Below are 211,114 nucleotides of genomic sequence, written 5' to 3'. Positions count from 1 at the left end.
TGAGATCATGGAGTAACCAGAGATGTCCACTGTTTCCAGCGATCGCATCCGCATCAAATTGAAGGCCTACGACTACCGTATTTTGGACAAAGCGGTGGCCGAGATCGTGGATACGGCACGCAACACGGGCGCCGGCATTGCCGGTCCCGTGCCCCTGCCGACCAACATCCACAAATATACGGTCCAGCGCTCTGTGCACGTGGATAAGAAGTCCCGCGAGCAGTTCGAAATGCGCATTCATAAACGGCTCCTGGATATCATGGAGCCCACGCAGCAGACCGTGGACGCCCTGGGCAAGCTCTCCTTGCCTGCAGGCGTGGACGTCGAGATCAAGCTGTAGGAGAACGACCATGTCCATCGGCATTTTGGGTCGCAAGCTCGGCATGACCCGCATCTACAACTCCGACGGCACTGCTGTGCCCTGCACCGTGCTGGCTGCAGGCCCGTGTCCGATCACTCAGATCAAGAACCAGGACAAGGACGGCTACGCCGCCCTGCAGATCGGGTTCGACACGGTGGAGGAGCGCAAGCTCTCCAGGGCGGAGCGCGGTCACTTGGCCAAGGCCGACAAGGGCCTGTACCGCCATCTGCGTGAACTGCGCGTGGACGATGTGAGCGACTACGAACTCGGGCAAGACCTCACCGTGGAACTTTTCTTCCCCGGCGAGAAAGTAAAAGTGACCGGCACCAGCAAAGGCAAGGGCTTCCAGGGCGTGATGAAGCGCTGGAACTTCGCCGGCGCGCCGGACTCCCACGGTCACGAAAAGGTGCACCGCTCCGGCGGCTCCATCGGCTACCGTACCCGTCCCGGCAAGATCTTCAAGAACAAGAAGATGGCCGGCCACATGGGCAACCGTACGGTAACCATGATGCATCTTGAAGTGGTAGACGTGCGCCCTGAAGACAATGTCATCGTCATCCGCGGCGCTGTGCCCGGTCCCCGCAACGGGATCGTCATGGTCCGCAAGCTCAAGTAGGGAGGCGCGTCATGGCTGTAGTGAAAGTGTACGATCAGACCAAGGCGCCCGTGGGCGAAGTGACGCTGGCACCTGAGGTCTTTGAAGTGGAAGTGCGCCCCGAGATCCTGCATCTCGTGGTGCGGGCACAGATGGCTGCCAAGCGTGCCGGCACGCATGCCACCAAGACCCGGAGCTTTGTTTCCGGCGGTGGCAAGAAGCCCTGGCGGCAGAAGGGCACCGGGCGGGCCCGTTGCGGCTCCAACCGGTCCCCGGTATGGCGGCACGGTGCGGTGGTGCACGGCCCCCAGCCTCGCAAGTACGACTTCAAGGTGAACAAGAAAGTGCGCGGCCTGGCCATGCGCATGGCCTTGTCCGCCCGCCTGAAGGACGAAAGCCTGCTGGTGCTGAACACCATCGACCTGCCTGAAATCAGAACCAAAAACTTTTCTCAGATCCTGGGAACCCTGGAACTGAAAAAATGCTTGATTGTTTTGGGCAAAGAAGATAACAATCTCGCTCTTTCGGCACGCAATATTCCAGGGGTTACTGTGGTGACCCAGGAACGGCTGAATGTTCGCGACATCCTTGTCCATCCGCAGCTGGTGCTGCTGCAGGACGCAGTTTCCCTGGTGGAATCGCGATTCCTGGCTGAGGGGCAGGGCGAGTAACCTGGATTCGGAGAACGTAACGCGGCGCTGATACTGACCGCCGCGCAGGAATACGAGGGACGTTGTGATGAATTATACGCAGATTCTGCTCAAGCCTTTGATCTCAGAAAAGGCCACGCTGGCCAAGGAGAGCGCCAATCAGGTGATCTTCTTTGTCCATCCCAAGGCCAACAAGATCGAGGTCAGGAAGGCAGTGGAAGAGGCCTTCAAAGTCAAGGTCGAGGCCGTGAACATGATTCGCCAGCGTCCCCGTCTCCGTACCAAGTTCGGTCGCGCGGTTGGCAAGGAGTCCGGCTTCAAGAAGGCCTATGTGACCCTGGCCGAGGGCGAAAAAATCGAGCTGTTTGAAGGGGTCTAGTCATGGCTATCCGTACCTTGAAGCCCACTTCCGCCGGCCGGCGTTTCCAGACGATTTCCGACTTTGCCGAAATTACCCGGCAGGGTCCTGAGAAATCGTTGACGGAAGGGCTTACTGAGAAAGCCGGCCGTAACAACAATGGTCGCATCACTGCCCGTCGTCGCGGTGGGGGCCACAAACGCTTGTACCGCATCGTCGATTTCAAGCGCGCCAAGTTCGACGTGCCCGCCAAGGTGGCGCACATCGAATACGATCCTAACCGCAGCGCCCGCATTGCCCTGCTGCACTACGCCGACGGCGAGAAGCGTTACATCCTCGCGCCGTTGGGCCTCAAGCAGGGCGACACGGTGACGGCTGGCGAAACCGCGGACATCAAGCCCGGCAACGCCTTGCCCATGCAGAAAATTCCTGTGGGCACCGTCATCCACAACGTGGAGCTGCACCCTGGCAAGGGCGGTCAGTTCTGCCGCGCAGCTGGTACGTATGCCCAGCTGGTGGCCAAGGAAGGCAAGTACGCCCTGCTGCGGCTGCCCTCCGGCGAAGTTCGCAAGGTGCTTGCGCATGGCCTGGCCACTGTGGGGCAGGTGGGCAATCTTGACCACGAGAACATCTCCCTGGGTAAGGCTGGCCGCAATCGTTGGCTGGGGCAGCGTCCCAAAGTGCGCGGCGTGGCCATGAACCCGGTGGACCACCCCATGGGCGGCGGCGAAGGTCGCAGCTCGGGCGGCCGTCACCCCTGCACGCCATGGGGCAAGCCGACCAAGGGCTACAAGACTCGCGACAAGAAGAAGGCGTCTTCCAAGCTCATCGTCAAACATCGTCGCGCGAAGTAATCATTTTTAGTCGAGAAGGTATTGGAGGAGCGCATGCCTCGGTCACTGAGCAAAGGTCCCTTTGTGGACAACCACCTGGTCGCCAAGGTGGATCGGGCCAACGAATCCGGCGATCGCCGCGTCATCAAGACCTGGTCGCGCCGTTCCACCATCGTGCCTGAAATGGTTGGGCTCACGTTTGCGGTGCACAACGGCCGCAAATTCATCCCGGTCTTTGTGACCGAGAACATGGTTGGGCACAAGCTGGGCGAATTTTCCCCCACGCGAACCTACCACGGCCACGCCTCCGACAAAAAGGCCAAGGCCGGCAAGAAGTAGCAGGGCGCCTGGCGCCTGGGAGCAGGGATCATGGAAGTCAAAGCGACCGCAAAACATATGCGCATCGGCCCCCGCAAGGTGCGGCTGGTGGCTCGCAACATCCAGGGGCGACCGGTCGAGGATGCGTTGAACATCCTTAAGTTCACCCCCAAGAAGGCAGCGGAAATGCTGACCAAGGTGGTCTCTTCCGCCGTGGCCAACGCCGAGCAGCTTCCCGGGGTGGATGTGGACTCGCTGGTGGTGAAACAAATTATCGTGGACCAAGGTTCTTCCTGGAAGCGGCATCTCACCCGCTCCATGGGTCGCGTGAACAAAATTCTGAAGCGCTCCAGCCACATCACTGTGATTGTAGCGGAACAGGAATAAGGCGAGGAGACGGCCGTGGGTCAGAAAGTCCATCCATACGGGTTCCGGCTCGGCTACAACAAGAACTGGTTGTCGCGCTGGTATAGCAAGAAGGAATACCCTGCCTTCGTGTACGAGGATCATCAGATCCGCAAGTTCGTGAAAAAGCTGCTCTATCATGCTGGAGTGGCCAAGATTGAAATCGAACGCGCAGGCGGGAAGATTCGCATCATCATCCATACTGCCCGGCCCGGCATTGTCATCGGCCGCAAGGGTGTGGAAATTGAAAAGCTGCGCGGCGATCTGAAGCGGAAATTCGGGCACGAGTTCGCCATTGAGGTGAACGAAATCCGTCGCCCTGAAATCGATGCCCAGCTGGTGGCCGAGAACATTGCCCTGCAGCTGGAACGCCGTGTGGCATTCCGCCGGGCCATGAAGCGGACACTGTCCCTGGCTCGCAAGTTTGGCGCCGAAGGCATTCGTGTGGCCTGTTCCGGTCGTCTGGCCGGTGCGGAAATTGCCCGCCGCGAATGGTACCGTGAAGGTCGCGTGCCCCTGCACACTCTGCGTGCGGATCTGGATTTCGGCGTGGCACGCGCCAACACCACGTATGGCGTCATCGGTGTGAAAGTGTGGATCTACAAAGGTGAGATCCTTGACCAAGAGGCGGTGCAGTAATGCTTTCCCCAAAACGCGTCAAATTCCGCAAGATGCAGAAAGGCCGGCTGCGCGGCATGGCTCTTCGCGGCAATTCCGTGGCGTTCGGCGACATCGGCCTGAAGGCCCTGGAGCACGGGAAGCTCTCCAACCAGCAGATCGAAGCAGCTCGTGTGGCCATGATGCGCCACATCAAGCGCGGCGGCAAGGTCTGGATCCGCGTCTTCCCGGACAAGCCGGTGACGGCCAAGCCCGCGGAAACCCGGCAAGGCTCCGGGAAAGGCGCGCCTGTCGGCTGGTGCGCGCCGGTGAAGCCTGGCAAAGTGTTGTATGAAATCAAGGGTGTGGATCTGGAGCTGGCCAAGGCGGCGCTGACCCGTGCAGCGCACAAGCTGCCCATCAAGACCACCATCGTCGTCCGCGAAGAAGCGGTCTAGGAGGACGATCATGGATGTCAAGGAACTGCGCGGTCTGTCCGTCGAGGATTTGCAAGGAAAGCTGGCTGGCTTTCGCGAAGAGTTGTTCAATCTGCGCTTCCAGCATGCCACGGCCCAGTTGGAAAATACCGCCCGCCTCCCCCAGGTGAAAAAGACTATCGCCCGTATTTTCACCCTGCTGAAGGAAAAGGGCAAGGAGTAAGGCCATGAGCGACGTGGCGCAGACCGAGAAGCAAGGCAACAAGCGGATGCTCGTCGGCAATGTGGTGAGCGACAAGTGCGACAAGACCATTGTTGTGCAGGTTAACACCCTGGTGATGCATCCTTTGTACAAGAAGTACATCAGCCGCCGGAAGAAGTTCATGGCGCACGATGCCAACAATGAATGCCAGATCGGCGACAAGGTGCAGATTGTGGAATCACGTCCCCTCTCTGCGCGCAAACGCTGGAGCCTGGTGAAAGTCCTCGAAAAGGCAGTGTAGGGAACGCGCTATGATCCAGATTCAATCCAATCTCGATGTCGCCGACAATTCCGGCGCCAAGCGCGTGGCCTGCATCAAGGTGCTGGGCGGGGCCGGACGTCGGTACGCCTCCGTGGGCGACATCATTGTCGTATCGGTCAAAGACGCCATGCCGCATGCCAAGGTGAAGAAAGGCGATGTGATGAAGGCTGTGGTGGTGCGCACCAAGAAAGAAGTGCGCCGCACTGACGGGTCTTACATCCGTTTCGACACCAACTCTGCGGTGCTCTTGAACAACCAGCTCGAACCCGTGGGCACCCGCATCTTCGGGCCTGTGGCGCGCGAGCTCAGGGCCAAGAACTTCATGAAAATTGTATCCTTGGCCCCGGAAGTGCTGTAGGAGTCCGCCATGCTCGCCAAGTGCCGCATCAAAAAAGAAGACAAGGTGATGGTCATCACCGGCAAGGACAAAGGCAAGATCGGCAAAATCTTGCGTATCATCCGCAAAAAGGATGCCGTGCTGGTGGAAAAGGTGAACATGGTGCGCCGCCACACCAAGGGCAACCCCTACCGGCAGCAGGCCGGCGGGATCCTTGAAAAGGAAGCGCCCCTGGACATCTCCAACGTGCAGCTGATGTGCCCCGCGTGCACCAAACCCACGCGCGTGGGCTACAAGCTCATGGAAGACGGCAAAAAGGTGCGCTTCTGCAAGAAGTGCAACGAAGTGATGGAGTAGGTCATGGCCCAGTGTCATTTGGAAAAGCTGTATCATGAAAAGGTGGCTCCCGCACTCCTCAAGGAGTTCGGCTACTCCTCTTCCATGCAGATCCCGCGGCTGGAGAAAGTGTCTGTGAATATGGGCCTTGGCGAAGGCGCCTCGAACCATAAACTCATCGACGATGCTGCCGCCGAGCTGTCCCGCATCGCCAGCCAGAAGGCTGTGGTCACCCGGGCCAAAAAGTCCATCGCTGCTTTCAAGCTGCGTGAGGGCATGGCCATCGGTTGCCGCGTGACCCTTCGCGGTGCCCGGATGTGGGATTTTCTGGACAAGCTCATGAATTTTGCCCTGCCGCGCGTGCGCGACTTCCGGGGCGTGAACGACCGTGGCTTCGATGGGCGCGGCAACTTCACCATGGGCATCAAAGAACACACCATCTTCCCGGAAATCGAAATCGATCGGGTGGAGGGTGTCAAAGGCATGAACATCACCATTGTCACCACTGCCTCCTCCGACAAGGAAGGCAAGGTCCTTTTGGACCTCTTGGGCATGCCCTTCAAGAAGTAAGGCCCTCAAGAGAAGCAAGGAGAGTTCCCCGTGTCTCGCACGTCACTCGAAGTCAAGGCCAGGCGCAAGCCCAAGTTCTCGTCCCGGGGCTACAACCGCTGCCCCATTTGCGGCCGCCCGCGTGCGTTTTTGCGCCGCTTCGGCATCTGCCGCATCTGCTTCCGCAACATGGCCCTGGCTGGCGAGCTGCCCGGGGTTCGCAAGTCCAGCTGGTAGCCTGGTGTTCGCAAGGAACGCGCCATGAACATTTCTGATCCCATTTCCGACATGCTGACGCGCATCCGCAATGCCTTCAAGGCCTTGCATAAGGATGTGCTCATCCCTCACTCCAAGATCAAGGTGGCCGTGGCGGCCATCCTCAAGGACGAGGGCTACATCGACGAGTTCGCCGTGGAGGGCAATGCCCTGCGGGTGACTCTCAAATATCACCGCGGCAAGCCCGTGGTGGCGGGCCTCAAGCGCGTCTCCACGCCGGGTCGTCGCGTGTATGTGGCTGCGGCCGAGATCCCCCGTGTGCAGAACGGCCTCGGCATCTGCATCCTGTCCACCAACAAGGGCTTGCTCGCTGGCGACGTCGCACGGTCTCAGCACCTGGGCGGCGAACTGCTCTGCGAAGTCTGGTAGGAGAACGCACATGTCCCGCATCGGCAAACTCCCCATTCCCATCCCTGGCGGGGTGGAAGTGACGGTGGGCTCCAAGACGGTGGACGTCAAGGGCCCCAAGGGAACCATCTCCACGCCCGTGCATCCTGCGGTGGCATACACCGTGGATGGCGGCAATGTGATGGTCACCCGTACGGACGATTCGCGCCTGGCGCGCGCCCAGCATGGCCTGCGTCGCACGCTGCTGGCCAACTGCATTCTCGGCGTCAAGGATGGGTTTTCCAAGACCCTGGAAGTCATCGGCGTGGGCTACAAAGTGGCCGTGAAAGGCCAGGCTGTGGAACTCGCGTTGGGATTCTCCCATCCTGTGCTGCTGGATTTGCCCAAGGGCATTGAAGCCAAGGCCGAAGGTAACAAGCTGACCCTCTCCGGCGTGGATAAGCAGGCGGTGGGCGAATTTGCCGCCACCATCCGCCGCATCCGTCCGCCCGAGCCTTACAAGGGCAAAGGCGTCAAATACTCGGGTGAAATCATCCGTCGCAAGGCCGGCAAATCCGGCGGCAAGAAATAGGTGCAGCCATGAGCATGGACAAAAACAAGATGCGGCTCAAGCGCAAGATGCGCATCCGCAAAAAAATCAACGGCACCCCCGAGCGTCCCCGCCTGGTTGTCTTTCGTTCCAACAAAAGCATCTATGCCCAGTTGGTGGACGACCTTGCCGGCAAAACCATCGCTGCTGCCTCTTCCATCAAAGTCACCACCCTGACCAAGGATGTGGCGACGGAAGTGGGTCGCGATGTGGCTCGCAAGGCCAAAGAACTGGGCATCGAACATGTGGTCTTCGACCGCAATGGCTATCTGTACCATGGCCGGGTCAAGGCCCTGGCCGACGGCGCCCGAGAAGCGGGCCTCGTTTTTTAGGCACGCGAATTCAGGAGCACAACGGTGAGCGCACAGGATACCAACGAATCCGGTTTTATTGAGAAGATCGTCTACTTGAACCGCGTGGCCAAGGTCGTCAAAGGCGGCCGCCGCTTCAGCTTCAGCGCCCTGGTGGTGGTGGGAGACGGCAACGGCAAGGTCGGCGCCGGCTTGGGCAAGGCACAGGAAGTTCCCGAAGCCATCCGTAAGGCGACGGAACGCGCCCGCAAGACCATGAAGACGATCCCTCTTCTCGACGGGACGCTGCCGTATGAGACCACGGGCGTCTTCGGGGCCGGACGCGTGCTTTTGAAGCCCGCCTCCAAGGGCACGGGCATCATCGCAGGCGGCCCTGTGCGTGCGGTGATGGAAGCAGCGGGCGTCACCGACATCCTGACCAAGGCTATCGGCACCAACAACCCGCATAACGTCCTGAAGGCCACTTTCGCCGGGCTTACGTCCCTGCGAGATGCGGACACTGTGGGCAAGCTGCGCGGCAAGTCCCTGGAAACACCCCGCAAGTAGCTTGGCCAGAACCATTTGAAGCACAGCAAGGACGCCGTCATGCTCGCTATCACCTTGAAAAAAAGCTCCATTGGCTGCAAGCCGGCGCAACGCGCCACCTTGAAGGCCCTGGGACTTCGCAAGATCAATGATACCCGTGCCCATGAGGACACTCCGGTCGTCCGGGGCATGATCAATCGAGTGGTGCATCTCGTGGAGGTGGAATCTCATGCGTCTTAACGATCTGTATCCCTTCCCCGAGGAACGCAAGGAACGCAAGCGCATCGGTCGCGGCTCCGGCTCCGGCTGGGGCTGCACCGCCGGCAAAGGCAACAAGGGCCAGAATGCCCGCGCGGGCGGCCCCAAGCGCCCCGGCTTTGAAGGCGGCCAGATGCCTCTGGCGCGTCGTCTGCCCAAGCGCGGCTTCAAGAACGCCCTGTTCAAGACCGTGTGCGTGCCCCTGAACCTGGGGCGCGTGGCCGAGACGTTTGCCGGTCAGGCTGAAATCACCCTGGATGACATCTACGCCGCCGGGCTGTGCAAGGCCGGCGCCACGGTGAAAATTCTGGGCGAAGGCGAACTCTCCGCCGCCGTGACCATCGAAGCGCACCGGTTCAGCGCCCAGGCCAAGGCCAAGATTGAAGCCGCCGGCGGCAGCGCCAAGGCGCTGGAAGGGTAGGTTGTCGCATATGGCTATGACAGGTGTGGAGAATCTGGCCCGGTTGCCTGAACTGAAACGGAAGCTGCTCTGGACCTTCGGGCTGCTGGCCGTCTACCGCATCGGCATTCACGTGCCGGTGCCGGGCGTGGATGCCTCGGCGCTTCAGGATTTTTTCGCCAGCATGAAGAACACCCTGTTCGGGTTGTTCGACATGTTTTCCGGCGGCGGACTCTCCAACCTGTCCATCCTGGCCCTCGGGATCATGCCGTATATCTCGGCCTCCATCATCATGCAGTTGCTGACGGTGGCCGTGCCTGAGCTCAAGCGCCTGCAAAAAGAAGAAGGCGCAGCCGGGCGTAAGAAGATCACCCAATACACCCGCTACGGCACAGTGCTGATCACCCTGTTTCAGGGCTTCGGCATTGCCGTGGGGCTGGAAAGCATGGCCTCCCCAGGCGGCGCCCCGGTGGTGCTTGAGCCTGGCTGGACATTTCGCCTGATCACAGTGCTGACCATGACGGCCGGCACCATTTTCGTGATGTGGCTCGGCGAGCAGATTACGGAAAAAGGGCTTGGCAACGGTATTTCCCTGATTATTTTCTCAGGGATTGTTGCCGGGTTCCCCCGGGCCATCATCAACACCTTTCAGCTCATCCGCACCGGGGAGCTGAATGTGCTGGTGTTGCTGTTGATTTTGGCCATGATGGTGGCGGTGCTGGGCTTCATTGTGTTTATGGAGCGTGCCCAGCGGCGAATCCCCATTCAGTATGCCAAACGCATGGTGGGGCGGCGCATGATGGGCGGACAGTCCACCCATTTGCCGTTGCGGGTGAATACGGCGGGCGTCATTCCCCCCATTTTCGCCTCCAGCGTGCTCATGTTCCCGGCAACCATCGGCCAGTTCTCCACCTGGGAGCCATTGCAGCAGATGGCGGCCTATTTTGCCCCCAACACCGTGCTGTACAATGTCCTGTTTGTGGCCATGATCGTCTTTTTCTGCTTTTTTTACACGGCGATTATCTTTGATCCCAAGGATATTGCCGAGAACCTGAAAAACCAGGGCGGCTTTGTGCCGGGCATTCGCCCCGGCTCCAAGACGCAGGAATATATCGATCGCGTGCTCACCCGCATCACCCTGTGGGGCGCGATATACATCTCAGCCATCTGCGTACTGCCCATGCTGCTGATCCAGCAGTTCAGCGTCCCGTTTTATTTTGGCGGCACCAGCCTGCTCATCGTGGTGGGGGTGGCCATGGACTTCATGGGACAGATTGAATCGTATCTCATCTCCCGCCAGTACGAGGGGTTGATGCAGAAAGGCCGCGTCCGGGGCAGACGGCAGTGAAGAAGTTTCGCGGCATCTTTCTGAAGAATGAGCAAGAAATTCGCATTCTTCGGGAAGCAAACCGCATGGTCTGCACCATCCTGGATGCGTTGGGGCAGGCTGTGCGGCCGGGCATGGAAACCATGGCGCTGGAGGACATTGCCGTCGCCATGTGCAAGGAGTTCGATGTGCAACCCGCGTTCAAGGGTTACCACGGATTCCCCTATGCTTTATGTTGTTCTGTGAACGAAGAAGTGGTACACGGGTTTCCTTCCTCGCGCGTACTCAAGGAAGGCGACATCGTCAGCCTGGATATGGGTGTGATCCATGAGGGCTTTTATGGCGATTCCGCCCGGACCTTCCCGGTGGGAGCCATTTCGGCATCTGCAACGCGGCTGCTGCAGGTGACGGAAGAATCTCTCATGCGCGGCATCGACATGGTGCACCCAGGCAACCAGTTGTATGATGTGTCTGCTGCCATCCATGAGCACGTTCGCCAGGCGGGATTTGACGTGGTCCGCCGCTTCGTCGGGCACGGCATCGGGTGCCGGCTGCATGAAAAGCCGGAAATCCCGAATTTCGTGCCCAAAGGCATGCCAGGCGTGCCACTCAAGGTCGGCATGGTGCTGGCCATCGAACCCATGGTCACCATGGGATCGAGCGAGGTGGAAATCCTCGATGACAATTGGACAGCGGTCACAAAAGACCGCAGCCTTGCAGCGCATTTCGAGCACTCGGTGGCGGTGACCGAAGACGGGCCCTGCATTTTGAGCGTTCGATAAGAATGCGCGAGGGCGACAGGAAGCCAACGAGGCGCCCTGGGCGCCGCGAATGTTTACAACGAGACGCAGCAAAAGGAGCAAGGCCATGAAGGTGCGGCCTTCGGTGAAGAAAATTTGTCCCAAATGCAAGGTCATCCGGCGCAAGGGCGTGCTGCGCATCATCTGCGAAAACCCTCGCCACAAACAACGGCAAGGCTAAGGAGATAGTACGATGGCGCGCATTGCAGGCGTTGATTTGCCCCGCTCCAAGCGGATGGACGTTGCGCTGACCTACATTTTCGGTATTGGTCGGCATACGGCGTTGCAGATCCTCGACGCCACCGGTGTGGATTGGACCAAGCGTTCCGATGATCTGACCCCTGAAGAAGTGAACGAGATCCGCAAGGAAATCGAATCCAACCACAAAGTGGAAGGCGATCTCCGCCGTGAGATCACTGCCAATATCAAGCGATTGATGGATATCGGTTGCTACCGTGGCTTGCGGCACCGCCGCGGCTTGCCGGTTCGTGGTCAGCGCAGCCACACCAACGCTCGCACCCGCAAGGGGCCGCGTCGTGGCGCTGTGGCCAAGAAGAAGAAATAGCCCCCCGGCCGCAACCACTTGTGCAACCCGATGATCGAGCATACAGGTAGAGAGCATTATGGCCAAGCCAAAGCGTACTGCTAAGAAGAAAGAGAAGAAAAACGTCCCGGTTGGGCATGCCCACATCCGCGCGACGTTCAACAACACCATCATCACCTTTACCGACGTCAAGGGCAACGTGATCAGCTGGGCCTCGGCCGGCGGTTCCGGTTTCAAGGGCTCGCGCAAGTCCACGCCCTTTGCCGCGCAGATTGCTGCTGAAACTGCAGCCCGCAAGGCCCAGGACAATGGCATGCGCACCGTGGGCGTGTACGTCAAGGGTCCCGGCTCCGGCCGCGAATCCGCCATGCGCGCCATCAATAATGCCGGTTTCAAGGTGACGTTCATTCGCGATATCACGCCCATCCCCCACAATGGCTGCCGTCCTCCCAAACGGCGCCGTGTCTAAGGGATTTGAGGAATAGGAGAGAGATACATGGCCCGCTATATTGACGCCAAATGCCGCCTTTGCCGCCGCGAAGGCGCCAAGCTCTTCCTCAAGGGCGACCGTTGCTACACCGACAAATGCGCTTACGAGCGCCGTCCGTACGCACCAGGCCAGGCCGGCCGGCTGCGTCGCAAAATGAGCGACTATGCCGTCCAGCTGCGCGAAAAGCAGAAGGTGCGCCGCATGTACGGCATCCTGGAAGATCAGTTCCGCGCCTACTTCAAGAAGGCCGACATGATGAAAGGTGTCACCGGCACCAATCTGCTGTCCCTCATTGAACGCCGCCTGGACAATGTGATCTACCGCATGGGCTTTGCCAACTCCCGCGACCAGGCCCGCCAGCTGGTGCGGCATGGCATCTTCCAGATCAACGGACGTCGCGTGGACATTCCTTCCTACAGCTGCAAACCCGGCGATGTGGTGGTGGTGGCCGAGGGCTCCCGCAAAATTCCAGTGATTCTGGAAGCGCAGGACGTCATCGCCCGCCGCGGCTGCCCCGCCTGGCTCGAAGTGGACGGCGCGAACTTCAAGGGCACCGTGAAGGCCCTGCCTCAGCGCGAGGACATCACGTTCCCCATCGCCGAACACCTCATCGTCGAACTCTATTCCAAGTAAGGAAGGCCGCGGACCATGCTCATCAGACAGGGCGAACGGCTCATCAACACCCGGAACTGGCAGGAACTCGTCAGGCCCGAGCAGATCGTGCGCGACGGCAAGTCCGACGTGCTGTATGGCAGGTTCGTCTGCGAACCCCTGGAGCGCGGCTTCGGCACCACCATCGGCAATGCGCTGCGGCGGGTCCTCTTGTCCGCGCTGCAGGGCGCCGCACCGGTGGCCATGCGCGTCGACGGGGTGCAGCACGAATTCACCACCATCCCCGGGGTGATGGAGGACGTGACGGATATTGTCCTCAACATCAAGCAAGTGCGTTTCGCCATGAGCTCCGACGACCCGCAGCGCATCCACCTGCAGGCGGATCAGCGCGGTGTGGTTACGGCCGCCGCCGTCAGAGAGACGCACAATGTCGCCGTGCTCAACCCCGAACAGCACATCGCCACCCTCACCGAAGACGTTCCCCTGCATATGGAGCTGGAACTTCGCATGGGCAAGGGCTATGTGCCGGCGGAAATGCACGAGGGCCTTTCCGATGAAATCGGCCTGATCAAGCTCGACGCCAGCTTCTCCCCCGTGCGCCGCGTGGCGTACACCGTGGAGCAGGCTCGCGTGGGCCAGATGACCAACTACGACAAGCTCATTCTGGAAGTCTGGACTGACGGCAGCGTCTCCCCTGAAGACGCTATCGCCTACTCGGCCAAGATCCTTAAGGATCAGCTGACGGTCTTCATCAACTTCGATGAAGAGGTCTCCCAGGAAGACGGCATCGGCTCCTCCCTGTCGTCCGACCTGAACGAGAATCTCTTCAAGTCCATCGATGAGCTGGAACTCTCTGTCCGCGCTACCAACTGCCTGAAAAGCGCCAACATCTCGTTGGTGGGCGAACTGGTGCAGCGGACCGAGAACGATATGCTCAAGACCAAAAACTTCGGCCGCAAGTCCCTGGACGAGATTCGTCGCGTCCTGCAGGACATGGGCCTGGAATTTGGCCTGAAAGTGGACAACTTCGAGCAGCGCTACCAGGAATGGCTCAAGAGGAAAGAGCAACATGAGGCATAACAAACGCGGACGCAAACTCGGCAGAACTTGGGAACACCGCAAGGCGCTGCTGCGTAACATGGCCAAGGCCCTGATCATCCATGGCCGCATCCAGACCACCGAAGCCAAGGCCAAGGAGCTCCGTCCCGTGGCCGACAAGCTGGTGACCCTGGCCCTGCGCAACGACCTGCACTCCCGCCGTCTGGCGTACAAGGTGCTGGGCAACCATGGTCTCGTCAAGACACTGTTTGACGAAATCGGCCCCCGGTTCGCTGCCGGCGGTGGCGGCTACACCCGCGTGGTGCGCATGAGCCAGCCCCGCACCGGTGACTGTGCGCCCATGGCCATCATTGAATTCACCCGCTATGAGGGCGACATTGCCGCCCCCAAAGCCAAAAAGGAAGCCCCGGCCGCTGCACCGGCTCCGGCCCCGGCTGCTGCACCCGCAGCTGCCGAAGCTGCCGCCGAGGCCTAGCAGATCCTCGCCCATCCTCAAGCAAGCCCCGGGAACCCTCGGGGCTTGCTTTTTTTTGGGCGTTGGTATTGAATTTTTCGATAGGGAGGATCGTGACATGGACTTCCGCAGATTGGAAGCCTTTTGCAAGGTCTATGAGCGGCTGAGCTTTTCCAGGGCCGGGGATGATCTGTTCCTCTCCCAGCCCACCATCAGCGCCCATATCCAGACCCTGGAAAAGGAATTGGGCGCGCGCCTCTTCGACCGCATGGGCCGCACCGTACTGCCCACACCGGCTGGCAAGGCCCTCTACGCACGGGCTACGGACATCTTCCGGCTGGTGGATCTGGCCAAGGCCGAGGTTCACGGCCTGATGCATCGTGTGACGGGCGAGGTGATCCTCGGCGCGTCCACCATCCCCGCCGGTTCCCTGCTGCCCGGGCTGCTGGCGGCCTTCCTCAAGGCCTATCCCGATGTGTCTATCCGCATGCAGACCGGGGATTCCGCCGCCATCACCCAGGCCGTGAGCCAGGGGGAATGCATGCTGGGCGTGGTGGGCGCCAGGCCGGACCATGCGGAGCTGACGGCCACCTTTCTGTGCAACGACGAGCTGGTATGCGTCGCCGCGCCGGCTTTTTCCACTGCCGCCACGGTGCTGCCCCTTGAGGATCGTCTGGCCCAGCCCTGGATCATGCGCGAGCCCGGCTCCGGCACGCGTCAGGCCATGGAGCAGGCCTTGTCCCGGGCGGGCAAGGATGTGCGCGAGCTGCGCCAGGCCATCGAGGTGGCCTCCACCCAGGCGCTGTTGGCCTGCGCCGCGGCGGGCATGGGGCTGGCTGTCACCTCCCGACTGGCCGCCCAGCAGTTGCTGACCCGCGGCGAACTGGTGGAAGTGGCCCTGCCGGCCCTGCGTATGGAACGCGAATTTTGGTGCATTGCCCATGCCCAGCGGGTGCTCTTTCCGGCGGCCCGGACCTGCCACGAATTTCTTGTGACCCGGTGCAGCCGCGACGGCTGCGTTGCCCCTCAATCCAAAGGATTATGATTCCGGATGACTGCTTCCAAACGACTGACCCAGACCGCATCCGCTGCCGGTTGAGCCGCCAAGATTCCTCCGGGGGACCTGGAGGTGGTGCTCGCCGGGCTGCATGTGCCGGCCGATCCTCGCGTGCTTGCCGGCACCGCCGGCAACGAGGATGCCGTGGTGCTGACGTTTCCGCCGGGCAAGGCCCTTGTCCAGACGGTGGATTTTTTCACGCCCATCGTGGACGACCCCTGGCGCTTCGGGCAGATTGCCGCAGCCAATGCCCTGTCCGACGTGTACGCCATGGGCGGGGAGCCGTGGTCGGCCATGAACATCGTCTGCTTTCCGGCCAAGGAAATGGATCTCGCCGTGCTGCAGGCCATGCTGCAGGGCGGGCTGGAAAAGGTGCTGGAAGCCGGTGCCGTGCTGGCTGGCGGGCATTCGGTGGAGGATCGGGAAATCAAGTTCGGCCTGGCCGTGTCCGGGGTGGTGGAGCCGGGGCGCATCGCCCGCAATGCAGGGCTGAAGCCCGGCGATGTCCTGGTGCTCACCAAACCTCTGGGCACCGGCGTGCTGGCCACGGCCGTGAAGGCGGACTGGGAAGACAAGGACCGTCTGGAAGATCTGCTCTACCGCTGGGCGGGGCGGCTCAATGCCGCGGGCGGGGAGGTCATCCGCGCCCTGGGGCTGGCGGCGGCCACGGATGTGACGGGGTTTGGCCTGGGCGGGCATCTGCTGGAGATGGCCCGGGCGTCCGGCGTCTCCATCACCTTGTCCCTTCAGGATATTCCCTTTATCGAAGAAGCCGTGGAACTGGCCGGCATGGGACTGTTGCCCGAGGGCAGCCATGCCAACCGCCGCTTTTGCGCCTCGGCTGTGGCCGTGGCAGCAGGGCTGGACCCGGTGCGGTCTGATCTGGTGTTCGATGCCCAGACCTCCGGTGGTCTGGTGCTGGGCGTGCCGGGGCCGCTGGTGAAACAGGCCGTGCGCATGCTGGAAGACCGTGGCGAGCTGGCTGCAATCATCGGCGAGGCCGGGGATGTCAGCCCGTCGGGAGATGGGCCGTTGTTGCGGCTGGTGTAGGGGAATCCCGCCCCCTCATCATTTGCTGCAGGATTCCCCACCGCCACGTCAGCTCCCTTTCCGGCTCAGCGCAACGTCCACGACCCCGGATTGAAGGTGGTACGCACCGACGGGGCGACGCTCAGATCCGGCGAGCCGCTGCCGTCGTCCATCAGCTCCATGGCTTCGGGGTCCACGGGCAGGGAGAGCGAGCTCATGGCCAGCACATCGTTGGAGCCGGCGTCCATGAGCTTGATGGTGAAGCGCACGTGGCGCGAGGTGGCCACATACGTGCCGGCCAGGATGAGCGCGCCGCGGATGTTGCGGTCGTTCACCAGCCCCACGCGCCGGGTCAGCAGCAGTTCGCCCTGGTCCGGTCGGAAGAGGATGGTGTTGCCGCGCCGGATTTCCTGGATGACGTAGCCGGCCTTGCTGAAGTTGGTGGCCAGCTCCTCGGCCAGTTGCCGGGCCAGGGGCGAGGCGATCTCCAGGGAATTCAGGTTGACGGGCGTGGTGACGATGAGCCGGTAGCCCTGGCCCACCTCGCCGGAAAGGCCGATCTGTTCGCCCACCTGAAAGTGCAGGTCGTCCGCCAGGGCCTGGGCCAGGGCGGGGAGGGTGCCGGCCCGGGCCGGGGCGGCGCAGAGCAGGGCCGCCAGCGCTGCCATGGCCACGATGGTGAGAGGCTTCATGCCGTCCCCCTTTTTTACCGATTCGCCTGGATCAGGCGATCGCAGTTTTCAAGTTCGCGCTGGATCATCTGCTGCTCCGGCCGGGTGCGGGCGGCGTTGTGCGCCTGCTGCAGCCGGTAGCGGGCCAGTTCGTAGCGGCCCTGGGCAATGTATTGCTTGGCCAGACGATAGTTCACCAGGCTGTGTTCGTTGTACGGAATGGAGACCACCTCCTGCTCGTGCCAGCCGCGGGGCGGCCGGGTGCGGCAGGAAAGGAAGCTGCCGGCCAGCAGACACAGCAGCGACAGCAGCAGCAGGGCAGTTCTCTTCGGCATGGACGCACCCGCCTTTGTCATGCGTTGACGGCACCGGATCATTTGATGTCAAAGCCTCTGTCGATGTCCGTCAGGCCGGGGCCTTTGGTCATGAGATCGAAATCCCGCACGCCCACGTAAGTCTCGCCCAGCATCATGCCGGTGGTGGCCAGCATTTTTTTGCTCACCAGGGTCTGGGCGAACACCAGACTGCCCGTGGCCAGCACTTCGCCGTCGCCGCCGCGCACCAGCCGCGCGTTGACGAAGACGTTTTCCTTGTCCCAATAGTACGTGCCCGTGAGCACGGCCACATGGCGGTTGGCCACGGAAGCGTTCGGACCGCGACGGTTCATGGCGAAATCCCCCTGACCAGGACGCATGTCGATGCCCTTTTGCAGATGATACTCCCGCACCCGCACGCCACGGCGGGTGAATTCATGGATCAACTGCTCGGCCGCGTATCGGCCGAAGGAGGAGGAGACGTCGTAGCGATCCTGATGCACGAAGCTGGAGGGCATCACCACCTGCCCAAAGGCCATGCCGCCGCCAAGGAGTTGGTCCGCCAGCTCCTTGACCTTGAGCCGAATCTCAATGGCCGCCTCGTTGTTGGGGTTGGGGGTGGGGATGGCGTTTGGCTCGCCCACCCACAGGTAGCCGCCCTGGCCGTCTGGCAGGTACATGCCGGTGTGGACGTCCTGCACGGGCTGCATGGGCACCTCCACGCCGTTGACCATGGTGGGCTGATATGAGCCCAGCGTGACCACGGCGCCGGGATCCGGCTGCCAGGTGCGCGGGTCCTGCATCTCCGGCTTGCCGGAGGCGCCGCCCGTCATGGTGCTCCCGTCGGCAGAAAACGTGAGGGGAAACGTGTTGTGTTCGTCGGCCGAGCCTTCGGCCAAACGCGGGGAGCGGCAGTCCGGCCGGTCCGACCCCGGCGGGCAGTTCCGGTCACGGGACATGCCGGGCTGGGCCAGGGCCGCGGCCAGTCCCAGCAGCAGCCAGAGCAGCGGGATCAGCATCAGCAGGCGGAGATTCGTATACGCGCGCATGGGGCACATCCTTGTTGAGGCGCGATGATGTCGCGGAAGAAACGCGATCCGGGACGGCATCCGTGCCGCCTCTGGTGATGTTATCGACAATCCGCGCCAGCACTTTAGCCTTTGCGGCCCGCGAGGCGCAGGGTTCGCTTCTTCCCTTGTCGAGGCTTTTCACGTATGGGTATGAATTGGCGCGTGCACCTCATCTTCCCGCAACAGGCCCGTTCTTCATGCAACTGCCCGTGAATTCCTCCTTCCGCCCCCCTCGCCGGCCCACGCGGCAACTGCAGCTGGGCGGCGTGCGCATCGGCGGCACTGCCCCGGTGGTTGTCCAGTCCATGACCAATACCGACACCCGCAACGTGGCGGCCACGGTGGCGCAGATCCAGGCCCTGGCCGCTGCCGGCTGCAGTCTGGTGCGCCTGGCCGTGCTGGACGAAGCCGCCGCTGCGGCCCTGGCGGACATCCGGTCGCAAAGCCCGGTGCCGCTCATTGCGGACATTCATTTTGACCATCGCCTGGCCATCAGGGCCCTGGAAAGCGGGCTGGAAGGGCTGCGCATCAATCCCGGAAACATCGGCGGCCGGGACAAGGTGGATCGCGTGGTGGACGCCGCCAAGGCCCACGGCGCGGTGATTCGGGTGGGCGTGAATTCCGGCTCCGTGGAAAAGGAACTCCTGGCCAGGCACGGCGGCCCATCGCCCGCGGCCATGGTGGAAAGCGCCCTGGGCCACGTGCGGATGCTGGAGGAGCGCGGATTTTACGAGACGAAAATTTCCCTCAAGTCCTCCAGCGTGCAGCATACCATCGAGGCCTACATGCTCCTGGCCGGACAGTGCGACTATCCGTTGCACATCGGCGTCACCGAGGCCGGCACCCTGGTGCGCGGCTCGGTCAAGTCCTCCGTGGGCCTGGGGGTTTTGCTGTGGCACGGCATCGGGGATACCCTGCGCGTTTCCCTGACGCACGATCCCGTGGCCGAGCCCGGGGTGGCCTGGGAGATCCTGCGGGCCCTGGGCCTGGGTGCGCGCGGGCCGGAACTGGTCAGCTGCCCCACCTGCGGGCGCACGGAAATCGAACTCATCGCCCTGGCCGAGGCCGTGGAGGCCCGCCTGCGCGAGGTGGAAGCCCCCATCACCGTGGCCGTGATGGGCTGCGTGGTGAATGGTCCCGGCGAGGCCCGGGAGGCGGATATCGGTCTGGCCGGCGGGCGGGACAAGGGCGTGATCTTCCGCAAAGGCAAGGTGGTGCGCGCCGTGCGCGGTGGCGACAACCTCCTGCCTGCGTTTCTGGAAGAACTGGACGCCCTGCTCGAAGAACGGCAGCGCACCCTTTAACCAGCGTCTTGGAAGTGCATCATGAAAATGACCGCCCTGTATGTCCCCACCCTCAAGGAAGCCCCCGGCGACGCCGAAGTCGTCAGCCACAAGCTGCTGGTCCGGGCGGGCTTCATCCGTAAGCTCACCTCGGGGATTTACGTCTACCTGCCCATGGCCTGGCGCGCCCTGAACAAGATCAGCGCCGTTGTCCGCGAGGAGATGACCCGTGCCGGCGCGCAGGAAATCCTCATGCCCATGGTTCAGCCCGGGGACCTCTGGAAGGAAACCGGCCGCTGGGAGTTTTACGGCAAGGAGCTGCTGCGCTTCAAGGACCGCCACGACCGGGATTACTGCCTGGGACCCACCCACGAGGAAGTGGTGACCGATCTGGTGCGCGGCGAGGTCAAAAGCTATCGCCAACTGCCGCTGAATCTGTTCCAGATTCAGACCAAATTCCGCGACGAGATTCGCCCCCGCTTTGGCCTCATGCGCGGCCGGGAATTCATCATGAAGGATGCCTATTCCTTCGACACGAATGAAGAAGGCGCAGACAAGAGCTACTGGGCCATGCACGGGGCCTATACCCGCATCTTCTCCCGCCTGGGCCTGAAGTTCCGGGCCGTGGAGGCGGACACCGGCTCCATCGGCGGCAACTTCTCTCATGAATTCATGGTGCTGGCCGACACAGGGGAAGACACCATTGCCTTCTGCGACGCCTGCGAGTGGGCCGCCAACCTGGAAAAAGCCCAGGTGAAGCCCGCCGCTGCTGCTGCCGGAGACAAGGACGCTGCCCCTGCGGAAGTCGTCGCCACCCCCGGCGCGCACACCGTGGAGGAAGTGGCCGCGTTCCTGAAGGTGTCGCCCACGGCCATCGTCAAGACGCTGCTGTTTGATGCCGATGGCGAGATCGTCGCCGCCCTGGTCCGTGGTGATCGGGAACTCAATGAAATCAAGCTCAAGAATCATCTGGACGCCACGGCCCTGTCCCTGGCCCTGCCCGAGGTGGTGGCCACGGTCACCGGCGCGCCCGTGGGCTTTGCCGGCCCCGTGGGGCTCAAGGTGGCCAGAATCGTCATCGATCAGGAACTGCAGGGCGCCACGGGCTGCATCGTGGGGGCCAACCAGGCCGACGCCCACCTGCTCCATGTGGATCTGGCCCGGGATCTGGATTCGGCCACGGTGGCGTATGCGGATTTGCGCATGATCACCGCCGAGGACCCCTGCCCAGCCTGCGGCGGTGCGGTGCGCCTGGCCAAGGGCATTGAGGTGGGCCACGTCTTCAAGCTCGGCCTCAAGTATTCCCAGGCCATGGACGCCAAATTCCTGGACGAGCAGGGCAAGGAGCGGCACATGATCATGGGCTGCTACGGCATCGGCGTGTCGCGCATCCTGGCCGCCTGCATCGAGCAGAATCACGACGCCGACGGCATCGTCTTCCCGCCGCCGGTCTCGCCCTTTGAAGTCGCCGTGCTCTCCCTGGCCGGCAACGACGAGACCGTGGCCGCCAAGGCGCAGGAGCTGTACACTATGCTGTGCAACAATCGCATCGATGCCTTGCTGGACGACCGGGCCGAGCGCCCCGGCGTGAAGTTCAAGGATGCGGACCTGATCGGCACTCCCCTGCAGATTGTGGTGGGCGGCAAGGCCCTGGCCCGCGGCGTGGTGGAAGTCAAGAACCGCCGCACCGGCGAAAAGGGCGAGTTGCCCGTGGACAACTTCCTGCATGCCTTCTCCGTCTGGCGGCAGGGCGTGCTGGACGCCTGGGTGTGCCAGGGCGTGCCAGGGCCTGCGTCCGCATGTTGAACCAAGGCGTTGCGAGGGGGGGAAGCCTTTTTGAAAACGGCGCTTCCCCCTCGCGCGTCTCCCGTCCCGGGCAGGTGCTCCTTCCATGAAAGTCTTTTCCGTCCGGGAGCTGACCACCTCGCTGACCGTCCTGTTGGAGCGGGAGTTTCCGTTCTGCTGGGTGCGCGGGCAGGTGACGAACCTGTCCCGGCCGTCCTCGGGGCATGTGTATTTCTCCCTCAAGGACGAGGAAGCGGCCCTCAGCGTGGTCTGGTTCAAGCACGCCCAGCGCCGCAACGAGGGTGGGGTGGACCCCCTGACCGGCGAGTGGAAGGAAGCCTCGGGGCAGGATCTTGCCCGTATCCTGGAAGCCGGCATGGAGGTGATCTGCGGCGGCGGGCTGACCATTTACGGTCCCCGCGGGCAGTATCAGCTGGTGGCGGAATTTGTGGAGGATGTGGGCCTGGGCCGGCTGCATCTGGAATTCGAGGCCCTCAAGCGCCGCTTTGCCGGGCTGGGCTGGTTCGCCCAGGAGCGCAAGCGCACCCTGCCTACGGATCCAGCCCGGGTGGCGGTGATCACCTCGCCCTCGGGCGCGGCCCTGCAGGATTTTTTGCGTCTGGCCCAGACGCGCGGCACGGGCGCGCATCTTCGCGTGCATCCCGTGCTGGTGCAGGGGGACCAGGCCGCCGGACAGATTGCCCAGGCCATCAAAGACGCCAATGCCGACGGCTGGGCGCAGGTGGTCGTGCTCATTCGTGGCGGCGGATCCCTGGAAGATTTGTGGGCCTTCAATACGGAGGCCGTGGCCGAGGCCGTGTTCCAGAGCGCGGTGCCGGTGCTGGCTGGCATCGGGCATGAGGTGGATACCACCCTGGCGGATATGATTGCCGATGTGCGCGCCGCCACGCCCAGCCATGCAGCCCAGCTGCTCTGGCCGGAGCGCCGGGACCTCGCGCAGGGGGTGGATCTGCTGGACGTCGCCCTGCAGCGGGCCATGGCCAGAATGCTGGACCATGCGGCGCGGGAGTTCGGCGCGCTGGAAAAGCAGTTGTCTTTGCTGTCGCCCGTGCAGCGGCTGCGGAGCCGGGAACAGGATCTGGAGGCCCTGGCCGCCCGCCTGGAACCGGCCGTGCTGCGTCGGCTGGAGGCGGCTGGACTTGCCGTGAACACCGGAGCCGAGCGCCTGGGCCGGGCCGGGGAGGGCGTCTTCACCCGGCAGGAACAGACTCTGGTCCGGCTGGAACAGGCCCTGGGACATCTGGATCCCCATGCCCCCCTGGCCCGCGGCTACAGCCTGGCCACGGTGGGGCGCACGGGCCGCTTCCTGCGCAGCATCGGGGACGTGCAGCCCGGCGATGCCCTCACCGTGCTGGTGGCCGACGGCACGGTGCAGGCGATTGTGGAAACGGTGGATCCCGTGAAATCGGCGGAATCGGCACAAGGAGCGTCGTCATGACCCAGGCAACCCCTCGCGACACATTTGAAGCCCGGGCCACCCGCCTTAAAGAGGTGGTGGCTGCCCTGGAAAAGCCGGATGTCCCCCTGGAAGAGGCCGTGGCCCTGTACAAGGAAGGCCTGACCCTGGCCCGGGACTGCCGCCAGCGTCTGGAGCAGGCCCGGCACGAGGTGGAATTGCTGACCCGCGAGGGCCAGCCGGAGGCGGCGCAATGAGCGAAGCGACCACGTGTGATCCCATGTCGGCCGAGGCCATGAAGCAGTTGCTGGCCGAGCGCGCCGCCCTGGTGGAGACTGCCCTGCGCACCTGCCTGCACGATGCGGACATCCCCGCCCCCCTGCTGCAGGCAATGGAATACAGCCTGCATGCCGGCGGCAAGCGGCTGCGGCCGGTGCTGTGTCTCACGGCGGCGTCCCTGTTCGGGCTGGATGCTGCCGTCGTCATGCCCTTTGCCTGCGGCATCGAATGCATCCACACCTATTCCCTCATCCATGACGATCTCCCGGCCATGGACAACGACGACCTGCGCCGCGGCAAGCCGACCAATCACAAGGTCTTCGGCGAGGCCATGGCCATCCTGGCGGGCGACGGCCTGCTGACCGAGGCCTTCCGGCGCATGGCCGGTGTGCAGGGAGTGGCGCCCGGGCGCGTGCTCCAGGCCGTGGCCGCCATGGCTGCCGCCGCCGGGGCTGCGGGCATGGTGGGCGGTCAGGCCCTGGACATGGGCTACGAAAAGCGCACGGACATCACCCTGCCCATGCTGCGGGACATGCACGCCCGCAAGACGGGCGCGCTCATCCAGGCTTCCTGCCTGTGCGGCGCCCTGCTGGCCGGGGCGGACGAGGCGGACCAGGCCCGCCTGGCCGGCTATGGCGCGGCCCTGGGCGTGGCGTTTCAGATTGCCGACGACATCCTGGACGAAGTGGGAGACACCGCCGTGATGGGCAAGGCCGCCGGCAGCGACCGCGAACGGGGCAAGACCACCTACGTCTCCCTGGTGGGGCTGGAAAAAAGCCGCGAACTGGCCTGTCAGGCCGCGGACGAAGCCGCCGCGCAGCTGCACTCCTGGCAGGGTCGGGATGCCGCCTTCCTGACCGCCCTGTGCCGCTATGTGGTGGACCGGGCCTGCTGAGGCCCATTGATTTTTTGTTTTACGTCGCGGCGGAAAGCGCGTAGGCAGGAGCCTGCCGCGCCGCTGTTTTTTGTCAGTTGACTATGATCCGACCAGGGGCCAACCCGCGCATGAAACCATTGTTGCCCGCCATCACCAAGCCCGCCGACCTCGCCCCCCTCGACCTCTCCGCCCTGACCGCCCTTGCCGCCGAACTCCGGCAGGTGATCATCGACACGGTCTCCAGGAATGGCGGCCACCTGGCCCCCTCCCTGGGCGTGGTGGAATTGAGTATCGCCCTGTGCAAGGTCTTTGATTTTTCCAAGGACAAGCTCATCTGGGACGTGGGGCATCAGGCCTATGCCTACAAGCTGCTCACGGGCCGGCTCAAGGAATTCAAAACCTTGCGCACCATGGGCGGGCTTTCTGGCTTTCCAAAACCTTGCGAAAGTCCCTACGATCATTTTGCCGTAGGCCATTCCTCCACCTCCATTTCTGCCGGATTGGGCATGGCCATGGCCAGGGACTTGGCCGGCCGGAACAACAAGGTGGTGGCCGTCATCGGGGACGGTTCCATGACTGCCGGGCTGGCTTTCGAGGGCCTGAACCAGGCCGGCCACATGGATCGTGATCTCATCGTCATCCTCAATGACAACGAGATGAGCATCTCCCCCAATGTGGGCGCGCTCTCGGCCTTTTTGTCCCGCAAGATGAGCTCGCGCTTCATGCAGCAGTTCAAAAAGTCCACGGAGCAGATCCTGCGGCAGATGATGCCTGATTTCAGCCAGGACATCGTGGAATACCTGCGCCGCAGCGAGTCGTCCTTCCGCAGCTTCGTCACCCCGGGCATGCTCTTCGAGGCCCTGCATTTCGAGTATCTCGGCCCCATTGATGGGCACGATCTTGCGGCCATGGTGGATGTGCTGGAGCAGGTCAAGGAGCTGGAAGGCCCCATCCTGGTCCATGTGCTCACCAAAAAGGGCAAGGGCTACGTGCCGGCGGAGCAGAACCCCACGTATTTTCACGGCGTGGGCTGCTTTGAGCCGGAAACCGGCGAGGCCCTCAAGCATGGCGGCTGCCTGCTGCCCACGTACACCGAGGTCTTCGGCGACACCCTGTGTCGGCTGGCCCGGCGCAATTCGAGCATCGTGGCCATCACCGCGGCCATGCCCGAAGGCACGGGGCTGGCCTGCTTCGCCAAACAATATCCGGATCGCTTCGTGGATGTGGGGATTTGCGAGCAGCACGCCGTCACTTTTGCCGCGGGCCTGGCCACCCAGGGATACCGGCCGGTGGTGGCCATCTATTCCACCTTCCTCCAGCGGTCCTACGATCAGGTGGTGCACGACGTCTGCCTGCAGAATCTGCCGGTGCTGTTCTGCCTGGATCGTGGCGGGCTGGTGGGCGAGGACGGCCCCACGCACCACGGCGCGTTTGATCTGGCCTATCTGCGCCACATCCCCAATCTGGTGCTCATGGCCCCCAAGGATGAGCCCGAGCTGCAGCGCATGCTGGCCACGGCCCTGGAGCTGAGCGGTCCGGCCGCCATCCGTTATCCTCGCGGCGTGGGCCCCGGCGCGCCCGTGTTTGACGATTCCCGGCCCATTCCCCCCATCCCCCTGGGGCAGGGCGAGTTCCTGCGCGACGGGGATGATTGCGCCGACTGCTGCATCATCGCCCTGGGCAGCCGTGTGTATCCTGCCCTGGAAGCAGCCCAGCTGCTGGCGCAGGAAGGCATTGGCTGCGCGGTGCTGAACCCGCGCTTCGTCAAGCCCCTGCCCGAAGCCATGCTGGTGGAGGCCGCCGCGCGCTGGCCCCGGCTGCTCATCGTGGAGGAGGGCACCCGCCTGGGCGGCTTCTCCTCGGCCGTGCTGGAATGTCTGGCGGATCGCGGCGTGCTCTGCCGGGCCGGCTCACCCCGCATCAAGCGCCTGGGCCTGCCGGATCGCTTTGTCGAGCATGGCCCTCAGAAGGCCCTGCGGCAACACCTGGGCCTGGACAAGGCCGGCATCGCCGCGGCCGTGCGCGCCCTGGTGCAGGACGCAGACGAGCCCCCTGCCGCCTCCTGAGTGTCCAAAATACGCACGTTTGAACAGCGCTCTCGGGGAGAACCCTTTCTGTAGAAAGGGGTTCTCCCCGAACCCCTCTCCCAAAGACTTTTGCTAGGATTACAGGATACTATAAAATTCTTGGCAGGGGAGAGCGCGAGAGGGAACCCTGTTGGAAAAGGGTTCCCTCTCGCAGCGCGCGTGCATCAAAGATGACTTGCCCTACGGCATGATCTCCCGCAGGTACGGAATCTTGCGGATCCCGGCCGTGATCACCCAGCAGACCAGATAGATGAAGACGGAGAGCAGCACCACCCCGAGCCATTCCGGAATGCCCATGGCCGCCAGATCCGGCACGGCCAGGGAGGGCAGGATGCTGCCGTCGAACACGTGCCCGATGACGCCCGTGAAGAACTGCAGCACCAGAATGTGCACCAGGTAAATGCCGTAGGAACAGGCGGAAAGGGACAGCAGCCACCTGGTCCCGACAGGCGAGAACCGCCATGGAGCCTGCCGGAACAGCAGGAAGCAGGCCACCCCCGACGCGATGTGGAACGGCGAGAAGTGCTGGAAGTACACGTTATCCTCGCGCAGGGCCACGAAGGAGTGGAGGTACTGCAGCCACACCGTGCCGGCCACCCCGGCCGCCAGGATGAGCGCCAGCAGCGGCGTCCAGCGGCGCGAGGGCACGGGGCCGGAATACAGCAGCCAGCCCAGCACCACATACCCCACATACACGGAGATGAACTCGTCCGAGAACTTGTGGTACAGCGGCATGCCCCACGCCGCCAGACAGGCGAAGTTGAGCACATGCAGGCCAAAGACCACCCCCACCAGCCACCAGCCCAGGCTGCGCTGCCGGGGAATGTCCAGGGCGCGCAGGAACGGCAGCGTGATGTACACGCCAAGCAGCATGTACATGTACCACATGTGTCCTTCCATGGTGATGGTGGCCATGCGCTTGAAGAACGTGGGCAGGAAGATGGTGGTATCCATGGTGAAGTGGTTGCGCACATAATAGATAAAGGACCACGCAACCAGGGGAATCACCAGCTTAGGCAGCCGTTTGCGATAGAATTCGCCGGGGTTTGGCTCCTTGGCTGCCGCCCGGGGCGAAAGCATCAGCGCCCCGGTGATCATCAGCAGGGACGGGATGTTCAAAAACGCGATGGCCGTGATGGTGGTGGCCGTGAACCAGCGCACGGGCATGTCCGGATAGTTCAGCAGCACGGCAGCCGCATGGGCGATGACGGCAAAGTAAATGCTCAGGCACCGCAGCACGTCCAGCCCGAGCTGACGGCCCGGGGCAGCGGCAGCCTGGGCAGGAGGAGAAGACAGGACGGCACTACTCGTCATTGCGTCGTACTCGTGGCGTCCCGTACTAGGCCAGGGATTCCGGCGCCAGGGGCTGATGTTCTTCCAGGTCGTACATGCCATGCATGGCAAAGGACAGGGGATACTGCGGCACCTGGTTGAAGCGGATGAAGCCGATGGATTTGCCTTCCGGCATGGCGGAAAGGGGCGGCATGCCCTGGGGCACGGGGAAGTTCATGGGGCTGGCGTTCACGCTGGCCATGCGGTCGGCGTAGCGATCCTTAAAGTATTGGATGATGGCGTCCACCTCGTCCCGGGTAAAGGCTTCCATCACCACCAGCTTGGTGCGTTCGGGATCGGAATAGACGTCGGGATGCATGGGGTCGCCCACCACGTCATCCCATTCGTAGCTGTCGCGCTCGGCCTCGTCGAGTTCGGGCTTGAAGAGATGCACGTCCACATCGCGGCGGCCCTTGAAGCTTTTGATGACGGCGGTCATGACGTAGCAGCGCGGAATGCGCGGCGGGATGGGCGGATCGTAGATGTTGATTTCCATGATGGATGCTTCCTTTGGTCTGGGCGTTTGGTTTCAGGTGCTGTACGTGATTTGCCGCCGCCTGGGAAGAGTAGCGGACGGGGATGCCTCGTGATATAGGCCCGGCATGGAGCAGCCCTTCGTCATATCCAGCGTCTTTTCGCCCCAGGGAGACCAGCCCGAGGCCATCGCCCAGCTGGTGGCCAACCTGCAGGCTGGTGTCAAGGATCAGGTGCTTCTGGGCGTCACCGGCTCGGGCAAGACCTTCACCATGGCCCAGACCGTGGCCCGCGTGAACCGGCCGGCCCTGGTGCTGGCCCCCAACAAGACCCTGGCCGCCCAGCTGTACAACGAGTTCCGCTCCCTGTTCCCAGACAATGCGGTGGAGTATTTCGTCAGTTATTACGATTACTACCAGCCGGAAGCCTACATCCCGCAGTCCGATACGTACATCGAGAAGGACTCGTCCATCAATGACGAGATCGACAAGCTCCGCCACGCCGCCACCCATGCCTTGCTCACCCGGCGCGATGTGCTCATCGTGGCGTCGGTCTCCTGCATTTACGGCCTGGGCTCTCCGGAATACTACGCCCGCATGCTCATTCCCCTGGAGGAAGGCCAGCGCCTGCGCATGGATGACCTCATGGCCCGCCTGGTGGAAGTGCAGTACGAGCGCAACGACATCGACTTTCATCGCGGTACCTTCCGCGTGCGTGGGGATGTGCTGGAAATCATCCCTGCCTACCACCACGAACGCGCCCTGCGCCTGGAATTTTTTGGCGATGAGCTGGAGACCCTGAGCGAGGTGGATCCCCTGACCGGCGAGATCCTGGGCCGGCTGCGCAAAACCGTGGTCTATCCTGCCAGCCATTACGTGTCGGACCGCGACAACCTCGCCCGCGCCGTGGGGGATATTCGCGTGGAGCTGCAGGAACGGCTGGCCGAGTTCCAGCGCCAGAACAAGCTGGTGGAAGCCCAGCGCCTGGAGCAGCGTACCATGCTCGATCTGGAAATGATCGAGGAAATGGGCTACTGCAACGGCATCGAGAACTATTCCCGCCACCTGGACGCCCGCGCCCCGGGCACGCCGCCGTCCACGCTGCTGGATTATTTCCCCGAAGACTTCATTCTGTTCATCGACGAATCCCACATCGCCGTGTCCCAGGTGGCCGGCATGTTCAACGGGGACCGCTCCCGCAAGTCCACCCTGGTGGACTTCGGCTTCCGCCTGCCCTCGGCCCTGGACAACCGGCCCTTGAGTTTTGAGGAGTTCCAGGCGCGCATCGGGCAGACCATCTACGTCTCGGCCACGCCCGGAGACTACGAGCTGCGCCAGAGCCAGGGCGTGGTGGCGGAGCAGATCATCCGTCCCACAGGCTTGGTGGACCCGGAACTGCTTGTCCGGCCGGTCAAGGGACAGGTGGATGACCTGCTGGGCCGCTGCAAGGAGCGCATTGCCCGGGACGAACGCGTGCTGGTGACCACCCTGACCAAGCGCATGGCCGAGGATTTGACGGCATATTTCACCAAGATGGGTGTGGCCGCCCGCTACCTGCACTCTGATGTGGATACCCTGGAGCGCGTGGCCATCCTCCAGGCCCTGCGCAAGGGCGAATTCGATGTGCTGGTGGGCATCAACCTGCTGCGCGAAGGGCTGGATCTGCCGGAAGTCTCCCTGGTGGCCATTCTGGATGCGGACAAGGAAGGCTTTTTGCGTTCCGCACGGTCCCTCATCCAGACCTTTGGCCGCGCCGCGCGCAATGTGGCCGGGCTGGTGGTGCTATATGCCGACAGGATCACCCCCTCCATGCAGGTGGCCATGGACGAGACCGAACGCCGCCGCGCCCGGCAGGTTGCCCACAATCAGGCCCATGGCATTGTGCCGCAGTCCGTGCGCAAGGAGGCGGAAAATGTCCTGGACGCCATCCACGCCCAGGCCCGTCAGCGTGAGCAGGACGGCGGCAAGTCCCGCCGCGGCCGCGGCAAGGGCCAGCCCGGCCAGCCCGGCCAGCCGGAAGCGGCCCAGGCAGCCCCGGCCCCCCTGGCGGCGGAAGAAGCCGCCCTCTACGGCGCAGACCCCAAACGCGCCGCCAAGGAAATCAAGATCCTGGAACGCCAGATGCGCGAGGCCGCCAAGGAGCTGGAATTCGAACGCGCCGCCCAACTGCGCGACCGCATCAAGCGGCTGCGTGAACTTCTGACCGTCGCCGAGTTCTCGGACGTTCCATGAAATCCATCACTCCTCCGGACCTGCGCTACAGCAGGCTGCACGCCCGTCTGGGCGAGTTCTGGCCCATTGTCGCCGGCTCTGCGGCCCTGGCCATCATCTTCGCCACATCCGTATCGTTCTACATGTCCTTTGAGGAGTGGGACTTCTGGGACAGCTTTTACATGACGGTCATCACCCTGTCCTCGGTGGGGTTCCAGGAGGTGCGGCCGCTTTCGCAGGAGGCGCGCATCTTCACCTCGTTCCTGATTTTCGGCGGGGTGGGCAGCTTTGCGTTTCTGGCCGGCTCCGCCGCGCAGTTGCTGGTGGAGGGCCGCATCAATCAGCTTTTGGGGAGACGTCGCGTGCAAAAGGCCATCGACAGGCTGGAAAATCATTTCATCATCTGCGGCTACGGCCGCATCGGCTCCATCGTGGCCCGGGAGATCATGCGCGAAGGCCACCCGCTGGTGGTCATCGAGCAGGATCCGGACATCATCAGGCGTCTGGAGCTGGACAACGTGCTGCACCTAGCCGGGGATGCCACCTCGGACGAGCTGCTCCTCGCCGCGGGCCTGACCCGGGCGCGCAGCCTCATCACCGCGCTGACCCAGGAAGCGGCCAACGTGTATGTGGTGCTCACGGCCCGCCAGCTCAACCCGGATATCGTCATCGTCTCCCGGGCGGATCAGGAGTCCCACATCTCCCGCCTGGAGCGCGCCGGGGCGGACCGCGTGGTCCTGCCGCACACCATCGGCGGCCTGCGCATGGCCCAGAGCGTGCTCAAGCCCTCGGTGGTCAACTTCATCGACATGGCCGTGCAGGGCGGCCTGGATCTGCAGATGGAAGAGCTGCGCATCGGCCCGCACTCATCCCTCATTGGCAAGAACCTCATCGAAAGCCAGATCCGCCCGCGCTTCAACCTCATCATCATCGGCATCAAGCACGCCGACGAGGAAATGCGCTTCAACCCCGCGCCAGATGCCGTCATCAATGTTGGAGACCGATTGCTGTGCATCGGCAAGCCGGAGAACTTCTTGCAAATCCAGGAAATTTTATAGATGGCGGACGGCTTTTTCAAACAGGCCGACCCGGCGGTGGTCATCCTGCATTATGGGGATCCGGCCGTCACCGCCCGGCTGCACCGCCAGTTGAGCGGGCAGGGCGAGCGCTGGCGGGACCGGCTGTTCGTCCTGGACAACGCCTCCCCCCAGCCCTGGCCCAACGCCTGGACCCGCCTGCCCGAGAACCGCTACTGGGCCGGGGCCCTGGCCTGGACCCTGGACGCCATGCAGGCCCAGGGCCGCACGCACGTGTGGTTTCTGAACAACGACCTCTGGTTTGCCGCCGCCGGCATGGTCCTGGATCAGGCCTGGCAGCGCCTGCACGCCCTGGAGACACGCAGCGGCCAGGCCATTGGCGCGTATTCCCCGGCCGTGGTCCGGCATCCGTACCATCGGCAGATGGTGCAGGATCCTGCCCGGCAGTTCCGCCGCGTGCTGCTCCTGGATGGCGTGGCCCCCCTGCTGCGACTGGAGGCCGTGACGGCGTTGCCGGGTGGACAGGGCCTTGATTGGCAGGACAACCCCCGCGGCTACGGCGTGGATCTCTGGCTTTCCTGGCGATTGCACAAGGCCGGCTGGCCGCTGGTGGTGGATCATCAGATCCCCATCCGCCACGAACACCACACCGCCGCCCGCCAGACGCCCGATTTCTTGTCCCAGGCTGCAGACCACGAAGACGCCTACCTCCGCGCCCGCCTGGGGCCGGACTGGAAGGTGGTGGTCCGCCAACTTTCCGCCCGCTTTGCGGATGTGGATGACTGCTCCCTCCCTGACCTGGCGCATTTTAATGTTGAAAAAGGACGTTGCGAGAGGGGAAACCNGGTTCGGGGGAGAACCTTTCTTCAGAAAGGTTTTCCCCCGAGAACTCGTTTCACAGATAACTTGCTCTAGAGTGAAGGATTGCCCCGACGATGCCCCACCAGACGCCGCCCTCCGAACTCGTTGCCCGCGCCGCCCGGCTGCGCGCCCAGTTGGAAGAACACAACCATCGCTATTATGTGTTGGACGATCCGGCCATCTCCGACGCCGAATACGACGCCCTGTTCCAGGAGCTGCAACGCCTGGAGCGGGACTGGCCGGCCCTGGACGATCCCGCCTCGCCCACCCGCCGCGTGGGTGGCGTCCCGGCCACGCAGTTCCCGCCGTTCCCGCACGCCGTGCCCATGCTCAGTCTGGACAACGGCTTCACGGTGGAAGACTTCCGCGAGTTCCTGGGCCGCGTGGCCCGGCTGCTGCCGGCGTCCATCCCGCTGTCGTCCCTGGAGTTCTGGGTGGACCCCAAAATGGACGGCCTGGCCGTGGAAGCCGTGTACCGCCAGGGCCGCTTTGTCGGCGGCGGCACCCGCGGCGATGGCGAGACCGGGGAGGACATTTCCGAAAATCTCAAAACCATCCGCACCCTGCCCCTGGCCCTGCGGGGGGAGGACATCCCCGAGCTGCTGGAAGTGCGCGGGGAAGTGGTCATGTTCCGCAAGGACTTCGACGCCCTGAACGAACGCCAGGAGACCGCCGGCGAGAAGCCCTTCGCCAACCCGCGCAATGCCGCGGCCGGCTCCCTGCGGCAGCTCGATTCGCGCATCACCGCCAGCCGGCCCCTGCGCTTTCTGGCGTATGGCGTGGGCCGGATGGAATGGGCTGACGGGCGGGACCGCTGGACCACCCAGGCCGGGATCATGCAGGGGCTCAGGGCGCTGGGGTTCGTCATTCCGCCGGAAGCCACCGTGTGCGCTGCCGCCGCCGAGGTGGAGGCCTGCTACGCCCGCCTTGGCGCGATGCGCGGGGAACTGCCCTTTGAGATCGACGGCGTGGTGGCCAAGCTCAACGACCGTGACCTGCAAACCGAGCTGGGGGCCACGGCCCGTGCGCCGCGCTGGGCCATTGCCCTCAAGTTTCCGGCGCATCAGGCCGTCACGAAGCTGCTGGACATCCAGATCCAGGTGGGCCGCACGGGGGTGCTCACGCCCGTGGCCATCCTGGAGCCGGTGGAGGTGGGCGGCGTCACCGTGAGTCGGGCCACGTTGCACAATGAGGAAATGATTCGGGAAAAGGATGTCCGCGTGGGGGATGTGGTCCGCGTGCAGCGCGCCGGGGATGTGATTCCCGAGGTGCTGGGCGCGGTGCTGGAATCCCGTCCCGCGGGGGCGGAGCCCTTCCGCTTTCCGGCCGTGTGCCCGGCCTGCGGCAGCGAGACCTCCCGCCTGCCCGGCGAGGCTGCGTGGCGGTGCCTGAATTTGGCCTGCCCGGCCGTGCGGGTGAAGTCCCTGGTGCACTTCGTCTCCAAGGCCGGATTGGATCTGGATGGCGTGGGCCGCAAGTGGGTGGAAATTTTTGCGGAAAAGGGCCTGGTCCAGACGCCGGCGGATCTCTTCACCCTCACGAAGGAACAGCTGCTGCCCCTGGAGCGCATGGGCGAGAAGCTGGCCGAAAACATGCTGGCCGCCATCGATCAGGCCCGCCGGCCGCCCCTGCGCCGAGCCATCAGCGCCCTGGGCATCCGACTGGTGGGCGAGCAGACGGCCAAGGCCCTGGCGCGGCGGTACGGCTCCCTGGAAGCGCTGTCACAGACCACGGCCGAAGAGCTGCAGACCATTGAAGACATCGGCCCGGAAGTGGCGGCGTCCATCCGGGCGTTCTTCCACAATCCCGCCAATCAGAAGCTGCTGCAGGATCTCACGGACGCCGACTTCATCCCCGTGCGGGAGGACCTCCCGGCCGCGCCCGCATCGCCTGACGCCGCCCCCCTGGCCGGCAAGAAGATCCTCGTCACCGGCACGCTGCCCGGCCTCTCGCGGGAGGCAGCCAAGGCCCTGGTGGAGGGACTGGGCGGGCAGGCCGTCTCGTCCGTCTCCAAAAAGACGGACCTGCTGCTGGTGGGCGAGGCCCCGGGCGAGAGCAAGCTTGCCAAGGCCCGGGAGTTGGGCATAGAGATGGTGGATTATGCGGAATTCACCCGCCGGTTTGGTCTGTAAGGCCGGCGGGGCAAAGCCTCGGGAGGAGTGCACGATGAGCATGGGCACGGTCAAGATCGTCGTCATGGGAGCCAAGGGCCGCATGGGGCAGACCATTGCGCAACTGGTGCAGGCGGACCCGGCCCTGGAGCTGGTGGGCGTGATGGAGCGCGGCGGCGGCACGGCCGGGCTGGAGTGCTTCAACTGCGTGTTCGGCTCGGATCTGGATGTGGTGCTGCCCCAGCTTCCCGGCGCAGTGTTGGTGGACTTCACCTCCCCGGAATCCAGCGTGCGCACGGCCCAGGCCTGCGCCGTGCACGGCAATCCCATGGTCTGCGGCACCACCGGTCTGACGGCCGATCAGCAGGCCCAGATGGCCGACGCCGCAGCCAAGGCGCCCGTGCTTTGGGCGCCGAACATGAGCGTGGGCGTGAATACCCTGCTCAAGATCCTGCCCGAGCTGACCCGGATCCTGGGCGAGGCCTACGACATCGAGGTGATGGAAATCCATCATAATCAAAAGAAGGACGCCCCCTCGGGCACGGCGCTGAAGCTGGCCGAATGCCTGGCCCAGGCCCGCGAATGGGACCTGAAGGAGACGGCCACCTGCTGCCGCGAAGGCATCATCGGCGCGCGCCCGCAAAAGGAAATCGGCCTGCAGACCCTGCGCGGCGGGGACGTGGTGGGCGTGCACACGGTGTACTTTCTGGGGCCGGGCGAACGCATCGAAATCACGCACCAGGCCCATTCCCGAACCACCTTCGCCCAGGGCGCCCTGCGCGCCGCCAAGTGGCTTGCCAGCCAGAAGCCCGGGAAGTTGTACGGGATTGGGGATATTTTGTAGGGCGCGTTTCCAGGTTCTGGGACAAACGCGCTGCGAGAGGGGAAACCTCTTGAAAAAGAGTCTCTCCTCTCGCGCTTTCCCCTTCCAAAACTGTTATAGTGACCTTGCATCACAATNGGAAGAACCTTTCTCCAGAAAGGTTTTCCCCCGAGAATTCTTTTCAAAAACGACATGCTCTAGATATTGTAGATCTTCTCCCCCGGCACGATGGGGATGCCGTGCTTCTGCAGGGCTTCGATGGCCTGGTCTGTGCGGTCGAAGCGGAAGATCAGGATGGCGTTCTTGCCGCTCTGTTGCACAAAGGCGTACATGTATTCCACGTTCACGCCTTCCTTGGAGAGCAGGTCCAGGATGTGGTTCAGGCCGCCGGGATTGTCCGCCACTTCCACGGCCACCACGGTGGTGCGGCCCACGGTGAAGCCTTTGTCCTTGAGGGCGGTTTTGGCTTGTTCAATGTCCGTGACGATGAGCCGCAGGATGCCGAAATCGGAGGTGTCGGCCAGGGAGAGGGCGCGGATGTTGATGCCCGCCTCGGCCAGGGTGCGGGTGACCTCTGCCAGCCGGCCGGCCTTGTTCTCCAAAAAGATGGAAATCTGCTCCACTTTCATGAACGCGTCCTCCTCGGGGGGCTATTGGGGCTGATGACGTTGGCCGCCGAGCCAACGGGGCACGGGCGCGCCGCTACATCCGGTCGCAGTACACGTTTTCCAGAAATTGTTCCAGGGCCTCATCCATGCGCGAGGAATACTGCTGCAAGGGAAAGCTGGCCTTGCAGGTCTCGCAGTGCAGCGTCACCTGCTGGCAACCGCGCCGGGCCGTGAGCGGCTGCTGACACCGCTCGCAGGGCAAGGTGGTCTGCACAGACCGGGGACTGCGGCTGAAGTATCCGTACATGCTCCCTCCATTCGTCAGGGCATCGGGCAAGTCTGCTAAATTACTCCAAGGCTGCATCCGGCGCAAGTCCTGCGGCCGGCCGCAGGGCGCTGACCATGGCCACGGCTTTGATGCCCTTTTTTTCTCCCGTGAAGCCCAGGCCCTCTTCTGTGGTGGCCTTGACGTTCACCTGCCCGGGTTCCAGCTTGAGCAGCTGGGCCACGTGCTTGCGGATGGCCTCCCGGTATGGGCCCACTTTGGGAACCTGCGCGATGATGGTCAGGTCCACATGGGTGAGGAGGATGCCCGCCCCCCAGACGTCCTGCAACAGCTCGTGGACGAAGATGGCCGAAGGCATGTTCTCGAAGGCCGGGTCTGTGTCCGGAAAGCGGGTGCCGATGTCTCCGGCGCAGACCAGGGCGGCCAGGGCGTCCACCAGGGCATGCAGGAGCACGTCGCCGTCGGAATGGGCCAGCACGCAGGGGGCCTTGGGGATGGGCACGCCGCCCAGCTTCATGGGCCGGGCCTTGGGTTCGTGGGGTTCTGCGTACTTGTGTACATCGTAGCCCCAGCCGGAGACGGGAAGCAGGGACAGCAGGGGCGACGTCTGCTGGCGCAGCAGTTCCAGATCTTGCGGCGTGGTGATCTTCATGTTGGTCTCCTCGCCGGGCACGATGACCACGGCCTCGCCCAGCGCTTCGACAAGGGAGGCGTCGTCCGTGGCCTCCCAGCCTTCGGCCTCGGCGCGGGCATGGGCCTGACGCAGCAGGGGCAGGGCAAAGGCCTGAGGAGTCTGCACGGCGCGCAGGCGGCTGCGGTCCAGGGTCCGCAGGACCGTGTGCTGTTCGACTTCCTTCACCGTGTCCGTGACGGCGATGGCCGGGATGACGGCGGCGGCGCCGCGATCCATGGCCTCCAGGAGCCGGCGGACCAGGGCGGCCGAGGCAAAGGGCCGGGCGCTGTCGTGGATCAGGACGCGGGCGCAGGTGTCCGGCAGGGCGTGCAGGCCATGGCGGACGCTATCCTGCCGGCGCGCTCCACCGGCGACGATGCGCCAGGGCAGGTTCAGGGCATCCTGGACCCAGAGGCGGCGGATTTCTTCTTCCATGGCCGGCAGGTGTGCTGCCGGGGCCACAAACACCAGGCCGGCCAGCTCGGGCAGGGTGCGCAGGGTCAGGGCGGAGCGCCAGTAGAGGGGCCGGCCGTCCAGTTCCAGAAACTGCTTGGGCCGGCCGGCCGTGGCTGCCTGCAGCCGGGTGCCGCTGCCGGCGGCAAGGAGGATGCACCAGGTGGACATGCGGAGGCCTCGCAGGGGAGGGAGATGCTCCCTCCCGAAGGCGGTTGGCGAAACAATAAAAGGGGAGCCGGCCTGTAAGCCGGGTTCTGTTCCCTCGCCTTCCCGAAGGAGGCGGGGGTGGTCGTCATTCCTCTAGGACGCGCCTCACGACGCGCCTCAAGCAACCTACCCGGGGACTTCGGCCGGGCCAGCCTCAAGCGTCCCCCTATTTGGTCTTGCTCCGAACGGGGCTTACCGAGCACGCCGCGTCACCGCGACGTCTGGTGGGCTCTTACCCCACCGTTTCACCCTTACCCGCACATGGCGGGCGGTTTGCTTTCTGTGGCGCTGTCCAGGGATCGCTCCCTCTGGGGGTTACCCAGCGTTCTGCCCTGTGGAGCCCGGACTTTCCTCCCCGAGGTGTTCCCGAAGGAATCCCTCGCGGCGACAACCCGTCCGACTCCCCAAATCTCAAACTCGGGGGAACACCTTTCTAAAGAAAGGTTCTTCCCCCGCAATGTCTTTTTTCAAAAATAAAATGCGCTAGGAGATGTTGCGGCCGTCGTCTTCGGCGGCTTCCTCGGTCTGGAAGTGTTCGCACCAGTAAATGAGGCGCTGGCAGTTGGGGCAGGAGAGAATCTGCGTGCCCTTTTGCAGCTCGATGAAGCTCTGGGGCGGGATGCTGATGTGGCAGCCAGAGCAGATGCCGGCCGTGACCGGGACGATGACCGGCGCCGCCAGGCGGGAGCGGATGAATTCGTAGCGGGACAACACCGGGGGCGGCACGCTGCCGCCGGCGGCCTTGCGTTCGCTGCCCAGGTGCCCAAGGCGCAGCTGCGCTTCCTCGGTGCGGGCCTGCAGGCTGTTGGATTTTTCCTCCAGCAGGGATTCGAACTTCTGCAACTCTTCGTTGATGGCCGTCTGCGCGGTGCGCTGGCGGATGAGTTCTTCTTCCAGGGTGGAGCGCTCTTCCTCCCGCATGCGGTTGAGCTTTTCCATGTTGTCCATCTCGCGCATCATGGCATGGTATTCCTTGGTGTTGGATGCCATCATGAGCTTGTTTTTGGACTTTTTGATCTTCAGGGAATCGTCGGTGATCTCTCCATCCAGCCGCTTGGCCTGTTCCAGGAGGTAATGCATCTTTTCTTCAATCTGCGCCTTGGCGGCCTGAAGCTTGGCGAATTCGTCCCGCAGGACGTCCACCTCTTTGGGAGCAGCTTCCATGCCTTTCTTAATGGCGATGATTTCGGAATCCACCCGCTGCAGGGCGACAAGTTGTTCAATCTGTTTGAGGTACAGGCTCATGGAGTGCTCTCCTTAACGTGGCGCATCTTGAGATGGAGCAAGGGGGCCAGGGTGAACGGTGAGGAAGGGGTCTTGGCCAGGGAAAAACCGGACAGCCACGGCGGGCGTGGTCGTCCCGGGAGCAGACAGCCGCTCTGCCAGCAGCAGGGCGAAGCGGCGCATCATTTCTTCTTCGATGGAAAAATGTCCCACATCCAGCAGGCAGCCCGTGGCGGCGGCGAGGTCCAGGGCCGTGTGGTACTTGACGTCGCCGGTGATGAAGACATCCGCGCCTCGGGCAAAGGCGGCGTCGGCCAGGCTGGAACCGGAACCGCCGCAGTAGCCCACGGTGTGGACCATGGCCGGTGCAGCACCGCACTGGCGGATGCAGGTCTCGGGCAGCAGGGCGGTCAGCCGATCCAGAAATGCCGGCCAGGGCAGGGGGCGGGGCAGGGTCCCCACGCAGCCGATGCCGGCGGCGCCGTCCGGCGTGGTGGGCTCCAGCAGGGCCAGGGCCGAAAGCTCCAGCTCCCGGGCCAGCCAGCCGGCCGGGCCGTGGGGCTGGGCGTCCAGGCTGGTGTGGGCGGCGTAGCACCAGCATTCGGCCGCAAGGAGCATGCGGGTGATCTCGAAATGGGCATCCACCACATTCAGAAATCGCGGCTTGAGACCCAGGGGATGATGCGCCAGGAGCACCTCTGCGCCCCAGTCCAGGGCGCGCTGCACCTGGGCGGGGGTGGCGTCCAGCATCACGGCCAGACGGGAGACTTCCTGGCGACGCGAGGCCACCTGCACGCCGCTGGTGTCCCAACTGCAGGCCCCGGACAGGGGGGCCACAGCCTCAATGTGGCCGAGACACTCACGAACCAGCATGACATCCTCCAAAAAACGGTGCGGGCGCTCCTGACACACGTGTGCCTGAAGCGCCCTGAAGCTTTGCTGCGCCAAGCCGGGGCGTGGTGCCACGGGGTGCGCGGGAAGTTGTGAAGGAGGAGAGTGGTGTTCGCAACGCCTGTCCTGCTGGTGGGCCTACCAGGATTCGAACCTGGGACCAGCCGGTTATGAGCCGGCAGCTCTGCCAACTGAGCTATAGGCCCATGAAACGCCGTGCATTTTCGTCATACACCGGGCCGACCAGCCGGCCCGGCGCGCAGCATGCTGCAACATGGAACCATAGCTCGCAGCGCAGTGCTTGTCAAATCACGCGGTATGCCTTCAGGCCTTCGGGGTGCGCACCAGTTCGGGGATATGCTTCTTGATGAAGTCGATGGCGCTTTTGCCGGCCACAGCCCCTTCGCCTACGGAGACGCTGATCTGCAAAAAGCCGCCGGTGCAGTCGCCGGCGGCGAACACGCCGGGGATGTTCGTCTGGAAGGCGGCATCCACTTCCACGAAGTTGTTGCGCACGGTCACGCCCAGGGCGCGGGCAAAGTCCAGGGAAGAAGCCTCGCCCATGGCCACGAAGAGGCCGTCGGCGTCCAGGGTGTGGCCATCGACGCAGATCAGGCGGGCCAGGCCATTGTCTCCTTCCAGACGTTCCACCTTGTTTTCCAGGATGGGGATGCCTGCGGCGTCCAGACGCTGGCGGAATTCCGGCGTCACATTCAGGGGCTTGCCCTGGGTGATGATGGTCACCAGGGGGGTATAGGTGAGCAGTTCCAGGGCCTGATTGGCGGCGAAGAGACCTTCCCCCAGCACGACCACGGGCTTGTTCTTGTAGAAGAAGCCGTCGCAGCTCACGCACCAGGAGACGCCCTTGCCTTCGTAGTCACCCAGGTTCTTGATGCCCGGCCGCATGCGGGAGACGCCCGTGGCCAGGATGACCGCGCAACAGCGCCGGGTGGTGATGTCCGAGACGACCTCGAAGCAGCCTTCGGGGTGGCTGTGGACGGCCAGGACCTTTTCGCAGGAGAGGGTGGTCCCGAAACGCTGGGCCTGCTGCACGCCGCGCTGGATGAGCTCGTTGCCACTGATGGTTTCGGGAAAGCCGAAGTAGTTGTCGATGTCGTAATCCCCGGCCACCTTGGGCTGGCAGCCGAGCACGATGGTGGGGATGGAGGCGCGGCTGGTATAAATGGCCGCCGAGAGGCCGGCCGGGCCGGCACCGACGATGATCAACGGGAGCGGATTCGCCATGATCGCACCTCGCAATGGCTGGGTGGCTGGTTACAGACCGAGCTGCTTGAGCAGGTCGTCCACGTCGTTCTGGCTGGCGTCCAACTGGGGGCCCTTGAGCTGGGTGGTTTTGGCTTTGGATTCCTGGGCAATGGTTTCCAGGTCCTTGGAGGGGGCTTCCTCACGGGCCTTGATGGAGAGCCCGGTGGAGACATACAGGTCGAACGTGGTGGCTTCGATGCGCTTGAGGGCCGAGATGATGCGCTTGATGCGCTGGCCGGTGAGGTCCTGGAAGGACAGGGAGGTCATGATTTTGATGAGATTGTCGCCGAGCTCGTTGTTGATCTCGATGAGCTTCAGGATGTCGTCGTTGGCCTTGCGGGTCTTGCGCAGCTTGGCCAGCATGGCCTTGGCTTCTTCCTGCAGGGCCATGTGCTTTTCCACCACGTCCATGATTTCTTCGGTGGCCTGTTCGGTGGTTTGCAGGATGTCGTCCAGCTGGCGGGAGGCCTCCATGAACAGCTGCTCGGCCTGCTGCACGGGTTCGCCCTCGGTGTGACTTTCGGGCCGGGTGGCGCGGGAGATTTCCTGGTAGATTTCCTGCAGGCCGCTGCGCATGTCCCGGGAGAGGCGGCGGTAGAATTCGCTTTCCACCAGAGACTGGGAGAGGCTGCGGGTGAGTTCCTGTTCCAGGGCCACGGAAAGGTTTTTGGTCAAGCCTTCAACAACCTGCCGCGTCAGGGAATCCATGGCGAGTTGAAGCATGTCTTGCTGGGCGTGCTGTTCGGCGTGGGTCATGCGGCGGGCTCCTGGTGGTTCAGCGGCTGCGCAAGCGTTCGCGCAGCCGTTTGCGTTCTTCATGAAAAACAAACTGCATGATGGCCTCAAAGTCCGGCTCGCGGATGTGGGCAAACTCCAGGGCAAAGGCCGGAGCTTCTCCGGAGGGAGGCGGTTCGGTGTCTGCGCGCAGCACCCGGGCCACGGCGCCGGCCACGCGCACCGGCGCGTGGTGCAGCAGCAGCGCCACTTCCAGCAACGCGCCGGGCTGCAGGGGGGCCATTGTCTGGGTTCGTATTCCGTTACCCGAAAGTTCCACCACGCGCATGGTGTACGGGAATTCCTTGGCCAGTTTTTCCGCGAGCAGAAAGCCGAGCATGGCATCCAGCTTGGCATCCAGGTGCAGCAGGAAGGCAGCCATGCCTTCGGGCAGGCGGACTTTTTCCAGCACCTCCAGGGCGGTGCGTTCCGGCCCGCCCACGGCCCAGGCCTCCTGCAGGCGCAGGGGGGCTTCCGCATGTTCCAGCAGCCGGCACCAGGCCGTCATCTGCACGGGGGTGCGGGCAAACTGACGGCGTTCCTGGAAGGCGCCTCCTGCGTCGAGTTCGTCAGGGCCGGGCATGGCGTCACCGTGTCAGTGCAGTTGTTCCATGTCCACATCCGCATGCATGGCTTTGACCGGGCAGACGCGGGTGCACATGCCGCAGGCGGTGCAGCGTTCGGAGTCAAAGAGCACGCGACGGGTGACGGGATCCAGGGACAGGCTGTCGTTGGGGCACATGGCGGTGCACATGCCGCAATGGACGCAGGAATCGTCATCGCGGGAGATGGTTTCCGCCGCCGGGGTGATGCGCACCCCCTGTTCCTGCAGGTAGGCCATGGCCAGCTTGTAGTTTTCCTCCGGGCCGCAGAGCTCCAGGGTCATGTGCCCTTCCTTGCGGGGGGTGATCTGCGCTTGCAGGATGCTGAAGGAGATGTCGTACTTTTTGGCGATGACGCATACCACGGGATTGCCGGACACTTCCGGCGGAAAGGTGAGGAGGACGATTTTGCGATAGCCTTTGAGGCAGTCTGCCATCATAGCGGTGGTCCTGGGCGGCGGTTAGTTGGGGCTTTTCAGGTATTCCATGGCCCGTTTGGCTTCCGGGGTGTTGGGATACTTGTGGATGACGTGTTGCAGTTGCACTTGGCCGGCCTTGGTTTTGCCGATCTGGATGAAGGCGATGCCTTGTTTGAGATAGGCCGCCGCCGCCTTGGGGGTGTCCGAATGTTTGCTGATGATTTCCTGGTACGCCAGGATGGCCTTGGGGTATTCCTTGAGCTGGAAGAAGGCCTCGCCCTGCCAGAAAATGGCGTTGGAAGCCAGCTCATGGGTGGGATGCGCGTTGACGAACTGTTCCCACATGGCCTGGGCGGCCTGGTAGTTGCGGGCGTTGAACTGGGCGCGGGCCTCGTTGTAGGCGGCTTGCGCCGGGTCTGCGCCGGGGGCTGCGGCCGGTTCGTCGCTTTCGGACACCACCTGATTGCGCGGCATGGGCGGTGTGGCCGGTGCCAGCACTGCAGAGGGCGCGCCGAGCTCTGCCGCCTGGGAAGGCGACAATCCTTGCGGCTGGCCCGGAGTCAGGCTTGGCGCAAGGCCCGGCAGCGGGGTGGTGGCGTTGAGCGGCGGGGCAAAGGCCGGCAGGGTTTCCACGGGCGGCGCCTTGAAACGGCGGTCGAATTCGTCCGCCTTGCCGCGCAGCATGTTCACGTCTGCGCGCAGCACGTCGATTTCCGCGCTCATGTTCGCCTGGTTGGGACGAATCTCTTCCAGGCTGTTCATGCGTTGTTCCAGGGCGGCCACGCGGGCGTTCAGGGCATCTATCTCCTTGCCCGTGCAGGAGGCCAGGGCAAGGCCGGCCAGGGCAAGCACAGTCACGGTGGGCATGGTGCGACGTTTCGAATGGGACATGAGAAGTCACTCCATGGGGATGGATTAGTCGAGGTTAGTCGCTTCGGGGGAACTGCCGGGCGGGGAGGCGGCGGCAGTCGGCACGCGGCCTCGCCATGCGCCGATGAGCCAGTACGGCAGGCCACCCAGAAACGGCAAAAACAATCCGACGCCGAGCCAGAGCACTTTTTCCAGCGGCGAATTGAACTGTCGTTTGTACGCGTGCCAGATCGCCAGAAAATTGGCAAGCAGGGGCAGGGTGAGTCCTGCGGCGTACAGCAGCTGCTTTTCCGGCGGCAGGGTGGCAAACCACTGCAGCAAGGGAATGTTCATGCGGAATCCTTTCGAGAGGCGGCCCTGCCGCGTCCGGGTTCTTCAGGCGGTGCGGGCGTGGTGGCCACCAGCCAGATCAGCCCGAGGCAACCCACTGTGATGGCGCTGTCCGCCACGTTGAAGGCCGGCCAGTGCCAGTCGTTGATGTAGACATCCAAAAAATCCACCACTGCGCCTTGGCGCAGGCGGTCCACCAGATTGCCGGCCGTGCCGCCCAGCAGCAGGGCCAGCCCCAGCCGCATGCGCACACCGCCGCCGGGCAGCAGGCCCTGTTTGCGCCAGATGCCCCAGCTCAAAAGCCCAAGGGCGGCCAGGGCGGTGCAGGTGAACAGCACCGTGCCCCAGCCTTCCGCATCGTTCAAAAAGCCGAACGCCGCGCCCTTGTTCAGATAGTGGACGAGATCGAAAAACCCCGGAATCACGGGGATACGCTCTGTCCACAACGTCATCGAGGTGGCCACCCACCACTTGGTGGCCTGGTCCAGGGCGAACACGCCGCCGGCCACCAGCCAGCACAGCCAGCGCTCACGGGCAAGCGTCACGCGGCTAGCCCTCTTCCACCAGAACACGTGCGCAGCGGGCGCAGAGATCGTTGGATTCCGTGACCTCTGGCGTCACAATCCAGCAGCGTTCGCATTTGCCGCCGGCCGCCGTGCCCACGGTGAGTTTCATGCCGCCTAGCTCCGTGGCCAGGGCTTCGGCGGGAGCCTGCCCGAGGGGGTGCACGTCCACACGGGAGAGGATGCACAGCTCGCGCAGATCCGCACCGGTTTCGGCCAGGGCGGTCTGCAGGTCTTCATCAATATACACGACAGCCTGCCCCGAGAGGGAATGCCCCACCTCGCCGGACTTGCGCAGAGGCTCCATGGCCGCCACAATGGCTGCCCGGATGGCCAGCACCTGGCCCCAGCGCTCGCGCAGGGCGACGTCCATGCAGGGCGCTTCCGTTTCCGCAGCCATGCACAAGACAGAGGGCAGTGCCGGCTTGAGGGCCGCCGGCAGGTGGGTGAAGGCTTCCTCCGCCGTGAAGGACAGCACGGGAGCCATGTCCTGCAGCATGAGCATGAGCACGCGCCACAGCACGGTCTGGCAGGAGCGCCGTTCCCGGCTGGCCTGTCCTTCCACATAAAGCCGGTCTTTGGAGATGTCCAGGTACAGGGCGGAAAGATCCGTGACGCAGTAGTTGTACAGGGCGTGATAGATCTTGTGGAATTCGTAGCGGCCGTAGGCGGCCTGGATGTCCGCGTGCAGGCGCAGGGCCTGGTCCAGGGCGTAGCGGTCGTAGGGCAGAAGCTCGTCGTACGCCAGGGCATCCTGCGGGGTGAAGTCGGACAGATTGCCCAGCAGGAAGCGGCAGGTGTTGCGGATGCGGCGGTAGCCGTCCACCACGCCGCTCAGGATGGCGTCGGAGATGCGCACGTCTTCCGTGTAATCCACGGAGGCCACCCACAGGCGCAGGATTTCCGCCCCGAACTTGTCGATGATTTCCTGCGGGGCCACCACGTTGCCCACGCTCTTGCTCATCTTGCGGCCTTCGCCGTCCACCACGTAGCCATGGGTGAGCACGGCCTTGTACGGCGGCGCGCCTTCGTTGCCCACGGCGATGAGCAGGGAGGAGTGGAACCAGCCGCGGTGCTGGTCCGAGCCTTCCAGGTACAGGTCCGCCGGCAGGGAAAGCTCCGGCCGTTCCTTGAGCACGGCGGCGAAGCTGGAGCCGGAATCGAACCACACATCCAGGATGTCGGTTTCTTTTTTCCACTGCCCGCCGCAGCTGCAGGTGGGCTTGTGGGCGGGGATGATGTCTTCCATGGGCGCTTCGAACCAGTCGTCGCAGCCGCGGGGATGTTTGGCGAAGCGTTCCACCATCTGGTAGACCCATTCCGCCTCGAACCAGACGTCGTCGCAGGCCGTGCAGCGCAGGGCCACGATGGGCACGCCCCACAGGCGCTGGCGGGAGATGCACCAGTCCGGCCGGTTTTCGATCATATTATAGATGCGGTCCTCGCCCCAGGCAGGAATCCACTGCACGTCCTCGCGGATGGCCTTGAGGGTCCGCTGGCGCAGGGCGTTGGCAGCCATGGAGACGAACCACTGCGTGGTGGCGCGGAAGATGACCGGCTCCTTGCAGCGCCAGCAATGCGGATAGCTGTGGGCGATTTTTTCGGACCCCAGCAGCCGGCCGTTTTCCTTGAGGATCTCAATGACCTTGGGGTTGGCCTGGAACACCGTGAGGCCGGCCATCTGGTCCACGGATTCCAGGAACCGCCCGGCGTCGTCCAGGGGGGAGAGGATCTCCAACCCGTACTTAAGGCCGGTTTCGTAGTCCTCGCGGCCGTGGCCCGGGGCGGTGTGCACGCAGCCGGTGCCGGCCTCCAGGGTCACGTAGTCGGCCAGGACGATGGGCGAGGGCCGGTCGAAGAACGGGTGCCGGGCCACGAGCCCTTCCAGCGATGCGCCGGGGACCTTGGCCAGGATGGTCCAGGTCTGCCAGCCGAACTTGTCGGCCAGACCGGGGACAAAGTATTCCGCCAGGACGAATTGCCTGCCGTCGGCTTCCACCAGGGCGTATTCATGCTCGGGGTGCAGGGCCACGGCCATGTTGTCCGGCAGGGTCCAGGGGGTGGTGGTCCAGATGACCACATGGGCGCGGGCCAAGTCTGCCTGGGGGAACACGGCGGCCAGTTTGGCGTCGGGCAGGGGGAAGGCCACGTAAATGGAGGGGGAGGCGTGGTCCTTGTATTCCACCTCGGCCTCGGCCAGGGCTGTCTGGCAGCTGCAGCACCAGTGCACGGGCTTCTTGCTGCGGAAGACGGCGTTTTTTTCCATGAACCGGCCCAGCTCGCGGGCCGTGGCGGCCTCGTAGGCGGGGTCCATGGTCTGGTAGGGGTGGTCCCAGTCTCCCAGCACACCCAGGCGCTTGAACTCCTTGCGCTGGGTGTTCAGCCATTTGGCGGCGTAATCGCGGCAGCGTTTGCGCACGGCCACGGGCGGCAGCTGGGCGAACTTTTCCCCAAGCTCCTGAGCTACCTTGTGCTCGATGGGCAGGCCGTGGCAGTCCCAGCCGGGCACATAGCGGGCGGCGAAGCCCTGCATGTTCCGGGACTTGACGATAATATCTTTCAGTATCTTATTCAGGGCCGTGCCCAGATGGATGTTGCCATTGGCATAGGGCGGGCCATCGTGCAGGATGAAGGCGCCTTTCTGGCTATTGGTCTCCACCATGGTCCTGGCGATGCCTTCTTTCTCCCAAAAGCCGAGGGTTTGCGGCTCGCGCTGGGTGAGATTGGCTTTCATGGGAAAGGAGGTCTGAGGCAGGCGGAGCGTCTTCTTGTAGTCGCTCATGGAAACTTGCGTCCTTTGCTGGAGGGCGAACGGCGATGTACAGCCGGTGAACACGGATTGATTGAACAGACGGGCGCGGAAGTCAAGGCCCGGCGGTGTCAATATCACGCGCCGCCGGATGGCATGCAGTGCTCCGCGTTGAATCGTGGGCTGTGGGGCGAGGCATAGATCCAGGCCGCCGAGATGGACCGGCCGGTGATTATCGGCGCCAGCACGCGGCAGTAGCAGTTTTTGTCCTCGGGCAGGAAGTCTTCGAAGGCATCGAACCGCGGCAGGCGGTCGGCAGCGTCGCGGAATTCCAGCACCTCGCCGAGTACAAAGCGCCAGGGAGGTTCCAGAGCCGGGAACACGGAGGACTCCACCGGCTGATACCGCCAGGGCAGGGCCAGATCGCGTTCCAGATCCTCGCTGCCGATGGCCAGCACGTCTTCCGGAGGGATGAACAGGGTCGGGTAGCCTTCCGGCCGGTCCACCACCCGACCACGCACCGCCGCCGGGGACAGGCCGCAATATCCCCGGCAGCACTGCTCGAACCCGTAGCATCCCCGTTTGAGAGTACCGTACACGAACAGCCGCAGGGGCGCTGGTTCTGGCGGCGGGCAGGAGGGAATGAGCAGGGAGGAATAGGGCATCGATCAAGCATCCTCAGGGACGGGAGCCGGACCACAGGCGGCCCCGTGGCCCGGCAGCGTCTTTTTGCGGAGTGTTATTGCAGCAGCAAATACATCAGCGGCGGAACGTGCGTGCCGATGCGGGTTTCCGCCACATAGCGTTCCTGGAACATCAGAATGCCATGATTGCCGCGGCCGGTTATGTCCTTGGTGGTGTTGTTGAAATTGTAGCAGGCCTGCAACCCTGTGCCGGTGCAGGCTGCGGTGCGCATGTCCGCCAGCAGTTCTTCCCGGGTGAGCGCCTTGTTCCAGAGGTGCAGGTCGTCGATGTCCCAGTTGCCGTAGCGGCCGGCTTGCATGGGGTTGCCGTCGGCGATGACGGTTCCCGTGGCCGTGGTGGCGGCGATCTGATTGCCGTTGAGGTACAGGCGGAAGTTGTTGGCCCCGCCCGTGGGGTTGTAGGTCATGGCCAGATGGGACCATTGATCGGTGGGCACATAGCCTTGGTTCGAACCGCCGGGATTCACGACGAAGGTGCCGGCGGCGGTGGTGATTTCGGCAGTGATGGTGTGATCCTGGCCCTGGGGATTGGCCAGGGAGAGGATGGTGCCCAGGGCATAGGAATAGCCAATCCCCTGGGGCTTGGACACCACGGGCCGGTATTGGTTGGTGTACCCGGTATCCGCCCCGCCGGCAGCCGGCTTGACCCAGAGGCCGATGGAGAAGGCGCCGGGCATGTTCACGTCTGCCGAGTCGGGCACGTGCATGTTGTCGTAGCGACTCTCGAAGCTGACAGTTTCCGACCGCAGGCGCAGACAGGTCCTGCCCGTGGGATTCGGCGGAGTCAATGCATGGCGGCGGTAGAAGATATCCTCATTGCAGTTGCCGCCGCACAGGCTGCTGGAATAGAATTTGGCACTCATCACATAGTGCAAGGCCTCGTCCGTGGTGCTGGCAATCTGTGCGCGCTGCACCCAGCCGGTGCGCCAGAAGGGGAACAGCAGGGACGTGCCGCTCAGATTCGCGCCGCCGTTGCTGGCCGTGCGCAAGGTGCCCTGCCAGAAGAGCTGGGCCTTGGACCCATCTGAACTGTTGCCATCCACGGCCACGATGGGCCACCAGCCGCCGGCTGTGGCCTCGGTGGTTGCGCCAAAGCTGGTGCCCTGATTGGACGAGGTGCGGAACATGGACTTGGCGTCCGAGGTGTTCCACATGGCATACAGGTAGTTGCCCTTGCCCCGGATGGTCTCTTGTCCTGCCTGGATAGTGGAGTTGCCGGTCTGGTTGTACAGGGTGAGCGGATCGAGGAACGACGCACCATTGTTGGTGGATTTCCGGAGAAATACGCAGCGTTCACTATTGGTGTTGGTGCCGGCCCAGGTGGCGGAGACGGTGTTGTTGAGTGCGGCAATTTTCGAGGCGTAATGCCCATCCTGTCCGCCATAGGCCTTGTAGCACCCGTTGGATTGCGGGATGGAAAGCAGCTGCGAGGCGAAGGTGGCCCCGTTGTTGGTGGAGGACGCCAGATACATCTTGCTCTCGCCCTCGTAACTGCAGCCGCGCCCGTTGGAGGTGCCATACATCACGTAGACATTGTCGCCCACATGCTGGAGATCGTACACGGCTGCCCCGGCATAGGCAGGGTCGTTATGATCATACAGAAAGCATTGGGTTTGGGTAAAGGTGGCGCCGTTGTCCGTGGAGCGCAGCACTTCCCCGGAGTCTCGTTTGTAGCCACTGCTGGAGCTCAGGCGAAAGGCAATGGTGACCTTGCTGCCGTTGCCGTTGATGTAGCTGTGGCTCAACGAGAGGTACGTTGCGGAGAACAGTGACTGTGCGCTGCCGAAGCTGGCGCCATTGTCCGTGGAGCGGCGGTAGTACACGGTGCCGGCCCAGGTGCCCCCCGAGGAGTGGCCTATGTACGCGATATGCACCGACGTGCCCACGACATGCAGCCGTTTGACATACTCCGTGATATCCAACTCATTGGCTGGCGCTTCGACAATCTTGATCCGCGCCTGCCACGTGGCGCCACCGTCCAGGGATCGTCGGTACCAGATTTGGCCTATATACGGATCTGATTGGTAGGTGACCCACACGGCATGGACGGTGTCGCCCACCACGGCGATTTCCGGAGCCCCGTTGCGATTGTTGGTGTCTGTGCTGGAACTGCCCGAAGACAGGTTGACCATCCAGGAAGAGACGTCCGGATTGCGCGCCTCGGCCGTGGTGCAGCACAACAGTACTCCCAGCATGGCGATGCAACGCACCAGATGCATGCCGAATGGGATGATTGAGCGTCGCATGGCTTCCTCCTGGGGGGGAGCGCACATTCTTCTGTACAAGAAAGAGCCATGTCACCGCAGGTTGCAGCCGGTGCGGTGGCGTGCGAACGCATTGTATCAGCAAATATATTTCACTGGCAAGCACGGGCATGTTCCGTGCGCCATGTGGTGAGGTGGCCAAGCGGGGGCCGCCTGCCCGTACCAGTCAGTGCCAGTATAAAATAACGAAATATGCCACGCCAAAGGCGAACAGCAGCATGCATGGGGCGACCAGCCGCTTCCAGATGGTCATGCTGTTGACGCCGAAAAATTGGCAACTCAGCACAAAACAAATGTGCAAGGGCGAAATCATCACCCCCACAAAGCCGGAAAACAGCCCCAGCGCCACAAACGCCAGCGTGTGTTCCTGTAATCCGACGTGCTGGGCGGTCAGCAGGATGATGGGAAAGGTGGACCCCACGAACGCCATGGTGATGCCAGACACCACCCCCACCAGGAAGGGCAGCAGCGTGGCGCAGAGCAGCACCGTCGTCAGGCCTGCGCCGGACACGCTGATGGCGGAGATGGCGCCGGTCGCGGCCAGCATCTGTTTATAGATGAAAATCGAGCCCACAATGGCCAGCAGCACGCCATTCTGTTTGGAAAACGCCGCCCGGCGCACCAGCGCCAGGGGCAGCCTGGTGCTGCGCTGCACGTAGGCGATGCCGGCAAACAGGGCCGCCAGGATGCCGAGTTCCGGCGTGACCCATTGCACATGGGAAAGCAGCAGCTCCAGCACCACGGAGCCGCAGATGGCAATGGCCAGGGGCAGGGCGTTCATCCCCGTCGTCCGCCAGGAGAACGGCGCAGCGGCGGCCGGTGTATGTGCGGCAAGCGTCAGCGCGCCCTGCCGCATGAAAAACAGATAGCCCAGCAGCAGGCAGGCCACAGGCCCCACCGCCATGTGCGCGGTCAGCGTCAGCACCGGAATGCCGGACAGGCTGGAGGCCAGGATGATGCCCGGATACAGCGGCCAGCACAGCTCCCAGATGTGGCGGTACCAGTAGTTCAGCAGGGCGCGGTCGTTCACCGGAGCCCCGACGCGCTCGCCGATGTGGCCAATCATGGGCGCGGAAAAGATCGCCCCGCCCGGCATGGGCAGCAGGCCGATGAGGGCCGGAAAAAACGCCAGCGACACCCGGGGCCAGCGTTGCATGCCCTGCAACGACTCCAGCAACCTGCCGGACATGCCGCTTTTCTCGTACACGTCGGAAAAAATGAGGATGCTCGTCACAATGGCGGCCAGAAGCAGCGTTTGCCCGTCCAGGATGCCAGCCACGGCGTTGCTGCACCAGAACGTCACGCCATGGCCGAAGGCCACAGCCAGAAAGGCGCTGCCGGCCAGAATGGCCAGGCCCAGATGGATGCGCAGCCGGAGAAAAAGGAGAATGACCGCAAAGGAAAGGATGATTTTGAGCAGTGGAAGCGCCATGCGAACAGATCCTTGCTGGAAACCCCAGGAAAAATACGCCAGACCGGGGTCCCATGATCCCAGGCTGGCGTTCGCAAAGCACTACGCCTTGCGCCGCACCCAGGCAAGGACAATATGCCTCGATTGTTGGCGAAGGTGCTGCGGCGATTCCGCAACGGCGCCGCAGCGGGAAGTCCCGCGTGTCCGTCTGCCGCTGTCGCAGGTCAGGCGTCTTCCACCACCTGGGTGTGCTCGGCCACGAACTTGGCCACGCGGTACAGATACACGAAATACGCCAGCCCGAAGGTGAGGCACGCCAGCACAAACCACAGCAGGGCGTGTCCGAGGCGGGAGGCGACATCCAGATCGCACACCAGCCGGCGAACGCGGCCGGTGTGATCCACCAGGCGGGTGCGATTGATGCAGAAGGCGGTCAGGGCGTAGGGATACAGAAACGCGGCCAGACCCAGGGTGAGGATGGTGAACAGGAACCATTTGAGGGCATGGAAGAAGGCAGAAACGACATCCAACTCCATTTCAAGTTCGCCGATCCTCAGCATGCTGCACTCCAGCGGGGGGGATAAACGCCAGCGGAAATGTTAGCCTTTGATATATTCGTCGAGGCCCAGGTTCTCGAATTCCTTGCTCACCCAGAACGCCGTGGCCCAGATCATCAGGGCGGTGGCCTGGGTGTCGTCCAGTTTTTTCAGTTTGGCTTCCAGTGCGGCAGGGGAGGAGCCATGGCGCGTGTGCAGCATGTCCAGCTCGCAGGCGTCTGCAATGCGCAACTGCAAATACGCCAGACGGCTTTGGTCCGGCAGCAGGCGCACGTCCTTGTGGGCATCCACAATGGTCTTGAGTTCCGCAGTGGAGAACATGGCCTTGATATTGTTCAACGCGCGATAAAACGTATCCACGGCCCAGGGGAGAATAAACTCCGCGCCGGCGCTCTTGGTTTTGAAAAACTCCTTGAGCCACTGCTCATGCGTGGGCGTGATTCGCGCAGCCACTTGTGGCATGTGCTCCCCCTTGGCTTATGGACTGCCTGAGCGGGTCCGACTGCAGGATGCAAGGTGATCGCCGTGGAGCCCTCACCATTTCACCCGGTCCACAGCGCAGCTTTCATGTAGCGCATTTCCCTGGTCAGATCAAGACAATATCTAGAATGATCATGCACGAAAAAGCGTCGTGAATCTTCCCCGTTAGGTTGATGGATCTGCACTGTCTGGGCATCGCCGGGCGCAATGATGCCTGCGGCGTCACCATGTATGACTGTGGATGCCGAAGGAGTCCTGACGCGGCTGCGGGACGTGTGCAGGAGGTGTTGCAGTGGGAGAGTGCATGGAACGACAGGTGCGATGGTCCGGCACAACGCGTCAAAAGACGTTGTCGAACATGGTGCATGCACGGGTGGCATCGCGTTCTGTGCAGACTTGCACAAAAAAGGGGACCGCATTTGCCTGGGGGCTTCGGTGGGATCCCCTGGTCACCCGTCGAACTCTTCCTTGATCTTGCGGAAGAGCACCAGCAGAAACGGCTCGGGCGCGTTCACGCCGTCCATGGCCAGCCGGGTGATCTGCATCACCTCGTTGCCGCTGGGGGTGGTGACGCGGGCCACCTCCATGCGGTGGCGGCGGGGATGGCCGGTGTCCGGGTCGTTGGCGGAAAGCAGCAGCACCCAGCAGGGCGGATGGTTTTGCCAGGAAAGTGCCACTTGGCCGCGGCGCGAGCTGCCGTGTTCCACCAGATGCATGAAATCGCGCAGGCTGAAGGGCTTGGTACGGCCCACCACGCCCAGGTATTCGTTGGCTGCCGTGCGGATGACCAGGGGCAAATCCAGGTGCGGCGCCTCGGTATTTCGGCTGCGGCGGCTCTGCTGGGTGGTCTCTTCCTGGCGTTTTCGATCGTGCAGGGCATCATGCAGGGCATCTCGCAGTTCGGCCACCTCCAGGGCCAGGGCCACGCGCTGGGAGCGTTCCTCAAACACCTGGGCGTCCAGATCCCGGGCCTTGGCACGCAGGGAGGTCACCTCGTCGCGCAGGAGCTCAAGCTCGCGTCGCATGGCACCCTGGGTTTCCAGCACCTGGGAAAGTCGCTCCAGCACGGAGGATGCGGCGTGATTGGCGGAGGATTGCGGATCATGCATGCCGTACAGTTTGGCCGCCAGATCCTGTTCTATGGCGTCGGTGGTCCAGTGCTGGGTGTACATGTCGCGAATCTCCTTGAAAATCTGGAGAGCTTCGAGCGGATACGCGATGCGGGAGGAGGAGGCGGAAGCACCATTCCCGGGCGGACACGTCGGAATATAGGCCCCGAACCGATCCTTATAATAGGAGACGCTGGACGGCGGGATCCCCAGCCGCCGGCTGATCTCGCGCAGGGAGAGGCGTTCGTCGCAGCTGCTGTTGTGCATTGTTGTTTTTCCTCTTCTCCTCTTGCGTGGAAGTTGAGCCATGTCAAGAAAAATGCAATATTACGCCAAGGTACGGCCATCGGAGCGGGAAATGACAAATTTGCAGCCCCTTTCAGCACTTTACGGAATTCGTGGCGGTGTGTAGGTAGCGGAATCCGATACTGACGTTCCCCACGGCCCGGAAGGACTGTTGCAGCATGCCGGCAGGTTGGGCTGTTGTGACGGCCGATTCAACACCTCGCGCAAGGGTTTTGGAATATTCCCCATGAACATCGCCCTGCTTGTGGCCCTCGCCGGAGGCATCGGCTTTCTGACGACCTTGTGCGCCGTCCCCCTGGCGAAGCGCCTGGCCGAGCGGTTTGATATCGTCAGCTATCCCGGCGGCCACAGCTGCCACGCCCGCCCTGTTCCCCTGCTGGGAGGCGCCGCCATGCTGCTGGGTGTGCTGGCGGCCTGGGGCTTTTTCCACCTGTTCCTCAGCGGCGGGGCAGGGCACAGGCTGCATCCGGACCCCTGGCAGATGGGCTCCCTGATGCTCGGCTCCCTGTGGATGTGCGCCCTGGGCACCCTGGACGACAAGCTCCACCTCGGCTGGCGCAACAAGCTGCTGGGCGAGCTGGTGGGCGTGGGCATCCTGCTGGTTGGCGGGCATACCATCACCGTGGCCACCATCCCGTTTGTGGGACCGGTGCACTTTGGCTGGCTGGGTGCACCGCTGTTTGCCCTGATGATCCTGACCATCACCAATGCCGTGAACCTCATCGACGGCATCGACGGCCTTGCCGGCGGCATCTGCTTTTTCGCCGCCCTGGTGACAGGGGTGATCGGACTGGCCAAGGGCGACCCCTTTGCCGCGGCCACCGGCTTTGGCGTGGCCGGGGCGGTGCTGGCCTTTCTGGTGTTCAACTTTCCGCCGGCCTCCATCTTCATGGGCGACGGCGGCAGCCTGTTTCTGGGATTTCTGCTGGGGGCCATGGCCAGCAGCTCCGCCGCCACCACGGCCGGGCAACGCTCCGGCGCCCTGGTGATGCTGCTGGCGCCGTTTCTGCCGTTCGGCATCGCGTTGCTGGATGTGGCGCTCTCCATCATGCGCCGGGGGCTCTCGGGGCGGCGCATTTTTCTGCCGGACACGGACCATCTGCATCATCGACTTATGGAAACCGTGGGCCATCCCCGCGGCGTGGTGGCCATCCTGTACTCCTTCAGCGCCTTGCTTTCCGCCATGACCCTGACGTTGATCCTTGGGCAAAAGGCGGATTTTTTCCTGGGATACATCGCGTTTTCCGGTCTGGTGCTGCTGGGACTGATGGTGCTGGTGCTGCGGCTGTACATGCGCGAAGGCCTGCCTTCCATGCTGGAAAACCGTCCGCACATGAAATATCTGGCCAGCTACATGGAATTCATGACCCGCCGCGCCAGCCGGTGCCGCCATCGGGACGAGTTGCTGGCCTTGCTGGAAAGCGGCGTGCGGGATCTGGCCTTCGATACCGTGCTCCTGCGCCGCGGCGATACGGTGCTGCAGCGCTGGGACCGTGCGGACATGGCCCATCCCGAGGCGCCGCGCCACGAGGACGCGCGCACGCTCAATGACACCGGGCTGACCGTCCTGGCGATTCTGCCGCAGCACCACAGCCTTGCGTATCAGAAATATCTCAAGCTGGTCTGGGCACAGTTCCTCAAGGCCGCAGCCTGCCGGCTCAAGGAATTGGAAGCGGAGGCATGCACTGACCGCCAGGACGACGAGACGCCGTCCTGATGCATCGTTCCCCCTGACGCCGTCCCCTACGCTGCCCCCTGACGCTGCCCCCTGACGCCGGTGCACACAAGAAAACACCCCCTGCCGGCCTGGCCGACAGGGGGTGTTGTACGCTGGTGGGGGAAGGATTTTCTTTCAGAACGGGTTTTCCGCTTGAAAAATACGCCTCTCCCTTGCGGGTCTTTTCAACAACCTGTTTTTACAAATAAAAGTCTTTTGAAAGGGAGTTCGGGGGAAGAACCTTTCTTCAATTTCCAAAAGGGGGCTCTACTCCTTTCAAAGATACCTTGCTCTAGAAGCCGAAGCCGTCGGAGCTGGGGGCAGAGGAGCCGAAGCCGAAGCTGTCGGGCACGGCAGCTTCTTCGGCAGCAGGGGCGGCGGCAGCGCCGGCGGCCGGGGCAGCCCCGCCGGTGGCCACGGTCACCACGCCGTGCTTCTTGACGTCTTCGATCATCTTCAAGAGTTCGTCCACCTTGCCAATGTATTCTTCAACCTTGGCCTGGGAGGTGACGAGCACCTTTTCGCCTTCGCCCTTGGCGGCGGCTTCGAAGGCCTCGGCCTTGCCCTTGTAGAAGGCCATGGACTTGGCGGTTTCATCCAGCTTGGCGGAGGCTTCGGTCAAGGAGACTTCCAGGGCGGAGACCTTGGTGGTCAGCTCGTCCTTGGCCTTCATCATGCCTTCCATGCGAGCGAAGAGGGCGTCCACTTCGTTCTTGGCCAGGGGGGGCAGCTGGGTCACGGAGACGTTGTCGCCCATGGCCACCACTTCGCCACCCTTCATGCGGGCCAGCTCGGGATGCTGTTCGTAGATGTAGGCCCGGCACAGGGCGCTGGCCACGGGCACGCCGCAGTCGCAGATTTCGCGGCCGGTCATGAACGAGAGCAGTTCCTTGACCGTGGCGGCCTGGGCTTCCTGCTCCACACCCTTCAACAGCGCCGCAAAGGCAGCCATGGGGAAAATTTTACGAGCTTCGGACATTGGAAAACTCCTCCTTAAAATCAAATACTTACACGTGGAAGGTCCTGTCCGCCACAGCAGGCATGGGCAGCCGGCCGGCGACGCGGGTGTAGACCAGAGCGGCAGTGCGATAGACCAGATGCCCCAGCTTGGACCAAGGCAGGTACGCAATGAGCATGAACACGGCAATCAGGTGCAGGTAGTACACAAAGTACGCCAGCGAGGCCCAGTTGACCCAGCGCAGCAGCTGGCTGCCGATGCCCGTGACCGTGACCGCCCAGATGACGCCGAGCAGGAACCAATCGGAATAGCTGGAGGCGCTCTTGGCCTTGTCCAGATTCAGGCGGCGCTTGGTCAGGGCCACCATGCCGATGACGAGCATCACCGCGCCCACGTTGGCCAGCAGCTTCACGGGGTTGTACAGCGGCAGGGGCGTGTGGCCCATGGGCTCCAGGAAGTGCAGGAAGGGCAGGAACACCGGCCCCCAGTGCGAAACGGCAATGACACTCGTGACGATGGCCAGGGCGATGAACGCAAAGAAGGTGTAGAAGTGGCCTTTGAAGCGGGCCTGATCGGCAGGGGCATCGCCGCACTCTTTCCACTTGTTGTGGGTCACCAGTTCTTCCAGCACCACTTCCTTGGCCGCCTGCAGCCAGCCGACTTTCTGGTGGGGGCCGATGAAGACCGTCTTGGGGCCTTTGTCGAACTCTGCAAAAAGTTTGCGCACGCCCTTGTAGAAGGTGTACGCCACGAACGCGAAGGCCAGCGTGAAGATGGGGTCGATAGTGTAGTCCCCGGGGAAGAGCTTGCCGTAGACGATCTTGCCTTCAGGAATGCCGAACCCGGTCATGATCATCCAGATGAAGGCGAAGAGCAGGGCCGGAATGGCGATGAGCTTGGGCAGATGCTTGGGGGAACTCATCCACTCGCCCACGATCTTGGGGCCCACCAGCTCACGATACACCATGGTGCGGGCCGCAGCCAGCACATCCCCGGGCTTGGCGCCGCGAGGACACAAATCGGAACAGTTGCCGCAGCGGTGGCACAGCCACAAATCGATGTCAGAAAGCAGCTTGTCCTTGAGGCCCCATTGCGCCCAGACCATTTCCTTGCGCGGAAACGGCCCGTCCTGCGGCGAAATCGGGCACGCCACGCTGCATGTGGCGCACTGGTAGCAGCGTTTGACGGTGTCGCCACCCGCGGCCTGCAGGTTTTTGATGAATTCGAGGTTCGGCGCGATGCGCTGTGTCTGCGGCATGTCGCGATCTCCTTATGGTGCGTGCCAGGCTGGTCGAAATGGCAGCGGCTTGTGAAAAAAATCCTGAACGAAATCTGCGTACCAGGACTCCTCGAAAAAGCCAAGCCTTTTCCACGCCGTTGTTCCGGTCCGGTATTCGTGGGCAATGCGTCGGCCGGGCGGCATGTTGCCGAACGTCACGACCAGGACGGCCGGATTTGCCGGTGGCGAAAATTCCGTTCAACCGCTGGATCGTGAAAATTAACACAATGCCATTATCCATCTGGCACGGCACAGGAGGGGGTTTGCCTGACGGCTGGCGCATGCTATGGGGGGGCATTGGACACTCCAACGCGGAGGAACGCATGCACGAGACTCAATCCCCCATTCTTCTGGATGAATTGCAGATGCTGCGCCAGGCTGGGCTTGGCGAAAAAGTGATTGCCCACAGCGAGCGCGTGACCGCCACGGCGTTGTGGCTGGTGGACCAGCTGGGCGAGGACGTGGCCGTGGACCGTGAACGTGTGCGGCGTGGCGCAGTGTTTCACGATCTGGGCAAGGTCGAGGATGGCGGCGTGCTGCATGGCGTGGTCGGGGCGCGCCTCGGTCGGGCGCTGGGCCTGGAAGAGGACGTCTGCCGGACCATGGAAGTGCATGTGCGCGGCGGCGTGCCTGCGGAAGAAGCCGCGCGGTACGGCTTGCCGCCAGGGGACTATCGTCCTGAAACACTGGAACAACGTCTGGTGGTGCTGGCGGACAAGCTCATGGACGTGGTGGAGGCCGGCAAGGCGGCCAGTGCGGCTGAGGCCCTGGCGACCCTGGAAGGCCTGCTGCACCGCTTTCCGGATCTGGGCAAGGATGCCGCCACCACCGCGCGCATCCTGGGGTTGGCCGAGGCCTTCAGGGCTGCCCGCCGGGAGAACGAGCGGCAGCCGGGGGAACAGGCATTTTGAACAACCAGGCGGGAGAGTCGCGCTCCCCCGCCTGGTTGGGTGGAGGCGCTACACCAGCCCGGCGTTTTTCAGGGCGGCGTCGAGTTCGCGTTCGTGCTCTGGCGACAGGGGCACCATGGGCAGGCGAACCTCGAAGTTGATCTTGCCCATCTTGGTCAGGGCGGTCTTGGCGGGCACGGGATTGGTTTCGATGAACATGGCCCGGTTCAGCGGGTTGAGGAAGTAGTGGAGCTTGCGGGCTTCGCCAAAGTCGCAGCTTTGGAAGGCCGTGCACATCCGGGCCATCTGCGAGGGGCAGATGTTGGACACCACGCTGATGACGCCCACACCGCCCACGGCCAGCAGGGGCAGCACGGTGAAGTCGTCCCCGGAAAGCAGGATGAATTCCGGCCCGCAGAATTCCATCACCTCGCTCACCTGCTTCAGGTCGCCCGTGGCTTCCTTGATGCCCTTGACCTCGGGAATCTCGCGGAACATGCGCGCCACGGTTTTGGGCAGCAGATTCACGCTGGTGCGGCCGGGCACGTTGTAAACGATGAACGGCATGGACACTTCGGCGGCAATGGCCTTGAAGTGCGCCACCAGGCCTTCCTGCGTGGGTTTGTTGTAATAGGGCGTGATGAGCAGGGCGGCGTCGGCGCCGGTTTCCTTGGCGTGGCGGGTAAGCTCGATGGCTTCCTTGGTGTTGTTGGAGCCCGCGCCGGCGATGACCGGCACGCGGCCTTTGACCTGATCCACGCAAATGGAGATGACGTTACGGTGCTCTTCGTGGGAGAGCGTGGCGGATTCGCCGGTGGTGCCGCAGGGAACAAGGCCGTTGATGCCCTGTTCGATCTGCCATTCGATGAGGCGACGGTATGCCTCTTCGTCCACCTGGCCGTTCTTGAAGGGAGTGACGAGAGCCGTGAGGGCGCCGCGAATCTGCATGGTCATGCCTCCTGCCGCCGGGGACTGCAGACGGTATCAAGATAAAATATAAAATCAATGCCTAGCATCGCACGGGACGCTTTTGCAAGGGGTTCCTGGAGGGGAAATCCTTTCTAGAACAAGTTATCTTTGAAAGGAGTTCGCGGGGAAAGATCTTTCTGAAGAAAGGTTTTTCCCTCCTTCAATAGCCGGCCCCCTTTCCAAAGACTTTTTATTGTGATTCAAAGTCACTATCACAGTTTTGGAANAAAAGGTTTCCCCTCTCGCAATGTCCTTTTTCAAAATTAAAATGCCCTAACGGGGCAGGCCCAGGGCTGCCGCATCCAGCGTGCCGGCAAAGACATACGCTGCCGCGCCGGTGAGAAACACCTGTCCGCCGTCGCTGGTGATGGTCAGCACTTCCTTGCCAGTGGTGGTGACGTGCACCTCGGCATCGGCAAAGCCCAGTTGCTGGGCCACCAGAGCGCTGGCTGCCGCGCCGGTGCCGCAGGCGTAGGTTTCGTCTTCCACGCCGCGCTCATAGGTGCGCAAAAGGATGGATTTGTTGTCCACAATCTGAATGAAGTTGGCGTTGGTGCCCTTGGGCGCAAAACGTTCGTGCTGGCGCAGGGCCCGGCCCAGGGTCCTGACGTCCACGCTCCACACGTCGTCCACGATGACCACCGCATGGGGCACCCCGGTGTTGACGTGGTTGACCGTATGGGGAACGCCGTTCAGGGCCAGGGATTCCCCAAGCCAGAGATCATGGGGCGGGGTGAGCTGGACTTTCACGCGTGCGCCGGCGGGGGTTTCCTCCAGCACCTGGGCCAGGATGGGGCCGGCGTCGGTGAGGAAGCGATGCGCCGGGCCGGCCAGATCCAGCCGCACGGCCAGGGTGGCGGCGCAGCGGGAGGCATTGCCGCACATCTCGGCGCGGGAGCCGTCGGCATTGAAGAAGTGCCAGCGGTAGTCGCAGCCTGGGTCCGGGGCAGGGGATTCCAGAAAGATCAGGCCATCCGCCCCGATGCTGAAGGCACGCTGGCACAGGATGGTGGCCCAGCGCGCCATGTGTTCCTGCGGGAGTTGCAGGGTGCGGTTATCGATGAAGATGAAATCATTGCCGCAGCCATGGAGCTTGTGAAATTCGAGGAGACGGGTGGCGCCAGGCATGACGGGTGCATCCTTATGAAGCGGGGGTGGATTGCGGATGGAACAAGGCCTTGATGGTGGGATCGTCCGCCACGTGCTCTTCCAGCACGGGTGCGGCGGCCCGGATGTTCTCTTCCAGCCGCCAGCGGTCCTGCGCGCCGGGCCAGGCCAGGAGCTGGATAATGGTGACGGTGTACCCCTTGACGTTGGAGCGCGCCCACAGGGTCTTGCCGTTGTTGGCGATGAGATCCGGGCCAGGGGTGCCCGCGCCGGCCCCCAGGAGGATATCCAGACCGGGCACGCCGTTGGAAAGCAGGGTGAACTCCTGCTGGCGTCCCCAGTGGCTCATGCCGATGACCAGATCGCACTGGGCTTTCTGGGCGGCGATTTCCCGACGCACGGCATCCTGCATCTGCTCCGAGGGGGTGGACTGATGGTCGATGAGGGGAAAGTGGACCACCGCCACCTTCTTGCCGGCCACGGCATGCAGTTCCGTGAGGCAGGAGCGGGGGGAGAGCTCCCGGAACAGGTGGGGCAGCTCGCGCGGCTGGCCGGGAGCCACGTTGCGGCGCAGCCAGTCCGCCTCCTCCGGGGTGACGAAGACGCGTGTGTACCCCAGCAGCTCGTACGCCCGGAAAAAGGCCGGTACGTAGTGCTCCTTGGGGCGGATTTCCAGGTCCCGCTTGTCAAAAAATTCCTGCGCTCCCCCCAGGGTCAGGGTGGGAGAGGAAGCGGGAAGCTGCTGCTTCGCGTGGTGTATGATGGTGGCCCGCCGGGCCATCCCGCCGATTCGGTGGCCTGCTCAGGTGGGGCAGGGATCAAAGTACCCCTTGGTGTCCGCGGTGAAAAAAATGGTCAGCACCGGGGCCTTGCCGGCCGCCGATGCGGGATGTTCTTTGATTTCGGACGCTGCGCGCGCCGGCGCAAACAGACAGAACGCCAGCGCCAGGCATACGGCCAAGGCGGCTGCGGTCCGCAAGGGAGTAGGCATGGAACGACCTGCTACTTGTTGAGGAATTCCTTGAGTTCCTTGCCGGCCCGGAAGAACGGCAGGATTTTGGGGTCCACGGTCACCATTTCACCGGTTTTGGGGTTGCGCCCGGTGTAGCCGCCGTAGGTTTTGATCTTGAAGCTGCCGAATCCCCGGATTTCCACGCGATCGCCTTCGCTGAGGGAATCTTTGATGGAGTCGATGAAGGTGCCCACCACCACGGTAGCTTCCTCAAGAGGGATGTTGTTTTCTTCGGATACTTTACGGATAAGCTCGCTCTTGTTCATCGCTGGGCTCCATGGCAGGGTGGCGCGTCCCCCCGAACGCTGGTGTGCAAAATAATTGACGCAGGAACTATGGAGTATTTTACCTCTATCGTCAAGGAATTCCTATTCGTTTTCCTGGATGCCAAGCCCTGTGGCATCCGGGGACGTTTTGTGGATATTTTTATGCGGCTGCGTCAGGGGGCGCAGGGCTTGTTCCTGTGCCAGCTCGGGCAGCCGGGCCTCGCGCAGTTTGGCCAGTTTGACGGCCACGGCCATGATGTCCCGCGCTGCATCGGACGTGGGGGAGAGCTTCATCAGGGGCGACTGCTTGCGCACGGCGTCGGGCACGTGCTTGTCCAGGGCGATGCCGCCGAGATACGTCACCGAAAAGCCGAGGAACCGTTCGCACGTGGCGTTGAGTCGGTGGAAGGCCTCCCGTTCTTCGGCGGGGGATTCGGCCATGTTCACCACCACATGAAACTCACGCAGGCCGTGCTGGGTGGCCAGGACCTTGATGAGGGCGTAGCTGTCTGTCAGCGAGGTGGGTTCCGGCGTCACCACCACCACGCGCACGTGGCTCATGGCGGCGAAGGAAAGCACCGTGGGGGAGATGCCGGCGCCGAGGTCCATGAAGGCGAAATCGTACCGGGAGAACAGCGGCCGCAGGCGTTCGAAGAGGTGGTCCCGGGCGTCGTCGTCCAGTTCCAGGAGTTCGGGCACCCCTGAGGCGGCGGGCAGCAGGTCGAAGCCGCGTGCCAGGGGCAGGACGATTTCCTGCAGGGGCATGTCTTCGTCCACCAGATCCTGGATGGTTTTTTCCGGGGCAATGCCCAGGAGCACATCCAGATTGGCCAGGCCGATGTCGCAGTCCATGAGCAACAGGGGATGGCCGGCCTTGAACAGACAATAGGAAAGATTCAGGGCGATGTTGGTCTTGCCCACGCCGCCCTTGCCGGAAAGGATGGCGATGGAGAGGGTTTTGTTGGGGAGCGTCATGCGTCCTCCGGGAAAAAGAGGCCATCGTCGTCGTCGAGCATGCCTTTGCCGCTGGCATTGGAGAGCAGGAAGCGCTTTTCGTTGGACTGTACCAGGGTAGAGCGCACCATGGTCTCCTCATCCATGGTCAGGCAGGCTTCCACGCAGGCCTTGCCCGCATGTTTGGCCCTGTACAGGGCCTGATCCGCCAGGGAGATGAACTCGGTCGGGCGCACCCGACTGGCGCCGCGGGTGATGGCCAGCCCTGCGGAAAAGCTGCAGCGGAAAGGCGGGAGATCCTGCCCTTCGGGGCTGCAGTGGATGTCTTGTTCGGAAAACGTCTCCAGCAGCCGTTGCACCATGGCCCTGGCACGCCGCATGCCGGCGCCGGGCAGGATGAGGGAGAATTCCTCCCCGCCGGTGCGGGCGGCCACATCGTAGCCGCGTTTGCCGGCAGTGAGCACCCGGGCCAGGGTCTGCAGGGCCATGTCGCCGCAGGGATGCCCGTATGTGTCGTTGACGCGTTTGAAGTTGTCCAGATCGATGATGGCCAGGGCCAGCCGGGAATGCTGGCGCTGGGCGCGGTTGAGTTCCTGGGAGAGGATGCGGTCGAAGGCCCGACGGTTGTGCAGGCCGGTGAGGGGATCATGCTCCGTCTGCCAGGCCAGTTCCTCCAGCCGGGACTGCAGGTGATGCAGAAACGGCAGCGTATCCCCGGCCAGGGGCAGGGCGATCCAGTCTTTCAGGCCGGCCAGCTCGGGACGTTCGAGCATGGTTTTCCAGTCGTCCAGGGTCAGGGAAGGCACCAGCCGGGCGATGACCAGCCCCTCGCCGTCGGTTTCGTGCTCCGGCATGCCCTGGGCCTGCAGCATCCTGGCCAGCGTGTGCAGCTCGCCGGCCAGGGTGGCATGGTGCAGGGGATGATCAGGCGAGGGCGCGTTCATGTGTCCACAGCAGGTAGTCACGAAGCATGGGATCAAGCCGGCCATCCAGCACGGCTTCCACATCCCCCATTTCGCAATTGGAGCGGTGATCTTTCACCAGACGGTACGGCTGCAAGGTGTAGGTACGGATTTGGCTGCCAAAGCCGATGGCATCCTTGCTGGCGTATTCGTTCCGCTTCTCTTCTTCGCGGCGCTTGAGTTCGCGTTCGTAGAGACGGGCTTTCAGCACTTTGATGGCCGCCTCCTTGTTGCGCAGCTGCGATTTTTCGTTCTGGCACTGCACCACCATATTGGTGGGCAGGTGTGTTACCCGCACGGCAGAGCTGGTGGTGTTCACGCTCTGCCCGCCGGGGCCCGAGGCGCGGAACACGTCGATGCGCAGGTCTTCTTCCTTCAGATCGATGACGATCTCGTCGTTCACGTCAGGATAGACAGACACCGAGGCAAAAGAGGTGTGCCGCCTGCCGGAACTGTCGAAGGGGGAAATGCGGATGAGGCGATGGATGCCCGTCTCGCCCTTGAGCAGGCCGTAGGCGTTGGTGCCCTTGAGTTCCAGGGTGGCGCCCTTGAGGCCGGCTTCTTCACCTTCCTGATAGTCCAGCAGACTCACCTGCATATCGTGGCGCTCTGCCCAGCGGCGATACATGCGCAGCAGCATTTCCGCCCAGTCCTGGGCCTCGGTGCCACCGGCGCCGGAGTGGATTTCCAGAATGACATCGCACTTGTCCACAGGATTGGACAGCAGGAGATCCATTTCCACTTCCTGCAGTGTGGTGGCCAGCACGTCCAGCTGGGCGGCCAGCTGTTCCAGCACGTCCTGTGTTTCTTCGGCCGCAGCAAATTCCAGCCACTGGTCCAGCTCGGCCCGGGCTGTCTGGAGGGCTTCCCAGCGGGCCGCCTGCTCGCCTTTTTGCCGCTTTTCCTGCAGCAGCGGCGTCATGAGCTCGGGAGTGTTCCAGGCGTCCGGTCTGGCGAGTTCGTCTTCGATGGTCTGCAGGCGGGCCTTGGCTGCCTCCAGGTCAAAGACGCCTCCAGAGGGAGTCGAACTGAGTCTGCAAGGGCGCAGCCTGGATCTTCAAATCGGACAATTGCAACATGGCGTCTTTCGATGTGGGGTGAGGGTGGAAAAACGGCCGCGGGCATCAGCTGTAGCGGGGCGTCTTGGACGGGACCCGGCTGGGAGCGATGCGCGACCACAGGTAGCAGACAATACTCAATACGGCCATGCCCGGCAAGATGACATAATGCCAGACATGGTACCGGGTATGCGAGGTCATGAGATCCGTCTCCATGGCGAAGACGGCGGTCTCGAACAGCCGCGTGGGACTGCGGACCACACCCGTGGGCATGATGACGGCGCTGATGCCCGTATTCGTGGCGCGCACCACACTGCGCCGTTGCTCCACGGCGCGCAACACCGCCAGGTGCAGGTGCTGGGTGGGGGCGGCGGTCTTGCCGAACCAGGCGTCGTTGGACAGGTTCACCAGCACGTTGGCGCCTTCGGCCACACGCTTTTGCGCCAGCTCGGGGAAGATGGTTTCGTAGCAGATGAGCACCCCCATGGAGAGGTGCCCCAGTTGCAACGGGGCCACCAGCTGGCCGGGGGCGAAATCGCCCGGGCCTTCCACCAGCTTCTTCAAAAAGCTGAAGTGCTTTCCAAAGGGAATATATTCCCCAAAGGGCACCAGATGTTCTTTTTCATAATAGGACTGGATGGCTCCGTCCTTGCCCAGGAGATAGGCGCGGTTGTAAAAGCGGTACTGGCTGGACTGCGGGTCGCGGTCATACCCTGGCGCGCCCAGCAGCACGGGCACACCCAGATCCGCCGCCAGGGACCGAACCTGCTGGGACGGTTCCCCGGGTTCCTGGAAGTAGAACGGCATGGAGGTTTCCGGCCACAGGATCACCTTGGGTGGGGCGGAGGCATGCTGGGTGGCCAGGGACCGGGACAGGGACACGTAGCGGTCGATGGTCTCTTGCTGGTAGGCCTCGTTCCATTTGACGCTCTGGTCCACATTGCCTTGCACCACTGCCACAATGGCCGTGCCATCGCTGGTTTGCGGTTCCTGCAGCACGGCCACGCCGTGCAGGAACAATCCGGCCATCAGCAGCAGGCCCAGCAGGGCCCCCGGCAGGGCCGAGGCTCCCAGCGCATGCTTGATCCAGCGCCCGTGCGCCCAACTGGCCGCAGCCATGGCCAGCACGCCGGCCAGACCCCAGCTGCCCACGGTGGAAAGTCCCTGGATGAGCAGCGGCCATGGCGCAAAGGCCGCCGGCAACACCAGCCAGGGGAAGCCCGTCAGGGCGTATCCCTTGGCTGCCTCCAGCAGGCCCCAGACCGTGCCCGCGAACAGCGCCGCAGGCAGCAGCGGCAGCCGGCGCGCCACATGCCGGCAGGCCATGGAGAACACCCCGCTGAAAAAGCCGAGCGTCATGCCCAGCAACACGGCGCACGGCGCAGCCAGGGCCCAGGGGATATAGGCGAAATCGTGCACCGGCACAGCCACCCAGTACAGGGATGCCGACGCGCCGAGCCCGCCGGCCACCCAGCCCCGGCGCATGGCCTGTCCCGGGGACTGCGCGCTCAGGCCCAGCAGATACAGGCCGCCGGGCACCAGCAGCGCGAGGGCGGGGAGTTGCCAAAAAGGGTTGGCGAAGCCGAAAAAGCTCCCCAGGATGACCAGCAAGGTGTGATAAATCATGGATCAGGGTGCAGACCGGTTAATCGTTGCGCTGTCGTGGGGAGTCGGCAAGCCTGGGGAGGGACAGGATGGCGGCGGCGCCATCGTCCGGGGAAAGTATGGTGGTGCGCACCTGTTTGGCATCGGCTTCCTTCACTTCAAATCGCCATCCTTGCACGTGAAACACCTCGCCTTGCCGGGGCACGCGGCCGGCAAGCTCGCTCAGGTAGCCGCCCACGGTTTCCACCTGTTCGGACTCCAGCTCCAGGCCGGCATCCCGGGCCAGGTCTTCCAGCATGGTGCGGCCGGACACCAGATAGCGTCGGTCGCCCAGGGGCTGTACGTCTTCCGGGCGCGGGGCGTCGTATTCGTCCTCAATCTCGCCGACGATCTCTTCCAGCAGATCTTCCAGCGTGACCAGACCGGAGGTGCCGGCGTACTCGTCCAGGGCAATGGCCAGATGCACTTTGCGGGAGCGGAATTCCTGGATGAGTTCCTTGACGTTCTTGGTTTCCGGCACGAAAAAGGGTTCGCGCATGAATTCCTGGAGTGTTGGAGGCGGTTCGGCACAGAGCCCGTCGGCCTCGTCGGACAGCACCTTGAGCAGGTCCTTGGCATAGAGGATGCCTACGATGTTGTCCCGGTTCTCCTTGTAAATGGGGATGCGGGAATGCCCCGAGGCGACGATTTTCTGCATCACTTCACTCAGGGTGTCGTCGATCTCGGCGCAGACGATGTCTGTGCGCGGGATCATGATGTCGAACACCTGCTTGCGGCCGAGCCGCAGCACGTTGAGCAACATGACCATTTCGTCGGCTTTCAGTTCGCCTTCCTGGGCAGCCTCTTCGATGCGTTTCTCGATGGTGTGCCCGTTCTTGGCGCCGAACAGGCGGCTCAGAAAGGGCCAAAGCCCGCTCTCCTCGTCCAACTTCAAGCTCCTGGTTGGGGTGGGACCAGCTGCGAACGCGTGAAAGCACCCGGGCTCCCACCGGCCCAACGCGGTGGGGGGAGATCGGCAAGGCACGGCGTGCGAGGCTGGTCAAAACGGGATGCATGCGGCATGGGGGTAGCGCAATCATGCCCTGGGGCATGGGGTTCGGTCGGCGTGTGCTTCTGCTGCATACATAGAGGCAGAATGCACGCAAGGCAACACCTTGTTGGCGAAAATCCCGGACTATTGCTCCAATCCTTTTTCCCGGTACAGTTCCAGGTGTCGGCGCATGACCCAGACGGCCAGGCTTTCCACGCCGTCTTCGCCCACGGCATGCCAGGCGAGCTCGTAGGGGACTTCATCCAGCATGGGCCGGCCGAAGGCGATGATTTGCAGGCCGATTTCCAGGTCGCGGGTGCTGAAGTCCTCGTGGATGTTCTGCAGGCGGCAGCGCAGCCAGAACCGCTTTTTGCGCTCGGTTTCCGGCTCATACAAATCCAGCAGGATCAGCATCCTGCCGCCAAGCTGCGGCGCCAGGCGGGCCTGCCGGGCAGCCTCGTGCCGGATGGACAGGCGCAGGCCGGAGGCGGAAATGTTGGAAATCATCACCGGGCTGCGGGACTTGTCCGGCGCGAACACCAGCGCCGGGCGGCCCCAGGTCTTGATGTTGGGCGGTGGAAAAACGCCGGCATCCAGGCTGTCCAGCCAGAGGGCCAGCCCGAGAAAGTACTGACTTGGTGGATCGATGCGCAGGAAAGACCGCTTCTGCTCCAGCCGCATGACGGCAGGCAGGGCCAGATCCAGCTGGGCCGTGCGGTTGCCGCGGCTGTTCACGCCCAGCACGGTGGATTCAAACGTATAAAACAGGATATGCCCCTTGGGCGTGAGGTGGCGGAAAAAGCACTCCACCTGCCGGCCCATCCAGTCCGGCCGCACCTCCACGAAGGAGGGCGGATCCAGGGTCAGGGCGGTGGCAGTCATGTCCAGCAAGGCGCAGGGCATGGTTTTGCGGGAGGAATCCGCCGGCAGAAATCTCAGATCCAGCCGGCTGCGCTCCTGGATGGCCCGGTCCAGCACGGTCCGGATTTCCTGGGGCCTGATGATCAGTCCCACTGGAGCCGCCCGACCACGCAGCCGGCGGCGGATGAAGTTGAACAGTCCCACACCCACCGCCAGGATGGCCACTACGCCGAGCACTCCCAGGAAAAACGGCAGCGCCTCGATGAAGCGGTCCAGACTCGTGAAGAAGGAATTCTGCACGGTCTCCAGGAAGTTGCGGTCAAAACTGGCAGCAAGGGGCCTGAGCATGGATGTTCCAGTGGGGGTCAACATGGCGTGGCGGCCCATGGAAGCGGGCGGCGCTGCCGGTGCATGAGTCGGTTGATTCTGCCCTGTTGCAACTCACCATGCAAGGGGACTGCCCTTACAAATTTTCACCTCCGCCGCCGGCGCGTTCCAGTTTTTTCAGGTGCACTTCCAGACAGGCGATGGCCGCGGGCGTGACGCCGGAGATGCGCGCCGCCTGACCCAGGGTGTGCGGCCGGGCCGCGGCGAGTTTTTCCGTCACCTCGCGGGAAAGGCCGGGGATGCCGTGGTAGACCAGATCCGCCGGCAGCACGGTGTGTTCCATGCCTTTGGACTGGGCCGCCAGCTGGGCTTGGCGTTTGAGATAGCCTTCGTACTTGCAGATGGTTTCCGCCTCCTGCACGGCGTCTGGCTGCTGGCGCAGGCAGTCTGCAATGTGGGGCCACAACGGGGCGCAATCCGCCAGATGCAGGTCGGGCTGGCGCACCAGCTCGGCCAGGGAGACGGCCTTGGCCGGCACGTGCGCGCCCATGGTCCGGAGCACGTCGCGGGTGGCGGCGTCCGGCCGCACCTGCACCCCGGCCAGTCCCTCCAGCAGCTCCTGGACCATGGCGGATTTTTTGGAAAATGCCGCCCAGCGCGCATCGTCCACCAGCCCCAGATCCCGGCCCAGGGGCGTGAGCCGGGCGTCGGCGTTGGCCTCCCGCAGCAGCAGGCGGTGCTCGGCCCGGGAAGTGAACATGCGGTAGGGCTCGGTGGTGCCCTGGGTGGTCAGATCGTCCACCAGCACGGCCATGTAGGCCTGATCGCGCCCGGGGAGAAAGGCCGGCCGGCCGGCGAGGCTGCAGGCGATGTTCAACGCCGCCCACAGACCCTGGGCCGCGGCTTCCTCATAGCCGGAGGTGCCGTTGAGCTGCCCGGCGGTCCACAGGCCGGGCACGGCCTTGACCTCCAGTGTGGGCCGGCACTGGGTGGGAAAGACGAAATCGTACTCGATGGCGTAGCCCGGCCGCATGATCACGGCCCGCTCCAGGCCCGGCACCGTGGCGAGCAGCTTCTGCTGCACGTCCAGGGGCAGGCTGGTGGGGATGCCGTTGGGGTAGACTTCCGGGGACTCCAGGCCCTCGGGCTCCACGAAAATCTGATGGCGACCCTTGTCCGGAAAGCGGGCCACCTTGTCTTCGATGGACGGGCAGTAGCGCGCCCCCCGGCCCTGGATGACGCCGGTGAACATGGGCGAGCGGTCGAAGCCTTCCCGGATGGCGGCGTGGGTGGCCTCGTTGGTCCAGGTCATGTAACAGGGGACCTGGGGCAGGGGCACGCCGGCGGACATGAAGCTGAACGGCTGCGGCGGATCATCCCCCGGCTGGGGCTCCATTTTGCTGAAGTCGCAGGAATCCTTGAGCAGGCGGGGGGTGGTGCCGGTCTTGAGCCGGCCCAGCTCCAGGCCCAGGCCGCGCAGGCAGGCGGAAAGTCCCGCTGCCGGGGCATCCCCCAGCCGGCCGCCGGGAAAATTGGTCAACCCCACGTGGATGGTGCCCTGCAGAAAGGTGCCGGTGGTCAGCAGCACGGCCCGGGACGCAAACGTCTGGCCATACGCCGTGCGCACGCCGGCAATGCGGCCGGCCTCCATCAACAGCCCTTCGGCCATGTCCTGCACGGTCCACAGCCGATCCTGCTGAAAGATGGACCGCTTGACCGCGCGCATGTAGGCCTCGCGGTCTATCTGGGCCCGGGTGGCCCGCACGGCCGGGCCCTTGCTGGTATTCAGGATGCGGAACTGGATGCCTGCAGCGTCGGCCCAGTGGCCCATCATGCCGCCCAGGGCATCGATTTCCTTGACCATGTGCCCCTTGGCCAGGCCGCCGATGGCCGGATTGCACGACAGATGCCCGATGCGGTCGAGGTTGCTCGTCAGCAGCAGGGTGTCCAGCCCCAGTCGGGCCGCGGCCATGGCTGCCTCGCAGCCGGCATGGCCTGCACCGACGACGATGACGTCGAACCGGGGAGGGAACGCGCGCAATGAAACGACCATGGGGAGGAGACCCCGGCAGGGGATCAGGCGGTGTGGGTCAGGACGTGGGCCATGACCTTGGCATCTCCCAGCTGGGAGGAGATGCAGGAAGACTCGTTGGGCTGATGCGCATTGTGCACGCAGGTGGACCACACGGCGCACGGATACCCGCGACGGCGCAAAAACGAGGCCACGGTGCCGCCGCCGATGCCCGTGGGCACAGCCTGGGTGCCGTACACGGCGCGGATGCCTTCCGTGAGGCGGACGACGATTTCGCTGTCCGGGCTGGTGGGCGGGGCGGCGTCGGTGCGCTGCACGATGTCGATGGAGATCTGCACCTCGCGGGTCTGCTCCACCACGTCGGCCATGGCCCGGATGCTGGCGAGCACCTCTTCCGGCGGATACGAGGGCAGCACCCGGCAGTCCAGATAGAACACGTCGTACCCGGGCACGGTGTTCACATTGGGGACGTTCTCTTCCTTGCGGGTGGGCTCGAACGTGGAGTGGGCCGGATTGAACAGCGGATCTTCATCTGGAAACTGTGTGCGCAGTTCCTGCAGGCGCATGATCAGGTCCGCGCAGGCCACCAGGGTGTTGCGGCCCTGATGCGGCGTGGAGGCGTGGCACTGCCTGCCCACCACGGTGAGCTTGAGCCAGAGGATGCACTTTTCCGCCACTTCCAGCATGGTGGACTCGGCATTGCCAAAGTCCGGCGCCAGGAAGAGGTCCTCGGGGTGGAAGAGGTCCGGCCGGGTCTTGAGCACGTATTCCAGGCCGTACTGGCTGCCCGTCTCCTCGTCCGCCACCAGGATGATGCCGAAGTTCACCGGAGGGGTGACCTTGCTGTCCAGCAGCGCCTTGGCGAGCATGAGGGAGGAGACGATGCCCTGATGATTATCCTCCACGCCGCGGCCGGTCATCACATCGCCGTCCACATGCAGGGTGAAGGGATCAGTCTTCCAGAGGGAAAGATCGCCGGCGGGGACCACGTCCGTGTGGGAGATGACCCAGAAGGTCTTGTCCGTACGCTGGCCGGGCAGCATGGCCACCAGATTGGGCCGCAGTCCGGAGGCCACGCGGGCATCCGGCGCGTCCACGCGCAGCACCTCGGCAAAGCCCAGGTGCCTGAGGTAGTCCGTCAGAAAGAGCGCCTTGTCCAACTCGCCCTGGCCGCCATTGTCCGGCCCGAGAGCCGGAATGGCGACCAGCGACTGCTGCAACGAGACCACGGCCGGGCCGTAGCCTTCCAGCCGGGACAACAATTCTTGAAGCATGGACATGCAGGCGCTCCCCGATGGTGCGAACTACCGGCCGCGGGCGGCGCGCTTGGAGGCCTTGAGGGGGTTGATCTTGACCTTGCCGCTCTTGTCCACGGTGGCCTTGACGTGCGTGGCAAAGTTGCACGCGCCAAGACGCCACTTGGAGGCAGGCAGCGGGTAGCTGATGCAGATGCTCACGCCCTCGACGGCTTTGGAACGCTCGCAGCCTTCGCATTTGTCGATGATGGGCTCCATGAGCACGCCGTTCAGGAACACGCCTTCATCGGTTTTGATGGCGTTGGACAGGGCGGTGGTGGCAGCAGCCATGGGGATCTCCTTGGAGAAGCTTAAATCTCAAAAAAAAGGATACATGGTCCAGAACAGGGGAAATGTCAAGCAGAAATACTGTCCAGACGCGAGCGCGCCCAGCCCAGGGCGTCGCGCAGTTCCCGGCGCAGGCCGTCGTAATCCACGGTGGGGAAGCAGCCGCGCTCGTACACGGTGTGCCCGTCCACCATGGTCAGCTCCACGCCTGCGCCCTGGCAGGCGTACACCAGGTGGGAGACGACATTGGTGCACGGGGTATGGCGAGGCAGGTCCAGGGAAACGGCAGTCAGATCCGCCGGGCCGCCTTCGGCCAGTCGTCCCAGGTCCTGCCAGCCCAGGGCCCGGGCGGCATGCACGGTGGCCATGTCCAGCGCGGCCTGGGCCGGCAGGGCGGTGGAATCGCCCTCGCGTACCTTGGCCATCAGGGCGGCCGTGCCCATCTCCTGGAACATGTTCAATGAATTTGAGCTGGCGGGGCCGTCCGTGCCCAGGGCCACGCGCACGCCGGCTTCCAGACAGGCGGCGATGGGCGCCAGGCCCGAGGCCAGCTTGGCGTTGGAGCGCGGGCAGTGCACCAGGGAGGCGCCGGCACGGGCCAGGGTGTGCAGTTCCGCCTCGGCCAGCACCACGCCGTGCACCAGCACGCTGCGCGGGGAGAGGCAGCCCAGGCGGTCCAGCAACGCCACGGGCCGCATGCCGTACATGGCCTGGCTGTGTTCCAGCTCGGCATCGTCCTCGGTGCAATGGATGCACCAGGGCAGGTCATAGGCCTCGGCCAGTTGGAAGGAGCGGCGCAGGATGGCTTCCGAGGTGGTGTAGACGGTATGCGGGGCCACGGCAAACCGGATGCGTGGGTGCCCGGCGTAGTCGGCCAGCAGATTGGCGATGCGCGCGTAGGCTTCCTCGGGCGTCTGGTAGCTGCGGGTGGGGACGTTGAGGATGCCTTCTGCCAGCACGGCCTTGAGGCCGAAGGCCTCCACCGCCTCGGCTGTGGCTTCCTGAAAAATATACATGTCCTGAAAGCAGGTGGTGCCCAGGGCGGCCATTTCGCAGCAAGCCAGCTGGGAGCCAAGGTGGACCAGCTCGTTGGTGAGGCCTGCTTCCAGGGGCCAGATGCGTTTGGTCAGCCACTCCATGAGGGGCATGTCATCCCCCAGGCCGCGAAAGAGCGTCATGGGGGAGTGGGTGTGCGCGTTGACGAGCCCCGGCAGGACGACGCAGTGCCGCAGATTCAGCCGTCTGGCGCAGCGCAACTCGGCAGCGTCTTCCAGGGGCAGGATTTTCTGGATGAGGCCGCCGTGGATGATCAGGGCCTGATTGGCGAGCACGCGGCGTCGGTCGTCCTGGGTTGCCAGCAGACCGGCTTCTACCACCATGTCACAGGGCATGTGCAGGGGCCAGGCGGCGGAGGAATTGACGGCGTTCATGCGGCGGCTCCGGGCCGGGCGTCGGCGGCGAACCGGCAGTCTTGCATCTCCCGGCGCAGGGCGTCCAGGTCGATGCGGGTGTGGCGGTTGTTTTCGTACAGGATTTCGCCGGCCACCATGGTCAGCGTCACCTCACCGCCGTGCATGCTGTACACGGCGTGGGAGATGGGATCGGCCATGGGCTGCAGGTGGGGCAGGGAGCCGTCCACCACGGCCAGGTCTGCCGGCCCGTCCACCACCAGCCTGCCCAGCTCGGGCCAGCGCAGGGCATCGGCGGCGTTGCAGGTGGCCATGTCCAGCACGGTCTGGGCGGGCAGGGTGTCCGCCTGCTTGCGCGTGCCCTTGTGCAGCAGGGCGCAGGCGCTCATTTCGGCAAACAGGTTCAATTGATTGTTGCTGCCAGACCCGTCCGTGCCCAGGCCCACGGGCACGCCGGCGGCCAGCAGCTCCGGCACAGGCGCCACGCCGGAGGCGAGCTTCATGTTGCTGCGCGGATTGTGGATGACGGCCGCGCCGCGCGCGGCCAACAGCTCGATTTCCCGAGGCAGCAGATCCACGCCGTGGGCCAGGACGGTGCGCGGTCCCAGCAGGCCCAGGGCGTCCAGATGCTCCAGGGGCCGGCGGCCGTGCTGGGAGAGGCTCTGGGCAGTCTCGGCCGGGGATTCGGCGGCATGGATGCAGAGGGGGCATTTCCACAGATCGCTCAGGGCGGCGGCGTGGGTGAGCATGGCGGCGGTGGTGGTGTACACGCTGTGCGGGGCCACGCAAATGCGGCGGCGTTCGTCGTGCTGCAACTGTTCCCGCAAGGCGTGGGATCGCTCCAGGGCGGCCTTCACCGTGGGGGAGGCCGGGGTGGGGAATCCGAAAATCACCTCGCCCACCATGGCCCGCATGCCCGCCGTGTGGGCGGCCCGGGCCACGGCGTCGGCCCAGAAGTGCATGTCTGCAAAACAGGTGATGCCGGCAGCCAGCATCTCGGCGCAGGAGAGCAGCGCGCCCAGCTCCACAGTGCGCGGCGTGTGGCGCTGCTCTGCGGGGAAGATGTGCCGCTGCAGCCAGTCCATGAGGGGCAGATCGTCGGCCAGGCCGCGAAACCAGCTCATGGCGGCGTGGGTGTGGCCGTTGATGAATCCGGGAAAGATCACGCCTTCGGGGAAATCCAGACGGCGTCCGGCAATCCAGTCCTGTTCCAGCTCGTGCCGTGCGCCCAGGGCAGCCACGCGGCCATCCTGCACGGCGATGCCGGCATCGGCATGCACGGTGCGGGTGGTGTTCTGGGTGACAAGATGTCCAGCAAAAAGAAGGAGATCACAATGGCGAGGAGAATGATGCATGCAACCCTCAAACAGATGATGAACGGCAGGATTCCTACGCCACCCGCGGCGTTTTGACAAGTCGGGCCGGTTTCAGTACAGAAGCGACGCGAGTGCAGCATACAGGGCCGAACTGCATCGCGGATTCGCACCATCAATCCTCTACTGGAGGCGGCGACATGAATCTGCGCGACTACATCCGCGACATTCCGGATTTCCCCAAACAGGGCATCCTGTTCTTCGACATCACGCCGCTCATGGCGGATCCCAAGGCCTTCCGCCACACCATAGATACCATGGCCGACCGCTTTCGCAGCGTTGGCGCCACCAAGATCATGGCCGCAGAGGCCCGCGGCTTCATCTTTGGCGCGCCCCTGGCCTATACCATGGGCATCGGTTTCGTGCCAGTGCGCAAGCCTGGAAAACTTCCGTATAAAACCCGCAGTGTTAGCTACGAACTGGAATATGGCACAGATACCCTCTCCATGCACGAGGATGCCATCGCCCCCGGGGAGAAAGTGCTGCTCATCGATGATCTGCTCGCCACCGGCGGCACGGCCGGCGGACTGGTGCAGCTGGCCCGGGAAGCCAGGGCCGAGGTGGTCGGCATGGGCTTTCTGGTGGAACTGTCCTTCCTGGACGGTCCCGGGAAGATGCAGTCCATCGGCATCAGCTACGATGCCTTGCTGAGCCTGTAACAGCAAGACTCGCGCATGCGCCCTGTACGCCCGGTTGTTTTCGCAGCCGGGCGTTTTTGTTGCGGACTACATATTGGCGGCAATGAGGGCCATGACGAACAGCGGCGCCAGCAGCGTCTCCAGAAACAGGCAGAGCTGGTGCGCGGCCACCACGTCGGCGGGGCGGTCGCATGGCAGGGCCGTCACGCGGACGGGCACGTCGCGCCAGTAGGAAACCCGAACACTGGGCAGCAGCCGAAAGGAGAGGCCAGCCCGCTGATACAGATACAGCCGGGCCAGGAAGTCCAGGCAGCCCACGCAGGCCGTGTACGCAAAGTACACGTCAAACACGCTGATCATACACCACAAACACCTCCGCCGGAACATGGCCCGCGCTGGCAGCCTGCTGCGGTATCAGCACGCCACGGCGGCGTCAAGCTGCAGTGGCCTGCCGTGCACAGTTCCTGCTTGACGCTGGCTGCCGCCTTGGGCAGGCTCCAGGCACCTTTTTCATTCAACCCATGAACATTGCAGGGGCACGACCATGCCAGTCATCGGCATCATCGGCGGCAGCGGCCTGGACAATCCGGACATTCTGGACAACCCGAAAGATCTTTTTGTCTCCACGCCATACGGCTCTCCCACCTCACCGGTCAAAAGCGGCACCATCGCCGGCACGCAGGTGTTCCTGGTGGCCCGCCATGGCCGCGACCACATCACCCCGCCCACGTTCGTCAACTTCCGGGCCAAAATCCACGCCCTCAAGGAGCTGGGCTGCACGGCCATCCTGGCTACCACGGCCGTGGGATCCCTGCGCCAGGAAATCAAGCGGGGCGATCTGGTGGTGCTGGATCAGTTCATCGATTTCACGCGCCGCCGCCCTGTTTCCTTCTACGAAAAGTTTGAACCGCATAGCCCGGCGCATACGCCAATGGCAGAACCATTTGATGCAGCGTTGCGTGATCGGCTGATCAAATCATGTGAAAAAAATAATTATCCGCATCATTCTGCGGGCACCGTGGTGACCATCGAAGGGCCTCGGTTTTCTACTCGCGCGGAATCAAACATGTTTCGCATGTGGGGCGCCGATGTGATCAATATGAGCACCGCGCCGGAATGCATTCTCGCGGCTGAAGCGGGAATCCCCTATGCGGCGGTGGCCATGAGCACGGATTATGATTGCTGGAAGACAGATGAACCGCCTGTCACCTGGGATGAAATCCTGCACACATTCAAGCAAAATGTGGAAAAAGTCACAGGGGTGCTGCAGGATGTGATTGCAGGTTTGTGACATGCTCGTTACAGTACGCCCCAGGGTTGCAGCGGCATGAGTGCTTATTCATGTGTATTTTGTAACAAGCGGGGTTGCTGTGAGGAAACGAGTGAGGGTTCTCCCTGGACTTCTACGTGTTGTGCGTATTTGGTCCTTGAGCCGAGGGGGTGAGTCATGCGCCTGACGTTGATGCAGAAACTCGGCGGGCTGGTGGTGATTCTGGTGGTGGTCCTGGTGCTCGTTATCGAGATCGCCTCGGTACGCATCATGACCGAGCAACTGGAGCAGGACTATGCCAAGGATGTGGAGCGCAAGTCGCACTTCGGCACCTTCTACCTGCAAAGCATCCAGGACAAATGCATCAACATTGCCAAAAGCCTGGCCACGGATACGGAAATGGTCAGGGCCATTGCCGGGGGTGATGCGGCCACGGCCCGGGAGATGGCTGTGCGGACCATGAAGGCCATGGACATGCATGTGATGGCCATCACCGACGTCAGCGGCCGCGTGCTGGCGCGAGGGCATGCCGAGCGCACCGGTGACAGCATCGCCAGCCAGGCCATTGTGGGCAATGCCCTGCGCGGCAAGGCCACATCGGGCTTCGAAGCTGGCAGCGCCTCGGGCTATTCCATGCGCGCCGCGGCGCCGGTGTTGCAGAATGGCAAGGTCATTGGCGTGGTGACGTGCGGGTTTGAACTCTCCGGCAACGAAAAACTGGTGGATAGCATCAAGGACCTCTTTTTGTCCGAGGCCACCATCTTTGCCGGCGACACCCGCGTGGCCACCACCATCATGCGCGACGGCAAGCGGGCCGTCGGCACGAAGATGGACAATCCCGAAGTGCTCAGGACCGTGCTGGACCGGCAGCAGCCCTTCAAGGCCAACAACGTCATCCTCGGGCAGGATTATGCCACGGTGTACCTGCCTCTGCTGGATGCCGTCGGCAAGCCCAGCGGCATGTTCTTCCTGGGCATGCCGCGCACCTCCATTGCCGCGGCGCAGGATGCCCTGCGCAACCGGCTCTTCATTGTCGGGGTTATCGCTGGTGTGGCGGTGCTGGGGTTGGGGTTGGGCATGGCCTATTCCCTGCGCAAGCCCATCGTCAAATCCACAGCCTATGCCGTGGCCGTGGCCCAGGGCAACCTGGAGCTGACGCTGGATGTGCGCAGCAGGGACGAGGTCGGCGTGCTGGCCGACTCCCTGCGGAGCATGGTGACCGCCCTCAAGGAGCGCATCCAGGAGGCCCAGGCCATGCACGCCGAGGCCGCCAGAGAGGCGGAACGCGCCCGCAAGGCCATGCTGGAGGCCGACGAAGCCAATATCCGCGCCGCCGAGGCCGCCCGAGATGGCGTGCTGGATGCTGCCCGCCGCATCGAAGGTGTGGTGGCCTCCGTGAGCACCGCTGCTGACGAGTTGGCGTCCATGGTGGAGCAGATTGCCCGCGGCACGTCCATTCAGAAGGAACGCATCCAGGAAACCGCCACCGCCATGGAACAGATGAACGCCACGGTGGTGGAGGTGGCCCGCAACGCCTCGGATGCCTCCCGCCTGGCGCACAACGCCACCGACGCTGCCCGCCAGGGGCAGGGGGTGGTCGCGGAATCCAGCAAGGCCATCCTCGGGGTGGACGAGTCGGCAAAAGACGTGGGCGAGCAGTTGTCTTCCCTGGGCAAGCTGGCAGACGGCATCGGGCAGATCATCACCGTCATCCAGGACATTGCGGACCAGACCAACCTGCTGGCCCTGAACGCTGCCATTGAGGCGGCCCGGGCCGGGGATGCCGGCCGGGGGTTTGCCGTGGTGGCCGATGAGGTGCGCAAGCTGGCGGAAAAGACCATGACCGCCACGCGCGAGGTGGGCGGCAGCATCACCGCCATTCAGGACGCCACCCGCAAGGCCCTGGCTGCCATGCAACTGGCCTCCGGCCGGGTGCAAAGCGCGGCCTCCCTGGCCGGGCAGTCCGGGCAGGTGTTGCAGCAGATCGTGGAACAGGTGACGGAAAGCAGCGGCCAGGCTCAGGCCATTGCCGCCGCAGCCCAGGAACAGGGCGCCGCCAGCGAGCAGATCCGCCGGGCCATCGAAGAGGTGAACCAAATCTCCGATGAATCGGCCAAGGCCATGGGACGCGCCGCAGACAGCGTCCGTAATCTGGCTGCCCAGGCCAAAAACCTGGACACGGTAGTGGAGCAGATGAAGGCTCCATAATGAAATCGTGATAGCGAGACGTCTCGCTTCGCCGCCATGGTACCCCGACTGCCATGGCGGCGATTTTTTTTGTGGTGACAAAATTGTCATGTCAATTTTTTAACATAGTGAAATTACGGACTTTGTCATTTTACAAGATTGTATTTTTTCAGACTCGTATTGACAGGGAAATTTCTTTGAGAGTACGAACTTTTCCCCACGCAAGAAACCGGGCCGCAGCAGGCAACCGGATGCCCTGCGCCTTCGGATGCTCTGCGTGCAATGAAACACGCATTTGAGGAGGGCGGCCTTGCTGTTCAAGCCCATCAGCCAATCGTTCCATGACTTCCTTGTCGAACGGGACAAGGAAAAGTGCATCAACTGTGAAGTCTGCGTTCGGCAGTGTCCCTATGATGTGTATTATTGGGATGATGCCCGCCAGCAGGTGATGCACGATTCCAGCAAATGCATCGGCTGCCACCGCTGCGAGGCCCTGTGCCCCACAGCCTGCATCACCGTGCGCCTCAACCCGGCCGAGTTCCGCCCCAACAGTCTTTGGACAGGAACGTACATCAAGAACCTGTTCAAGCAGGCGGATACCGGCGGCGTGCTGCTTTCCGGCTGCGGCTGTCCCCAGGACAAGCCCATCTACTGGGACAAGCTCCAGCTGGACGCCAGCCAGGTGACCAACCCCTCCATCGACCCGCTGCGCGAGCCCATGGAGACCCGCACGTTCCTCGGCTCCAAGCCGGACATGCTGGAGTTTGAAGAAACCCCCGAAGGCCCATGCCTCAAGGGGAAACTCGCGCCGCAGCTGACGCTGGAGTTTCCCATCATGTTCGGCGCCATGAGCTTCGGGGCCATCAACTTCAACCTGCACAAGGCCATGGCCCTGGCCGCCACGGAAACCGGCATTTACTACAATACCGGGGAAGGCGGCCTGCATCAGACGCTGTACAAATACGGCAAGAACACCATCGTGCAGGTGGCGTCCGGCCGGTTTGGCGTGCATCGGGATTATCTGAATGCCGGTGCGGCCATCGAAATCAAGGTGGGGCAGGGCGCCAAGCCGGGTATCGGCGGGCACCTGCCGGGCGAGAAGATCGACGAGGAAGTCTCCAAGACGCGCATGGTCCCCCTGGGGTCCGACGCCATCTCCCCGGCGCCGCATCATGACATCTACTCCATCGAGGATCTGCTCCAGCTCATTTATGCCCTCAAGGAAGCCACGGAATACACCAAGCCGGTGTCCGTGAAGATTGCCGCCGTGCACAACGCCGCGGCCATCGCCTCGGGCATTGTGCGGGCCGGGGCGGATATCGTGGTCATCGACGGCTTCCGCGGCGGCACCGGCGCGGCGCCCACCATGATCCGCGACAACGTGGGCCTGCCCATCGAGCTGTGTCTGGCTGCGGTGGACCGCCGCCTGCGTGACGACGGCATCCGCAACCGGGCCTCCCTGGTGGCGTCCGGCGGCATCCGCTGCTCGGCGGACGTGGTCAAGGCCATCGCCCTGGGCGCGGACGCTGTGTACATCGGCTCTGCGGCGCTCATCGCTGTGGGCTGCACCATGTGCGGCCGCTGCTACACCGGCAAGTGCCCCTGGGGTATCGCCACCAACGAAGCCCGGCTTAAGAAACGCCAGAACCCGGACGTGGCAGCCAAGCGCCTGGCCAATCTCGTCAAGGCCTGGGGCCATGAGATCCAGGAAATGCTGGGCGGCATGGGGCTCAACTCCATCGAAAGCCTGCGCGGCAATACGGACAAGCTGCGCGGCATCGGGCTCAACCAGATTGAGCTGGACACCCTGGGCGTGAAGGCCGCCGGCCAGTAAGGAGCGCAGATGAAACGCATCTATCCGCAAAAGGACTACTGCATCGGCTGCCGCATCTGCGAGCTGGCGTGCATCACAGCCCATTCCAAGTCCAAGGATCTCATCATCGCCATGCGGGAGGAGCGCAAGCACGGCTTGGCCTCCTGCAAGGAAGTGTACGAGCGTGGCGCCGCGTGCGTGGCGCTTTCGTGCCGGCACTGCGAAAACCCCATGTGCGTGGCGGCGTGCATTTCCGGCGCGCTCATCAAGGATCCCGCCACGGGCAACACCGTGTACGATGCGGACAAATGCGTGGGCTGCTGGTCCTGCCTGATGGCGTGCCCGTTTGGCGCCATCCATCGCAACATGCAGGCCGGCAAGATTGTCAAATGCGACATGTGCCAGGAACGCGGCGCCCCGGCCTGCGTGGACGCCTGCCCCAACAAGGCCCTGCTCTTCGAAGACCGCGGCTAATCACGGAGACTGGTACTCATCATGAAAGCGCCTGCACGTTTTTGGGACTTCAATAAGGACATCTCCGGCTGCGGCGTCTTTGGCGTGCTGCACAAAAAGCGCGGCCCCATCGGCGGCGACATGCCCATCAAGGCCATGTGCACCATGCACGACCGGGGCAACGGCCAGGGCGGCGGGTTCGCCGCCTATGGCATCTACCCCGAGTTCAAGGACTGCTACGCCTTCCACATGCTGTGCGAAACACAGGAAGGGCTGGACAACGCCGAGGCGGTCATCAAGACCTTCTTCGACATCAAGGAAAGCCAGCCCATCCCCACGCGCCGCACCCTGGCCATCAAGAATCCGCCCATCGTCTGGCGGTTCTTCCTCACCCCCAAGGCAGACCGCCCCAAATGGAAGGACGCCACCGAGGCGGACTACATCGTCAGCGTGGTCATGCATATCAACAAGGATGTCAAAGACGCCTTTGTCCTCTCCAGCGGCAAGGACATGGGCGCCTTTAAGGGCGTCGGCTTCCCCGAGGACATTGCGGACTTTTTCCGCCTGGACGAATACAAGGGCTACATCTGGACCGGCCACAACCGGTTCCCCACCAACTCCCAGGCCTGGTGGGGTGGGGCGCATCCCTTCACCCTGCTGGATTGGGCCATCGTCCACAACGGGGAAATCTCCTCGTACGGCATCAACCGCCGCTACCTGGCCCAGCACGACTACCTGTGCACCCTGCACACGGATACGGAAGTGGTGGCCTACCTGCTGGACATGCTCACCCGCAAGCACAAGCTCAGCCTGCGCATGGCCAGCTACATCTTCGCGCCGCCCTTCTGGGACGAGATCGACCGCATGCCCCTGGCCCAGCAGGAAGCCTTCCGCGCCCTGCGCATGGTCTATGGGCCGGCCATGCTCAACGGGCCGTTCGCCATCCTCGTCACCAACAACACCACCATGATGGGCCTGAACGACCGCGTGAAGCTGCGCCCCCTGCTGGTGGCGGAAAAGGACGACATGGTGTTCATGTCCTCCGAAGAAAGCTCCATTCGGGAAGTGCAGCGCGACCTGGATCGCATCTGGGCGCCCAAGGCCGGTGAACCTGTGATTGCGGAGGTGGAGGCGTAATGGCTGCGGATTCCCGATTCGTCCTCAATGCCGAGGGCCTGTACTACAAGCAGCTCAACGAGCAGATTCGCGCCGCCGTCCGCAGCGGGCACAAGGCCATCGAACTGTGCAACGTCCGCGGCCAGCGCTACATCGGCAACTCCCTGGATGGCGAAGATATTGATATCGTCATCCACGGCGTGCCCGGGCAGGACATGGCTGCCTTCATGCGCGGCCCGCACCTCACCGTCTACGGCAATGCCCAGGACGGCGTGGGCAACACCATGGACGCCGGCGAAATCGTCATCCACGGCATGGTGGGCGATGTGCTGGGTTATGCCATGCGCGGCGGCCGCATCTTCGTCAAGGGCGATGCCGGCTACCGCTGCGGCATCCACATGAAGGCATACATGGAAAAATTCCCCGTGCTGGTCATCGGCGGCAAGGCCGGGGACTTTCTGGGCGAGTACATGGCCGGCGGCGCCATCATCCTGCTGGGCATGTTTTCGGACAAGCCGGCGGAGGTGCCCATCACCGGCCGGTCCCTGGGCACCGGCATGCATGGCGGCGTGATTTACGTGCGGGGCGAAGTGCCGGCCCACCAGTTGGGCGCCGGATTGGCAGCCAAGGAGCTGGATGCAGACGAGCGCGCGTTCCTGGAAGTGCAGATTCGTGACTATGCAGCCGCTTTGGGGCTTGACGCCGAGGCCATTCTTGACGCACCTTTCCTGCGTGTGAAGCCGTACACTCATCGCCCCTACGGCAACATGTACGTAGGGACCAACTAACCGGCCCTCGGGGCCGGATATTCGCAGCAGGAGCCATCCATGTTCTCTTGGGAAAGCGTGGCCTACGCCATGGGAGCGGCGCCGCAAGGCGACGGAGCGGCCGGGGGCAACCCCATCACCGCCTTCGCCCCGCTCGTCATCATGTTCGTCATTTTCTATTTTCTGCTCATCCGTCCGCAGCAGAAAAAGGCCAAGGAGCACAAAGAGCTCCTGTCGAACGTCAAAAAGGGCGACCATGTGCTCACCAGCGGCGGCATCTACGGCCGGGTGATCAGCACCGCGGAAGACGTGTTGACCCTCGAAATCGCCGGTGGCGTGGAAATCAAAGTGAATCGCAATTTCATTTCCACGGTGGTCAACCCGGACAAGTCTCCCAAGAAGAAAGAAAAGGGCGACGAAGAAAAGAAGTAGCAGCACTGCGCCCGGCCGGGAAGCCCGGTCGGGCGTTTTCTTTCGTCCTCCACGCCGCCCGGCTTCCTGCCGGGCCTTCCAGGAAGGTTCATCATCATGATGCAAAGCCTGCGCTGGCGCGTCGGCCTCGCCTTGTTTGTGGCGGTGCTGGGCGCCATTTATCTGCTTCCCACGCTCTCAGGCGTGCGCAACTCCCCCTTGTCTGCCGTCCTGCCGGACAGCACCATCAACCTGGGTCTGGATCTTCAGGGCGGCATGCACCTGACCCTGGGGGTGGACATGGACAAGGCGCTGGAGAACAATCTTTCCCGCCGTGGCCGTGACCTGCGCGACGAAGCTCGCGAAAAAGGCCTCGTCATCCTTCGGCCCACCGTCACCAAGGCCAACACCCTGGAATTCGTCCTCACCAAGGCGGAGCAGCAGGGAGAGCTGGAGACGCTGATCAAGGAAAACTACACCTCCCTGGCCATCCAGCAAAGCGTGGCCCTGCCTGATGGCCGCGTCCGGTACGTGCTGGGCATGACGCCCGCCGCCCGCGGCTATTACGAAGCCATGACCCTGGATCAGGCGGTGAAAACCATCCGCAACCGCATCGACCAGTTCGGTGTGGCCGAGCCGGACATCCGGCCCCAGCGCGACGATCATCGCATCATCATCCAGCTGCCCGGCCTCAAGGAGCGCGAGCGCGCCATCGAGATCCTCGGCAAGACCGCGCACCTGGAGTTCAAGCTGGTCCGTGATGACGCCGACCCAGAAAAGGCCCGCCTGGGCATGGTGCCCGGCGCGGAATTCGCCATCCTCAAAGACAAGCTCCCCAACGGCGTTGAGCGCGAAATTCCCATTGTCCTGGAAAAGGACGTGGTGATGACCGGCGAATACGTGGAGGAAGCCACCACCGGGTTCGACAACATGAACCGGCCCGTGGTGCTCATGCGCTTCGATCCCACCGGCGCGCGGCTCTTCGACAAGGTGACCGGCGAAAACGTGAACCGCCGCCTGGCTATTGTGCTGGATGGCGTCGTGTATTCCGCGCCCAACATCAACGAGCGCATCTCCGGCGGCCGCGCCTCCATCAGCGGCTCCTTCAGCGTGGAAGAAGCCCGGGATCTGGCCATCGTGCTGCGCGCCGGGGCCCTGCCCGCGCCGGTGCACATCCTGGAAGAACGCAGCGTCGGCCCCTCCCTGGGGCAGGAAAGCATCGACAAGGGCGTCACCGCGGCCATGCTTGGCGGTGCGGCGGTCTGCGTGTTCATGGCCATCTATTACGGCATGGCCGGGATGGTGGCCAACATGTGCCTGTTCTTCAACATCTACCTGATTCTCGGCGGCATGGCGGCCTTTGGCGCCACCCTGACGCTGCCGGGCATCGCCGGCATCATCCTCACCCTGGGCATGGCCGTGGACGCCAACGTGCTCATCTTTGAGCGCATCCGCGAGGAGCTGCGCCGGGGCCTCACGCCCAGGGCGGCCCTGAATGAGGGCTTCTCCCGCGCCACCCTGACCATTGTGGACGCCAACCTCACCACGGTCATCGCGGCCGTCATTCTGTACCAGTTCGGCACGGGCCCCATCCGCGGCTTCGCCGTGACACTGACCCTGGGCATTCTGGCCTCCATGTTCACGGCGGTCTTCGTCTCCAGGATCATGATGGATTTCTGGGTCTCCAAACGCCCCGACGCCTGTAAGAGCATTTAAGGAACAGACTCATGGGACTGAGTTTCTTTAAGCAAGAACCCAAGATCGATTTTGTCGGCGCGCGGTTCATCTGTCTTGGCCTTTCGGCGCTGCTGCTCCTGGTGGGCCTGGCCTCCCTGGCTCTCAAGGGCGGACCGCGCTACGGCATCGACTTTGCCGGCGGTCTGATGATCCAGGCCAAGTTCGAGAAAGCGCCCGATGTGGAAGCCATCAAAAAGGTACTGGACTCCCTCGGTCTGCCCGGGCTGGTGGTCCAGAGCTTCGGCCAGGAGGGCGACAACGAGGTCCTCATCCGCAGCGGGCAGACCGAACTGACCACCGACGCGGTGAAAACCCAAATTGACCAAGCCCTTGCCGGCCTGGACAATGCCCACGAAGTGCAGCGCGTGGAAATGGTGGGCCCCAAGGTGGGGGCGGATCTGCGCAACAAGGCCATGGAAGCCATGTTTTACGCCGTGCTGCTCATCTCCATGTACATCTCCGGCCGGTTCGAGCAGCGCTGGTGGGCTGCCGGCGCCATGGCCGGCGGACTCATGGCCACGGTGTATGTGTTCCACCAGTTCGGCATTCCCACCGGCGGGCTGACCGTGCTGCTCATTGCCGTGTCCATGGTCCTGTGTTTGTACCTCAAACTCAATTATGCCCTGGGCGCGGTGGTGGCCCTGGTGCATGACGTGATCATCACCATCGGCATCTTCTCCTTGCTGGACAAGGAGTTCGACCTGACCACCATCGCCGCGTTGCTGACCATCATCGGCTACTCCCTCAACGACACCATCATCGTCTTCGACCGCATCCGCGAAAATCTGAAGGCCATGAAGGGCGAGCCGTTGGCAACCGTCATCAACAAGTCGGCCAACCAGACGCTTTCCCGCACCATCCTCACCTCCGGCACCACGCTGCTGGTGGTGGCCTGCCTGTACTTCTTCGGCGGCGGGGTGATTCACGACTTCGCCCTGGCCCTGCTGGTGGGGATTGGTGTGGGCACATATTCGTCCATCTTCATCGCGGCTGCCATCCTGCTGGCCCTCAAGCCCAAGGCGGACGCCCCGACCGAACAGCCGGCGTAGCGCCCGTTGTTTTTGAAAAGCGCCCTCGGGGGAAAACCTTTCTGCAGAAAGGTTCTTCCCCCGAACCCCCTTTNAACCTTTTGCAAAAAGGTTTGCCCTCTCGCAACGTCCTTTTTCAAAATTAAAATGCGCTAAACGGCTGCTTCTTTCACGCAGTTTGCCCAATCTTCATACTTTCTCGGGAACGCGTGCTTCGCGCTTTTGACAAAACAGTCGGGCCGGCGATGTGATCTGGTTGATCCATCGCCGGCCCGTCATGGTTGTGCTGTATCGAATAACAGCGGCGGGTGCCTTCCGGGCCCCCCGCGGGAACGCGCGTGTTACTGCGCCGGTCCCTTGCCTTCGTCGAAAAAGTACGGGGAGCCTTCGCCTTCCAGCTCCAGGGCCTGGACTTTTTCGTCCAGCCAGTCCAGCAGGGCGCGAGCCGTCTGGTAGCTGACGATGATGCGCTGATCGATGCGGCGCACCACACAGCGGGTTTCCTCGTCCAGGGCGGCGATTTCCGGCCCCACCTGGCCATCCGGATGCACAAGCTGCTCCGAGGTTTCCGGGAGCTTGTCGGACTCCGTGTAGAAATTCAGCTCAATCTCGCCGTGGGCGTTGATGCCGCCCCACACGCCGTGGACCAGCGAGGGGCGGACGTTTTCTGCGCCGACGTATTCGTATTTGATCTTGAGGGGGTATTTGGGACCCTCGGCCATGGCGCCGTCACCTTGTCTTCCCTGTCCATGCCGGCCAGGGGTTTGATGCATGTTGATAAAAAAGACACCGGCCCTCGCAGGCTGCCGGGGGCTGTCAGAACCGTCAGGCGCTGGCCTGCAGCAGATTCCCTTCCGTGGATTCGGGGGACCTGCGGGCAGCGGGCGCAGCGGCTTGATGTCTGGCGGCAAAGGCTGCGTCGGAATACCGGGCGTCGCCGCTGGCGGCAAGGTTTTCAAGGACCTCGCTGGTGCGTTCCAGCAGCGATCTGTACGGCGGCGCCACATGGGGCTGATCCGCCGGTCCCAGGATGAGGGGCGCAGGGAGGTTGTCCATCAGCGAGCGGATGTCCAACGCAAAGGTGCTGGTTTCCACTGTTCTGGCGATGATGCCCATGCCTGCCTCCCTTCTGCTTCTCATGCATGGCGCACAGTGCCCCGTATGCCACTTCAATCCATACGCGCTTCGTTGACCGAAGTAAAGCCGCTGCCCTTGCGGGGCGGGCGCGGCTGTCGTAAAGAAGAGTCCTGTCTGGTCGCATTTCACCCCAATTGCCAAGGATAGCGCATGCCCACCGCCGATGCAGATCGTCAGTTCACCCTTGAAGAATTGCCCCTGGCCTTTCACTTTGGCCTGGAAGACTATATGATGCTGTCGCAGAGCCGCCGTGTGGATCACGACACCGGCGAAGTCATCGAAGAGGTGCTGCCGGGCTGGGGGCCGCATCTCAAAGCGCTGCGCATCGAAACGCAGGAGAAAGCCAAGCGCCAGGGCTATGTGCTGGTCTGGCTGGAGACGCCGGTGGAAGCCGAGGTCAACGCCGCCTGGGAAGGCTCTCCCTCGCGCGCGTTTGTCCTGAACACCCTGGCCCAGTCCCTGCTGATGGCGGCCCTGCGCGAGGCCGTGCCGGACATTTCCGAATCCGCCTGTGCTCCCGTGCCCGTGCCCACCAAGCCACTGCGCGCCGCCCTGGCCGAAGCCGGCGTGCCCTGGCAGGAAGGCGCCATGCTCGGCCGCCAGTACGCCATGCTCACCTATGCGCCGTATCAGGGCAGCTGCGATATCTGCCATGTCAAGGCGGATTGCCCCAAACTCTCGCAGATGCGCAACGGCTGATCCGCACCCCGACACCCCGTACACAGGAGGCGTCCATGCCCATCCAGCTCAAATGCTATGCCAGTCTGGATACGTTTCAACCCACGGATGGCGACGCCTTCCCCATCCTGCCCGGGGAGACCCTGGCTGCGGTGGAGGCCCGTCTGGGCATCCCGGCGGGTGAAGTCACCCTGCGCTTTGTCAATGGCAGGGCAGTGGAGCCGGATGCCGTGCTGCAGGATGGCGACCGGGTGGGCCTGTTCCCCCCCGTGGGCGGGGGCTAGCATGCCGGATGTCCAGACCCGGTTGGCCCAGGCCTGGGAGTGGCGGACCCTGCCGGACGGCACCTCCCAGCGCATCCTGCCCCATGCCGTGGGTCTGGCGCTGGCGCAGTCCCTGGGCCTGCATCCCGGGGATCTGGACCGTGCCGCCCTGGCCCGGGACATCCTGCCGGAACGCTATCTGCGGCAGCTCCATGGGATCTCGTTGGCGGATCAGCGCCGTCTGTGCCATGCGCGGGTGGCCCAGGTGGGCCTGGGCGGCCTGGGCGGGTACGTGCTGGAGCAGTTGGCCCGCGCCGGTGTGGGCTTCCTTCGGGCTGCGGACGGGGATGTGTTCGAGCCGTCCAACCTCAATCGGCAGTTGCTGTCGGCCAATGCCTTTGTGGGCCGGCCCAAGACGGAGGCTGCCCTGGACCGCGTGGCCCGCATCAACCCGGCGGTGAGGCTGGAGGCGTGGCCCCGCATGCTGGACGAAGCCGGCATGGCCGAACTGCTGCAGGGGACGGAACTGGTCGTGGATGCCTTGGGCGGCCTGGATGACCGGCCCGCCCTGCGTCGCGCGGCCCGCGCGGCCGGCATTCCGCTGGTGACCGCGGCCGTGGCTGGCAGCACGGGCTATGTGGCCGTGGCCTGGCCGGACCGCGAGGGCGTGAGCGATCTGCTGGCCCGCGGCGGCGCCGGTGCGGAAAATTCCCTGGGCACCCCGGCCTGGACCGTGGCCGTGGCCGCCTCCCTGCAGGCCAATCTGGCGGTGCGTTGCCTGCTGGGCCTGGCAGGGGAGGATACGCCGGCGCTGGTGTTCGATCTGGCGGATGGCTCGTTTACGCCCGTGCGGCTGTAGCGCACAGTGTCTTTGAAAAGATTTCTCGGGGGAAAACCTTTCTGAAGAAAGGTTCTTCCTCCGAACCCCTTTTTCAAAAGTAAAATGCTCTGACGAACGCTCCGGGGGAACGCCTTTTTCCACCGCACGCAGGCCATAAAAAACGCCGCACCCCCGAAGGGATGCGGCGCGGTGCCGTCAGTAGAGTGCGCCGTGAGACGCGCAGCGGCTACCAGTTGTTGCGACGGGGAGGACGGCCACCGCCGCCGCCACCACCACCACCGTAGCCACCGCCACCACCACCGCCGCCGGGACGGGGGGCGCGTTCCTGAGCTTCGTTGATGCGCAGGTTGCGGCCGCCGAAGGGCTTGCCGTCCAGCGCTTCAATGGCAGCCTTGCCGCCTTCGTCGTCCATTTCCACAAAGCCAAAGCCGCGCATACGGCCGGTTTCACGGTCAGCGATGAGGCTCACGGAACGCACTTCGCCGTAGGCGGCGAAATAGTTCTTGAGTTCGTCTTCCTGGGCGGAGAAAGGCAGGTTGCCAACGTACAATTTCATGAATCAACACTCCTCAAGGTTTATCCAGCAATTCAAATGGTTCAGGGCAGATCGGTCTAAACCTGTCGGAGCGCATCAAAGGGGGTGCGCATCGTCGCATCATCCATCATCGATCGCAACTGCCGCCACGGTCCAGGACGCAACACAAATCATGCCGCTTGAAGCTAGTTGGGTCTTATAGTGTTTTGCGCAAAGGACGTCAACATCCCGGACGGGTTTTTCGGGGTCTTTGGAAAAAAAACATTGCAGGAAAAATCATGTTGTTGCATTTGGTTGCAGGTTCGTTGCGTCGTCAGGCGTCGCATTGTTGATGCAACAACCCGGTACTGTTGCACATCTATTTTTCATTCATCATTGAGGAAGTGTTGCCCCATGCCCGATTCCCCGGCCGCCGTACTGCATCGATTGGATATGGTGTGTTCCCCGCAACAGGCTGAACTGGCCGCGGGACTGCTTGCCGCGTGCTGGGAGCTTGGCTGGGAGGAGCTCCCGGAGCCGGCGGGCGATGCCGTGCGCCTGCGGCTGCATCACATGGAGCTTTCGCCCTTGCGCGTGGTGGCCGGCATGCTTCAGCAGCACCTGCCGGATTGCGAGGTGACGTTTGCCGAAACCCCGCATCGCAACTGGGCCCTGGCGTGGCGCGAGTTCTTCACGGCGGTGCTCTGCGGCGACGATTTTGTTGTCCTGGCCCCCTGGATGCGGGAGGAGCACCCGTACCGGGATCGCCACGCCATTATTATTGATCCCAAAATGGCCTTCGGCACCGGCCATCATCCCACCACGGCCATGTGCCTGCAGGCGGTCTCCCTGTTGCAACGCGCTGGCAAGCTGCCACAGGGATTCCGGTTTCTGGACCTGGGCACCGGCTCGGGCATTCTGGGCATTGGGTGCGCCATGCTGGGCGGCAGCGGCATCGGGTTGGATATTGATCCTGAAGCCTATGAAAACGGTGTGGAGAACGCTCGCGCCAATGCCGTGACGGACCGCTTCGCCGTGCATACCGGCGGGCTGGACGCCTTGCCCGGATTGGCCGGGGACGAACGGTTTGATCTGGTGCTGGCCAATATCCTGGCCGAGCCGCTCATCGACCTTGCGCCGGGGTTGCTGGCCCGGGTCAAGCCTGGCGGGGCGCTGGTGCTTTCCGGCCTGTTGACGATTCAGATCGAAGCCGTTGCCAGCGCATATACCGCCCTGGGGCTGCCTGCGCCGGAGGTGCTGACGAGCGGGGAGTGGTCGGCGTTGGTGTGGTCCTGACGCACGAGGCAGGGCAGGGTGCCGCGGCGGTTGCCCCGCAAACATAAACATGGTAGATTTTTTTTAGACACTATGCACACGTCCGGCGCACATCTCCTGGCCATGCACCAGGCCATGCTGGGGGCCCTGGGGCCTTCCGGCTGGTGGCCTGCGGACTCGGCCTTCGAGGTGGTGGTGGGAGCCGTGCTGACCCAGAACACCAGCTGGAAGAACGTGGAAAAAGCCCTGACCGCCCTCAATACCGCGGGTGTGCTTTCCGGCCCGGCGTTGCTGGCCCTTCCGGAAGAGGTCCTGGCCCGGCACATCCAGCCGGCGGGGCATTTTCGCGTCAAGGCCAAACGCCTGCGTAATCTGCTGGTCTGGCTGGAAGATCGTTGCGGTTTCGATCTGGATCAGCTTGCCCTGCAGCCGCTGGACACGCTGCGGCAGGATTTGCTGACCGTCAAGGGCGTGGGTCCTGAAACAGCGGATTCCATTCTGCTGTACGCCCTGGGGCTGCCTACCCTGGTGGTGGACGCCTACACCGCGCGCATTCTCCACCGGCATGGGCTGGTCCCCGAGGACGTGCGCTATGGAGAACTGCAGGAATACTGCATGGACCGCCTGCCCCAGGACGTGGCGCTGTACAATGAATTTCACGCCCTGGTGGTGCGTGTGGGAAACAGCTGTTGCAAAAAACGCACGCCCCAGTGCGCCGGCTGTCCGCTGGAGGCGTTTCTGTGAGGCGCGTGTGGGCAGTGCTGGGCGGTGTGCTCGTGGTGCTGCTGGTGGCGGGCGTGCTGGCGGCAGCGCCGGCCAAGCCCCGTGCCAAGCCGCCGGCGCAGTCTTCGGCCCAGGCTCCGGCCCAGGTTCCGGCCCAGGCCGGGCCCGCACCGGCGGAAGCCCAGGAAAAGGAACAGGAGCTGGCCCGGCTGACGGAGGAAGAGCGCGCCCTGCACAAGGACCTGGCCAAGGCCGCGGATGAAATCGCCGCCCTGGAGAAGGACATGCGCGCGGCGGAAACCAGCTTGAACAAGGCCCTGGATGAGGAAAAACGCCTGCGCAAGCAGTTGGACGTGCTGGAGCGCAAGCAGGAGGCCGTGGGCAGGGATCTGGCGGCGTTGCTCGGCGGACTGTGGCCGGTGCATGTGCAGAACCTGGCCCATGCCGGCCGCAATCTGGATTCCTGGGAAGAGGCCGACCGCCAGTTCACTTGGCTGGCCCGGGTGTACGACGTGGCTGCCGAAGGCATCGTCCGTCTGGAAGAGCTCAAGGCGCCTATGGCCGAGGGGTTGGCGGCGCATCAGGCCGTGCTGGAAGACGCTCGTGCGCAGCTCAAGGACGTCAATGCCCACAAGGACGAGCTGGTTTCCAAAAAAGTCGCCTTCGACACCCGCATGGCCGAGTTGCGCAAGGACAAGCGCACGGCGGAAGAAGAGTTGCGGGCGATTCTGGCGGCGGTGAAGTCCGTCAATTACACCCTGGAACAGAAGCTGGAGCCAGTGCCCGCGCCGTCAGTCAAAGCGGAAGAAAAACAGGCCAAGGGTCCTCCCAGGGAGGCCCCGACTCCGGCTCCAACGACGCACGCCGCAAAGGAGCCGGCGGCTCCGGCAGCCAAGTCCACCCGGCTGGACATCTCCGCCGATCTGGCCCGGTTGTCCGTGGAAAAGCTCAAGGGCAGGATGCCCTGGCCCGTGGCCGGCGGCGAGGTGGCCAAATCCTTCACGCCGCAGGCAAACCCGCCCGTGCGCGGCATGGCCATGAAGGTGGCGGATGGTGCCAGCGTGCATGCCGTGGCGGCAGGCAAGGTGGTGCACGACGACACCCTGCGCGGCTTCGGCCGGGTGGTCATCCTGATGCACGGGGATGATTACTTTAGTCTGTACGCCTATTTGGCGGAAAGTAAGGTGCGGATGGGACAGGAGCTTGCCATGGGCGACGTGGTGGGCGTGAGCGGTTTCTATCCGGAGATTAAGGGACCCGGGCTCTATTTCGAATTGCGTTTTCACCAAAAAGCCATTAACCCGGAAACTTGGCTGGCGGCTCGCAAGTGAACCGCCAAGCTGTCCGGCGTTGCCCCACGGCAGCCCCGCCTGCGTCTTCGCAGCCAGGATGATCCGTCCGTCCGGCACTGTGGCCCATCATCGCATATGGAGGCGTATTTCATGCATCCTCGTTTGATTTGTTGCACGCTGCTGCTTGCGCTGTGCGTGGCCGTTCCTCCTGCACACGGCCAGGGCAAGGCGGAAAACAGATACGATCCCCTCAAGCGGTTCAGCCAGGTGCTGGACATGGTGGAAACGTACTACGTGCGCGACGTGAACCGCCAGGAACTGGTGGAAGGCGCCGTAGGCGGCATGCTGGAAAAGCTGGATCCGCACTCCGCCTACATGGATAAGGAAGCCTTTTCCGAAATGCAGGTCAGTACGTCCGGCGAGTTTTCGGGCATCGGCATCGAAATCGGCTCCAAGGACAGCCGGCTCATCGTCATTTCTCCCATTGAGGATACCCCGGCCTTCCGCGCCGGCCTGCGCACCGGCGATCTGATTCTGGAGATCGATGGGCAGTCCACCCAGGGCATGAGTCTGGTGGATGCCGTGAAGCTCATTCGCGGTCCCAAGGGCTCCGAAGTGCTGCTGACCATCCTGCACAAGAACAGCCGCACCCCGGAAAAGGTCTCCATCCTCAGGGATACCATTCCCATCATCAGCGTGAAGAGCGAGGTGCTGGAAGACGGCATCCTGTATCTGCGGCTCAACAAATTCAATGAGCATTCCACCGAGGAAATGGAAAACGCCCTGGCGGCCTACCACAAGAAGGGCCGGCCCCTCAAGGGTGTGGTGCTGGATTTGCGGAACAATCCCGGCGGGTTGCTTGATCAGGCCGTGAGCATCACGGACTTGTTCCTCTCCGAGGGGATGATTGTGTATATCCAGGGCCGCGACAAGCGCAATCGCAAGGACTTCACGGCCACGCGCTCCAGCGACGACATCACCGTGCCCATGGTGACGCTCATCAACGCCGGTTCGGCGTCCGCCTCGGAAATCGTGGCCGGCGCACTGCAGGATCACAAGCGCTCGCTGCTCATCGGCGAACCCACCTTCGGCAAGGGCTCGGTGCAGACCATCATCCCCCTGTCTGATGGCGCCGGCATGAAGCTGACCACGGCCCTGTACTATACCCCCGGCGGCCGGACCATCCAGGCCGAAGGCATCAAGCCGGACATGCATGTGCCCCTGGCGACGGATGATCTGAACTCCCTGGCCGACATGCGCGAGAAGGACCTGACCCGGCACCTGGAAAATGGCCGCAAGGACAAGGTCGATCCGGCCTCCCAGGCCAGCAAGGTGCAGGAGATGCTGGAGAAAGACAATCAGCTTCGCCTGGCCCTGCAGTTTGTCAAGAATCCCCCTGCGGGCTTTGGGCCCAAGTAGGGCGGCCGCAGGGTGGTTGCCTGTGCAACGTACATGCGCCGGGTCAGGAGTTCCTGACCCGGCCTTGTCCATTCCAGACGTTCTGGCTTCCGCTGTCCTGGCGCGCCAGCCGTGAATGTGGTGAATAAAACATCCTCTCTTTTGCGCGTGTTGTTGTCGCATGCGTCGGCATCTGCGCTGCTGGCGGTGTTGTTGGCGTCTGGGGCCGCGCTGGCGCTGGCGTGGGTCATGTTCTGGCCGGTGCCGCCCTCGGCTGCCAACACGGCGGCCTTCCCGGGCGCGGTCCCTGGCGCGTCCAGCGGCGTGGCTCCCGGCACGGCGGCCCCTGGCGTGTTCGAGCAGTCCCGCATTGTTTCGCCGCCCACTTCGCCCCGCCCGGCCAGTCCGAGCAAGCCGATCAGTCCGATCAGTCCGCCCGGCCACGCCGTCCTGCCCGGCGCGTTTGTCAATGCCACGCCGGCTCCTCTTGCGTCCTACGGCCATCCGCTGGATACCCCCACCAAGATCATCCGGCCTGTGGTGCATCCCGACGCCTTTGAAGAAGCCCTGGGCGCGCCCATGGAACTCACGGTGCGACAGGTGGACGCCGCCCTGCTGGAGGCGCTGCAGCAGCACGGCCTGCCGCCGGAGCGTCTGGAGTTGCTGGAAGTGGGGCAGCATTCCGACGTGGAACACCGCTATCTGTTCCAGCGCCTGTCCCTGCGGCTGGAGGAGGGGGCCGCCGCCCTGCGCCAGACCCTGCAGGCGCTTCTGGCCCGGCAGGTGCCCCGCGCCTCTCTGGAGCTGGCGCGCCCGACCCTGTGGCGGATTCGGATCATGAACCGCCTGACGCATGAAATCGTGCTGTCGTCCTCCCGCGCGCCGGCGTTTCGGCCGGTGGAAGGCGCACGCCTGACCATCGTTATTGACGACATGGGTGCAAGCCTTTCCCAGGCCCGGGAACTGCTGGCCCTGCCCGCGCCGGTGGTCTTTTCCATCCTGCCCTATACCGAACATGCCCGCGAGGTGGCCGAACTGGCCCATGCCGCCGGCCGCGAAGTGCTGGTGCACCTGCCCATGGAGCCCGTGAATCTGCGGATCTCTCCTGGCCGGGATGCCCTGATGGTGGGCATGGATGACCAGACCATTTCCCGGCTGACGGCCGTGAACCTTGCCGGCGTGCCCCACGCCGTGGGCGTGAACAATCACATGGGCTCGCGCTTCACGCAGCAGGCCGAGCTGACGCGGCCGGCGCTGGAGGTCATCCGCAGCCGGGGGCTGTTCGTGCTCGACTCCCTGACGCATGAGCGCTCCCGCCTGGCCCAGACCTCCCGCGCCATGGGCCTGCCCACCTACCGGCGCGACGTGTTTCTGGATGTGGTGCGGGACGCCACCACCATCCTGCACCAGATCCGCAAGGCCGAACACCTGGCCCTGCAGCACGGGCAGGCCATTGCCATCGGGCATCCGCACCCGGAAACCTTTGAGGCCCTGCGCCGCTGGGCGGCCGCACCCCGGCCGGGCATCACCGCCGTGAGCCTTTCGGACCTGGATGTCCTGGCCGATCCCGCCACCCTGTCCGGGCAGTAGGGCGCGGTCTGCTGCCAATACACCCCCGGACAATTCGCAGATTGTCACCTGCCTGTCATTGCCAAGCGCCGCAATTCCGGGTAGATGCACGGGACACGAATATCTTTGGAGGAATCAACCGCATGCTGCAGAGAACGTTGTCCATCATCAAGCCCGACGCTGTATCCCGCAACCTGGCTGGCGACATCCTGGCCATGATCCAGGCGGCCGGCCTCACGGTCAAGGCCACCAAGATGATCCAGCTCACCCGCGCCCAGGCCGAGGCCTTCTATGCCGTGCACAAGGAACGCCCCTTCTACGGCAGCCTGTGCGACTTCATGACCTCCGGCCCGGTGGTGGTGAGCGCGCTGGAAGGCGAAAACGCCATCCAGGCCTACCGCGATCTGATGGGCGCCACCAACCCGGCCAACGCCGCCGAGGGCACCATCCGCAAGCGCTTTGCCCTGGATGTGGAAAAGAACGCCGTGCATGGCTCCGACGCCCCCGAGACGGCCGCGCAGGAAATTCCCTTCTTCTTCAGCGCATTGGAGATTGTAGGCTAATGGAAAAGACGCTGGGCTGCCTCGGCTGCGGCAACATGGGTTCTGCCATTCTGCGCGGACTCTCCGGCACGCCGGGGTTGTCCCTGCGCTGTTTCGACACGGACAAAACCAAGCTGGCCAGCCTGTGCACCGGCTGCGAGGTGGAAAGCGCCTCCAGCGTGCACGACCTGGCCGAGGGTGTGGATTATCTGCTCGTGGCCATCAAGCCGCACCAGATGCACCGCGCCCTGGCCGACCTGGCCAGCCGGCTTTCTCCAAGCCAGGTCATCCTCTCCATCGCTGCCGGTGTCGGGCTGGACAAGCTCAAACGCTGGTGCAGCGGCGCCTGCCCGGTGGTGCGAGTGATGCCCAACACCCCGGCCATGGTTCAGGCCGGCATGTTCGCCGTGTGCCTGGACGATCCGGATTTGAAGGATTCGCAAAAGGAATTCGTGACCAGGACCTTCGAACGCCTGGGACGCGTGTTCATCCTGGACGAATCACGCTTCGACAGCTTCACCGCCCTGGCTGGCTCCGGCCCTGCCTATGTCTTCTATCTGATGGAAGCCATGGTGGAAGCCGGCGTGACCATGGGCTTCCCCCGGCCCCAGGCCACAGACATGGTGCGCTGCCTGTTCTCCGGGTCCGCCAAGCTCGCCCAGGAACGGCCCGAACACCTGAGCGTGCTGCGGGAGATGGTCACCTCGCCCGGCGGCACCACCATTGCCGCCACCAATGTTCTGGACCGCAAGGCCGTGCGCGCCGCCCTGGTGGATGCCGTGGTGGCCGCCGAGACCCGCAGCAAGGAATTGGGCGGGTAGGGCAGCAGCGTCTTCGCGCCATCGAGCAAGTTATCTTTGAAAGGAGTTCTCGGGGGAGAACCTTTTCGTTTTTCCAAAGGGGAGAGCATTACAGGAAAAAGTTCTCATTAATGCTCTAGTGTTTTTGGTGCAACCGCCGGAGAAATATCGCCTTGTGCGGTGTTTCTCCGGCGGTTGTCTTTGGGAGCTGCGCCATTCCTGAGCGGGGAGGGGGCAGTTTTTTTCAAAATGACATTGACAATGAAAATGAATTTCAATACCAAGGTAATCAAGGGCGACGCGCTCCGGATGCCGAAGATTTGTTCCCGAGTCCGACTTCTTCCCGGAAGTAGCCAGTGCGCCGCACGTGTTCACCGTCACCGCAGGAGAATGTATGCTGCTGCTCGATCATCTTTCCCCCTCCGGCCTTGTGCAGGCGTCCATGTCCGAGCGGCGCGCGTTGTGGGAACTGCCGGACCTGCAGTGCGCCGTGGTGGGCACCTGTCTCACCTTGCAGGAATGTCGGCGGCTGGCGCGCAGGGGAGGGCTTTCCCTGCCGGATGACGCCACGGATTACATGTATCACTCCGCTCTGGTCCGCTTTTGCCGGGAGGAGAGCCGCACCGCCAAGCTGGTGCAAAAGCACCTGGACCGCAAGTACATGCGCCATGTGCGGCAGGTGCTGCAGACCCTGGACGACAACCAGCGCCGCGCCTATTGGAAAAAGTCCGTGGCCAACGGCGAGATCCCCGGCCCCTTCTGGGCCATGGTGACGCACCCGTACCTGGGGCAGGAACTGTTCTCGGAAGTGTTCGGCCATGTGCACATGCTGTCGCATCTGGTGGGGGCGTCCAACCGGGCGGATATCCGCCGGCTGCAGCAGCAGGAAACCAAGCTGGCGGATCTGGAGGAAACGCTGTCCACGGTCAAGCGGGCGTACCGGGCGCGGATTCGCGATCTGGCCAAGCGCAACCGTGAACTGGCCTCGGAGAAGAAAGCCCCGCGGGCCGGCGGCAGCTCCATCGCCTTCCAGCAGGTGTTCGAGTCCTTGCGTCTGGCGCACGAAGAACGCGCCGAGGCCCTGCGGCTGGTGGAATCCATGGAAAAGCGCCTGGCGCATACCGAGGCCATGCTTGCGGAAAAGGGCATGGAATGCGACGTGCTGGAACGGGAACTGGCTCGCATGCTGGAGCAGCAGGCCCGGCAGCGGTGCCCCCGCGAGGACGAACACGGGGACTGCGAAAGCCCGGCGCCGTGCCCCAATCGCTCGCTCAATGGCAGATGCATCCTCTATGTGGGCGGACGTTCCGGCCTGGCCCCGCATTATCGTGAACTTGTGGAGAGCCTGGGCGGGCAATTCGTGCACCACGATGGCGGACGCGAACATGCCATCTCCCGGCTGCACCAGATTCTTCCCAAGGCGGATGCCGTGCTCTGCCCCATGGATTGCGTCAGTCACGAGGCCTTCCACTGCGTCAAACAGGCCTGCCGCCAGTGCATGAAGCCGTGTCTGGCCATGCGCAGCGCCTCGCTTTCCTCTCTCTCCAAAACGCTGGAAGGGCTTCTCGACTCTTCCGCCCTCGAACTGCAAGGAGAACATCTGTCATGACGTGGGTTCCGAGCATCTCTTCCGCGCAGCGGCCGCGATCCTTCTTTGAAAAATCCTTGAAGCCGTTCCTCACGGCGCCTCAGGAATCTCCCCGTCCCGCCGGGGAACCGGCTCCGGCAGCAGGGTCTTTCTCCTCCCGCCCTGCCTGACGGACGCCGGCATGATGCAGATGACGGCGGAAATGGTCACTCCGCCGTCATCTGCACTTGACTTGCATGAAAAATCCACCATAGTCTCGCCATGCAGCATGAGGAATTCCAAGCCGGTCGCTGCATGTCTTGCCCCCCTCGCCGGCAGAGCTGGCCCGAATCCGGGAAGGGGAACGTGCGTCCTGCGCGTTTCTGCGACTGTCCCGGTGCTCGGGTTTGAGGCGTGAATGCAGGCGACTGAAGCCATCGAGCAAAGCCTGGAATTCGATGATCCTGCCCTGGCCCGCGAACTCTTCGGGCCGGGAAATTCCCATCTGGATGCGTTGGCCGCCAAGGCTGGTGTTGAGCTGCACAGCCGCGGCTCCATGCTGACGGTGCGCGCCACGGACAAAAGTCTGGCCGATCGCGCTGCCAACTGCATGGTGCAGCTGTATCGGCTGCTCAAGGCCGGGCATCCCCTGGGGCGGCGGGACTTTGGCTTTGCCTGGGACACCCTGACCCGCTCGCCGGGCACGGATCTGGTTCGGATGTTCAAGGAGGCGGTGTTCGTCGCGTCTCCCAAGAAGACCGTGGCCCCCAAAACCTTGAACCAACGCGCCTATGTGCACGCCCTGCACGAGCACGACATGGTATTCGCCATCGGGCCGGCCGGCACAGGCAAGACCTATCTGGCCGTGGCCATGGCCGTGGCGGCCCTCATGCGGCGGGAGATCCGCCGGCTGGTGCTCACGCGTCCGGCCGTGGAGGCCGGGGAGCGGCTGGGCTTTTTGCCCGGAGATCTGGCGGAGAAGATCAACCCGTATCTGCGGCCCCTGTATGATGCGTTGCACGACATGGTGGACGCGCGCAAGGTGCAGGAAATGCTGGAGACGGGCATCATCGAGATTGCGCCCCTGGCCTTCATGCGCGGCCGCACCCTCAACGACAGCTTCATCATCCTTGACGAAGCCCAGAACACCACCCCCGAACAGATGAAAATGTTTTTGACCCGCCTGGGGTTCGGCTCCAAGGCGGTCATCACCGGCGACGTGACCCAGATCGACCTGCCGTCCGCGGGCCACCGGGGAGTTCGATCTGGCCTGGTCCAGGCCCGCGAAGTGCTCAAGGGTGTGGAGGGCGTCGCGTTCATACAGTTTGAAGAGGCGGACGTCATCCGCCATACCCTCGTGGCCCGCATCGTGAAAGCGTATGAACGTTTCGAAAACGCCGAAAGCCACTCCTAGCCGCTCCGGGCGCCGCGTGCGCGACATGCTGCACAGTGTGGCGCCGCATGGCGGGCTGGCGGCGTTCGTGCTGGCCATGGCGGCCATGAGTCTGCTGGTGGGGGTGCGACACACGCCCGGGGTAAAGATTTTCACGGAAGGCGAAATCGCCACCCAGGACGTCATGGCCACCCAGGACATGCTGGTGGAGGACCGCAATTCCACCCTGGAACGCATTCACCGCATTGCGGAAAATCAGCCGCCTATTTTTGATCTGACGGCAGATGCCGCCACCCGTCTGGCAACCAGGGTGGAGGCAGTCTTTGTCGTGCTCAACAACGCCACCATGGACTCCATGGAAGACGCCCGCTGGCAGGCGGCGGAACTGCTCAACCGCGAACTTTCCCGCGCCAGCTTTCATTTGTTGCGGGATGTGGAACTGCAGCAGGTCATCCGCAACGACGTACAGCCCTGGCTTGCAGTCAGGCTGAACGAAGGCGTGGTGCTGGATGCGCGCATGCTGGAACGGTTCCGCGGCGGCATTCTGGTGCGCAACGCCGCCCTGGGAGCAGAGATGCTGCGGGCGGATCTGTCCTCCCTGCGCGATGTGGCCACCCTTGCCCGCGAGCTGGAACAGTACCTGCGACGCGATCTGAACAAGAGCCTGCGCGTGCGGTCCGCCATTTCCGAATTGTTGGAGCCACTCATCACGCCGTCGCTGGTCATCAATCCCGAGGCCACCCGGGACCGCATCGACACCGTGATGCAGTCCCTGGAACCGGTCTATTACCATATCCGCAAGGGCGAAATGGTGGTCCGGCAGGGGCAGCGTGTGGGGCCGCAGGAGCAGCTCAAGCTGCAGGCGCTCTATGCCCAGGTGCCGGAGACCTTCGATCCCCTGCGCCCGTTGGGCGTGTTTGTGGTGAGCATGCTCTTTGCCGGGGGGATGATCGTCTCGCCCAAGGGCCGCTTTTTCCGGCCCGTGACCAACCGCGATGCCCTGCTCATGACCGGGCTGGTGGTGCTCTTTGCCGGCGGCACCAAACTGCTGGCGGCCATCGAAACCCCCCTGAGCGAGCGACTGGACTTTTTGAGCAGCGACCTGCTGGTGCTCATGGCCCCCCTGGCCGGCGCTGGCGGGGTGATGGCGCTGTATTTTTCCGCTGCCTCCTGCGTTTCCGCTTCCATCCTGCTGGCCTTCCTCTGCACCCAGATGGCTGGCGCCGGGCTGGAGTTGTTTTGTTTCTATTTTCTGGGATCCATCTCCGCCACGCTGCTCATCAAACATACGGAAACCCGCACCGAGGTGCTGCGCAGCGTCCTGCCCCTGACCGGGCTGCTCCTGCTGGCCTGGTTCGGCATCCACCTGCTCAAGTATCAGGCTGCCGCAGGCATCTGGACGGCCCTGGGTCTGGTGGTGGCGCATGGCTTTCTGGCCCTTCTGTGCGTGCTGGCCCTGGGACCCATTGCGGAAATGCTGCTGGGCTACACCTCGCGCTTCCGGCTGCTGGAGCAGATGAGCCTGGAACAGCCGCTGCTGCAGGAGCTCATGGTCACCTCGCCCGGCACGTACCATCACTCCCTTATCGTGGGGAACATGGTGGAGGCCGCGGCCAGGGCCACCGGCGCCAATCCGCTGCTGGCCAAGGTGGCGGCCCTGTATCACGATGTGGGAAAGATCAAAAATCCCCACTATTTCATCGAAAATCAGATGGGCTGCCGCAACAAGCACGACAAGCTGGCTCCCTCCATGAGCGCCCTCATTCTCGTCTCCCACGTCAAAAAAGGCGTGGAGCTGGCCAGAAAGCACAACATCTCGCCGGAAATCATCGACATCCTGCAACAGCACCACGGCACCAGCCTCATTCGGTTCTTTTACGTCAAGGCGCAGGAGCAGGCCGAGGCCAGGGGCGGGGAGCCCGTGTCCGAAGCGGATTACCGCTATCCTGGCCCCAAGCCGCAGACCAAGGAAGCCGGCCTGGTGCTCCTGGCAGACGCCATCGAGGCTTCCAGCCGCACCCTGGTGGATCCCACGCCCGGACGCATCAAGGCCCATGTGGATCAGATCATCCGCGCCATCTTCACCGATGGCCAGTTGGATGATTCTGAACTGACCCTCAAGGACCTCACTCAGGCCAGCGCCTGTTTTGTGCGGATCCTGAACGGCATCTTCCACACCCGCATCGAGTACCCGGAAGCCCGCAAGGAAGGAACCAAGGCCTGCCAGACTGCGGGGCAGCCCCCGAGCCAGGCTGCGAATCCCCCTGGGGGGCATCCCGCCGGTCGGACCGCCCCGCGGGCGGATGCGGAGCGCGAGGCCATCCTGCCGGAACCCTTCAACGGCCCCTTGCAATAATTGCTCAGGAATCCAAGGAGAACGGATGATCACACTCACGCGCAACACGCCGCGAGGGTATCTGGTGCCGACCTCTCGTGTCGAAATCGACGTCTTCACCACCTGGCTGCTGGAACGGCTGGGCCTGGGCGGCAGTCTGGTGGAAATCGATCTGGTGGACGATGCCACCATCGCCGAGCTGAACCTCGAATTCATGGGCATGCCCGGTCCCACCAATGTCTTGTCCTTTCCGGACACCGACGACCTGCACTGCGAGGCTCCCTACGTGCTGGGTGAGGACTTTCTGCCCGAAGAATACACCGAGGACGACGGCCGCGACTGCCTGGGCGATGTGGGCGATCCGGACACAGACCCGGACCGGCCCCTGCGCCTGGGCGCCATCGCCCTTTCCCTGGACACCTGCGCCCGCGAGGCCCGGCTGTACGGGCAGACCTCCCGGGAGCACTTTTTCCGCCTGCTGTGCCACGGCATCCTGCACTGCGCCGGCCTGGATCACAGTGAGGAAATGGACATCATCACCGACGAAGCCATGGAAGAGATCCGCACCTGGGAGGCCGTGTAGCGGCCCCCGACGGCCTTCCGCAGGAGCGGCGACGCCATGCGCATTCTGCATGTGGTGAACGACTTCCTGCCCTTCACCCGCGCCGGCACGGAACATTATCTGGCCGAGCTGCTGGCCGGGCAGCAGGGCCTGGGTCTGGCCTCCGCTGTACTGCATCTGGCCCCGCCTGACGCAGCGCCGGCCTATGGCATCGTCGCCGCTCCGTATGCGTCGGCGCCAACGTGCATGCTCGGCGTGCCCCGGGAAGATCGGGACGCGCCGGAGAATCCCCGCGTGGCCGCCGCCGTGGCCGCCTGGCTGCAAGCCAATCCGGCGGATGTGGTCCACATCCATAGCCTCATCGGCTTCTCCGTTTCCCTGCTGGACGCCTTGCCGCCGCAGACGCCAGTGGTCATGACCCTGCACGATTTCTGGCTGTTCTGCGCCAATGCCATCCTCGTCCGTGGCGAGGGCCGCCTCTGCGCCGGTCCCAGGGACGCAGAGGACTGCGCCGCCTGCCACGCCCGGGCGCGCCGTGAGGCCACGGCGGATCCGGAACGCATCCGGCACCGGAATGCCTGTCATCGCCGGGCGGGTGCGCGCCTGGATCTGGCCATCTGCCCCTCGCACTTCAGCCGCCGGCTGTACGCCCGGCACGGGTTCGACGGGCCGCATCTGGTGCGCGCGCCCCTGGGCATGCGGGCGGTGGAGCCGGTGCGGCCGGTCCCCGCGCCTCCGCCGGCCGGGGCTGGCGTGCGCTTCGTCTTTCTGGGGGGACTGTGCTGGTTCAAGGGGGCGGATCTGGCCGTGCGCGCCTTCCTGGCCCTGGCCTCCCGCGGTATCGGTCCTGCCCGCCTGGACATCCATGGCCTGGACTCCAATCCGGAGTATGCCCGCGCCGTGCGGACGCTGGCTGCCGGACATCCGGACATTGCCTTCCATGGCCCATACGCCAAGGCGGATCTTGGTCGCATCCTGGGCGGGGCGGATGCGCTGCTGCTGCCGTCGCACGTGGAGACCTATTCCTTCGTGGCCCGGGAGGCGCTGTCTGCCGGGGTGCCGGTCATCGCGGCGGATTGCGGCGCCCTGCCGGAGGTGGTCCGGCATGAAAAAAACGGCCTGCTGTTCCGATCCGGGGATGCCGCGCACCTGGCCGCCAGCATGGCGCGGGTGCTGGGGGATGCCGCCCTGCTGCCCCGCCTGCGCGCCGGCATCCGCCCGGTGGTGACGGTGGAGGAAGATGCCGCCCGGCTGGTCCGGCTGTATCGGGACTGCCTGCAGCGCCGGCGTGCGGACACCTTGCGGACAGAAATGTAAGCGGTTGTTCCGGCAGATGAAGATGTGATAGGGGGAAGGTTGTGTCTTCTGCGGGCGCGCCTGTGCCGGCGTGCCGTCGCCTCCTCACCTCATTCCCCGGGATCTGCTCATGAAAGCCATCGCCATCAACGGAAGTCCTCGCAAGAACTGGAACACCGCCACACTGCTGCAGCACGCCTTGGACGGTGCGCGGGAAGCCGGCGCGCAGACCGAGATCGTGCATCTGTACGACCTCTCCTTCACCGGCTGCGTCAGCTGCTTCGCCTGCAAGAAGATCGACGGCAAGCACTACGGCCACTGCGCCGTCAAGGACGATCTCGCCCCCGTGCTGCAGGCCGTGGCCGAAGCCGACGTGCTCCTGATGGGCACCCCGGTATATTTTGGCAGCGAAACCGGAGAGATGCGCTCATGTCTGGAGCGGCTGCTGTTCCCGTATCTGACCTACACCCCGGACTATGAGTGCATCTTCCCCGGCAGGCTGCAGGCCGGGATGATCTACACGATGAATATCACCGAGGACATGATCCCCGAATTCCAGTATGAGCAGCTGCTCTCCAGGGTCCGGGGGTACGTGGCCCGGGTGTTCGGCAACTGCGAGCTGCAGATCTGCACGGATACCCTGCAGTTTTCGGATTATGCCAAATATCTTTCCACGCGCTGGGACGCCGTGGCCAAGGCCGCACGGCGCGAGGAGGTCTTCCCGCAGGATTGCGCCAAGGCCAGAGCCCTGGGCGCAGCCTTGACCGAGCGGGCAGCGGCCACTGCCGACCGGTAGGGTATTTTAATTTTGAAAAAGGACATTGCGAGAGGGGAAACCTNGGGGGAAGAACCTTTCTATAGAAAGGTTTTCTCCCGAGAACTCTTTTCAAAAGTAACCTGCGCTATTCCACCGGCACGTTCCAGATGTTCCGGCAGTATTCGCGGATGGAGCGATCCGAGGAGAACATGCCCAGCCGGGCCACGTTGAGGATGGACATGCGCGTCCAGGCTGCGGGGTCGGCGTAGGTGCGGGCGGCGCGGTCCTGGCAGTCCATGTAGGAGGCGAAGTCCGCCAGCACCAGGTATTCGTCGCGGTGCAGGAGGTTGTCCACCAGGGGGCGGAAGCAGCCGGCATCGCCGCGGGAGAACACGCCCGAGCGGATCTGGTCCAGGGCCTCGGCCAGTTCGGGGTTGCCCTCCAGGTGCGCGGCCGGGGAGTAGCCGGCGCGCTGCACAGCCTGTACTTCGTCGGTGGTGAGGCCGAAGAGGAAAAAATTCTCCTCGCCCACGCAGGCGCGCATCTCCACATTGGCGCCGTCCAGGGTCCCGATGGTCACGGCGCCGTTGATGCCGAATTTCATGTTGCCGGTGCCCGAGGCCTCCTTGCCGGCCAGGGAAATCTGCTGGGAGAGATCCGCCGCCGGGTAGATGACCTGCCCGCTGCGGACGTTGAAGTTGGGGACGAAGGCCACGCGCAGCCGGCCAGCCACGGCGGGGTCTGTGTTGACCACCTCGGCCACGCGGTTGACGAGCAGGATGATCTGCTTGGCCAGGTAGTATGCCGGCGCGGCCTTGCCGCCGAAAATCACGGCCCGGGGCACGAAGTCCATGCCCGGGTTGCGGCGCAGGCGGTTGTACAGGGCGATGACCCGCAGCACGTTCAGGTGCTGGCGCTTGTATTCGTGGATGCGCTTGACCTGCACGTCAAAGAGCGCCGCAGGATCCAGCTCCACCCGCAGGATGGTTTTGGCCAGATGCGTCAGCCGCTGCTTGTTGGTCAGCTTGGCCGCCTGCCATTGGGCCTGGAAGTCGGGGTCATCGGCGAATTCCTCCAGGCGGATGATTTCTTCCTCAAAATGATCCTGCCACCGCGTGCCGATGCGGTTGGAAATGCAGGCCGCCAGGGCCGGGTTGCACAGGGCCAGCCAGCGCCGCGGGGTGACGCCGTTGGTGACGTTGGTGAACTTTTCCGGGAAGAAGGCCGCCAGATCGCCCAGCACGTCGCGCTTGAGCAGCTCGGAATGCAGGGCGGCCACACCGTTCACGGCCTTGCTGCCCACGGTGGCCAGGTGGGCCATGCGCACGAAGCGGGGGCTGGTTTCATCGATGAGGGAAAGCCGGCGGGCAAGGTCGGGGTCTTCGGGATGCGCAGCCGTCACGGACTCCAGGAAGCGGCGGTTGATTTCGTAGACGATTTCCAGATGCCGGGGCAGCACCTCGGCAAAGAGCGGCAGGGGCCACTTTTCCAGGGCTTCGGGCAGCAGGGTGTGGTTGGTGTAGGCAAAGGTCTGGGTGGTCACGCTCCAGGCGGTGTCCCAGTCCATGCCGTGCACGTCCACCAGCAGGCGCATGAGCTCGGCCACAGCCACGGCGGGGTGGGTATCGTTGAGCTGGATGGCGAAGGTGGTGTGGAAGGTCTCCAGCGGTTTGCCCAGGCTGTGGTGAATGTGCAGCATGTCCTGCAGGGAGGCGGAGACGAACAGATACTGCTGCCCCAGCCGCAGTTGCTTGCCCTGGTAGGGGTCGTCGTTGGGGTAGAGGACCTTGGTGATGGTTTCGGAAAAAATCTTGTCGTGGACCGAGGAAAAATACTCGCCGGCATTGAAGGTGCTGAAGTCGAAGGCCTCCACGGCCTCGGCCCGCCACAGGCGCAGCAGGTTGCAATGCGTGCCGCCATGGCCAACCACCGGGATATCGTGGGCGCAGGCGGTCACGGTTTTGGCCGGTGTCCACTGCACGCGCAGGGTGCCGTCGGGGGCGGTTTCCATGTGCGTCTTGCCGCCCAGGCGCACCTCGTATTGCTGGCCGCCCCGGGGCAGTTCCCAGGGGAACGGCCGGCGCAGCCACTTGTCCGCCAGCTCCACCTGTGCGCCGTCCTCGATGGCCTGGCGAAACATGCCGAATTCGTAGCGGATGCCGTACCCGATGGCCGGTACGCCCAGGGTGGCCAGGGAATCCATGAAGCAGGCAGCCAACCGGCCCAGGCCGCCGTTGCCCAGCCCCGGTTCAGGCTCGTGGAAGACGATGGCGTCCAGATCCTGCCCCAGGCTGGCCAGCGCCTCGCGCATGGGCTCGGTGATGCCCAGGGCCAGCATGTTGGCTCCCAGTTGCGGACCGATGAGAAATTCCGCGGAAAGATACGCCACGCAGCGCACATCCCCGTCGGCCGCAATGCGTTCAATCCCCTGCACCCAGGCCTTGAGCATGCGATCGCGCACGGTGTAGGCCACGGCGGTGTACCAGTCCCCCCGCGCGGCGTTTTCCTGGGCATGGCCGGTGGCATAAAACAGGTTGTCCAGCACGGCCTTGCGCAGGCCTTCCCTGGAACAGTCCGTGCGCGGATCAGGCGAGGCGGCGGTGCGGCGTTTGGCGGCCATACGGGCTCCTTGTGCGAGGCTGACAGGTGGCAGGGCGGAATACAGCGGGACACACTATGCGGATTGCCGCATCATATACCACCCCTGGCCGGGCTGTGTAAAGGGAAGCACTGTTTTTTTGCAGAAAAAAACATGCTACGGCAACGGCTTGCGTTCATCCAGCATTGTTCGTATGAGGGAATTGCGTCACGGCAGACGCGCGATTCCCTCACCATACAAGCAGGCAGGGCGGCATGGAGCGGATTATGGTGGACGTCGTCAAGAGCGAGCAGGACTACGCCTTGCATCTGGACGGCCGTGTGGCCGTCACCCCTGGAGGGCGAGCGCTGCGATCCCCGAGTCTCCGGCTCATGGAGTTGCTGGTGCGGGACGCCTGCGAGTCCGCCCCGGATCGCCTTGCCGCGCAATCGCTGCTGGAAACCCAGCTGGACGAGGCCGAGCCGGCTCCTGCGGTCCTGCGGCAGGCCCTGCTCCAGGCGCTGACACTGGATCCCCTGGTGGCGCGAAAGTTTCCGGGCCAGACCGCGGCGGCGTCGGCCGGCGTCTGGCTGGAGGATGATGTGCCGCCCATGTTCCTCCAGTATGGCGGCCTGGTGGAGGCCTTCGCCAAGGCCGTGGCCTATCTGCTGGAGCATGGCCTGGCCGAATACCCCGCCGTGCAGCAGGATTTTGTGCATTTTTCAAATGCCCTGGCCGCTGTGCTGGAGGGGATGTCTCCGGCCTGGCTGGCCGCCCTGGCCCGGCTGCAGGCGCGGCATGCCGTGGGGCTGGTGTTGCCCCTGCTCCTGGTGACGGATTCCCTCTCTCCTTCGGAATATGCCGCCCTTGCCGTCAGCCAGGGCACATGCACGGCAGCGGCGGCCATGCAGCGGTATCAGATCCTGCGGCAGGACGCCTGGACCGTGCGCGAGTTCCTGCACACGGCCCCGGTCCTGCAGCGGCCGTCCCTGCGGGCGCTCATTGCCCGGGGCGAGAGTTATCATCTGGAATTCAAGTCCACCCTGCGTTGCAACCTCCACACGGGCAAGCACGATGCCGCCATCACCCATGCGGCCCTCAAGAGCCTGGCCGGGTTCCTGAACTCCGGCGGCGGCGTGCTGCTGCTGGGCGTGCGCGATGACGGCTCCATCCAGGGCATCGAGGCCGACGGCTTCCCCAACCTGGACCGCTTTGGCCTGCACTTCTGGCAGACCGTGGAAGCCGGGCTGGGTGGCGGCGTCTGCCCCTTCGTGGAGACGCACTTCGAGTCCCTGGATGGTGGCACAGTGTGCATGGTCAGCTGCATGGAAAGCCCCCGCCCGGTGTTCCTGCACGCCAAGTCCGGCGAGGACGAGTTCTACATCCGCGTGGGCGGTTCCAGCCGCAGGCTGGGTGTGCGGGATGCCCTGGAATACATCTCCCTGCACTTCAAGAAAGACTGACGCAGCCTTGGCCGCAGGGGTGTGGGATCTCAGGCCGGGCCTTCCCTAACAGGCGTGGGCGTGGTATGGGTTACTGTATCCAACCGGCATCATCCATACACGTCCGGCATGATCTGCTCCGGTTGCACCAACCGATTCAACCTGCAACGGGGGGTGTCTTATGCGCGTGTCCATTGCCATGCGACTGGCGATCCTTGGCCTGTATATTGGTCTGGCGGTGTGTTTTCTGGTGGGGGACGTGTATTACACCAGCACCAGGGTCTCCGCCTCCACGCAGGTCAGCGCCATGCGCCTGGAGCAGCTGGACGCGGTGCAGGAGATGCGCACCGGGCTGTTGCAGATGACGCTGGCGGCCATGGACGCCATTGTGGACAAGCATGAGGGAGACATCGCGCCCGAACGCATGCAGGCCATCACCAGCGCAGCCGACCACCTCACGCGCAGCCAGACGCTGCTGCAACAGATTGCGGATACCCAGGAAGAACGCCGCGCCGTGCGCGAGTTTGGCGAGCACCTGCCGGCGCTCATTCAGGGCGTCACGGTGGAACTGCCGGCCACTATCCGCACCCATGGCCGCAGCACGGACGCTGCCGCCGCGGAGGCCTTCGAGCGCATCGACGATGTGGTGGACGATCATGCCGATGCCGTTCTGGAATGCCTCGACACCATCGCCGATTCCATCCGCCAGGAGCTCACTGCCGCCAGCGCCGCGCTGGAGGCGGATGTTGCCGCCGCCGTGTCCACCAGCATGTGGGTGGGCGGGGGCGTGCTGCTCACGGTGGGGTTGTTTTTCACCATCATTGCCCGCAGCATCCTCACGCCCTTGCAGGCCACGCTGGAGTTTGCCCAGGCCGTGGCCGGCGGTGATCTGGATCGCCAGATCACGGTGCGTTCCAGTGACGAAACAGGCCGCCTTGCCGAGGCCTTGCGCGTCATGGTGGCCAGCCTCAAGCAGTCCCTGCAGCAGGCCACACAACAGGGCGAGGAAGCCCGCCTCGCCGCCCGGGCCGCCTCGGAGGCCACACAGCAGGCCGAGCAGGCCCGTCAGGAAGCGGAACGCGCCATGGCCAAGGGCATGCTGCAGGCGGCGGACAGGCTGGAGGAGGTGGTGGGCATCGTCTCCTCGGCATCGGAAGAACTGGCCGCCCAGGTGGAGGAGTCCAGCCAGGGGGCCGCGCAGCAATCCCATCGCATCACCGAAGCCGCCACCGCCATGGAGGAGATGAATGCCACCGTGCTGGAAGTGGCCCGGAGCGCCTCCGTGGCCGCAGACAGCGCCGATGCCGCCCGCCGCAAGGCCGTGGAAGGGGCCGAGGTGGTAAGCCGCGTGGTGGCCGGGGTGACGGAAGTGAGCGCCCATTCCCAGCACCTGAAGACGGACATGGCCGACCTGGGCCAAAAGGCCGAGGGCATCGGCCAGGTGTTGGGCGTTATTTCGGATATTGCGGACCAGACCAACCTGCTGGCCTTGAACGCCGCCATTGAGGCAGCNCTTTGCCGTGGTGGCCGACGAAGTGCGCAAGCTGGCCGAAAAAACCATGCAGGCCACCCGCGAGGTGGATACGGCCATTCGCGGCATCCAGCAGGGGGCATCCACCAACATCGCCAACGTGGAAAAGGCTGCCGCCACCATTGCTGCGGCCACTGGTCTGGCAGACGCCTCCGGCCGGGCGCTCAAGGAAATTGTGGCGTTGGTGGATCAGACCACGGATCAGGTGCGCTCCATCGCCACCGCTTCGGAGGAACAGTCTGCCGCCAGCGAAGAGATCGCCCGAAACATCGAAGCCGTGCAGCGCCTCTCGTCGGAGGCCTCGGATTCCATGCAGCAGAGCGCCCAGGCCGTGAGCGAGCTGGCGTCCCAGGGGCAGCGGTTGCGCAGGCTTGTGGATGACCTCAAGACCGAGACTGGCCGGCGTTGAGAAAACGCGCGTGTCCCTCTTGCCGGGTCAGTCACGCGATGGCTGCGTGCGGATGTAGTGCAGGCACTCTTCGCCCGGCAGTGGCCGGCTGAACAGGTACCCCTGGAAAATGGAGCAGCCAAGCGCCAGAAAGCGTTCAAGCTGGGTGTGCTGTTCCACACCTTCCACCACGGTGGAGATGCCCATGGCCTGGCCAAGCTCCACGATGCTGCGGACGATATGTTCGTTGACGCTGGCGCCGTAGTCGAGGGTCAGGGAACGGTCTATTTTGATGGTATCCACAGGAAATGCCCGCAAATATCGAAGCGAGGCATGCCCCATGCCGAAATCGTCAATGGCCACGCGCACGCCCTGTCCCTGCAATGTCTTCAGCGCCTCCAGGATGTGGGGGTTTGGCTCAAGCACCGAGGATTCGGTGATTTCAAGCTCCAGCAGATGTGACGCGAGGCCCGCGTCTGTCAGCACTGCCAGGACATTTTCTGGAAAATGCGGATGCAGGAGCTGGCGCGGGGACACATTGACGGAGATGCGCAGATCGTCCGGCACCCTGTCCACCCAGGCGGCGCGCAGGGCGCAGGCGTCGGCGAGCACTTGCAGGCCGAGTTTATCGATGAAGCCGGCGTCTTCAGCCAGAGCGATGATGACGGGCGGGGCGATGAACCCGTACACAGGATGTCGCCAGCGGATCAAGGCTTCCACGCCGGTGATGCGATGGAGCGTCCCGTGCAGCTGGGGCTGGTAGACAAGAAAAAGCTGGTCATGCCTGTCCAGGGTTGCGGCCAGATCGTTGGCCAGCGCCTTGGCCAGGCGGCCTGCTTCGCCGGGCAAATCCAGACATTTTCGCCCCCCAGGACCAATGTGGCAGCAGGCCGCAGCCTGCTGCAAGGCACTGAGCACGCGCTTGCCCCGGCGTTCCTGCATGGTGTCTGCCAGTCGCACAAAAGGAAGGTACATGGAGACGCCGACGGCCAGATTTACCACCTGCATGGCCACACCAGCCAGCGAGTGCGTGGCCGCGTACCCGCTCACAAGGGCGGGCGTGGTCCAGAATGCTTCGCCGGCGGTGCGGGGGACAAGCTCCAGAACCGTGGCCAGGTAGGCCGTTACGGTCTGCAGCAGGGGAGCACACAGAAACGGGATGCAATAGACAGGATTGAACACCAGCGGGATGCCGAACAGCAAAGGTTCATTGACATTGCATAGGGCGGGCAGCAGGGCGAACCGGCACAATTTGCGGCTGCCGGTGTCTCGGCTGCCAAGGAATATGGCAATGATCAGGCACAGCGTGGAGCCGGACCCACCCATGCGGGTGAAGGCGTCGAAGAATGGCTTGGTGAAGATGAACACGGGGGCTGCGCCGTCGTGCCACGCGGCGATGTTGGCCTGGGCTGCCGGCACGAGGATGTGTTCTTCCACGCCGGAGAGCATGTGCGGTCCGTGCATGCCCACAAGCCACAGCAGTTGCGTGATGCCCGTATACGCCAAGCCGAACCCCAGGGTGTCCGAAGCCTGGGCAAAGGGCGCAAGCAACAGGGCGCGCACTGCCTCATCCACATCGGGAATCCCTATGAAGTTCAGCAGGATTCGCGCCACGCCGAAAATAAAAATGGCGGCAATGCCGGCCGGCATCACCGTCAGGACATCGCGCACCACGGGGTCGTGCCCCACCGTGGTCATGGGAAGCTGCAGCGCGCGAAGCCTGGAGAGGCGCAGGAACAGGGTGCTGCCGGCAATGCTGACAGCCAGCGACAACAAAAAACTGCGGTTGATATAAAAGATGTTTTCCCACTCGGCAGGTTCCCGGGGGGCGATGAGCACGAACGCGCACGACATGACCACCACGATGGCCAGGGAGGGACTGACAAACGGGCCGATCCGCTGTTGATTGTGCAGCATGGCCATGCTGCCGGTAAATGCGCACAAAAGGGCCAGGGCAGCGATGCCGAAGGTGCCGCTTACCAGCGTATCCCACAGGGTGCTCCACGAAGGGCCGAGCGTACTCTCCAGCAGTTCGCCAAGCCCGAACGGGGCGTTTTGGAACATGAGCCCCAGAGAACCCACCAGGATCAAGGGAAGCACCAGCGACAACCCCCGCTGCACCACCAGCAGCAAGGGACGGTTCTCATGGGCATCAGCAAATTCGATGGCCCGGAGAAGCAATCGACCCGCTTTGTTCATGTCGGCCTGCAGTTTCCATCGTATAGAGCAAATTCCTGCTGTGACGGCCTTGCATAGCCCACGGGTATAAAAATAGAAAGTGAAATCCTGATCCGGGGTTATCTGTTGGCGTTTTCCCGGTGTTCCAGGGCAGCATGCAAGGCGGCGTGGAGTTCCTGGAAGGTGACGGGCTTGGAGAGGAAGCTATCCATGCCGGCATCCAGGAACTGCTGCTTGTCTTCGGGCATGGCATAGGCCGTGAGGGCGATGATGCAGCAGGCGCGCACGCGGGGGTCTTCGTCGGCGCGCAGCATGCGTGTGGCGTCCAGGCCGTTGAGGCGTGGCATTTGGATGTCCATGAACACGGCGTCGTAGGGCGTGCTGCGCACCTGCTCCACGGCTTCCAGGCCGTCTGTGGCCTCGTCCACGGTGCAGCCGGATTTCTTGAGCATGGTGGTCATGAACAGCCGGCTCACGCTGTTGTCCTCCACCACCAGCACGTGCAGGCCCTGGGTGCCAAGCTGGTTGGGGTCCATGACCGGTGGCAGGGGGGCGTGTTCCGTGGGGCTGACCTGGCAGGGCAGGTCCAGCGTGAACAGGCTGCCCCGGCCCGGGACGCTTTCCAGCCGGATGCCTCCGCCCATGAGTTCGGCCAGCCGCTGGGAGATGGACAGCCCCAGCCCCGTGCCCTGGCTGGAGCGGGTGAGATTCTGTTCCACCTGATAAAAGGTCTTGAAGATGGCCTCGTGCTGGGACGCATGAATGCCGATGCCGGTATCTTGCACTGCCACGCGCAGCCGGGGCGTCTCCCCTCCGTCTGCGGTGTGCACGTGCACCTCTATCTGCCCGGTTTCGGTGAATTTGAGGGCGTTGTTCATCAGGTTGTTGAGGATCTGGGAGATCCGCTTGCCGTCCACCTGGATGGCGGTGGGCACGTCGTCGTCGATCCGGCAGCGCAGGGCCAGGCCCTTGCGCTCGGCCTCGGGCTGGTGCATGGCCATGAGCCGGTGCAAAATCTCGCGCACACTGGTCTTTGAGGGACGGATTTTGATCTGGTTGGACTCGATTTGCGAGATGTCCATCAGATCGTCGATGATGGACTGCAGATGGCGCGAGGCCTCAATGATCATGTTCGCCTGTTCCTGCAGCTCCTGCTCCAGGGTGCTGATCTGCACCAGCTGGGCCATGCCCATGATGCCGTTCAGGGGCGTGCGCAGCTCGTGGCTCATATTGGCCAGAAAGGCGGTCTTGGCCCGGTTGGCTTCCTCGGCCAGGGCGCGGGCCTCCTCCAGGCGGCGCTCCATCTGCGCCCGCTCGGTGATGTCCAGAAACGCACCCACGGCGCCCGTCACGCGGCCGTCGCGGTCCAGGAGGGGCACGGCATTGCCCATGATATGCCGCACCTCGCCGTCCTCGAACACGATGTCCAGCTCCTCCTCATGCAGGGACAGACCCAGCAGGGCGGCCTGTTGCATGGGCAGCTCGTGGGGGAGCAGCTCCCGGCCATCCTTGAAGACCTGGAAGTGCACGGGCGGATTGTATAAGGCAGACTTGGACGGGTTGGCTCCCGGCGCCACCCGCAACAGCTCCAGCGCGGCCCGGCTGCCCTCCATGGTGGCGCACTGCGGATCGTGGGCGATCCACACCGCGGCCGGCACGTGATCCATGACCGCCTGCAGTTGTTTTTCGCGGTGGATGCGCTCCGAGAGATCCATGCCCGCGGTGAGAATGTGCGGCTTGCCCTCCAGCTCGATGAGTTCCGCAGAAATGATGGTGGAGAGGATGGTCCCCTGCCGGGTGCCGATGCGTAGTTCCTGCTGGGTGAGGGAGCCGCAGGCCTTGAGGGCCCGCACGAAGGTTTCGCGCTCTTCGACAGACGGCAGGATGCCCATGGCCAGGGAGGTGCGGCCGATGAGGTCGTGCCGGGAATGGCCGGTCATGGCGCACAGGGCGTCGTTGACCTCCACGATGCGCCCCTCTTCCAGCGTGGAAATGAGCATGAAGGCCGGACTGGCGCGGAAGGATTTCTTGAAACGGTCCAGGGATTCGGCGAACTCGCGCTGGATGCGCCGTTGTTCCGTCACCAGCTGCGTCATAACCATGCCGGCGATGACTGCGCCGGCGTCGCTGCGCACGGGCAGCACCCACACATCGAATATCTGGCCGCGAAACTCGGCGTCCTGGCGGGAGCCTTCCCCGGCCAGCGCCTGGCGGTATACGGGCTCCAGCGCTTCCACCACGCCGTCGGCCTGCAGGTCGTACAGGGTCTTGCCTTCCAGGTCGCTGCTGGCAATGCCCATGATGTGCATGGCTTCCCCGGCGGCCACCAGATAGCGCAGGTCCTGATCAAAGAGCAGCACGGAGCCGTTGGGGAAGTGGTCCAGCAGGGTGCGCAGCTGGGCGGACCGTTCCGCCAGCTGGGTGGTGCGTTCCGCCACAAGGCGTTCCAGCTCGTCACGATGGCTGCGCAGCTCGTCCTCCATGCGCTGCCGTTCGGTGATGTCCACAAAGGTCAGCACCAGGCCGTCCATCTCGCCCGCAGTGCTGCAGTAGGGGAACATGCGGGAAAGATAGGTGCGGCGCTCGGCGTCTGCACTATTGTCCGAATGCACCAGGCACTCCATACGCTGCCGGGTTTCCTGCACTGTCGCGGCCATGGCCGGCACATCCAGCCCCTGGAGGCGGTTGGCGAAGTGCTCCAGCGGCCGGCCCACATCGCTTTCCAGCACATGAAACATGGCGCTGGCCGCGGGCGTGAACTGCCGGATGATCAACTGGCAATCCAGAAACACGGTGGCAATGTCCGTGGCCCGGAGCAGGTTTTCCATGTCGCTCTTGGAACGGTCCAGGGCCTGGATGTTGGCCTGCAGCTCGGTGTTGACGGACGTCAGCTCCTCGTTGAGGGCCTGCAGCTCTTCCTGAGAGGTTTCCAGTTCCTCGTTGGAGGACTGCAGTTCCTCGTTCATGGAGAGCAGTTCTTCGTTGGACGCCATGAGCTCCTGATTGGACGCCTCCAGATCCTGCACGGCCAGCCGCAGCTGCTCGCCGGTGATGCGCAATTCCTCTTCCAGACGAGTAATGAGTTCGTCGTGGGCCTCGCAGCAGGCGGACTCGAAGTCTACGCCAGATTCGCGCGTGTTCGTCGGGCGCAGACGCTCCACAAAGGCCACCAGCAGACAGGATTCCTGGCAGTATTCTTCCTGCATGGGGTGCACCTGCACCTCCACCACCGTCTGCGGCCGGTCTGACAGGCTGATGCCGTGCGCCACCACCAGCGTCTTCTGCCGGCGGGCCTGGCGCAAGGCATTGCGCAGGGGCAGCCGCAACGGGGGGCGCACCAGACGCACCGCCTCGTTGGAAAAGCGGCCCTGGGGGAGCTCCAGGAAGGGGGACAGATCTCCCTCCATGTGCAGGATGGTGTCGCGTTCGTCCACCAGCAGGCTGGGCGGGGCAAAGGTCTTGAGCAGTGCTTGCTGGAACAGCTGGGGGACGTCCGGCCGCGGCGGCGCGGCGGCAAGTTTTTTGAAGGTGCTTTCGTCCAGGGGAGCGCTTTTGAGCATGAAGGGATATTCCGCCGTCGGGGTGGGGACTTCCCGCCGGCGATAAATCTTCCATTTGGCATGCACCGGCTCGAAGAGCCGGGCGTGTTCGCCCAGGCTTTCCGCCACGCCCAGCACCAGATGCCCGCCGCTACGCAGGGAGTGATGGAACAGGGGCAGCAGCATGCCCTGGGCCTGCGGCGTCAGATAGATGAGCAGGTTGCGGCAGCTGATGAGATCAAGCCGGGAGAAGGGGGGCGTGGCGAAGAGATCGTGCCGGGCAAAAACGATCATCTTGCGCAGGATGGAGCTGACGGCGTAGTCGCCGTTCTGGAACAGGAAATAGCGGTGCAGCAGCGTGCCGGGCAGGTCGTTCACGGTGCTTTGCGGGTATACCCCGGTCCGGGCCCTGGCGATGGCCGCGTCATCCATGTCCGTGGCAAACATGGAGATTTTCTTGCGCACGGCGTGGCGGCGCATGTATTCCTGCAACAGGATGGCAATGCTGTACGCCTCTTCGCCGGAGGCGCAGCCGGGAACCCAGATGCGCAGGTCTTCCGTTTCCTTGCCCGGGGCGAACAGCTCGGGCAGCACGTCCTGTTCCAATGCGGCGAAGACGTCCGCATCGCGAAAAAAGCTGGTGACGCTGACGGACAACTCCCGCGCCAGGGCCATGGCTTCCTCAAGCTCTTGGTCCAGCAGGTCACGGTATTCGACCAGGCTGTTCACATCCCGCAGGCGCATGCGTTTGTCGATGCGGCGCAGCAGGGTGGTGCGTTTGTAGTTGGTGAAGGCCAGGCCGGTGGATTGTTCCAGCCGGATGAGCATGGGAGAGAGCACCGTATCCAGGGAAGGATCGGGCGGGGAGGCCTCTGCGGACGAGGCCGCTGCAGCTTCCAGCGAGGTCGGCGTGGTGCGGCGCAGCAGGGCCATGAGCCGTTCCGCCAGCTGGGCCGGAGGCAGCACCACATCTGCCGCCCCGGCAGCCAGGGCCGAAAGGGGCATGCTGTCGAAGCGGGCCGTGGCCGGCTCCTGCACCATGGCAATGCCGCCAGCCACGCCGATTTCCTTCAGGCCCACGGCGCCGTCGTTGCCGGCTCCGGAAAACACGACGCCCACGGCGGCATCCTTGCAGTCACGGGCCAGGGAGGCGAAGTAGTCGTCGATGGGGTGCCGCATGTTGCGCCGCACTGGCGTGCGAGTCAGCTGCAACACGCCGTTTTCCTGGGTCAGCAGCGAGTTGGGCGGGATGACGTAAATGTGGTTCGCCGCAACGGGCATGCCGTCTTCGGCCTGCAGCGCCTGCAGATGGGTGTGGCGGGTCAGCAGTTCCGCCAGCAGCGGCTTGTGATGCGGATCCAGATGCATCACCAGCACAAAGGCGCAGCCGGGGGCCTCGGGAATGTGCTGAAAGAACTCCTCCAGCGCCTCCAGCCCTCCGGCGGAAGCGCCAAGCCCCACGATGCGGCAGGCCGTGGTGCGGTCGGCCATGGTGCAACAGGCAGGCGTGGTCAAGATTGCAACATCCCCTATGCTTGCTGCCCCGGCAATTGCTGGCAGCGTGCGATGAATGGAAGACATGCTATCCTGAGTGTACGAAAAAATCTATGGGGCTCTGGATCGTGTCGCGCATGGATTGGTGTTTTGGCGGTATATGGCGGGCCATCATGCGCCGCGGCGATACATGAAGAACGCCACAGGCACCACCACCAGGGTGAAGGCCGTGGACGCCGCCAGTCCGAAAATGAGCGCCCAGGCCAGGCCGGAGAAGATGGGATCCAGGGTGATGGGCCACGCGCCCAGGGCTGTGGTCAGGGCGGTGAGCACAATGGGCCGGAAGCGCACGGCGCCGCTTTCCAGGATGGCTTCGCGCAATGCCAGACCCTGGCGCAAGGAATCTTCAATAAACTCAAGCAGCACAACACTGTTGCGGATGACGATGCCCCCCAGGGCAATCATGCCGATCATGGACGTGGCCGTGAAGAAGATGTTGGTGGAGAAGCCGCCCACCTCCTGGGTGAAAAAGGCGTTCAGCATCCAGAACCCTGGCAGGATGCCCAGCAGGGTCAGGGGAATGGCCGTCATGATCAGCAGAGGGAGGGAGAATGAATTGGTCTGCAGAATCAGCAAGATGTAGATCCCCAGCAGCGCCGCGCCAAAGGCCAGGCCCAGGTCGCGGAACACCTGCAGGGTAATCTGCCATTCGCCCTCGCTGGCAAAGTCCACCTGCACTCCCGGCGGCAGGGGGGATTGCCGCAGGGCTGCCTGCAGATCCAGGATCGCTTCGCCGGGGGCGCGGCCGGCCATTTCGGCATACACCCACACCACCCGTTCCAGATTTTTGTGCAGGATGGGCTGATCCTCGGGCAATGTCTCGAAGCGGCCCAGCTCGCCCAGGGACACCACCGCGCCGGAGCTTGCCCGCACGGGCAGGCTGGTCAGGCTGGCCAGACTGGCGCGCTGCCACCGGGGCAGCATCACCTGCACGGCGAGGGGCTGGCGTTCCTCGGCCAAGTGCACCGCGGCGGCCGTGGTCCCGCCCACGGCGGTGCGCAGGGTCTCGGTGATGGCGGCGGAGGTGACGCCGTGCAGGGCGGCCTTCTGCTTGTCGATGACGAAATTGCGGCGCACCGTGGCGTCCAGGAAGCTGGCGTCCACGTCCGTCACGCCGGGTTCGGCGCGCATGAGGCCCATGAGCTCGCCGGCAGCGGCGATGAGCGTCTCATAGCTGGTCTGCGGCGTGCCGGTGACGGCTGCCGCCACCGTGGCCAGCACCGGCGGACCAGGGGGGGATTCCACCAGCTTGAGCGCCGCGCCGTGGCTGGCGGCCAGCTGTTCCAGGGGCCGTCGGATCCTGAGGGCCAGGGCGTGGCTTTGCATGGGCCGCTGGTCCTTGGAGGACAGGCGGATGCGGATGTCGGCCTGATGGGGTTGATCGCGCAGATAGTATTGCCGCACCAAGCCGTTGAAGTCGATGGGCGAGGCCGTGCCGGCGTAGGTGGTCCAGGCTTCGATTTCCGGCACGCCGGCCAGGAAGTCCTCGAAGTCCCGCAGGGCGCGGTCCGTGGTTTCCAGACTCGTGCCTTCGGGAAAATCCAGCACCAGCTGCAGTTCGTCCTTGTTGTCGAAGGGCAGCATCTTCAGAGGCACCAGACGGAAGGCGGCCAGGGCCAGACTTGCGATCAACAGCAGGCCGATGCCGCCAAACAGTGCCCAGCGTCGCCAGGCCGCGCCCAGCAGCGGGGCCATGAGGGCATGATATGTCCGACGAATCCAGGCTGGCGTGGCGTCCGATCCCGAATTTCCTTCCGTCGGGCGGGCAGGATCGCCGGGTGCGGGGGCCAGTCCCTTGAGCAGGTGATACGAGAGCCACGGCACCACCGTGAGGGCGGCCACGGTGGAAAAGATCACCGCCAGCGGCACATTGGCTGCCATGGGCGCCATGTACGGGCCCATCATGCCGGTGATGAACAGCATGGGCGCAAAGCTGATGATGATGGCCACCGTGGAGAGCAGCACCGGCGGCAACACCTCCCGCAGGGCGGCCAGGGTGGCCTCGAAGGGACGGCGCACCCCCTTGAGGATGTGGCGCTGGATGTTGTCCACATTGGTGATGGGATCGTCCACCACCAGCCCCAGGGACAGGATGAGGGCAAAGAGCGTCACGCGGTTGATGCTGTACCCCAGGAGCATGGAGCAGAACAGGGCGAAGGAGAAGCTCACCGGCACGCTCACGGCCACCACCAGGGCCTCTCGCCGGCCCATGGTCACGGCCAGCAGGGCCACCACCGTGCCGATGGCGAAGACCAGGGAGGCCAGCAGCTCATCCACCTTCTGCTGGGCAGTGCGGCCGTAATCGCGCATGATTTCCACGGCCACGTCGTCCGGCAACAAGGGGAGCAGGGCGCCCAGACGTTCGCGCAGCCGCTGGGCCACGGCCACGGCGTTGGCTCCCGGCTTCTTGGCGATGGCCAGGGTGACGGCCGGATGCGCCGCATCGCCATGAAAACCGGAGGTGCCCAGGCGGGAATAGGAGACGGGTTCGGCCGGACCTTCCACGATGGCGGCCACGTCCGAGAGGGTCACGGGCCGGCCCTCGCGCACGCCCACCACCAGTTGCCCCAGGTCGCCCGGCTGGAGGAGAAAGGCGTCCGCCGTGATGGAAAAGGTGGTGTTCTGCCGGGTGACGCTGCCGGCAGTCACGGCGGCGTCGGCGCTGCGCAGGGTCCGCAGCACGTCCTCAATGGTCACGCCGAAGCCGGCCAGGCGTTCGGCGGCCAGCTCCACCCGCACCTCCCTGGGCCGCCCGCCCACCAGAAAGAGTTTGCTCACGTCCTCTTCGGCAGCCAGGCGATGGAACAACTCCTCGGCCATGCGGCGCAGGGCGTGGTCGTCGTACCTGTCGGAGTGCAGGACCAGGACGAGGATGGGCACATCGTCGATTTCCCGCGGCTTGACCGACCAATCCATGACGACGCCCGGCACCAGATCCAGATTGGTCTGCACGGCGTTGTGCAGCTTGATGAGGGAGGCTTCGCGATCCTCCCCGACAAAAAACCGCACCGTGGCCATGGCCATGTCCCGCCGGGCCATGGCGTAGACGTGCTCCACGCCGCTGATCTGCCAGAGGATGCGTTCCAGCGGCGTCGTCACCAGACGCTCCACCTCCAGGGCCGAGGCCCCGGGCACGCGGACCATGATGTCCGCCATGGGCACCACGATCTGCGGCTCCTCCTCCCGCGGCGTCAGCAGCACGGCCGCCGCGCCCAGGCACAGGGCAAAGGCGATGAGCAGCGGCGCGCCGAGTCCGTGCAGAAAGGGAGCGGTGACGCGGCTCACAAAGCCGAAATCTTCGGCCGGGGGGGAGGGAGGCGTCTCGGGATGATGTTCAGCCATTGCCGTCGGCTCCGGTGCCATTCGCGTGGGTCGGGGTGTCGGCGAGGGGCAGGGCCAGGGACTCGGGCAGGGAAAGGGGCAGGGCCACCAGCTCCCCGCCCGTCAGGCCGGCGAGGATTTCCACATGCGTGGCGTTGGCCTGCCCTGTGGAAACGTACATGGTCCGCCAGGGGGCGGCTCCGTCTGTCGCCTTGGTGCGCACCATCTCCAGCTGGCCCACCCGGCGCACGGCCTGGTACGGCAGCAGCACGGCTTCGTGCCGGGCCACGGGGATGAGCAAACGGCCGAACATGCCGGGATGCACATTCAGGTTGGGGGGGATGACGGCCTTGACCACAAAGGTGCGGGTGGCAGGATCGGCGGATGGGTGCACCTCGTCCACCAGTCCCACGGTTTCCAGATCCAGGGCCGGGATGCGCACGGGCAGTTCCATGCCGGGCCGTATCTGGGCGATGAGCCCTTCGCGCACCTGGGCTTCCAGACGCAGGCTGGCTCCCGTGCGCATGGAAAGCAGGGATTTGCCCGGCGCAGCCAGCCCGCCAGGATCCACATGGCGGCGCAAGACCTCGCCGGCCTCGTGGGCCACAATGGTGGAATAGCTCAGATGGATGCGCGCCTCTTCCACGGCCTCCTGTGCCCTGGCCTGGGCAGATTGCGTCGCGGACAGACGCTTGCGGGCCTCCTCCAGCCCCGCCTGGGCGCGTAGATAGTCGGCCTCGGCCTGGTCCAGTTCGCTTTCAGCCACGGCCTTGCCGCCAAACAATGATTTGATGCGTCGATAGTGAGAGGTGGCGCGATCAAAGGAGGCCTGGGCCGCCTGCACGCCCTGGGAAGCCTGGGCCACGCTGGCGCTGGCGCCCTCGCGTTCCTCCTCGGCCTGGGCCAGACGGGAGGCCAGCTGGCGACTGTCCAGCACCGCCAGCACGTCGCCCTTGGCCACGGCATCCCCGGGGTTGACGCGCACCTCCATCACCCGGGCCGTCACCAGGGCCTCCACATCGGTTTCTTCACGGGGTTGCACCGCGCCCACGGCTTCGTACCAGTCCGTCACCAGCTGGCGGTGGGCCGTCACGGTGAGGGGGTGTTCCTCGGACAGGGGCGGTGCGGCGCGCGGGACGTCATCCCGGGGGGAGACGTCTTTGGATCCGCCAAACAGCATGCTGCCGGCGATCATCCCCGCGAGCAGCCCTACCAAAGGCCCGATGAACGGGCCGGCACTCTGGAACATGCGTCTTATCTGCACACGGCGCCTCGCTCTGATGGCAGTTTGGACATGCATACCCCGTCGCGGCGTCTCCCGCAAGAAAAAGCGCCCAATTGGGGAGCTTGCGGAAATGCCGGGGGCATATTATTGAGGCGCATAACATTTAGTACCCTAATTATTAGTTGCAAAAAGGTGATGCCATGATCCTGAAAGAGCTGCCCAGCTATCAGCATTTGCTCAAGAAGTCCGCCCAGTATCCGGAAATGGACCTGGAGGTGACCGAAGCCTACCTGCACGTGCTGCGCACGGGCTGCACCCTGCATCGCTGCGCCGAACGTCGCCTGGCCCGCAACGGCCTTTCATACGGCCGGTTTTTGGTCATGGCCCTGCTCAGCCAGGAGGAGTACCTGCCGGTGTGCCGGCTGGCCGAGCTTTCCAGCGTCTCGTATCCCACCATTTCTGCCCTGCTTTCGGGCATGGTGCGCGACGGGCTGGTGGAGCGCGTGCAGGACGAACAGGACCGCCGCGTGGTGCGCATTGCCCTCACGGCCGCCGGCCGCGCCATGCTCGACGAGATCATGCCCGGCATGTTCAGGCATCAGGCTGCTGTGCTGGCCGGATTGACGCGCGAGGAGCTGGCGACGCTTGTCGCCCTGCTGTCCAAGGTGCGCCTGGATGCAAACGAATGCACGGAGGAGTTTTGAACCACGCCGCTGCCGACCCTGGTGGTGTTGTCTGTCACAGAGTCCGCAGCAATGATTCAAGATGCGGCAGCGCCAAGAGCTTCCCTGCCCGTAAGAGTCCATGACGGGACACCTGCTGCGGCTTTGTGGCGCGAGTACGCCCCGCCCGGGAATTCTCCGGACGGGGCGTTTTGGTGTGGTGCAGGGGCAGGTTGGAGCAACGCATGGTTGACGCAATGATGCAGTATCCCGTAATCACAATAAAAAGTCTTTGGAAAGGGGGTTCGGGGGAAGAACCTTTCTTTAGAAAGGTTTTCCCCCGACAGCCTTGAAGCGTTCTATTGCGTCTTCGCCTTGACCGTGCGGCGGCGGGCGTGGAGGGTGGGTTCGGTGTAGCCGTTGGGCTGGGTGCGGCCCTGGAAGATCAGCGCCCTGGCGGCCTGGAAGGCGTCGCTGGCGTCAAGATCCGGGGCCATGGGCCGGTAGGCGGGGTCGTTGGCGTTCTGGGCGTCCACCACTGCGGCCATGCGACGCAGGGTTTCTTCCACCTGGGCCGGCGTGCACACGCCGTGATGCAGCCAGTTGGCCAGATACTGGCTGGAGATGCGCAGGGTGGCGCGGTCTTCCATCAGGCCGACATTGTTGATGTCCGGCACCTTGGAGCAGCCGATGCCCTGATCCACCCAGCGGACCACGTAGCCCAGGATGCCCTGGGCGTTGTTGTCCAGCTCGCGCTGAATCTGCTCGGGGGTGAGGTCCATGGTTTCCATGACCGGGATTTCCAGCAGCTCGTCCAGGCGGGCGCGGCGGGCGATGGCCAGTTGCCCCAGGAGTTCGCGTTGCCGGGCGGCCACGTCCACCAGATGATAATGCATGGCGTGCAGGGTGGCCGCCGTGGGGGAGGGCACCCAGGCCGTGTTGGCGCCGCTTTTGGGGTGGGCGATTTTGGTGGAGACCATCTCGGCCAGCCGATCCGGCTTGGCCCACATGCCTTTGCCGATCTGGGCCCGGCCGTGCATGCCGCAGAGCAGGCCCACATCCACGTTCCAGTCCTCGTAGGCGGCCATCCAGGCGGCGCCGCGCATGGCGTCCTTGGGCACCATGGGGCCGGCTTCCATGCTGGTGTGGATTTCGTCGCCGGTGCGGTCCAGGAATCCGGTGTTGATGAACACCACGCGGTCTTTCGCCTGGCGGATGCATTCCTTCAGATTCACCGTGGTCCGGCGTTCTTCGTCCATGATGCCGATTTTCAGGGCGCGCGCCGGCAGGCCCAGGGCCTCTTCCACGGCGGCGAAAATCTGGCAGGCGAAGGCCACCTCATCCGGCCCGTGCATTTTGGGCTTGACGATGTACACCGAGCCGGTGCGGCTGTTCACCACGCTGCCCAGGTGGTTGAGATCGTACAGGGCCAGCAGGCCGCAGACCATGGCGTCCAGCATGCCTTCGGGGATGTCCTGGCCGTCCAGGCGCACGGCGTCGGTGGTCATCAGGTGGCCCACGTTGCGCATGAGCAGCAGACTGCGGCCGGGCAGGGTCAGGGGGGTGCCGTCGGGGGCGGTGCAGGTGCGATCGGGCTGCAGGCGACGTTCCACCGTGGTGTCACCCTTGGGAACGCTGGCGGTCAGGTCGCCGCGCAGCAGGCCGCGGATGGCGGCGTAGGCCTGGGTCTTGTCCGGCCCGTCCACGCAGGCCACGGAATCCTCGCAATCCAGGATGGTGGTGATGGCCGCTTCCAGGACCACATCCTTGACCCCGGCCGGGCTGGCGCGGCCGATGGGGTGCGCGGGATCGATGCGCAACTCGCAGTGCAGGCCGTGGTTTTTGAGCAGGATCATGGACGCGGCGGGTGCGCCGAGGTGGCCTGCGAACTGGCCGGGGTCCTTGAGCATGGAGACCGTGCCGCCCTGCATGCGCACCAGCAGGGTGCCGTCCTCCACCCGGTAGGCCGCGGCCTGGGCGTGGGAGCCCGCGGCCAGGGGAAAGGCTTGGTCCAAAAAGATGTTTACATACCGGACCACGGCCGCGCCCCGGGCAGGGTTATACGCCGTGCCCTTTTCCTGGCCATTGTCTTCGGGGATGACGTCGGCCCCGTAGAGGGCATCGTACAGGCTGCCCCAGCGGGCGTTGGCGGCGTTCAGGGCGTAGCGCGGGATGGTCACCGGCACCACCAGCTGCGGCCCGGCGATGGTGGCGATTTCCGGGTCCACCTTGTCGGTTTCAATGGAGAAATCCGGCCCTTCCGGCGTCAGGTAGCCAATTTCTCCCAGGAAGCGGCGGTATGCTGCCGGATCAACGGGCTGCCCCTTCTGCGCCAGGTGCCAGGCGTCGATGCTGGCCTGCAGGGTGTCGCGGATCTCCAGCAGCTCACGGTTGCGCGGCCCCAGGGAGCGGACGAGATCGGCCAGGGAGGTCCAGAACCGGGCGGCGGGCACGCCCACGTCGGCACATACGTCTTCGATGAGGGCCGCCAGCGGGGTGGAGATGTCCAGGCCGTGGGCGGACGTGCGATCTGTCATGGAAGGCTCCTTTGTGGATGATGCGAATTGGACAGGCCCTGGAGCAGGGTAGCCCAATGCAGGGCCTTCGCACAAGGGAGCCGCCTGGGGGGTGAAATTTGGGCCCAGGCCGGTATGGGCCGGTGTGGCGTCACGCGCCTTCGGATTTCATGTTCTCGATGAGGGTTTTGAGGATCTGCGCCTGCCGGGCCAGTTCCGTGACGGCGGTGGCGCTCTGGCGCATGGCGTCCGCAGTTTCCGCGGCGATGCGGTTCACGCCTTCGATGCTGCGGTTGATCTCGTCGCTGGTGGCGGACTGCTGTTCCGCGGCCGTGGCGATGGAGCGGACCTGATCCGCGGCCAGATCCACCAGGGTGACAATCTGGGCCAGGGCCTCGCCCGACGTGTCCGCCAGGGCGGTCATGTCTTCGATGGCCTTGGCGGCCAGACCCACATTTTCGATGTTTGTGCGCGCGCCCTGCTGGATGCCGTGGATGGCCTGACCCACTTCCTTGGTGGCGGTCATGGTCTTTTCGGCCAGCTTGCGAACCTCGTCGGCCACCACGGCAAAGCCGCGGCCGGCGTCTCCGGCCCGGGCGGCCTCAATGGCGGCGTTCAGGGCGAGCAGGTTGGTCTGGTCCGCAATGTCCGAGATGACGCCCAGAATCTGCCCGATGCCCTCGGCCTGCGCGCCCAGGGCTTCCATGTCCCTGAGGGACTGCCTCGCATTGGCCTTGACCTGGCCGATGTGCGCCACCACCTGGCCCACCACGCGCGCGCCTTCCTCGGCCTTGCTGCGGGCCTTGAGGGAGGTGTCCGAGGCCTCGCCGGCGTTTCTGGCCACTTCCAGCACTGTGGCGTTCATCTGCTCCATGGCCGTGGCGGTCTCGCCCGCACGGGCGGATTGCTCGTCCGCGCCGGCGCTGGATTGTTCAATCTGCGCACTCAATTCTTCGGATGCCGAGGTCACGACTTCCACCACGTTTTCCAACTGTTGGGCGGCGTGGAGCATGCCTTCGGCCCGGGCGCGTTCGGCCTGGCATCTGGCGGCGTCGGCGTCGGCCGTGGCCTTGCAGGCAGCCTCGGTCTGGCGGGCGGCGTCTTGCGTTTTCTGGTCCGCCTCGGCGATCTTGGCCTTGAGATTGTCCACCATCTTGATGAAGACGCCGTACACGCCATGGCCGGCGGGAGGGTCGAAGCGCACGTCCAGGTTGCCGCCGGCCACCTCGTTGGCCACGGCGTGCAGATGACCGGGATCCACCCCAAGCTGGCCCAGCACGTTTCGGGTGAGCCAGAAGGCCAGCCCCGCCGCAAGGACCAGGGCCAGCGCCAGGGCGATGAGCACCAGCTGCTTGCCCTCAGTAAACGCCTCGCCGGCTGCCTTTGCGGAGGCGGCGCCACCGGCATTGTTGATTTCCGTCAATTTCTCAAGCACGGCCTGGGCGGTGCGCATGGCGGTCTGGGAGTCGCCGGAAACGAGCGCAGCCAGGCGATCGTACATGTTTTTTCTGGAGTATTCCATCACCTTGACGTTGATGGCCAGGTACTCGCGCCAGCGGTCTTGAAACTCCTGATACAGGGCGCGTTCTTCTGCAGAAGAGAGCAGGGTCTCGTAGTGCTGCATGGCCGTCGCCAGCTTCGCTCGGGCCTCCTCGATGCGGGCTTCGATGGCCTGCCGGCCCTTGTGATCCAGGGTGAGGGCGTGGAGCATCTCCAGCCTGCGGAACACGGAGGTCAGATCGCGGACTTCGGCAATGGCCTTGATGCTGGGCAGCCAATTTGCGGCAAGTTCGTGGCTGGCCGTATTGATGTTCCCCATCTCCCGGATGGAGAGCAAGCCCAGGCCGCATAGCAGCAGGATGAGCAGCGCAAAGCTGGATGCGAGCTTTGTGGCGAGTTTCATGGTGGCCCCCCGGTGTTAGACAATGCAGGTGGCGATTTTTACGCTGAAGTGTCTCGCAGTGTCAAATATCCACCCTGAAGAGTATCGTCATGTCCGGGAGACTTTCCCGTGTTGACGCAAGAAGTTCTCTTTCTTGATCGGTTAAATGGTATTTGGTTGCTGCTTCCTTGGGGCTGGTGGGCTGGATCAGGGGTGTCCGGAGGGTTTCGCCCTATATTTTCATGCCGCCGCGTGTGGTTGCGCCATGGGCAATGCGGATTATGGTAAACATTATTGTCAAAATCAATGTCGCGGTGGCGGCCGGCCAGGGGCCTGGCCGGCCACTTTTCTCCATGCCCCGGTTGTGGTAGGCTGGCGTAATGCCATTCGTGTCCCCCTCTTCTTTTCATGCCCTGGCGTTGTTTTCCGGCGGGCTGGATTCCGTGCTCGCCGCGCGACTGGTTCTGGCCCAGGGTCGGCGCGTCACCGGACTGCATTTCGTCAGTCCTTTTTTCGGCAAACCCCAGCTGCTGCCTGCCTGGCAGGAAATGTACGGCCTGGATCTCGTGCCCGTGGATGTGAGCGATGCCTATGTGCGTCTGCTGCTGGACGGGCCGGCCCACGGCTACGGCAAGAATCTTAATCCGTGCGTGGACTGCAAGATCCTCATGCTTGCCAGGGCCCGGCAGCTCCTGGCGGAATACGGCGCGCAGTGCATCGTTTCCGGCGAGGTGCTGGGGCAACGGCCCATGAGCCAGCGGCGCGATGCCCTGGACATCATCTCCCGCGAAGCCGGCGTGCGTGATCTGCTGGTGCGGCCTCTGTGCGCGCAAAAACTTGCCCCCACCCCGGTGGAGGAGGCCGGCATCCTGGATCGCGCCCGGCTCAGGGACTTCTGGGGCCGCGGCCGCAGCGGGCAGCTGACCCTGGCGCGGGAGCTCGGCATCACCAGCATCCCCACTCCGGCCGGGGGATGCCTGCTGGCGGAGAAGGAAAGCGTGCGTCGCTACTGGCCGGTGCTGCGCCGGGTGCCTGCGCCGTCGCCCGTGGATTTTCACATCGCCAATGCCGGCCGCCAGTTCTGGAACGGGCAGCACTGGCTGGCCATCGGCCGCAACCGGGAGGCCAACGAGCGGCTGGAGGCCCTGGCTGGTCCGCAGGATCTGGTGTTTACCCTGCGGGACATGCCCGGCCCCCTGGGCCTGGGCCGGCAGTGGCCGGGCCTGCGCTGGACAGCCGAAACCGTGCGCACGGCCGCGGCGGCGGTGTTGTCATTTTCCAGCAAGGTGAAGGAATTACGAAAAGAGGCGGCGGTGGTCGTGTGTGGCGCAGGCCATCAGGAAACCGTCATCGCCATGCCGCAGCCGCCGGAGTCCATCGGCTGGCTGGACCCGTCCTTTGCGGTGTTTCTGGAAGAAAAGCGCGCCCTGTGCAAGACCGCCGGCCAGGTGCTGGACGACTTTGGCTGATCCGTCGCTCCCTTTCTCCCTCTCCCCATTTTCGCAGACATCTGCTATCCTGAACCCGTGATCTCATTCCCCCGCCGCGATTCGGCTATTTTGCTGTCAGAGGATTGACAGTCGCCGTGCGCTGGTTACGGTGTGGAGTGCGATGGGCAATGACCCCGCAGCAGCGGAGGAGCACAGTGGAATACAAGGACTACTATCAGATTCTCGGCGTCTCCAAGACGGCTCCCAAAGAGGAGATCGCCAAGGCCTTCAAGAAGCTGGCCCGGCAGTACCATCCGGATCTCAACCCGGACAACAAGACCGCCGAGACCAAGTTCAAGGAAATCAACGAGGCCTACGAAGTTCTCAAGGACGAGGAAAAGCGCAAGCTCTACGACCGGCTGGGGCCAAACTGGCAGCACGGCCAGGATTTCCAGCCGCCTCCAGGTTTCGAGAACATGCACTTCGGGTTCCGCCCTGGTGGTGGCCCCGGTGGCCCCGGTGGAATGGGCGGCTTCACCAATATGAATGGTGGGGACTTCAGCGACTTTTTTGAAACGCTCTTCGGCGGGCCCGGCGGCATGGGCGGCAGCCGCACCTTCCGCAGCTCGGGAGATCCCTTCGGGCACAGCCGGCCCCGGCGCGGCGCGGATTCCGAAGCCACCCTGGAACTGACCATGGAAGAAGCCTGGCGCGGCGGCCCCAAGACCATCACCCTGCAGGAGCGCCTGCCCGGTCAGGCCCCGAGCATCAAGACCCTGCAGGTGAACATCCCCTCCGGCATCAAGGAAGGCGCGCGCATCCGCCTTGCCGGCCAGGGCAATCCCGGCACCCACGGCGCGCCGGCCGGCGATCTCTTTCTGAAGGTGGCCGTGCTGCCGCATCGGCAGTTCTATCTGGATGGCGTGAACGTGGTGCTGGATCTGCCCCTGGCTCCCTGGGAAGCCGCCCTGGGCGCGAAGGTCCCTGTGCCCACCCTGGACGGTTCCGTGGAACTGGCCGTGCCGGCAGGGGTGGACTCCGGCCGCAAGTTCCGGCTCAAGGGCCGGGGCCTGGGCGCCGGTGCGGAAAAGGGCGACCAGCTGGTCAAAATCCGCATCAAATCCCCCAAGCAGTTGAATGCGGAAGAACAGGCGCTGTGGGAACAATTGGCGCGCATGTCGCGGTTTGCACCGCGGGAGGAATAAGGGAGGCTCCGCATGGATATCGACCGTTTTGCCGGCGGCCCCCCCGCCAAGTCGCACCTGCTGGCCTGGGCCGAGTTCCTGGAAGCCACGGCCGTGCACCCCAGCCGCATCGGCGAGCTGGTGGATCTGGGCTGGATCTCTCCGCAACGCACCTCCTGCGGGGGCTATCTCTTTCCCCTGCGCGACGTGTACCGCATCCGCAAGCTGGAGCGACTGATGCTCGATTTTGAGATGTCCACCATTGCCGGCGTCATTGTGGTGGACCTGCTGGAACGCGTGGAGACTCTGGAATCCCGCATCCGCCACTTCGAAAAACTCAGCAATCTGCCGTAACGCCCGTTCGCGGGTTGGACACTTTTTGAAGGAGTCAAAAGAAGTATGGATTTGAACACCTTCACGCAAAAGTCTCAGGCTGTCCTGGCTGCAGCCCAGCAGGAGGCCGTGCGTCGCGGCCAGCAACAGGTGGATGTGGAGCATCTGCTCCATGCCCTGGCCACCCAGGAACAGGGGCTGGTGCCCCGGCTGCTGGAAAAGGCCGGGTTCGACCCTGCTGCCTACGTTGCCGCCGTGGAGGCGGAACTGAAGAAGCTGCCCAGCGTCTCCGGTCCCGGGGCGCAGCCGGGGCAGATTGGCATCACCGGCCGCTGCTCGCAGGTGCTGGTCAGGGCGCAGGACATCGCCAAGCGCATGCAGGACGAGTTCGTCAGTGTGGAGCATCTGTTCCTGGCCGTCCTGGAAGAAGGCCCCAATACCGGGGCCGGCCGCGTGCACAGGCAGTTCGCGCTGACGCCGGACAAGATCCTGGCCGTGCTCACCCAGGTGCGCGGCAACCAGCGTGTCACCTCGGACAACCCGGAAGCCTCCTACGAGGCCCTGTCCAAGTATGGCCGCGATCTGGTGGAAGATGCCCGCAAGGGCAAGCTGGACCCGGTGATCGGCCGCGACGAGGAGATTCGCCGCTGCGTGCGCATCCTTTCCCGTCGCACCAAGAACAACCCCGTGCTCATCGGGGAGGCCGGCGTGGGCAAGACGGCCATCGTGGAAGGTCTGGCCCACCGCATCCTCAAGGGCGACGTGCCCGAGGGGCTGAAGGACAAGACGCTCTTTGCCCTGGACATGGGCGCGCTCATCGCCGGAGCCAAGTACCGTGGCGAGTTCGAAGAGCGGCTCAAGGCCGTGCTCAAGGAAGTGGAGCAGAGCCAGGGGCGCATCATTCTGTTCATCGACGAGCTGCACACCATCGTCGGCGCGGGCAAGGCCGAGGGCGCCATGGACGCCGGCAACCTGCTCAAGCCCATGCTCGCCCGCGGGGAGTTGCACTGCATCGGCGCCACCACCCTGGACGAGTACCGCAAGCACATCGAAAAGGATCCCGCCCTGGAACGCCGCTTCCAGCCCGTGGTGGTGGATGAGCCGTCGGTGGAGGACGCCATCTCCATCCTGCGCGGCCTGCGGGAACGCTTCGAGGTGCACCACGGCGTGCGCATTGCCGACGCCTCCCTGGTGGAAGCCGCGGTGCTCTCGCATCGCTACATCACCGACCGCAACCTGCCGGACAAGGCCATCGATCTCATCGACGAAGCCGGGGCCATGATCCGCACGGAAATCGACTCCCTGCCCACGGAGCTGGACGCCATCAACCGCAAGATCATGCAGTTGGAGATCGAGCGCGAGGCCCTGCGCCGCGAAAAGGACGACGCCTCCCGTGACCGGCTGGGCAAGCTGGAAAAGGAACTGGCCGATCTCAAGGAAGACCAGACCGCCCTGATGACCCGTTGGGAGCACGAAAAGAGCGGCATCAACGACGTCCGCGGCGTCAAGGAGCAGATCGAAAAGACCCGCCGGGACATCGAGGAAGCCGAGCGCGTGTACGATCTCAACCGCGCCGCGGAACTCAAGTATTCCGTGTTGTTGAACCTGGAAAAGCAGCTCGCCCAGGCCGAGGGCAGAACCGGCGCGACCGAAGGCGCCTCCCGCCTGCTCAAGGAGGAGGTGACGCCGGACGACATCGCGTCCATCGTCGCCCGCTGGACGGGCATTCCCGTGTCCCGACTGTTGGAAGGCGAGCGCGAGAAGCTTTTGCGCCTGCCCGACGAGCTGCACGAACGGGTGATCGGCCAGGACGAAGCCGTGCAGGCCGTGGCGGACGCCGTGCTGCGCGCCCGGGCCGGACTCAAGGACCCGCATCGCCCCATCGGTTCCTTCCTCTTCCTGGGACCCACGGGCGTGGGCAAGACGGAACTCTGCAAGACCCTGGCTGAGGCCCTCTTCGACACCGAAGACAACATGGTGCGCCTGGACATGAGCGAGTACATGGAAAAGCACACCGTGGCCCGGCTCATCGGTGCGCCCCCTGGGTACATCGGTTATGAGGAAGGCGGCCAGCTCACGGAGGCCGTGCGCCGCAAGCCGTATTCCGTGGTGCTCTTCGACGAAATCGAAAAGGCGCATCACGACGTGTTCAACACGCTCCTGCAGATCCTGGACGACGGCCGCCTGACGGACAGCCAGGGCCGCACCGTGGACTTCAAGAACACCATCATCATCATGACGTCCAACATCGGCGCGCACCGCATGCTGGAGGGCATCGACGCCGTCGGGCAGTATCGCGAAGGCGTGCGCGAGGGCGTGCTGGGCGAGCTGCGCGGGCACTTCCGGCCGGAGTTTCTGAATCGCATCGACGAAATCGTGCTCTTCAAGCCGTTGCTGAAGGCCCAGATCAAGCGCATCATCGATCTGCAGCTCGGAGGCCTCAGGCGGCGGCTGGAGGATCGCAAGATCGCCATTGCCATGGACGAGGCGGCCAGGGATCTCATTGCCGATGCCGCCTACGACCCCATCTACGGCGCGCGGCCCCTCAAGCGCTTCCTCACCCAGCATGTGGAAACGCCCCTGGCCCGGGAACTCATCATGGGCAAGTGGAAGGACGGGGACCAGATTGACATCACGACGGCCGAAGACAAGCTCGTCTTCACCCACAAGGCCGAAGTCGTCGAATAGGGCATGTTAATTTTGAAGAAGGATGTTGCGAGAGAGGAAACCTTTTTGCAAAAGGTTNCAAAACTTTGATAGTGACCTTAAATCACAATAAAAAAGTCTTTTGAAAGGGGGTTCTTCCCCTGGTCCTCTTTTCCAAAAACGTTTTTTTCATGATGCCAGGCAGGCCTGCACCACCGTCTCCAGCCGGTGCGTGTACCGGTGGCGGGCGCAGAGCTCGTCTTGCCAGGCCTGGCGCAGGGCGTCGGCTTCTCGGGGGGTGGCCTGCAGGCGTTTGATCAGGGCGGGAATCTCCCGGGCCGTGCGGAATGTGATGGGGCGGACCAGCCGTTCGGGAAAGATGGACAGCCCGGCGTGGGCATCGGTAAGGAGCAGGCCGCCGGCAAGCCAGACATCGAAATGCCGTTGCGTGCAGCCTGCAGGGAGCAGGAGATTGGTGGCGTTGAGCACCCAGGCGGCGTCCCGATACATGGCCGCCAGGGGGCCGTAATAGTCCACGGGGGGCAGCAGGCGCAGGCCGGCAGCGGCAGGCAGCAGGGCGGCCCAGTCGGCATCGCCCGCCACGGCCAGGGGGCCGGCCTCCAGTGCCGCGTGCAGGCAGCGCACCCGCCAGGCCAGCCCGGCATGGGCGGCACCGAGCCCGGCCTGACGCACGGCCGTGCCGGGCCAGCGATCCTGGATCTGCAATCTGTCCATCCACCACCATAAATCCGGCCGCTCTCCGACATCCAGCATGGCCTGGGCCGTCGCCAGCAGCTCATCGGGCAGGCGCTGGCCGGCGAAGAAGGCGTCCCGGTTGGGAAAGGCCGTTCTGCCGACAAACAGACCGGCCCCGGCCAGCTCTGCATGGTGTTCGCCGTGAGGCAGAAAGCCTTCGGGCCAGCCGGCCAGGGGCAGATGCTGCACCTGTTGCGCGCCGCGCCGGCGCAGGTCGTCGATGAAGGTATGGTCGGTGACGAAGAGCGCCGCCTGCTTCCACCACGCGGCCTTGCACCGGGCGAGCACATGCCAGGGGGTATCCACGCACCAGATGGCCACGGGCACGCCGGCGGCGCGCAGCAGGTGGAAGTCCTCGCCCCAGGGATCCAGCCCGCGGCCGTTGACGCTCAGGACCAGGGCCGGCCGGCAGTGCCGGAGCAGCTCGCGGGCAGAGGCGGCCTGCGGCGTCACGGCGAAGCCCAGGCGGCGGGCGGCGTCTTCCAGTTCCCGGTGCAGCAGATCACCGTCCCCGCCAGGGAGGCTCACCGCGGGAACCGCGGCCCGGGCGGCCCGGGCAGCCGGCTGCCTGGCCAGGGAGATTCGGGCCAGCAGCGGCCCCCAGAAGGAGGGGAACAGCCGCGCTGCAGGCGTGTACACCTGCAGATCGGCATGGGGATCAATGGCCTCGGGGGGGATGCATCGCCAGTGGGCCGGCAGGGAATCCTGCCAGGACGGCGGCATCTGTGCGGAAAAATCCGGCGATTCGACAACCGTGCTCGTCGCTGGTGCCTGCCGCCAGTGTTCCGGCAGGGCCTGCAGGGCGGCGGCGGGGTCCGGCCCCAGGCCCAGCAGACACAGCGCCCGGCCGTGACCACGCAGGAAGGTGAACTGGTCCGGCGTGTCCAGCAGGGTGCGCGGTGCGCCGAGCTCGTCCAGAATTCGCAGGCGGTGCGGGCGTTGCAGTCGGGGCATGGGACGAGTATGGAGAAGCAGAGGGATGATCGCAACATGAAAAAATATCAGGACCACTTCTTCAAGAAGGCCAAGCAGGAGCAGTACCCGGCGCGTTCCGTGTACAAGCTCAAAGAAATACACAATCAATTCAAGTTCTTTACCAGGGGGCAACGCGTGCTGGATCTGGGAGCGGCTCCAGGTTCCTGGACGCTCTACGCCGCGGAGCAGGTGGGCCCCACCGGCGTGGTGCTGGGGGTGGATCTGCAGGAAACGTCCACCGGGTTCCCGCCGCAGGTCATTTTTCTGCAGGACGACGTCTTCGAGCCGTCGCCAGTGCTGCAGGAACTCCTCCAGATCCACAGCCCATTTGATGTCATCATCTCGGACATGGCCCCCAGAACCACGGGCGTGAAGTTCGCGGATCAGGCCCGGTCCCACGATCTGTGCCTTGCAGCCCTTGCCTTGGCCCGGTCCCATCTGGTACATGGCGGTCGCTTTGTGGTGAAAGTGTTCATGGGGCCGGACTCCAAAGCCCTGCAAATGGACATGCAACAGTCCTTCAAGACGGTGAAGATCCACAAGCCCAAGAGTTCGCGCAGCGAATCGAAAGAAATTTTTTATGTGGGACTGGATTTTCAGGGCGCACCGGTCTGAGAGCCTGGGGCGTCCTTTTGTGCAGCCTTTTTATTGAGGAGCAGCAGATGGCCGGCCATAGTCAGTTCAAAAACATCATGCACCGCAAGGGCCGTCAGGACGTCAAGCGCGGCAAGGCCTTCACCAAGGCGGTCAAGGAAATCATCATCGCCGCCAAAACCGGCGGGGACCCTGCGGGCAACCCCCGGCTGCGCGCCGCCCTGGACGCCGCCCGCAAGGTGAATCTGCCCAAGGACAGGATCGATACTGCCATCAAGAAGGGCACTGGCGAGCTGGAAGGCGGCGATCTGCAGGAAGTGACCTACGAAGGCTACGGCCCCGGCGGCGTGGCCCTGATGATCGAGGCCGCCACGGACAACCGCAACCGCACCGTAGCCGACGTGCGCCACATCCTGGCCAAGCACGGCGGGCAGATGGGCGAAGCCGGCTGCGTGGGCTGGATGTTCTCCAAGAAAGGCGTGTTCGTTTTTCCCAAGGAAAAATACACCGAAGACCAGCTCATGGAAATCGGCCTGGAGCACGGCGCCGAAGACGTGGTGGACGATGGCGACGCCTGGGAAGTGCACAGCACCCCGGACACCTTCGACGCCCTGCAGGCCGCCTTTGAGGCTGCCGGCATGGAGGCCGAACGCGCCGAGCTTTCCATGGTGCCGCAGAACACCGTGGCCGTGGACGTGGAAAGCGGCCGCAAGCTCATGAAGCTGGTGGATGCCCTGGACGACAACGACGACGTCTCCAATGTGCATGTCAACTTTGACCTGCCCGAAGAACTCCTGGCCGAGATGGCCGGGTAGGGATCGGAGAAAAGAAGATGCAATCGGGGGAATGGCTTGTTGATGAAAAGTTGTTCCCCCGAATCTCCAGAATCCGCTGTTCCTGGATGTTGCTGTGCGGGCCGGGCGGTCCGCTAGAGTCGGACACCTGGGGCAGGAGACGGAACTTGGAAACTGGGGAGCTGGGGGCGTGGCCCCCATTTTTTACGCCCGCGAATCATACATCATACCAACCGCAGCACCTTGAGGAGAAGCGCCATGGCTGAAATGTCCGATCCGGTTGCCTATCGGTTTCGTCTGCAGGATGCGCCCCTGGGCGCTCAGATGCTTTTTGTCGCCTTCGGCGCGCTGGTGCTGGTGCCGCTGCTCACCGGCCTGGACCCCAACGTGGCCCTGTTCACAGCCGGGGCAGGCACGCTGCTGTTTCAGCTTGTTACCAAGGGCAAGGTGCCGGTGTTCCTGGCCTCGTCCTTCGCCTTCATCCCGGCCTTGATTTACGGCGTCAAAACCTGGGGCCTGCCGCCCACCCTGTGCGGCCTGGCCGCCAGCGGGGTGGTGTATATGCTGCTTGCCATGGCCATCAAGGTCCGTGGGCCGGAAGTGCTGGAGCGGGTGTTGCCGGCGGTGGTTACCGGGCCGGTCATCATGGTCATCGGCCTCAAGCTGGCACCGGTGGCGGTGAACATGGCCCTTGGCAAGGCCGGGGACGGCTCCATCCAGCTGGTGCCCGAGACGCCGGCCCTTGTGGTGTCCATGATCGCCCTGGCCACCACCATGCTGGTGTCCATCCTGGGCCGGGGCTGGCTCAAGCTGCTGCCCATTCTCTGCGGCGTGGCCACGGGCTATGTGGCGGCGTTGTTCATGGGGATGGTCAGCTTTGCGCCGGTGGAGGCAGCCGCCTGGCTGGCCATGCCGGCCTTTGTGGCCCCGGTGTGGAGCTGGGAGGCCGTGCTGTTCATTCTGCCCATCGCCATTGCGCCGGCCATTGAGCATGTGGGGGACGTGCTGGCCATCGGCCAGGTGGCCAACAAGAATTTCGTCAAGGATCCTGGCATCCACCGCACCCTCTTGGGCGACGGGCTGGCCACCACCATGGCCGCCCTGCTGGGCGGACCGCCCAACACCACGTATTCGGAAGTGTCCGGCGCCGTGGCGCTGACCAAGTCCTTCAATCCCGCGGTGATGACCTGGGCCGCCATCACGGCCATCACCCTGGCCTTTGTGGGCAAGCTGGGCGCGCTGCTGCAGACCGTGCCCGTGCCGGTGATGGGGGGGATTCTGATCATCCTTTTCGGCGCCATCACCGTGGTGGGCATGAATGCGCTGGTGCGGGCCAAGGATGACCTGCTCAACCCGCGGACCATGGTCATCATTGCCGTGATCCTGGTCTTCGGTCTGGGAGACATGGGGCTGACCATCGGGGATTTCAGCCTGCGCGGCATCGGGCTGGCCGGGGTGAGCGGCATCGTGCTGAACCTGATTCTGCCCGGCCGGCACGAATAATCCCGGTACGTCGCTGAACATTATGTTCGAGAGGGGAGAACCGTTTCAAGGGGACCCCTCTCGCTCCCCCCGTCCAAAAATTTGATAGTGACCTTGAATCACAATAAAAAGTCTTTGGAAAGGNAGGTTTTCCCCCGAGAGTTCTTTTCAAAAACAACGTGCCCTAGCTTCCCAGCAATTCCTTGAGCCAGGCCGGGGCGGCCACGGGCTTGAAGTCCGGTCCCACGCAGGCGTGCTGGGTCTGGCCGGTGGCCAGGAGCTTGTCCTTGGCCTCGTTGAACACCTCATAGACAAAGGTGAGCGACGCCCGACTCCAGACGCTGATGCCGGTATGCACGTAGATCAGCTCGTCATAGCGGGAGGGGGCGCGGTAGCGCACGCTGGCCTCGCGCACGGGCAAGAACACCCCGCGGCGTTCCACCTCCGCGTTGCTCATGCCCCGCTCGCGAATGAGCTGACTGCGGGCGCGCTCAAAGAGGTGCAGGTATTCTCCATAATACAGGATGCCCATCTGATCCGTCTCCCCGTAGGAGATGCGGTGGGCGTACCAGGTGTCGTTGGCGGGAAACTCGATAGCGCTCATGCCCGATCTCCGACGGTGCGCATGATCCAGTCCAGGAGCAGATGCCCCGGCTCGATGACCAGCCCGGTGTTGGCGGCGGTGGCCTCGGTGAAGATGTTCAGGCCGGCGCGGATGGAGCAGTCGTTCCAGTAGAGCAGAAACGGCACCGGCTCGGGCACGTGGGTGCGCCGGGCCAGGGGGGTGAGGTGGTCGCAGGCGATGCAGAACGCGGCGTCCGTCTGCCCGTAGCGCTCGAACAACGGCCGGACCACACGGGCGTCGAATCGTTGGATGGATTCGATCTTGTCGTCGATGTTGCCGGCATGGCCGCACTCGTCCGGCGCTTCCACGTGCAGGAAGACGAAGTCGCCGCCGCTGTCCAGAAAGTCCATGGACGCCTGGACCTTGCCTTCGTAGTTGGTATCCAGGAGCCCGGTGATGCCTTCGGCGTGCAGCACGGTCATGCCTGCGGCGCGGCCCAGGCCGTTGATGAGGTCCACGGCGCTCATCACTGCCCCGCGCAGGCCGGTCTTCTGCTGAAAATCATCCAGATGCAGGGGAAGTCCTTGCCCCCAGGGCCACAGGGAGCGGGCCTTGGTGGGGTTGTCCGGCCCGGCCAGGAAGGCGGCGGCCTCCTGCAGCAGCGTCGCCAGGGCGGCGGAACCGGCATAGGCGGCCACATCGTCGGCGATGGGCTTGTCCGTCAGATCGTGGGGCGGGCGGATGTGCAGCCGTGCGTCCGGCCCGTGTCCGCCGCCTTTCTGCACCAGCAGATGGCGGTATTGGATGCCGGGAATGAGCTGCAGATCGCCGCGCTGCAGGGACGGCAGGCTGGCGTTCATCTGGTCGATGAGCGCCCGGGCGGCCTCGGTGGCGATGTGCCCGGAGGAGTAGTCCAGCATGATGCCGTCGGCATCCAGGGCGGTCAGATTCACCAGATTGCAGCGCCAGACGAGATCGTCCGGCTCCAGGGCAAGCCCCTGGGCTGCAGCTTCGATGGGACCGCGGCCGGTGTGGTTGGCTGCGGGGTCGTAGCCCAGCAGGCTCATGTTGGCCACGTCGGAGCCGGGCGGCATGCCTGGGGGGATGGTCCGGCACAGGCCGGCCACCCCGCGGCGGGCCATGGCGTCCATGGTGGGCGTGTTGGCTGCGCCCAGCACGGTTCTGCCGCCCAGCTCCTGCATGGGCCAGTCGCCCATGCCGTCTGCGATGAGGAACAGATACTTGCGGGAAGGTGCGTCCGGCATTTACAAAATCCTGTAATGGATGATGGGCGCCTTGGGCAGGCCCATTTTTTCCAGGCTGCGCATGGCGGCATGCACGGCTGTGGCCGTGGCTTCGTGAGTGAGGAAGACGATGGGCACGCCGCCGCCCACGTCCTCGCCCTTCTGCACCACCTGCTTGAGGGAGATGCCGAAATCCGCCATTACGCCGCCGATGTCCCGCAACATGCCCGGCCGGTCCGGCACCATGATGCGCAGGTAATGGGGAGAGACGGCTTCGTCCAGGTCATGAATTTCCGCCTCGGGCAAAAAGGCCGTGGGGAAGCCCAGGTTCTGGGGCGGGGTGCCGCGGGCAATGGTCATCACGTCCGCCAGCACGGCGCTGGCCGTGGGCATGTCGCCCGCGCCGTGGCCGTAGAGCATCACCGGTCCGGCGTTGCCGTTCACCCGCAGGGCATTGAAGGACCCGCTGACGGCGGCAAGGAGGTAATGGTTCGGGATGAGGGCAGGGTAGACCCCGGCCTCCACCGCGCCAGCCACGGTGCGCGCGCCGGCGATGAGCTTGATGGTATAGCCCAGGTCCCTGGCGAAGGCGATGTCCATGGGCCGCACCATGGTGATGCCCCAGATGCGCAGCTTGTCCAGGGGAAAGTGCATGCCAAAGGCGAGCATGATGGTCAGCACCAGCTTGTGGGCGGCGTCTATGCCTTCGATGTCCAGGGTGGGATCAGCTTCGGCAAAGCCTTTTTCCTGGGCCAGCTTCAGGGCATCGTCAAAGGCCATGCCTGTCTCGCTCATGTGCGAGAGGATGAAGTTGGCCGTGCCGTTGAGGATGCCCATAAGGGAATGCAGGCGGTTGGCGGCCAGAGTCTCCTTGAGCGGCTGGACGATGGGAATGCCGCCGCCCACGCTGGCTTCGAATCCCAGATGCAGGCCCTTTTCCGCTGCCAGGGAGAACAGCTCGCGTCCGTGCTCGGCCAGCAATTTCTTGTTGGCGGTCACCACGTGCTTGCCGTGCTCCAGGGCCGTGCGGATGAGGGTGTGCGCATCCGTGGCGCCGCCGATGAGTTCCACCACCACATCGATTTCGGGATCGACGGCGATGTCCATCAGGCTGGTGGTGCACTGGGCGGTGAGGGCAGCGCCCATCCTGGGCTTGTTCGTGGAACGGACCGCCACGGTCTTGAGGATGATTTCCCGGCCGCAGCGGGCCTGGATCATCTCGCGATTGTCGTGGAGGAGTCGGGCCACCCCCCCGCCCACCACGCCCAGGCCGGCCAGGCCCAGGCGCAGCGGCGGCTTGCCGTAGGATTCGATCATGGCTAGCCTCCGGAAAGCACTTTCTTGACGCCGCGAACGGCCTGGTTGATGCGATGGTTGTTTTCGATCAGGGCGAAGCGCACGTATTCGTCCCCGTAATGGCCGAAACCCAGGCCGGGGGAGACGGCCACGTGGCCTTCGCGCAGCAGGAGCTTGGAGAATTCCACGGACCCCATATGGCGGAAGGGTTCAGGGATTTTGGCCCAGACAAACATGGTGGCCTTGGGCGGGGTCACGTCCCAGCCGGCGCGGTTCAGGCCCTCGCAGAGCACGTCGCGCCGTTCCTTATAGATGTTGCAGATGTCGGTCACGCAGTCCTGCGGGCCGTTCAGCGCCACGATGGCCGCAATCTGGATGGGCTGGAAGATGCCGTAATCCAAGTAGCTTTTGATGCGCTGCAGGGCGTAGACCATCTCCCGGTTGCCGCAGCAGAAGCCCACGCGCCAGCCGGCCATGGAATAGCTTTTGGAAAGGGAGAAGAACTCCACGCCCACATCCTTGGCGCCCTTGGCCTGCAGGAAGGAGGGGGCTTGGTAGCCATCGAACACCAGGTCGGCATACGCCAGGTCGTGGATGACGAAGATGTTGTTTTCCTTGGCGAAATCCACAATCCGCTGGAAGAATTCCAGGTCCACCGTGGCGGCGGTGGGGTTTTGCGGATAGCTGATCACCAGGAGTTTGGGCCGGGGCCAGGTCTGCTTCATGGCCACCTGCAGGTCTTCAAAAAAGTCCCGGTCCACGCCCACGGGAATGCGGCGCACGTCTGCCCCGGAGATGATGGCGGCATACGGGTGGATGGGATAGGCCGGATCGGTGGCAAAGACCACGTCGCCCGGGGAGAGCATGACCAGGGCCAGGTGCGAAAGGCCTTCCTTGGCGCCCATGGTGACGATGCATTCGGTTTCCGGGTCCAGGTGCACATCGTAGCGGCGCTGGTACCAGCCGGCGATGGCCTTGCGCAGGTTAGGCAGGCCGCGGGACATGGAATAGCGGTGGTTCACGGGCTTCTGGGACGCCTCGCACAGCTTGTCCACGATGTGCTGGGGCGTGGGAATGTCCGGGTTGCCCATGCCGAGGTCCACAATGTCCACATTCTGCCGCCGCAGCTGGGTCTTGAGTTCCGTCACCATCGCAAACACGTACGGTGGCAGACGGTGCATGCGAGAAAACATTTCCTGGTTCATGAAGGGGCTCTCCTTGAATGGGCGGCTGCCGCGCCCGAAGACCGGGTACATCTGGCTGCGCACCCTGCAGCATATCAGGACCTTGTACGTCTGGACGCCATGACTGTCAAAGTCTGATGCGTGCCGGCATGGTGGATTTCCCGCGGGATTTCAAGATGCCGCCGCGCTTGACCTCTTTCCTGGCCTGGGGCATCCCTTGCGGCCATGAACCATTTTCCCTGCATCATTCCCGCCGCCGGCCTGGGCACGCGCATGGCCGAGATCTGCGCTGCAACGGGCGGCGCGCCGTTCAAGGAACTGCTGCCCGTGGCCGGCATGCCGGCCATCCTGCATGCCGTGGCCCTGGCAGCGGCCGCCGGAGCCGACACCGTGGCCGTGGTGCTGCGGCCGGGCAAAGAGGCCATCCGCGACTGCATCGACCAGCACAGGCAAGACGTCGCCCCGGGCTGTGAAATCGTCTACCGCTGGCAGGCCGAGCCCGGCGGCGAGGGCCGGGCCATCCTGCAGTGCCGCGATGTGCTGGAGGGCGTACCAGCCGTTGGCGTGATCTATCCGGACAATCTTTATCAACCTCCCGCAGACGGTGACAGCCGTTCACCCCTGGCCATCCTGCGCGAGGCCGCCGAAGGCGCAGGCCAGGCGGCAGCAGCGGTGACGGACACCATCGGTTTGCACCGTCCCGATGCCGCCGGGCAGGACGCCCTGGCCGCCTACGCCAATGCCGGCCGGCTGGATCTGGCGCCGCATCCGGCCTGCATTCCCGGCCTGCGGCTGGTGACGCGATGCTATGCCAAGGGCCCCGGCCCCTTCATGCCCCGCCGGCCCGGCGAGGCCCGCGCCTGTGGCCTGTATGTGGCCACGCCGCGGTATGTGGAGGCGCTGGACGCGCAGGACAAGATGTTGCCCCAGGGCGAGGAACTCACCGATGGCCATGCCCGCCGGCACCTGCTGGCCGAGGGGCGCCCCCTGCAGGCCTTCCTGCTGCCCGGCCTGGTGTTCGACATGGGCACCCCCGCGGGCCATGCCCTGGCGCGGCGGCATCTGGGGGCATAGGATTCTGAGACGTACTGCGAGGGGGGCCCCGTTCCCTCAAGGGCGTTCCCCCTTGCAGCGATCATTTTTCCATAACGATACCTTGCGCGAATCCCCAGCGATGCGGGCTCACCCCCGGTGCGCATCCGCACCGGCGGCTGCGGGCTTTCCCTCCACACAGGGGCAGCGCTGCACTTCCACGGTAACGTGGGACAGACTGGGCACGTCTGCCAGCAGGCGCTTGTAGTCCTCGCTGGTCGGGGCGTGGGCGTGGGACAAAATGCCCACCACGGCGGCGTAATGCCCTGGCCCCACACGCCAGAGGTGCAGGTCGCTCACGTATTCGCCGGGCTTGCCCTCCAGGCGCTTGCGCACCGTGCGCATGAGGTCCGCCGGAGCCACGTCCACCAGCACCTTGCCCGTCTCCTTGAGCAGCCCCACGGCCCATTTGGCGATAACCACCGCCCCGACCACGCCCATGAGCGGGTCCATCCAGGCCCAACCAAGCCAGCGGCCCGCGGCCAGGGCCAGGATGGCCGCCACGGACGTCAGGGCGTCGGCAATCACATGCAGATACGCCGCCCGCAGGTTGTGGTCCGTGTGATGCGCATGCTCGTGCTCATGCTCATGCTCGTGGTCGTGATCATGGTGATGATGGTGCCCGTCGTGCAGCATGAAGGCGCTGACCACGTTGACCACCAATCCCACCACAGCCACCACCATGGCCTCGCCGAAGGAAATCTCCAGCGGGTTGATCAACCGATCCACGGACTCGTAGGCGATGAACAGGGACACGACGCAGAGCACCACGGCGTTGGTGTAGCCGGCCAGATCGCCGATCTTGCCCGTGCCGAAGGAAAAACGCGAGTCCTTGGCGTGGCTGCGGGCATAGCGATACGCGAAGCCGGCAATGGCCAGGGCCCCGGCGTGGGTGGCCATGTGCCAGCCGTCTGCCAGCAGCGCCATGGAGTTGAACAGCAGGCCGCAGGTAATCTCCACCACCATCATCACTGCTGTCAGCCCCACCACCATCCAGGTGCGGCGCTCGTTGCGTTCGTGTGAATCCCCAAGAAAATCATGGGGGTGAATATGGGTGCGCAGGCATTGTTCGCTCATGGATTCCTCCCGGTGTTTGCACGCGCGTGTTGTACTGCAGCCGCCGGAGCAAGTAAAGCGTATTGAAAATGGATTTCAACTTGATTTTACCAACCGGTTGGTTTAACCATTCGGTTACATCAACTCGACGGAGAATTCATGACTGCACCTGAGACGCCAGCCGACACGCCCCGCCAGACCATCCTGGACGCCGCCGCCACCATTTTTGTGGAGGTCGGCTTTGCCGGCGCACGGGTGGAGGCCATCGCCCGGGCCGCCGGGGTGAACAAGGCCACCCTGTATTATCATGTGGGAGACAAGGCCGCCCTGTACGAAGCCGTGGTCTGCCGGCTCTTTGAGGGGGCCATCCAGACCGTGGAAGCCGCCGCGGCCTCCAGCCAGGAGCCGCGCGCCCGGCTCATGGCCATTGCCCAGGCCATGGGCCTGTATTTCCAGGCCAACCCGGGCCTGCCGCGCATCATGGCCTGGGAGCTGGCCTCGGGCGCAGCCACGTTGCCCCAGGCGGCGCTCATGCATTGGAGCCGCATTTTCCGCATTGTGGCGGGGGCGCTTCTGGCCCTGGGTATTGACCCGGTGCCCGGCTACTTCACCATGGCCGGGGGCACCATGCTGTATTTCTTGACAGAACCACTGCGCCAGCGGGTGGCCGGTATGGTGCCGGGCATTCCTGCCGCGCTGGGCGTTTCCAGCCCTGAGGCCATGGCCTCGTTCCTGCTGAACACACTGCTGCCCCCCAACGAGGGGAAGGAATAGGGAGGGGGTATGCGCCGGCTTGTCCTGCTGCTGTGTTGCGTGTTGCTCGCCGGGTGCGAGGAGCGCGCCCCTGGCCTGTACCAGGGGTATATGGAAGGGGAATTCGTGTACGTGGCGTCCCAGTATGCCGGGCGGCTGCAGGCGTTGCGCGTGGCCCGCGGCGACCGCATCGCCCCCGGGGACGAACTCTTTGTGCTGGAGGACGAGTTGGAGGCCCAGGCCGTGACCCGGGCCGAGGCCAATCTGGAGCGCACCCGCGACACCGTGGCCGATCTGGACAAGGGACTGCGCAAGGAGGAGCTGGCTCAACTCAAGGCCCGCCATGCCCAGGCCAGGGCGCAGCTGCAACTGGCCAGGGCCGAGCACGACCGTCGCATTTCCCTGCGCCGTGGCAACGTCATTGCCCAGGAGGAGCTGGATCAGGCCCGCACCACCCTGCAGCAGGCCGAAGCGGCCGTGGCGGATTTGGAAGCGCAGCTGGCCACGGGGCAGCTTGGTTCCCGCGAGGACCAGCGTTCCGCCGCCCGCGCCCAGGAGCGCATGGCCGCCGCCGAGCTGGAGCAGGCCCGCTGGCAACTGGAGCAAAAGCGGCAGCGCGCCCTGGTTTCCGGCACGATATTCGACCTGATCCACTATCCTGGCGAGTGGGTGGCTGCGGGCAGCCCGGTGCTGTCCTTGTTGCCGCCGGAACAGATCAAGTGCCGGTTCTTTGTGCCCCAGACGGATCTGGCCGGCATCCAGGTGCGCGATCCGGTGGCTGCCCTGGTGGATGGTCAGCCCCAACCGGTGCCCGGCTGGGTGAGCTACATTTCTCCCCAGGCGGAATACACACCGCCGGTCATTTACTCCCAGCAGTTCCGGGCCAAGCTGGTGTTCATGGTGGAGGCCAGATTTCCCCCCGGGGTGGCGGCTACCCTGCACCCCGGCCAGCCCGTGGACGTCCGGCTGCAACTGAGGACAACGCGATGACTGCCCCCACCATCATCGATGTCCAGGGCGTCACCAAGCGCTTCGGCGACAAGACCGTGGTCAATGCCTTGTCCCTCACGGTGCGCAAGGGCGAGATCTTCGGGTTCCTGGGTCCCAACGGGTCCGGCAAGACGACCTTTATCCGCATGCTCTGCGGCCTGCTGACCCCGGACGCCGGCGAGGGCACCTGCCTGGGCCTGAACGTGCGCACCGAATCCGAAGCCATCAAGCGCCAGGTGGGGTACATGGCGCAGAAGTTCAGCCTGTACACGGACCTGACCGTGCGCGAGAATCTGGAGTTCATGGCCCGCATTTACGGCGTGCCCAACCGGCGACAGGCCGTGGCGCAGGCCATCGAATTTATGCAGTTGGAGCCGTATGCCGGGCAGCTCGCCGGCACCCTGTCCGGCGGCTGGAAACAGCGGCTGGCCCTGGCCGCGAGCTGCATCCATCGTCCGGCCCTGCTCCTGCTGGACGAGCCCACCGCCGGCGTGGACCCCAAGGCCCGCCGGGACTTCTGGGACGCCGTGCACGTGCTGGCCGCCCAGGGCGTCACGTCCCTCATCACCACCCATTATATGGATGAGGCCGAGCGCTGCCATCGTCTGGCCTACATTGCCTATGGCAACCTTCTGGCCCAGGGCACGGTGCGGGAGGTGGTGGCGTCCTCCAGCCTGCACACCTGGGAAATTGCCGGACCGGATCTGTACGAGCTCGCCGCCAGATTGCGCGACCTGCCCGGCGTGGATCAGGTGGCCCCCTTTGGCGCCACCTTGCACGTTTCCGGGGCGGATGGGGATGTGTTGCGGCGGTCCCTGGAGCCGTTCCAGCACGGGCCGCACCGGTTTTCGGAGGTGGAGACGTCGTTGGAAGAGGTCTTCATCAGCCTGATGACGGCCTCGCAGCAAGGCACGGCCAGGAGGATCGCATGAAGTCGTCGCGCTTTTCCCCGGGCCGCTTCTGGGCCATGGTGATCAAGGAATTCGTGCAGATGCGGCGCGACCGGCTGACCTTCGGCATGATGGTGGGCATTCCCCTCATGCAGCTGATCATCTTCGGCTACGCCATCAACAACGACCCCCGCCACCTGCCCATGGCCGTGCTCAGTCTGGACAACTCGCCCTTTTCGCGGTCCATCGTCGCCGGCTTGCAGAACAGCAATTACTTTGACCTGACGCACCACCTGGCCGACGCCGCCACCGGGGACCAGCTGCTGCAGACCGGGGACGTGCAATTCGTGCTGACCATCCCCGCCGGCTTTGCCCGGGATCTTGTCCGGGGCGAACAGCCGTCCCTGTTGCTGCAGGCCGATGCGGCAGACCCGGCAGCGACCTCCTTCGCCATGAGCGCGCTGGACATCATCGTGCGTCAGGGGCTGGACCGGGACCTGACCGGCCCTCTGGTCTCCCTGCGCACCACGCCCGCGCCGGCGCAAACCATCATCCACCGGCTGTACAACCCGGAAATTCAGACCAGCTACAACATCGTTCCGGGCCTGATGGGCGTGGTGCTGACCATGACCATGGTGATCATCACCTCCCTGGCCATCACCCGGGAACACGAGCGCGGCACCATGGAAAACCTGCTCTGCACGCCGGTGCGGCCGCTGGAGGTGCTGCTGGGCAAGATCGTGCCGTACATTGTGGTGGGCTACATCCAGATGGGACTGATTCTCCTGGCCGCCGTGTTCCTGTTCAAGGTGCCGGTGCACGGCAGCATCCCGCTGCTGCTGGGGGTGTCCTTCCTGTTCATTGCGGCCAACCTGGCCGTGGGCGTCACCTTCTCCACCATCGCCAGCAACCAGTTGCAGGCGGTGCAGATGGCGTTCTTCTTCTTCCTGCCGTCCATCCTGCTGTCGGGCTTCATGTTCCCTTTCCGGGGCATGCCGGAATGGGCCCAGGGCATCGGCTCTGTGCTGCCGAACACACACTTTATGCGCATCGTGCGGGGCATCATCCTCAAGGGAGCCACCCTGCCGGAATTCGCGCAGGAACTGCTGCCCATGGCCGTGTTTCTGGTGGTGGTGCTGCTGGTGGCCCTGAAGCGCTACCGCAAGACGCTGGATTAGAGCACGTTGTTTTTGAAAAGAACTCTCGGGGGAAAACCTNGTGATTCAAGGTCACTCTCAACGTTTTGGAAGGGGAAAGCACGAGAGGGGAGACCCTTCTTGAAAAAGAGTCTCCCCTCTCGCCATACCGTTGCGTCAACGGTCGGTTGGGCTATCGGATCGTCCGCAGTCCCTACACGTCGAACAGCATTTCCAGGTCGTCGCGGGTCAGGCTCTTCCAGGCGTCCTGACCGGGGATGATGGATTCGGCCACGTCGCGTTTGCTGTCCTGCAGCTTGAGGATCTTCTCTTCCACCGTATTCTGGCAGATGAGCTTGTAGGCGAACACCTGGCGCGTCTGGCCGATGCGGTGGGTGCGGTCTGTGGCCTGGTTTTCCACGGCCGGGTTCCACCAGGGGTCGTAGTGGATCACGTAGTCTGCGCTGGTGAGGTTCAGACCCGTGCCGCCGGCCTTCAGCGAGATGAGGAAGATGGGGATTTCCGGCGTGTTGTTGAAGCGGTCCACCTGGTCGAAGCGGTCCTTGGAGGCGCCGTCCAGGTAGGCGAAGGGGATTTTCTGGATGTTGAGCCAGCTGCGGATGATGTGCAGCATCTGCACGAACTGGGAGAACACCAGCACCTTGTGGCCTTCTTCGATGATGTCCGTGACCATGTCCTTGAAGGCGTCGAACTTGCCTGAGGGCAGGTTGGTGGAGACGCCGGGCATGTCCAGCTTGAGCAGCCGCGGGTGACAGCAGATCTGGCGCAGCTTGAGCAACGCATCCAGGATGGACATCTGGCTCTTGGCCAGGCCCTTTTCGTCCACGTCCTGCAGCACCTGCTCCCTGAGCTTCTTGGCCAGGGCGGCGTACAGCTCCAGCTGTTCGTCCATGAGGGCGCAGTAGTAGACGTTCTCCACCTTGGGCGGCAGGTCCTTGGCCACTTCCTTCTTGGTGCGGCGCAGGATGAAGGGCTTTACCCGCGAGCGCAGGTATTCCAGGGTTTCGGGATCGCCATCCTTGATGGGTTTGACGATGCCGCGCTGGAAGCTGTGCTGCGAACCCAGGAAGCCGGGCATGAGGAATTCGAAGAGGCTCCACAGCTCGAACAGGTTGTTCTCGATGGGCGTGCCCGAGAGGCAGATGCGCTGCTTGGAGGCCAGCCGCCGCACCGACCGGGCAGTGATGGTGTTGGGGTTCTTGATGTTCTGCGCTTCGTCCAGGATGACGCTGTTGAACTCTTCCTTCTGCAGTTCCTCAAGATCGCGCCGCAAGAGGGCGTATGTGGTGAGGACGAGATCCGATTCCCGGATGAGCTTGAACATGCCCTCGCGGCGGGCGCCGTAGATGGTCAGCCGTTTGAGGTGCGGGACAAATTTTTCCGCTTCGCGCTCCCAGTTGGGCAGCACCGAAGTGGGCACCACGATGAGGTTGGGGCCGGTCTGCCCGGTCTCCACCACATGGGCGATGAAGGAGAGGGTCTGGATGGTCTTGCCCAGGCCCATCTCGTCGGCCAGAATGCCGCCAAACCCGTATTCGCGCAGGAAGTTCAGGTACGAGAGGCCCTGCACCTGATAGGGGCGCAGGCTGGCGTTGAGCTTTTGCGGCGGTTCGACGGGCGTCACTTCCTCGAAGCTGTGAATCTTTTCCTTGAGGCAGGACCAGAAGGAGTCGGTCACGGCGTCGGGAATGTCTTCCAGGATCTTGTCCAGCACCGGGGCTTCAAACTGCTTGAACAGGCGTTTGGGCGGCTTGTCGGGGTCGAAGCCCAGGGCTCTGAGCTTGTGCTCCAGCTTCTTGAGCCAGCCTTCGGGCAGGGAGGTGTAGGAGCCGTCCTTGAGCTGCACATAGCGCTTGCCCTGGCTCCAGGCGGCCCAGATCTTGTCGATGGGCACGCGCTGGTCGTCGTACTGGATTTCCAGGTCCAGGGTGAACCACTTTTCTTCCTCGTCAGACTTGACCTCGGCCACCACCTGGGGCTGGGCCAGGCGGACCTTGTACCGCGTGAGATTCTTTTCGCCGTAAATGCGGTATTGCTGCACCAGGGTGGGGTAGGCGTCCAGCAGGAAGGCGATGGCTTCCTCCGGCTCCAGAAACCACATACTGGGGGAGCGCGGCTGGAACTGCATGTCCTGGAGGGTCTGGGCCAGATGCGCTTCCTTTTCCTGATCGCGCCGGATGAGGAAGGACTTGCCCTCGTACGAGACGGAGCCGGTAATCAGGTCCGGGTTGGGGCCGGAAAGGGAGTGCTCGCCGAACTGGGTTTCGTAGATGTTCTCAATGTGCAGGGTCAGCAGGCTGCCTTCTTCGTCCAGGTACAGTTTGGGATTGTAGCTGGCCGGAATGAAGAGGGGCTCCATGTGAGCCAGGAAGGCTTCCGGGTCGTACAGCTCCTGCACAGGCAGACGGGTCCAGACACGGTCCAGAAATTCGGAGATGTCCGCCTGGGGCACCACGGGGGGGCTGAGCACCAGTTCCTGCACCAGCTGGGATTCCAGGCCGGTCTGCACAGGATAAAAGCCGCGGTTCCAGCAGACCCAGATGGGCAACTGGCCGTAAAAGTGGGCTTCCTTGCCCAGGATGGAGAAGGGCGGCTTGCCGTCGCGGCCCAAAAACACATCCAGCGAAAGGCCCTGCTCCTCCAGCTGGGGCTTGAGCATCAGGCGCATGGGCTTGGTCTCAATGCGGCAGGGCTGGTCCGAATCCCGCCAGAAGAGATAGTATTCCCGGCGGATGGAGCGCAACAGCCAGGTGATGAGGCCGTCCGGCACCTCCACGCGATGGCCAAAGTAGTCAATGTACTGGCCGATGAGCTGGGCCACGCGGGGCAGCTGGGGCGCGCCTTCGCTCCAGTCCGGATTGCGGATGATCTGCTCCAGGGTCACTTCCTGGTGCACGGTGGAAAGGCCGGACTTGTTCTGCCGGGCGCGGAAAAAGGCGATCTGCAGGCGGCCGGGCTCCGGGAAGAAGCGATAAATGAGGTAGTGGCGGCCGGGTTCCGCTTCCGGCTCGGTGGCGAAGAAGCTGCGGAAGGCCTGGCGCCATTCGGTTTTGGGCAGGGGGTGGGGCGCGTCTTCCTCGTCGCCGGCGCTTTCCAGGGAGTGCAGGAACTTGAGCGCCGTGGCGCCCACGTGCCGGCACACGCCGGAAAAGGAGTCCGGGCAGTTGCAGAAGTAGTTGACGCGGCGTTCCTTCAGGTTGATGGTGACTTCCGGAGAGTAGATCTGGAAGTCATCTCCCTGGACGTTGCCTTCAATCTCCCAGAACGGGTCGCCTTTTTTGAGACTTATTTTCTGCACGCCCCCGCTGGCGACAATATACTGGGAGCTTTCAAGGATGTATTCTGGGATGGAATCCTTGATGAACTCCTGCAAGGTGGTTCGCAGAAGGGCTTCGTTGCCAGCATCCATGCCGCAGAGGGCTCCTTGACCTGTAGGGATAATTGCACAACATTCAATGCCGCACCAGCAGGGCGGCAGCCTCAACGATCAGACCCTACGCGATTTGCCGCGACGTGACAAGGGAGGCTTGGCTTTTCTTCCGCCTTCATCCATACTTTGCGTGCCGGCTGTTGGCTGCAGGGCACCTCGTAAGCAAGGGGTTTTACCCTAATCCAGGCAAATGGCAACCGCCCTTCCACCCTTTCACAGCCCCAGGCGAACGCTGCGCCTTGCACAACCCATGATTCGCATTACAGAAATTATCGAAAAAATCTCCGGCTACATGCCGGAGGAGGGCAAGGCCCTCATCCAGAAAGCGTACGTGTATTCCGCCGCCGCGCACCAGGGCCAGGTGCGCGCCTCGGGGGAGCCATACCTGCTGCATCCACTGGAAGTCGCCAACATCCTTGCTGAAATGAAGCTGGATGAAGCCACCATCGCCGCAGGTCTGCTGCACGATACCGTGGAGGACACCCTGGCCACGGTGGAGGAGATCGACTCCCTGTTCGGCGAGGACGTGGCGGACATCGTGGACGGCGTCACCAAATTGGCCAAGCTCGCCTTCGATTCCAAGGAGCAGGCCCAGGCCGAGAGCTTGCGCAAGATGATCATGGCCATGGCCGAGGACATCCGCGTGCTCATCGTCAAGCTGGCGGACCGGCTGCACAACATGCGCACCCTGGAGCACATGCCCCCGGAAAAACGCCAGCGCATTGCCCAGGAAACCATGGACATCTATGCCCCCCTGGCCAACCGCCTGGGGCTGCATCGCATCAAGGTGGAGCTGGAGGACCTCTCCTTCCGCTATCTGAAGCCGGACGTCTTCGGCCAGGTTTCCGAAGGTGTCAAGAGCCATCAGACCCTGGGCAAGGATTACATGACCAATGTAATCTCCAGGCTGGAGGCCATGCTGGCCGAGAACGGCATCCGCGGCCGTGTGCACGGTCGCACCAAGCACCTGTTCTCCATCTACCGCAAAATGGTCCAGCAGAATTTGACGCTGGATCAGGTGTACGATCTCATCGCCTTCCGCGTCATCGTCAACTCCATCAAGGACTGCTACGCCGCCCTGGGCCTGGTGCATGCGGAGTGGCGGCCCATTCCCGGCAAGTTCAAGGATTACATTTCCCTGCCCAAGGCGAACATGTACCAGAGCTTGCACACCACGGTCATTGGGCCGCTGTACGAGCGCATCGAAATCCAGATCCGCACCGAGGAGATGCACCGCTACGCAGAGCACGGCGTGGCCGCCCACTGGCTGTACAAGGATTCCGCCAAGCTCAAGGCCAAGGATCTGAGCCAGTTTTCCTGGTTGCGGGAAATGCTGGACTGGCAGAAACAGGAAAGCGATTCCCGGGAGTTCCTGCGCTCCTTGCGCATCGACCTGTTCAAGGACGAGGTCTACGTCTTCACCCCCAAAGGCGATGTGAAGGAACTGCCCGAAGGCGCCACGCCCGTGGACTTTGCCTATCATATTCACACCCAGGTGGGAGACCGTTGCACCGGCGCCAAGGTGAACGGCCGGCTGGTGCCCTTGAACACGGAGCTCAAGAACGGCGATGTGGTGGAGATCTTCACCGACGCTGCCCGCCGGCCCAACCGGGACTGGCTCAAGTTCGTCAAGACAGCCAAGGCCCGCACGCGCATCACGCACTATATCCGCACCGAGGAACGAACGCGGTCCATCGCCCTGGCCAAGGAAATGCTGGAGAAGGAAGGCCGCAAGCTGGGCGTGAACTTCGGCAAGCTCCTCAAGGACAAGTCCCTGGAGGCCCTGGCTGCGGAGATGACCTTCAAGAGTGTGGAAGATCTGCTCTCCGCCGTGGGCTATGCGCGCATCACCCCCGGCAGGATCCTCAAGCGCTTCCTGCCCCAGAAGGAGGACGAGAAGGCCGGCGCCAAACCATCCCAGGACAAGACAGACCGGGGAGAAAAGGGCGAAAAGCGCGGGGAAAAGGGCCGCGACAAGCACGAAGACGCCGTCTGCGAGGAACCCCGCCAACCCAAGCCCGGCGAGAACATCGTCATCAAGGGCGTGGATGGCGTGCTCCAGCGCTTTGCCCGCTGCTGCAATCCCCTGCCCGGGGATGCCATTGTGGGTTACATTTCCCGCGGCAAGGGCCTCACTGTGCACCGGGCAGACTGTCCCAACGTCCAGGGCATGGAGACGGATCGGCTCATGGCTGTTTCCTGGGAAGGGGATCAGGAGACGGCGTTCCCCTCCCGCATCCGCATCCTGGCCCGCAACAAGCCCGGCGTGCTGGCCCGGGTGAGCAGCGTGCTCTCCCAGGAGGGCGTGAACATCGAATCAGGCCACTTCCATTCCACTGTGGACGGTCTGACGGAATTGTTCTTCATGGTGACGGTCAAGGAGGCGCCCCTGCTGTACAAGGTGCTGGAAAAGGTGAACGGGCTGGATGCGGTGGTGGAGGCCAGTCGTGTGACGGCTCCGGTGGCATAGATGAGACTGCGCTGTGTGCTGGGGATACTCCTCGCGGCGGGCGTGGTCCTGTGCTTGGCCGGGGTCTTTCTCTCCCTGCCGTGGTGGGTGTTCGCCGCCGTGACGGCCGGGGCAGGAGGCACGGCCGTGAGTCTGGTGCGGCCCCGGCTGGCCTGGGGTTGCCTGGTTGCGTTGTACTTTGTGGCCACGCCGAGCATCTTCTTCCGGCCGGATGGCCTGCTGGCGTCCATCTTTGTGCCCCATGTGCTGCTGCTCCCGCTGCTGCTGGGAAGTTTTTTGCAGGCCGTTGCCAGACGGGAATCCCTGAGCGCCGGCAGCTCACTGCTGCCCCTGCTGCTGCTGGTGCTCGGGCTGCACGGCCTGGCTTGGTTCTGGGCCCCCACACCCGAGTTCGGCCTGTTCAATGTGGGAGCCATGGCGGCGAATGTGCTGCTGTTCTGGGGGCTCGTCCACCACATCCGCACGGTGGCGGACTTGCGCCAGTTGTGCTGGGCGTTGTTCGTGGGCGGCATTGTGTGCGCCGCCGGGGTCACGGCGTCCCAGTGGTGGGAACCGGACTGGAAATACACCCCCAGCGCCTACTGGGGCATGGGATTCACGTTTTTTGTGGGCAGAAACGGCGGCTTTGTGGCCAGCAACCACGCCGCTGCCTATCTGGTGGCGGCAGGTTGTGCAGCGGCCGCCCTGCGCCAGGAGGCCCGCTCCTGGCAGGCCCGGCTGGGCCTGCTGCTGGGGGGCGGGTTTATGCTGTTCGGCATCGTGCTCACCCAGAGCCGCGGGGCGCTCCTGGGCCTGTTTGCCGGAGCCTTTGCCGTGTTTGCCCTCAATGCCCGGCTGCGGCATCGGTTCCTCCGGCATACCATGTCGTTCCTGGTGCTGGTGCTCTGCTGCGTGGCCGTGGCCCAGCCGGGATACCTGGATCGCCTGCTCATCGGCTTCGGCTACACCGGCGATTTGATTTTTGCCGACAAGCCGGGGGAAGAGGAGGAAAGCCAGGAGAACCTGAGCGGCATTTCTGCCCGGTTCCGCATGTGGCGTGACGGGTTGGACGCCATGCAGCAGGATCCCGTCACCTTCCTGGGCGGACTGGGCCCCGGGGGGTTTGTGACCATCACCAAGGAACCGGAGGTGCATTCCTTCTGGCTCACGTTCTTTTTTGACCTGGGTCTGGCCGGAGTGGTGGTGCAGATTTTCATCTGGATCTGGTTGATCAGTCAGTTCAAATCCGTGATCATGAAGCCCATATCGCCGGAGCTGGCCCCGTTTTTCTGGGCCATGCTGGCGGCGTGTCTGGCTGAGCTGGGCGTGCATGGATTGATCGACCATGACCTTACGTCCATGGTGTCGCGGTTCAGCTTTTTGTTCCTGGCCCTGGCCGCAGCAATCATCAAGGTGGCCACCCGGGAACAGCAGGAGGGGCATCGCGCATGTGTGCAACGAGATTCTTCTTTCTGACGCTGCTTGTCATGCTGCTTGGAATGTCTGCCTGTTCGGGCGAGACGCATTCCTCCACCCACACGCGTCCGGCCGGAGCCGTGCCGGTTCGGTCCATCCAGGCGGCCCCCGCATCGAATCAGTTGCCGACTCTACAGCCTGTGCCGACCATGCCGGCTGCTGCCGCGGCGGTGGTGTCGCTGCCCTGGCCCGCAGCCCTGGCCTATCTCTCGCCCCTGGTGCCAGTGGAGGATGCCGGCGCCCAGGTGCACGAGGCGCGATTCTTCCAGCCCATCCTTGTCCAGGCCGTGGATGGCGCCGTGCCCGTGGTGCTGGGGCCGGATCCCATCTGCCTGGAAGCCGCACCCCGGGAGCATACGCCCGGCGTGCCGCCCGCGCAGAATCCCTTCGGCGCGCATCCGGCCAGCCCCAAGGACGGGACCGATTTTTCCCTGGCTCTGGATCTGGGCCTGGGCTGGCACCGCGGCGCTGCGGCCTGGTGGGTGGCCGTGCAGTCCCGGGAGGATCTCGCGGCCGGACTCTACCGCTTTGATCGCATGGACGCCAAGCTTGCCGCGTTGCCGCCGTCCATGGAGGCGGTGGTGAACATCATGCTGCCGGAGCGCCGTCTGGCCCCGGACCGCTGGGAGGTCGCCCCCGGACGGGAAGTCTATGCGGAGTTCATCAAAACCCTGGTCACGCGATACGCCCGGCGTGTGCGCTACTGGCAGTTCGAGAACGAGCCGGACCTCGGGCCCGGTGCGGCGGATCTGCCCGGCTTTGCCCAGCTGCACACCTTCACCGCAGGACGCATCCGCGCCTGGCAGCCGGATGCCCGGCTGCTGTTCGCCGGCTTTACCGGACTGGGCGGCGAGGCGCAGCTTGCCCGACAGTTGGAGCAGGTGGCCGGTCGCGTCGGCACCGGGGATGCCCAGATTTTCGACCTGCACACCTATGGCGGCGTGGGCGGCTGGATGCGGCTGGACGGGCTGTATGCGCAGTTGCGCGCCCGGCTCGATGCCGCCGGCCTTGGGCGGGCCGCCATCTGGATGACGGAGACCGGCACCTGGACCGGTGCGCCCGGCCTGCCCGGCCCAGCAGGTCCGCCCGGCCTGGCAGGCCCGGCAGGGCCAATGGGGCCACAGTCTGCTTCCGTACCCGCCCGGCTGCCCTTCCAGTCCGAGCGGGATCAGGCGCGCGAACTGGTCAAACGCTACGTGCACGGCTTCTTCCTGGGTATCGAACGCATCTTCTGGGCCTGGGGCATCAAGGAAGGATTTCACGACCGCGACCAGATGTTCGACGTCACCGGCCTGGTATACGATGGCCGCGGGGAGGGCGACCCCGGAGACAACATCCCCAAGCTGGGCTACTTTGCCTACAAGCGGCTCATCCGGGCCATGCTCGGGCGCGAGGGCGGGCTGATCCGGCTGGACCTGGGGCCGGGCGTACACGCCTACCAGTTTGACCGCGAAGGAACCCCCGTGATCATTGCCTGGAAGGAATAGGTGTGGCGCTATGGCATTGCGATTGTTGGAAATAGTCGTCAAGGATGAACTTGCCAGACGCATCGTGCATGCCCTTGGTCAGGAGAACCCTGTCCCGCCGCACTGGTTGATGCCCATGGATGACGGTGTTGCCCAGGTGCGCATGGTGCTGGACATGGAAAGCCTGGAGCAGGTGACCGATCTCCTGATGCATCGCTATCATCTGGGGGAGTCCTCCCTTATTTTGGTGCATCCGTTGGAAGCGGTCATCCCTCGGCTCATCAAACCGGAGCCGGAGGCCGAAGCGGTGGAGTCCGAAGACAACGGCGGGAACGGCATCGTCAAAGCCACCGCCCGGCGTCGGCACCGCGAAGAACTGTATTCCGACCTGTACGATCAGGCCCGCCTCTCGCGCAATCATCTGCTGCTGGTGGTGCTCTCCGCCCTGGTGGCGGCCATGGGGCTCATGCGCAACAGCGAAGTGGTCCTGGTGGGCGCCATGGTCATTGCGCCGCTGCTGGGGCCGCAACTGGCGCTGGCTTTTGCCGCCTCCCTGGGAGATAAGCCGCTCCTGCGGCATGCGTTTCGCACCATGGCTTGCAGCATTGTGCTGGGATTGCTCGCCGCCGTGATTTTGGGGCTGGTGATGGAGGTGGACCCCACCGTGCACAGCATGGCCATGCGCACCCGGCCGAGTCTGGCGGATCTGGCCCTGGCCCTGGCTGCAGGCGCGGCAGGGACACTCTGCTTCACCATGGGGCAATCCACGGCTGTGGTGGGGGTGATGGTGGCCGTGGCGCTCATGCCGCCGCTGGCAGCGGCCGGACTCCTGATCGGGCACGGCGCGTGGCGCATGGCCCTGGGAGCCCTGGCGCTCATGGCGGCCAACATCATCGGCATCAATGCCGCGGGAGTGGCGGTGTGCCTGTATCAAGGGGTGCGGCCGGGCACTTGGTGGGAGCAGCAGCAGGCGGCCAAATCCGCCAAAAAGGCCCTGGCGGTGTGGCTGTTGCTCCTTGGCGGCATGGCGGCGGTGCTGGCGTGGTTCTACCGCCCGCAATGAGCCGCATCGGTTTCAACAGCCCGTCGTTGTGGCAGTGGAAATGGAGTCAGGGCAAGGGCGGCAGCGCGCCTTGCCGCCGCAGTTCCCGGATGGCCGCATCAATGCGAGGGAGCCATCGGGCGGCCTTGTCGCCGTGCGCCTTGGAAAAGGCGATGAAATAGGGGGATTCATTCACCACATACGGCTGCCTCGGCAGCATGGCCACTTCCGGGATAATGGCACACAGGTGGTCAATGGATTTGCGGTCGATGACCATGTAATCCAGCCGGCCGGCCAGGCATTTTCGCAGCATGGTCATGGTGTTGGGGGATTCGTCCCGTGCAAACAGGGCGCTGGTGGCGAATGTTGCCGTGGTCGCATAGCCTTTGATCACGCCCACCAGCGCACCCTGCAGATGCGCAAAGCTGGAGACTGTCGCGGCGTCGGCGGTGCAGCCCACCAGGAGGTTCTGCGCCATGCCCAGGGGCTCTTCGCAATACGCCAGATAGGCTTCGCGTTCCGGGGTCCTGAGGGCGGTGAAGACGGCATCGTCCTGGCCGCGGCGCATGCTTTCCAGCACCCAGGGCCAGGGCTGCATGGAAAAGAGAGGCTCGCAGCCGGCCTGGGCGCAGATCTGCCGCACCGCCTCCACGGCCTCGCCCACCACACAGCCGTCCTCTTCGTAGCTGAAGGGGGCCATGTGATCGCAGGCGAAGCGCAGCGATTCTCCGGCCAGCACCCCCGCCGGCCAGAATGCCGGGGCCACCAAGACGGCGGCCAGCAGGAGCAGGGCCGGCAGGAGGCGGTTCATCGCAGCACCAGCAGATGTGCCTGCAGGGCCGTGCCGGAGACGGCGGCAGCCTGCAGTGCGGCGATGCCGCGGGCCAGTTCGTCCTGCACCAGGGCATATTTGTTGGAGAACAGGCCGAACCGGCGCGGGCGGGCGGCCAGCTCCGCATGCAGGGCCTGGAGGGTGGCCAGAAGCCCGGACGCCTCGCGCCAGGTGCCGTGGCTGGCCAGGTGCGCGCCGTCGTCGATGAGCAGATCCAGTTCGTCCAGGTCGGCGTCGGCATCGGTGGTATCGAACCACGTCGAAAGGGCCGTCACGTCCAGCTCCCGGCACAGATCATCCAGCTTGCCGGAAAAGGCTGGCAGTGCGACGAGCGTTTCCGCCAGACACGTCACCTGGCCGTCGTGAAGAAGATTGAGCCGAAGCGATGGCGGCATGGCCACATCCTGGGCGTTGCGTGGTCATGGAACCCCGGCAGTCCTTCGCGAATGGGACGCGGGGCAGGTCCATGAAGCGTTATCGTCTGCCGGCGGGCAAGTCCAGTGCCTGCCGCATGGTCCGTCCTGACTGTTTGAACGTGGACCAATCATTCCTTATAGATCCGCGGGCCGTGAGGCGTGTCTTCCACGCGGCAGCCGGCGGCCTGCAACGCCTCGCGCAGGCGATCCGCGGCGGGGTAGTCCTTGGCGCGGCGGGCGGCTTCGCGTTCGGCCACCAGGGCGGCGACCTCGGCGGGCCAGGCGCTGGCCGGCAGGGGCAGGCGACTGTGATCCAGCAGGCCAAGGATGTCATCGTGGGCGCACAGGGTCTGCCACAGGGCGGCGGCATCGCCAGGGGTCAGGGTGCTGGCCTGGGAGAGGATGCGCCGGCAGCCGCGCAACAGGGTGGGCCAATGGCGGTGCAGGCTGCAGGCCTCGTCCATGGTGTGCTGGAAGGATCGGGTCAGCTCGTCGCACAGGGTCTTGACCGCGGGAGCCGGCTGGGCCGACTGGGCGGGCTGGGCGGCGAGTTCCACCAGCACGGCGGCGGCCTGCTGGATGCGGTTCCAGTTGGCCGTCCACATCTCCAGGTTGTGCGCGCTCAGTTGCAGCGACTTGGACGGCGCGGCGGAGAGCAGCCACAACCGCAGGGCGCGGGGAGGGATGGCCGGCAGCAGGGCCGGATCCAGCGTGCCTGCGGGAGATTGCAGCGTCACCCAGGCCAGGGGCTCCACACCCGCGCCCAGCCGCCAGATGGCGCGGAAGTTCTCCAGATGCGGAAAACTGTGCGCCTGCCCGGCCAGAAAGACGCTTAGACGCGGCAGGGCCTCCAGGGCCACGGCCGCCAGTTGCAGGAACCAGCTGGGCCGCACGTTGCCCCAGCTGGTGGGGATGAGATCCCCATGCTTGAGATCCTGCAGGGACACACGCTTGAGCAGGGTGAAGTCCTTGGGATTCTCCTTCACGTAGTCGGCCAGATCCACGGTCTTGCCCAGGGAGAGCTTTTCCAGATCCGTGTGGGAGAGCTGCCCGTATTCCGGGAACCGCAGGACGTCAAAATAGACGGAGCGCAGTTTTTCGTACGCCGCCCCCTTGGACAGGAGCTTCTCGGCGATTTCCAGCAGCCGGGGCACGGCCTTGCTGGCCGGGAAGAAGCCCAGGGCGCGGCAGCCCAGGGCCTCGGCCTGCCAGGCGAAGTGTTTCAGGCGGGCTTCGCTCAGGGCCTCGCGGGAGACGCCCTCGGCGCGGGCGGCAGCCAGGGCGCGGTCGTCCAGATCGGCCACGCCGGCCACGGCCTGCGCATCCACCCCGCGGGCGCGCAGCTGTCGGGCCAGCACGTCCAGATGCACCATGCGCCGCCAGGGCTCGGGATCGTCCATGATGTGGATGGCGTCCAGGGGTGGCGCCATGGTGTACAGCCCCAGGGGCCGGGGGGCGGATTCCAGGTACACGGGCTGGCCGGTGCGCCGGTCGTGCAGATGCAGGCCGGCCTGGGGACGGCGGGCAAACAGCGGGGTGGAGAGATAGCGTTCGCCGCTGTCCGGGAACAGCACCACCACCAGGCCTTCCTCCAGCTCCTGGGCCACCTTGATGGCCCCCACCATGGCCGCGCCGGAGCTCATGCCCACCAGCAGGCCTTCTTCCCGGGCCAGGCGGCGGCACATCTCGAAGCTCTCGTCGTCCTCCACGCGCACGATGCGGTCGGGGACTTTTTTATCATAGATGCCAGGCGGGTAGGATGCCTGCATGTTCTTCAGCCCCTGGAGGGCGTGCCCGGGCCGCGGCTCCAGGGCAATGACCTGAATGGCCGGATTGCAGGCCCGCATGCGTTTGGCAATGCCCATCACCGTGCCGGAGGTGCCCAGGGTGGCCACCACGTGCGTCACCTTGCCCTCGGTCTGCTCCCAGATTTCCCGGCCGGTGCCATCGTAGTGGGCGGCGACGGAGGCGGGATTGTTGAACTGGTCCATGAGCACGTAGGTTTCGGGATGCTCGCGGGCCAGGCGGTAGGTTTCCTCGATGGCGCCGTCGGTGGAGAGGTGGCCGGGGGTGAGCTGGATTTCCGCGCCGTAGGCCTGCATGATCATCTTGCGCTCGGCCGAGGCGGTTTCCGGCATGAGTAGTCGAAGTTTGTAGCCCTTCACGGCGCAGACCATGGCCAGGCCCACACCGGTGTTGCCCGAGGTGGCCTCGATGATGATCTTGTCCGGGCCGAGAAGTCCCTGACGCTCCGCCGCCTCCACCATGGCCAGGGCCACGCGGTCCTTGATGGACCCGCCGGGGTTGCGGGCTTCGAGCTTGGCCAGGATGGTCACTCCCGGCTTGGAGAAGACGCGGTTGATGCGCACAAGGGGCGTTTGCCCGACGGCGGTGAGCACATTCTCATGGTGCATGCGGCAAACTCTGGTGTCTGTTGAAGATGCGGGGCGTGTGCGGCAGGGAGGATCATACGGCCGATCGGCCCTGCTTGCAAGCTGGCCACGTCATCAGACTGGCAGGATAGTTGCTAGCAATCCTGTGGATCGACAACCGCCTGACGCTGGCCGCAAAGGACGAGCTCATGGAACACGCGCTGCTGGACTGCGAATCGTTGGAACACGCCCCGTATCTGCAGGGAAACCTCACGGCCCTGGCTGCCGCCTCTCCGGCCGTGGCCGCCTGGCTGGAGGCCAATCCCCAGGCCGGGCCCCTGTTCCGGGAGCGCTTTTTCCTGCACCGGCCAGGCCTTGCGGACTGGCGATTGGATGGCGGGTCCTCCCTGTTTGCCGTGGCGCCGCCGCCGGTGTTTTATCGGGACTGGACCCCCGCCGAGGACGCGTCCTCCCGCGAGCAGCTGGCCCGCTCGGCCACGGTGGTGGCCGGTTGTGGTCTGGGCTACGGCATCAACCAATTGCTGCGGTTTCTCCCGCCGGCCCATCGCATTCTGGTGGTGGAGCCACGGCCGGAGCTGCTGTTGGCTGCCCTGGCCTCCACGGACTATGCCCCCTTTATTGAGCGGGGAAAAATCCTGTTCCTGCCGCCGGTGCGGGAGGTGGTGGATCATGCCCTGCAACAACTGGATGTGCAGTTTCTCTTTGGCCGCATCGATCTCAAAGGGGATACGCCCAGCCGGCAACTTGGCCCGGAATACGCCCAGCTGACGATCATGTTGCGCGAATTGCTGGAAGGCATTGCCGTGGAGCTGAGCACCATGCGCCGCCGTCAGGATGTGATGGTGGGCAACGAGCTGGGCAACTTCCAGGCCGCCATGGAACACGGATCCATCAAGGGACTGGCCGATAAGGGCCGGGGGGTGCACGCCGTCATCCTGGGGGCGGGCCCGTCCCTGGAGCAGACGGCGCCGCTGCTGGCTGCTGCCAAAGACGTGCTGCTGGTCACCGCGCTGCAGACCCTGCCGGCGTTGCAACGGCTGGGCATCAGGCCGCATCTGTGCATGGCCATTGACTATTCCGCAGGCATGCGTGCGGTGTATGATCGCCTGGATCCGGACTATGCCCGCGGCATCCCGCTGCTGTACTCCACCAAGATCATGCCGGACGTGGTGGCCGGCTATCCTGGTCCCAGGCTCCCGGTCTGGACCCGCGGCGGGTTGGGCACCTACATCTTTTCGGATCGCGAATATGTGCTCAATGCCGGCGGCAACGTCAGCGTGGCGTTGTTTCGGCTGCTGACATGGCTCGGCGTCAAGATGGTGACACTGGCCGGGCAGGATTTTGCCTGGAAGGCGGAGCAGTCCCATGTGACAGGGCACCATGCCAACTGCGCGGCCGAGCCCAACCGGGTGCCCCTGAAAAACGCCGCCGGGGAGGCCATCTGGTCCACGGTGTCGTACACCACGGCCCTGCGGGAGCTGGGGGCGGAGATTGTCCGCAGCGGCGTGCCCGTGGTCAATCTGTATGGCGGCGGCGCGGTGATTGCCGGCGCGCGGCAGGTGGATGCGGCGGCATGGGACGCCGAGGCCTTGCCGGCTTCCGATGCCGGCAGCGTGGCCCGGGTCCTGGAGCTGCTGGAGCAGGCCCGCCAGCCTGTGGCGCGGCCGACGTATCCGGCGCGGTCGGACCAATGGTCCTCGTCCTTGCGCGCGCTGCTCAAGCACCTGGAAAAGTGTTTCAAGAAGGTGGAAAAAGAGCAGCAGGCCATTGGCGAGGCCGTCTCCAGACTGCGGGCTTTCCTGCGCCAGGATCCGCTGTATCTCCCGTATCTGTATAATGAAGTCATGGATGTGAACGGCATGCTGCACCTGGGACGCCCCTTCGCCCCCCGGGACCTGCCGGCCCTGCGCCAGATTTGCAGCCGGGTCAACACCAAGGTCCGGGAGATGGACCGTGTGGTGTGCGGCTGCGGCGTCAATCCAGGAGCAGGGGCCAGATCCCGGGCCATGCGACCGGCAACGGCGGGGGCGGCATCCATCCGGTCCCGATCGGCGTTGGGATGAAGGCGGTTGCGGTAGAGCCATCGCACAACGCCCCAGATCGCCGTCGCGTCAGATCTGAGATGCGCCAGTCCCGCAGGATTCATGGATGACAGTCTCGCCCCGTTGGGGTAGCTTGACCCGATACCGATCAGGGGGATGTTCCCCAAGCCGGGAAGGCTGCCGCCCCTGTGACAGTGGGCTGGCGAGTGTCATCAGTCTGGTGAAGGAGAATCCGCGTGACCGACGAATGCGCCTGCTCCCCCGCGTGCGCAGACCGACTGACCATCCTGGTGTTGGCGCAGGAACCGCATCGCCGTGCCCGGCTGCAGGCACTGCTGCCTGCCCAATGTGTGACGCTGGCGGATGACCTGGGCGATGCCGTACGGCTGCTGTCCCGCGGCGGCTTTGATCTGGTGGTGTTTTTTTCGTGCGATCCCGCCTCCCATCAACCCATGGGCATGCTGCTGCAGGCCGGCCCGCTCACGCCGGTGGTGGCGGTGGTCCCCTGGGAGGAAGCCAGCCTGGATCTGCTGGCCCAGGGCGCGCTGGAAGTGCTGGTGTGGGATGCCCTGGACGAGCCGGCCATGCGCACGGCCTTGCGTCGGGCCCAGGCGCGCCAGAAGGCGGCCATGCCCCTGGCCCTACAGGAGGAGATTGTCAGCCGCATTGTGGAGCAGGCTCCCGTGGGCATGGCGCTGGTGGGGTTGAACCGTCGGTTGCAACTGGTGAACGAGGAGTTCGCCCGCATTGCCGGGGTGGAGCGAACCCTGCTGACCCGGCTGTGGATCTCGGATCTCTTTGCCGAGGACGATGCCGCCGTGCTGACCCTGGAAATGGGCCGCCTGCTGGCTGGCGAGGCCGAATCCACCGTGGCGGAGCATCGTTGCCTGCGTCAGGATGGCGGTGTCGTCTGGGTGCATCGGGCCATGCGGCTCATGCGGGACGATCAGGGCCGGCCCCTGGCCTATCTGCTGATCATGGAAGACGTGGAATATGCCAAGCGGGCGGAAGGCCACCTCAAGCAGACCCTGCGCGAGCTGGAGATCATTTACGAAAACAGCCTGGTGGGCATCCTGGAACTGCAGGGGGACCGCACCATCGTGCGCTGCAACCGCCGCGCAGCCGAGCTGCTGGGCTACATCCCCGAAGAGCTGTTGGGCCAGAGCGCCCGCTGCCTGCATCTTTCGGACGAGACGTACGCCGAAGCCGCACAGACGCTGTTCGCCCAGCTGGCCACCCGGGATCTGCTGCAGGCGGAGTGCCAGTTGCGCAGGAAGGACGGCGAGCTCATGTGGGTGCAGCTGTGGGGCAAGGCCCTTTCTCCGCCGCATCTGGAACGCGGGGTGATCTGGCTGCTGGACGACATCACCGACCGCAAACGCTCCGAGGAACTGCGGCGGGACATGGAACGCATTACCCAGCATGATCTGAAAACCCCCCTCAACGCCATCCTGCCCATCCCGGAACTCGTGCGCATGAGCGGCCCCCTCAATGCCGAACAGGCCGAGCTGCTGCTGCAGGTGGAGCTTTCCGCCATGCAGATGCAAACCATGATCACCCGGTCTCTGGATTTGGTGCGCATTGAGCAAGGCCGGTACACCTTTACCCCTGTGTCGGTGGATCTCTGCGTCATGCTGCGCAAGGTGCTCAAGGATCTGCAGCCCCTGGCCCGGAGCCTGGAGGTGATGATCCGGGCCACGGTCAATGGCAGCGTGCTGGAACACCCCGGTGGGGGGCAGACGGCCATGGCGGCCTCGGATCCCCTGCTGTGCTATTCCATCCTGGCCAATCTGTTGCGCAACGCCCTGGAAGCCTGCCGCCCGTACGAAGAGGTGGACGTGCGCATCGTCTGCGAGGCCGGCTGCCTGCTCAGCGTCCACAATCCCGGCATGGTGCCGTCGGAAATCCGTCCCCGATTCTTCGAAAAATACGTCAGCCATGGCAAGCCGCGAGGGCTGGGCCTGGGGGCCTATGCCGTCAAGCTCATGACAGAGGTCCAGGGCGGGACGGTGTGTCTGGAAAGCGACGAGCGGCACGGCACCACGGTGACGGTGGTGTTGCCGCCCTGGCAGGCTGCGCAGGAGTAGCATCCCATCATGAAACTATCCTGGAATGCGCCAGGGACGCTGGGGCTGTGCGCGGCGTCCTTGCTGGTGTTAGGACTGCAGGCCCTGCTGCCTGCCGTGGCCGGGGTGTTTGCCTCCCCCGTGCGGGTGGACCCGGCAGACCCCCTCTTTTTTGCGCAATGCGTGCTCCACGTGCTGGGACATGTGGACTTTTCCCACCTTTCGAACAACCTGCTGCTGTTGCTGCTGCTGGGTCCCATGGTGGAAGCCCGGCACGGCACCGGCTGGTTTTTGAGCATTGCGGCGCTGACGGCCGTGGTCACGGCCCTGGCGGCCCTGGGACTGGGGCACCGGGTGCAGGGACTCAGCGGCGTGGTGTTCACCTGCATCGGGCTGGCCTCCGTGGCCGGGGCGCGACGCGGCGAACTGCCCGTGACCATGCTGCTGGTGCTGGGGGTGTATCTGGGTACGGAAGTGCTGGATTTGCTGCGAGATGATGCCGTCTCCCAGCTTTCCCACCTCATCGGCGGGGTGGTGGGCGCCGGCGTGGGCCTGGCGTTGGCGGATCGGGAACCATAGCAGCACGAGAGACGCCGGGGGAGCCCGGCGTTGCAGACTCCCCCGGCACGCACCGTGAGAGCATTTTACTCTTGAAAAAGGACATACGAGAGGGGAAACCTTTTGNAAGAACCTTTCTTTAGAACGGTTTTCCCCCGAGAACTCCTTTCAAAAGTAAAATGCGTTAGCTGGTGATTTCGATCTTTCGGGCCTTGGCTTCTTCGGCCTTGGGCAGGGTCAGCGTGAGCACGCCGTTGGCGAAGTTGGCGGCAATCTTGTCTTCCGCCACCGGGGAGGGCAGGGACACGCTGCGGGAAAAGCTGCCGTAGCTGCGCTCCACGCGATGGAATGCGCCTTCCTGCGTTTCTTCCTCAAATTTCTTTTCGCCCTTGATGGTCAGGATGCCCTTGTCGATGGTCACTTCGATGTCCGAAGCGGCCACGCCGGGCAGTTCGGCCGTCACTTCCAGGGCGTCTGGCATTTCGCGCAGGTTCATGGCCGGCGTCACGCCGCCTTCGGTCATCCGAGCGAAGGGGAGCCCGTCCAGCGGCGTCTTCCAGAAGTCTTCCAGCAGATTGGCCAGGTCGGCCATGCTTGTCATGCCCCCGGGACGGCGGGGATCCCCCAAAGAGACCCGGCGGCGCTGCACATCGGGAACAAAGGTGCGGAACATGATGGACCTCCTTGTCATGATGTATGTTGTGGTGGTTGCACAAGCAACATAACCAGGGAGCATGCCGTGTCAAGATGCTGACGGGCCTTGCCGCACGGGAAACAATGCCGGGCTCAGCTTGGGGCGTTCGTCAATTTATCCAGCCTGTTCTGTGAATGGCCCGCGGTCTTGTTCACCCTGGGCCAGCGCTGGGGGGTACTGAAAAATCACATGCGCATCCAGCGGATTGCCCGGGGAGTTCGGAGGGAAGTCCATGGCCGCATCCGCCACCTGTCCGCCGGGCGGCAACAGCTGACCCTGCAGGCCCACCAGACGGCAATCGCTGAACACCATGGACAGGGGATGGTGCGATCCCATAAGCCCGCGGCACACGCCCCGCACACACACGCTGCTGCCGCGGGGCAGGGCGGCGAGATCCGGCCCTGGAACCGCAAACTCCAGAAAGGCTTCGGCTCGTCGGGTTGGTCCTTCGATGACGGCAAAGGCGAAGTCGCCCGGCTCGCCCACTTCCCGCAGCGAGCCGTGGAGGAGCAGGGTGCGCCCCATGGCGAAGGGCACGTCGGCATTGGCCAGGCCGTTGGTCAGGCTGGCGTGCAGGGTGTCCACTTCGGCCAGGGTATCGAATTGCAGGGGCTGGCTGTTTGCGGCCAGGACAAAGCACAGGCCGCGCAACCCCGCGACCCGGACGGTCATTGGTGCAGGGGGTTGATGGCTGGCATAGGCCGCCAGCATGGCGTCCCGGGCTGCATCGGCCAGGGGGAAAGGCCGATAGACGTGCCGACAGTGCCGGCAGGTGGCTGGAGCCGCGGTTTCCCGGGGTCTGATCAATGCTTCCCGTCCGCATGCCGGACAGGCATATACCAGAATGAATTCAATGCGTGCGGGGGCAACGGCGTTCGGCATGGGACAATCCTGCAATGCAAGCACAGCGGCCATGGCCCGGGCGGGGGAGTCCGGCCCGCGGCCATGACCATATGCATGCTATCGCAAGAATGCCTGCGCTGTCAGCAGGACAGGGGAATCAAAATCGCGCCAATTGATGCGCAGCGCGGGGCGGTTGCGGCGACTTGCCCTGGCGGGACTGCCTGTCCGGATTGGCCGGATTGGCCGGATTGGCCGGATTGGCCGGATTGGCCGGATTGGCAAAGAGATCGCCGGGCAGAGCGCGCTGATTGCGCTGATCGTACTGCCCCAGGGCGAAGAAGTCCACGGCCTCCAGCATCTGCACCGCCTGGGCGGCCAGGGTCTGGGCCGTGCTGCTCACCTCTTCGGCTGTGGCTGCATTCTGCTGGATGACCTGATCCAGCTGGCCGATGGCCTTGTTGATCTGCATGGCGCCGGCTTTCTGCTGTTCGGAGGTGGCGGCGATTTCCTGGATCAAGGCGGCAGTGCGCTGGATTTCCGGCACCAGTTGCCCAAGCTTGCGTTCCGCCTCTTCAGCCACAGCCACACTGGAGCCGGACAGCGTGCCAATTTCCGCCGCCGCCGTGCCGCTGCGTTCGGCCAGTTTGCGCACTTCCGCGGCCACCACGGCAAAACCCTTGCCCTGATCGCCGGCGCGGGCCGCCTCGATGGCGGCATTGAGGGCCAGCAGATTGGTCTGGCGGGCGATTTCTTCGATGATACTGATTTTCTCGGCAATCTGTCGCATGGCGGCCAGGGTGTGGGCCACGGCCTCGCCGCTTTGCCGGGCTTCATTCGCTGCAGCCATGGCGATGGTGTCCGTCTTCTGGGCGTGTTCCGTATTGTGGGCGATGCTGGAGGACATCTCCTCCATGGAAGAGGAAATTTCCTCAATGGCTGCGGCTTGTTCTGTGGCTCCCTGGGCAAGGCTCTGGCTGGAGGAGGAAAATTCCTCGCAGCCGGCAGCCACACGCTCGGCAGAGCCCTTGACGTCCAGAATCACGGTCCTGAGCCGGCCCATCATGCTCCGCAAGGCCAGGGCCAGGTCGCCGGTTTCGTCGCTGCCGGCGTAGGTCACCTGATGGAACAATTCTCCCCGGGCCATGCCCTGGGCGGCATCCACTCCCTCGCGCAGGGGACGGGTGATGATGCGGGCCAGGAAGAGTCCCAGCGCCACGGCCAGCAATGTGCCCGCGACCATGCCGGTCACGGCCACGGTGGATGCCAGGCTGGCACTGGACTGGGCCTGCTGGGAGGCCTGCTGTGTGGCGGCGGATACGTGCTCCAGCAGCCGGTCGAGCACCTGGAATGTCACCACCTGCCTGTCCCGGGTCACCACCATGGATTGGCGGTACATTTCCTGATACATGGCCTCGGCTTTGTCCGCCTCCGCAGCCAGCGCGCCGAACATGGAAAAGGTGGAGGCCATGGCCGGGAGCATGGTTTTGTATGCAGCACCAGCTGCTGCATGATCCTTGGCGGCCACGTGGCTTTTGATGTCGGCCACGCCTTTATGGAAGGCGTTGTGGTGCGGCGTGATATCCTGCAGGGCATTCTGGATGGCCTGATTGCGGATGGCCTTGCCTTCACCCTGCAGCCACTTGCCGAAGTTGCAGGCCGTGGGATCCGTGCCGCCTTGCAGGGGCATGTCCAGGTGCAGGAGATTGTTCACATTGGTGGCCAGAGCGTAATGGTCCCCGCGAAAAAGCTCCATCTTGCGGCGCAGATCCGTGGGGTTGCGTACGTCCACGGCGTCCAGTTCATGGGAGCGTTGCAGGAAGAGGGCATTGCTGGCGTCCCATTCCTTCCAGGCGGCATGCAGCTCGGTCCAGGCAGGATCCTGACCCAGCAGGGGGGCCAGGGTTTCGAACGCATGTGTCAGGGCGGTTTGGGCGCTCTGCGCATTCTGGTACTGGCGGGCCTTGTCCTCCCCGGATATCCCGGGCGCCAGCAGGGTGCGGGTGGCCACCCGCAGGCGTTCGGCCTCGGCCTTCAGGGTGATGAGGTGTTCGACGGCAGGCAGCTGCACGTCCGTCAACGAGATGATGTTCTGGTCAAGCGCATTGATGGATCGCAAGGTGGCCAAGCCCACGACTGCAGTGATGACCGCTGCCCCGAGAAAGCCTCCCACCAATTTGTGCCGTAGGCGAAGCCGCATGTTGATATCTCCCGGCGTATAATTCTGTCGCGCAATTGCAGGGGGAACCTATCAACTTTGGGGCGGCAGTCAATCCGTCAGTTTTAGGGGGAAATACGCAGTGGCGGGATTACGCGCCCGGTTTGAGCACGTCGAGGATCTGCAGGCGGGAGGCATGCCAGGCAGGATAGGCGCCGGCAGCCAGCCCCAGGAGTGTGGAGCCGGCCAGGGCGCCAGCCAGCAGCAGCGGGTCGGCCACAAAGGGCAGTTTCCCGAACTGCGCCGCGGCGAACATGAGGAGCATGGCTCCGGCCACACCCAGCAACCCGCCCACACCAGCCATGAGGCCGGCTTCCAGCAGGAACTGACGGATGATGTCCGCACGCCGGGCACCGGCGGCGCGGCGTACGCCAATTTCCAGCCGCCGGGCCCGCACCAGCAGGATCATGATGGACAGAATCCCCAATCCGCCCACGGAAAAGGAGATGCTGGAGCTGATGAGCCCCAGGGTGCCCACCAGATCCAGGGCCTGGCGCTGCAGGCGGATGGTGTCTTCCGCGGTGAGCACGCTGAAATCCTCGCGCTGGCCGGGGCCGATGCGGTGGCGTTGGCGCAGCATCTCCGCGGCGGCCGTCTTGAGGGCGGCCTTGTCTGCCGTGGGGGCCAGCTCCAGGTAGACGCCGTTGATCCAGTCCTGATTGGACAGCCTGCGCATGAAGGTGTCCAGGGGCACATAAGCCTGCTCGTCCTGGTTGCTGCCGGCAAGGTCTGCACCTTTGGGCGAGGAGACGCCCACCACGTGCAGGGTGGCGCGATAGGCGCGGATGCTTTGGCCCACGGCGCGGGCGGGGTCGTCGAACAGCCGCTCGGCGATGGCCCAGCCCAGCACGCAGACCATGGCCCGGCCGGCTTCGTCCTGCGGCGTGATGAAGCGGCCGTGGGCCATCTCCAGGCTGCGCACCCGGGCGTAGTCCGGCCATACACCCACCAGGGTGGCCGCAATCTGGATGGCGTTGAACTTCAGGGGAATGCTTTTCTGGGCAAAGGGCGAGCCAGCCAGCACGCCCGGCAACGACCCCTGCAGGGTGAGGGCGTCGGCGATGGTGAAGGTATGGGCCAGGGTGCCGGTGGTGGCGCCGCTGCGGCGGAAGCGCACCTGGCCGGAGACGGCGGCGAACAGATTGGGACCGAGTTTCTCCGTTTCCATCTCGGCCTGCCGGACCATGGACTTGGAGACGTGCTGCACCCCGGTGAGGGCCAATGCGCCAAGAAACACGCCCAGCATGGCCAGGATGGTCCGCAGCTTGTGCACGGCCAGGGAGGCCAGGGCGATCTTGAGGCTCAACCACATGGCGGGACTCTAGCGGCAGGACTGCAGACAAGGCAAGGGCGCTTCGAAAAGATTAACGCATGGTAAAAAAATCTGTGACTATTGCGCCCCCTCGGGACTATTGTCTTCAACAGCATGGACCAGGAACGCGAACACTCCATCATCCGCCAGGTGCTCGCCGGGGACCGCGAGGCGTTCGCGCTGCTGGTGGAGGCGTATCAGCACCCGCTCTTTCACATGGCGTACGTGCTTACCGGGTCTGCGGATCAGGCGGAAGATCTGGTCCAGGAAACCTTTGTCCGCATGTACGACAAGCTCGGCACCTTCCGGCTGGAGCCGGGCGTCCGGCTGACGCCCTGGATGTTCGCCATCTGCCGCCATGCGGCGTTTCGGCAAAACAAGCGGGGACGCCGGATGGTGACGGGCTGCGCGCATCTGGTGGAGGAGGGCAGCCCGCCCGAGGACGACGCCAGCATGACCGCCGGAACCGCCTTCGAGGCCCGGATGGCTGCATCGGATGGCGAGGAGATGTTGTTTCGCACCGAGCAGGGCCGCACCCTTGCGCAGCATCTCATGCAGTTGCCCCTGGAGCTGCGCGAAGCGCTGGTGTTGCGGTTCACCGAGGATCTTTCATTCAGGGAGCTGGCGGAAGTGCTGGGAATTTCCGAACAGGCGGCCAAGATGCGGGTCTATCGCGGGCTGGCCAGATTGCGGGAAACCCTGCCCGGCCATGTACGGGGTTGAGATCGGGAAGACACGGGAAACACCGGACGGAGTTTTGATGCGACATGAACTGGAGAACGAAACCCTGCAGCCGGCGGTTCGTGGCCTGACCAGCGAGGAGCGCCACGAGTTGCGCGCTGTCCTGCCTGCTGGCGGGGACGTGGCGGGCTGTCTGGCGGAGCTGGAGGGCCTGGCCCTTGTGCTGCGCCACGGCGAGCGCGCCCTGCCGCCCCCGGGGCTGTGCAGCCGGGTCATGGCCGGGGTGCCCCTCAGGCGTCCGGGCCTGGGCGGGCGACTGCAGGACTGGTACCAGCGCCAGCTTGGCGTCGCGGCCTGGCTGCCGGGACGCATCATTGCCGCCACCGCCGGGCGGTGTCATTATTTTTTCCATTTTGTCGGGCTGCTGCATGTGGGCATGGGGCTGGTGCTGGCGGCAGAGCTGCAGGGCTATGCGCACATGTTTCCCAGTCTGGTGGGACGTCAGCCGGAGCTGGCCTATGCGCTGGCCGCGCTGCTGTTCTGCCTGGGGATGCTGGCCGCCCGGCGCACGCCTGCAACCCGCGCCCTGGCCCGGCTGGGCCTGGTGGTGTACATGGCAGTGGTGCTGGGCAACGGGCTGGGCATTGCCGCCAGCTTTGCGGCACACGGCGCAGTGCTTGCCGCCGTGGCCTTGTCTGGCTGCGGTCTGGTGTTGGGATCGTTTCTTGGAACCATTTTGTTCACATGTGCAGGAGAACGACGCCATGCCTGAGCAGGTCCATTGCGCAGTCGCCCGTTCCTGGATGCAGGCCGGGTTCACCTTGATAGAACTGGTCGTCACGTTGATCATCCTTGGTCTGCTTGCCGGCTTCGTCGCCACGCGGTTCAATACGATGGAGGTCAATTACCATGCCGAGGTGCAGGCCCTGCAGGCCACCTTGCGCTTTGCCCAGGTCATGGCCATGGGTGATGACGAACTCTGGAATATCAATATCAACGGCGACACCTATGAACTGCAGCGCAACTGCACCGCGCAGCCGGATGACGTGCGCCTGGTGCGCATCCCTGGGCACGATTCCGTCACGTATGGCGTTCCCCACGGGGTGTCCCTGTTCGGCTCACAGAACATCGCCTTCAACAACCGCGGACAACCGTGCGACTGCCAGGGCGTGGCATTGACCGCCGACACCACCGTTACGGTGCAGGCCAGTGCGTTGCCCTCTGGGTCAAGTGTGGGCAGTTTCGTTCTGACGCAAAATACGGGGTTCATCCAATGAGCAGCTCTCTTCGCGCGGCAGCCGCCGGCCCCCCGCGGCACATCTCTCCGGCGACCGGCTTCACGTTGGTCGACACCATCGCCACCCTGAGCCTGCTGGCCGTTGTCGGGGCGGCGGTCTTTTCCTTCATGCAGACAGGGACCACCATTGACGCGCCCGTGCAATCCCTGCGGGCGGACAAGAGCCTGGAATATGCCATGGAAAACATCCTGGCGGACTACTACAACAACTATGCGCGCAGCTGGCTGGATTCCCCGCCGGAAGACTTTGACGTGTGCAACGCCAGCATGCCGCGGTACAACCCCAGAAACAATGCCACAGCCGTGGAGGAAGGGGCTGGCCACTTTTCTGCGCTGATGCTGTTTCAGACGGAACTGGAGGCCAATGCCAGCAAGTATGGCAACATCACCATTACGGACATCGAATGCGTGCAAGTGCAGGATACGGACACCCTGGACATGCAGCAGCTGCGGGTGGTGTTGCAGAGCAACAGCACGGTCAATCCCCAGCAGATGACCCTGTTTATTGGCAGATAGGAGACGAGCATGCGGATTCGGGCAACACAACGCGGATTTTCCCTGGTGGAAATGGTCGCTGCGCTGGTCATCCTGGGGATGGTGGCAGCTGCGGGAACCATGGGCATGGCCGAGGTCATGCGCTCATATGTCATGTCCACGGACCATTTGCGAATGGCCCAGAAAACCCAGGTGGCCCTGAGCAGAATGTATGTGGAATTGCAGCATCTGGCGGAAGTCACTGCCGGCACGCAAACCAGCATCACCTATCGGCCCCGGTTCAAGTTCGCCGATGGCGTGCTGAATCCCGTGACCCTGACGTACACCAACGACAACCTGCTGCTCGATGGTGATGTTCTGCTGGATAATGTGCTTGGCTTCACCCTCCGCTATTGCACCACCAGCGATACGACGTGCAATCCGACATCGAGCTTCAACAACGCCACAACGGAAGTCATAGAAGTGGAAGTGACTGTGGGCGGGGCGGATACCGGTGGGGGGAGCGGAAGAAGCCAAAGAACCTTCACCACCCGCATTCAGCCCGTCATTTTCCATTTCTCCTAGCCGCTTCGCAATCAGGAGCACTTCTTATGTACGTCGCCACTTCCATTTCATGTCCAGGGGGCCAGCCATCTCCTGCGTCCAAGACTGCCTGCCGGACTGCGCACGGCACCATGCAGGGCTTCTCGCTGGTGTATGTCACCATCATCATCACCGTGGTGGCCGCCGTTGCGGCGGCCATGGTGTCCATCACCTCCACCACGCAGTTTAGTCAGCTGCGCGAGCATTACATCATGCAGGCCCGCTACGTCGCCATGGCAGGCCTGGCTTATCTGAACACCGTGCCCACGAATCACCGAAGCCTGAAGGACCAGATCTTCGAGGTGCATGACGACCAGGGCAACCTCATCGGGCAGTACACCTTCACCTCCGTGCAGCGGCTCACCAGCCTCAAGGTGCAGGCCGGCATTCTCGGCGTTGCCGCCCCGGGCACAGCCCGCGAGGCGACCTATTACATGGAGGGCGAGGCCCAGGAGGATTCTTCCGCTATTGCCAGCTCCGTGCAGGAAGACTTCGAGGATTTCACAGTCATCAATTCGGATCCCACCAAGCAGGGCACGAAAAAGGTCGATGGCAAGGACGACATCTCCTACAGCAGCCGGGCGCGTCGTGGCTCGGCGTCGGAGTCGGAATACGGCGGCTCCGACGGCAAGGAAGTGACGCCTGGCGAGGTGGACGGCCCCAACGCCTTCAGCGTGGGCGCGGGCGAGTTCAACAACTTCGGCATCGCCACCTTCACCGGCAGTCGTAACTTCAAGTACAATACCTGCGTGGAGGGCGAGTGCGACTTCAAGCTCGGCATGCGCTTCTTCATGACCGTCTGGTATGAACAAAACGATGCCGACGGGCTGGTCATCACCCTGTTCAACGGCGACAACAACGACAAGTACGCCGTGGGTGGGAACTCGAAATGGGGCGAAATGATCGCCTATGCCGGAGACTCGCGGGTGTATTCCGGATCGACCCTGACCAGATTTGTCGATCCTGGAGCCGACGGCATCCAGGCGCCCAAGCTGGGGGTGGAAATCGACAACTACGGCAACGAAGGGAAAAGGATCTGCGGGTACTCCAACAACCAGTCCAAGTCGCAATATTGGTATCGTAAAACAGAGCCAACAGGGGCCAGCCGCTACGACTATGGCGGCGGCTCTGGCCCGGGCGCCTTTGACCATATCGCGTTCGTCGGCTGGGGATTGGATCTGCCCTGGGGCTGCGCCTGGTACAAGGCAGAAAGCACCAGCGCGTATTCCGCGTCCACAGGCGGGAAATACTCCAACGCTGCCGGCTCCTCCACCTATGACGACAACCAGCACACCCGCGAAAGCTGGATGTGGAACCCTCTGCAGTACCATAATCCTGTCGCCAACCGCGACAATGAAGTGACCATGCGCACGTCGTCTGTCCGGCGGGTGGCGCAGACGTTTTATCTGGAGGAGCCGCTGCGTCCTGCCCAGGCACACATCTACCTGCGCACCCCGGCCGGCACGAAAATTGGCAAGAACCTGAAGGCATATATCTACGCCACCACGACATCCGGGTCCGGCCGTGTGCCCACGGGCGGGTATCTGGCCGAAAGCACTGCCAATACTGACACCGTCACCGACCGCATCCTGCCCACGGACGGCACCACCTCCTCCAGCACCAAGGAATGCATCTACACCGATGGCACTGCGGTGTTCGTCGGCTTCAACTTTACCGGCACCTGGAGCACCAGCAAATCCGACTTGCTGACGCCGGGGTGGTACGCCCTGGTGCTGGAATATGGCACCAGCAACTCAGACAGCAACCTGCGCGTGCAGGTGGATAGCACCGCGCCGACGCATCCCGGCAACTTCGCCACGTACAACGGGTCCAACTGGAGTACGGACTCCTCCAGGGACATGATTTTCTACGTCCTCTTCGATCCGCCCAATTTTCAGCGGGCGGGCAAGCTGGCCAACAATACGTCGAGGACCTATGAGTCCGCCGTCTTCCCCGTCATCACTGACAGTGCCAATCCCACCAGCTATGACAACGGGGCGGAGGTCATGGGCAACTCCACAAACTGGAAGCTGTTTAAGCAGAACCTCGCCATCCGTATGGAAGTGCACCGCGGCAAGGCAGACTTTGAGGCGGACGTCTATGACCCTGACGCAACGGTGACCGACGGCACCCATGGCGACGCCTCCAATCCCTACCATCCGTATCGGATGATCGTCTGGGTGCGGCGATGCGACAACCCGTCAACCGCCGACAAGGCCAACTACTGCCCAAAGTACATCAACTCGTACTTCGCGGATACGTCCGGGGACTTGGATACCGATAAGAACCCGCCAGCCCTGGAACGCACCTTTTATCTGAGTACAGCGGACCACAACAAGTTCGACACCTTCCTGCTCGGGATCACCCAGGCCACGGGCGGCGCCACGCAGGAGGCCAACTTCAGCAATATCATCATGCAGTTCCGCGCACCGAAGGATATTCCCATCGATGAACGCGCCTGTGCGGAATGCAACGACTTTGACGACTGAGGACAGACGAGCCTTCCCCCCGGCGGGAGCCTGACGCACAGGCTCCCGCCACTCCCGCCAGGGCAGGGAGATGCGGAATTATTGCGGCCCTGGCGCCAGCCGCACCAGGCGGAACCCCACGCCGCAGTGTACATAGCCGGGCACCGCGCCGCGGCGGTTGGAGCAGCGTTCGCCCTTAAGCACACGCATGGCGGCAGGATCTTCCACGGCCGGGGGCTGGCCGTCGGCGGTGTAGTACTCGTCCACCCATTCGTCGGGCGCGTCGAGCAGGCCTCGGAGCGCCTCGGCACGGCCCGATCCACCGGCAGCCTGCTGGCGGCAGGCCGTCTCCCACTGGGCCTCGCTGGGCAGGGCAAAGGACTGGGTGCCGTTATGCAGCCCGTTCAGGGCGCGGGCAAAGGCGGCGGCTTCAAGCCAGGGCACCCAGGTGACGGGCAGCGTTTCTCCCTGGGCATCGATGCAGTGCTGGGGCGGCATGCCGGTCACGGCGGTCCATTGGGCCTGGGTGATCTCGCGCGTGGCCATCCAGAAGCCCTCGGGGCAGGCCTGGCGGCGGGGCTCGTCGCCGTAGTGCTTGGCAAAGAACCGCTCAGGCACCGAGGCGCGCAGGGCCGCTTCTTCCGCAGGCGTCATGCCCATCTCGAAACAGCCGCCCGGGATCCAGACAAACGCAATGCCGCTCAGGGGGTCCGTCCAGGTGACGGGCTGTGCGCCGGCGGCAACTGCCGGAGGTGTCTGGGACATGATGCATGCGGCAAACAGGAATGCAAGCAGTTTCATTATCATGTTTGAACACCACTCCTGAAACGATGCGCTTCTGTGTTGATGCAGGCACAACACGGAAAGCAGGTGGATGGATGGATATTGCAACAACGTATGCCGGTGCGGCAGGCGCACCGCTGCAGAGTGCGTGCGTTTTTGTAATGTTGATTAAAGAAATTTCATCCTTGTTGACAATGATGCAGCAGGAGAAGTAGATTCGTCAAGTGCTGTTCCGCACGATTCGGGCAGCCGGAGTGTCCCTGGCGGCGCTGCCCAGGCGAGGAGTGTTTCATGGTCCGTACATCGTTCACTGGTTTCATGCAGCGTGCCGTCCCGGCGGGGCGGTGGTGGCTGCTGGTGCTGGCCCTGGCCCTGGCCGGGGTGGCGGGGCATGCGCCCTGGGCATGCGCCAAGCTCATCGATCTGGATCCTGACTATTTCGGAACCCGCGAATTCGGCGTGGATGAGCGCGGCTATTTCCGGGGCGTGATCCTGAATGTTTCCACCCATGTACTCGCCGGGGTGCAGGTGGAAATCGTGGCCCAGAAGCGGGAAGGCGGCGAGATGTGGCGCCGCACCATCAGTCTGCCGCCCCTCAAGCCCACCCAGCGTGCCCTTCTGGAGGTATTTGTGGGCCTGCAGGATGGCCAGCCGGCGTCATACGACGTCACCTATCGGATGGACGATACCGTGGGGAAGAATCCTGTGGCGCCGACCACCACCACGCAGCGCAAAAAAATCGGCTTCAACCTTGCCGGACTCGGGGATTTTCGAAGCGCCTTTTTGGAACTGACCCCGGGAAGCAAGACGATTGCCCTGGAGTATCAAGGGGAAGACGTGGCCGTGGTGCTGCTGCTGCCGCAGGACGGTTCGGCGGAGCTGCCGTTGTTCGAGCTGCAGGGGCCGGACAACGCCACAACGCAACTCGTCCTCGAAACTGGCGGGCAGTATGCCTTTTATGTGGACGGCGAGGGTGCATGGTCCATTCAGTGGAAGGACGAACCCCCGGCCCAGGCGCCGGGCGCGCCGCAAGCGCAGGAGTCCTCCCCCTCTGCGCCAGCGGCCCCCCTTCCGACCGCGGCCCCTCGGGCCCGGCAACAACAGCTTATCGTGGAATAACGTCTCCCCCCCATGTTCTCTTGCACGCATGTCTTGTTGCAGGGGCGCTGCCGCTGCCTGCTGCCCGTGGCGGCGGTGGCGTCTCTCCTGCTAGGCTGGGTCCCCGCTGCAGCCGCCTTCACCGCTACGGCAAAGGCGGCCGGCATGTATGGCGAAAACGTCTCCTCGGCCCCCAGGGGCATGGATTGCGCCGGCGTGCATGCCAAACTGGCGCGCCAGGGCGAGACGGTGTCGGCGCAATTGCTGGCCCGGTTTGGCATGGAACTGCTGATCGAAGGCGGCAAGCAGGGCGCTCCGGCGCGGCTGGATGTGGAACTCTCGCATCCACCGGTGCAGCAGCCTGGCCATGCCGAGCCTGTCCGCAGCCGGAAGTGGGAAGTGCCGGCCTGTGTCGGGGTGCCGGTGTTGGTGGCCTGGACCTTTCTGGCCGATTGGGAACTTGCGCCCGGGGACTGGACCTTTGATGTCTCGCACCAGGGAAAGGCGTTGCTTTCCAAGACGTTCAAGGTGGTTGAAGAGACGATGCCCGAACCGGAGGCGCAGCTTTCCATCTCTCTGACGCCCAAGGTTCCTGCGGCTGCTGCCGGCAATGCGACTGGCAACGCGACTGGCAACGCGAGTGGCGGTGCAATCACTCCGGAAGCCGGGATGGCCGCCTTGGCCCTGTTGCGCGGCATTGAGCCCGGCGTGGCTGCCATGGTTCTGGACGAGGCCGAGGCCAAGGCCCTTGCCGGCCGCAGCACGGCTGCCGGTCTGCCCGCCGTGGTGAAGCCGGTGTTGCGTTCCACCGGGATGTGGCATGCCGTGGTGGTGTGGGATTTTGCCCAGCCGTCGGCGGATCAGGGCAGTGAGCGTGCAGGGCCGGCGGGCGAGGCCCTGGCCGTCCAGTTGGGCAGCTATCGGGAGCATGCCGAGGCGGTGGCCTATGCCGATTCCCTTGCGCAGTACGGCATCCAGGTGTTCATCGAATCCTTGCAGGGCGATGCAGGCGTGCTGCACACGGTGCGCGTGGGGCCGTTCGACGCCACGCGTTCGGGCCGGGATCAGGCTGTGCGGACCATGGACAAACTGCGTGCTCGCGGGGTGCGGCTGCCGTTGCTCACCCGCACGCCCGAGCCGGTGGAGCACGTGGTTTGGAAAGAACCCCAGGCCCCGCCGCCGCCGGCTCCTGCGGAACCGCTGCTCTCCATGGAAGAGACCAAGAGCCGGTTGAATGCCTTGATGGAGATGGCCAGGACCGACGAAGTGCTGGAGCAGATCGGTTCGCGTCGGCACGCGCAGGACAACGCCACCGACGAAGCGCCGGAAGCCGAGCAGCCGGACGAGGTGGCTCCCGGCGTGGAGCGCCGGCCTCGCATTACGCCGGCGGTGGAGGAATTTGCCAAGACTGCCTCGCGCGGTGTGGTCGGACAGGTGCAGGTGCAGATAGGGCCGTTCAAGAAGCGGGCCGAGGCCGAGGCGTTTCGGCGTCTGGTGACGAGCAAGGAACGCCCGGCCGTGGTGACCGACGTGCCGGCCCACGGCGTTGCCGTGCAGGTGGGCGACTTCGCCAATGCCCAGGCGGCCTCGGCGGCAGGAGCGGACTGGATTGCCCGGCACGCTCCGGAGGCCGGGCTGTCCGCCATGGTGGTCAAGGAAGAAGGGCGCTCGCGCAGCGCCGGTGCCGCATCCCCAGGAAAGCCGGCCGCATCCCCGGCCGGTACCCGCTTTGTGTTGCAACTGGCTTCCACGGCATCAAAGGATGAGGCGGAGCGTCAGTGCGCAGTCTGGGCGGCCAAGGGGCTGGATGCGCGCAGGGTGGAGCTGCCCGGCGCGCTGGGCCGGGTGCATGCCGTGCGGGTAGGGGACTATGCCACGTTGCCGGCGGCCAAGGCCGCAGCCCAGGCGATCCATGAGGCGCACGGCGTGTTGCCAATGGTGGTGGAGGAGGCGCCGGGCGGGCCATAAGGCACGTTGTCTTTGAAAGGAGTGCTCGGGGGAGACCCTTTCCGAAGAAAGGTTCTTCCCCCGAACCCCTTTCCAAAGACTGTTATCGTGATTCCAAGGTGCTCGTAACGTTTTGGGAAGGGGAGAGTGCGAGAGGGGAGAGGCCATTGCAAAAAGGTTTCCCCTCTCGCAATATCATTTTTCAAGAGTAAAATGCTCTGGCGGCGGCCCTGCACGGGCCGTCAGGCGGGCAGGCAGCGTTTGATGGTGGCGGCCAGGTCGTCAATGTTCAGCGGCTTCTGTATGACGTGCGTGGCGCCGAACATGCTGGCCAGTTCCAGATTGCAGCCCGGGGAAAGATGCACCGCCCCGCCGGAGATGGCGATGATGGGCAGTTCCGGGGCCTGGCCGCGCAGGGCCTTGATGAACTGCAGGCCTTCCATTTCGGGCATCAGGATGTCTGTCACCACCACATCCACCTTGCCGGCGGCAAAGCGCGCCAGACCTTCCTTGCCGTTTGCGGCCTCCAGGGTGACAAAGCCTTCGCCAGTGAGAGATTCCACAAGCATGGCGCGTACATGCGGATCATCCTCCACCAGCAGGACGATGGGTTGATGGTGTTGCGTGGTCATGGCGTGTACCTCGTTGCTTGATGAAATCAAAGGCTGTATGTTGTGGCATGTATTCCATTTCCACATCAAAAACAATGGGGTATTGGGATGAAGCCGGAATGAAAAACGTCTTTGGAAAGGGGATTCGGGGGAAGCGCCTTTTTGCAGAAAGGCGTTCCCCCGATGGCTCTTTTCAACAGTAAGCTGCCTTAGGTTTTTGCACCGAGCAGATCGGCGATGGTCTTCAGCAGCAGGTTGATATCCACAGGTTTTTTGAAGGTTTTCATGGCGCCCAGGGCATCGGCCGTGCCCAGCAGATATTCCCCGCGCACATTGGCGCTGCCTCCGGAAATGGCGATGATCTTCGCCTGGGGAAAGTCCCGGCGCAGGCTGTGGATGGTCTCCACTCCGTCCTGCTCGGGCATGATGATATCCGTGATGACCAGATCCGCCGGGGAAGCCTTGTACGCGGCAATGGCCTCGCGGCCGTTGGCGGCCTCCACCACCTCGTACCCTTCCTGACGCAGGGTTTCTGAAAGCATGCTACGGACTTGCGGATCGTCTTCGACGAGCAGCAGCTTGATCATGTCGCCTCCTGAAGGTGGCCCGGCGCCTGGTCCTCGGGGGGTCCTCCTGGGGATTTGTGGGGGACTCCTGGGGGATTCAGGCGGTGCCCGCGCAGGCAAGGTCCTGTCGCCTGGTCCGGGGGGGCAGCATCGCAACCATCATCATGTCATACACGCATTCGGCCACGTTGGTCCAGCACATGTCGTATGGTCTGGGCCAGTTGCTCTTCCACCACCGGCTTCATGATGAACTCCGCCACGCCTGCTGCCTCGGCTGATTCCCTGGTGACGGATTCGGAATATCCCGTCAGCAGAATGACGGGTTTGTCCGGATGCATGGCCAGCACCTGGGTGGCCAGCTCCAGGCCGGTCATGTGCGGCATGGTTTGATCGGTGATCACCAGTTCGAATTTGGTCGGGGTTTGTCGGTATTGTTCCAGGGCCTTGAGGGGGTCTGTGGCGCCGGTGACGGTGTAGCCCAGCTGGGAGAGCATTTCCCCGGCCATCTGCACCAGAAGTGCTTCGTCGTCCACAAACAGTATATGTTCCTTGCCGGTGGGGGAAATGCGGCACAGCCGTTCTTCCTGGTCGGAATCCTGATACAGACGCGGCAGCCGCACCGTGAAGAGCGTGCCTTTGCCCATGGCAGTATCCACGGCCACGCTGCCGCCATGATTTTTGACGATGCCGTGGACCACAGACAGGCCCATGCCCGTGCCTTCGCCAGGGGCCTTGGTGGTGAAGAAGGGGTCGTAAATCTGTTCGAGGATGTCCGGGGGAATGCCGTGCCCGGTGTCTCGCACGCCCAGTTCCAGGTAGTCGCCGGGGGGCAGTTCCACCACGCCCCGGGCCTGCTGGGGGGAGAGGGACACATGCACCAGGGAGATGGTGAGGGTGCCGCCGCGCTCGCGCATGGCGTGGCCGGCATTGGTGCACAGGTTCATGATCACCTGATGAATCTGCGTGGGATCGCCGAGGATGGTATCCGTGGATTCGTCCACGCCGGGACTGATATCCTGCACAATGTCGATGGTGGCGGGCAGGGTGGCCCGGAGCATCTTGGTGATCTCCTTGAACAGGGAGAGCAGATGCACGGGCTTTTTCTCCTGCTCGGTCTGGCGGGAGAAGGTGAGGATTTGCCGCACCAGGTCCGAGGCGCGCATGCCGGCGGATTGGATTTGCTGCAGGTATTCGAACGTCTTCGAGTTCTCATCCACCTGCCGCAGTGCAAGGCGCACAAAGCCGAGGATGGCGAAGATCATGTTGTTGAAATCATGCGCAATGCCGCCGGCCAGGGTGCCCAGGGCCTGCATTTTTTGCGCCTGGCGGAAGTGGCGTTCCAGCTTGGCGCGCTCGTTTTCCGCCTCCTTGCGTTCGGTGATGTCCACCGCCACGCCCAGGAGCTGATCCTTGCCCCGCAGGGGCAGCTTGGTGGTGGAGAACCACCGCCGCACGCCCGAGGCAGAGGTAAGGGTTCGCTGGGGAATGAACAGGGGCTGCTGGGAGTCCAGCACCTCTTCATCTTCCAGCTGCATGATGGAAATCTCGTCGTCGTCGGGGCTGAAGCCGCCGCCAGTTCTGCCGACAAGGGCGGCCGGGGTGGTGGCGTACAGGTCTGCCAGGGCCTTGTTCACCAAAAGGAAACGTCCCTCTCGGTTCTTGACGAAAATGAGGGAGGGCACGGTGTCGATAATTTGCCGCAGGAACACCCGCTGTTCGTTGAGTTGCTCTTCGGCCAGGGTGCGCTGGGTCACGTCCAGCACGCTCACCAGCACCTTGCCCAGGGTGTCTTCATAGCCTGGGGCCACATTGAGGTGGATGACGACGTGTTTGCGCTCTCCCTGCAGGGTCAGGTGGGTGGTTTCGGCGGAAAAAGACCGCTGGCCCTGGGCCAGGGCCACCAGTTCGTCGCGGAAGCGTTCGAAGGCTTCGGGGGTGAAGATGGTGCCGAGCCCGTCCAGGAGCTCTTCCTTGCGCGACGCGCCGAACAGCTCCAGGGTGGCCTTGTTCACGTCCAGCAGGCCCACCAACCCGGCGCAATGGACCACGTCTTCCGGGTGGTCACGGAACCAGGCGGCCATGTCTGTCACGCCCTGGCGGGTCAGGTGATCGAAATGTTCCTTGATGAGGGAGAAATCCTCTTCCCACAAGGAGATGGGCGAATCTTCGAACAGGCTGCGGTAGCGCCGTTCGCTTTCCATCAGCGCTTCCTGGGCTTTTTTGCGCCGGGTGATGTTGCGGCCCACGGCCTGGTATTCCGTCAGGCGTTGGGCGGCATCGTAAATGGCGCGGTGGGTCCAGTGCTGCCAGTGGATCTCGCGGTTGTCCATGATGACGCGATGTTCAAAGGACGTGACGGGATTTTCCGGCGAAAGGCCCATGATGTGCTGCTGGATGACGACCAGATCCTCCCGGGGAATGTGCGGGATGTAGTTTTTATTGATGAGATCCTGCCGGTTCTTGTTGAAGAATCGGGCGTAGGCCTCGTTGACGTAGGAGAGCTTGCCGTCCGGCAGGTAGCGGCAGATGAGTTCGGTCTGGTCTTCCAGGATGGCGCGGTAACGAGCCTCGGAGTCCCGCAGGGCCAGGATGGCCTTTTCGCTGTCCGTGATGTCCCGGGTGTAAATGGCCACCCGGACCACCTGGGTCAGGGGGTCAATGTACGGGTGCATGCGGTGGCCGTAGGTGACGCCGCGATGACTGTCCTTGAATTGGAGGGGCTTTTTGGTCTCCACCGCCTCGTTGAGCCAGCGCCGGCGGTTGGGGACAAGCTCTTCGGCCATGAATTCAAAGATGGAGCGGCCCAGGAGGGTATCCGGCGTCTTGCCAAGGCGGTGGGCGCCCACTTCGTTGATGGCCAGCACCGTGCCCAAGGGGTCGAGCACCATGACGGACTCGGCAGCCGCATTGAGCATGGCCCGATTCATGGCCCGCTGTTCGGCCAATTCTTCGCGCAGGCGCACCACCACCTCGCCCGTCTGCTCCAGTTCGGCCACGCGGCGTCGTAGCTGCGCCAGTTCTTCATCTGCTCCGGGCAGGGGGTCGGCATGTGGCTCTGGCATCACGGAGGGAGACTCCTGGAAGGGCGTTGCCCGTATTGGGGATTCAGGCAGCAGGCATATATATCCCCAATGCAGCTCAAGAAGTCAATCCCGAAAGGAGGGTGGCGCGGCCTTGGGCCAATGGCGCCGCTTTACCTTGGCAAGGAACTTGAGTAGGCAATCAAAGAGATATGCTTGCGTGTGAGAGGGAGCCCGGCTCATGGCGGATTTGATGGTGGACATTCCCAGGCGGGATGGCGGCGGCGCCAGCGAACTTCCAAAGAACGGCGGGAAGGGCCGTCTTAAAGGAGTCTTCTCCACCACGCTCAAGGGCGTAGTGGGCTTTGGTCACACCAAAAAGCGAACGTCGCAAGCTGTTCACGTGTATGTGGAGGAGCTGGAGGACGGGCGCTTCTCCGTGCAGCCCCTCAACAGCAACTTCATCCCCTCCGGCGCCATTCAGTGCCTGAGCCGCGAAGAACTGCTGAACAGCTACATCCCCGAACCCGCGCTGTACACGGAACAGGTGGCCCCGGCCCTGAACAGCCTGGCCGGCACCATTGCCCGGGGGGAGCAGCACTATCAGAAAGGCGAAACCTTCAGCGCCGAGTTCGAGTTCAAGAATGCCCTGCGGGTGGATGAGGAAAACATCCGCGCCACCTTCGGACTGGGGCTGACCTACCTGGAACGCGGCGACCGCGACAAGGGCGCCCTGGTGTTCAAGCGACTGGCCAAACTCAATCATCCGTTCCAGGAACAGCACAAACACCTGTTCAACGAGTTCGGCATCCAGCTCAGGAAAAACAAGCTCTACCTCCAGGCCCTTAAACATTATGCCCGGGCGTACAAGCTGTGCAAGACCGACGAGCATTTATTGTATAATATTGCAAGAACGTTATACGAAAAAGGAAGCCTGCGCGGGTGCGTGCATTTTTGCCGCAAAGCCATTGCACTGAAGCGTAATTTTGTTGAGGCCAGGGACCTGCTTGAAATCGCCAAGAGAAGGCGATACCGTGAACGCGAAATACAGATTGATTTTTAACATACTTACATTGCGTTGACACCCATGCACCACATGACCACGGACAATTCGCAGATGTTTCACGACGCCTTTGGCCGGTATTTGCTGGAGAAGGGCCTCATCACCCAGGAGGATCTCAAGCAGGCCTATGCGTATGTTTTTCAGCGAAATCAGCGAGTTGGGCAATTTGCCATCCAGAAGGAGCTGCTCACCGCGGAGCAGGTGAGTTCGCTGGTGGCCTTGCAGCGCCATTCCCGGAAATTTATCGGCGAGCTGGCCGTGGAGCAGGGCCTGCTTACGAGATCCGCGCTGGACGACCTGCTCTTCAGCCAGACTGTGCATTCCGCCACCATCGGCGAGGCCTTGCTGGCAGCCGGCGTCATCACGTCAGAGCAGTTCGCCAGTGCCATGCAGGAGCACTTGTGGCTGGAGACGGAGAAACTGCGCGTGTTGTGGGATTCGCTGGCCTCGTTGCCGGAAAGCGAGATTCTGCCTGTGGTGGCTCGCGCCCTGGAGCTGGCCTTTTTGCGCTTCACCGGGCAGCTGGTCAAGGTGGAAAGTCTGTACTCGCTGAATGAAGATGACGACTTCGGGGTCTGCTGGACCTTGTGCTTCAAACTGCGCGGCGCAGACTGGATGGAGTGCGCCCTGTTCATTTCTCCCCAGCTCGTAGAGCGCGTGCAGGCCAATGCCCATCTGTTGTGCTCCCAGGAAGGCAGCGACTGCTGCAGCGTCTTCATGGACATCGTGGCGCGCTACCTGTGCCAGGAGCTGGAAGCGCGGGGCATCCCCGTGGAATCCTGGAAGGTGCATGCCCGCTCAGAGGACAAGATTCCCCCGCGGCGCGCTGCCGGTCTTTCCCTCACTGCAGACGTGTCCGGCACGTGCGAAGACGTGTTGCGGCAGGCCCGGCTCAAGGTGTTGGTAACGCTTTCGTGCAGCCAGTGCCCCTGTCTGTGAGGCAGATGGGGCGGATCTCCCGCCGTCAGTTTTCCCAGCCGCCCGTGGGCATCGGGCGCCACCGCACGGACGTGACTGCATGACGGACGTGAGCACATGACACGCCAACAAGCCCCCGGCGGCATCGCCGGTGTCTATAAGGGCACCCGCGCCATCGTCATCGGCACGGGCACCACCAAGCGCAAGTCCGCTGTGGCGATGCTCTTTTATGCCGAGCAGACCAGCGAGCAGGAAGTTGCCATCCAGCCGCTCAACAGCTCCTTTCTGCCCCTGGCTCCTGCGGAGATGCTGCCACTGGATGAGTTTCTGGCCAAGTTCACCCCGGAGCCGGAAATTTTTGAGAAAAAGACGCTGCCAGCCATCAAGGCCTTGCGCAAGACCCTGGCCCGGGCCGAGCGGCTGCGCGGACAGGGCGAGACGTACTCGGCGGAATACGAGTTCAACAATGCCCTGAACATGGACGATACCAACGCCCGCGCCAACTTCGGCCTGGGGCTGACCTATCTGGATCGCGGCGATACCGATCAGGCCGAAAAAGTCCTCAAGCGCCTGATGCGGTTGGAAGAAGCCTATACCAAAGAAAACAAGTACCTGTTTAATGAATTCGGCATCAAGCTGCGCAAGAGCGGCATGCTGGATCAGGCCTTGGCCTATTACGGCCGCGCCCTGACCTTGGCCGCCACGGATGAGCACCTGTTCTACAACATCGCCCGCGTGCTCTACGAAAAGCGCGACTACGCCAGGGCCCTGGAGTTCGCCGGCCGGGCCCTGCGGCTCAATCCCCAGCTTAAGGTCGCTGCGCAGCTGGTGGCTGTCATCCGCAAGCAGGCCACCGCACCGGGCGTCTCTCCCGAGGATGTCTCCCATCTGGATGAGTGATTCTGCCAGCAGGCGCACGCGCCCGTGTGTGCACGCCGCGCCCCGTTCCCCTCACTCCGTCTGCATCAGGGTTTCCTTCCACCGGGCAAAGGCCGTGCGGCTGCGTTCGGCATACAGCAGCTTGCGTCTTGCCTTGGGCGCCTTGCGGCCCAGGGCCGGCGTGAGGCCGAAATGCACGTTGGAGGGTTGGAACGATTTGGCCGGCGTGGCCAGATGGACGGCCAGCGCACCCAGCATGCATTCGGGCGGCGCGGCAGGCAGCGATTTTCCGGCAAGGGCCGCCGCCACGGCCAGGGCCGTCAGATGGCCGTGGCCCATGGATTCCACATAGCCCTCCACCCCGGAAATCTGCCCCGCCAGATGCACCCCCGGCCGGGCCAGCAGGGAGAAGTCCGGCCCCAGCACTGCCGGCGCGTTGACGAAGGTATTGCGGTGCATGCTGCCCAGGCGCAGAAATTCCGCCTGCTCCAGGCCGGGAATCATGCGAAAGACGCGCTCCTGTTCGGGATAGGCGAGCTTGGTCTGGAATCCCACCAGATTGCAGGAGGACTTGTCCAGCGTCTCGGGCCGCAGCTGCACCACGGCAAAGGGCTCCTTGCCGGTGCGCGGGTCTGGCAGGCCCACGGGCTTCATGGGGCCATGGGCCAGGGTCAGGGGCCCCCGGGCAGCCATGGTCTCGATGGGCAGGCAGCCTTCGAAGTGCTTTTCTTCCTCAAACTCCCGGCACGGCACCACCCGCGCGCCCTGGAGGGCCTCCAGAAAGGCGTGGTACTGGGCTTCGTCCAGGGGGCAGTTGCAGTAGTCTTTTTCTTCGGGATTATAGCGGGAGGCCCACCAGGCCACGTCCATGTTCACGCTGTCCATGGCTACGATGGGGGCGATGGCGTCGTAGAAGAACAGGTGCTCGGCGCCGGTCGTCCGGGCCAGATCCGCGGAAAGCGTTTCCGCCGTCAGGGGACCGGTGGCCAGGATCACCCGGCCGCCGGCCAGAAGCGCGTCGGCCAGCAGTGGATCCTCCAGCGATGAAATTTCCTGCCGCACCAGCGTGATCAAGGGTTCCGCCTCGATGCGGGACGTGATATGGTCGGAAAAGAGTGCCCTGTCCACAGCCAGGGCCTTGCCTGCGGGCACGCGGGTGGCGTCTGCGGCAGCCATGAGGGGACTGCCCAGGGCGCGCAGCTCTTCCTTGAGCAGGCCCACGGCCATGTCTGGCGTGTCGGCGCGCAGGGAGTTGGAGCAGACCAGTTCGGCCAGGCGCGTGTCGTGATGCGCCGGGGAAAGGCGATGCGGCTTCATCTCCACCAGGGTGGAGGCGATACCTAACGAGGCCAGCACCAGCGCACATTCACAGCCGGCCAATCCGCCGCCGACGATGATGACGGGAACGGTGGGATTGGCAGGAACGACGGAAGCAAGCAGAGGGGATGTCTTCATGATTTCCATGGCAATCGGTATAGCCGCCGGCCTGGCTGCGGCGCTGGGGTTCTGGCGACTGTCCAGGGGCACGGCGTGGTGCTCGCCCTGACTGGTGTTATACGGCGGGGCCGGTGTCGGCTCCCTGGCATATTTCCTGGCGAAAGTGATCCTGGATCAAGGGTGAGACGCGGCGCATGGCCACGCGACTTCCACGGCTGACGTACCTTTCAGATAATCCGAACAAATCCGGCGTCCCCGCCGGCACTGCTCCGGAGGAGACCCCGATGGCAACACCCAAGCAGCAACGGCAGACCTTTGACCCCCAGCGGGCCTTCGCCTGGTCCAGCGGCCTCTATGACGACGACAGCGTGGAGGGCCTGAAAAAGGACGTCATCCGGCATGTCGTTTCCAGCCTGGGCAGCGACTACGCCAGCAAAAGCGCCTACAATTACTACAACGCCCTGGCCCTGGCCGTGCGGGACCGGCTCATCGACAACTGGATCAAGACGCAGCGCAGCTATTACGACGAAAAAGCCAAGCGGGTCTACTACCTTTCCCTGGAGTACCTGCCCGGCAAGTCCCTCATGAACAACCTCCATTGTCTGGGCATCTACGAAACCGCCCGCAAGGCCATGAGCGACCTGGGCTTCTCCCTGGAAGATCTGGCCGAGCAGGAGTGGGATGCCGGCCTGGGCAACGGCGGCCTCGGTCGTCTGGCTTCCTGCTTTCTGGATTCCATGGCCACCTTGGGCATTCCGGGGTACGGCTACGGCATCCGCTATGATTACGGCATCTTCCATCAGGTGATCGAGGACGGCAAGCAGGTGGAGCAGGCGGACAACTGGATGCGCGTGGGCAACCCATGGGCCTACGAGCGCGGCCAGCATCTCTTCCCCGTGCGCTTCTTCGGCGAGGTGAAGAACTGGACCGATGAATACGGCCGCCTGCGCCACACCTGGACCGCCGGCGACACCGTGCTGGCCATGCCGTGCGATATGCTGGTGCCCGGCTGGGACAATCACCACGTGATCAACATGCGGCTGTGGTCCGCCCGGTCCGACGTGGAGTTCGATCTGGACTTCTTCAATACCGGCAACTACCTGGGTGCGGTGGAAGAAAAGATTTTCGACGAGAAGATCTCCAAGGTGCTGTACCCGTCCGACCAGATCGAGGAAGGCCGCGAACTGCGGCTCAAGCAGCAGTATTTCTTCGTCACCGCCACCATCCAGGATATCCTGCGCCGCTTCCGCAAAAAGCATCAGGACATGACCGAGCTGCCCCAGAGCGTGGCCATCCAGCTCAATGACACGCACCCGGCCATCGCCATTGCCGAGCTGATGCGCATCCTGCTGGATGAGGATCTGCTGGACTGGGAAGTTGCCTGGGACATCTGCGTGAGCACCTTTGCCTACACCAACCACACCATCCTGCCCGAGGCCCTGGAAACCTGGCCCGTGAGCCTGCTGGAGCGCATGCTGCCGCGGCACATGCAGATTATCTACGAGATCAATGCCCGCTTTCTGCGCGAGGTGGAGCGCGTGGCCCGCAGCGAGGATTGCGGCCAGCTGTGCCATCGGGATCTGGATCATCTCAAGCAGCGCGTGTCCCTCATCCAGGAGCGGCCCATCAAGAGCGTGCGCATGGCGCATCTGGCCATCATCGGCTCGCACTCGGTCAACGGCGTGGCTGCCCTGCACACGGAGCTGCTCAAGGCCCGGGTCTTCGACGACTTCCAGCGTCTCTACCCGCAAAAAATCAACAACAAAACCAACGGTGTCACTCCGCGGCGGTGGTTGTGGTCGGCCAATCAGCCCCTGTCCCGGCTCATTGCCTCGCACATCGGCACAGGGTTTGTGCGCAATCTGGATGAGCTGACGCAGCTGGAGCCCCTGGCCGCAGACCCGGCCTTCCGGGAGGCCTGGCGCGCCGCCAAGCTGGAGAACAAGCAGCGCCTGCAGGCGTACATCAAGCGCAAGCTCATGCGCGAGCTGCATACCGAGCATCTCTTCGACGTGCATATCAAGCGCATCCATGAGTACAAGCGCCAGGTGCTGAACCTGCTGCACGTCGTCACCGCATACAACCGCCTGCGTCACGGCCAGGCGGCGGACTTCACGCCGCGCACGGTCTTTTTTGGCGGCAAGGCGGCGCCCTCGTACTTCATGGCCAAGCGCATCATCCATGCCATCAATGCCGTGGCCGCCACGGTGAATGCGGATTCGCGCGTGAACGACAAGCTGCAGGTGGTCTACCTGCCCAACTACTGCGTTTCCCAGGCCGAACGCGTCATTCCGGCCACGGAGCTGTCGGAGCAGATTTCCACCGCCGGCATGGAGGCCTCGGGCACCGGGAACATGAAGTTCGCCCTGAACGGCGCGCTGACCATCGGCACCTGGGACGGCGCCACCATCGAGATGGCCCAGGCCATCGGGCCGGAGCTGCTGTTTATCTTTGGCATGCGCGAGGATGAGCTCGTCTCCCTGCGGCAGCACGGCTACAACCCCATGCTCTATTACCACGGCGACGAGGAGCTGCGCGAAGCCCTGGACATGCTGCGCAGCGATGCCTTCTCCCCCGGGCAGCATGGCCTGTTTGCCCCGCTGGTGGACAACCTGCTCCACGGCGGCGACCGCTTCTTTGTCCTGGCGGACTACCGCCAGTATCTGGGCGCCCAGCAAGACGTGGGCCGGCTGTACCTGGACCAGGAAGAATGGACCCGGCGCTCCATCCTGAACGCGGCGCGCATGGGCTTCTTTTCCAGCGACCGCGCAATCTCTCAGTATGCCAGGGAAATCTGGGACGTGGCACCCATGGCGGGGCTGCAGAACGGCAAGGGCGCCTGATTTGTCCAGGCTCGACACGATGCAGTTTCCAGGCTACAAGACGCAGGCCTGAGGCCGGAACGGCGGGACGACCCGCCGTTCTTGCATTTTGTTCGGGGGACGACCCCCGCAAGCCTCGCCGGGAGAATACGCCATGGCCTGGGGCTGGTTGCTGCTTGCCGCCGTGTGTGAAGTGGCATGGGCTGTCGGATTGAAATGGACGGACGGATTTTCCAAGGCCGGCCCCACGGTGTGTGTGGTGGCGGCCATGGTCGCCAGCATGCTCTTTCTGGGCCTGGCGGCAAAAACCCTGCCCCTGAGCGTGGCCTATCCCATCTGGACGGGGGTGGGCGTGCTGGGCGTGAGCCTGTTCGGCATGCTCCTGCTCCAGGAGCCGGCCAGCGTCGGCAAGGTGCTGTGCATCCTGCTCATCTGCGCCGGCGCGGCAGGGCTCAAGCTGTTGGAAACGTAAATCTCCCGTGTCGGGACAGGATGTTGGCAGTGCTGTGAACGTGTTTTTTCATCGGCTTCGCATGGTGCCCGTGCAGGGTGTGGCAACGCTTGCGCTGGCCTGTGGGCTGCCCGTGGCGCTGGTGCTGCAGTGCCTGGATCTTTCGAGCCATCTGGACAGATTGACCACCACCATGCTTGCCGCCCGGCCCTGGCTGGGGATGCTGCACCATGCCGGCCTGGGGTTTGGCGTGGTCGCCGTGGTGCTGCTGCTGGTACGCTGCCGGCGCGGGATCGGCTGGCTGCTGGCCCTGCGCAGTTGGCGGCCGGTCCTGTGGGGGATGTTCGGGGCATGCGCCGCCGTGGGACTCGCCAGTTGGACCTATGCCGCCGTGGTGTATGGCGATCTGGGCATGACCAACCTCGTCTTCGACAGCCTCCTGCTCATTGCCTGGGGCGTGTGGGGAATGGCGCTGGCGATGGGGACGGCCTGGCTGACCCGCCATCCCCGGCTTTCGCGCCCGGAACAGGCCCTGGGCTGGACGCTTGGCCTGCTGCTGATCGTGGAAGCTGCCTGCACCGTGGTGGATGCCAATCACTTCACCATGGCCTTTGTCTACACCACCGAGGACCAGCGCGAATTCGCCATGTATCGCGAGGCCCTGCGCGGCGAGATGTTCGGCTATCCCTTCAATTCCCAAGGCTATTACGACAAGGAATTCCGGCCTGCGCAGCCGGGTGACTGCGTGGTGGCCTGGATTGCGGATTCCTTTGGCGTGGGTGTGGTGCCATACCCCTGGAATGTGGCCACCGTGGCGGAGGACCGCCTGCGCGAAGCCTGGCAGGGGACGTGCAACAATACGGAAGTCCTGAATTTTTCCGTGCCGCAGATGGGCATGAAGGGCTACGTGCAGGTGGCCGAGCACGAGGCCGCACCGTACAAGCCGGACTTCACCGTCTTGTGCGTGTACACCTGCAACGACATCACGGTGTCCGATTCCACCATCCGAAACCATGGCTACGTGCAGAACTGGCGGCTCACGCAGTTTTTCCTGCGGCAGTTTCGGCCGTATGTCCGGCCGGCGCCGTTCTTCTCCCTGCCATTCACGCGGGATCCTGCGCTGCCGCAACGCATTGACGACATGCTGGATGCCCCATTGCCCGCGCCTGAGCACCTGTTTGATCCGGCCAAGGAAAAACCGACCTTCAGCGAGGAGGTGCACCACGCCCGGCTGGTGCATCGGCTGCGGTATCTGGAGCCGGAAAAGCCCTCCATGCGCACACAGTACCGGTTGTTTTTCCAGGCGCTGGACCATTTTCGGGAGGTGGTCGGCACGCCCATGCTCCTGGTGATCGAGCCGGACGAGCTGCAGGTGGACGACGCCGTGTGGGACTCCCTGATGCAGGGCCGCAATCCGGCGCGCTACGTGCGCGACCTGCCCCAGCAACGCATTCTGGAGTATTGCCGCAACACTGGGTTGCCCGTGGTGGATCTGTTGCCCGTGCTGCGGGAGGCGCAGCGCACCCACGGCCGGGTGTACCACCGGCAAGATACGCATTGGAACGCCCTGGGCAACCGGGTGGCTGGGGAGGAGGTGGCCCGGGCCATTGCCGCCCAGTACGTCCCGGGAGCGGGAAAGATGCTTCCGCAGCCGTAGTTCAGGTTGCCAGGTTTCCGTGTTTTTGGCTAGATAGGCGCAGGCCGTGCGGGATGCCGGCCGTTGCGGTGCACGTCGGCAGCGCATGTTCAATCGAGGGGGTTCGTCATCCTGCCGTCAGCGATCCACCATGTCCGTTCAGGGCAGCCGAGCACGTGGCGATTGCCCGAGGGATCCCGGGCAGCTTGCCGGCGCTGGCAGCCGTGCCTTGTTCTGTGTCTTGTGCTGTGTTTGGCGGGCTGCTTGTGGATGGCTGCAGCCCTGGCAGGGCAAACGCAGGGCCAGGCACAGGGTCAGGTCAGGGAGGTGGTGCTCGGCATGTCCGCCCCGTTCACCGGCCCGGCGCGGGGCCTGGGATTCGAGTTTTACCGTGGCGCCCTGGCCGCCTTTCAGGAAGAACGCCGCCAGCACCCCTACGCCCTGCCTCCGGTGCACCTGCAGTGTCGGGACGACCGGTACAATCCGCTGGAGACCCTGCGCAACACCATTAGATTTCTGGAAGACAACGTGTTCTGCCTGTTCGGGTACGTGGGCACGCCCACCACGTTGCGCGTGCTGCCCCTGCTGGCCCGCAACGAATCTTCCGCCATGACGCTGCTGTTTCCGTTCACCGGCTCGTCCGCACTGCGCACGGGGCCGTATGCCGGACAGCTTGCGCACATGCGGGCCTCGTATCTCGATGAGGCCGAGGCCCTGGTGGAACAGGCGGTGGCCACGGGACGTCGCCGCATTGCTGTGTTTTATCAGGCAGACAGTTTTGGCCGCAGCGGGTGGGAGAGCGTGCGTCAGGCCCTGGCCCGGCGGGGGCTGGACATCTACGCCGAGGCCGCCTACCTGCGCGACGACAGCATGGATTCCGAATACACCGCCGCCGTGGCGCGCATTGCCCCGGCCGGCAAGGAACCGCCGGACGCCATCGTGTGCGTGGGGCTGTATTGTCCCACGGCGGGCTTCATCCGCGATGCCCGCAAGGCCGGGCTGCAGTCGCTCATGGTTACCATGTCCATCGTGGATTCGGACAATCTGCTGTTGCATCTGCGCCGGGAAGGGGAGCGGACGGGGATGGATCTCACGCGCAATCTCGTTGGTGTGCAGGTGGTGCCGAGCTATGAGGACCAACGGCTGCCGGCAGTGCGCGCCTATCGGCAGGCCATGGAGCGCGTGGCGGCGCCTTCGCCCGTGCCGGATCGGGCCGAGGATTATACGCCCCTCCGGTACAGCATGGTGGGGCTTGAAGGCTACCTGGCGGCGCAGCTGCTGCTGGAGGCCCTGCGACGCATGGACAAGGACATCCGCCCCGAACGACTGCGGGAAGTGCTCCGCACCATGGATGACTTCGATCTGGGCATCAATGCCCCGCTGCACGTCTCCGCCAGCGCCCTTGTGGGTGTGCAGCAGGTGTATTTCACGGAATTCCAGAAGGACCGCGTGGTGCCTCTGCAACAGTGGCCCGGGTTCGCTCCATGAGACATTCACGACTGTTCCGCAGAACCCTGGCGTTCATGGTCACCGTATTCGGGGTCATGGCCCTGGCAAGTTCCCTCATCTCCGGCATCCACATCAGCAACGAGCTGCAGAAAGAGTACGCCAGCAAGGCCCTGGCCCTGGCCGTGAGCCTGGCGGAATCGGACATGTACACCTTGCTGCAGCAAGACGTCATTGTGGTGCAGAGCCGCATTGACACGTGTCTGGAAATCGAAGGCGTGGCGTATGTGCTGGTGGCGGACGAACACGGCCGGGTGCTGGCCCACACCGTGGCGCCCGGGCCGTCGCCGGCTGTGCTGGCAGAGGTGGCCTCCTTCGCTGCCATTGCGCCAGGGCAGGGGACGTCCAGGGTGGTGGAGCTCAAGCGAGGCATCCTTCCCCTGGATGGCAGCCCGGCCCGGACCTCCATCCACGCCGTGTGGCCCATCCTGCACGGGCTGGGCGGCGCGGTGCACGTGGGCATGGATAAAGCCAGCATCCACGGGCATTTCTGGAGCGCGTTCCTGGCCCAGCAGGTGGTCATTCTGGGCTTGTTCCTGGCCAGCGCGGCGGCGGCGTGGCTGTTTGTGCGGTCCATTTCCCGGCCGCTGATCCGGTTGTCGGAGTACTCCAACCGGGTGGCGGCGCACGATTTTTCCGTGCTGCTGGAACAGGTGGTGGACCTGAAGGCCCAGGACGAGGTGGGCGAGCTGGCCCGTTCCATGCGCAGCATGGCCGGGGAACTGGCCCAGCACATCGAAATCCTGTCCCACAAGGCCCAGTCCGCCACGGACGAGCTGGAAGACGCCCTGGCTTACCTGTCCGCCATCATCAATTCCATGCCCAACGGTCTGCTGGTGGTGGATTCCCGCGGCATCATCACCCGGTTCAACAAGGCGTTTCTGGGCATGCTGCAGCTGGATGAACGCCTCGTGCTGGGCCGGCCGTGCATGGAGGTGCTGGGGGCCAGACCCACCCAGGAGCTGGGGCTGCTGGGGCGGGGCGCCCCGCCCGACGCCTGCAGCGTGGGAGCCGGCCCCAATTTTGCCGTCAAGGAGATCGAGCTGGCGCAGCCCGGTCGGACCCTGCCGGTGGAGGTCTCCACCGTCTGCCTGCGCCTGCACGAGGATCGGGCCATCCTGTGTGTGTTCCGGGACATCACCGAGCGCAAGCAGAATTACGAGATCTCCCGCCGGGCCCAGGAAGACCTGGAGCGCAAGGTGGAGGAGCGCACCCGCGAGCTTTCCCACGCCAACGCCCTGCTCAAGCTGGAGGCTGCCGAACGCAGCATGGTGGGCGAGGCCCTGCGCAAGGCTGAGGCCCGTTACCGCTCCATCTTTGAAAAGGCGGTGGAAGGCATTTTTCAGATTTCCACGGAAGGCCGCTACCTGGCTGCCAACCCGGCCCTGGCCCGCATTTTCGGGTACGACTCGCCCGACGAATTCATGACCGCCGTGGCCATGGCGCCAGAGCGCCACTTTGTGGATCCCGAATCCCACCGCGAATTCCTGCGCCGCATCGAAGTCTTCGGCCAGATCAAGGAGTTCCAGACCCGCATCAAACGGGTGGATGGCGTCCTGGTCTGGATCTCCTCCAACGGGCACAAGGTCACGGACCGCACCGGCGAGACCCTGTACTTCGAGGGCTCCGTGGAAGACATGACCGTGCGCCGGGAAATGGAAAACGCCCTGCGCCAGCAGGCGTTCCACGATCCCCTGACCGGCCTGCCCAACCGCATGCTCTTCCAGGATCATCTGCAGCTGGCCCTGGAGCGCTCCAAACGCCGGCGCGACTACCTCTTTGCCGTGCTGTACATGGATCTGGACCGCTTCAAGGTCATCAACGATTCCCTGGGTCATGAAACCGGCGACGAGCTGCTCAAGGCTGTGGCCCGCAATCTGGAAGTGTGCGTCCGCGCCACGGACACCGTGGCCCGCTTCGGCGGCGACGAGTTCGCCATCCTGCTGGAAGAAATCGACGCCCCGCGCGAGGCCGTCAAGATCGCCCGGCGCATCCTGGAGGAGGTGGCCCAGCCGCTCATGCTGTCCGGGCATGAGGTCTTCACCACCGCCTCCATGGGCATCGTGCTGGTGACTGACGGCTACGAGCGGCCGGATTCCATCCTGCGCGACGCAGACACCGCCATGTACAAGGCCAAGGAGCAGGGCAAGGCCCGGTTCAAGGTCTTCAATCAAAAGATGCACGAGCAGGCCCTGCGCATCATGGAGCTGGAATCCGAGCTGCGTCGGGCCGTGGAGCGTCGCGAAATCCAGGTGTACTATCAACCCATCGTGGATCTGGCCCGCCAGCGCATCCACGGCTTCGAGGCGCTCTCGCGCTGGATTCATCCCCGCCACGGCTTCATTCCGCCCTCGGAATTCATCCCCCTTGCCGAGGATACCGGACTCATCGCCCCCCTGGGCGCGGAAGTGCTGCGCACGGCCTGCACCACGCTGCTGGCCTGGCATCAGTTGTTTATGGCCAATGGCCTGACGGAAGAGGCAGACCTGCCGCGCATGAGCGTGAACATTTCCGGCAAGCAGTTCCTGCAGCCTTCCCTGGTGGGCGAGATCCAGGCCATCCTGGCGGAAACCGGACTCGATCCACAATATCTGACCCTTGAGATCACGGAAAACGTGCTGATGATCAACGCCGAGGGCGCAGGCAGCATGCTGGCCAAGCTCAAACGGCTGGGGGTGTGCGTGTCCATGGACGACTTTGGCACGGGATACTCCTCCCTGTCCTACTTGCGTCAGTTCCCCATCGATCATATTAAAATAGATCGCGGCTTCGTCAGCTCCTGCGACGAGGACGCGGAAAGCTTCGCCATCATCAAGACGGTGCTCTCCCTGGGCGCCGCCCTGGGCATGGAAGTGGTGGCCGAGGGCGTGGAAACCGTGGGCCAGCTGGGCCTGCTGGTGGACAAGGGCTGCCAGTATGGCCAGGGCTACCTCTTCTCCCGGCCCCTGCCTCCGGAGGAGATGAAGGCCTTCATTATGCAGCACATGACGTCTCCCCACGCCGCGTTTGACGAGTTGACGCGCCAGCGCTAATTTCATGCCGGCATTCATCCATCATATAAAGGATTCTTCACCGCATGTCCCATTCCACGCATCCCGTTGCCGCCTCCGGCCCGTTCCCGCATGGCCTGCCCGCGTCCCTGCTTGACGACGTGTTTGATTCCTTTGCCCATGGCGAACCCCTGTGCTGCATGGCCCGGCCCGGCGGCGGGGCGGCGGCGCTGCTGGACGAGCTGCATGCCCGCCTGGGTGCAGGCCGCCGGGTGGTGCGCTGTTCCCTGCAGGGGTGCCGCAGCGGCCAGGATGTGGTGGCCGCATTGACGGCAGCCATGGGGGCACGCATCGCCCCTCCGATCCCGGGAACATGGCGCGAGGCCCTGGCGTCCCTCCTGCAACAGCTCTCTGCCGATGGACCTGCCGCCCTGCTGGTGGAGGACGTCTCCGCCTGGCTGCTGGCCTGGCTGGGTGGCGTGGGCGCCGGCAAGGATTCCGACCGCCGCATGGATCTGCGCGTGTGCTTCGACCTGCTTGCCCGCGCCGCCACACCGCAGCTGACCTTGGTGCTCACAGCCACTCCCGGGCTGGTCATGCTGCTCAGGGATCATCGGGTGGAAGACGTGCTGACGCCATTCAACGAACTCACCCTCAACCTGCCCAATGCCGTGGCGCATTCCGAGGCTGCCGCCGTGGCGGCGTTTGCCTGCGCCCGCGCCGCGAAGCTGGGCCTGCAACTTTCCCCTGAGCTGGCAGGGCAGGCCGTGGCCCTGGTCGGGGAGGCCTTCCCCGAGCATGTGGCCGTGCTGCTGGACCATCTGGCCAAGGTGGCAGACCTCGCCGGCACGGCCGTCGTCACGGCATCCGTGCTGGACGAGATGGTGACGGGCCGGCTGCTGGGAGCCTTTGAATGGCCGCGGTGGCGGGCCCAGGAAGATTCCCTGTATGCCTGCGTGGCGCCTGCGTTCGCACCGCTGATTGTGGAACTCCTGCGCCGGGCGGCTGCCGGTGGCGTGACCGTGGAAGATGCGTTCAGGCTGGCGGGTGTGGAATCCGCCTTCGGCTCCATGCCGGTGCATCTCTTGCGGCAGTATCTGGAATGGATGGAGCAGGAAGGCTTCCTGGAACGTCATGCGGCCCGGTACCGCATGCCGCACTCGCTGTTCGGACGCTGGCTGGCGGCAGTGTACCGCGCGCATTCGGCGGAGCGTGTCGCTGCGTCTGCCGCGGATGCCGATGGAGGCGACTCTGCAGTCTGAGCCGTACGCTGTTCCTGATTCGTCCGATGCGGGATTTCGCCCCGATGCCCCCCGCGGCCGGCCTGTGCGCCGTGCGCTGCTGGTGGGCAGTTGCGCCCTGGCCCTGGCCGTGGCCACGCTGGTCACGGGCGTGGCGTTGTGGCTGGCCCTGCTGAATCCCACCACGCACCGCGACGAGATCGCCGCCTGGCTCTCCAAGGGCCTGGGGCGGCAGGTGACCGTGCATGGCGGGGTGCATCTGGCGGTCTTCCCCTGGCTCGGCCTGCATCTCGGGCAGTTGGCCGTGGCCGATGCGGACGGCGTCTCCCGCTTTGCCGACGCCCGCGCCGCGGTGGTGCAGGTGCGGCTGTGGCCGCTGCTCACCCAGGGCGACGTGGAGCTGGATCGCATCGTGCTCATGGAGCCGGTGCTGCATCTCAAGCGCGATGCCCGGGGCGCGTGCAACTGGGAAGACCTGCTGACCCTGGGCGATGTCGCGTCCGTCCCGGAGGAGCAAGGCTTTTCCCCTGGCACCCTGCGCTGGCGGGGGGTGAGCATCGTCAACGGGCTGCTGCTTTTCGACGATGCCTTGCGCGGCCAGCAGGTGCGCCTCTCCGGTGTCCATTGCATCACCGGCGAGGGCACGTCCTTTGACATTGCCTTGCAATGCCACGCGGAAAGCTCCCGCTTCGGGGCTGGCTCGCTGGAGGTGCAGGGCCATTGCCGGGTGGATGTGACTGACGGCAACGTGCTGCTGGACAACGCCACCCTGGCGTTTCAGGGATCGATTCTTCCTGATGGTGTGTCCGGTCCTGCTGCCGTGCCCCTGACCCTGCGCACCGGCCTGTTGCTGGACACCGCCGCCTCGCGCCTGGAGTTCCGGCAGGCCCGGCTCGGCATCGCCGGGGAACAGGTGGCGGCGGATGTCCAATTCGAGGGGCTGAGCGCGCCGGCGCTGCGCATTGCCGGCGTCGTGTCCCGCGAGGCTGTGGCGGGCGGCGCGTCGTCCGTGCTGTGGGAAACCGTAGCCGCCCGGGCCGCCTTTGAGTGGCAGCCGGAACGACTGACGCTGCGCGACATTGCCCTGAGCACCCGGCATTCCGCCCTGGCCGGCAATGCCACCCTGACCCTGGGGGCCTCGCCGGCCCTTGCCACGCAACTGGACGTCTCGCGGTTGAATGTGGACGAGCTGATTGCCGTCGGCGGGGGAGGGGCGTTTGCCATGGATCAGGTGGATCAGGCCCTGGCGTCCCTGGCCAACGGCACCCTGCCCGGTGCGCCAGCGCCCTTCGATGGCCTGCGCGTACAGGCGGGGGTGCGCATTGCAGAATTGACCATGGGGGGACGTCGGCTGCAGCGGACGTCGGCCGAGGCCTCCCTGGATCGCGCCGGCCTGGCCTTGCGTCTGGCGATGGAGGAGGGGTGCGGCGGTCCCGTGAGCGGCGAGGGGACCCTCACTCCCAAGGGGCTGGCTCTCTCGCTGCAGGCAGGATCGTTGCAACTGGCCCGCTGTCCGGAACTCAAAGGGGTGCTGGGCAATGCCCTGGTGCACGCCGGGGGGGTGACCCTGGGAGTCAACGCCACTGCTTCCGGCACATCGCCAGAAGCCTGGGCCGATACCTGGGATGTCGCCGCTGCCGTGGCCGTGACCAATGGCGCCAGCGACTGGGATCGCATCCGGCAATGGTTCGACGCCGCCCCGAGCACCACCCAGACCGTCGGGCAGCAGGCCGGCACCTTCACGGCGCTGCATCTGCAGCTCAAGGCGGCCGCAGGCACGCGCAGCCGGTCCGCCGTTACCCGCACGGCGCAGGCCGAGGCCAGTGTGACGCTCAAGGGACTGCGCATGGAGGCCGCCGCGCCGGTGGATGCCGCCATCCGCGTCTCGGGCACGGCGACGTTGGATCCCCGTACCTGGGCGCTGCAAACCCTCTCCGGTGTGCAGCTCGATACGGCAGCCGCATTGCCGGCGGGGCTGGCTGGCAAGACGGCCACCTCCGCGACGCTCAAAGCCCGGGGGGAATGGGACCTGCTCAAGAATCGTCTGCAACTGGCTTCCTTCCAGCTCAAGGCTCACGGCTCCCAGGCCACGGGCAGTCTGTCCGCCCGTCTTGGCGAGACGCCGGTGATACAGGGACAGACAAGCATCGCGCCCGTCACCCTGGCCTCCTTGTGGCCGGTTCTGGGTATCGCGCCTCCGAATCCCAAGGACCCCACTGCGTTCACCCGGGCCGAACTGGCGACGGAGTGGAAGTTGGAAGGCTCGCGCCTGTCGCTGTCCAATCTGAAAACCCGGCTGGACGACACAACCGTCGGCGGGGATCTGTCCTTTGTCCTGGGCGCCAACGGCCCCACGGCCTGGCGGTTTCATCTGCAGGCGGATCAGCTCAATTTGAATCGCTATTTTTCCGCCTCCGCTTCGGCGACGGCCAAGCCATGGGACGGGAAGTTCCTGCAGTCGTTGCAGGGCAAGGGGTCCTTGTATTGCAAGACATTCGAACTGTACGATATAGTGTTTTCTGATGTCGCCATGAATCTGGAGGGCCTGCCCGGCCAGTTGCGGATGGAGCCGTTTACCGCCACCCTGGCCGGCGGACGGATGCAGGCCACCCTGGCGCTTCTGGCGGATAAAAAGCGCCCGGGCCTGGAGTTGCAGGTGGGTGCAGATATTTCAGATTTCGATCTGCATACCGTGGCGGACGCCCTGGGGGTCGGCGAACGGCTGGGTGGCAGGACGACCCTGCGGTTTCGGCTGCATAGCAGCGGGACCTCCCGCGCCGAACATTTTCAGCGGCTGGGCGGCACGGCCTCCCTGCAGGTGGCCAATGGATTTTACGGCTATTATCGCACCATCAAGTCCGACTCCACCCCGACGCCGACGAACGAACAGCTCATCAAGCGGCCGCCGGCGTCTCCGGCGCAGGGGGCCAAGCCGGCCCCGCCAGTCAGGGAGCGGGCGGTGATCAACATCGTTGCCGCAGCCGGCGCCATGCAGTTCGATCAGGGCATGATCCGCAACAACGACTTCCGCATGACCAGCGAGCAGTTCACGGCCATCGGCGCCGGCTGGCTGGACATCCCCCGCGAGACCATGGAGTACGTGTTGCAGATCTATCCCGGCTTGTTCCCGTCCTTCCCGGTCTACATCCGCGGACCGGTGGAAGACCCGGACGTGGACGACAGCCAGGGCGGCTCCCTGGCTGCGGCCGTGGGCGAGCTGACAGGAAAGGTATTCCGCACCGTGCTTGATGTGCTGGTGCTGCCCCTGCGCACCCTGGAGAATATCAAGCCCTGAGGCGGACCGTTCGGGGCAGCAGGGCGATGCCGGGCATGATTCAACCTGATGAGGATGCACGATCCATGACCATCACTCACGCCGATCCTGCCATCCCTGCCGGGCGGCTGTTGCATCTGGATTGCCGCGCCGGTCTGGCCGGGGATATGTTCCTGGCGGCCCTGGCCGACTTCGCCGGCCCCTGGCTGGACCTGCAGCCCCTGTACGCCATGCTGCGCCCCTTTGCGCAGGTGCAGCCCGTCCGGGAAGTACGGCGCGGCGTGGCCGGCACACGTCTGGAGATTCTCCCGGCTACGGACCAGCCCCTGCGTCACCTGCCGGAACTGCTGGCCATCGCGGCGCAGTTGCCGTTGTCCGGGTCGGTGCAGGCCCGGGTCCAGCAGGCCTTCCACCGGCTGGCCGAGGCCGAAGCTGCGGTGCACGGCGTGGCCGTGGAATCCATCCATTTTCATGAAGTGGGCGCAGTGGACACCATCGTGGATGTGGTGGCCGCCTGCTGGGCCGTGGAGGCCCTGGGGGTGGAGCGCATCACCGCATCCCCGGTGCCCTGGTTCGCCGGCACGGTGCAGTGCGCCCACGGAACCATGCCCCTGCCTGCACCGGCCACGGTGCGGTTGCTGCACGGCAAGCCCGTCTTCCCCACGGATGCCACCTGGGAATTGGTGACGCCCACGGGCGCGTTGTTGTTGGATATTCTGGTGGACGAATACGCCGCCGGGCCAGCCGGCGTGCTCCTGACCCAGGGCACGGGGTATGGCAACAATCCCGCCGGTGATGGCGTGCGGCTGTTTTTGTGCGACTCCGACCCCTTGTCGCCGGAGCTCCAGCGCCTCTGGGTGCTGGAATGCACCCTGGACCACCTGACCGGGGAAGAACTGGGCGCAGCCCTGCAGGGCATCATGGCCGCCGGAGCGCTGGACGTGATCTACCTGCCGGGAATCATGAAAAAGAATCGTCCCGGCGGGCTGTTGCAGGTGTTATGCGGCGAAGATCTCCTGGAACAGGTGGAGGACGCCGTCTTCCGCCACACCTGTACCCTGGGGCTGCGGCGCACCCTGGCCACACGGCGGGTGCTGCCGCGGCAGGCCATGACCCTGCGCACCCCCCTGGGCGAACTGGCGGCCAAGCAGGCCCGGCGGGGCGACACCTGCCTGCTGCGGCCCGAGCACGAGGCCATGCAGACGCTGGCGGATTCCCTGGGCCTGAGCGTGGCCGAACTGCGCCTCAAGCTGGTGCAGGGGGGTGGAGAATAGGGGGTTCTCCCGGGATGATTGCCGGCTTTCACCCCCGTCATGCTCGACAAAATCGCAGCCATGAGGCATACCGCCTCAAGCCGATCCGGATTCCAGGAGCGTCTAACCAAGCAAGAGCATGCACATGATCAAAGCTTTGTTTGCCGCCATCGCGGCCTTTTCATTGACCGTCATCCTCTGCGCCACGGATGCGCAAAGCCAGCAAGGAGCCACAATGGTCACCCTCAAGACGAGCATGGGCGACATCGTCATCGAGCTCAACACCGAGAAAGCCCCCAAGACCTGCGCCAACTTCCTGCAGTACGTCAAGGACGGGCACTATGACGGGACGATCTTCCATCGCGTCATCAATGGGTTCATGGTGCAGGGCGGCGGCATGACCAGCGCCATGAAGGAAAAGCCCACCCGCAAGGGCGTTCAGAACGAAGCCGACAACGGCCTGAAGAACGACAAGTACACCGTGGCCATGGCCCGCACGCAGGATCCGCATTCCGCCTCGGCCCAGTTCTTCATCAATGTGGAAAGCAACGAATTCCTGAACCACAAAGGCAAGACCCTGCAGGGCTGGGGCTATGCCGTGTTCGGTAAGGTGGTCCAGGGGCAGGACGTGGTGGACAAGATCAAGGCTGTGAAGACCGGCAGCATGGGCTTCCATGAAGACGTGCCTGTGGAGCCGGTGGTCATCGAGTCTGCCACAGCCAGCGAGTAGCCCGCGACGAACTGATGACAGATTTGTCAAAACGGGTTCCTTTCCGGCCTAATCTGGGGTAAGCAGGGGGAATCATCCCCCTTTTGGGATATTCCAGACTGAAATAGGAGGCGACGCATGAAGAAGACCCTCGGACTCGCGCTGGTCCTGACGCTTGCTTTTGCAAGTTCCGCCTGGGCCGACAGCATCAAGCTCGGCTTCAACATCCCCCTCACCGGGGACATCCCCGACGTGGGCCAGTCGTCTAAAAACGCCGCCGAAATGCTCAAGGCCAAGATCAACGGCGCTGGCGGCGTGGACATCAAGGGCAAGAAGTACACCCTTGAATTCGTGTACGAAGACAACGAATCCAAGCCCGAATCCGCCGTGCGTGCCGCCACCAAGCTGATTACCGAAGACGCCATTCTGGCCATGGTGGGTCCCCAGGGGTCCGGTCGTGCCGTGCCTGCCGGGCAGACTGCCAACGACTCCAAGACGGTGATGATCAGCCCCTGGTCCACCAACCCCAACACCACCCTGAACCGGCCGTACGTGTACCGGGGCTGCTTCCTGGATCCCTTCCAGGGTCCGGTGGTGGCCAAGTTTGCCACGGAAGAGCTCAAGGCCAAGAAGGCCGCCGTGCTGTACGACAAGGCCAGCGACTATCCCAAGGGCCTGGCCGAATTCTTCAAGAAGGCGTTTGAAGAAATTCACGGCGCCGGCTCTGTGGTGGCGTTTGAGAGCTTCAACACCGGCGATGTGGACTTCAGCGCCCAGCTGACCAACATCATCAGTTCCGGGGCGGACCTGCTGTTCACCCCGCAGTATTACAACGAAGTGCCCCTGATCGTGAAGCAGGCCAAGGAACTGGGCTGGGAAAAGCCCATCGTGGGTTCCGACTCCTGGGGCGGCGGCGACCTGATGGGCCTGTGCGGCGACGACTGCAAAGGCTACTACTTCTCCACGCATTACGCTGCTGCCGGCGCTCGCGGCGCCACCAAGGACTTCATCGACGAGTACGCCAAGCAGTTTGGCAAGACGCCTGATGACGTGGCTGCGCTGACCTGGGACTCCACCAATCTGCTGCTCATGGCCATTCAGGATGCCGGCCTCACCGGCGACCTGAACAAGGACCGCGAAAACATCCGCGTGGCCATGTCCAAGATCAAGGAATTCCCTGGCATTACCGGCACGATGAACTTCTCCAAGGGCAACGACCCCGAGAAGTGCGCCGTGGTGGTCAAAATCGACGACCAGGGTCAGTACAGCTTCTTCCAGTCTGTCTGCCCCTAGCAGACACCGTGGATTGCTGACAACGGAGGCGGCGTGTTGCCACGCGCAGCGCGCCGCCGTTCCGAAGCTGGCGTCCACCATACTGACGACGAATCGCCGCGACGCTTCCCGCGCCGGACTGCGGGGAACGCGGCTGGCCATTGCGAATATTTCGGCTGGCGCCGGAGCCCCGGCCACTTACCGGGCGCTGCTTGTGGTTCTTTTTACCGGAACGAAATCGGCATGACCACCACGTACCTGCTGCAGAACTGCATCAATGCCCTGCAATGGGGGAGCTTTTATGCCCTCATCGCCCTGGGGTATTCCATGGTCTATTCCATCCTCATGCTCTTCAACTTTGCGCATGGGGACATCTTCATGACCGGAGCCTACATCGGCTTTGGCGTGAGCACGGCGCTGCTCTGGCTGGTGACAGCCGGGCCCATGGCCGGCATTGCGGTGCCAGGCTGGCTGATGCTCTCCGCGGTCATCCTCATTTCCATGACTCTCACCGCCACCCTGGGTGTGCTGGTGGAGCGAATAGGCTACCGCCCATTGCGCGGGGCGCCGCGAGCCTCGGCAGCCATCACTGGTCTGATGATCGGCATCATCCTTGAAACGCTGGTCCTGGCCATCGTGGGTGGGCAGCGGGTGCTGTTCCCCTCCCTGATCCAGAGCGAGACGTACAAGTTTGCCGGCGTGGTGGTGACGAACAAAAAGATCATGATCGTGGTGATTTCCCTGGCGCTCATGGCGGCCTTGCACTTCTTCATCCACCGCACCCGGTGGGGCATGGCCATGCGGGCCATGGCCTACGATTTTGTGGTGGCGCCGCTCATGGGGGTACCCATCAATCTGATTGCGGCCCTCACCTTCGCCATTGGCTCGGCCCTGGCGGCGGCGGCGGGGATTCTCTTTGGCCTGGCGTACCCGGTGCTGGACCCGCTCATGGGCATCACCTTCGGATGGAAAGCGTTTGTGGCAGCCATTCTGGGCGGACGCGGCTCCATCATGGGCGCCTGCTTTGCGGGATTTTTGCTGGGGTTCATCGAAATTTTCGTGGCCATGGTCTTCCCTTCCAGTCTGCGGGACCTGATCGCCTATTCCATCGTGCTGGTGATTCTCGTCTTCCGTCCACACGGCCTCTTCGGCGAGGCGTACAGCGCCCGGCTGCGGCTCTAACAGGGGAGATCGCGTGATGAAACCAAAGCAGCATTCTCCCATTCGTGCGTTGCTGGGCCGCGTGCCGGTGCTGGGCTGGCTGCTCGGCGCTCTGGTGGCCGTGCTTCTGGAAGCCGCCGTCGGCAACAATTTCGCCCAACTGCTGGGGCTGGACAGAGCCCCGGTGATGTTCGGCCTGCAGGATATCCTCAAGGATCCCGCACAGGCCCCGGCGTCCCTGGCCTATGTGCTGGTGATGTACCTTGTGCCGGGGTTCGCCCTGGCCCTGGGCTCCTGCGGCCTGTGCAACCGGCTGGCCGAGCGCATGGGGCAGATGCACGTGGCCGTGCCGGCCATCCTGCACCTGCTCCTGGCGTACATGATTCTGCATGTGTGGACGGATTTGTCGGATTATCGGCTGGTCACGGTGAAGTTCACCCTCATCGCCGTGCTGGCCACCCTGAGCTGCAACATCACCAACGGCTACCTGGGTGAATTCGCCTGTTCGCACCCCGGGTTCATGGCCCTGGGGGCGTATGTGGCCTCCATGTTCTCCATGGGGTTGTTCGCCAACACGGCCCTCTACGGCGAAGCGCTGCTGCCGGCCTCCATGGGACACATGATGTTCCCCGTGGGCCTGGTGGTGGGCGGGGGCGTGGCGGCGCTGGGGGCGCTCATCGTGGCCATCCCGTCCTTCAAAACGCGAGGGGACTATCTGGCCATCATCTCCCTGGCGTTTCTGTTCATCGTCAAAAGCAGCCTGGAGAATCTGGAAATTGTGGGCGGCCCTCGCGGCATGACCGGCCAGCCGGACTACGCCACCTTGCCCATGGTCTTCGGCATGGTGTTGCTGGGCATATGGGTGATCAATAACTTCGTCACCTCCACCCTGGGCAAGGGCCTGAACGCCGTGCGCGACGACGAAATCGCGGCCGAGGCCCTCACCGTGGATACCCGGCGCATCAAGATGATCGCCTTCCTCATGGGCGCATTCTGGGCCGGGGTGGCCGGCGGCCTGTATGCCCATGCCCTGCGCTTCGTGAATCCTTCCACCTTCGGCGTGCAGAAACTGGCGGAAATCCTGGCCATGGTCTACTTTGGCGGGCTCAACTCGGTGTACGGCTCCGTGGTGGGCGCGGTGAGCATCAGCATGCTGGGCGAAATGCTGCGGCCGCTGGAAGTGCTCAAGTGGGTGTTCATTCCGTTGCTGCTCATCCTGGTGACGCTGTTCCGCCCCACCGGGCTTATTGCCTTCAAGGACGTGAACCTGCGCTCGCTGCTGGGCCCCAGAACCGGCGGCGCGCCCCAGGCCAAGGGGAGGGAGTAGGCCATGCCTTTGCTTGACGTGAAAAACATCTCCATCCGCTTCGGCGGGTTGCAGGCCCTCACCAACTTCTCCCTGAGCCTGGAAGCCGGGGATGTGGTGGGGCTCATCGGGCCCAACGGCGCCGGCAAGACCACCACCTTCAACTGCATCACCGGCATTTACACTCCCAATACCGGGGATGTGCTGCTGGAGGGCGTGTCCATCAAGGGCATGCGGCCCAATCAGATTGCGGCGCGCGGCATCTCCCGCACCTTCCAGGAAATGCGGCTCTGGCGGCACATGACCACCCTGGAGCATGTGAAGATGGCCTGCTTCTCCCAGCTGGGCTACTCCCTGTGGGACGCCTGCTTCGGCACCGGCCGCCTGCAGCGGCGTGAGGCGGAAATCGAGGCCCGGGCCTTCCATTTCCTGAATATGTTCGGCGTGGCAAAGTATGCCCAGTACCATCCCACCAACCTGCCGTACGGCGTGGCCAGACGCGTGGAGATGGCCCGGGCGCTGGTGACCGGCCCCAAGGTCCTGTTCCTGGATGAGCCCACCGTGGGCATGACCCCCGAAGAGCTGGACGAGATGATCGAAGTCGTGCGCACGGCCCACCGCGAGCTGAATCTGGCCATCTTCCTCATCGAACACCGTCTGAAGGTGGTGCGCGAGCTGTGCAACCGCGTGCAGTGTCTGGTGTTCGGACAGGTGGTGGCCGAGGGCGACCCGGCAGAAGTGCAGAACGATCCCAAGGTCATCGAAGCCTACCTTGGCGAAGAGAAGGTGGCCTGATGCTCAGCGTCTCCAAACTCAAGCTGTCCTATGGCAGAATCAAGGCCCTCTACGGCATCGACTTCACCATTGCCGAGGGCGAACGTGTGACCATCATCGGCGCCAACGGCGCGGGCAAAAGCTCCACCCTGCGGGCCATCTCCCGTCTGGTGCCGGCCGAGCCCGGTTCGGTGATGACCTTCAACGGACACGATCTGAACAAGTTTCCGCCGGAAAAGGTAGTCAGCCAGCTGGGCATCTCCCATGTGCCCGAAGGCCGGCGGCTCTTCGGCAACCTGACCGTGCTGGAGAATCTCAAGCTGGCGGCTTTCGCCCGCAAGGACCACGCCCAGGTGGCCCGGGATATCGAACGCATCTTCGACATCTTTCCCCGCCTGGACGAACGAAAGCATCAGAAATCCGGCACCATGAGCGGCGGCGAGCAGCAGATGCTGGCCGTGGGCCGGGCCTTTGTGTCCGCGCGCAAGCTCATGCTTCTGGACGAACCGTCCATGGGCCTGGCGCCGCTGCTGATGAAGCGCGTGTTCGAGGCTCTGGAGACCATCAACAAGGAAGGCACAGCCATCCTGCTGGTGGAACAGAACGCCCGTATGGCCCTGCAGTTTGCCCACCGGGCCTATGTGCTGGAGCACGGCGAGATTGTTCGCGAGGGCAACTGCGTGGACATGCTGGACGATCCGGCCATCATCAAGGCGTATCTCGGGGGCTGATGCGGTCTGGCGCAGAATCTGCCGGCAGCATACGCGGAACAGTTGCGGGGAAGTCGTTTTTTGGAACGGCTTCCCCGTTGTCATTTGTGCCGACTAGAGCATTTTAATTTTGAAAAAGGACTTTGCGAGAGGGGGGATTTTTTTGCAAAAGGTTCTCCC

General features: G+C 64.1%; 188 protein-coding genes, 1 tRNA gene, 1 other RNA gene and 1 pseudogene. 118 read left to right on the top strand and 73 right to left on the bottom strand.

Annotated elements, in window-relative coordinates; all coding sequences use genetic code 11:
- Positions 1–22: 22 nt before the first annotated feature.
- The 31 genes from rpsJ to selD all read left to right on the top strand — a co-directional run bounded on the left by rpsJ (position 23) and on the right by selD (position 16,400).
- Complete coding sequence (gene rpsJ, locus DGI_RS13110) at positions 23–340, top strand: 30S ribosomal protein S10 (protein WP_021761593.1); 318 nt, start codon at positions 23–25, stop codon at positions 338–340.
- A gap of 10 nt (positions 341–350) precedes the next feature.
- Positions 351–977: a 50S ribosomal protein L3 gene (rplC, locus tag DGI_RS13105; RefSeq protein WP_021761591.1), complete on the top strand. Its 627-nt coding sequence runs from the start codon at positions 351–353 to the stop codon at positions 975–977.
- Positions 978–988: 11 nt separating this feature from the next.
- On the top strand, positions 989–1,627 hold the full coding sequence (gene rplD / locus DGI_RS13100; RefSeq protein WP_021761590.1) for a 50S ribosomal protein L4: 639 nt from the start codon (positions 989–991) through the stop codon (positions 1,625–1,627).
- Positions 1,628–1,694: 67 nt separating this feature from the next.
- Positions 1,695–1,985, top strand: a complete 291-nt coding sequence (rplW, locus tag DGI_RS13095; RefSeq protein ID WP_021761589.1) for a 50S ribosomal protein L23 — start codon at positions 1,695–1,697, stop codon at positions 1,983–1,985.
- Positions 1,986–1,987: 2 nt separating this feature from the next.
- Positions 1,988–2,818: a 50S ribosomal protein L2 gene (gene rplB, locus DGI_RS13090; RefSeq protein ID WP_021761588.1), complete on the top strand. Its 831-nt coding sequence runs from the start codon at positions 1,988–1,990 to the stop codon at positions 2,816–2,818.
- Between the two features lie 33 nt (positions 2,819–2,851).
- Positions 2,852–3,136 carry a 30S ribosomal protein S19 gene (gene rpsS / locus DGI_RS13085; protein ID WP_021761587.1) on the top strand — a complete coding sequence of 95 codons (285 nt, stop codon included), beginning with the start codon at positions 2,852–2,854 and terminating at the stop codon, positions 3,134–3,136.
- A 30-nt stretch (positions 3,137–3,166) separates the two neighbouring features.
- Positions 3,167–3,502, top strand: a complete 336-nt coding sequence (gene rplV / locus DGI_RS13080; RefSeq protein ID WP_021761586.1) for a 50S ribosomal protein L22 — start codon at positions 3,167–3,169, stop codon at positions 3,500–3,502.
- 15 nt (positions 3,503–3,517) lie between these two features.
- Positions 3,518–4,159, top strand: a complete 642-nt coding sequence (gene rpsC, locus DGI_RS13075; protein WP_021761585.1) for a 30S ribosomal protein S3 — start codon at positions 3,518–3,520, stop codon at positions 4,157–4,159.
- Positions 4,159–4,575 carry a 50S ribosomal protein L16 gene (gene rplP, locus DGI_RS13070; protein ID WP_021761584.1) on the top strand — a complete coding sequence of 139 codons (417 nt, stop codon included), beginning with the start codon at positions 4,159–4,161 and terminating at the stop codon, positions 4,573–4,575. Before rpsC ends, rplP begins: the two co-directional genes overlap by 1 nt.
- A gap of 10 nt (positions 4,576–4,585) precedes the next feature.
- Positions 4,586–4,777: a 50S ribosomal protein L29 gene (rpmC, locus tag DGI_RS13065; protein WP_021761583.1), complete on the top strand. Its 192-nt coding sequence runs from the start codon at positions 4,586–4,588 to the stop codon at positions 4,775–4,777.
- A gap of 4 nt (positions 4,778–4,781) precedes the next feature.
- A complete protein-coding gene (gene rpsQ, locus DGI_RS13060; protein ID WP_021761582.1) occupies positions 4,782–5,057 on the top strand; it encodes a 30S ribosomal protein S17 in 276 nt (91 codons plus the stop codon).
- 10 nt (positions 5,058–5,067) lie between these two features.
- Positions 5,068–5,436 (top strand): 50S ribosomal protein L14, encoded by a 369-nt coding sequence (gene rplN / locus DGI_RS13055; protein WP_021761581.1) that lies wholly within the window; start codon positions 5,068–5,070, stop codon positions 5,434–5,436.
- 9 nt (positions 5,437–5,445) lie between these two features.
- Positions 5,446–5,772, top strand: coding sequence for a 50S ribosomal protein L24 (rplX, locus tag DGI_RS13050; RefSeq protein WP_021761580.1), 327 nt, complete (start codon positions 5,446–5,448; stop codon positions 5,770–5,772).
- Between the two features lie 3 nt (positions 5,773–5,775).
- Positions 5,776–6,321, top strand: coding sequence for a 50S ribosomal protein L5 (rplE, locus tag DGI_RS13045; protein ID WP_021761579.1), 546 nt, complete (start codon positions 5,776–5,778; stop codon positions 6,319–6,321).
- Positions 6,322–6,351: 30 nt separating this feature from the next.
- Entirely contained in the window at positions 6,352–6,537 is a 186-nt protein-coding gene (locus tag DGI_RS13040; RefSeq protein WP_021761578.1) for a type Z 30S ribosomal protein S14, read from the top strand.
- 24 nt (positions 6,538–6,561) lie between these two features.
- Entirely contained in the window at positions 6,562–6,945 is a 384-nt protein-coding gene (gene rpsH / locus DGI_RS13035) for a 30S ribosomal protein S8 (RefSeq protein ID WP_021761577.1), read from the top strand.
- A 10-nt stretch (positions 6,946–6,955) separates the two neighbouring features.
- Positions 6,956–7,495, top strand: coding sequence for a 50S ribosomal protein L6 (rplF, locus tag DGI_RS13030; protein WP_021761576.1), 540 nt, complete (start codon positions 6,956–6,958; stop codon positions 7,493–7,495).
- Between the two features lie 8 nt (positions 7,496–7,503).
- Positions 7,504–7,845 carry a 50S ribosomal protein L18 gene (rplR, locus tag DGI_RS13025; protein WP_021761575.1) on the top strand — a complete coding sequence of 114 codons (342 nt, stop codon included), beginning with the start codon at positions 7,504–7,506 and terminating at the stop codon, positions 7,843–7,845.
- Positions 7,846–7,869: 24 nt separating this feature from the next.
- Positions 7,870–8,370, top strand: a complete 501-nt coding sequence (gene rpsE, locus DGI_RS13020) for a 30S ribosomal protein S5 (protein WP_021761574.1) — start codon at positions 7,870–7,872, stop codon at positions 8,368–8,370.
- Positions 8,371–8,409: 39 nt separating this feature from the next.
- Positions 8,410–8,589 (top strand): 50S ribosomal protein L30, encoded by a 180-nt coding sequence (rpmD, locus tag DGI_RS13015; RefSeq protein WP_021761573.1) that lies wholly within the window; start codon positions 8,410–8,412, stop codon positions 8,587–8,589.
- Positions 8,579–9,028, top strand: coding sequence for a 50S ribosomal protein L15 (rplO, locus tag DGI_RS13010; protein ID WP_021761572.1), 450 nt, complete (start codon positions 8,579–8,581; stop codon positions 9,026–9,028). Before rpmD ends, rplO begins: the two co-directional genes overlap by 11 nt.
- A gap of 10 nt (positions 9,029–9,038) precedes the next feature.
- Entirely contained in the window at positions 9,039–10,355 is a 1,317-nt protein-coding gene (secY, locus tag DGI_RS13005) for a preprotein translocase subunit SecY (RefSeq protein ID WP_021761571.1), read from the top strand.
- Positions 10,352–11,116, top strand: coding sequence for a type I methionyl aminopeptidase (gene map / locus DGI_RS13000; protein WP_021761570.1), 765 nt, complete (start codon positions 10,352–10,354; stop codon positions 11,114–11,116). Before secY ends, map begins: the two co-directional genes overlap by 4 nt.
- Positions 11,117–11,201: 85 nt before the next feature.
- Complete coding sequence (rpmJ, locus tag DGI_RS12995; RefSeq protein WP_021761569.1) at positions 11,202–11,315, top strand: 50S ribosomal protein L36; 114 nt, start codon at positions 11,202–11,204, stop codon at positions 11,313–11,315.
- 12 nt (positions 11,316–11,327) lie between these two features.
- Positions 11,328–11,699 carry a 30S ribosomal protein S13 gene (gene rpsM / locus DGI_RS12990; RefSeq protein ID WP_021761568.1) on the top strand — a complete coding sequence of 124 codons (372 nt, stop codon included), beginning with the start codon at positions 11,328–11,330 and terminating at the stop codon, positions 11,697–11,699.
- A 58-nt stretch (positions 11,700–11,757) separates the two neighbouring features.
- Entirely contained in the window at positions 11,758–12,147 is a 390-nt protein-coding gene (rpsK, locus tag DGI_RS12985; RefSeq protein ID WP_021761567.1) for a 30S ribosomal protein S11, read from the top strand.
- 27 nt (positions 12,148–12,174) lie between these two features.
- Positions 12,175–12,801: a 30S ribosomal protein S4 gene (gene rpsD, locus DGI_RS12980; RefSeq protein WP_021761566.1), complete on the top strand. Its 627-nt coding sequence runs from the start codon at positions 12,175–12,177 to the stop codon at positions 12,799–12,801.
- A 15-nt stretch (positions 12,802–12,816) separates the two neighbouring features.
- Complete coding sequence (locus DGI_RS12975; protein ID WP_021761565.1) at positions 12,817–13,860, top strand: DNA-directed RNA polymerase subunit alpha; 1,044 nt, start codon at positions 12,817–12,819, stop codon at positions 13,858–13,860.
- Positions 13,850–14,314 carry a 50S ribosomal protein L17 gene (gene rplQ, locus DGI_RS12970; RefSeq protein WP_021761563.1) on the top strand — a complete coding sequence of 155 codons (465 nt, stop codon included), beginning with the start codon at positions 13,850–13,852 and terminating at the stop codon, positions 14,312–14,314. Before DGI_RS12975 ends, rplQ begins: the two co-directional genes overlap by 11 nt.
- A 97-nt stretch (positions 14,315–14,411) precedes the next feature.
- A complete protein-coding gene (locus DGI_RS12965; protein WP_027192909.1) occupies positions 14,412–15,338 on the top strand; it encodes a selenium metabolism-associated LysR family transcriptional regulator in 927 nt (308 codons plus the stop codon).
- 6 nt (positions 15,339–15,344) lie between these two features.
- Positions 15,345–16,400 carry a selenide, water dikinase SelD gene (selD, locus tag DGI_RS12960; protein WP_081696752.1) on the top strand — a complete coding sequence of 352 codons (1,056 nt, stop codon included), beginning with the start codon at positions 15,345–15,347 and terminating at the stop codon, positions 16,398–16,400.
- Between the two features lie 65 nt (positions 16,401–16,465).
- Here selD and DGI_RS12955 read toward each other — a convergent pair whose 3' ends face one another.
- From DGI_RS12955 to DGI_RS17420, 3 genes are read right to left on the bottom strand one after another with little or no spacing between them, the layout of a single operon-like run.
- The gene (locus tag DGI_RS12955) at positions 16,466–17,071 is read right to left on the bottom strand and encodes a FlgO family outer membrane protein (protein ID WP_021761558.1); all 606 of its coding nucleotides are present in this window, start codon (positions 17,069–17,071) and stop codon (positions 16,466–16,468) included.
- A 14-nt stretch (positions 17,072–17,085) separates the two neighbouring features.
- Positions 17,086–17,385: a hypothetical protein gene (locus DGI_RS12950; protein WP_021761557.1), complete on the bottom strand. Its 300-nt coding sequence runs from the start codon at positions 17,383–17,385 to the stop codon at positions 17,086–17,088.
- 38 nt (positions 17,386–17,423) lie between these two features.
- A complete protein-coding gene (locus DGI_RS17420; RefSeq protein WP_051286322.1) occupies positions 17,424–18,413 on the bottom strand; it encodes a FlgO family outer membrane protein in 990 nt (329 codons plus the stop codon).
- A gap of 218 nt (positions 18,414–18,631) precedes the next feature.
- Here DGI_RS17420 and ispG point away from each other — a divergent pair, with 218 nt between their 5' ends.
- The 6 genes from ispG to dxs all read left to right on the top strand — a co-directional run bounded on the left by ispG (position 18,632) and on the right by dxs (position 26,141).
- Positions 18,632–19,738 carry a flavodoxin-dependent (E)-4-hydroxy-3-methylbut-2-enyl-diphosphate synthase gene (gene ispG, locus DGI_RS12940; RefSeq protein ID WP_051286319.1) on the top strand — a complete coding sequence of 369 codons (1,107 nt, stop codon included), beginning with the start codon at positions 18,632–18,634 and terminating at the stop codon, positions 19,736–19,738.
- Positions 19,739–19,759: 21 nt separating this feature from the next.
- Complete coding sequence (locus tag DGI_RS12935) at positions 19,760–21,523, top strand: proline--tRNA ligase (RefSeq protein ID WP_021761554.1); 1,764 nt, start codon at positions 19,760–19,762, stop codon at positions 21,521–21,523.
- 85 nt (positions 21,524–21,608) lie between these two features.
- On the top strand, positions 21,609–22,961 hold the full coding sequence (gene xseA, locus DGI_RS12930; RefSeq protein WP_021761553.1) for an exodeoxyribonuclease VII large subunit: 1,353 nt from the start codon (positions 21,609–21,611) through the stop codon (positions 22,959–22,961).
- The gene (gene xseB / locus DGI_RS12925; protein ID WP_021761552.1) at positions 22,958–23,176 is read left to right on the top strand and encodes an exodeoxyribonuclease VII small subunit; all 219 of its coding nucleotides are present in this window, start codon (positions 22,958–22,960) and stop codon (positions 23,174–23,176) included. The genes xseA and xseB overlap by 4 nt, the downstream gene beginning before the upstream one ends.
- Positions 23,173–24,093, top strand: coding sequence for a polyprenyl synthetase family protein (locus DGI_RS12920; protein ID WP_081696751.1), 921 nt, complete (start codon positions 23,173–23,175; stop codon positions 24,091–24,093). The genes xseB and DGI_RS12920 overlap by 4 nt, the downstream gene beginning before the upstream one ends.
- Before the next feature lie 110 nt (positions 24,094–24,203).
- A complete protein-coding gene (gene dxs, locus DGI_RS12915) occupies positions 24,204–26,141 on the top strand; it encodes a 1-deoxy-D-xylulose-5-phosphate synthase (RefSeq protein WP_034607118.1) in 1,938 nt (645 codons plus the stop codon).
- Positions 26,142–26,342: 201 nt separating this feature from the next.
- On the opposite strand, the gene DGI_RS12910 is transcribed toward dxs, so the two are convergent.
- Both DGI_RS12910 and DGI_RS12905 read right to left on the bottom strand, forming a co-directional pair.
- Positions 26,343–27,476 (bottom strand): acyltransferase, encoded by a 1,134-nt coding sequence (locus DGI_RS12910; protein WP_021761549.1) that lies wholly within the window; start codon positions 27,474–27,476, stop codon positions 26,343–26,345.
- Positions 27,477–27,501: 25 nt separating this feature from the next.
- On the bottom strand, positions 27,502–27,990 hold the full coding sequence (locus DGI_RS12905; protein ID WP_021761548.1) for a hypothetical protein: 489 nt from the start codon (positions 27,988–27,990) through the stop codon (positions 27,502–27,504).
- A gap of 106 nt (positions 27,991–28,096) precedes the next feature.
- Between DGI_RS12905 and uvrB the strand changes: the two genes are divergently transcribed.
- From uvrB to dapB, 4 genes are all read left to right on the top strand, one after another.
- Complete coding sequence (gene uvrB / locus DGI_RS12900; RefSeq protein WP_021761547.1) at positions 28,097–30,199, top strand: excinuclease ABC subunit UvrB; 2,103 nt, start codon at positions 28,097–28,099, stop codon at positions 30,197–30,199.
- A complete protein-coding gene (locus tag DGI_RS12895) occupies positions 30,196–31,236 on the top strand; it encodes a potassium channel family protein (RefSeq protein WP_021761546.1) in 1,041 nt (346 codons plus the stop codon). Before uvrB ends, DGI_RS12895 begins: the two co-directional genes overlap by 4 nt.
- 914 nt (positions 31,237–32,150) lie before the next feature.
- Positions 32,151–34,208 (top strand): NAD-dependent DNA ligase LigA, encoded by a 2,058-nt coding sequence (gene ligA / locus DGI_RS12885; protein ID WP_021761544.1) that lies wholly within the window; start codon positions 32,151–32,153, stop codon positions 34,206–34,208.
- 40 nt (positions 34,209–34,248) lie between these two features.
- Positions 34,249–35,031 carry a 4-hydroxy-tetrahydrodipicolinate reductase gene (dapB, locus tag DGI_RS12880; protein ID WP_021761543.1) on the top strand — a complete coding sequence of 261 codons (783 nt, stop codon included), beginning with the start codon at positions 34,249–34,251 and terminating at the stop codon, positions 35,029–35,031.
- Between the two features lie 176 nt (positions 35,032–35,207).
- Here the strand turns inward: dapB and DGI_RS12875 are convergent, their stop codons facing one another.
- From DGI_RS12875 to DGI_RS12780, 21 genes are all read right to left on the bottom strand, one after another.
- The gene (locus DGI_RS12875) at positions 35,208–35,639 is read right to left on the bottom strand and encodes an ACT domain-containing protein (RefSeq protein ID WP_021761542.1); all 432 of its coding nucleotides are present in this window, start codon (positions 35,637–35,639) and stop codon (positions 35,208–35,210) included.
- Between the two features lie 73 nt (positions 35,640–35,712).
- Entirely contained in the window at positions 35,713–35,925 is a 213-nt protein-coding gene (locus DGI_RS12870; protein WP_021761541.1) for a dual CXXC motif small (seleno)protein, read from the bottom strand.
- Positions 35,926–35,965: 40 nt separating this feature from the next.
- Positions 35,966–37,201 carry a 2-C-methyl-D-erythritol 4-phosphate cytidylyltransferase gene (gene ispD, locus DGI_RS12865; protein ID WP_021761540.1) on the bottom strand — a complete coding sequence of 412 codons (1,236 nt, stop codon included), beginning with the start codon at positions 37,199–37,201 and terminating at the stop codon, positions 35,966–35,968.
- Positions 37,202–37,260: 59 nt separating this feature from the next.
- An RNA gene (rnpB, locus tag DGI_RS17600) (RNase P RNA component class A) lies at positions 37,261–37,644 on the bottom strand.
- Between the two features lie 79 nt (positions 37,645–37,723).
- A complete protein-coding gene (locus DGI_RS12860; RefSeq protein ID WP_021761539.1) occupies positions 37,724–38,485 on the bottom strand; it encodes a zinc ribbon domain-containing protein in 762 nt (253 codons plus the stop codon).
- Positions 38,486–38,497: 12 nt separating this feature from the next.
- Positions 38,498–39,337 (bottom strand): Nif3-like dinuclear metal center hexameric protein, encoded by an 840-nt coding sequence (locus DGI_RS12855; RefSeq protein WP_021761538.1) that lies wholly within the window; start codon positions 39,335–39,337, stop codon positions 38,498–38,500.
- Positions 39,338–39,485: 148 nt separating this feature from the next.
- Positions 39,486–39,561: transfer RNA gene (locus tag DGI_RS12850), tRNA-Ile, on the bottom strand.
- 118 nt (positions 39,562–39,679) lie between these two features.
- Positions 39,680–40,600, bottom strand: coding sequence for an NAD(P)/FAD-dependent oxidoreductase (locus DGI_RS12845; RefSeq protein ID WP_034607091.1), 921 nt, complete (start codon positions 40,598–40,600; stop codon positions 39,680–39,682).
- 30 nt (positions 40,601–40,630) lie between these two features.
- A complete protein-coding gene (locus tag DGI_RS12840) occupies positions 40,631–41,377 on the bottom strand; it encodes a protein phosphatase CheZ (protein ID WP_021761536.1) in 747 nt (248 codons plus the stop codon).
- Positions 41,378–41,396: 19 nt separating this feature from the next.
- Positions 41,397–41,978: a PilZ domain-containing protein gene (locus DGI_RS12835; RefSeq protein ID WP_027192904.1), complete on the bottom strand. Its 582-nt coding sequence runs from the start codon at positions 41,976–41,978 to the stop codon at positions 41,397–41,399.
- 12 nt (positions 41,979–41,990) lie between these two features.
- Positions 41,991–42,434, bottom strand: a complete 444-nt coding sequence (locus DGI_RS12830) for an NIL domain-containing protein (RefSeq protein ID WP_021761534.1) — start codon at positions 42,432–42,434, stop codon at positions 41,991–41,993.
- A 24-nt stretch (positions 42,435–42,458) separates the two neighbouring features.
- Positions 42,459–43,307, bottom strand: a complete 849-nt coding sequence (gene ybgF / locus DGI_RS17415; protein WP_021761533.1) for a tol-pal system protein YbgF — start codon at positions 43,305–43,307, stop codon at positions 42,459–42,461.
- Between the two features lie 24 nt (positions 43,308–43,331).
- Positions 43,332–43,619, bottom strand: coding sequence for a PLD nuclease N-terminal domain-containing protein (locus DGI_RS12820; RefSeq protein WP_021761532.1), 288 nt, complete (start codon positions 43,617–43,619; stop codon positions 43,332–43,334).
- Entirely contained in the window at positions 43,616–44,161 is a 546-nt protein-coding gene (gene lspA / locus DGI_RS12815) for a signal peptidase II (protein ID WP_021761531.1), read from the bottom strand. Before lspA ends, DGI_RS12820 begins: the two co-directional genes overlap by 4 nt.
- A 4-nt stretch (positions 44,162–44,165) precedes the next feature.
- Entirely contained in the window at positions 44,166–46,961 is a 2,796-nt protein-coding gene (gene ileS, locus DGI_RS12810; RefSeq protein WP_021761530.1) for an isoleucine--tRNA ligase, read from the bottom strand.
- A gap of 104 nt (positions 46,962–47,065) precedes the next feature.
- Complete coding sequence (locus DGI_RS17410; protein WP_021761529.1) at positions 47,066–47,593, bottom strand: gamma-glutamylcyclotransferase family protein; 528 nt, start codon at positions 47,591–47,593, stop codon at positions 47,066–47,068.
- A 74-nt stretch (positions 47,594–47,667) separates the two neighbouring features.
- Positions 47,668–49,878 (bottom strand): LamG-like jellyroll fold domain-containing protein, encoded by a 2,211-nt coding sequence (locus DGI_RS12800; protein WP_021761528.1) that lies wholly within the window; start codon positions 49,876–49,878, stop codon positions 47,668–47,670.
- Between the two features lie 184 nt (positions 49,879–50,062).
- On the bottom strand, positions 50,063–51,328 hold the full coding sequence (locus DGI_RS12795; RefSeq protein WP_021761527.1) for a DUF401 family protein: 1,266 nt from the start codon (positions 51,326–51,328) through the stop codon (positions 50,063–50,065).
- A 203-nt stretch (positions 51,329–51,531) separates the two neighbouring features.
- On the bottom strand, positions 51,532–51,867 hold the full coding sequence (locus DGI_RS12790) for a DUF6693 family protein (protein ID WP_021761526.1): 336 nt from the start codon (positions 51,865–51,867) through the stop codon (positions 51,532–51,534).
- 39 nt (positions 51,868–51,906) lie between these two features.
- The gene (locus tag DGI_RS12785; RefSeq protein WP_021761525.1) at positions 51,907–52,326 is read right to left on the bottom strand and encodes a hypothetical protein; all 420 of its coding nucleotides are present in this window, start codon (positions 52,324–52,326) and stop codon (positions 51,907–51,909) included.
- A gap of 467 nt (positions 52,327–52,793) precedes the next feature.
- Positions 52,794–53,720 (bottom strand): hypothetical protein, encoded by a 927-nt coding sequence (locus DGI_RS12780; RefSeq protein WP_021761524.1) that lies wholly within the window; start codon positions 53,718–53,720, stop codon positions 52,794–52,796.
- A 265-nt stretch (positions 53,721–53,985) separates the two neighbouring features.
- Between DGI_RS12780 and DGI_RS12775 the strand changes: the two genes are divergently transcribed.
- On the top strand, positions 53,986–55,476 hold the full coding sequence (locus tag DGI_RS12775; RefSeq protein ID WP_021761523.1) for a glycosyltransferase family 4 protein: 1,491 nt from the start codon (positions 53,986–53,988) through the stop codon (positions 55,474–55,476).
- A 292-nt stretch (positions 55,477–55,768) separates the two neighbouring features.
- On the opposite strand, the gene DGI_RS12770 is transcribed toward DGI_RS12775, so the two are convergent.
- Together DGI_RS12770 and qmoC are read right to left on the bottom strand one after the other, a co-directional pair.
- On the bottom strand, positions 55,769–56,455 hold the full coding sequence (locus DGI_RS12770; RefSeq protein ID WP_021761522.1) for a hypothetical protein: 687 nt from the start codon (positions 56,453–56,455) through the stop codon (positions 55,769–55,771).
- 28 nt (positions 56,456–56,483) lie between these two features.
- Positions 56,484–57,692, bottom strand: coding sequence for a quinone-interacting membrane-bound oxidoreductase complex subunit QmoC (gene qmoC, locus DGI_RS12765; RefSeq protein WP_021761521.1), 1,209 nt, complete (start codon positions 57,690–57,692; stop codon positions 56,484–56,486).
- Positions 57,693–58,036: 344 nt separating this feature from the next.
- Here qmoC and DGI_RS12760 point away from each other — a divergent pair, with 344 nt between their 5' ends.
- The gene (locus tag DGI_RS12760) at positions 58,037–58,624 is read left to right on the top strand and encodes an HD domain-containing protein (RefSeq protein ID WP_081696756.1); all 588 of its coding nucleotides are present in this window, start codon (positions 58,037–58,039) and stop codon (positions 58,622–58,624) included.
- A 48-nt stretch (positions 58,625–58,672) separates the two neighbouring features.
- Here the strand turns inward: DGI_RS12760 and dapA are convergent, their stop codons facing one another.
- From dapA to DGI_RS12685, 15 genes are all read right to left on the bottom strand, one after another.
- Entirely contained in the window at positions 58,673–59,551 is an 879-nt protein-coding gene (gene dapA, locus DGI_RS12755) for a 4-hydroxy-tetrahydrodipicolinate synthase (RefSeq protein WP_021761519.1), read from the bottom strand.
- A 294-nt stretch (positions 59,552–59,845) separates the two neighbouring features.
- Entirely contained in the window at positions 59,846–60,700 is an 855-nt protein-coding gene (gene dapF / locus DGI_RS12750; protein WP_021761518.1) for a diaminopimelate epimerase, read from the bottom strand.
- 13 nt (positions 60,701–60,713) lie between these two features.
- On the bottom strand, positions 60,714–61,670 hold the full coding sequence (locus DGI_RS17405) for a UshA-like (seleno)protein family 2 (RefSeq protein ID WP_420705172.1): 957 nt from the start codon (positions 61,668–61,670) through the stop codon (positions 60,714–60,716).
- Positions 61,671–61,681: 11 nt separating this feature from the next.
- Positions 61,682–61,957: an HU family DNA-binding protein gene (locus tag DGI_RS12740; protein WP_021761515.1), complete on the bottom strand. Its 276-nt coding sequence runs from the start codon at positions 61,955–61,957 to the stop codon at positions 61,682–61,684.
- A gap of 102 nt (positions 61,958–62,059) precedes the next feature.
- A complete protein-coding gene (locus tag DGI_RS12735; RefSeq protein ID WP_021761514.1) occupies positions 62,060–62,932 on the bottom strand; it encodes a MinD/ParA family protein in 873 nt (290 codons plus the stop codon).
- Entirely contained in the window at positions 62,929–63,855 is a 927-nt protein-coding gene (locus tag DGI_RS12730) for a GGDEF domain-containing protein (protein WP_051286317.1), read from the bottom strand. The genes DGI_RS12735 and DGI_RS12730 overlap by 4 nt, the downstream gene beginning before the upstream one ends.
- A protein-coding gene (prfB, locus tag DGI_RS12725; protein WP_193787663.1) for a peptide chain release factor 2 occupies positions 63,836–64,952 on the bottom strand; the annotation gives its coding sequence in 2 pieces (ribosomal slippage) (positions 63,836–64,876 and positions 64,878–64,952; 1,116 coding nt in all). The genes DGI_RS12730 and prfB overlap by 20 nt, the downstream gene beginning before the upstream one ends.
- Positions 64,953–64,997: 45 nt before the next feature.
- On the bottom strand, positions 64,998–66,557 hold the full coding sequence (lnt, locus tag DGI_RS12720; RefSeq protein WP_021761511.1) for an apolipoprotein N-acyltransferase: 1,560 nt from the start codon (positions 66,555–66,557) through the stop codon (positions 64,998–65,000).
- Between the two features lie 19 nt (positions 66,558–66,576).
- Positions 66,577–67,464 carry a hemolysin family protein gene (locus DGI_RS12715; RefSeq protein WP_021761510.1) on the bottom strand — a complete coding sequence of 296 codons (888 nt, stop codon included), beginning with the start codon at positions 67,462–67,464 and terminating at the stop codon, positions 66,577–66,579.
- A gap of 246 nt (positions 67,465–67,710) precedes the next feature.
- Positions 67,711–68,775, bottom strand: a complete 1,065-nt coding sequence (locus DGI_RS12710; RefSeq protein WP_027192902.1) for a PilZ domain-containing protein — start codon at positions 68,773–68,775, stop codon at positions 67,711–67,713.
- A 115-nt stretch (positions 68,776–68,890) separates the two neighbouring features.
- Positions 68,891–70,807, bottom strand: a complete 1,917-nt coding sequence (gene mnmG, locus DGI_RS12705) for a tRNA uridine-5-carboxymethylaminomethyl(34) synthesis enzyme MnmG (RefSeq protein WP_021761508.1) — start codon at positions 70,805–70,807, stop codon at positions 68,891–68,893.
- Positions 70,808–70,830: 23 nt separating this feature from the next.
- Complete coding sequence (locus tag DGI_RS12700) at positions 70,831–72,060, bottom strand: M20 family metallo-hydrolase (RefSeq protein WP_021761507.1); 1,230 nt, start codon at positions 72,058–72,060, stop codon at positions 70,831–70,833.
- A gap of 30 nt (positions 72,061–72,090) precedes the next feature.
- Entirely contained in the window at positions 72,091–72,372 is a 282-nt protein-coding gene (locus tag DGI_RS12695) for a PxxKW family cysteine-rich protein (protein WP_021761506.1), read from the bottom strand.
- 65 nt (positions 72,373–72,437) lie between these two features.
- A complete protein-coding gene (locus DGI_RS12690; RefSeq protein WP_051286313.1) occupies positions 72,438–73,799 on the bottom strand; it encodes an amidohydrolase in 1,362 nt (453 codons plus the stop codon).
- The gene (locus tag DGI_RS12685) at positions 73,796–75,133 is read right to left on the bottom strand and encodes an amidohydrolase family protein (RefSeq protein WP_021761504.1); all 1,338 of its coding nucleotides are present in this window, start codon (positions 75,131–75,133) and stop codon (positions 73,796–73,798) included. The genes DGI_RS12690 and DGI_RS12685 overlap by 4 nt, the downstream gene beginning before the upstream one ends.
- A gap of 158 nt (positions 75,134–75,291) precedes the next feature.
- Here DGI_RS12685 and DGI_RS12680 point away from each other — a divergent pair, with 158 nt between their 5' ends.
- Positions 75,292–75,810, top strand: coding sequence for an adenine phosphoribosyltransferase (locus DGI_RS12680; protein ID WP_021761502.1), 519 nt, complete (start codon positions 75,292–75,294; stop codon positions 75,808–75,810).
- A 66-nt stretch (positions 75,811–75,876) separates the two neighbouring features.
- Here DGI_RS12680 and DGI_RS12675 read toward each other — a convergent pair whose 3' ends face one another.
- A complete protein-coding gene (locus tag DGI_RS12675) occupies positions 75,877–76,149 on the bottom strand; it encodes a hypothetical protein (RefSeq protein ID WP_021761500.1) in 273 nt (90 codons plus the stop codon).
- 184 nt (positions 76,150–76,333) lie between these two features.
- Between DGI_RS12675 and mtnP the strand changes: the two genes are divergently transcribed.
- The 9 genes from mtnP to secF all read left to right on the top strand — a co-directional run bounded on the left by mtnP (position 76,334) and on the right by secF (position 86,592).
- Positions 76,334–77,080, top strand: a complete 747-nt coding sequence (mtnP, locus tag DGI_RS12670) for an S-methyl-5'-thioadenosine phosphorylase (protein WP_021761498.1) — start codon at positions 76,334–76,336, stop codon at positions 77,078–77,080.
- 156 nt (positions 77,081–77,236) lie between these two features.
- Entirely contained in the window at positions 77,237–79,267 is a 2,031-nt protein-coding gene (locus DGI_RS12665; protein WP_021761497.1) for a methyl-accepting chemotaxis protein, read from the top strand.
- A 289-nt stretch (positions 79,268–79,556) separates the two neighbouring features.
- Positions 79,557–81,080 (top strand): glutamate synthase-related protein, encoded by a 1,524-nt coding sequence (locus tag DGI_RS12660; RefSeq protein ID WP_021761495.1) that lies wholly within the window; start codon positions 79,557–79,559, stop codon positions 81,078–81,080.
- Positions 81,081–81,089: 9 nt separating this feature from the next.
- A complete protein-coding gene (locus DGI_RS12655; RefSeq protein ID WP_021761494.1) occupies positions 81,090–81,533 on the top strand; it encodes a 4Fe-4S dicluster domain-containing protein in 444 nt (147 codons plus the stop codon).
- 21 nt (positions 81,534–81,554) lie between these two features.
- On the top strand, positions 81,555–82,649 hold the full coding sequence (locus tag DGI_RS12650; protein WP_021761493.1) for a class II glutamine amidotransferase: 1,095 nt from the start codon (positions 81,555–81,557) through the stop codon (positions 82,647–82,649).
- On the top strand, positions 82,649–83,416 hold the full coding sequence (locus DGI_RS12645) for a GltB/FmdC/FwdC-like GXGXG domain-containing protein (RefSeq protein WP_021761492.1): 768 nt from the start codon (positions 82,649–82,651) through the stop codon (positions 83,414–83,416). Before DGI_RS12650 ends, DGI_RS12645 begins: the two co-directional genes overlap by 1 nt.
- A 39-nt stretch (positions 83,417–83,455) precedes the next feature.
- Positions 83,456–83,827: a preprotein translocase subunit YajC gene (gene yajC / locus DGI_RS12640; protein ID WP_021761491.1), complete on the top strand. Its 372-nt coding sequence runs from the start codon at positions 83,456–83,458 to the stop codon at positions 83,825–83,827.
- A gap of 96 nt (positions 83,828–83,923) precedes the next feature.
- Entirely contained in the window at positions 83,924–85,522 is a 1,599-nt protein-coding gene (secD, locus tag DGI_RS12635; protein ID WP_021761490.1) for a protein translocase subunit SecD, read from the top strand.
- Positions 85,523–85,533: 11 nt separating this feature from the next.
- A complete protein-coding gene (gene secF / locus DGI_RS12630; RefSeq protein WP_021761489.1) occupies positions 85,534–86,592 on the top strand; it encodes a protein translocase subunit SecF in 1,059 nt (352 codons plus the stop codon).
- Between the two features lie 320 nt (positions 86,593–86,912).
- On the opposite strand, the gene DGI_RS12625 is transcribed toward secF, so the two are convergent.
- A complete protein-coding gene (locus DGI_RS12625) occupies positions 86,913–87,293 on the bottom strand; it encodes a hypothetical protein (protein WP_021761488.1) in 381 nt (126 codons plus the stop codon).
- A gap of 103 nt (positions 87,294–87,396) precedes the next feature.
- Positions 87,397–87,687 (bottom strand): hypothetical protein, encoded by a 291-nt coding sequence (locus tag DGI_RS12620; protein ID WP_021761487.1) that lies wholly within the window; start codon positions 87,685–87,687, stop codon positions 87,397–87,399.
- Positions 87,688–87,858: 171 nt separating this feature from the next.
- Here DGI_RS12620 and DGI_RS12615 point away from each other — a divergent pair, with 171 nt between their 5' ends.
- The 3 genes from DGI_RS12615 to DGI_RS12605 are packed head-to-tail and all read left to right on the top strand — an operon-like array spanning position 87,859 to position 89,508.
- A complete protein-coding gene (locus DGI_RS12615) occupies positions 87,859–88,407 on the top strand; it encodes a hypothetical protein (RefSeq protein ID WP_021761486.1) in 549 nt (182 codons plus the stop codon).
- Between the two features lie 35 nt (positions 88,408–88,442).
- A complete protein-coding gene (locus DGI_RS12610; RefSeq protein WP_021761485.1) occupies positions 88,443–88,670 on the top strand; it encodes a MoaD/ThiS family protein in 228 nt (75 codons plus the stop codon).
- Between the two features lies 1 nt (position 88,671).
- A complete protein-coding gene (locus tag DGI_RS12605; protein ID WP_021761484.1) occupies positions 88,672–89,508 on the top strand; it encodes a ThiF family adenylyltransferase in 837 nt (278 codons plus the stop codon).
- 208 nt (positions 89,509–89,716) lie between these two features.
- Here the strand turns inward: DGI_RS12605 and DGI_RS12600 are convergent, their stop codons facing one another.
- Positions 89,717–90,046 (bottom strand): RNA recognition motif domain-containing protein, encoded by a 330-nt coding sequence (locus tag DGI_RS12600; protein WP_021761483.1) that lies wholly within the window; start codon positions 90,044–90,046, stop codon positions 89,717–89,719.
- 372 nt (positions 90,047–90,418) lie between these two features.
- Between DGI_RS12600 and DGI_RS12595 the strand changes: the two genes are divergently transcribed.
- The 13 genes from DGI_RS12595 to DGI_RS12530 all read left to right on the top strand — a co-directional run bounded on the left by DGI_RS12595 (position 90,419) and on the right by DGI_RS12530 (position 105,552).
- Positions 90,419–91,300: a 50S ribosomal protein L11 methyltransferase gene (locus DGI_RS12595; protein WP_021761482.1), complete on the top strand. Its 882-nt coding sequence runs from the start codon at positions 90,419–90,421 to the stop codon at positions 91,298–91,300.
- Positions 91,301–91,402: 102 nt separating this feature from the next.
- Positions 91,403–92,023, top strand: a complete 621-nt coding sequence (locus tag DGI_RS12590) for an endonuclease III domain-containing protein (RefSeq protein ID WP_456152268.1) — start codon at positions 91,403–91,405, stop codon at positions 92,021–92,023.
- A complete protein-coding gene (locus DGI_RS18040) occupies positions 92,020–93,333 on the top strand; it encodes a murein hydrolase activator EnvC family protein (RefSeq protein WP_021761480.1) in 1,314 nt (437 codons plus the stop codon). Before DGI_RS12590 ends, DGI_RS18040 begins: the two co-directional genes overlap by 4 nt.
- A 111-nt stretch (positions 93,334–93,444) precedes the next feature.
- On the top strand, positions 93,445–94,713 hold the full coding sequence (locus tag DGI_RS12580; RefSeq protein ID WP_021761479.1) for a S41 family peptidase: 1,269 nt from the start codon (positions 93,445–93,447) through the stop codon (positions 94,711–94,713).
- 228 nt (positions 94,714–94,941) lie between these two features.
- Positions 94,942–96,282: a divergent polysaccharide deacetylase family protein gene (locus DGI_RS12575; protein ID WP_051286311.1), complete on the top strand. Its 1,341-nt coding sequence runs from the start codon at positions 94,942–94,944 to the stop codon at positions 96,280–96,282.
- A 122-nt stretch (positions 96,283–96,404) separates the two neighbouring features.
- Positions 96,405–96,824, top strand: coding sequence for a nucleoside-diphosphate kinase (gene ndk, locus DGI_RS12570; RefSeq protein ID WP_021761477.1), 420 nt, complete (start codon positions 96,405–96,407; stop codon positions 96,822–96,824).
- Positions 96,824–97,624 carry a pyrroline-5-carboxylate reductase gene (proC, locus tag DGI_RS12565; protein WP_021761476.1) on the top strand — a complete coding sequence of 267 codons (801 nt, stop codon included), beginning with the start codon at positions 96,824–96,826 and terminating at the stop codon, positions 97,622–97,624. Before ndk ends, proC begins: the two co-directional genes overlap by 1 nt.
- Before the next feature lie 373 nt (positions 97,625–97,997).
- Complete coding sequence (locus DGI_RS12560) at positions 97,998–99,212, top strand: DUF2325 domain-containing protein (RefSeq protein ID WP_027192899.1); 1,215 nt, start codon at positions 97,998–98,000, stop codon at positions 99,210–99,212.
- A gap of 376 nt (positions 99,213–99,588) precedes the next feature.
- Positions 99,589–100,584, top strand: a complete 996-nt coding sequence (locus tag DGI_RS12550; protein WP_021761474.1) for a PhoH family protein — start codon at positions 99,589–99,591, stop codon at positions 100,582–100,584.
- Between the two features lie 25 nt (positions 100,585–100,609).
- A complete protein-coding gene (locus DGI_RS12545; RefSeq protein WP_051286309.1) occupies positions 100,610–102,919 on the top strand; it encodes an HD family phosphohydrolase in 2,310 nt (769 codons plus the stop codon).
- Between the two features lie 25 nt (positions 102,920–102,944).
- A complete protein-coding gene (gene ybeY, locus DGI_RS12540) occupies positions 102,945–103,481 on the top strand; it encodes an rRNA maturation RNase YbeY (protein ID WP_021761471.1) in 537 nt (178 codons plus the stop codon).
- A gap of 36 nt (positions 103,482–103,517) precedes the next feature.
- Positions 103,518–104,777 carry a glycosyltransferase gene (locus DGI_RS12535; RefSeq protein WP_021761470.1) on the top strand — a complete coding sequence of 420 codons (1,260 nt, stop codon included), beginning with the start codon at positions 103,518–103,520 and terminating at the stop codon, positions 104,775–104,777.
- Positions 104,778–104,886: 109 nt separating this feature from the next.
- Entirely contained in the window at positions 104,887–105,552 is a 666-nt protein-coding gene (locus tag DGI_RS12530; RefSeq protein ID WP_021761468.1) for a flavodoxin family protein, read from the top strand.
- 106 nt (positions 105,553–105,658) lie between these two features.
- Here the strand turns inward: DGI_RS12530 and DGI_RS12525 are convergent, their stop codons facing one another.
- The gene (locus DGI_RS12525; protein ID WP_021761466.1) at positions 105,659–108,133 is read right to left on the bottom strand and encodes a glycogen/starch/alpha-glucan phosphorylase; all 2,475 of its coding nucleotides are present in this window, start codon (positions 108,131–108,133) and stop codon (positions 105,659–105,661) included.
- A 233-nt stretch (positions 108,134–108,366) separates the two neighbouring features.
- Here DGI_RS12525 and DGI_RS17395 point away from each other — a divergent pair, with 233 nt between their 5' ends.
- The 3 genes and pseudogenes from DGI_RS17395 (at position 108,367) to DGI_RS19625 (ending at position 111,473) form a co-directional block, all read left to right on the top strand.
- Positions 108,367–109,554: an RNA-binding domain-containing protein gene (locus DGI_RS17395; RefSeq protein ID WP_021761464.1), complete on the top strand. Its 1,188-nt coding sequence runs from the start codon at positions 108,367–108,369 to the stop codon at positions 109,552–109,554.
- Positions 109,555–109,714: 160 nt separating this feature from the next.
- Positions 109,715–110,986, top strand: a pseudogene (locus tag DGI_RS19630) (HAMP domain-containing protein); the annotation flags it as partial.
- A 106-nt stretch (positions 110,987–111,092) separates the two neighbouring features.
- Complete coding sequence (locus DGI_RS19625) at positions 111,093–111,473, top strand: methyl-accepting chemotaxis protein (RefSeq protein WP_268742063.1); 381 nt, start codon at positions 111,093–111,095, stop codon at positions 111,471–111,473.
- Positions 111,474–111,500: 27 nt separating this feature from the next.
- Here DGI_RS19625 and DGI_RS12510 read toward each other — a convergent pair whose 3' ends face one another.
- From DGI_RS12510 to DGI_RS12495, 4 genes are all read right to left on the bottom strand, one after another.
- Complete coding sequence (locus DGI_RS12510; protein WP_051286342.1) at positions 111,501–113,651, bottom strand: EAL domain-containing protein; 2,151 nt, start codon at positions 113,649–113,651, stop codon at positions 111,501–111,503.
- A gap of 98 nt (positions 113,652–113,749) precedes the next feature.
- Complete coding sequence (locus DGI_RS17390) at positions 113,750–118,684, bottom strand: CheR family methyltransferase (RefSeq protein WP_021761461.1); 4,935 nt, start codon at positions 118,682–118,684, stop codon at positions 113,750–113,752.
- 150 nt (positions 118,685–118,834) lie between these two features.
- A complete protein-coding gene (locus DGI_RS12500; protein ID WP_021761460.1) occupies positions 118,835–122,065 on the bottom strand; it encodes an efflux RND transporter permease subunit in 3,231 nt (1,076 codons plus the stop codon).
- On the bottom strand, positions 122,058–123,293 hold the full coding sequence (locus DGI_RS12495; protein ID WP_051286340.1) for an efflux RND transporter periplasmic adaptor subunit: 1,236 nt from the start codon (positions 123,291–123,293) through the stop codon (positions 122,058–122,060). Before DGI_RS12495 ends, DGI_RS12500 begins: the two co-directional genes overlap by 8 nt.
- Before the next feature lie 176 nt (positions 123,294–123,469).
- Here DGI_RS12495 and DGI_RS12490 point away from each other — a divergent pair, with 176 nt between their 5' ends.
- Positions 123,470–123,973 carry a MarR family winged helix-turn-helix transcriptional regulator gene (locus DGI_RS12490; protein ID WP_021761458.1) on the top strand — a complete coding sequence of 168 codons (504 nt, stop codon included), beginning with the start codon at positions 123,470–123,472 and terminating at the stop codon, positions 123,971–123,973.
- A gap of 317 nt (positions 123,974–124,290) precedes the next feature.
- On the opposite strand, the gene DGI_RS12485 is transcribed toward DGI_RS12490, so the two are convergent.
- On the bottom strand, positions 124,291–126,468 hold the full coding sequence (locus DGI_RS12485; RefSeq protein WP_021761457.1) for a malate synthase G: 2,178 nt from the start codon (positions 126,466–126,468) through the stop codon (positions 124,291–124,293).
- Positions 126,469–126,598: 130 nt separating this feature from the next.
- The gene (locus tag DGI_RS12480; protein WP_021761456.1) at positions 126,599–128,350 is read right to left on the bottom strand and encodes a methyl-accepting chemotaxis protein; all 1,752 of its coding nucleotides are present in this window, start codon (positions 128,348–128,350) and stop codon (positions 126,599–126,601) included.
- A gap of 359 nt (positions 128,351–128,709) precedes the next feature.
- Here DGI_RS12480 and DGI_RS12475 point away from each other — a divergent pair, with 359 nt between their 5' ends.
- From DGI_RS12475 to clpB, 4 genes are all read left to right on the top strand, one after another.
- Entirely contained in the window at positions 128,710–129,798 is a 1,089-nt protein-coding gene (locus tag DGI_RS12475) for an adenine nucleotide alpha hydrolase family protein (protein ID WP_034607135.1), read from the top strand.
- 176 nt (positions 129,799–129,974) lie between these two features.
- On the top strand, positions 129,975–130,964 hold the full coding sequence (locus DGI_RS12470; RefSeq protein ID WP_021761454.1) for a DnaJ C-terminal domain-containing protein: 990 nt from the start codon (positions 129,975–129,977) through the stop codon (positions 130,962–130,964).
- A gap of 12 nt (positions 130,965–130,976) precedes the next feature.
- Positions 130,977–131,297: a chaperone modulator CbpM gene (locus DGI_RS12465; RefSeq protein WP_021761453.1), complete on the top strand. Its 321-nt coding sequence runs from the start codon at positions 130,977–130,979 to the stop codon at positions 131,295–131,297.
- A gap of 45 nt (positions 131,298–131,342) precedes the next feature.
- The gene (gene clpB, locus DGI_RS12460) at positions 131,343–133,964 is read left to right on the top strand and encodes an ATP-dependent chaperone ClpB (RefSeq protein WP_021761452.1); all 2,622 of its coding nucleotides are present in this window, start codon (positions 131,343–131,345) and stop codon (positions 133,962–133,964) included.
- Between the two features lie 147 nt (positions 133,965–134,111).
- Here clpB and DGI_RS12455 read toward each other — a convergent pair whose 3' ends face one another.
- Entirely contained in the window at positions 134,112–135,632 is a 1,521-nt protein-coding gene (locus DGI_RS12455) for a glycosyltransferase family protein (RefSeq protein WP_021761451.1), read from the bottom strand.
- Between the two features lie 36 nt (positions 135,633–135,668).
- Between DGI_RS12455 and DGI_RS12450 the strand changes: the two genes are divergently transcribed.
- The 3 genes from DGI_RS12450 (at position 135,669) to DGI_RS12440 (ending at position 138,544) form a co-directional block, all read left to right on the top strand.
- A complete protein-coding gene (locus DGI_RS12450; RefSeq protein ID WP_021761450.1) occupies positions 135,669–136,268 on the top strand; it encodes an SAM-dependent methyltransferase in 600 nt (199 codons plus the stop codon).
- A gap of 47 nt (positions 136,269–136,315) precedes the next feature.
- Complete coding sequence (locus DGI_RS12445) at positions 136,316–137,062, top strand: YebC/PmpR family DNA-binding transcriptional regulator (protein ID WP_021761449.1); 747 nt, start codon at positions 136,316–136,318, stop codon at positions 137,060–137,062.
- A gap of 246 nt (positions 137,063–137,308) precedes the next feature.
- Positions 137,309–138,544, top strand: a complete 1,236-nt coding sequence (locus DGI_RS12440; protein ID WP_027192926.1) for a uracil-xanthine permease family protein — start codon at positions 137,309–137,311, stop codon at positions 138,542–138,544.
- Positions 138,545–138,707: 163 nt separating this feature from the next.
- Here the strand turns inward: DGI_RS12440 and DGI_RS12435 are convergent, their stop codons facing one another.
- Genes DGI_RS12435 through DGI_RS12420 form a run of 4 tightly spaced genes read right to left on the bottom strand, consistent with a single transcriptional unit; the run spans position 138,708 to position 142,833 of the window.
- On the bottom strand, positions 138,708–139,127 hold the full coding sequence (locus tag DGI_RS12435; protein WP_021761447.1) for an acyl-CoA thioesterase: 420 nt from the start codon (positions 139,125–139,127) through the stop codon (positions 138,708–138,710).
- Positions 139,124–140,353 (bottom strand): 2,3-bisphosphoglycerate-independent phosphoglycerate mutase, encoded by a 1,230-nt coding sequence (apgM, locus tag DGI_RS12430; RefSeq protein WP_021761446.1) that lies wholly within the window; start codon positions 140,351–140,353, stop codon positions 139,124–139,126. The genes DGI_RS12435 and apgM overlap by 4 nt, the downstream gene beginning before the upstream one ends.
- Positions 140,354–141,649, bottom strand: coding sequence for a homoserine dehydrogenase (locus DGI_RS12425; protein ID WP_021761445.1), 1,296 nt, complete (start codon positions 141,647–141,649; stop codon positions 140,354–140,356).
- 2 nt (positions 141,650–141,651) lie between these two features.
- A complete protein-coding gene (locus tag DGI_RS12420; RefSeq protein WP_021761444.1) occupies positions 141,652–142,833 on the bottom strand; it encodes an aminotransferase class I/II-fold pyridoxal phosphate-dependent enzyme in 1,182 nt (393 codons plus the stop codon).
- A gap of 204 nt (positions 142,834–143,037) precedes the next feature.
- On the opposite strand from DGI_RS12420, the gene DGI_RS12415 reads away from it, so the two are divergent.
- A complete protein-coding gene (locus tag DGI_RS12415) occupies positions 143,038–143,886 on the top strand; it encodes an NTP transferase domain-containing protein (RefSeq protein ID WP_021761443.1) in 849 nt (282 codons plus the stop codon).
- Positions 143,887–143,994: 108 nt separating this feature from the next.
- On the opposite strand, the gene dmeF is transcribed toward DGI_RS12415, so the two are convergent.
- Positions 143,995–144,981 carry a CDF family Co(II)/Ni(II) efflux transporter DmeF gene (dmeF, locus tag DGI_RS12410; protein ID WP_021761442.1) on the bottom strand — a complete coding sequence of 329 codons (987 nt, stop codon included), beginning with the start codon at positions 144,979–144,981 and terminating at the stop codon, positions 143,995–143,997.
- Between the two features lie 138 nt (positions 144,982–145,119).
- On the opposite strand from dmeF, the gene DGI_RS12405 reads away from it, so the two are divergent.
- From DGI_RS12405 to DGI_RS12390, 4 genes are read left to right on the top strand one after another with little or no spacing between them, the layout of a single operon-like run.
- Positions 145,120–145,734, top strand: a complete 615-nt coding sequence (locus tag DGI_RS12405; protein ID WP_021761441.1) for a TetR/AcrR family transcriptional regulator — start codon at positions 145,120–145,122, stop codon at positions 145,732–145,734.
- Between the two features lie 9 nt (positions 145,735–145,743).
- A complete protein-coding gene (locus DGI_RS12400) occupies positions 145,744–146,703 on the top strand; it encodes an HlyD family secretion protein (RefSeq protein WP_021761440.1) in 960 nt (319 codons plus the stop codon).
- Complete coding sequence (locus DGI_RS12395) at positions 146,700–147,635, top strand: ABC transporter ATP-binding protein (RefSeq protein ID WP_021761439.1); 936 nt, start codon at positions 146,700–146,702, stop codon at positions 147,633–147,635. The genes DGI_RS12400 and DGI_RS12395 overlap by 4 nt, the downstream gene beginning before the upstream one ends.
- Positions 147,632–148,771, top strand: coding sequence for an ABC transporter permease (locus DGI_RS12390; protein WP_021761438.1), 1,140 nt, complete (start codon positions 147,632–147,634; stop codon positions 148,769–148,771). The genes DGI_RS12395 and DGI_RS12390 overlap by 4 nt, the downstream gene beginning before the upstream one ends.
- A gap of 172 nt (positions 148,772–148,943) precedes the next feature.
- Here DGI_RS12390 and DGI_RS12385 read toward each other — a convergent pair whose 3' ends face one another.
- Positions 148,944–152,159, bottom strand: a complete 3,216-nt coding sequence (locus tag DGI_RS12385) for a DEAD/DEAH box helicase (protein ID WP_021761437.1) — start codon at positions 152,157–152,159, stop codon at positions 148,944–148,946.
- 271 nt (positions 152,160–152,430) lie between these two features.
- Here DGI_RS12385 and DGI_RS12380 point away from each other — a divergent pair, with 271 nt between their 5' ends.
- The 4 genes from DGI_RS12380 (at position 152,431) to DGI_RS12365 (ending at position 158,634) form a co-directional block, all read left to right on the top strand.
- The gene (locus DGI_RS12380; protein ID WP_021761436.1) at positions 152,431–154,650 is read left to right on the top strand and encodes a RelA/SpoT family protein; all 2,220 of its coding nucleotides are present in this window, start codon (positions 152,431–152,433) and stop codon (positions 154,648–154,650) included.
- Entirely contained in the window at positions 154,651–156,105 is a 1,455-nt protein-coding gene (locus DGI_RS12375; protein WP_021761435.1) for an O-antigen ligase family protein, read from the top strand.
- Between the two features lie 149 nt (positions 156,106–156,254).
- A complete protein-coding gene (locus DGI_RS12370) occupies positions 156,255–157,592 on the top strand; it encodes a hypothetical protein (protein ID WP_027192925.1) in 1,338 nt (445 codons plus the stop codon).
- Positions 157,593–157,602: 10 nt separating this feature from the next.
- Positions 157,603–158,634 (top strand): TIGR00341 family protein, encoded by a 1,032-nt coding sequence (locus DGI_RS12365; RefSeq protein ID WP_021761433.1) that lies wholly within the window; start codon positions 157,603–157,605, stop codon positions 158,632–158,634.
- Positions 158,635–158,680: 46 nt separating this feature from the next.
- On the opposite strand, the gene DGI_RS12360 is transcribed toward DGI_RS12365, so the two are convergent.
- The 3 genes from DGI_RS12360 to DGI_RS12350 form a co-directional block, all read right to left on the bottom strand.
- Positions 158,681–159,424, bottom strand: a complete 744-nt coding sequence (locus tag DGI_RS12360) for a substrate-binding periplasmic protein (RefSeq protein WP_021761432.1) — start codon at positions 159,422–159,424, stop codon at positions 158,681–158,683.
- Positions 159,421–159,840, bottom strand: a complete 420-nt coding sequence (locus DGI_RS12355; RefSeq protein WP_021761431.1) for a hypothetical protein — start codon at positions 159,838–159,840, stop codon at positions 159,421–159,423. The genes DGI_RS12360 and DGI_RS12355 overlap by 4 nt, the downstream gene beginning before the upstream one ends.
- 149 nt (positions 159,841–159,989) lie before the next feature.
- A complete protein-coding gene (locus tag DGI_RS12350; protein ID WP_021761430.1) occupies positions 159,990–162,275 on the bottom strand; it encodes a cysteine synthase in 2,286 nt (761 codons plus the stop codon).
- A 110-nt stretch (positions 162,276–162,385) separates the two neighbouring features.
- On the opposite strand from DGI_RS12350, the gene DGI_RS12345 reads away from it, so the two are divergent.
- From DGI_RS12345 to DGI_RS12335, 3 genes are all read left to right on the top strand, one after another.
- Entirely contained in the window at positions 162,386–164,317 is a 1,932-nt protein-coding gene (locus DGI_RS12345) for a motility associated factor glycosyltransferase family protein (protein ID WP_051286337.1), read from the top strand.
- A gap of 215 nt (positions 164,318–164,532) precedes the next feature.
- On the top strand, positions 164,533–166,383 hold the full coding sequence (locus DGI_RS17385; RefSeq protein WP_021761428.1) for a sensor histidine kinase: 1,851 nt from the start codon (positions 164,533–164,535) through the stop codon (positions 166,381–166,383).
- 9 nt (positions 166,384–166,392) lie between these two features.
- Positions 166,393–166,941 carry a rhomboid family intramembrane serine protease gene (locus tag DGI_RS12335; RefSeq protein ID WP_021761427.1) on the top strand — a complete coding sequence of 183 codons (549 nt, stop codon included), beginning with the start codon at positions 166,393–166,395 and terminating at the stop codon, positions 166,939–166,941.
- A gap of 163 nt (positions 166,942–167,104) precedes the next feature.
- Here DGI_RS12335 and DGI_RS12330 read toward each other — a convergent pair whose 3' ends face one another.
- The 4 genes from DGI_RS12330 to DGI_RS12315 all read right to left on the bottom strand — a co-directional run bounded on the left by DGI_RS12330 (position 167,105) and on the right by DGI_RS12315 (position 171,984).
- The gene (locus tag DGI_RS12330) at positions 167,105–167,593 is read right to left on the bottom strand and encodes an Hsp20/alpha crystallin family protein (RefSeq protein ID WP_021761426.1); all 489 of its coding nucleotides are present in this window, start codon (positions 167,591–167,593) and stop codon (positions 167,105–167,107) included.
- Between the two features lie 135 nt (positions 167,594–167,728).
- Positions 167,729–168,496 carry a hypothetical protein gene (locus DGI_RS12325; RefSeq protein WP_027192923.1) on the bottom strand — a complete coding sequence of 256 codons (768 nt, stop codon included), beginning with the start codon at positions 168,494–168,496 and terminating at the stop codon, positions 167,729–167,731.
- 118 nt (positions 168,497–168,614) lie between these two features.
- Complete coding sequence (locus DGI_RS12320; protein ID WP_021761423.1) at positions 168,615–170,654, bottom strand: methyl-accepting chemotaxis protein; 2,040 nt, start codon at positions 170,652–170,654, stop codon at positions 168,615–168,617.
- 109 nt (positions 170,655–170,763) lie between these two features.
- Positions 170,764–171,984 carry an ABC transporter permease gene (locus DGI_RS12315; RefSeq protein WP_021761421.1) on the bottom strand — a complete coding sequence of 407 codons (1,221 nt, stop codon included), beginning with the start codon at positions 171,982–171,984 and terminating at the stop codon, positions 170,764–170,766.
- Between the two features lie 114 nt (positions 171,985–172,098).
- Between DGI_RS12315 and DGI_RS12310 the strand changes: the two genes are divergently transcribed.
- Genes DGI_RS12310 through DGI_RS12285 form a run of 6 tightly spaced genes read left to right on the top strand, consistent with a single transcriptional unit; the run spans position 172,099 to position 177,528 of the window.
- Positions 172,099–172,707 carry an RNA polymerase sigma factor gene (locus DGI_RS12310; protein WP_021761419.1) on the top strand — a complete coding sequence of 203 codons (609 nt, stop codon included), beginning with the start codon at positions 172,099–172,101 and terminating at the stop codon, positions 172,705–172,707.
- Positions 172,708–172,744: 37 nt separating this feature from the next.
- Entirely contained in the window at positions 172,745–173,437 is a 693-nt protein-coding gene (locus DGI_RS18815; protein ID WP_021761417.1) for a hypothetical protein, read from the top strand.
- Positions 173,430–173,942, top strand: coding sequence for a type II secretion system protein (locus tag DGI_RS18810; RefSeq protein ID WP_021761415.1), 513 nt, complete (start codon positions 173,430–173,432; stop codon positions 173,940–173,942). The genes DGI_RS18815 and DGI_RS18810 overlap by 8 nt, the downstream gene beginning before the upstream one ends.
- A complete protein-coding gene (locus DGI_RS12295) occupies positions 173,939–174,478 on the top strand; it encodes a hypothetical protein (protein ID WP_021761414.1) in 540 nt (179 codons plus the stop codon). The genes DGI_RS18810 and DGI_RS12295 overlap by 4 nt, the downstream gene beginning before the upstream one ends.
- A gap of 9 nt (positions 174,479–174,487) precedes the next feature.
- Positions 174,488–175,021 (top strand): PulJ/GspJ family protein, encoded by a 534-nt coding sequence (locus DGI_RS12290; RefSeq protein WP_021761413.1) that lies wholly within the window; start codon positions 174,488–174,490, stop codon positions 175,019–175,021.
- A gap of 26 nt (positions 175,022–175,047) precedes the next feature.
- Positions 175,048–177,528, top strand: a complete 2,481-nt coding sequence (locus tag DGI_RS12285; RefSeq protein ID WP_027192922.1) for a hypothetical protein — start codon at positions 175,048–175,050, stop codon at positions 177,526–177,528.
- A 78-nt stretch (positions 177,529–177,606) separates the two neighbouring features.
- Here the strand turns inward: DGI_RS12285 and DGI_RS12280 are convergent, their stop codons facing one another.
- Positions 177,607–178,272 (bottom strand): formylglycine-generating enzyme family protein, encoded by a 666-nt coding sequence (locus DGI_RS12280; RefSeq protein ID WP_158407332.1) that lies wholly within the window; start codon positions 178,270–178,272, stop codon positions 177,607–177,609.
- A 44-nt stretch (positions 178,273–178,316) separates the two neighbouring features.
- Between DGI_RS12280 and DGI_RS18480 the strand changes: the two genes are divergently transcribed.
- From DGI_RS18480 to DGI_RS12270, 3 genes are all read left to right on the top strand, one after another.
- On the top strand, positions 178,317–178,505 hold the full coding sequence (locus DGI_RS18480) for a hypothetical protein (protein ID WP_144284188.1): 189 nt from the start codon (positions 178,317–178,319) through the stop codon (positions 178,503–178,505).
- A 76-nt stretch (positions 178,506–178,581) separates the two neighbouring features.
- A complete protein-coding gene (locus DGI_RS12275; RefSeq protein WP_021761410.1) occupies positions 178,582–179,409 on the top strand; it encodes a hypothetical protein in 828 nt (275 codons plus the stop codon).
- 12 nt (positions 179,410–179,421) lie between these two features.
- Positions 179,422–181,356, top strand: coding sequence for a DUF3859 domain-containing protein (locus tag DGI_RS12270; protein WP_081696760.1), 1,935 nt, complete (start codon positions 179,422–179,424; stop codon positions 181,354–181,356).
- A 221-nt stretch (positions 181,357–181,577) separates the two neighbouring features.
- Here the strand turns inward: DGI_RS12270 and DGI_RS12265 are convergent, their stop codons facing one another.
- The 3 genes from DGI_RS12265 to DGI_RS17380 form a co-directional block, all read right to left on the bottom strand.
- On the bottom strand, positions 181,578–181,967 hold the full coding sequence (locus tag DGI_RS12265) for a response regulator (RefSeq protein ID WP_021761408.1): 390 nt from the start codon (positions 181,965–181,967) through the stop codon (positions 181,578–181,580).
- Between the two features lie 188 nt (positions 181,968–182,155).
- A complete protein-coding gene (locus DGI_RS12260; protein WP_021761407.1) occupies positions 182,156–182,533 on the bottom strand; it encodes a response regulator in 378 nt (125 codons plus the stop codon).
- Between the two features lie 146 nt (positions 182,534–182,679).
- Entirely contained in the window at positions 182,680–185,574 is a 2,895-nt protein-coding gene (locus DGI_RS17380; RefSeq protein ID WP_051286332.1) for a hybrid sensor histidine kinase/response regulator, read from the bottom strand.
- A 199-nt stretch (positions 185,575–185,773) separates the two neighbouring features.
- Between DGI_RS17380 and DGI_RS12250 the strand changes: the two genes are divergently transcribed.
- The 3 genes from DGI_RS12250 to DGI_RS12240 all read left to right on the top strand — a co-directional run bounded on the left by DGI_RS12250 (position 185,774) and on the right by DGI_RS12240 (position 188,413).
- On the top strand, positions 185,774–186,595 hold the full coding sequence (locus DGI_RS12250; RefSeq protein WP_144284187.1) for a tetratricopeptide repeat protein: 822 nt from the start codon (positions 185,774–185,776) through the stop codon (positions 186,593–186,595).
- Positions 186,596–186,628: 33 nt separating this feature from the next.
- Complete coding sequence (locus DGI_RS12245) at positions 186,629–187,534, top strand: hypothetical protein (RefSeq protein ID WP_027192918.1); 906 nt, start codon at positions 186,629–186,631, stop codon at positions 187,532–187,534.
- 96 nt (positions 187,535–187,630) lie between these two features.
- Positions 187,631–188,413, top strand: a complete 783-nt coding sequence (locus DGI_RS12240; protein ID WP_021761403.1) for a tetratricopeptide repeat protein — start codon at positions 187,631–187,633, stop codon at positions 188,411–188,413.
- Between the two features lie 51 nt (positions 188,414–188,464).
- Here DGI_RS12240 and trmFO read toward each other — a convergent pair whose 3' ends face one another.
- A complete protein-coding gene (trmFO, locus tag DGI_RS12235; protein WP_051286347.1) occupies positions 188,465–189,847 on the bottom strand; it encodes a methylenetetrahydrofolate--tRNA-(uracil(54)-C(5))-methyltransferase (FADH(2)-oxidizing) TrmFO in 1,383 nt (460 codons plus the stop codon).
- Positions 189,848–190,113: 266 nt separating this feature from the next.
- Between trmFO and DGI_RS12230 the strand changes: the two genes are divergently transcribed.
- The 14 genes from DGI_RS12230 (at position 190,114) to DGI_RS12165 (ending at position 210,955) form a co-directional block, all read left to right on the top strand.
- Positions 190,114–192,672 carry a glycogen/starch/alpha-glucan phosphorylase gene (locus DGI_RS12230; protein WP_081696758.1) on the top strand — a complete coding sequence of 853 codons (2,559 nt, stop codon included), beginning with the start codon at positions 190,114–190,116 and terminating at the stop codon, positions 192,670–192,672.
- Positions 192,673–192,805: 133 nt separating this feature from the next.
- A complete protein-coding gene (locus tag DGI_RS12225) occupies positions 192,806–193,123 on the top strand; it encodes a DMT family transporter (RefSeq protein ID WP_021761400.1) in 318 nt (105 codons plus the stop codon).
- 34 nt (positions 193,124–193,157) lie between these two features.
- Complete coding sequence (locus tag DGI_RS12220) at positions 193,158–194,759, top strand: alginate O-acetyltransferase AlgX-related protein (protein WP_027192916.1); 1,602 nt, start codon at positions 193,158–193,160, stop codon at positions 194,757–194,759.
- Between the two features lie 318 nt (positions 194,760–195,077).
- A complete protein-coding gene (locus DGI_RS12215) occupies positions 195,078–196,226 on the top strand; it encodes an ABC transporter substrate-binding protein (RefSeq protein ID WP_158407331.1) in 1,149 nt (382 codons plus the stop codon).
- Positions 196,223–199,276: an EAL domain-containing protein gene (locus tag DGI_RS12210; RefSeq protein WP_021761397.1), complete on the top strand. Its 3,054-nt coding sequence runs from the start codon at positions 196,223–196,225 to the stop codon at positions 199,274–199,276. The genes DGI_RS12215 and DGI_RS12210 overlap by 4 nt, the downstream gene beginning before the upstream one ends.
- A gap of 44 nt (positions 199,277–199,320) precedes the next feature.
- A complete protein-coding gene (locus DGI_RS18805; protein WP_021761396.1) occupies positions 199,321–200,496 on the top strand; it encodes a hypothetical protein in 1,176 nt (391 codons plus the stop codon).
- Positions 200,474–203,770, top strand: a complete 3,297-nt coding sequence (locus tag DGI_RS12200; RefSeq protein ID WP_158407330.1) for an AsmA family protein — start codon at positions 200,474–200,476, stop codon at positions 203,768–203,770. The genes DGI_RS18805 and DGI_RS12200 overlap by 23 nt, the downstream gene beginning before the upstream one ends.
- A gap of 65 nt (positions 203,771–203,835) precedes the next feature.
- The gene (gene larC, locus DGI_RS12195) at positions 203,836–205,023 is read left to right on the top strand and encodes a nickel pincer cofactor biosynthesis protein LarC (RefSeq protein ID WP_051286328.1); all 1,188 of its coding nucleotides are present in this window, start codon (positions 203,836–203,838) and stop codon (positions 205,021–205,023) included.
- 124 nt (positions 205,024–205,147) lie between these two features.
- Entirely contained in the window at positions 205,148–205,732 is a 585-nt protein-coding gene (locus tag DGI_RS12190) for a peptidylprolyl isomerase (RefSeq protein ID WP_021761393.1), read from the top strand.
- A 117-nt stretch (positions 205,733–205,849) separates the two neighbouring features.
- On the top strand, positions 205,850–207,004 hold the full coding sequence (locus tag DGI_RS12185) for an ABC transporter substrate-binding protein (protein WP_021761392.1): 1,155 nt from the start codon (positions 205,850–205,852) through the stop codon (positions 207,002–207,004).
- A 222-nt stretch (positions 207,005–207,226) separates the two neighbouring features.
- On the top strand, positions 207,227–208,165 hold the full coding sequence (locus DGI_RS12180) for a branched-chain amino acid ABC transporter permease (protein ID WP_021761391.1): 939 nt from the start codon (positions 207,227–207,229) through the stop codon (positions 208,163–208,165).
- A gap of 16 nt (positions 208,166–208,181) precedes the next feature.
- The gene (locus DGI_RS12175) at positions 208,182–209,471 is read left to right on the top strand and encodes a branched-chain amino acid ABC transporter permease (protein WP_021761390.1); all 1,290 of its coding nucleotides are present in this window, start codon (positions 208,182–208,184) and stop codon (positions 209,469–209,471) included.
- A 3-nt stretch (positions 209,472–209,474) separates the two neighbouring features.
- Complete coding sequence (locus DGI_RS12170) at positions 209,475–210,245, top strand: ABC transporter ATP-binding protein (protein WP_021761389.1); 771 nt, start codon at positions 209,475–209,477, stop codon at positions 210,243–210,245.
- A complete protein-coding gene (locus DGI_RS12165; RefSeq protein ID WP_021761388.1) occupies positions 210,242–210,955 on the top strand; it encodes an ABC transporter ATP-binding protein in 714 nt (237 codons plus the stop codon). The genes DGI_RS12170 and DGI_RS12165 overlap by 4 nt, the downstream gene beginning before the upstream one ends.
- The last annotated feature ends 159 nt before the right edge of the window (positions 210,956–211,114 follow it).

The sequence above is a fragment of the Megalodesulfovibrio gigas DSM 1382 = ATCC 19364 genome (assembly GCF_000468495.1).
Lineage (GTDB): Bacteria > Desulfobacterota > Desulfovibrionia > Desulfovibrionales > Desulfovibrionaceae > Megalodesulfovibrio > Megalodesulfovibrio gigas.
This window is presented reverse-complemented; position numbering and strand designations above follow the sequence as displayed.

Excerpts from the sequence above, each read along its gene's own strand:
- rpsJ (WP_021761593.1), top strand. The coding sequence starts at position 23 with ATGTCCACTGTTTCCAGCGATCGCATCCGCATCAAATTGAAGGCCTAC.
- rplC (WP_021761591.1), top strand. The coding sequence starts at position 351 with ATGTCCATCGGCATTTTGGGTCGCAAGCTCGGCATGACCCGCATCTAC.
- rplD (WP_021761590.1), top strand. The coding sequence starts at position 989 with ATGGCTGTAGTGAAAGTGTACGATCAGACCAAGGCGCCCGTGGGCGAA.
- rplW (WP_021761589.1), top strand. The coding sequence starts at position 1,695 with ATGAATTATACGCAGATTCTGCTCAAGCCTTTGATCTCAGAAAAGGCC.
- rplB (WP_021761588.1), top strand. The coding sequence starts at position 1,988 with ATGGCTATCCGTACCTTGAAGCCCACTTCCGCCGGCCGGCGTTTCCAG.
- rpsS (WP_021761587.1), top strand. The coding sequence starts at position 2,852 with ATGCCTCGGTCACTGAGCAAAGGTCCCTTTGTGGACAACCACCTGGTC.
- rplV (WP_021761586.1), top strand. The coding sequence starts at position 3,167 with ATGGAAGTCAAAGCGACCGCAAAACATATGCGCATCGGCCCCCGCAAG.
- rplP (WP_021761584.1), top strand. The coding sequence starts at position 4,159 with ATGCTTTCCCCAAAACGCGTCAAATTCCGCAAGATGCAGAAAGGCCGG.
- rpmC (WP_021761583.1), top strand. The coding sequence starts at position 4,586 with ATGGATGTCAAGGAACTGCGCGGTCTGTCCGTCGAGGATTTGCAAGGA.
- rpsQ (WP_021761582.1), top strand. The coding sequence starts at position 4,782 with ATGAGCGACGTGGCGCAGACCGAGAAGCAAGGCAACAAGCGGATGCTC.
- rplN (WP_021761581.1), top strand. The coding sequence starts at position 5,068 with ATGATCCAGATTCAATCCAATCTCGATGTCGCCGACAATTCCGGCGCC.
- rplX (WP_021761580.1), top strand. The coding sequence starts at position 5,446 with ATGCTCGCCAAGTGCCGCATCAAAAAAGAAGACAAGGTGATGGTCATC.
- rplE (WP_021761579.1), top strand. The coding sequence starts at position 5,776 with ATGGCCCAGTGTCATTTGGAAAAGCTGTATCATGAAAAGGTGGCTCCC.
- rpsH (WP_021761577.1), top strand. The coding sequence starts at position 6,562 with ATGAACATTTCTGATCCCATTTCCGACATGCTGACGCGCATCCGCAAT.
- rplF (WP_021761576.1), top strand. The coding sequence starts at position 6,956 with ATGTCCCGCATCGGCAAACTCCCCATTCCCATCCCTGGCGGGGTGGAA.
- rplR (WP_021761575.1), top strand. The coding sequence starts at position 7,504 with ATGAGCATGGACAAAAACAAGATGCGGCTCAAGCGCAAGATGCGCATC.
- rpmD (WP_021761573.1), top strand. The coding sequence starts at position 8,410 with ATGCTCGCTATCACCTTGAAAAAAAGCTCCATTGGCTGCAAGCCGGCG.
- rplO (WP_021761572.1), top strand. The coding sequence starts at position 8,579 with ATGCGTCTTAACGATCTGTATCCCTTCCCCGAGGAACGCAAGGAACGC.
- secY (WP_021761571.1), top strand. The coding sequence starts at position 9,039 with ATGGCTATGACAGGTGTGGAGAATCTGGCCCGGTTGCCTGAACTGAAA.
- rpmJ (WP_021761569.1), top strand. The coding sequence starts at position 11,202 with ATGAAGGTGCGGCCTTCGGTGAAGAAAATTTGTCCCAAATGCAAGGTC.
- rpsM (WP_021761568.1), top strand. The coding sequence starts at position 11,328 with ATGGCGCGCATTGCAGGCGTTGATTTGCCCCGCTCCAAGCGGATGGAC.
- rpsK (WP_021761567.1), top strand. The coding sequence starts at position 11,758 with ATGGCCAAGCCAAAGCGTACTGCTAAGAAGAAAGAGAAGAAAAACGTC.
- rpsD (WP_021761566.1), top strand. The coding sequence starts at position 12,175 with ATGGCCCGCTATATTGACGCCAAATGCCGCCTTTGCCGCCGCGAAGGC.
- DGI_RS12975 (WP_021761565.1), top strand. The coding sequence starts at position 12,817 with ATGCTCATCAGACAGGGCGAACGGCTCATCAACACCCGGAACTGGCAG.
- rplQ (WP_021761563.1), top strand. The coding sequence starts at position 13,850 with ATGAGGCATAACAAACGCGGACGCAAACTCGGCAGAACTTGGGAACAC.
- DGI_RS12965 (WP_027192909.1), top strand. The coding sequence starts at position 14,412 with ATGGACTTCCGCAGATTGGAAGCCTTTTGCAAGGTCTATGAGCGGCTG.
- DGI_RS12955 (WP_021761558.1), bottom strand. The coding sequence starts at position 17,071 with ATGAAGCCTCTCACCATCGTGGCCATGGCAGCGCTGGCGGCCCTGCTC.
- DGI_RS12950 (WP_021761557.1), bottom strand. The coding sequence starts at position 17,385 with ATGCCGAAGAGAACTGCCCTGCTGCTGCTGTCGCTGCTGTGTCTGCTG.
- DGI_RS17420 (WP_051286322.1), bottom strand. The coding sequence starts at position 18,413 with ATGCGCGCGTATACGAATCTCCGCCTGCTGATGCTGATCCCGCTGCTC.
- ispG (WP_051286319.1), top strand. The coding sequence starts at position 18,632 with ATGCAACTGCCCGTGAATTCCTCCTTCCGCCCCCCTCGCCGGCCCACG.
- DGI_RS12935 (WP_021761554.1), top strand. The coding sequence starts at position 19,760 with ATGAAAATGACCGCCCTGTATGTCCCCACCCTCAAGGAAGCCCCCGGC.
- xseA (WP_021761553.1), top strand. The coding sequence starts at position 21,609 with ATGAAAGTCTTTTCCGTCCGGGAGCTGACCACCTCGCTGACCGTCCTG.
- xseB (WP_021761552.1), top strand. The coding sequence starts at position 22,958 with ATGACCCAGGCAACCCCTCGCGACACATTTGAAGCCCGGGCCACCCGC.
- DGI_RS12920 (WP_081696751.1), top strand. The coding sequence starts at position 23,173 with ATGAGCGAAGCGACCACGTGTGATCCCATGTCGGCCGAGGCCATGAAG.
- dxs (WP_034607118.1), top strand. The coding sequence starts at position 24,204 with ATGAAACCATTGTTGCCCGCCATCACCAAGCCCGCCGACCTCGCCCCC.
- DGI_RS12910 (WP_021761549.1), bottom strand. The coding sequence starts at position 27,476 with ATGACGAGTAGTGCCGTCCTGTCTTCTCCTCCTGCCCAGGCTGCCGCT.
- DGI_RS12905 (WP_021761548.1), bottom strand. The coding sequence starts at position 27,990 with ATGGAAATCAACATCTACGATCCGCCCATCCCGCCGCGCATTCCGCGC.
- uvrB (WP_021761547.1), top strand. The coding sequence starts at position 28,097 with ATGGAGCAGCCCTTCGTCATATCCAGCGTCTTTTCGCCCCAGGGAGAC.
- DGI_RS12895 (WP_021761546.1), top strand. The coding sequence starts at position 30,196 with ATGAAATCCATCACTCCTCCGGACCTGCGCTACAGCAGGCTGCACGCC.
- ligA (WP_021761544.1), top strand. The coding sequence starts at position 32,151 with ATGCCCCACCAGACGCCGCCCTCCGAACTCGTTGCCCGCGCCGCCCGG.
- dapB (WP_021761543.1), top strand. The coding sequence starts at position 34,249 with ATGGGCACGGTCAAGATCGTCGTCATGGGAGCCAAGGGCCGCATGGGG.
- DGI_RS12875 (WP_021761542.1), bottom strand. The coding sequence starts at position 35,639 with ATGAAAGTGGAGCAGATTTCCATCTTTTTGGAGAACAAGGCCGGCCGG.
- DGI_RS12870 (WP_021761541.1), bottom strand. The coding sequence starts at position 35,925 with ATGTACGGATACTTCAGCCGCAGTCCCCGGTCTGTGCAGACCACCTTG.
- ispD (WP_021761540.1), bottom strand. The coding sequence starts at position 37,201 with ATGTCCACCTGGTGCATCCTCCTTGCCGCCGGCAGCGGCACCCGGCTG.
- DGI_RS12860 (WP_021761539.1), bottom strand. The coding sequence starts at position 38,485 with ATGAGCCTGTACCTCAAACAGATTGAACAACTTGTCGCCCTGCAGCGG.
- DGI_RS12855 (WP_021761538.1), bottom strand. The coding sequence starts at position 39,337 with ATGCTGGTTCGTGAGTGTCTCGGCCACATTGAGGCTGTGGCCCCCCTG.
- DGI_RS12845 (WP_034607091.1), bottom strand. The coding sequence starts at position 40,600 with ATGGCGAATCCGCTCCCGTTGATCATCGTCGGTGCCGGCCCGGCCGGC.
- DGI_RS12840 (WP_021761536.1), bottom strand. The coding sequence starts at position 41,377 with ATGACCCACGCCGAACAGCACGCCCAGCAAGACATGCTTCAACTCGCC.
- DGI_RS12835 (WP_027192904.1), bottom strand. The coding sequence starts at position 41,978 with ATGCCCGGCCCTGACGAACTCGACGCAGGAGGCGCCTTCCAGGAACGC.
- DGI_RS12830 (WP_021761534.1), bottom strand. The coding sequence starts at position 42,434 with ATGGCAGACTGCCTCAAAGGCTATCGCAAAATCGTCCTCCTCACCTTT.
- ybgF (WP_021761533.1), bottom strand. The coding sequence starts at position 43,307 with ATGTCCCATTCGAAACGTCGCACCATGCCCACCGTGACTGTGCTTGCC.
- DGI_RS12820 (WP_021761532.1), bottom strand. The coding sequence starts at position 43,619 with ATGAACATTCCCTTGCTGCAGTGGTTTGCCACCCTGCCGCCGGAAAAG.
- ileS (WP_021761530.1), bottom strand. The coding sequence starts at position 46,961 with ATGAGCGACTACAAGAAGACGCTCCGCCTGCCTCAGACCTCCTTTCCC.
- DGI_RS17410 (WP_021761529.1), bottom strand. The coding sequence starts at position 47,593 with ATGCCCTATTCCTCCCTGCTCATTCCCTCCTGCCCGCCGCCAGAACCA.
- DGI_RS12800 (WP_021761528.1), bottom strand. The coding sequence starts at position 49,878 with ATGCGACGCTCAATCATCCCATTCGGCATGCATCTGGTGCGTTGCATC.
- DGI_RS12795 (WP_021761527.1), bottom strand. The coding sequence starts at position 51,328 with ATGGCGCTTCCACTGCTCAAAATCATCCTTTCCTTTGCGGTCATTCTC.
- DGI_RS12790 (WP_021761526.1), bottom strand. The coding sequence starts at position 51,867 with ATGCTGAGGATCGGCGAACTTGAAATGGAGTTGGATGTCGTTTCTGCC.
- DGI_RS12785 (WP_021761525.1), bottom strand. The coding sequence starts at position 52,326 with ATGCCACAAGTGGCTGCGCGAATCACGCCCACGCATGAGCAGTGGCTC.
- DGI_RS12780 (WP_021761524.1), bottom strand. The coding sequence starts at position 53,720 with ATGCACAACAGCAGCTGCGACGAACGCCTCTCCCTGCGCGAGATCAGC.
- DGI_RS12775 (WP_021761523.1), top strand. The coding sequence starts at position 53,986 with ATGAACATCGCCCTGCTTGTGGCCCTCGCCGGAGGCATCGGCTTTCTG.
- DGI_RS12770 (WP_021761522.1), bottom strand. The coding sequence starts at position 56,455 with ATGTCCGAAGCTCGTAAAATTTTCCCCATGGCTGCCTTTGCGGCGCTG.
- qmoC (WP_021761521.1), bottom strand. The coding sequence starts at position 57,692 with ATGCCGCAGACACAGCGCATCGCGCCGAACCTCGAATTCATCAAAAAC.
- DGI_RS12760 (WP_081696756.1), top strand. The coding sequence starts at position 58,037 with ATGCACGAGACTCAATCCCCCATTCTTCTGGATGAATTGCAGATGCTG.
- dapA (WP_021761519.1), bottom strand. The coding sequence starts at position 59,551 with ATGCAGATTCGCGGCGCCCTCACGGCTCTCGTCACTCCCTTCAAGAAC.
- dapF (WP_021761518.1), bottom strand. The coding sequence starts at position 60,700 with ATGCCTGGCGCCACCCGTCTCCTCGAATTTCACAAGCTCCATGGCTGC.
- DGI_RS12740 (WP_021761515.1), bottom strand. The coding sequence starts at position 61,957 with ATGAACAAGAGCGAGCTTATCCGTAAAGTATCCGAAGAAAACAACATC.
- DGI_RS12735 (WP_021761514.1), bottom strand. The coding sequence starts at position 62,932 with ATGACGCTCCCCAACAAAACCCTCTCCATCGCCATCCTTTCCGGCAAG.
- DGI_RS12730 (WP_051286317.1), bottom strand. The coding sequence starts at position 63,855 with ATGAACGCGCCCTCGCCTGATCATCCCCTGCACCATGCCACCCTGGCC.
- lnt (WP_021761511.1), bottom strand. The coding sequence starts at position 66,557 with ATGATTTATCACACCTTGCTGGTCATCCTGGGGAGCTTTTTCGGCTTC.
- DGI_RS12710 (WP_027192902.1), bottom strand. The coding sequence starts at position 68,775 with ATGCTCAGGCCCCTTGCTGCCAGTTTTGACCGCAACTTCCTGGAGACC.
- mnmG (WP_021761508.1), bottom strand. The coding sequence starts at position 70,807 with ATGGTCGTTTCATTGCGCGCGTTCCCTCCCCGGTTCGACGTCATCGTC.
- DGI_RS12700 (WP_021761507.1), bottom strand. The coding sequence starts at position 72,060 with ATGCTTCAAGAATTGTTGTCCCGGCTGGAAGGCTACGGCCCGGCCGTG.
- DGI_RS12695 (WP_021761506.1), bottom strand. The coding sequence starts at position 72,372 with ATGGCTGCTGCCACCACCGCCCTGTCCAACGCCATCAAAACCGATGAA.
- DGI_RS12690 (WP_051286313.1), bottom strand. The coding sequence starts at position 73,799 with ATGAACGCCGTCAATTCCTCCGCCGCCTGGCCCCTGCACATGCCCTGT.
- DGI_RS12685 (WP_021761504.1), bottom strand. The coding sequence starts at position 75,133 with ATGCATCATTCTCCTCGCCATTGTGATCTCCTTCTTTTTGCTGGACAT.
- DGI_RS12680 (WP_021761502.1), top strand. The coding sequence starts at position 75,292 with ATGAATCTGCGCGACTACATCCGCGACATTCCGGATTTCCCCAAACAG.
- DGI_RS12675 (WP_021761500.1), bottom strand. The coding sequence starts at position 76,149 with ATGATCAGCGTGTTTGACGTGTACTTTGCGTACACGGCCTGCGTGGGC.
- mtnP (WP_021761498.1), top strand. The coding sequence starts at position 76,334 with ATGCCAGTCATCGGCATCATCGGCGGCAGCGGCCTGGACAATCCGGAC.
- DGI_RS12665 (WP_021761497.1), top strand. The coding sequence starts at position 77,237 with ATGCGCCTGACGTTGATGCAGAAACTCGGCGGGCTGGTGGTGATTCTG.
- DGI_RS12655 (WP_021761494.1), top strand. The coding sequence starts at position 81,090 with ATGAAACGCATCTATCCGCAAAAGGACTACTGCATCGGCTGCCGCATC.
- DGI_RS12650 (WP_021761493.1), top strand. The coding sequence starts at position 81,555 with ATGAAAGCGCCTGCACGTTTTTGGGACTTCAATAAGGACATCTCCGGC.
- DGI_RS12645 (WP_021761492.1), top strand. The coding sequence starts at position 82,649 with ATGGCTGCGGATTCCCGATTCGTCCTCAATGCCGAGGGCCTGTACTAC.
- yajC (WP_021761491.1), top strand. The coding sequence starts at position 83,456 with ATGTTCTCTTGGGAAAGCGTGGCCTACGCCATGGGAGCGGCGCCGCAA.
- secD (WP_021761490.1), top strand. The coding sequence starts at position 83,924 with ATGATGCAAAGCCTGCGCTGGCGCGTCGGCCTCGCCTTGTTTGTGGCG.
- secF (WP_021761489.1), top strand. The coding sequence starts at position 85,534 with ATGGGACTGAGTTTCTTTAAGCAAGAACCCAAGATCGATTTTGTCGGC.
- DGI_RS12625 (WP_021761488.1), bottom strand. The coding sequence starts at position 87,293 with ATGGCCGAGGGTCCCAAATACCCCCTCAAGATCAAATACGAATACGTC.
- DGI_RS12620 (WP_021761487.1), bottom strand. The coding sequence starts at position 87,687 with ATGGGCATCATCGCCAGAACAGTGGAAACCAGCACCTTTGCGTTGGAC.
- DGI_RS12615 (WP_021761486.1), top strand. The coding sequence starts at position 87,859 with ATGCCCACCGCCGATGCAGATCGTCAGTTCACCCTTGAAGAATTGCCC.
- DGI_RS12610 (WP_021761485.1), top strand. The coding sequence starts at position 88,443 with ATGCCCATCCAGCTCAAATGCTATGCCAGTCTGGATACGTTTCAACCC.
- DGI_RS12605 (WP_021761484.1), top strand. The coding sequence starts at position 88,672 with ATGCCGGATGTCCAGACCCGGTTGGCCCAGGCCTGGGAGTGGCGGACC.
- DGI_RS12600 (WP_021761483.1), bottom strand. The coding sequence starts at position 90,046 with ATGAAATTGTACGTTGGCAACCTGCCTTTCTCCGCCCAGGAAGACGAA.
- DGI_RS12595 (WP_021761482.1), top strand. The coding sequence starts at position 90,419 with ATGCCCGATTCCCCGGCCGCCGTACTGCATCGATTGGATATGGTGTGT.
- DGI_RS12590 (WP_456152268.1), top strand. The coding sequence starts at position 91,403 with ATGCACCAGGCCATGCTGGGGGCCCTGGGGCCTTCCGGCTGGTGGCCT.
- DGI_RS12580 (WP_021761479.1), top strand. The coding sequence starts at position 93,445 with ATGCATCCTCGTTTGATTTGTTGCACGCTGCTGCTTGCGCTGTGCGTG.
- DGI_RS12575 (WP_051286311.1), top strand. The coding sequence starts at position 94,942 with ATGTTCTGGCCGGTGCCGCCCTCGGCTGCCAACACGGCGGCCTTCCCG.
- ndk (WP_021761477.1), top strand. The coding sequence starts at position 96,405 with ATGCTGCAGAGAACGTTGTCCATCATCAAGCCCGACGCTGTATCCCGC.
- proC (WP_021761476.1), top strand. The coding sequence starts at position 96,824 with ATGGAAAAGACGCTGGGCTGCCTCGGCTGCGGCAACATGGGTTCTGCC.
- DGI_RS12560 (WP_027192899.1), top strand. The coding sequence starts at position 97,998 with ATGCTGCTGCTCGATCATCTTTCCCCCTCCGGCCTTGTGCAGGCGTCC.
- DGI_RS12550 (WP_021761474.1), top strand. The coding sequence starts at position 99,589 with ATGCAGGCGACTGAAGCCATCGAGCAAAGCCTGGAATTCGATGATCCT.
- DGI_RS12545 (WP_051286309.1), top strand. The coding sequence starts at position 100,610 with ATGCTGCACAGTGTGGCGCCGCATGGCGGGCTGGCGGCGTTCGTGCTG.
- ybeY (WP_021761471.1), top strand. The coding sequence starts at position 102,945 with ATGATCACACTCACGCGCAACACGCCGCGAGGGTATCTGGTGCCGACC.
- DGI_RS12535 (WP_021761470.1), top strand. The coding sequence starts at position 103,518 with ATGCGCATTCTGCATGTGGTGAACGACTTCCTGCCCTTCACCCGCGCC.
- DGI_RS12530 (WP_021761468.1), top strand. The coding sequence starts at position 104,887 with ATGAAAGCCATCGCCATCAACGGAAGTCCTCGCAAGAACTGGAACACC.
- DGI_RS12525 (WP_021761466.1), bottom strand. The coding sequence starts at position 108,133 with ATGGCCGCCAAACGCCGCACCGCCGCCTCGCCTGATCCGCGCACGGAC.
- DGI_RS17395 (WP_021761464.1), top strand. The coding sequence starts at position 108,367 with ATGGAGCGGATTATGGTGGACGTCGTCAAGAGCGAGCAGGACTACGCC.
- DGI_RS19625 (WP_268742063.1), top strand. The coding sequence starts at position 111,093 with ATGCAGGCCACCCGCGAGGTGGATACGGCCATTCGCGGCATCCAGCAG.
- DGI_RS12510 (WP_051286342.1), bottom strand. The coding sequence starts at position 113,651 with ATGAACAAAGCGGGTCGATTGCTTCTCCGGGCCATCGAATTTGCTGAT.
- DGI_RS12500 (WP_021761460.1), bottom strand. The coding sequence starts at position 122,065 with ATGGCTGAACATCATCCCGAGACGCCTCCCTCCCCCCCGGCCGAAGAT.
- DGI_RS12495 (WP_051286340.1), bottom strand. The coding sequence starts at position 123,293 with ATGTTCCAGAGTGCCGGCCCGTTCATCGGGCCTTTGGTAGGGCTGCTC.
- DGI_RS12490 (WP_021761458.1), top strand. The coding sequence starts at position 123,470 with ATGATCCTGAAAGAGCTGCCCAGCTATCAGCATTTGCTCAAGAAGTCC.
- DGI_RS12485 (WP_021761457.1), bottom strand. The coding sequence starts at position 126,468 with ATGACAGATCGCACGTCCGCCCACGGCCTGGACATCTCCACCCCGCTG.
- DGI_RS12480 (WP_021761456.1), bottom strand. The coding sequence starts at position 128,350 with ATGAAACTCGCCACAAAGCTCGCATCCAGCTTTGCGCTGCTCATCCTG.
- DGI_RS12475 (WP_034607135.1), top strand. The coding sequence starts at position 128,710 with ATGCCATTCGTGTCCCCCTCTTCTTTTCATGCCCTGGCGTTGTTTTCC.
- DGI_RS12465 (WP_021761453.1), top strand. The coding sequence starts at position 130,977 with ATGGATATCGACCGTTTTGCCGGCGGCCCCCCCGCCAAGTCGCACCTG.
- clpB (WP_021761452.1), top strand. The coding sequence starts at position 131,343 with ATGGATTTGAACACCTTCACGCAAAAGTCTCAGGCTGTCCTGGCTGCA.
- DGI_RS12455 (WP_021761451.1), bottom strand. The coding sequence starts at position 135,632 with ATGCCCCGACTGCAACGCCCGCACCGCCTGCGAATTCTGGACGAGCTC.
- DGI_RS12450 (WP_021761450.1), top strand. The coding sequence starts at position 135,669 with ATGAAAAAATATCAGGACCACTTCTTCAAGAAGGCCAAGCAGGAGCAG.
- DGI_RS12445 (WP_021761449.1), top strand. The coding sequence starts at position 136,316 with ATGGCCGGCCATAGTCAGTTCAAAAACATCATGCACCGCAAGGGCCGT.
- DGI_RS12440 (WP_027192926.1), top strand. The coding sequence starts at position 137,309 with ATGTCCGATCCGGTTGCCTATCGGTTTCGTCTGCAGGATGCGCCCCTG.
- DGI_RS12435 (WP_021761447.1), bottom strand. The coding sequence starts at position 139,127 with ATGAGCGCTATCGAGTTTCCCGCCAACGACACCTGGTACGCCCACCGC.
- apgM (WP_021761446.1), bottom strand. The coding sequence starts at position 140,353 with ATGCCGGACGCACCTTCCCGCAAGTATCTGTTCCTCATCGCAGACGGC.
- DGI_RS12425 (WP_021761445.1), bottom strand. The coding sequence starts at position 141,649 with ATGATCGAATCCTACGGCAAGCCGCCGCTGCGCCTGGGCCTGGCCGGC.
- DGI_RS12420 (WP_021761444.1), bottom strand. The coding sequence starts at position 142,833 with ATGAACCAGGAAATGTTTTCTCGCATGCACCGTCTGCCACCGTACGTG.
- DGI_RS12415 (WP_021761443.1), top strand. The coding sequence starts at position 143,038 with ATGAACCATTTTCCCTGCATCATTCCCGCCGCCGGCCTGGGCACGCGC.
- dmeF (WP_021761442.1), bottom strand. The coding sequence starts at position 144,981 with ATGAGCGAACAATGCCTGCGCACCCATATTCACCCCCATGATTTTCTT.
- DGI_RS12405 (WP_021761441.1), top strand. The coding sequence starts at position 145,120 with ATGACTGCACCTGAGACGCCAGCCGACACGCCCCGCCAGACCATCCTG.
- DGI_RS12400 (WP_021761440.1), top strand. The coding sequence starts at position 145,744 with ATGCGCCGGCTTGTCCTGCTGCTGTGTTGCGTGTTGCTCGCCGGGTGC.
- DGI_RS12395 (WP_021761439.1), top strand. The coding sequence starts at position 146,700 with ATGACTGCCCCCACCATCATCGATGTCCAGGGCGTCACCAAGCGCTTC.
- DGI_RS12390 (WP_021761438.1), top strand. The coding sequence starts at position 147,632 with ATGAAGTCGTCGCGCTTTTCCCCGGGCCGCTTCTGGGCCATGGTGATC.
- DGI_RS12385 (WP_021761437.1), bottom strand. The coding sequence starts at position 152,159 with ATGGATGCTGGCAACGAAGCCCTTCTGCGAACCACCTTGCAGGAGTTC.
- DGI_RS12380 (WP_021761436.1), top strand. The coding sequence starts at position 152,431 with ATGATTCGCATTACAGAAATTATCGAAAAAATCTCCGGCTACATGCCG.
- DGI_RS12375 (WP_021761435.1), top strand. The coding sequence starts at position 154,651 with ATGAGACTGCGCTGTGTGCTGGGGATACTCCTCGCGGCGGGCGTGGTC.
- DGI_RS12370 (WP_027192925.1), top strand. The coding sequence starts at position 156,255 with ATGCCGGCTGCTGCCGCGGCGGTGGTGTCGCTGCCCTGGCCCGCAGCC.
- DGI_RS12365 (WP_021761433.1), top strand. The coding sequence starts at position 157,603 with ATGGCATTGCGATTGTTGGAAATAGTCGTCAAGGATGAACTTGCCAGA.
- DGI_RS12360 (WP_021761432.1), bottom strand. The coding sequence starts at position 159,424 with ATGAACCGCCTCCTGCCGGCCCTGCTCCTGCTGGCCGCCGTCTTGGTG.
- DGI_RS12355 (WP_021761431.1), bottom strand. The coding sequence starts at position 159,840 with ATGCCGCCATCGCTTCGGCTCAATCTTCTTCACGACGGCCAGGTGACG.
- DGI_RS12350 (WP_021761430.1), bottom strand. The coding sequence starts at position 162,275 with ATGCACCATGAGAATGTGCTCACCGCCGTCGGGCAAACGCCCCTTGTG.
- DGI_RS12335 (WP_021761427.1), top strand. The coding sequence starts at position 166,393 with ATGAAACTATCCTGGAATGCGCCAGGGACGCTGGGGCTGTGCGCGGCG.
- DGI_RS12330 (WP_021761426.1), bottom strand. The coding sequence starts at position 167,593 with ATGTTCCGCACCTTTGTTCCCGATGTGCAGCGCCGCCGGGTCTCTTTG.
- DGI_RS12325 (WP_027192923.1), bottom strand. The coding sequence starts at position 168,496 with ATGCCGAACGCCGTTGCCCCCGCACGCATTGAATTCATTCTGGTATAT.
- DGI_RS12320 (WP_021761423.1), bottom strand. The coding sequence starts at position 170,654 with ATGCGGCTTCGCCTACGGCACAAATTGGTGGGAGGCTTTCTCGGGGCA.
- DGI_RS12315 (WP_021761421.1), bottom strand. The coding sequence starts at position 171,984 with ATGTGGTTGAGCCTCAAGATCGCCCTGGCCTCCCTGGCCGTGCACAAG.
- DGI_RS12310 (WP_021761419.1), top strand. The coding sequence starts at position 172,099 with ATGGACCAGGAACGCGAACACTCCATCATCCGCCAGGTGCTCGCCGGG.
- DGI_RS18815 (WP_021761417.1), top strand. The coding sequence starts at position 172,745 with ATGCGACATGAACTGGAGAACGAAACCCTGCAGCCGGCGGTTCGTGGC.
- DGI_RS18810 (WP_021761415.1), top strand. The coding sequence starts at position 173,430 with ATGCCTGAGCAGGTCCATTGCGCAGTCGCCCGTTCCTGGATGCAGGCC.
- DGI_RS12295 (WP_021761414.1), top strand. The coding sequence starts at position 173,939 with ATGAGCAGCTCTCTTCGCGCGGCAGCCGCCGGCCCCCCGCGGCACATC.
- DGI_RS12290 (WP_021761413.1), top strand. The coding sequence starts at position 174,488 with ATGCGGATTCGGGCAACACAACGCGGATTTTCCCTGGTGGAAATGGTC.
- DGI_RS12285 (WP_027192922.1), top strand. The coding sequence starts at position 175,048 with ATGTACGTCGCCACTTCCATTTCATGTCCAGGGGGCCAGCCATCTCCT.
- DGI_RS12280 (WP_158407332.1), bottom strand. The coding sequence starts at position 178,272 with ATGTCCCAGACACCTCCGGCAGTTGCCGCCGGCGCACAGCCCGTCACC.
- DGI_RS12275 (WP_021761410.1), top strand. The coding sequence starts at position 178,582 with ATGGTCCGTACATCGTTCACTGGTTTCATGCAGCGTGCCGTCCCGGCG.
- DGI_RS12270 (WP_081696760.1), top strand. The coding sequence starts at position 179,422 with ATGTTCTCTTGCACGCATGTCTTGTTGCAGGGGCGCTGCCGCTGCCTG.
- DGI_RS12265 (WP_021761408.1), bottom strand. The coding sequence starts at position 181,967 with ATGACCACGCAACACCATCAACCCATCGTCCTGCTGGTGGAGGATGAT.
- DGI_RS12260 (WP_021761407.1), bottom strand. The coding sequence starts at position 182,533 with ATGATCAAGCTGCTGCTCGTCGAAGACGATCCGCAAGTCCGTAGCATG.
- DGI_RS17380 (WP_051286332.1), bottom strand. The coding sequence starts at position 185,574 with ATGCCAGAGCCACATGCCGACCCCCTGCCCGGAGCAGATGAAGAACTG.
- DGI_RS12250 (WP_144284187.1), top strand. The coding sequence starts at position 185,774 with ATGGCGGATTTGATGGTGGACATTCCCAGGCGGGATGGCGGCGGCGCC.
- DGI_RS12245 (WP_027192918.1), top strand. The coding sequence starts at position 186,629 with ATGACCACGGACAATTCGCAGATGTTTCACGACGCCTTTGGCCGGTAT.
- DGI_RS12240 (WP_021761403.1), top strand. The coding sequence starts at position 187,631 with ATGACACGCCAACAAGCCCCCGGCGGCATCGCCGGTGTCTATAAGGGC.
- trmFO (WP_051286347.1), bottom strand. The coding sequence starts at position 189,847 with ATGAAGACATCCCCTCTGCTTGCTTCCGTCGTTCCTGCCAATCCCACC.
- DGI_RS12230 (WP_081696758.1), top strand. The coding sequence starts at position 190,114 with ATGGCAACACCCAAGCAGCAACGGCAGACCTTTGACCCCCAGCGGGCC.
- DGI_RS12225 (WP_021761400.1), top strand. The coding sequence starts at position 192,806 with ATGGCCTGGGGCTGGTTGCTGCTTGCCGCCGTGTGTGAAGTGGCATGG.
- DGI_RS12215 (WP_158407331.1), top strand. The coding sequence starts at position 195,078 with ATGTCCGCCCCGTTCACCGGCCCGGCGCGGGGCCTGGGATTCGAGTTT.
- DGI_RS12210 (WP_021761397.1), top strand. The coding sequence starts at position 196,223 with ATGAGACATTCACGACTGTTCCGCAGAACCCTGGCGTTCATGGTCACC.
- DGI_RS18805 (WP_021761396.1), top strand. The coding sequence starts at position 199,321 with ATGTCCCATTCCACGCATCCCGTTGCCGCCTCCGGCCCGTTCCCGCAT.
- DGI_RS12200 (WP_158407330.1), top strand. The coding sequence starts at position 200,474 with ATGGAGGCGACTCTGCAGTCTGAGCCGTACGCTGTTCCTGATTCGTCC.
- larC (WP_051286328.1), top strand. The coding sequence starts at position 203,836 with ATGACCATCACTCACGCCGATCCTGCCATCCCTGCCGGGCGGCTGTTG.
- DGI_RS12190 (WP_021761393.1), top strand. The coding sequence starts at position 205,148 with ATGATCAAAGCTTTGTTTGCCGCCATCGCGGCCTTTTCATTGACCGTC.
- DGI_RS12185 (WP_021761392.1), top strand. The coding sequence starts at position 205,850 with ATGAAGAAGACCCTCGGACTCGCGCTGGTCCTGACGCTTGCTTTTGCA.
- DGI_RS12180 (WP_021761391.1), top strand. The coding sequence starts at position 207,227 with ATGACCACCACGTACCTGCTGCAGAACTGCATCAATGCCCTGCAATGG.
- DGI_RS12175 (WP_021761390.1), top strand. The coding sequence starts at position 208,182 with ATGAAACCAAAGCAGCATTCTCCCATTCGTGCGTTGCTGGGCCGCGTG.
- DGI_RS12170 (WP_021761389.1), top strand. The coding sequence starts at position 209,475 with ATGCCTTTGCTTGACGTGAAAAACATCTCCATCCGCTTCGGCGGGTTG.